Annotated in this window: 149 protein-coding genes and 1 tRNA gene; 82 read left to right on the top strand and 68 right to left on the bottom strand. The window is 44.5% G+C overall.

The annotated features are described in order from the left end of the window. A partial coding sequence (locus R7O03_RS11815; RefSeq protein WP_031855108.1) for a flagellin occupies positions 1 to 195 on the top strand: 195 nt, incomplete at its 5' end. Positions 196 to 311: 116 nt separating this feature from the next. Beyond that, the gene (locus tag R7O03_RS11820; protein ID WP_154204775.1) at positions 312 to 1436 is read left to right on the top strand and encodes a flagellin; all 1125 of its coding nucleotides are present in this window, start codon (positions 312 to 314) and stop codon (positions 1434 to 1436) included. 96 nt (positions 1437 to 1532) lie between these two features. Here the strand turns inward: R7O03_RS11820 and crr are convergent, their stop codons facing one another. From crr to cysZ, 5 genes are all read right to left on the bottom strand, one after another. Next, positions 1533 to 2042, bottom strand: a complete 510-nt coding sequence (crr, locus tag R7O03_RS11825) for a PTS glucose transporter subunit IIA (RefSeq protein ID WP_005382041.1) — start codon at positions 2040 to 2042, stop codon at positions 1533 to 1535. Between the two features lie 121 nt (positions 2043 to 2163). Continuing rightward, a complete protein-coding gene (gene ptsI / locus R7O03_RS11830; RefSeq protein WP_005389298.1) occupies positions 2164 to 3888 on the bottom strand; it encodes a phosphoenolpyruvate-protein phosphotransferase PtsI in 1725 nt (574 codons plus the stop codon). A gap of 140 nt (positions 3889 to 4028) precedes the next feature. After that, the gene (locus tag R7O03_RS11835) at positions 4029 to 4286 is read right to left on the bottom strand and encodes an HPr family phosphocarrier protein (protein ID WP_005382043.1); all 258 of its coding nucleotides are present in this window, start codon (positions 4284 to 4286) and stop codon (positions 4029 to 4031) included. A 300-nt stretch (positions 4287 to 4586) separates the two neighbouring features. Continuing rightward, positions 4587 to 5555, bottom strand: coding sequence for a cysteine synthase A (cysK, locus tag R7O03_RS11840; RefSeq protein ID WP_005382045.1), 969 nt, complete (start codon positions 5553 to 5555; stop codon positions 4587 to 4589). A gap of 164 nt (positions 5556 to 5719) precedes the next feature. Continuing rightward, positions 5720 to 6463: a sulfate transporter CysZ gene (gene cysZ, locus R7O03_RS11845; protein ID WP_025998633.1), complete on the bottom strand. Its 744-nt coding sequence runs from the start codon at positions 6461 to 6463 to the stop codon at positions 5720 to 5722. A 251-nt stretch (positions 6464 to 6714) separates the two neighbouring features. Between cysZ and zipA the strand changes: the two genes are divergently transcribed. The 3 genes from zipA (at position 6715) to R7O03_RS11860 (ending at position 11694) form a co-directional block, all read left to right on the top strand. Further along, entirely contained in the window at positions 6715 to 7671 is a 957-nt protein-coding gene (gene zipA, locus R7O03_RS11850; RefSeq protein WP_065274252.1) for a cell division protein ZipA, read from the top strand. Positions 7672 to 7761: 90 nt separating this feature from the next. Beyond that, the gene (gene ligA, locus R7O03_RS11855; RefSeq protein ID WP_065274253.1) at positions 7762 to 9774 is read left to right on the top strand and encodes an NAD-dependent DNA ligase LigA; all 2013 of its coding nucleotides are present in this window, start codon (positions 7762 to 7764) and stop codon (positions 9772 to 9774) included. Positions 9775 to 10284: 510 nt separating this feature from the next. After that, the gene (locus R7O03_RS11860; RefSeq protein WP_005382055.1) at positions 10285 to 11694 is read left to right on the top strand and encodes a hypothetical protein; all 1410 of its coding nucleotides are present in this window, start codon (positions 10285 to 10287) and stop codon (positions 11692 to 11694) included. A gap of 40 nt (positions 11695 to 11734) precedes the next feature. On the opposite strand, the gene R7O03_RS11865 is transcribed toward R7O03_RS11860, so the two are convergent. From R7O03_RS11865 to bcsE, 6 genes are all read right to left on the bottom strand, one after another. Beyond that, positions 11735 to 11917 carry a hypothetical protein gene (locus R7O03_RS11865; protein ID WP_021707681.1) on the bottom strand — a complete coding sequence of 61 codons (183 nt, stop codon included), beginning with the start codon at positions 11915 to 11917 and terminating at the stop codon, positions 11735 to 11737. Between the two features lie 617 nt (positions 11918 to 12534). Then, positions 12535 to 12996 carry an NfeD family protein gene (locus tag R7O03_RS11870; protein ID WP_017634826.1) on the bottom strand — a complete coding sequence of 154 codons (462 nt, stop codon included), beginning with the start codon at positions 12994 to 12996 and terminating at the stop codon, positions 12535 to 12537. A 3-nt stretch (positions 12997 to 12999) separates the two neighbouring features. Then, on the bottom strand, positions 13000 to 13917 hold the full coding sequence (locus R7O03_RS11875; protein ID WP_005382060.1) for an SPFH domain-containing protein: 918 nt from the start codon (positions 13915 to 13917) through the stop codon (positions 13000 to 13002). Between the two features lie 152 nt (positions 13918 to 14069). Beyond that, entirely contained in the window at positions 14070 to 15695 is a 1626-nt protein-coding gene (bcsG, locus tag R7O03_RS11880) for a cellulose biosynthesis protein BcsG (protein WP_318131723.1), read from the bottom strand. Next, on the bottom strand, positions 15695 to 15871 hold the full coding sequence (locus tag R7O03_RS11885) for a hypothetical protein (RefSeq protein WP_191116321.1): 177 nt from the start codon (positions 15869 to 15871) through the stop codon (positions 15695 to 15697). The genes bcsG and R7O03_RS11885 overlap by 1 nt, the downstream gene beginning before the upstream one ends. Further along, positions 15868 to 17451: a cellulose biosynthesis protein BcsE gene (gene bcsE / locus R7O03_RS11890; protein WP_154204770.1), complete on the bottom strand. Its 1584-nt coding sequence runs from the start codon at positions 17449 to 17451 to the stop codon at positions 15868 to 15870. The genes R7O03_RS11885 and bcsE overlap by 4 nt, the downstream gene beginning before the upstream one ends. A 674-nt stretch (positions 17452 to 18125) precedes the next feature. Between bcsE and bcsQ the strand changes: the two genes are divergently transcribed. Genes bcsQ through R7O03_RS11915 form a run of 5 tightly spaced genes read left to right on the top strand, consistent with a single transcriptional unit; the run spans position 18126 to position 28678 of the window. Further along, on the top strand, positions 18126 to 18905 hold the full coding sequence (gene bcsQ / locus R7O03_RS11895) for a cellulose biosynthesis protein BcsQ (RefSeq protein WP_005388623.1): 780 nt from the start codon (positions 18126 to 18128) through the stop codon (positions 18903 to 18905). 3 nt (positions 18906 to 18908) lie between these two features. Beyond that, entirely contained in the window at positions 18909 to 21542 is a 2634-nt protein-coding gene (gene bcsA / locus R7O03_RS11900; RefSeq protein WP_258452278.1) for a UDP-forming cellulose synthase catalytic subunit, read from the top strand. Further along, positions 21532 to 23817, top strand: a complete 2286-nt coding sequence (gene bcsB / locus R7O03_RS11905; RefSeq protein ID WP_258452279.1) for a cellulose biosynthesis cyclic di-GMP-binding regulatory protein BcsB — start codon at positions 21532 to 21534, stop codon at positions 23815 to 23817. Before bcsA ends, bcsB begins: the two co-directional genes overlap by 11 nt. After that, positions 23817 to 24923, top strand: a complete 1107-nt coding sequence (gene bcsZ / locus R7O03_RS11910; RefSeq protein ID WP_258452280.1) for a cellulose synthase complex periplasmic endoglucanase BcsZ — start codon at positions 23817 to 23819, stop codon at positions 24921 to 24923. The genes bcsB and bcsZ overlap by 1 nt, the downstream gene beginning before the upstream one ends. Further along, positions 24914 to 28678: a cellulose synthase subunit BcsC-related outer membrane protein gene (locus tag R7O03_RS11915; RefSeq protein ID WP_258452281.1), complete on the top strand. Its 3765-nt coding sequence runs from the start codon at positions 24914 to 24916 to the stop codon at positions 28676 to 28678. Before bcsZ ends, R7O03_RS11915 begins: the two co-directional genes overlap by 10 nt. 60 nt (positions 28679 to 28738) lie before the next feature. Here the strand turns inward: R7O03_RS11915 and R7O03_RS11920 are convergent, their stop codons facing one another. The 3 genes from R7O03_RS11920 to R7O03_RS11930 all read right to left on the bottom strand — a co-directional run bounded on the left by R7O03_RS11920 (position 28739) and on the right by R7O03_RS11930 (position 31852). Further along, on the bottom strand, positions 28739 to 29593 hold the full coding sequence (locus tag R7O03_RS11920) for a co-chaperone YbbN (protein ID WP_005388628.1): 855 nt from the start codon (positions 29591 to 29593) through the stop codon (positions 28739 to 28741). Positions 29594 to 30065: 472 nt separating this feature from the next. Further along, the gene (locus tag R7O03_RS11925; protein WP_064353702.1) at positions 30066 to 30893 is read right to left on the bottom strand and encodes an SDR family oxidoreductase; all 828 of its coding nucleotides are present in this window, start codon (positions 30891 to 30893) and stop codon (positions 30066 to 30068) included. A 44-nt stretch (positions 30894 to 30937) separates the two neighbouring features. Next, positions 30938 to 31852: a TIGR01777 family oxidoreductase gene (locus R7O03_RS11930; protein WP_042523142.1), complete on the bottom strand. Its 915-nt coding sequence runs from the start codon at positions 31850 to 31852 to the stop codon at positions 30938 to 30940. Positions 31853 to 32107: 255 nt separating this feature from the next. On the opposite strand from R7O03_RS11930, the gene R7O03_RS11935 reads away from it, so the two are divergent. From R7O03_RS11935 to yfcE, 6 genes are all read left to right on the top strand, one after another. Then, positions 32108 to 32842 (top strand): DUF1538 domain-containing protein, encoded by a 735-nt coding sequence (locus R7O03_RS11935; protein ID WP_017634823.1) that lies wholly within the window; start codon positions 32108 to 32110, stop codon positions 32840 to 32842. Next, entirely contained in the window at positions 32839 to 33630 is a 792-nt protein-coding gene (locus R7O03_RS11940; RefSeq protein WP_025766994.1) for a DUF1538 domain-containing protein, read from the top strand. Before R7O03_RS11935 ends, R7O03_RS11940 begins: the two co-directional genes overlap by 4 nt. Next, positions 33620 to 33970: a P-II family nitrogen regulator gene (locus R7O03_RS11945; RefSeq protein WP_005382084.1), complete on the top strand. Its 351-nt coding sequence runs from the start codon at positions 33620 to 33622 to the stop codon at positions 33968 to 33970. Before R7O03_RS11940 ends, R7O03_RS11945 begins: the two co-directional genes overlap by 11 nt. After that, complete coding sequence (locus R7O03_RS11950; RefSeq protein ID WP_005382085.1) at positions 33967 to 34374, top strand: CBS domain-containing protein; 408 nt, start codon at positions 33967 to 33969, stop codon at positions 34372 to 34374. Before R7O03_RS11945 ends, R7O03_RS11950 begins: the two co-directional genes overlap by 4 nt. 149 nt (positions 34375 to 34523) lie before the next feature. After that, positions 34524 to 34733 (top strand): hypothetical protein, encoded by a 210-nt coding sequence (locus R7O03_RS11955; RefSeq protein WP_005382086.1) that lies wholly within the window; start codon positions 34524 to 34526, stop codon positions 34731 to 34733. A gap of 75 nt (positions 34734 to 34808) precedes the next feature. Beyond that, positions 34809 to 35354 (top strand): phosphodiesterase, encoded by a 546-nt coding sequence (gene yfcE, locus R7O03_RS11960; RefSeq protein ID WP_017634822.1) that lies wholly within the window; start codon positions 34809 to 34811, stop codon positions 35352 to 35354. Between the two features lie 39 nt (positions 35355 to 35393). Here yfcE and R7O03_RS11965 read toward each other — a convergent pair whose 3' ends face one another. From R7O03_RS11965 to R7O03_RS11980, 4 genes are read right to left on the bottom strand one after another with little or no spacing between them, the layout of a single operon-like run. After that, the gene (locus R7O03_RS11965) at positions 35394 to 35672 is read right to left on the bottom strand and encodes a SelT/SelW/SelH family protein (protein ID WP_005382088.1); all 279 of its coding nucleotides are present in this window, start codon (positions 35670 to 35672) and stop codon (positions 35394 to 35396) included. 21 nt (positions 35673 to 35693) lie between these two features. Beyond that, positions 35694 to 36449, bottom strand: coding sequence for a sulfite exporter TauE/SafE family protein (locus tag R7O03_RS11970; RefSeq protein WP_042523148.1), 756 nt, complete (start codon positions 36447 to 36449; stop codon positions 35694 to 35696). A gap of 46 nt (positions 36450 to 36495) precedes the next feature. Next, positions 36496 to 37011, bottom strand: a complete 516-nt coding sequence (gene toxS / locus R7O03_RS11975; protein WP_005382091.1) for a transmembrane regulator ToxS — start codon at positions 37009 to 37011, stop codon at positions 36496 to 36498. 11 nt (positions 37012 to 37022) lie between these two features. After that, on the bottom strand, positions 37023 to 37901 hold the full coding sequence (locus tag R7O03_RS11980; RefSeq protein ID WP_005382092.1) for a transcriptional regulator: 879 nt from the start codon (positions 37899 to 37901) through the stop codon (positions 37023 to 37025). 271 nt (positions 37902 to 38172) lie between these two features. On the opposite strand from R7O03_RS11980, the gene htpG reads away from it, so the two are divergent. The 3 genes from htpG to hemH all read left to right on the top strand — a co-directional run bounded on the left by htpG (position 38173) and on the right by hemH (position 42171). After that, complete coding sequence (htpG, locus tag R7O03_RS11985; RefSeq protein ID WP_017819957.1) at positions 38173 to 40077, top strand: molecular chaperone HtpG; 1905 nt, start codon at positions 38173 to 38175, stop codon at positions 40075 to 40077. A 319-nt stretch (positions 40078 to 40396) separates the two neighbouring features. Continuing rightward, positions 40397 to 41041, top strand: a complete 645-nt coding sequence (gene adk / locus R7O03_RS11990) for an adenylate kinase (protein WP_005382094.1) — start codon at positions 40397 to 40399, stop codon at positions 41039 to 41041. 167 nt (positions 41042 to 41208) lie between these two features. After that, positions 41209 to 42171, top strand: coding sequence for a ferrochelatase (gene hemH, locus R7O03_RS11995; protein ID WP_017819956.1), 963 nt, complete (start codon positions 41209 to 41211; stop codon positions 42169 to 42171). Between the two features lie 49 nt (positions 42172 to 42220). On the opposite strand, the gene R7O03_RS12000 is transcribed toward hemH, so the two are convergent. Then, the gene (locus tag R7O03_RS12000; protein ID WP_005382097.1) at positions 42221 to 43609 is read right to left on the bottom strand and encodes a peptide MFS transporter; all 1389 of its coding nucleotides are present in this window, start codon (positions 43607 to 43609) and stop codon (positions 42221 to 42223) included. Between the two features lie 334 nt (positions 43610 to 43943). Here R7O03_RS12000 and rfaH point away from each other — a divergent pair, with 334 nt between their 5' ends. Beyond that, the gene (rfaH, locus tag R7O03_RS12005) at positions 43944 to 44444 is read left to right on the top strand and encodes a transcription/translation regulatory transformer protein RfaH (protein WP_005382098.1); all 501 of its coding nucleotides are present in this window, start codon (positions 43944 to 43946) and stop codon (positions 44442 to 44444) included. A 115-nt stretch (positions 44445 to 44559) separates the two neighbouring features. Here the strand turns inward: rfaH and asnB are convergent, their stop codons facing one another. From asnB to nagA, 4 genes are all read right to left on the bottom strand, one after another. Further along, on the bottom strand, positions 44560 to 46224 hold the full coding sequence (gene asnB / locus R7O03_RS12010; protein ID WP_005384979.1) for an asparagine synthase B: 1665 nt from the start codon (positions 46222 to 46224) through the stop codon (positions 44560 to 44562). Between the two features lie 230 nt (positions 46225 to 46454). Continuing rightward, positions 46455 to 48044 (bottom strand): cation:proton antiporter family protein, encoded by a 1590-nt coding sequence (locus tag R7O03_RS12015; RefSeq protein WP_047102890.1) that lies wholly within the window; start codon positions 48042 to 48044, stop codon positions 46455 to 46457. An 81-nt stretch (positions 48045 to 48125) separates the two neighbouring features. Next, a complete protein-coding gene (nagC, locus tag R7O03_RS12020) occupies positions 48126 to 49340 on the bottom strand; it encodes a DNA-binding transcriptional regulator NagC (RefSeq protein ID WP_005382105.1) in 1215 nt (404 codons plus the stop codon). Positions 49341 to 49342: 2 nt separating this feature from the next. Continuing rightward, the gene (gene nagA, locus R7O03_RS12025) at positions 49343 to 50479 is read right to left on the bottom strand and encodes an N-acetylglucosamine-6-phosphate deacetylase (RefSeq protein WP_213868286.1); all 1137 of its coding nucleotides are present in this window, start codon (positions 50477 to 50479) and stop codon (positions 49343 to 49345) included. A 490-nt stretch (positions 50480 to 50969) separates the two neighbouring features. Between nagA and nagE the strand changes: the two genes are divergently transcribed. Next, a complete protein-coding gene (gene nagE / locus R7O03_RS12030) occupies positions 50970 to 52463 on the top strand; it encodes an N-acetylglucosamine-specific PTS transporter subunit IIBC (protein WP_258452141.1) in 1494 nt (497 codons plus the stop codon). A gap of 276 nt (positions 52464 to 52739) precedes the next feature. Further along, positions 52740 to 54410 (top strand): glutamine--tRNA ligase, encoded by a 1671-nt coding sequence (gene glnS / locus R7O03_RS12035; protein ID WP_213968538.1) that lies wholly within the window; start codon positions 52740 to 52742, stop codon positions 54408 to 54410. Positions 54411 to 54632: 222 nt separating this feature from the next. Here glnS and fcrX read toward each other — a convergent pair whose 3' ends face one another. After that, positions 54633 to 55082: a ferric iron uptake transcriptional regulator FcrX gene (gene fcrX / locus R7O03_RS12040; protein ID WP_005382141.1), complete on the bottom strand. Its 450-nt coding sequence runs from the start codon at positions 55080 to 55082 to the stop codon at positions 54633 to 54635. 200 nt (positions 55083 to 55282) lie between these two features. On the opposite strand from fcrX, the gene R7O03_RS12045 reads away from it, so the two are divergent. Next, on the top strand, positions 55283 to 55786 hold the full coding sequence (locus tag R7O03_RS12045; protein ID WP_005382144.1) for a DUF4442 domain-containing protein: 504 nt from the start codon (positions 55283 to 55285) through the stop codon (positions 55784 to 55786). A gap of 52 nt (positions 55787 to 55838) precedes the next feature. On the opposite strand, the gene fldA is transcribed toward R7O03_RS12045, so the two are convergent. The 3 genes from fldA to R7O03_RS12060 all read right to left on the bottom strand — a co-directional run bounded on the left by fldA (position 55839) and on the right by R7O03_RS12060 (position 57522). After that, positions 55839 to 56372: a flavodoxin FldA gene (gene fldA, locus R7O03_RS12050; protein WP_005382146.1), complete on the bottom strand. Its 534-nt coding sequence runs from the start codon at positions 56370 to 56372 to the stop codon at positions 55839 to 55841. Positions 56373 to 56420: 48 nt separating this feature from the next. After that, a complete protein-coding gene (locus R7O03_RS12055) occupies positions 56421 to 56642 on the bottom strand; it encodes a DUF2788 domain-containing protein (RefSeq protein ID WP_005393038.1) in 222 nt (73 codons plus the stop codon). Positions 56643 to 56754: 112 nt separating this feature from the next. Continuing rightward, positions 56755 to 57522, bottom strand: a complete 768-nt coding sequence (locus tag R7O03_RS12060) for an alpha/beta fold hydrolase (RefSeq protein WP_213968539.1) — start codon at positions 57520 to 57522, stop codon at positions 56755 to 56757. 92 nt (positions 57523 to 57614) lie between these two features. Here R7O03_RS12060 and seqA point away from each other — a divergent pair, with 92 nt between their 5' ends. Further along, positions 57615 to 58157: a replication initiation negative regulator SeqA gene (gene seqA, locus R7O03_RS12065; RefSeq protein WP_005382149.1), complete on the top strand. Its 543-nt coding sequence runs from the start codon at positions 57615 to 57617 to the stop codon at positions 58155 to 58157. A 92-nt stretch (positions 58158 to 58249) separates the two neighbouring features. Next, entirely contained in the window at positions 58250 to 59896 is a 1647-nt protein-coding gene (gene pgm / locus R7O03_RS12070; protein WP_017634813.1) for a phosphoglucomutase (alpha-D-glucose-1,6-bisphosphate-dependent), read from the top strand. A 61-nt stretch (positions 59897 to 59957) separates the two neighbouring features. On the opposite strand, the gene R7O03_RS12075 is transcribed toward pgm, so the two are convergent. Continuing rightward, positions 59958 to 60731 (bottom strand): DUF1853 family protein, encoded by a 774-nt coding sequence (locus R7O03_RS12075; protein WP_213960385.1) that lies wholly within the window; start codon positions 60729 to 60731, stop codon positions 59958 to 59960. Between the two features lie 231 nt (positions 60732 to 60962). Between R7O03_RS12075 and R7O03_RS12080 the strand changes: the two genes are divergently transcribed. Further along, positions 60963 to 61721 (top strand): Nif3-like dinuclear metal center hexameric protein, encoded by a 759-nt coding sequence (locus R7O03_RS12080; RefSeq protein WP_005382162.1) that lies wholly within the window; start codon positions 60963 to 60965, stop codon positions 61719 to 61721. Positions 61722 to 61812: 91 nt separating this feature from the next. On the opposite strand, the gene R7O03_RS12085 is transcribed toward R7O03_RS12080, so the two are convergent. Further along, the gene (locus tag R7O03_RS12085) at positions 61813 to 63102 is read right to left on the bottom strand and encodes a citrate synthase (protein WP_005382163.1); all 1290 of its coding nucleotides are present in this window, start codon (positions 63100 to 63102) and stop codon (positions 61813 to 61815) included. Between the two features lie 396 nt (positions 63103 to 63498). Here R7O03_RS12085 and sdhC point away from each other — a divergent pair, with 396 nt between their 5' ends. The 8 genes from sdhC to sucD all read left to right on the top strand — a co-directional run bounded on the left by sdhC (position 63499) and on the right by sucD (position 73208). Continuing rightward, entirely contained in the window at positions 63499 to 63891 is a 393-nt protein-coding gene (sdhC, locus tag R7O03_RS12090; protein ID WP_017634811.1) for a succinate dehydrogenase cytochrome b556 subunit, read from the top strand. After that, the gene (gene sdhD, locus R7O03_RS12095) at positions 63885 to 64229 is read left to right on the top strand and encodes a succinate dehydrogenase, hydrophobic membrane anchor protein (protein ID WP_005382169.1); all 345 of its coding nucleotides are present in this window, start codon (positions 63885 to 63887) and stop codon (positions 64227 to 64229) included. Before sdhC ends, sdhD begins: the two co-directional genes overlap by 7 nt. Beyond that, positions 64230 to 65996 carry a succinate dehydrogenase flavoprotein subunit gene (sdhA, locus tag R7O03_RS12100; protein ID WP_005382172.1) on the top strand — a complete coding sequence of 589 codons (1767 nt, stop codon included), beginning with the start codon at positions 64230 to 64232 and terminating at the stop codon, positions 65994 to 65996. A gap of 15 nt (positions 65997 to 66011) precedes the next feature. Beyond that, positions 66012 to 66722: a succinate dehydrogenase iron-sulfur subunit gene (locus tag R7O03_RS12105; protein WP_005382174.1), complete on the top strand. Its 711-nt coding sequence runs from the start codon at positions 66012 to 66014 to the stop codon at positions 66720 to 66722. 171 nt (positions 66723 to 66893) lie between these two features. Then, positions 66894 to 69719, top strand: a complete 2826-nt coding sequence (gene sucA, locus R7O03_RS12110) for a 2-oxoglutarate dehydrogenase E1 component (RefSeq protein ID WP_005382176.1) — start codon at positions 66894 to 66896, stop codon at positions 69717 to 69719. Between the two features lie 28 nt (positions 69720 to 69747). After that, the gene (odhB, locus tag R7O03_RS12115; RefSeq protein WP_005382177.1) at positions 69748 to 70956 is read left to right on the top strand and encodes a 2-oxoglutarate dehydrogenase complex dihydrolipoyllysine-residue succinyltransferase; all 1209 of its coding nucleotides are present in this window, start codon (positions 69748 to 69750) and stop codon (positions 70954 to 70956) included. 213 nt (positions 70957 to 71169) lie between these two features. Then, positions 71170 to 72336 (top strand): ADP-forming succinate--CoA ligase subunit beta, encoded by a 1167-nt coding sequence (sucC, locus tag R7O03_RS12120; RefSeq protein WP_005382179.1) that lies wholly within the window; start codon positions 71170 to 71172, stop codon positions 72334 to 72336. Then, positions 72336 to 73208: a succinate--CoA ligase subunit alpha gene (sucD, locus tag R7O03_RS12125; protein WP_005382181.1), complete on the top strand. Its 873-nt coding sequence runs from the start codon at positions 72336 to 72338 to the stop codon at positions 73206 to 73208. Before sucC ends, sucD begins: the two co-directional genes overlap by 1 nt. A gap of 119 nt (positions 73209 to 73327) precedes the next feature. Here sucD and znuB read toward each other — a convergent pair whose 3' ends face one another. After that, the gene (gene znuB / locus R7O03_RS12130; protein ID WP_005382183.1) at positions 73328 to 74113 is read right to left on the bottom strand and encodes a zinc ABC transporter permease subunit ZnuB; all 786 of its coding nucleotides are present in this window, start codon (positions 74111 to 74113) and stop codon (positions 73328 to 73330) included. Continuing rightward, positions 74106 to 74894 carry a zinc ABC transporter ATP-binding protein ZnuC gene (znuC, locus tag R7O03_RS12135; protein WP_005382185.1) on the bottom strand — a complete coding sequence of 263 codons (789 nt, stop codon included), beginning with the start codon at positions 74892 to 74894 and terminating at the stop codon, positions 74106 to 74108. Before znuC ends, znuB begins: the two co-directional genes overlap by 8 nt. 78 nt (positions 74895 to 74972) lie before the next feature. Between znuC and znuA the strand changes: the two genes are divergently transcribed. The 5 genes from znuA (at position 74973) to R7O03_RS12160 (ending at position 83003) form a co-directional block, all read left to right on the top strand. Further along, entirely contained in the window at positions 74973 to 75860 is an 888-nt protein-coding gene (znuA, locus tag R7O03_RS12140; protein WP_318131724.1) for a zinc ABC transporter substrate-binding protein ZnuA, read from the top strand. Positions 75861 to 76062: 202 nt separating this feature from the next. Continuing rightward, positions 76063 to 79440, top strand: a complete 3378-nt coding sequence (locus R7O03_RS12145; RefSeq protein WP_239932265.1) for an AraC family transcriptional regulator — start codon at positions 76063 to 76065, stop codon at positions 79438 to 79440. Between the two features lie 832 nt (positions 79441 to 80272). Then, entirely contained in the window at positions 80273 to 80500 is a 228-nt protein-coding gene (locus tag R7O03_RS12150; RefSeq protein ID WP_005382190.1) for a FeoA family protein, read from the top strand. Then, positions 80500 to 82776: a Fe(2+) transporter permease subunit FeoB gene (gene feoB, locus R7O03_RS12155; RefSeq protein WP_318131725.1), complete on the top strand. Its 2277-nt coding sequence runs from the start codon at positions 80500 to 80502 to the stop codon at positions 82774 to 82776. Before R7O03_RS12150 ends, feoB begins: the two co-directional genes overlap by 1 nt. Beyond that, the gene (locus R7O03_RS12160; RefSeq protein WP_318123718.1) at positions 82773 to 83003 is read left to right on the top strand and encodes a FeoC-like transcriptional regulator; all 231 of its coding nucleotides are present in this window, start codon (positions 82773 to 82775) and stop codon (positions 83001 to 83003) included. The genes feoB and R7O03_RS12160 overlap by 4 nt, the downstream gene beginning before the upstream one ends. Positions 83004 to 83111: 108 nt before the next feature. Here the strand turns inward: R7O03_RS12160 and R7O03_RS12165 are convergent, their stop codons facing one another. The 3 genes from R7O03_RS12165 to argS form a co-directional block, all read right to left on the bottom strand. Next, entirely contained in the window at positions 83112 to 83633 is a 522-nt protein-coding gene (locus R7O03_RS12165) for a YqhA family protein (protein WP_042523163.1), read from the bottom strand. Between the two features lie 150 nt (positions 83634 to 83783). Further along, positions 83784 to 84212: an HIT family protein gene (locus tag R7O03_RS12170; RefSeq protein WP_039841466.1), complete on the bottom strand. Its 429-nt coding sequence runs from the start codon at positions 84210 to 84212 to the stop codon at positions 83784 to 83786. A 124-nt stretch (positions 84213 to 84336) separates the two neighbouring features. After that, positions 84337 to 86070, bottom strand: coding sequence for an arginine--tRNA ligase (argS, locus tag R7O03_RS12175; RefSeq protein WP_005388349.1), 1734 nt, complete (start codon positions 86068 to 86070; stop codon positions 84337 to 84339). Between the two features lie 220 nt (positions 86071 to 86290). Here argS and R7O03_RS12180 point away from each other — a divergent pair, with 220 nt between their 5' ends. Continuing rightward, positions 86291 to 86887 (top strand): VOC family protein, encoded by a 597-nt coding sequence (locus R7O03_RS12180; RefSeq protein ID WP_318131726.1) that lies wholly within the window; start codon positions 86291 to 86293, stop codon positions 86885 to 86887. A 72-nt stretch (positions 86888 to 86959) separates the two neighbouring features. Here R7O03_RS12180 and R7O03_RS12185 read toward each other — a convergent pair whose 3' ends face one another. The 3 genes from R7O03_RS12185 to purU all read right to left on the bottom strand — a co-directional run bounded on the left by R7O03_RS12185 (position 86960) and on the right by purU (position 89990). Continuing rightward, on the bottom strand, positions 86960 to 87328 hold the full coding sequence (locus R7O03_RS12185; protein WP_318131727.1) for a hypothetical protein: 369 nt from the start codon (positions 87326 to 87328) through the stop codon (positions 86960 to 86962). Position 87329: 1 nt separating this feature from the next. Beyond that, complete coding sequence (locus R7O03_RS12190; protein WP_318131728.1) at positions 87330 to 88946, bottom strand: serine protease; 1617 nt, start codon at positions 88944 to 88946, stop codon at positions 87330 to 87332. 210 nt (positions 88947 to 89156) lie between these two features. After that, complete coding sequence (gene purU / locus R7O03_RS12195; protein ID WP_182036772.1) at positions 89157 to 89990, bottom strand: formyltetrahydrofolate deformylase; 834 nt, start codon at positions 89988 to 89990, stop codon at positions 89157 to 89159. Between the two features lie 218 nt (positions 89991 to 90208). Here purU and R7O03_RS12200 point away from each other — a divergent pair, with 218 nt between their 5' ends. From R7O03_RS12200 to rnd, 7 genes are all read left to right on the top strand, one after another. Continuing rightward, positions 90209 to 92149 carry an ATP-dependent DNA helicase gene (locus R7O03_RS12200; RefSeq protein ID WP_005382210.1) on the top strand — a complete coding sequence of 647 codons (1941 nt, stop codon included), beginning with the start codon at positions 90209 to 90211 and terminating at the stop codon, positions 92147 to 92149. A gap of 29 nt (positions 92150 to 92178) precedes the next feature. Then, entirely contained in the window at positions 92179 to 92880 is a 702-nt protein-coding gene (gene tsaB, locus R7O03_RS12205; protein ID WP_033906910.1) for a tRNA (adenosine(37)-N6)-threonylcarbamoyltransferase complex dimerization subunit type 1 TsaB, read from the top strand. 60 nt (positions 92881 to 92940) lie between these two features. Continuing rightward, positions 92941 to 93246: a hypothetical protein gene (locus tag R7O03_RS12210; RefSeq protein ID WP_047102883.1), complete on the top strand. Its 306-nt coding sequence runs from the start codon at positions 92941 to 92943 to the stop codon at positions 93244 to 93246. Between the two features lie 41 nt (positions 93247 to 93287). Then, entirely contained in the window at positions 93288 to 93845 is a 558-nt protein-coding gene (locus tag R7O03_RS12215) for a Slp family lipoprotein (protein ID WP_005382214.1), read from the top strand. 6 nt (positions 93846 to 93851) lie between these two features. Then, a complete protein-coding gene (locus R7O03_RS12220; RefSeq protein ID WP_005382215.1) occupies positions 93852 to 94706 on the top strand; it encodes an alpha/beta fold hydrolase in 855 nt (284 codons plus the stop codon). Positions 94707 to 94812: 106 nt separating this feature from the next. Next, positions 94813 to 96504, top strand: a complete 1692-nt coding sequence (gene fadD / locus R7O03_RS12225; protein WP_005382216.1) for a long-chain-fatty-acid--CoA ligase FadD — start codon at positions 94813 to 94815, stop codon at positions 96502 to 96504. Positions 96505 to 96583: 79 nt separating this feature from the next. Next, a complete protein-coding gene (rnd, locus tag R7O03_RS12230; RefSeq protein WP_138939406.1) occupies positions 96584 to 97702 on the top strand; it encodes a ribonuclease D in 1119 nt (372 codons plus the stop codon). Between the two features lie 77 nt (positions 97703 to 97779). Here the strand turns inward: rnd and minE are convergent, their stop codons facing one another. Genes minE through minC form a run of 3 tightly spaced genes read right to left on the bottom strand, consistent with a single transcriptional unit; the run spans position 97780 to position 99538 of the window. After that, the gene (gene minE, locus R7O03_RS12235) at positions 97780 to 98043 is read right to left on the bottom strand and encodes a cell division topological specificity factor MinE (RefSeq protein WP_005388332.1); all 264 of its coding nucleotides are present in this window, start codon (positions 98041 to 98043) and stop codon (positions 97780 to 97782) included. Positions 98044 to 98045: 2 nt separating this feature from the next. Continuing rightward, positions 98046 to 98858, bottom strand: coding sequence for a septum site-determining protein MinD (gene minD / locus R7O03_RS12240; RefSeq protein WP_005388331.1), 813 nt, complete (start codon positions 98856 to 98858; stop codon positions 98046 to 98048). Positions 98859 to 98875: 17 nt separating this feature from the next. Then, a complete protein-coding gene (gene minC / locus R7O03_RS12245; protein WP_005382304.1) occupies positions 98876 to 99538 on the bottom strand; it encodes a septum site-determining protein MinC in 663 nt (220 codons plus the stop codon). Positions 99539 to 99735: 197 nt separating this feature from the next. Here minC and R7O03_RS12250 point away from each other — a divergent pair, with 197 nt between their 5' ends. From R7O03_RS12250 to R7O03_RS12265, 4 genes are all read left to right on the top strand, one after another. Next, positions 99736 to 100017 (top strand): YcgL domain-containing protein, encoded by a 282-nt coding sequence (locus R7O03_RS12250; RefSeq protein ID WP_005382303.1) that lies wholly within the window; start codon positions 99736 to 99738, stop codon positions 100015 to 100017. A gap of 48 nt (positions 100018 to 100065) precedes the next feature. Continuing rightward, a complete protein-coding gene (locus tag R7O03_RS12255) occupies positions 100066 to 101037 on the top strand; it encodes a lytic transglycosylase domain-containing protein (RefSeq protein WP_005388330.1) in 972 nt (323 codons plus the stop codon). Between the two features lie 88 nt (positions 101038 to 101125). Further along, entirely contained in the window at positions 101126 to 102070 is a 945-nt protein-coding gene (locus tag R7O03_RS12260) for a LysR family transcriptional regulator (RefSeq protein WP_318131729.1), read from the top strand. Positions 102071 to 102327: 257 nt separating this feature from the next. Beyond that, a complete protein-coding gene (locus R7O03_RS12265) occupies positions 102328 to 103527 on the top strand; it encodes a NupC/NupG family nucleoside CNT transporter (protein WP_005382298.1) in 1200 nt (399 codons plus the stop codon). A 68-nt stretch (positions 103528 to 103595) separates the two neighbouring features. Here R7O03_RS12265 and folD read toward each other — a convergent pair whose 3' ends face one another. Further along, positions 103596 to 104456 carry a bifunctional methylenetetrahydrofolate dehydrogenase/methenyltetrahydrofolate cyclohydrolase FolD gene (folD, locus tag R7O03_RS12270; RefSeq protein ID WP_005382297.1) on the bottom strand — a complete coding sequence of 287 codons (861 nt, stop codon included), beginning with the start codon at positions 104454 to 104456 and terminating at the stop codon, positions 103596 to 103598. Between the two features lie 203 nt (positions 104457 to 104659). Here folD and R7O03_RS12275 point away from each other — a divergent pair. Together R7O03_RS12275 and R7O03_RS12280 are read left to right on the top strand one after the other, a co-directional pair. Beyond that, positions 104660 to 104736, top strand: a tRNA-Arg gene (locus R7O03_RS12275). Positions 104737 to 104899: 163 nt separating this feature from the next. Further along, complete coding sequence (locus tag R7O03_RS12280; protein ID WP_005382296.1) at positions 104900 to 106591, top strand: class I SAM-dependent methyltransferase; 1692 nt, start codon at positions 104900 to 104902, stop codon at positions 106589 to 106591. 93 nt (positions 106592 to 106684) lie between these two features. Here the strand turns inward: R7O03_RS12280 and R7O03_RS12285 are convergent, their stop codons facing one another. Genes R7O03_RS12285 through R7O03_RS12365 form a run of 17 tightly spaced genes read right to left on the bottom strand, consistent with a single transcriptional unit; the run spans position 106685 to position 121899 of the window. After that, the gene (locus R7O03_RS12285; RefSeq protein ID WP_053307508.1) at positions 106685 to 107908 is read right to left on the bottom strand and encodes a beta-ketoacyl-ACP synthase; all 1224 of its coding nucleotides are present in this window, start codon (positions 107906 to 107908) and stop codon (positions 106685 to 106687) included. Then, a complete protein-coding gene (fabG, locus tag R7O03_RS12290; RefSeq protein WP_213906496.1) occupies positions 107905 to 108630 on the bottom strand; it encodes a 3-oxoacyl-ACP reductase FabG in 726 nt (241 codons plus the stop codon). The genes R7O03_RS12285 and fabG overlap by 4 nt, the downstream gene beginning before the upstream one ends. Continuing rightward, positions 108627 to 109091 (bottom strand): hotdog family protein, encoded by a 465-nt coding sequence (locus R7O03_RS12295; RefSeq protein WP_005388322.1) that lies wholly within the window; start codon positions 109089 to 109091, stop codon positions 108627 to 108629. Before R7O03_RS12295 ends, fabG begins: the two co-directional genes overlap by 4 nt. Further along, on the bottom strand, positions 109084 to 110271 hold the full coding sequence (locus tag R7O03_RS12300; protein WP_005388320.1) for a beta-ketoacyl-[acyl-carrier-protein] synthase family protein: 1188 nt from the start codon (positions 110269 to 110271) through the stop codon (positions 109084 to 109086). Before R7O03_RS12300 ends, R7O03_RS12295 begins: the two co-directional genes overlap by 8 nt. 20 nt (positions 110272 to 110291) lie before the next feature. Next, the gene (locus R7O03_RS12305; RefSeq protein ID WP_054575211.1) at positions 110292 to 110903 is read right to left on the bottom strand and encodes a DUF3261 domain-containing protein; all 612 of its coding nucleotides are present in this window, start codon (positions 110901 to 110903) and stop codon (positions 110292 to 110294) included. Continuing rightward, positions 110900 to 113242, bottom strand: a complete 2343-nt coding sequence (locus tag R7O03_RS12310; RefSeq protein ID WP_318131730.1) for an MMPL family transporter — start codon at positions 113240 to 113242, stop codon at positions 110900 to 110902. The genes R7O03_RS12305 and R7O03_RS12310 overlap by 4 nt, the downstream gene beginning before the upstream one ends. Next, complete coding sequence (locus R7O03_RS12315; RefSeq protein WP_042523990.1) at positions 113214 to 113834, bottom strand: LolA family protein; 621 nt, start codon at positions 113832 to 113834, stop codon at positions 113214 to 113216. Before R7O03_RS12315 ends, R7O03_RS12310 begins: the two co-directional genes overlap by 29 nt. Further along, complete coding sequence (locus tag R7O03_RS12320; RefSeq protein WP_042523992.1) at positions 113834 to 114280, bottom strand: acyl-CoA thioesterase; 447 nt, start codon at positions 114278 to 114280, stop codon at positions 113834 to 113836. Before R7O03_RS12320 ends, R7O03_RS12315 begins: the two co-directional genes overlap by 1 nt. Beyond that, on the bottom strand, positions 114280 to 115833 hold the full coding sequence (gene hutH, locus R7O03_RS12325) for an HAL/PAL/TAL family ammonia-lyase (RefSeq protein ID WP_085569954.1): 1554 nt from the start codon (positions 115831 to 115833) through the stop codon (positions 114280 to 114282). Before hutH ends, R7O03_RS12320 begins: the two co-directional genes overlap by 1 nt. Beyond that, positions 115817 to 117523: a glycosyltransferase family 2 protein gene (locus R7O03_RS12330; RefSeq protein ID WP_182039297.1), complete on the bottom strand. Its 1707-nt coding sequence runs from the start codon at positions 117521 to 117523 to the stop codon at positions 115817 to 115819. Before R7O03_RS12330 ends, hutH begins: the two co-directional genes overlap by 17 nt. Then, complete coding sequence (locus tag R7O03_RS12335) at positions 117516 to 117884, bottom strand: 3-hydroxyacyl-ACP dehydratase (RefSeq protein ID WP_182039296.1); 369 nt, start codon at positions 117882 to 117884, stop codon at positions 117516 to 117518. Before R7O03_RS12335 ends, R7O03_RS12330 begins: the two co-directional genes overlap by 8 nt. A 10-nt stretch (positions 117885 to 117894) precedes the next feature. After that, on the bottom strand, positions 117895 to 119295 hold the full coding sequence (locus R7O03_RS12340; RefSeq protein ID WP_213896174.1) for an AMP-binding protein: 1401 nt from the start codon (positions 119293 to 119295) through the stop codon (positions 117895 to 117897). Between the two features lie 4 nt (positions 119296 to 119299). Next, complete coding sequence (locus tag R7O03_RS12345; RefSeq protein WP_151514614.1) at positions 119300 to 119860, bottom strand: hypothetical protein; 561 nt, start codon at positions 119858 to 119860, stop codon at positions 119300 to 119302. After that, positions 119860 to 120117 carry an acyl carrier protein gene (locus tag R7O03_RS12350; protein ID WP_005382279.1) on the bottom strand — a complete coding sequence of 86 codons (258 nt, stop codon included), beginning with the start codon at positions 120115 to 120117 and terminating at the stop codon, positions 119860 to 119862. The genes R7O03_RS12345 and R7O03_RS12350 overlap by 1 nt, the downstream gene beginning before the upstream one ends. Before the next feature lie 15 nt (positions 120118 to 120132). Beyond that, positions 120133 to 120393, bottom strand: coding sequence for a phosphopantetheine-binding protein (locus R7O03_RS12355; protein ID WP_005382278.1), 261 nt, complete (start codon positions 120391 to 120393; stop codon positions 120133 to 120135). Positions 120394 to 120406: 13 nt separating this feature from the next. Continuing rightward, positions 120407 to 121174 carry a lysophospholipid acyltransferase family protein gene (locus R7O03_RS12360; RefSeq protein ID WP_258483719.1) on the bottom strand — a complete coding sequence of 256 codons (768 nt, stop codon included), beginning with the start codon at positions 121172 to 121174 and terminating at the stop codon, positions 120407 to 120409. Next, positions 121171 to 121899: a beta-ketoacyl synthase chain length factor gene (locus tag R7O03_RS12365; protein ID WP_318131731.1), complete on the bottom strand. Its 729-nt coding sequence runs from the start codon at positions 121897 to 121899 to the stop codon at positions 121171 to 121173. The genes R7O03_RS12360 and R7O03_RS12365 overlap by 4 nt, the downstream gene beginning before the upstream one ends. Positions 121900 to 121975: 76 nt before the next feature. Between R7O03_RS12365 and R7O03_RS12370 the strand changes: the two genes are divergently transcribed. The 13 genes from R7O03_RS12370 (at position 121976) to R7O03_RS12430 (ending at position 138553) form a co-directional block, all read left to right on the top strand. Next, positions 121976 to 122374 (top strand): hypothetical protein, encoded by a 399-nt coding sequence (locus R7O03_RS12370; RefSeq protein WP_005382272.1) that lies wholly within the window; start codon positions 121976 to 121978, stop codon positions 122372 to 122374. 27 nt (positions 122375 to 122401) lie between these two features. Further along, positions 122402 to 123469: a class I SAM-dependent methyltransferase gene (locus R7O03_RS12375; RefSeq protein ID WP_053307501.1), complete on the top strand. Its 1068-nt coding sequence runs from the start codon at positions 122402 to 122404 to the stop codon at positions 123467 to 123469. A gap of 7 nt (positions 123470 to 123476) precedes the next feature. Further along, positions 123477 to 124721 carry an NAD(P)/FAD-dependent oxidoreductase gene (locus tag R7O03_RS12380; protein ID WP_054576723.1) on the top strand — a complete coding sequence of 415 codons (1245 nt, stop codon included), beginning with the start codon at positions 123477 to 123479 and terminating at the stop codon, positions 124719 to 124721. Between the two features lie 210 nt (positions 124722 to 124931). After that, complete coding sequence (locus R7O03_RS12385) at positions 124932 to 125672, top strand: transglycosylase SLT domain-containing protein (protein WP_080960101.1); 741 nt, start codon at positions 124932 to 124934, stop codon at positions 125670 to 125672. A gap of 99 nt (positions 125673 to 125771) precedes the next feature. Further along, on the top strand, positions 125772 to 126980 hold the full coding sequence (locus R7O03_RS12390; protein ID WP_005382264.1) for a DEAD/DEAH box helicase: 1209 nt from the start codon (positions 125772 to 125774) through the stop codon (positions 126978 to 126980). Between the two features lie 250 nt (positions 126981 to 127230). Next, positions 127231 to 127893: a potassium channel family protein gene (locus R7O03_RS12395; RefSeq protein ID WP_053303271.1), complete on the top strand. Its 663-nt coding sequence runs from the start codon at positions 127231 to 127233 to the stop codon at positions 127891 to 127893. Beyond that, positions 127890 to 129257 (top strand): TrkH family potassium uptake protein, encoded by a 1368-nt coding sequence (locus tag R7O03_RS12400; protein ID WP_064353721.1) that lies wholly within the window; start codon positions 127890 to 127892, stop codon positions 129255 to 129257. Before R7O03_RS12395 ends, R7O03_RS12400 begins: the two co-directional genes overlap by 4 nt. A 360-nt stretch (positions 129258 to 129617) precedes the next feature. Then, the gene (locus R7O03_RS12405) at positions 129618 to 132602 is read left to right on the top strand and encodes a M6 family metalloprotease domain-containing protein (RefSeq protein ID WP_238855143.1); all 2985 of its coding nucleotides are present in this window, start codon (positions 129618 to 129620) and stop codon (positions 132600 to 132602) included. Between the two features lie 172 nt (positions 132603 to 132774). Continuing rightward, entirely contained in the window at positions 132775 to 133587 is an 813-nt protein-coding gene (locus tag R7O03_RS12410; RefSeq protein ID WP_193837670.1) for a sugar transporter, read from the top strand. Positions 133588 to 133763: 176 nt separating this feature from the next. Beyond that, entirely contained in the window at positions 133764 to 135233 is a 1470-nt protein-coding gene (locus tag R7O03_RS12415) for a protein adenylyltransferase SelO (RefSeq protein WP_182016605.1), read from the top strand. 211 nt (positions 135234 to 135444) lie between these two features. Continuing rightward, positions 135445 to 136443, top strand: a complete 999-nt coding sequence (locus R7O03_RS12420) for a TRAP transporter substrate-binding protein (RefSeq protein WP_017634784.1) — start codon at positions 135445 to 135447, stop codon at positions 136441 to 136443. A 70-nt stretch (positions 136444 to 136513) separates the two neighbouring features. Next, positions 136514 to 137188 carry a TRAP transporter small permease gene (locus R7O03_RS12425; protein WP_005382256.1) on the top strand — a complete coding sequence of 225 codons (675 nt, stop codon included), beginning with the start codon at positions 136514 to 136516 and terminating at the stop codon, positions 137186 to 137188. A gap of 3 nt (positions 137189 to 137191) precedes the next feature. Continuing rightward, positions 137192 to 138553 carry a TRAP transporter large permease gene (locus tag R7O03_RS12430; RefSeq protein ID WP_005382255.1) on the top strand — a complete coding sequence of 454 codons (1362 nt, stop codon included), beginning with the start codon at positions 137192 to 137194 and terminating at the stop codon, positions 138551 to 138553. Positions 138554 to 138586: 33 nt separating this feature from the next. Here the strand turns inward: R7O03_RS12430 and R7O03_RS12435 are convergent, their stop codons facing one another. The 3 genes from R7O03_RS12435 to R7O03_RS12445 form a co-directional block, all read right to left on the bottom strand. After that, positions 138587 to 138769, bottom strand: a complete 183-nt coding sequence (locus R7O03_RS12435) for a hypothetical protein (RefSeq protein WP_021034161.1) — start codon at positions 138767 to 138769, stop codon at positions 138587 to 138589. Positions 138770 to 138847: 78 nt separating this feature from the next. Further along, positions 138848 to 140185, bottom strand: a complete 1338-nt coding sequence (locus R7O03_RS12440; RefSeq protein WP_005382254.1) for a sigma-54-dependent transcriptional regulator — start codon at positions 140183 to 140185, stop codon at positions 138848 to 138850. A gap of 4 nt (positions 140186 to 140189) precedes the next feature. After that, positions 140190 to 141995, bottom strand: a complete 1806-nt coding sequence (locus tag R7O03_RS12445; protein WP_213876669.1) for an ATP-binding protein — start codon at positions 141993 to 141995, stop codon at positions 140190 to 140192. Between the two features lie 526 nt (positions 141996 to 142521). On the opposite strand from R7O03_RS12445, the gene tig reads away from it, so the two are divergent. From tig to R7O03_RS12480, 7 genes are all read left to right on the top strand, one after another. Beyond that, positions 142522 to 143829, top strand: a complete 1308-nt coding sequence (gene tig / locus R7O03_RS12450) for a trigger factor (RefSeq protein ID WP_318131732.1) — start codon at positions 142522 to 142524, stop codon at positions 143827 to 143829. A gap of 105 nt (positions 143830 to 143934) precedes the next feature. Further along, on the top strand, positions 143935 to 144561 hold the full coding sequence (clpP, locus tag R7O03_RS12455; RefSeq protein ID WP_005382347.1) for an ATP-dependent Clp endopeptidase proteolytic subunit ClpP: 627 nt from the start codon (positions 143935 to 143937) through the stop codon (positions 144559 to 144561). 70 nt (positions 144562 to 144631) lie between these two features. Continuing rightward, entirely contained in the window at positions 144632 to 145912 is a 1281-nt protein-coding gene (gene clpX, locus R7O03_RS12460) for an ATP-dependent protease ATP-binding subunit ClpX (RefSeq protein WP_318131733.1), read from the top strand. 130 nt (positions 145913 to 146042) lie between these two features. Beyond that, positions 146043 to 148394, top strand: a complete 2352-nt coding sequence (lon, locus tag R7O03_RS12465) for an endopeptidase La (RefSeq protein ID WP_005384300.1) — start codon at positions 146043 to 146045, stop codon at positions 148392 to 148394. Positions 148395 to 148585: 191 nt separating this feature from the next. Beyond that, the gene (locus R7O03_RS12470) at positions 148586 to 148858 is read left to right on the top strand and encodes an HU family DNA-binding protein (protein WP_005382341.1); all 273 of its coding nucleotides are present in this window, start codon (positions 148586 to 148588) and stop codon (positions 148856 to 148858) included. A 201-nt stretch (positions 148859 to 149059) separates the two neighbouring features. Then, complete coding sequence (gene ppiD / locus R7O03_RS12475) at positions 149060 to 150919, top strand: peptidylprolyl isomerase (protein ID WP_213868305.1); 1860 nt, start codon at positions 149060 to 149062, stop codon at positions 150917 to 150919. A gap of 255 nt (positions 150920 to 151174) precedes the next feature. After that, positions 151175 to 151459, top strand: a complete 285-nt coding sequence (locus tag R7O03_RS12480; RefSeq protein WP_031777211.1) for a ComEA family DNA-binding protein — start codon at positions 151175 to 151177, stop codon at positions 151457 to 151459. A 98-nt stretch (positions 151460 to 151557) separates the two neighbouring features. On the opposite strand, the gene rrtA is transcribed toward R7O03_RS12480, so the two are convergent. Next, complete coding sequence (gene rrtA / locus R7O03_RS12485) at positions 151558 to 152109, bottom strand: rhombosortase (RefSeq protein WP_005382331.1); 552 nt, start codon at positions 152107 to 152109, stop codon at positions 151558 to 151560. A 3-nt stretch (positions 152110 to 152112) separates the two neighbouring features. Here rrtA and R7O03_RS12490 point away from each other — a divergent pair, with 3 nt between their 5' ends. Beyond that, on the top strand, positions 152113 to 152727 hold the full coding sequence (locus R7O03_RS12490; protein WP_025766956.1) for a tRNA-uridine aminocarboxypropyltransferase: 615 nt from the start codon (positions 152113 to 152115) through the stop codon (positions 152725 to 152727). A 6-nt stretch (positions 152728 to 152733) separates the two neighbouring features. Here the strand turns inward: R7O03_RS12490 and R7O03_RS12495 are convergent, their stop codons facing one another. The 3 genes from R7O03_RS12495 to R7O03_RS12505 all read right to left on the bottom strand — a co-directional run bounded on the left by R7O03_RS12495 (position 152734) and on the right by R7O03_RS12505 (position 155961). Beyond that, on the bottom strand, positions 152734 to 154056 hold the full coding sequence (locus R7O03_RS12495) for an anti-phage deoxyguanosine triphosphatase (RefSeq protein WP_171343108.1): 1323 nt from the start codon (positions 154054 to 154056) through the stop codon (positions 152734 to 152736). 15 nt (positions 154057 to 154071) lie between these two features. Then, positions 154072 to 154656 carry a 5'-deoxynucleotidase gene (gene yfbR / locus R7O03_RS12500; RefSeq protein WP_025766954.1) on the bottom strand — a complete coding sequence of 195 codons (585 nt, stop codon included), beginning with the start codon at positions 154654 to 154656 and terminating at the stop codon, positions 154072 to 154074. Positions 154657 to 154746: 90 nt separating this feature from the next. Next, a complete protein-coding gene (locus R7O03_RS12505; protein WP_005384283.1) occupies positions 154747 to 155961 on the bottom strand; it encodes a pyridoxal phosphate-dependent aminotransferase in 1215 nt (404 codons plus the stop codon). A 217-nt stretch (positions 155962 to 156178) separates the two neighbouring features. Here R7O03_RS12505 and R7O03_RS12510 point away from each other — a divergent pair, with 217 nt between their 5' ends. The 7 genes from R7O03_RS12510 (at position 156179) to R7O03_RS12540 (ending at position 163690) form a co-directional block, all read left to right on the top strand. Next, positions 156179 to 157486, top strand: a complete 1308-nt coding sequence (locus tag R7O03_RS12510; RefSeq protein ID WP_033906881.1) for an isochorismate synthase MenF — start codon at positions 156179 to 156181, stop codon at positions 157484 to 157486. Next, entirely contained in the window at positions 157483 to 159201 is a 1719-nt protein-coding gene (gene menD / locus R7O03_RS12515; protein ID WP_025766952.1) for a 2-succinyl-5-enolpyruvyl-6-hydroxy-3-cyclohexene-1-carboxylic-acid synthase, read from the top strand. Before R7O03_RS12510 ends, menD begins: the two co-directional genes overlap by 4 nt. Continuing rightward, positions 159188 to 160015, top strand: a complete 828-nt coding sequence (gene menH, locus R7O03_RS12520; protein WP_213899478.1) for a 2-succinyl-6-hydroxy-2,4-cyclohexadiene-1-carboxylate synthase — start codon at positions 159188 to 159190, stop codon at positions 160013 to 160015. Before menD ends, menH begins: the two co-directional genes overlap by 14 nt. Continuing rightward, positions 160008 to 160874 (top strand): 1,4-dihydroxy-2-naphthoyl-CoA synthase, encoded by an 867-nt coding sequence (gene menB / locus R7O03_RS12525; protein ID WP_005382318.1) that lies wholly within the window; start codon positions 160008 to 160010, stop codon positions 160872 to 160874. The genes menH and menB overlap by 8 nt, the downstream gene beginning before the upstream one ends. Positions 160875 to 160999: 125 nt before the next feature. Further along, positions 161000 to 161989 carry an o-succinylbenzoate synthase gene (menC, locus tag R7O03_RS12530; RefSeq protein ID WP_213867089.1) on the top strand — a complete coding sequence of 330 codons (990 nt, stop codon included), beginning with the start codon at positions 161000 to 161002 and terminating at the stop codon, positions 161987 to 161989. After that, the gene (gene menE, locus R7O03_RS12535) at positions 161974 to 163401 is read left to right on the top strand and encodes an o-succinylbenzoate--CoA ligase (RefSeq protein WP_213973146.1); all 1428 of its coding nucleotides are present in this window, start codon (positions 161974 to 161976) and stop codon (positions 163399 to 163401) included. The genes menC and menE overlap by 16 nt, the downstream gene beginning before the upstream one ends. A gap of 100 nt (positions 163402 to 163501) precedes the next feature. Further along, a complete protein-coding gene (locus R7O03_RS12540) occupies positions 163502 to 163690 on the top strand; it encodes a hypothetical protein (protein WP_005382314.1) in 189 nt (62 codons plus the stop codon). Here the strand turns inward: R7O03_RS12540 and R7O03_RS12545 are convergent. From R7O03_RS12545 to R7O03_RS12555, 3 genes are all read right to left on the bottom strand, one after another. After that, positions 163687 to 164616, bottom strand: a complete 930-nt coding sequence (locus R7O03_RS12545; protein WP_115385833.1) for a YeiH family protein — start codon at positions 164614 to 164616, stop codon at positions 163687 to 163689. The two genes, R7O03_RS12540 and R7O03_RS12545, sit on opposite strands and share 4 nt — an antisense overlap. A 114-nt stretch (positions 164617 to 164730) precedes the next feature. Continuing rightward, positions 164731 to 166605 carry an MFS transporter gene (locus R7O03_RS12550; RefSeq protein ID WP_318131734.1) on the bottom strand — a complete coding sequence of 625 codons (1875 nt, stop codon included), beginning with the start codon at positions 166603 to 166605 and terminating at the stop codon, positions 164731 to 164733. Positions 166606 to 166618: 13 nt separating this feature from the next. Beyond that, the gene (locus R7O03_RS12555) at positions 166619 to 167209 is read right to left on the bottom strand and encodes a TetR/AcrR family transcriptional regulator (RefSeq protein ID WP_005382308.1); all 591 of its coding nucleotides are present in this window, start codon (positions 167207 to 167209) and stop codon (positions 166619 to 166621) included. 392 nt (positions 167210 to 167601) lie between these two features. Between R7O03_RS12555 and R7O03_RS12560 the strand changes: the two genes are divergently transcribed. Next, complete coding sequence (locus R7O03_RS12560; RefSeq protein ID WP_005384268.1) at positions 167602 to 168474, top strand: Tim44 domain-containing protein; 873 nt, start codon at positions 167602 to 167604, stop codon at positions 168472 to 168474. Positions 168475 to 168957 lie beyond the last annotated feature (483 nt).

Below are 168957 nucleotides of genomic sequence, written 5' to 3' on the forward strand. Positions count from 1 at the left end.
CGTTTCAACCACGCAATCAGCAACTTGGACAACATTAACGAGAACGTGAATGCGTCGAAGAGCCGTATCAAAGATACAGATTTCGCGAAAGAAACGACGGCAATGACCAAATCACAAATTCTATCGCAAGCGTCAAGCTCAATCCTTGCGCAAGCGAAACAAGCGCCTAACTCAGCGCTAAGTCTGCTAGGTTAATCAATTTAACAAAGCAAGAAACCAAAGCCAGGCTCATCCCTGGCTTTTTGCTTATTGGCTATAACGATTCAGATGTGTCCTGACAGTATGTTCGATAAGGCATTCATATCGATTAGATGATCTCTTTAAATTCCAATGTTTCTGCGATGGTGGCGCAGAGACACCTGAGTCAAGCAGCTGCGCAAAATGTTGAGTCACAACGCAACCTAACTTCGGGGTTTCGAATCAACTCGGCGAGCGATGATGCGGCAGGTTTACAGATATCGAATACTCTCCATGTACAAACGAGAGGGCTTGATGTCGCCTTAAGAAATGCGCACGACGCTTTTTCTGTTGCTCAAACAGCGGAGGGAGCATTGCACGAAAGCAGTGACATATTGCAACGCTTACGCTCTCTGGGGCTTCAAGCAGCAAACGGCAGTTATGACTCAAGTGATCGGCAAAGTATTCAATATGAGGTCGTAGCGCTGCAAGATGAGCTTGATCGTGTCGCGATCACGACAACATTTGCGGATAAAAACCTGTTTGATGGATCTTATGGTTCACAAAGTTTCCATATTGGCGCGAACGCTAATTCAATCTCTTTGACGTTACGTAACATGCGTAGCCATATCCCAGAGATGGGAGGGCAGCATTATGTTGGTGATGCGGTCGATAAAGATTGGCGAGTCACTAAAGATAACCAAACCCTAAAAGTCGAATACCAAGACAGTAAAGGGCAAACCCAAACGGAATCCATTGGACTCAAATTGGGTGACCGTATAGAACAGGTCGCCACTTACATCAATGCTCAACAATCGATAGTGAATGCTTCAGTAACGGAAAACAACGAACTGCAATTCTTCGCTTCTACGATGAATGCGCCAGAGGGTGTGCTTCTCGATGGGAGTTTAGCGGATGAGCTTGATGTGAGCGCTGGTCAATTAGTCACAATGGATGACATCGATATGTCGATGGCAGGTAAGGCTCAGCTTTCAGTTGGGGTGATTGATGCAGCAATTAAGTACGTTGATTCGCACCGAAGTGAAATTGGCAGCTTTCAGAACCGTGTAAACGGCTCGATGGATAACTTAAATACTGTGAATCGGAGTGTTACAGAGTCCAAGAGTCGAATAAGAGATACAGACTTCGCAAGAGAATCTACGGAAATGGTGCGTTCTCAAGTGCTCCAAGATGCGACAACAGCATTATTGGCTCAGGCAAAGCAAAGGCCGAGTTCGGCACTTGGATTACTTAGCTGAGCGGATTTCATTGATGTAAGTCGATTAGAAACAAAATTTCAGGTAATAAAAAACGCTGCCAATGGCAGCGTTTTTTCGTGTTCGATTAAGTAAAAATTACTTAGTTACACGTAGAACTGGAGTTTCACCAACAGTTACAGAACCAGAAAGCTTGTTTAGCTCTTTGATTTCGTCCATGTTAGAGATAACAACTGGAGTTAGCGTTGACTTCGCTTTCTCTTCTAGAAGAGCTAGATCGAATTCAATTACAGTGTCGCCAGCTTTAACAGTTTGACCTTCTTCAGCGATACGCGTGAAGCCTTCGCCTTTTAGTTCAACTGTGTCGATACCGAAGTGAACGAAAAGCTCAACACCGTCGTCAGACTCGATAGAGAACGCGTGGTTAGTTTCGAAGATCTTACCGATAGTACCGTTTACAGGAGCTACCATTTTGTTGCCTGCTGGCTTGATAGCAATACCGTCACCAACGATTTTCTCAGCGAAAACAACATCTGGCACGTCTTCGATGTTTACAATCTCACCAGAAAGTGGCGCGATGATTTCGATAGCACCAGCGTCAGCGCTGTCATCAGATACAAGCTTCTTAAGTTTGTCAAACAGACCCATTGTGTCATGCTCCTAAGGTTTGGTTTTATTCTGTCGAATTATAGTATACCAATATAGCTCATTAGACGACTTTTTTCGCCGTCTAATGGCCATTAAGTATTGAATTACTTGGTACTACCGATTACTGAGCTTTCTCAGCAATAAACTTTTCTACCACGGCTTCGATTTCTTCTGCTGTCGGTAGAGAAAGGGCTTCTTCAGCCATTGCTTTCACTTCTGCGAAGTTAGAGTTACGAACTACTTTCTTCACTTTAGGGATTGAAATGCCGCTCATTGAGAACTCGTCCAGACCCATACCTAGAAGTAGAAGTGTTGCACGCTCGTCACCTGCAAGTTCACCACACATACCAGTCCATTTACCTTCTGCGTGAGAAGCGTCGATAACTTGCTTGATCACTGTAAGTACAGCTGGTGATAGTGGGTTGTATAGGTGAGAAATCATCTCGTTACCACGGTCAACCGCTAGCGTGTACTGAGTTAGGTCGTTTGTACCGATAGAGAAGAAAGACACTTCCTTCGCTAAGTGGTGTGCGATCGCAGCAGCAGCAGGAGTTTCAACCATAACACCGATTTCGATGTTTTCGTCGAACGCGTGGCCTTCAGCGCGTAGCTCTTCTTTGTACTCTTCGATCGCTTTCTTAAGCTCACGGATTTCTTCGACAGAGATGATCATTGGGAACATGATACGCAGTTTGCCGTGTGCAGAAGCACGTAGGATGCCACGTAGCTGATCACGAAGGATTTCACGACGATCTAGACTGATACGTACAGCACGCCAACCTAGGAATGGGTTCATCTCTTTTGGAAGATCCATGTATGGGAGATCTTTATCGCCGCCGATATCCATAGTACGGATGATCACAGCTTGACCGTTCATTGCTTCCGCAACTTCTTTGTACGCTTGGTACTGTTCTTCTTCAGTTGGTAGCGCAGTACGGTCCATAAATAGGAATTCAGTACGGTACAGACCAACACCTTCACCGCCGTTACGAAGGATACCGTCACAGTCTTTCACTGTACCGATGTTACCGCAAACTTCTACACGGTGACCGTCAGTCGTTTCTGCGTGTAGGTCTTTCAGTTTCGCTAGCTCTTCTTTTTCAGCTAGGAATGCTGCTTTAACCGCTTTCGCTTCTTCTAGCTCAGCTTCTGATGGGTTAACAACAATCTTGTTGTTCATTGCGTCAAGAATCAGCATGTCGCCATTCTTAACTTTCTTCGTGATGTCGTTAGTACCAACGATAGCTGGAAGCTCAAGTGAGCGAGCCATGATTGAAGTGTGAGATGTACGACCACCAATGTCACAAGCAAAACCAAGCACGTAGTCTAGGTTAATTTGTGCAGTTTCAGATGGCGTTAGGTCGTAAGCAACAAGAATTACTTCTTCGTTGATATCGCTAAGCGAAACAATGTTGATGCCTAGTGCGTTCTTAACAAAACGAGAACCGATATCGCGGATGTCAGTTGCACGCTCTTTTAAGTATTCGTCGTCTAGAGACTCAAGAGCACATGCTTGCTCTTCGATCACTGAGTGGATAGCGTGATCAGCAGTCATCTTGTCGTTTTTGATAAGTGCTAGGATTTCCTCTTCTAGCTCTTCGTCTTCAAGAAGCATGATGTGACCTTCAAAGATCGCTTCTTTTTCTTCGCCAAACGTTTCAAGCGCTTTTTGCTTGATAGTTTCTAGCTGAGCTGCAGATTTGTTACGAGCGTCAAAGAAACGCTGAACTTCAGCTTCTACTTGATCGTCAGAAATAGTGTTTGTGTTTAGGACAATTTCATCTTCTTGAAGTAGTAGTGCTTTACCGATTGCAATACCAGGAGATGCTAGGATGCCTGAAATCATAGCCTTACCTTAAGTTTGGTCAACTTTATAAAACGGGAGAATAATGGGTGCGCTAACGAATAGTTTTAGCTTAGTTTTGAGCCTATTTCCAACGAAGCCATTTTGCTTTCACAAAATGGCTTCTGGAGTAGGAGACCGGATTAGTGTAGTTGGTCCATTAGAGCAACTAGGTGGTCAACTGCTTGCTGAGCTTGTGGGCCTTCAGCAGAAATAGTAACTTGAGTACCTTTTACTAGGCCTAGTGTTTGTAGTTTGAACAGGCTCTTAGCGCTAGCGCTTTTACCGTTAGAAGTCACAGTGATGTCTGCGTCGAATGCTTTTGCTTCTTTAACAAACTGTGCAGCTGGACGAGTGTGAAGGCCGTTTTCTGCTGTGATTTCTACTTGCTTCTCGTACATGTGATATACCCCAATAAATGTATTTTTTTGTTAGTTTGTGACCAGATTTTAGCTTAACTGCTTTACATCTTGTGCGCTAGCACGGGAAGAGTTCAAAGCGCGTCAGTTCTGATACTAGTCAAAAGTTTGGTAACTACGCAACTGTTTGCGTGCGTAATCACTTTGAAACCTTTTTGTGTTCTGCTTCTTTATTTTGAAGCTAGAAATAAAACACCCTGATATTACCAAAGGTAGGGCAGGGATCAACAAAAAAGCCCCTAAACGGGGCTTTTTTAAACTAAAAATTGATTTGAACACATATTATTGTTGGTTCTCTTTTTCGGTAAAGATACCTGCAAAGAGTGCTGTACTTAGGTAACGCTCACCGGAACTTGGCAAGACAGTTACAATTGTTTTTCCTTCAAATTCAGGTAGTTCCGCAAGTCGGTTCGCTGCAACAACCGCTGCGCCAGATGAGATACCAGCTAGGATACCTTCCTCTTCCATTAGGCGACGAGCCATCTCAATCGCTTCTTCTGAGGTAACTTGCTCAACACGGTCAATAATGTCTAAATCGAGGTTACCAGGGATGAAACCAGCACCGATACCTTGAATTTTGTGTGGGGCAGGTTGGATTTCTTCGCCAGCAAGTGCTTGTGCAATAACCGGAGACTCTGCTGGCTCAACTGCAACAGAAGTGATGGCTTTGCCTTTTTCACCTTTGATGTAACGGCTAGTACCTGTAATAGTACCGCCCGTACCAACACCAGCAACGAATACGTCGATTTCACCGTCTGTCGCTTCCCAAATCTCAGGGCCCGTAGTCTTTTCGTGGATTTCTGGGTTCGCTGGGTTGTCAAATTGTTGAAGAAGTAGGTACTTCTCAGGGTTGCTTGCTACGATTTCTTCTGCTTTAGCAATCGCCCCTTTCATGCCTTTCGCCGCTTCAGTCAGCTCAAGGTTCGCGCCTAGTGCTTTTAGTAGCTTACGGCGTTCTAGGCTCATTGATTCAGGCATGGTCAATGTTAGCTTGTAACCGCGAGCAGCCGCTACGAATGCTAGAGCAACACCAGTGTTACCACTGGTAGGTTCTACAAGCTCTACACCTGGCTTAAGAAGGCCCGCTTTCTCTGCTTCCCAAATCATGTTTGCACCGATACGGCACTTAACACTGAAGCTAGGGTTACGCGCTTCAATTTTTGCGAGAACTTTGCCTTTACTTACTTTGTTTAGACGAACGAGAGGTGTATTACCAATAGTAAGAGAGTTATCTTCGTAGATTTTGCTCATAGTGATGTTCCTTCATTACACGTTGTGTGAATATGGATAGAAGAATATGCGGTATGAAAAAAAGGGAAAAGGATTAAAAAGTTATATCTTATTAGGTTGGCCCAGAACTTGATAAAAGAAAAGGGAAAAGCTGGCGCTGATCCCTTTCCTTAATCTCTAATCGACTATCGTTGGTGCTTAAACTCCGCGACCCACATCGCGGTTGCACCACATATTGCTACAGGCATGACAATGAGGTTCAAAATTGGAATCGTTGTAAATACTGAAACCAACACACCAAAGCCATAGGCTTTACCTTGCTTTTGTTTCAATTTGTAACGCATGTCGTTAAATGGGATTTTATGGTTATCAAACGGGTAATCACAATATTGAATCGCGAGCATCCAGGCGGTAAAGATAAACCATAAAAATGGGCCTACTGTTTGTCCAAGGGCAGGGATGAGCAATAATAGGAATAGGCCTATTGCTTTAGGTAATATGTAAAGGAGCTTTCTCCACTCACGAGCTAAAACGCGAGGAACATCTTTCAGGACGGCAGTGAAACCATCATCATTTACTTTTTGTCCCGTTAAGTACTCTTCCACTTTTTCAGCCAAGAGGCCATTGAATGGCGCGGCGATAAAGTTCGCGAGCGTGCTGAAAAAATAGGAGAAGGTAGCGAGTATCGTCAGAGCGAGTAAAGGCCAAAGAATGTAAGTTAACCAGGATAAAAACTCAGGCAGCTGCCCAATCCAGCCTTCTATCCATATATTAAGGTTTGAAAATAGATAGAAGATGGCACCACCTACAAGCAAGATATTTGCAAGTAGAGGTAAGATGACAAAGCGCCTGATTTTAGGGGCAAGTGCCAATTGTATCCCGTATAGAAAATAACCGAACCCGGTTCTCTGCTGATTGTTTTGCTTCATGTCTATTTTGGCTTCGTGTAAATGAAAACTCATTGTACCTGTGAGGACTTTTCTTTCAATGCCCTGACAAATGACGTCTTGTTAAGTGGAATCGTGGCAAGAATCACAACAAAAAACGGAACTTCTTGCATTAAGTTGTTCTAAATCTACATATAGTTTTGGTAAAGTAAACGTATCATTCAGATTTATTGCACTTGGGTTGCTGCTCAAGGAACTGCGAGTAGTAAAAACAAGTATATTGAGAGTAAATAATGCAGGAATTGCGATTCGTACTCATTGTTGTTGGCGCATTAGCCATCGCGGCATTACTGTTTCATGGTTTATGGAGCAGTAAAAAAGAAGGCAAAGCAAAGTTTGGTAACAAGCCACTTGGTAAGCTGGATGTTGACCAAGAAGACAAAAATGATCTTGTTGAGAAAGAACGAGACTTCGCTCCCGCTCCTGAAGATGACTTTGAGATCATTCGCAAAGATCGCAAAGAACCAGATTTTGGGATGGCGAATTCTTTCGACAACAAGTTTGAATCTGACCCGTTATTCGGTGGCCCATCTGAAGTCAAACAGACGCAGCAGGAGCCGGATGACATCCCTTCATTTGTTGCAGAAAAAGATAAAGAAGAGGACGTTGAGCCTGTTGTTCAAGCAACAGTAGCTGAAGAGCCATTCCAGCCCGCTGTGGAAGAAGACGCTATTCCCGCCGCGTTTGATATTACGGAGAAAGAACAGCAAGTCGAAACGGTTAGTGAGCCTGTCGTTGCAGAGCCTAAGGAAGAGCCAAAGCCAGAACCTGAAATGCAAGTGATTGTATTGAATGTGCACTGTGCTGGTGAAGAGCCATTTGTTGGTACTGCTTTATTTGAAAGTATGCAACAAAACGGTCTAATTTATGGCGAGATGGATATTTTCCACCGTCATGTCGACTTGTCCGGTAACGGCAAAGTGCTGTTTAGCGTCGCTAATATGATGCACCCTGGTACGTTTGAACATGCTGATCCTGCTGAGTTTACAACGAAGGGTATTTCATTCTTCATGACATTGCCTTGTTATGGCGAGGCTGAACAGAACTTCAACTTAATGCTCCGAACTGCGCAGCAAATTGCTGATGATTTAGGTGGTAACGTACTTGATGACCAGCGCAACTTAATGACGCCAGATCGTTTAGCATCTTATCGACGTCAAATAGTTGAGTTTAATGCCGCTAACGCATAATCTTAACAGCAAATAATAATAGGGCTCCGGATGGAGCCCTTTTTCTTGGATTTCCCAACCTCACCGATTGAAAATACACGGGGCTTTACTATGTCTGAATCAGTACTTCAGCGACTAGAAGAACTAAAAGAGTCGTTGCATTACCACGCTGTGCGTTACTACGTGGAAGATAACCCAGAGATCCCTGATGCCGAGTACGACCGTTTAATGCGAGAGTTACTGGATATTGAATCTGAGAACCCTGACTTAATAACCGTAGACTCGCCAAGCCAACGTGTCGGTGGACAGCCTCTCTCTGCGTTTAGCCAAGTGACACATGAAGTACCGATGCTTTCGCTTGATAACGCGTTTGATGATAGTGAACTCGATAGTTTCCACAAGCGCGCACAAGAGCGCGTGGGCAGCCAGAGTGTGAAAGAATACTGTTGTGAGCCTAAATTGGATGGACTCGCCGTAAGTTTGTTATATGAGAATGGCGTGTTAGTTCAGGCGGCCACTCGAGGCGATGGTACTACGGGTGAAAACATCACAGAGAATGTGCGTACGATTAAAGCTATTCCTTTAAAACTCAGGGGTAATGACTGGCCAAATCGTCTTGAAGTTCGTGGTGAAGTCTTTATGCCGAAAGCTGGGTTTGAAAAGCTCAATGAATTAGCAAGGAAGAAAGGCGAGAAAATCTTTGTGAATCCACGTAACGCTGCGGCAGGTAGCTTACGACAATTGGATTCACGTATTACGGCTTCTCGTCCGCTTAGCTTCTATGCATACAGTGTAGGCGTGGTGCAAGGCGCAGAATTGGCAGCAAGTCATTACGAACGCTTTTTGCAAATCAAATCTTGGGGACTGCCAATGTGTCCGGAAACTAAGCGAGTTGAAAGCTTGGCGGATGTAAAAGCTTACTACCAAGATATATTGCAGCGTCGTGATGCCCTCCCTTATGAGATCGATGGTGTCGTTATTAAAATTGACGATATTGCCGTGCAAGAGCGTCTGGGGTTTGTTGCTCGCGCTCCACGTTGGGCGATTGCCTACAAATTTCCAGCACAGGAAGAAATGACGACACTGAATGAAGTGGAGTTCCAAGTCGGTCGCACTGGTGCGATTACACCTGTTGCTAAGCTAGAGCCTGTATTTGTTGGCGGGGTAACGGTAAGTAATGCGACGCTTCATAACGCAGATGAGATAGAACGTCTGCAGGTCAAGATTGGTGATCACGTTGTGATCCGCCGTGCTGGCGATGTTATTCCGCAAGTCGTATCTGTCATCAAAGAGCGTCGACCAGAAACAGCTCGAGATATTGTTTTCCCAACTCAGTGTCCTGTTTGTGGTTCGCATGTTGAGCGGATCGAAGGAGAAGCGGTAACACGTTGTATGGGGGGCTTAGTTTGCCAAGCCCAACGCAAACAAGCGCTAAAACACTTTGTTTCTCGTAAAGCGTTAGACGTTGACGGTTTAGGCGATAAAGTGATCGAGCAGCTTGTTGATCGTGAGATGGTGAAAACTCCTGCTGACTTGTTTAAGTTATCAGCGGGGATTTTAACCGTACTAGATCGCATGGGGCCAAAGTCTGCGCAGAATATTGTGAATGCGTTAGAAAAATCCAAAGAAACAACTTTACCTCGGTTTTTGTATTCACTGGGGATCCGTGAAGTTGGCGAGGCAACCGCAGCAAACTTAGCAATGCACTTTAAAACGTTGGGAGCGATCCAAAATGCTACCGAAGAGCAGTTGATTGAAGTGCAAGACATCGGTGCTGTGGTTGCTCAACATATTACGACTTTCTTTAGTGAAGAACAGAACCAAGCGGTGGTTAAAGATTTGCTTGAACAAGGAATTCATTGGCCAGAGATTAATACTACTGAGCAGGTGGGGGAATTACCATTAGAAGGTAAAACAGTAGTATTAACGGGAACACTTTCTCAACTGGGGCGTACAGAAGCCAAAGAAGCCCTCCAAGCACTGGGGGCTAAAGTGACGGGTAGTGTTTCTAAGAAAACCGATATTTTGTTTGCTGGTGAAAATGCAGGTTCGAAGCTCGCAAAGGCACAAGAACTGGGTATCGAAATTAAAACAGAACAAGACTTACTCGAACTGATGAATTAAGTCTTCTCAAAAAAGCTAAAAAATAACTAAAAGCCCCGTATGGTAAGCATGCGGGGCTTTTTCTTGTTCATAATTAAGTGTTTTTTTATTGAGTAATTGATGCCTTTGTTCTTTTCAGTGATCAAGATCGAACCTTGGGTTATTGGTTTTTTTGGCTTTTTTAGTCTGCGAGTGACTTCAAGTTGATACTTTTAAGTTCAATTTAAGCGTTTGATTTTAAATGATAATTTATTGTGTAGTGTTGATGTTGTTAAAAATAAGATCTGGATCAATAAGTTATATGGAATTTTGGAGTGGCTCATATTTTTTTAGAAAAAAAATAAGTTCCATTTGGATGTTTTTAGCTGCGAAGTTAGTCTTAATCACGTGGATACACGGTGTGTATGCAGGAACTAAAAAAAGCCAAATTAGAAATAATGAGGTTTGATCAGGAATTTACTTCTCTCCTTCGGCGGCCAACTAAAGGTGAGATAGAAAAATACAGCTATATCCATTTTTAGGAGTTTTTCCATGGACAAATTTTTTAAGGTTTCAGCGTTAACCGCAGCAATGTTTGGTGTTGTTGCTGTCGCTCCAGCTACAGCGTCTACTGAAAGTGCAGCAGGTGGCGAGTACGTAGAGAAAGTGAACGAATTTATGCAAGACTCAAGTCTGAATGCATTATTCATAGTTGATACTCGTTCACGAACTCGTACAACAGGTAAGCCCGGCGGTGAAAATGGTGACCGTTGGAGTCGTCTAAACTACTCTTCTTACAACGCAATTTTAGACTTCACTTCTGGCTACCACGATGGTTGGGTGGGCGCAGATGTTGCGGCTTACTACTCTGGCGATCTTTACAACGATAGTCTTTACAATTCAAACGAAGGCTACCTATGTAACGAAATCTCAACTTGTAACAACCTAGACTGGGGTGCAGGTGATGGTCAGCAGCTTAAAGTTTACAAAGCAGCGCTGAAATTCAAAGCAAACGAAAACTTTAATGCTCGTTTCGGTATGTTACAGGCTGGTGGTAACGGTACAATCGGTAACGTTTGGAGCTTTGTACCTGGTACTTACCGTGGTTTCGAACTGAACGCTAAACTTGGTGATTTCAACCTAAGCTACTTTGGCGCAGACCAATTTACAGCACCTTGGCTGCTTCACGAAGATGATTACGCACCAGCGCTTTGGTCTGACACTTCATGGAGCTACCTACACTCTCTAGGCCTAAACGGTAACCTAACTGACAGCTTGTTTATGCAACTTGGTTTGGGTCAAGCTACTGGCGTTCAATATGCAAATGGTGTTGACTGGGGTGCAGGTCAAGTAACTAGCTACCACAACGAAACCGACAACACTTCTTACAAGGCTTACTTGAAGTACACTGTTAGTGACCGTACAACTCTAGCATTTGATTTCTACGGTGTTGACGATGATGTGAAATACGATGGTCTAGGTTTCCACACTGGTCTATCTTTGAATCAATCTTTCGGCAAGCTAGCTTGGATGTCTGAGTTGCGCTACACAGACACAGATAACCGTGCGGACTTCGTTCCTCGTACTATTCATACATATGGTATGAACAATGGTACTTGGTCTCAGTGGTGGGACGCGCTGTCTGACTGGAACAAAGCGGGTGAGCTAGCATGGTACAACCGTCTATCTTACAACCAAGGTAACGGCTGGAACTACTACCTAGGCTTTGGTTACGGTACTGGCGCTGACTCTGCAGCAAGCGGAGCATCAGGTGACTGGGATTACGAAAGCGAATACGCAGTTAACGCAACAGTATCTTACTCACTACAAAGTGGTGCGCTTAAAGGTTCTACCATTCGTTTACACGGTACAATCCTAGAACGTGATGAGTACGCAGGTGCTGGCGATGCGGATGAAACAGACTTACGTCTACAAGTTCTTATCCCTTACAGCTTCCACTAATACTTAATGAGATAATAAAAGGAGCCGCTAGGCTCCTTTTCTATTTCACTTCTCGGCCGTCGTATATTTTGCAATATAACGGTGGCAACATATGTACATTACCGTTTGGCAACTCACACTTTATCTCTGGACCTAACGTACGACCACCGGATGCACCATTAGCATGAGTGGTTAACGGAATTATGGCAAAAGATATTACTAATAGACCAGATAAAAATCTCATAATAATCACCTTAATATAAACTTTAAATATCTACGTGCTTGTATAAACCGTGACTACGCAGAAAGGCAAGGTTGAATAGGGCTCTTATATCAAACTAAGCTCTTACTTCTTTACTATTCCCATTCCCCACCTCTAAATCGACACATTTCACTTGGAATATTCGTAACGTCGCCACTTGGCATCTTACATTCGACTATAGGTCCCAAATTAGTTGTACCGCCGTTTCCGTTGTTGTAGGCAAAGGAAGAAAAAGAAAAAATACCGCACAACATTAAAAAGAGAAGCTTATTCATAGTACATCCTCTTACTTACCAAATAAAAAGCACTCAACTTAAATGCTTATGCGTTAAGTATGTATCCGAGGATAAAAAGATCAAAAAATAATTCAATAAAGTTTTATTTTTTAAAATAAATTTAGATCGATAATTTACCTATATATATTTCTATCTTATTGATTGTCGTGTGTTGAATAATTAAATAATAGGAAATGTGAGGTAGGGTATTAATAATATTACTAATACTTATTTTTTTCTCGATTTTAATTAAGGTAATGAAATGAAAGCAGTTGTTTAGATTAAAGTAATGGAGCATGATTTGCCCCATTACTTTGGCATAAATTAATTAGAATCAGGCTCAATGATTAAAATAATACCTTCAACATCGGTGATTCTTACGCGGGTACCGGCTGGAAGTGCTTGATCCGATTGTGCGGACCATGTGGTATCGGCTACCTTGATGCGATTGAGTCCGACGGAAAAGTCTTCTTCAAGGATAAGAGTACGCCCAATTAACTGCTTGTACTTTTGGTTCAGATCTCTTTCTTGGTCTTCTTGCTTGTCTTTAGACCATTGTCGTCGCCACCAAAGCCAGGTGGTGATTAAGCTGAAGCTTGCAAAGCAAAGCCATTGCAATTGCCAGCTCATTGGCAAAACGGTCATGAGTGCTCCAACGATAAGTGCAGACATCCCGAGCCAGAGAAAATACCCTGCGGTACCAAGTAGCTCAACTGCTAAAAGAGCAAAGCCAAACGCTAGCCAATGCCAGAAAGAGATACCTTCCAACAAACTAAAAAAGTCCATAAATTATTCTTTATCTTGCTGCTTAAACATTTCTGCTATCCCTGCAACCGAGCCCATTAGTCCGGTTGCTTCTAATGGAAGCATAATGATTTTACCATTTTCGGCTTGACCAATGCTCTTGATCGCTTCGGTATAACCCTGTGCAATGAAGTAATTGACGGCTTGCATGTCACCTTTTGCAATGGCTTCGGAAACCATGTAAGTCGCTTTTGCTTCTGCTTGCGCGGCACGCTCACGTGCTTCTGCATGGAGAATAGCAGACTGCTTTTCGCCTTCAGCTTTTAATATCTCTGATTGTTTATGACCTTCGGCCTTTAATATCTCAGCTTGGCGAACCCCTTCTGCTTCAAGAATTTCCGCACGCTTATTACGCTCGGCTTTCATTTGCGCATTCATTGCAGCGGTCAGATCGGCTGGTGGCTGGACATCTTTAATCTCAATTCGTGTGACTTTTACGCCCCAAGGGTTTGTTGCTTGGTCAACAATCGCCAACAGCTTAGAGTTGATCATGTCGCGTTGGCTCAGCATTTCGTCCAGTTCCATTGAACCTAAAACGGTACGAATGTTGGTAAGGGTCAAGTTTCTAATAGCGTGTTCTAAATCGTTGACTTCATAAGCCGCTTTGGCAGCATCGATCACTTGAACAAATCCGACAGCGTCAATAACCACGTTAGCGTTATCTTTTGAAATGACCTCTTGCGCAGGAATATCGAGAACGCGCTCCATCATATTTACTTTTTGACCAACTTTATCAACGAATGGAATGATCAAGTTTAAACCCGGCTTTAATGTGTGGGTGTAGCGTCCGAAGCGTTCAACTGTCCAGTTGTTTCCTTGCGGAACCGTTTTAATGGCTGAAGATAAGATAACGACAGCAAGAACGACGAAAATACCGATGGTGATCAGTGAATCAATTGGCATGAGTTATTCCCTTAAGTGCATAATGTTCGATCCATTTTTACCTATTTATAGACAATAGACAATTGAAGTTCTGAGACCTTTGAGAGGTTATTGGTTTTTATATGACAAAGGCCGGAAACACCGGCCTTTGTCATGGCATGGTTTTACTCTCGCTATTTTGCGGGGTATTCAATCCAACTTGAACCATCAAGAGAAACATAATACTTCCCTTGTACTTCAATCACAGTAGAGCCTGAGTTCTGCGCGACAACTCGTGTTTCTGGTAGGTTCTCTGTCAATATTGAAGGGCTAAACGTCTTACTTTGATAAATGTTTTTATCTAGGATATTCGAAACGAGCTGCGACAATGCCAGATAGCTAGATGGCTCGCTTACGTGTTCGGTGTTGCCCTGACGCTGAATTCCTTCTCCGAAGATTTTAATTCCTACCGGTGTATGAATGATTGTCGGTGCAGGAATTTCTCGCATACCTGAAATTTGCATGCGGTCTCCTCGCATACCACCACCATGTTCTGGTACCAAAGCGACAACGATGTTGCGTTTTGAGGACTCTAAGGTTTTAAAGAACGCGTGGAGATCATCAAGCAAATTCTTAAGGCGCATTTTGTAGCTAGCAATAGATGTGCTTGAGTTCGCATTGATGATCCTGTTGCCATCATGTAGTGAAATTGAGTTGTAGAGTGCCACGACTTTGTCGTCACTACTGTTAAGTCTTTGCTGCCACCAGTTATCCAATACTTGCTTATCGCGGAAGATCGAAGAGCCATCAAAAGATTTTTGGTAAGGAGTTAAGCCTTCTTGAGACATAAGAGCCCCTTGTAAGTCGCCGTCTTTTTTGATCAATTCAAGGAAGCTATCAAAGACACCATTGTGGTTCATCAGTAAATTTTCTGTGAAGCCTAGTTCTTTCAAACTTTCGAACAAGTAGCACTGCTTTGATGGTGCTGGCTGGAACAGTTGACTGTGTTCTTGTTGACCACAATTGGCTCGTAGCAGACGAATGACAGCAGGCCCACTGTATGACGTAGCGGAGCTAAAATTGTCGAACATGATGTCAAACTCTTTGAACAGAGGATGATCAGCCAGTCCTGCAATTTCGATGTCATCCCACGCGACCGAACAAATACTCAAGAACAGCAAATCAAAAGGAGCATCCATTGCGCTGTTGGTATCGAATGTCACATGTCGGGAAGCTTCTTTAGAAAAGAAATCTGCAGTTAACGTGTTGAGACTGGCATCATTAATTTCCGTTATTTGAGGTTGTTTGCTAGCAGTAACCTCGGTTGTTGGCTGTTGTTGGGCTACTTCTGCAGCCACTGTTGTCTGAGGTTCAGTCGTCATAGGAATACTTATATAGACCATCGCAATAACCACAAAGACTGAAACCCTAACAAACTTGCTCAAAATAAAGTACGCACCACACAAAGCGAGCAATCCGAGTATTGCTTGGAATGATAAAAATCGTCCCAAAAGCTCGACCAGATAACTCGATTCAAACTGCATTAACTGTCCCGCTTGAGCCCAAAGACGGTTTAGAGGAGGTAGGTAAGAATCGTAATGCAAGAGCCACGCTGCGGCGACAAATGAAACGATATGGCGCACCGCATTTAGGCTTTTCATCGAGATAGGAAGCAGGATTAAGATCAACAGCGCAAAGTTTTCCATTGGATGGAAATCGATGATTCCTTGAAAATAGAGCGCTGTTTTTGCGATAAAGTAAATGTTCCACCAGCCCAATCCTATAGTGAGGGGGGTAGAGTCATGAGAATGCGATGTCATTACTTAAGCTTCTTGGTGTTAGTGGCTGATGTATCTAGCTCAAAATAGCGCGAGCGTTTTAAGTGTTTGTGGTAAAAGCGTCGGGTAGCGTTTACTAGGTCACGTAGAAAGTATCCTAGGAGTAGGCCAATACCTGAACTGATACTCACGGTCAGTAAAAAATCGTTAATATTCATGAACGTTCCTTGAGCTCAATGGTTTTTTTCACAGCAAACAAAGGAGGAACATCAACCATAGAATTAATGGCGTTATGGAATATTTTCCTCTCTGTCGCCAGAGCTGAAACGTCGTCGGATATGACGGCTTCATCTTGAACGATGAATTTTAACTCTGTTTCGATATCTAATTGAGTATCAAACGTGTGAGTTGAGTGAAATAAGTCTCTCACTGGGAACTCAAATATATTGTTGAGTGCAATGTCAATATCGCTATGTCGAATAGCACTGAACAAGACATACAGAGCTTTGTTGCAGGCTGTCACAACGTCGCCATCTCTTCGAATATGGCAAAGACGTAAACATTCCTCTGCCGTCATGCCTGGTAATAAGTTCAGCTTGATAAGCGCAAAGTTCACATTTGAGTGTGTTGAGTGGGAAATGACGTCAATACAGTATTGGCTAAAGTCCTGGTTTTGTAAGTAGCCTTTGCTACCAAACTTAAGGTCATACTTTAAGAGCGCCTCTAAACTGTCAGGAATTGGACGCGTAAGCATCTGGCCTTGAATTGCTTCAACCTGAGTCATAAAGCGCATTGGGGGGATTTGCGCGTGAGAAATGAAGTTTGCCCCCGAGCGAAGTAAGAACTTTTCATCTGCATATCTCAGACATTGTTGGGTCTCCCTGACAATAATCTTTAGCTGACGGCCATACGCGGACCTTAAACGGTAGCAATCTAACGCGATCTGTTGAACTTCGCTTTGGTTATCACAGCTGAAAACAATAGTTGAAGAGCGAGGGTTGTTTAACATCGCTATGAGCTCTTGATTACTCTCAGCCATACTCATCCCTTTTGGGGCTTTCTCGCTTTCTCTGAAGGCTCCTCTGCTGATATATATTCTATCACTATCCGATTTGTCTTCCTGTATGGCACGAGGCTGATGCGTTTCGTAAGACGTTGCTTTTAGCTTCTTATCTTTAGTGTTAGAGAGAAGGTATTCGTCTTGGGAAATTACACCGTGTTTATTGGACCAAAAATCCACAAGATAGCAGTAGCGAGCATCATCTAATGATGTCATGGTCGCCAAACCGGCGATGTATCTATTATGAGAAATAAGAATGGGCTTTAATAGTGAAGTCGTCAGATACCCATATATACAAACACTAATAGTGAGTTTTTTATTATTTGCTAGTTCATTTAAGTTTCGTAGGAAAATACTTACAAAATAATCATCACTTGATGATAGTAGTGAATCTGGAACTACTAATATATATGTGGAGAGTTTCTTTATATTTGTTTGGTGAATGTCTTTCACAAGATTTATAGCGTTCGGCGCTTTATTTGTGAATTTGTTGCTAAGAAAGAAACACTGTTCAATATGGAGTGTGGATAACTCATTGAATTTGCATAAGGCTTCATCATTCAATGCAGACAAAAAAGTTTCCTTGTCTGTAAAGCTTGTAAGTGAAGTGTTGTTATTTTCTGGTAGCGTACTGAACAAATAATCAATGACCATTTGCTTATGTGTAAACAAGTTTACATAAACAGAACTTATCTCTTTTTCAGAAGTAATAGCGGATAACCCGGAGATTGCTGACATCAAAAGGCCTTATATTCAATAGTTTACTGTCGTTGTGCGTTGTGGCTTACAATCCGCTGTATGCTAATCGTTACAATGTTAACTTTTCTTGGCGACAAGAAAATGACGCCAAGATATTAAACGAAATTGATCAAAAATTAAAATAGTTATAGCATTGCTTCATATGATGTTTATAAGTTTAAATTCAATAATTTTCAAGCCTATGATTTTGCTGTAAATTATTTATTTCACTTATATGTCGTAAATGGATAATTACAATTCACCTTCATAACCCCTGTTTCTGAAGTCAAACATCATTTAGGGATTTATTAATTATGTGAACTAATAAACAGCCCTGTTCACATTCATTAGCATTCTGTAAATATGAGACGCATAGTTCGATGCGTCAATTTTTTAACAATGGAATTTATACTGCAAAGAGTAATTGGCGGGATTGCCATTACCGCAGTTTAAACACCGTTATATTGTGAAAAAAATGTTGTGACTGAGTCTGCAAAAGATATTAATTCGATCTACTCTTCTTATAACTTAACTCAACATAAGTATATTGAAACAACAGAAAACGAGTCTTACGTGCAAGCTAAAAATAAGTGGTTGGTCTTTCAAGCCAACGGTGCTCGTAATGCTCTGTTTCAAGTGCGTATTAAGCAGACAGGTTTAGAGACTGAAGCGATATGAAACGCCTTCTTTTTGTTAGTTTAAAAGGTGGTTGTGGCTCAACGACCGTCGCTGCGAACTTGGCACAAGCATTAGTTAAGATAAACAAACAGGTACTGGCCATTGAGGTGGTGTCTAACAGTTTACTGCAAACTCATCTTGGCTTGCCGCAGGAAGAGAAAGATGGCTGGGCGAAACAACTTCTTTCAGATAAACCTTGGACCCAGGCTGGTTATGAAAGCCCACAAGGTGCACTTTTTTTACCGTTTGGCCATCTGAATTCTGAGCAGTTAAAAGCGTTTTTTAACGAGCGTTCTCACTACCTGTCAATGCTAGGTGAAATGACGTTGCAAGTGAGCGAAAACCGTGGTGAGCAGTGGCTGCTTTTTCACGCCGACTTAGCAGAGCTTACTGATCCTGAAGTGCGATCTTTTGTCGACTCAATGGATATGATTGTGGTGGTGGTAACGGCAGACGCCCTGAGTTATCTCACTCTTCAATCTTGGCTACAGCATGAAGAGCTATCGAGATTGCTTCGCTCTGACAAATTACGTTTTTTGGTGAATAAGTATCAGCCAGAAACCGAAATTGGTCGTGATTTCATGTTGGTGCTGAAAAAGGAACTTAGCGAATCCTTGATTCCTGTTTCGATTCATCGAGATACGGCATTGCTTGAATGTGTGGCAAACCTGACGACCGTTCAACACTATTCGCCATCGAGCCAAGCCGCAAAAGATTTTCAGTCTTTTGCTTTTTGGTGTGTATCAGCGTTATCAAGCGCTCAGGACCAAAGCTAATTTATGCGAAGTCTTAATCTGATTTTCCAACGTTGGGTAGTGGACCAATTCAGACTGCAGAAGAACGCTTACGAGCAAGCCTGGAATTGCAAAACAAACTGGGTTGGTGAGTGTGCTTTGTCTTTTTGGTTTTCATTGAGTTTTGTATTTTTAAAGCCGGCTATTTCGGGTGTTCCCTCATGGAAACTGCCTTTGGTTTACTATCCAAACGTTAATTTTGCTGCGCCAAGATGGTTTGATCCTGTACGTTTTTTTATCCAAAGCGTGTGGTTGCTTTGCTTCAAGCAAAACGTAAATACAGCATGGTCCAAAAAAACCAGCAGCTTAGCGATGACTTTAGCCGAACAAATTCGCAATGCGTTCTACTTGCCATTTGAATTGGTTGCAAAAAGCGTCCGCTGGTTAGAACAGACAGCGAACAACATCAAAGATCCACAAGTTCGAGAGCGTATTAAAGCAAGTAAGTCAGCGATGGCGTTGAACTACACCTTGCTGTTTTTCGTGGTGTTAATCGCTTTGCTTTGTTTTACGGTGCCATTTGGTTATCAGGCTCAGACTGTCTTTGTGCTGTTACTCTGGGCATTAGCGATGATGGTCCGTCGCATGCCGGGTCGTTTTCCTACCATGCTTTTGATCATCTTGTCGGTTACGGCCTCATGTCGATACTTGTGGTGGCGCTATTCGTCTACCCTGAACTGGGACGATCCTGTTGCTTTGTTTCTAGGGGGCGTTTTACTTCTAGCTGAGACGTATTCTTGGATTGTGCTGATGCTTGGCTATTTCCAAAATATCTGGCCATTGAATCGCAAACCAGTATCGATGCCACCGGATCAGTCAACTTGGCCAACCATTGACTTGATGATCCCTACTTACAACGAAGATCTCGATGTTGTGAAAGCGACGGTTTATGCCTCGTTAGGTGTCGATTGGCCGAAAGACAAACTTAACATCCACATTCTGGATGACGGCAAGCGTGATAGCTTCCGAGATTTCGCCAAAAGTGTAGGGGTGAACTACATCCGCCGCCCAACGAATGAACATGCGAAAGCCGGTAACATTAACTATGCGTTGAAGCAGACCAGCGGTGAGTTTGTTGCGATTTTTGACTGTGACCATATTCCTACACGAGCATTTTTTCAGCTCACAATGGGGATGTTCCTGAAAGATCCAAAGTTGGCGCTTATTCAGACGCCGCACCATTTTTTCTCACCGGATCCTTTTGAGCGTAACTTATCGAACTTTCGTAACGTGCCAAACGAAGGCAACTTGTTTTACGGCCTGATTCAAGATGGTAACGACTTATGGGATGCGACTTTCTTCTGTGGCTCGTGCGCTATTTTACGTCGAGAGCCTTTAGAGGAAGTCGGTGGTATTGCAGTCGAAACCGTGACGGAAGATGCGCACACGTCTCTGCGCATGCACCGTTTAGGCTATCGTTCTGCATATCTTAAGCAGCCGATTTCTGCTGGTTTGGCGACAGAAACATTGTCTGCACATGTTGGGCAACGCATTCGTTGGGCTCGCGGGATGGCGCAGATATTTAGGGTAGATAATCCATTGACTGGAAAGGGGCTTAAGCTCTCTCAACGGCTTTGTTACGTCAATGCCATGCTGCACTTTCTATCTGGTATCCCGAGGATTGTATTCCTGATCGCACCCTTGGCTTATTTGTTGCTGCATTCCTACGTGATTTATGCGCCAGCGCTGGCGATCATTTTATACGTATTACCCCACATGATTCACGCCAGCATGACCAACTCTCGTATGCAGGGTGACTACCGTTATTCGTTTTGGGGTGAGGTATACGAAACCGTACTTGCTTGGTATATCGCAAGGCCAACAACGGTGGCTTTGTTTGCGCCCCATAAAGGGACATTCAACGTAACGGCAAAAGGCGGTTTGGTTGAAAAGTCTCACTACGATTGGGTGATCTCTCGACCATATTTGGTTTTGGTTGCACTCAACATTCTGGGCTTTGCTGTAGGGATTTACCGAATGGGGTGGGGGCCTCAAGACGAAATCGGTACGGTTATCGTGAATCTCGTTTGGACGATGTACAACTTGTTGATTTTAGGTGCTGCTGTCGCCGTTGCGGTAGAAGCCAAGCAAGTGCGAAAAGATCACCGAGTAGAGGTGGCGATTCCTGTCGCGGTAAGGCTTCACTCAGGACACTTGATTCAAGCGCAGATGAAGGATTTCTCTTTGGGTGGCGTGCGCATTGAAATAGACGGAGTCGATGAACCAACCTGTGCGTACCTACTTGGCCAAACCTTAGAAGTGATCCTCAATCGCGGTGGTCAAGAGTTCGTGTTCCCGATGACGGTTGCCTATGCTCATAAGGGGATATTTGGTTTACAACTCAACGAATTGTCTCATCAACAACAAATCCAATACGTCCAATGTACATTTGCACGTGCAGATACGTGGGCGAAATGGCAACAAGGCTATCAATCAGATAAGCCTCTCTCGAGTATGCAGGCTGTACTGCAAGTCGGCTTTAATGGATACAAACGCTTGTTGCAACATTGCCCTAAATTTGTTCAGGCCAGTGTGGATGCACTTTTATTTTGTATCGAATTTATTTGGTCACTAAGACCTCGTTATGTCCCAATCAGGACCTCAAGTCATGCTAAATAATAAAAAACTAACAGCGTTGACGACGGCTATCACTCTCATGTGTATGTCGGGCAGTCTCGCGGCACAAGAAGTAAGTCAGCAACAACCAACGCCTTTGGCACAGCAAGATGCTGAAAATTCGACCGTATTTAAGCGTGTCATTCCATTTAGTCAATTGGGTTACAGTGGTTCAATTGCTATTCAAGGTAGTGAGGCCAGTGCTTATATTGGTTTCGGTTCGCGACTCGATGAGGTGGTGTCTAAAGCCACGTTGTACTTTGACATCACACCTTCACCAGCGTTGCTCTCTTTGGTTTCTCACGTCAAAGTGTATTTGAACAATGAGCTTATGGGAGTGGCGTCAATCGTCGATGGTCAGCAAGGTAAAAAGTTGAGCTTATCGATGCCGCTGGATACTCGTTACTTCAGCAACTACAACCAAATTCGCTTTGAGTTGATTGGGAATACTCAGAAAGACTGTGCCAACCCAAATGACTCGAGCATTTGGGCCGAGATCAGCCAAAGCAGTCGAATTGAAATGTTCGCCCAAAAGACAATGCTGGAAAGTGACTTGAGCTTGTTGCCAGCGCCGTTTTTTGATGTCCGTGATTTCAGCCAGTTAAATCTGCCTGTCGTTATGGGCGGCAAATACGATCTGGATGATGTCAAAGCTGCCGGTGTCTTGAGCTCTTACTTTGGTGCTCTTGCGGGTTGGCGTGGCGCTCAATTCCCTTTTAGTGTCGATACGTTACCTAAGCGCAACGCCATTGTCTTTGTTACCAATGACAACAAACCTGAGTTTCTGAGAGATTTTCCAGACACGGATGGGCCTCGTCTTCAAGTCATCACTCACCCAACTGACCCGTACGTGAAGCTTCTTCTAGTGATAGGTCGTGACAGTAAGGATCTTAACGTTGCGGTGCAAGGTTTGGCGTTGGGAAACCAACTTCTTACTGGGCCAATCGCGAAGATTAATGAAGTCAAACAAATCAAACCACGAGTCCCGTACGATGCGCCAAACTGGGTGAGTACGGCTCGTCCCGTTGCATTATCTGAATTAGTCGAACAAAAAAGCATGTTGCAAGTGGAAGGCCGAACGCCTCCTCCAATCAATGTGAGTTTGCGCTTACCACCCGATCTCTTTACTTGGCAGAGCCGTGGTATACCGATGGATCTTAACTATCGGTATTCGCCACCTGCTGCGGATCATTCTGGTTCTCGCCTGACTTTGAGCATCAATGACCAGTTCATTGAGGCGTTTAACTTAACCACAAAAGGCCAAGGTGGTGAGTCTAACCGTGTGCGTGTTCCTCTGTTAGATGACAGTATTCTGAGTGGTGATGCGCTTGTTCGTATTCCGGCATTTAAAGTTGGCAGTAAAAACCAAATCGAGTTTGAGTTTGGTTTTGCGTCGGTGACTGATGGGCAATGTCAGGTGACGCAGCCAAGTAAGCAATACGCGGTCATTGATGGTGACTCTACGGTTGATTTTAGTGGTTTCCCTCACTACATCGAAATGCCAAATATGCGCGCTTTTGCTACTTCTGGCTTCCCTTACACACGCATGGCCGATTTGTCAGAAACTGCGATTGTTGTTCCAGAGAGAGCTCCAAAAGAAGTGTTGCAGACCTTCTTAAACGTCATGGGCTCGTTAGGAAGTGATTCTGGGTACCCAGGTATTCAGGTGCTTTTGACAGATAAATGGAATGCTGAGCAACTAAAAAATAAAGACATCCTGACGATTGGTGTTGTGGATGCACTAGAAGAAGCCGCTAATAACCCTGACCAAGTTAACTTAGTGGTTAAAGAAGGTCAGAGACAAATTCGCCTGCCAAGCAAAAATGAAAAGCAGCTCGGAATGAACTGGATGAGTCCAAGTGATGCTCGTCAAGTGGCCGCGGATTATGTTTCTGTTGAGGCAGAAGGCTCTTTTGCTGCTATTTATGGTGCAGAATCGCCATTTACGAAAAAACGCAGCGTCATTTCTATTATGGCGGCTCACCCGTCAGATTTTTCGTCGGTTGATCGCGCGTTGGCTGACTCCGGTAAAGTGGAGCACATGTTTGGCTCGGTGGTGACGTTGAGAAATAACGAAGTAGCAAGCTACAACGTGGGTTCGCACTACTATGTCGGTAAGCTTCCTGTGTGGCAGCTCGTTTGGTATCACTTCTCTAATCACCCAGTCATCGTTGCGTGCTTTGCCGCCTTGCTAGTGGTGATCGTAACCATTGTGCTTTGGCGCGTATTACGTCAAGTCGCGTCTAGACGTTTAGAAAAAACTGAGGAAGAGGAATAATGAAAAAACTCATCTCGTTCCTTATGTTGTTCGTGTCTCCTTACTTGTGGGCTAACACCTGCGAGTGGCCACAATGGGAAACATTTAAGTCGGTATACATGGAGCAAGGCCGAGTCGTTGATGGCAGTGACGAGCGTATGATTACAACCTCGGAAGGCCAATCTTACGCATTGTTCTTTGCCTTGGTTGCCAATGACCCTAAAACCTTCGATCAGGTTTTAAAATGGACTCAATCACATTTGGCTGGTGGGGATTTGACGGCAAGGCTTCCCGCTTGGTTGTGGGGAAGAAAAGAAAATGGTCAGTTCGGAGTGTTGGATTCTAACCCAGCGTCAGATTCTGATTTGTGGATAGCTTACTCCCTTGTTGAGGCGGGGAGATTATGGAATAACTACTACTATCAGACCCTTGGACATCTGATCGCGAGTCGTATTTTACGTGAAGAAACCGTCAACATAGCGGGAGTTGGAACGGTATTGTTGCCAGCTCCAACGGGCTTTGATGCCGACGGCCAGTACCGTGTGAATCCGAGTTATGTTCCGTTACAACTGATTGCTCGTATGCAGTCGCTGTACCCGCAATACAACTGGGATTCAATGTACAAGGCAAGTGTTCACATGCTAGAGAAAACGATGCCAGCTGGCTTTAGCCCAGACTGGGCAGCATTGAGAAATGGTCGTTATAGCTCAGATGTGGTTACAGGGCCGATGGGCAGTTACAACGCGATCCGCACTTATCTTTGGGCGGGTATGCTAAATGACCAAGTTTCAGAAAAAGCAGTATTAGTACAAAAAATGCAGCCGTTTGTCGCGGCAACCAAAGCCCTTGGTGCGCCAGCGAGAGAAGTAAATACTGAAACGGGTAAATATACCCAAGCAGGAAGCGCAGGTTTTTCTGCTGCGGCTCTTCCGTTACTCGCGGCTTCTGGTGAATCTACGCTGTTGGAGACGCAGTTTCGTCGTGCTCAAAATGAACTTGTGGTGGACAAAAACGATCATTATTACGACAACGTATTAAGTCTATTTGGGCTTGGTTGGTATGAAGAACGTTACCGTTTTGGTGTGCAAGGTGAATTGCTTCCTGTATGGAGCGAGAGATGTCAGTAACAGGACGCGTGTTATGGTGGATTCCACTGGTTGCTTTGGCGGCTGGTGGCGTCGGCACTGTGCATGCAGAAAGCTTTAGCTCAACACCTCTGACAAAGTCGCAGCTCGCACAGGTCTACAAGCCTATCGAGCTGGTTCAATTTTCCACATCATTAGCACGAGTTGACTCGGTTGAGTGGTTGGTTGAGCAGCTAAAACTGGCGGATGCGATTGGCCGAGATGATATTGTCGAGAGTACTCTGGAGAGGCTGTTCGCGATTGAAGAAAGCAATCCAACGGGGCTTTTCTATCAAGCGAATATGTATCTGAAACGTAAGCAGCCAGAATTAGCAAAACCGGTATTTGAGCGCTTAATCAGACAGGCGCCTCATTCGACTCAAGCGAAAAACTTGTCATCGATTATGGCTATTCAGGGAGAGAAAAGAGCGGATTATCAGCGCGCTCAGTTGCTTGCAAAATCTGGTCGTTACGATGAAGCGATTCAAGCTTACAAAGCCCTTTTCCCAAATGGAATGCCATCACCAGCGTTACAACTGGAATTCCTACAGTTGCAAAGTAATTTGCCAGGCAGTTGGAGCTCGGTAAAACAGGGACTGGAACGTTTAAATGCAAATTATCCTAGTGTTCCGTCTTTTCAACTCGCGTTAGCCAACCACATTCGCAAAGAGAATCCTGCCGATCCATGGATTCTCGATACCTATAAAAAGTTAGCGCTTGCTCCTTCGGTTGGAACAAATGCGGCAACGTCGTGGTTGCGTGCATTGGATCAATTGCCTATTTCAGATCAAGTTGTTCAGCAATATGACATTTTAGCTAGTTACTACCCGTCTGACATGGAGATTCAAAGAGCGAATCAAAGCGCGAAAGATCGCTGGAAAAAGGAAAAGGAACTACGAAAAGACCCCACCTATCTCGCTAAGCTCAAAGGGTTAGCGTTGCTCGAGGAAGATAAAACCGACCAAGCAGAAGCTCAGCTGCGTTATGCGTTGACGACTCGTCCGCAAGATCCTGAATTGCTTGGTGCTATGGGTAAGGTTTATCTACGTAGAGGGCAGCAACAAAAAGCGCTCGGATACTTTAAACAGGCTCAGCACTTAGATCATAATCCTGACTCGGCCTCAAAATGGGCAGCGCTAATCGAGACTTCTCAATATTGGGCGTATCTTGATCAAGGTGATGCCTTGGTCGAAAAAGGCCAGTTTAAGCAAGCAGAAAGCGCTTATCAAAAAGCGATTCAAGTAGATAAATCCCAACCTTATGCTTATTCATCATTAGGCTCTTTGTATCTGGTACAAGAAAATTATGCCGCGGCAGAGAAGGTTTTCAAACAAGCTTTGCAACTGGATAGCAGCAATAGCTCTGCATTGCGTGGTCGCTTAGATGTTCGTATTCAGCAGCAAGATTGGTCTGGCGCGGAAGCACTCGCGCGCAGTTACTCAGCCCCACAGCAGAAAGTGGTCGCTGAAAAAATAGCGAGCATCAAGTCGGAAGTTATTTTGACTCGTCTGCGGATCGCAATCGCTCAAAATGATCAGGCAACGATGAAAGCGTCCGTAGAGGAATTGATTGCGCTACAGCCAACCTCCCCATGGTTAAGGCTTGATATTGCTGACGTGGTTCATTCAATGGGCGACAAAGTACGCGCGGATACGCTGATGTCCGATTGGGCTACATCTAGTAATGACCCTGAAATGAAATTTGCTTACGCGCTTTATCTCGCGCAGGACTTCAACGTGAATGAGGCCATCGCTGAGCTAGAGAGTATCGCACAACATGACATGACAGACGCAATGCAGCGCAATTTAACCCGCTTGAAGCTTGATGCTCAGTTGAGAGACATTCAAACGCGTTACTTAGCTTCTCCCGAATCAGTAATGGCGACATTACGTGCGCTAGAGTCGGATTATCAAGGTCAAATTCAACCGCTCGCTCGTCTAGTGAGTGCGTGGTTAGACATTGATGAAGTTAAGGAAGCTGAGAGGATTTTCCAAAACATTTCGCTTTCAGAAGATTGGTCAACCGATGACAAACTGGCTTACGGCAGCATGATGGTAAGCTTGAATCACTTTGAATATTTTGATCGTTGGTACGCGGACTTAGCATTAAATTCCGCAACACAAGATTTAAGTGCTTCGGAAGCATTACAGCTTGATGAACTCAAAACCCGTCGACTGTTGAGTCAAGCGGATCTGATGCTGGTTAATCAACAGCCTAAGCTTGCGTTGGATTTGTATGAACAAGTTTCTTTAAAGCCTGAGCCATTTAAAACTCAAGCAGAAATTGGCATGTTGCAAGCTAGTGCTTTGACTGGATATGAAGCGACGTATCACGACATGCACCTCATTTTGAATAAAAAGCGCGATAGCTTAACTGCGGCACAGTTGATGACAGTGGCCGCGGTGTTTAATCAACAAGGCTATCGAAATGACGCTAATGCGCTAAATCAGTTGTTGGATGCGATGCCTGATGCCGACGCATTAGCATTTCGCAATAGCATGTCTATAGCAATGGAAAATCAACAGTGGGCGTTAGCTGAAACACGCGCCTATCAAGCCTTAAATCGTGACCGAATGGATAAAAATCGTGAACCTGAAGAGGCGAAAAAAGAACCCCTAAGCTTACGCGAGCTATATGATACTGCTGACGACTACTGGTTGACTCGTAACGTCAAATCGGACATCGATAAACTGCATGATCGGAGTGATGGGCATGTCATGATTGGCTGGGATTACAGTGCACGAGATGGCCGTAATACTTCGAATCAAGTGCCCATAGAAGCCCGAATCCCGATAGAGAGCTGGGATGGGCACCTGTTGCTAAAAGCCGATTATGTTTCTATCGATTCAGGTCAGTTGGACTATTATGAAAAAACCACCGATTCTGACAGCACTTCGTTCCAAAATGACGCATCAGGTATGGCATTTGGAGTGGGCTGGCAGGCTGAAGATTGGTTGGTCGATATCGGCACGACACCAATTGGTTTCGACCATACCACATGGGTTGGTGGTGTGCGCATCAATGGGGACCTGGGTGAGTTCGGTTGGACGGCAGAAGCTTCGCGTCGCCCAGAGACCAGTAGCGCGCTTTCTTATGCTGGAATGTCTGTCCCTAGCGGCACGACTGACCCTCAAGGGACTAAATGGGGCGGAGTTGCTCGTACTGGTGTGAAGTTGAGCTCAAGTTGGGACATTGGTGGCCCTTACGGTTTTTGGAGTAGCTTGCAGTATCATGTTTTGACTGGTGAAAAGGTTGAGGACAACACTCGTTTAGGCGTGCTAGGTGGAGCGTACTACAAGTTAATTGCAACGGATGACCAGCGTTTAAGTATAGGTACGAACTTAATGTACCTTGATTACGACAAAAATCTGGGTGAGTACACGCTAGGTCACGGTGGCTACTACAGCCCGCAAAGTTACTTCTCGGTGTCTTTACCTATCAACTTTTATGGCCGATACAACAGTTCTTGGTCATATCAATTGAGTGCATCCGTCTCTAACTCTTGGACTAAGGAAGACGCGCCATACTTATCGACAGTAGCGGAGTCAGACAAAGGTGGTGGTTTTGGTACGTCGTTGCAAGCGGCGGTGGAAAAGCGAGTCAGCAAACGTTGGTATCTTGGTGCGTTAGTCGATGTACAACGTTCTGAGTTTTATACACCAAACCATTTCATGCTTTATGCCAAGTACACCTTTAATGATCGTTGGCAACCAATAGAGTATCCGCCAGCAGCACCAACGTTGTATAGCGACTTCTAACAAAAAACAAAGGCCGGAAATCCCGGCCTTTGTTGTCTTATTCTTAGAAGAATGCGGCGCTTAGTACAAAATTGAGTAAAGCTGGCGACGATATTTGCTTGCTAATGCGTTACCTTGACCTAGCGCACTGAGAATATCCATAAAAGTCTTCTTCACGTCACCGTCTTGGGCGCCCAAGTCTTTTTTAAGAATATTCCACAGCAGTTCCAACGCTTCTTCATCCCGACCAACTTGGTTGTATTGTACCGCCAATTCACAAGCGAGTTCGAAGTTTGCCATGTCTGCTGCGTATGCTTGTTCTAGTCGCTGTAACTCAGGGCTATCTGCAGCCTGCAAATGCAGCTCGAGCTTGGCTATTAGGCTCTTGTAGTAGTTATCTTGATACTCGAGAGGGATAGCGTTCAGTAGTTCTTGGGCAATATCAAATTGTTTGGTTTCTAGCAAACAATCAGCCATCGCGAGTTTCACATCACCACGCTCTTGCAGCTCTGGCGGCAAAGTGTGGATGATGCTCAAAGCCTGAGCATGCTCACCTTGCTGAAGAAGTTCACTGACTTGTTTTAATAGTTGTTCATCTGGGCTTGGCAAATGCTTTTGTAGCATGGTAGCAATGGCATCAATTGGCTGGGGGCCTCCCAGACCATCGACGGCTTGACCATTTATAAACAGCGCGATAGTTGGCAATACTTGCACGCCAAATTGAGACGCTAAAGCGGGCTGATCTTCACAATTTAGTAGAGCAAGCGTAAATGCACCGTTGTACTGTTGAGCAAGAGATTGCAACTCAGGGAGTATCTGTGCGCTTTCTGGCTGAGCGTTGGCCCAAAAGTGGATCAAAACGGGCGTGTTCATTGATCCTTCAAGCGTTTCGCGAAAGTTCTGTTCTGTTATCTCAACGATAAATGGGGATTGCATCAGAGTATCCTTGCCTTGTGTCTTGTCGTTGATATTAGATATGGAGTTGATTTAGGTGAAATTCAAGCGACATTCACCATCAATAATGAATCATTCTATTTTGAGAAAACGTGGGGTAATAGAGTGAGGTTATTGCTGCTCAGGTGTTAGATAAAAAGAAAACGCTGCCGAAGCAGCGCAATTCTAATGCTATTTGTTAGTGCGGTATCAAAATAGGATGAACATGGTCAACACTACACCCACACTAAGCCAGTTAAGCTGATTTAATGTCATTGTTGCCTCGCAGTAGTATAAACATTGCTACAAAACGTAATGGGTGGCGATACCAAATCTAAGCAACTCAATCACTTTGGGCGAAAGAATCCCCGCTGAATTGCGTAGAAATTGATTCGTTTAGTTGAGGTTTTTTTAACCTACATGTTCATAATGACATCACATTGTTACGGTGAAATTACATTTCGACAAAACTTTTTTATGCAGCCTGTCGCAAAATTTTATCAAGTACACGGGTTGGAAGTAGTCTTTTCAGGACTGCGAATAATTTAGTCGGTGTAGTAATTCGATAACGAATTTTCGGTGAAACGCTAGTTAATGCATGAAGAACTGGTGCGATGCAAGACTCTGCAGGCAAAACAAATCGATTATTAGACTTGTCGTTGTTGAGTCGCTCTCTTTGTCCTTCATAAGCATGACGATGGGGGCTAGATTCAATATCAACCCACTTCTCAAAGGCTCGTAATGCATTGTTTCTAAATTGAGTTTCGATCGGTCCTGGTTCTATCAATGCCACTTTGATATTCGTATCCGCAAGCTCTAGCCTGAGCGTATCTGTCCAGCCTTCTAAGGCAAATTTTGATGAATTATAGGCGCCACGGTATTTCATTGCGGCAAAACCAAGAACAGAGCTGTTTTGTATGATGCGTCCTTCGCCTTGCTGGCGCATATGAGGAAGCACTTCTCTGACCAACTGGTGCCAACCAAAAAAGTTGGTCTGAAATTGATCTTGAAGAGCCTCGGTGGGTAAGTCTTCCAGTGCTCCGGGCTGACCATAGGCACCATTATTGAACACTGCGTAAAGCTTACCTTCTGCTAACTCTAGCGCTTGCTTCACGCCCGAAGAAATGCTTTCTGGGCTATTTAGGTCTAGATTGATGCAGGTTAGCCCTTCATTAATTAGGCGCTGGACATCTTGTTCTTTCCTACAAGATGCAATGACATTAAATCCCTTGTTTTGTAGGGCGTGAGCGCACACGTAACCGATGCCGGTTGAACAACCCGTAATAAGAATCGACTTTTTCATAATTTAATTTAAGACTCAGAAACATTGATTGGAGCCATCATTCATCAGCTCCGGTCATGAAGCAAGTGCTTGAGTGCTGGCTCTATTCTGGAGTAGCTAAATTTAAAGCCCAGTTCGGTGAGTTTTTTGGGTTTGGCTCTCATGCTATCAAACAATAAGCAGGAAGATTCTCCCATTAGGAGTTCCATCGCCCATTTAGGCGTGAACAAGATATGCGGACGTTTTAGCGTTTTAGCTAGTGTGCCGCTGAATATACGATTAGTCACAGGATGGGGGGCGCACATATTGAATGCACCGTGGGCATGTGGTGTTTCAAGCAAGTACATGATGGCGCGGACCATATCTAGGATGTGAATCCAAGGCATGTACTGATTACCGTTCCCAAGTGGGCCGCCTACGCCAAGCTTGTAAGGTAATAGCATTTTTGCCAACGCACCACCATTAAGGCCGAGTACCACGCCAGTTCTCAGTAGACAAACCCGTGTTTGTTCCGACTCTGCGCGCTTGGCTATTTGCTCCCACTTTGCACAAACCTCGTGAGGAAAGTCGTCGCTATTAACATGTAAGCACTCATCAAACGGATGGTCTTGTTGATCACCATAGTAGCCAACTGCCGAGCCACTAATAAAAACAGAGGGAGGTTCGGTACTTGCGTGGATCAGCTCAACAATTTGCTCGGTAATTTTCCAACGACTTTTGCAAATTTTTTCTTTTTGCTCGCTGGTCCACCTTTTATCCGCAATAGGCTCACCTGCAAGATTAATGACGGCATCAACGTGATTGAGATCGGCGAACGACTCGAGCGAGTCAAGGTATTTGATATTACCCAGATCAGCATGCTGTAGGCGTTGTTTTGCTCGCTCTGGAGAGCGTGTAAGTAGCATAACTTGGTGAGTTGATAGCAGCTTGAGCAACTCCGAGCCAATAAACCCAGTGCCACCTGTGAGTAATATCTTCATGTTATCTCTTTGAATGTACACGTATTAGAACATTATAGTCGTTTTGTGCTTAGCTTGATCATCTCAACACCATTATTTCTGGGATAGTGACAAGCTGGCAGAGATACTATTAACTTCACATATTAGAAAATATGTAACTAAATGTTATAGATGGCGCTAGTGCATTCACGGTAGAAGAGTGAAATCTATGCCAGACTAGAAGTTATCGCTCATTGGAACGAGCGTAATCAGTTTGCACAATCAAGGAGGATAGGCATGGAAGCATTTGTTGCGCTTTTTCGAGCGCTCCTCAATAGTGCTCGTGACTTATTACCCATCATCATTGTTATCACTTTTTTTCAATTAGTCGTTTTGCAAGAGCCGCTGCCCAACCTGGTCTCCATTCTTTTTGGCTTGTTGCTTGTCGTTTTAGGATTAACCTTTTTTATCTTTGGCCTAGAACTTGGTCTTTTTCCTATCGGAGAGAGTATGGCTCAAGCCTTTGCAAAAAAAGGCAGCGTATTCTGGTTGTTAGTTTTTGCGTTTTGTCTAGGCTTTGGCACCACGATCGCCGAGCCTGCATTAACGGCCGTAGCAGAAGAAGCATCAGAAGTTGCGGCAGAAGGAGGGATGATCACAAACTCAGAGCAATCCATGCAGGATTATGGACAAGGGCTACGAGTAACGGTGGCACTTTCTGTGGGGATCGCTATCGTTATTGGCGTTCTGCGCATCTTAAAAGGGTGGCCAATTCATTACATGATCATCGGCGGCTACGTCGGCGTTGTAATACTGACGTGGTTTGCACCTGAAGCCATTATTGGCGTTGCTTACGATTCCGGAGGTGTAACCACGTCCACCATAACAGTACCTTTGGTCACTGCACTGGGTGTCGGTTTAGCGTCTTCTATTAAAGGGCGTAACCCTATGGTGGATGGCTTTGGTTTAATCGCTTTTGCCTCGCTGTTACCGATGATGTTTGTGATGGTTTACGGAATGGTCGTAACATGATTTCAATTGATCATTTCCTAGACACTTTGTTATCGACCGTTCGAGACGTCGTTCCCATCGCCAGCATTATTTTTGGTTTTCAGTTAGCGGTGTTAAGGCGTCCTGTTAGCAACCTTAAGAAAGTTTTGCTTGGGTTCGTTTATGTGATTTTCGGGTTAGCTCTTTTTTTACTTGGATTAGAAATGGCGTTGTTTCCACTTGGGGAGACGATGGCTGTGCAATTAACGGCGCCGGAGTTTTTACAAGAGTTCAAAGTATCGGTAGGGAAAGCCTTAATGTGGGTCGACTATTATTGGGTTTACACCTTCGCCTTTTTTATAGGCTTTAGTACCACGATTGCAGAGCCTTCTTTAATCGCTGTAGCGATAAAAGCAAACCAAGTCTCTGGAGGCAGTATCAGTATTAACGGCTTGCGCGTAGCCGTTGCGTTTGGGGTGGCAATTGGTATTGCATTAGGGAGTTACCGGATTGTCGTGGGCGATCCCATTCATTATTACATCATCGTGGGTTACATCGTCGTTGTGATTCAAACGTTTTACGCTCCTAAGCTTATTGTTCCACTCGCCTACGATTCTGGAGGCGTAACAACTTCTACCGTCACTGTCCCACTTGTAACTGCATTAGGGTTAGGGCTTGCTTCGACCGTCCCTGGAAGAAACCCAATGATTGATGGCTTTGGCTTGATCGCGTTTGCCAGTCTATTTCCTATGATATCTGTGATGGGCTATGCGCAAATAACCCAGTGGCTGAATAAAAACGTCTCGGAGGAAGAAGAAAATGCGCTTTAAATTGATACTTGCGTTTGTGGAAGACAGCAAAACAGACAAGGTGTTGGACGCTGCACGCGATGCTGGTGCGACCGGTGCAACAGTGATTAACAATGCTCGCGGGCAAGGTTTAAATCAAAAGCGAACGTTTTTTGGTTTAACGCTAGAAGTGCAAAAAGATGTGCTGCTGTTTGTGGTCGAGGAACATCTATCTCGACACATATTAGAGACCATTAATGAGGTTGGTGAATTTGACAGAGAGTCGGGACAGGGGATTGCTATTCAGATCGATATTGAAGATGCAGTCGGTGTCGCGCATCAAGTCGAGACATTGACCAAAGTAGTCGAGGATGAATTATGAGTGATCAAACGATAATTAGAGTTCGAGATGTTATGGCGGCAACGTATGTAATGGTTGATGGACTGATGACCGTATACGAAGGCATAACGCTAGCGAAAAAATACCAAGTCAAAGCGCTGGTGGTGAAAAAGCGAGATGATAATGATGAATATGGCATCGTGTTGATGAATGATATCGCCAAAAAGGTGCTGGCGAATAATCGTTCTCCTCAGCGCACAAATATTTATGAAATCATGACCAAGCCCGCTTTGTGTGTCGAACCAGATATGAACGTAAAATATTGTGCACGTTTGTTTGAGCGATTTGGCATAAGCAGAGCGCCGGTCATTGAAAGTGGCGAGGTCATTGGGATGGTGAGTTATAACAATATTGTCATCAACGGTATGGTGCGAGAAGAAGTGTAATAGGTTGATATAAATGAAAAATCAACGAATTTTTTCTCAAGTCAGCGACTGTTACAAAGAACTAAAATATTTAATATATGTTAGGTTGCATATGTGTTAATTCACCATTATTCTTTGCGCCCTAAGCCTAATGTCGAGGAATCTGTATCATGCCTTTAGTCTCTTGCCCCGTGTGTGAGAAACAAATCTCAAAACGCGCTCATGCATGTCCAGGATGCGGAGAGCCCGATCCGCTGCACCATCTAGCCAAATCAAAATTTATGTCGATGGTGTTTTGGATACTGGTGTTGGTTGGAACAGCGTATGCAGCATGGTTCTATGTTTTGCCTATGGTCATTGAATCATTGCGCTATCAGTAGTATTCAAACCGTCGTAGGTTGAGCTGTTAAAAAAATGCCGTAGAATGACCTCATACTTTTTGAGGAGACAATGTCGTGAAACTATTTTTTGCCTCAGACCTGCATGGCTCTTTGCCAGCAACTAAAGAAACCATTGAGCTATTTCTGGCCTCTGGTGCGCACCACCTGATTTTGCTAGGAGATACGCTAAACCATGGGCCGCGAAACCCTATTCCGGAAGGCTACAACCCTCCACAGGTAGCAGACTTATTGAACCAATACAGTGATCAAATTATTTCTGTACGTGGCAACTGTGATAGTGAAGTGGACCAAATGCTATTGAAGTTTCCAATGATGATGGATTACTCATGGGTGCTACTTGAATCTGGCAAGAGAATCTTTTTGACTCATGGTCACTTGTACAACTCTGAAAAACGGCCGCCACTACGTGAAGGTGATATCATCGCCCACGGTCATACACATGTTCCCGTCGCAGAGATGCAAGATGGAGCCATTATATTCAACCCAGGCTCGATGACATTCCCACGTAATGGCTTACCGAGAAGCTTTGGTACTCTAGAAGACAATAAGCTAACGGTAAAAACGCCAGAAGGCGAAGTATTAGCACAAACCATGATTTAACGGTTTTACTAAGTAAAAAAATAGGGAGCGAATTGCTCCCTATTTTGTGTCTGAATGTCCTAAATCGCGTTCTGGGTCGATAATGTCTCTAACGCGCTGTTTTAGCACCTTGGCTTCAGGAAAGCCGCTGTCTTTTTTCCGTTCCCAAATTTGCTGGCCATTACAGAAAATTTCGAAGCGACCACCTGTGTCTGGGTGTAAGCTGATTGTTTCTATTTCTTCACTAAAAGTATGCAGTAATTCTTGCGATAGCCAAGTTGAACGCAACATCCAGTTGCACTGGCGGCAGTAATAAATATCAATGATTGCTTTATCCATGAAACTTTCCTTTTAATCTTTTTAAACCAGCAACTTGATGCCCACGGCAAACGTGAGAATTTCGAATGCAACTTTAATCACTCTGTTACTGTATCGAGTCGCGGCCCATGCGCCTAAACTGCCGCCTAGAAATGAGCTTAACAATAAAACAGGCATCCAAGCCCAGTGAATAGGGGCCCCTGCCTGTACGACGGCAATGCCTCCAATGCCATTCCAAAACAGGCCGACACAAATCATGGTGTAAGCAACGGCTTGTTTGTAGTCGTAACCAAACCAGCGCACCAAAAATAGTGTCACGAGCAAACCAGAACCTGCGGTAAGAGATCCGTTGATGATGCCGATAAACAGTAAGCCAATTCCACCAATAACCCAACCGATAGGATGACGGTTACGTATTACTTCAGCTTGGCCTAGCGATGTCTTAAATCGCGAGTAGATACCTAGCGCTAGGATCATCGTGCCGAGCATCTTTTCCGCGATACCATCAGGGATCTGTACAATTAAGTTAGCCCCTAAAATCACGCCAATACTACCGGACAAGATAAGGTAGAGCGCGATTTTCCATTTAATAGTGCCTGATCTCAAATGCGTGCTTGCTGCGCCTAAGCCTAAAGCGACCGAAGCCACCTTATGTGTGCCTAGCGCAACGGAGAACGGTAAGCCGAGAAAGATGAGTAAAGGGAATTGAAGCAAGCCTGCTCCGCCACCGGAAAGTGAAGCCAGCGTGTTGGCGATTAGTGAACCGAAAAAGAGAGTAGTGGTATCTAGCCAATCCATAAGCAAAACAAAGGGGGCGTCTTGCCCCCTTATCATCCAATCAAAATTAGTTTTTAAACAGTACCGAAGAACCGTGGTTCAAGCTAGTGAGCAAGAGTGTTTTTTCGTTCACGACGTCAATACGACGACTTTGCTCCGCATCTAGCTTAAAAATTTGAGTAATCAAACGTAGCTGTGCTTCGGAAAAGTCTTTTGATTGAGAAGATGAAATATCTTTAAACTCCGAAGGCGAGACCAACAAATAGTTGTCACTTACTTCCCAGCGGCCTTTTTCCGAGATATTTATCGTTGATTCTGCGGTTGAACCTTGAGCGAATAGTTTTATATTTGCTACGCGAATATAGTCACCATTAGGGAGATATTTCACGTTTGATTCAACATTAACTCGGCGTAGTGGGCCGACAGTATCGTCAGGCAAGCTGTCTGTAATGACTGTCACCATGGTCGACTGCCATTCGTTTGCTGTGAGGAGCTGCTCCACTTTTAGGTCACTCCCCCAATACAACCAACTACTGAAAAGAACGGATACGGCCAAAACCGCAGATGCTAATTTAATCTTCATATTGGCCTCCTTTATTTGCAGATGTCTGTTGGATCGTTTTGACCTGCGAAAATACGCAGTGTTACGTTCTCGTAAGAGTGGTTACTGTCATGAATGTAGTTCAGAATCAGCTGGTTATTTTGTCCACCAGTGGCAATCACTTCAACTGGCAACGAGTCTTCTGCATGGTGCTTCACGTAGCGCTCAATGCATTGCTCTATTGAAGGCAACCAGTTGTTGATTTGAGGGTGATTTACAGGTGTCATCACCGGTACACTTTGATACTCACCAATCTGACGGAATTGGGATTCCGCAGGGTTCGTGAATAACAATACGCAAACAGGAAGCAGCAGAGACAAAAAGATAATGACACGCGGTAGCCAGTTAATCGTGTTAGATGCTGGCTTCGGCTGAGTTTTAGTCGGCTCTACTTGAGGCTCAAGATCAGCAGTAGTATCGGTCACTATCTCTGTTGGTGGTGTATCGCTCGCTTCTAACTCCACTGCTGGCGCTTCTTGTTCAGAAGCGGTTTCTTCAACGTCAGTGTTAGAGTCAGTAGAAAATGGGCTCAATCGTTCCACTGAACAAATGAGTTGGTAGCCACGTTTAGGTACCGTTTTAACAAACTCTGGAGATTTTGTTGAATCCTTCAACATCTTACGCAGAGTAGAAATCGCTTGAGTCAGGCTTGAGTCATCCACCTCAAAACCTTGCTCACGCCAAACAAACTCGTGAAGCTCGTTACGGGTTAAAACTTCGTTTGGTCTCTCTGCCAACATCAGAAGTATACGGCTTTCGTTGCTTCCTAATCGTACAACGTCGTTGCCGTTTTGTTGGTCAGCGAGCGAATTACTATTTGGATCAAAGGTGAACCTTTGAGCAAGTAGAAATTTGGTGCCAATGTTAGTCATTTAGTTCTTCTTAGATGGATGATGTTGTAATTATGGTGATTTATGTCACAAAATTACCGGGGCGCTTGGAGTGCGCACGACATTTTAGATGCTTTTAGACGGGTAGGATAATTAAAATTTTCTAAAAAAACACCGTTTTTAGCAATATTGACCTTGAATTTACATTTGTCAGCCACATGTTAAATGACATCTCGGTAAGGTGATTTCAAGGGGAAAGTCACAAACTTGTCCCTATGAAAAAGCCAATTAGTTTAGATGTTATGGAGCACACATGAGCGAAACCGTATCTCAAAATAAAGAAACTCGTGGTTTTCAATCAGAAGTAAAACAACTACTGCATTTAATGATCCATTCTCTTTATTCAAATAAAGAGATCTTTTTGCGCGAGCTGATCTCTAACGCATCAGATGCATCAGACAAACTGCGCTTTCAGGCGTTATCTAACCCAGATCTATACGAAGGTAATGCAGACCTTTGCGTGAAACTGTCGTTTGATGAAAGCGCAAATACCTTAACCATTTCTGATAACGGTATCGGTATGAGCCGTGATGATGTGATTGAGCACTTAGGAACAATCGCAAAATCTGGAACAGCCGAGTTTTTCTCAAAGCTATCTGAAGAGCAGAGCAAAGACTCTCAGCTTATTGGTCAGTTTGGTGTTGGTTTCTACTCGGCATTTATCGTTGCTGACGCGGTTACCGTGCGCACTCGCGCTGCCGGTCTAGCCGCTGATGAAGCGGTACAATGGCACTCAGCGGGTGAAGGTGAGTATACCATCGAAAACATTACCAAAGAGTCACGTGGTACCGACATCATTCTTCATATGCGTGAAGAGGGTAAAGAGTTTTTGAATGAGTGGCGTCTACGTGACGTTATCAGTAAGTACTCTGATCACATCGGCATTCCTGTTTCAATCCAAACTGTCGTTCGTGATGACGAAGGCAAGGAAACGGATGAGAAGAAGTGGGAGCAAATCAATAAAGCCCAAGCACTGTGGACGCGTAACAAATCTGATATTTCAGAAGAAGAGTATCAAGAGTTCTACAAGCACGTATCACATGACTTTGCCGATCCCTTGGTCTGGAGTCATAACCGTGTAGAAGGTAAAAACGACTACACGAGCTTACTATACATCCCATCGAAAGCACCTTGGGATATGATGAACCGCGACCACAAATCAGGCTTGAAACTGTACGTACAGCGCGTATTCATTATGGACGATGCAGAGCAATTTATGCCGTCATACTTACGCTTCGTACGTGGTTTAATAGACTCAAACGATTTACCGCTAAACGTATCGCGTGAGATTTTACAAGACAATAAAGTGACTCAGTCTCTACGTAATGCTTGTACTAAGCGCGTGCTAACGATGCTCGAGCGTATGGCCAAGAATGACGAAGAGAAATACCAATCATTCTGGAAAGAGTTTGGTCTTGTGATGAAAGAGGGCCCTGCGGAGGACTTTGCAAACAAAGAGAAAGTTGCAGGTTTATTGCGCTTTGCTTCAACTGAAGTGGACTCTTCTGAGCAAACTGTGGGCTTGGCGTCTTACGTTGAGCGCATGAAAGAAGGTCAAGATAAGATCTACTACTTGACGGCAGACAGCTATGCAGCTGCGAAAAACAGCCCTCACTTAGAACAGTTCAAAGCGAAAGGCATTGAAGTTATCTTGATGTACGACCGCATTGATGAGTGGCTGATGAACTACTTAACTGAGTTTGATGGTAAACAGTTCCAGTCAATCACTAAAGCTGGGCTTGATCTAAGTCAGTTTGAAGATGAAGCAGAAAAAGAGAAGCAAAAAGAAACCGAAGAAGAGTTTAAGTCGGTTGTAGAGCGCACGAAGTCTTACCTAGGCGATCGTGTGAAAGAAGTTCGTACGACCTTCAAACTCGCATCTACGCCTGCTGTTGTGGTAACGGACGATTACGAAATGGGCACTCAAATGGCGAAGCTTCTTGCGGCAGCTGGTCAAGCTGTGCCGGAAGTGAAATACATCTTTGAGCTAAACCCTGAGCACGAATTGGTTAAGCGTATGGCTGACGAAGCCGATGAAGAAGCGTTTGGTCGCTGGGTTGAAGTTCTGCTTGGTCAAGCAATGCTAGCGGAGCGAGGCTCTATTGAGGATCCAACAGAGTTCTTAGGAGCCGTTAATCAACTTTTGACTAAGGTGTAATAACCTCTGCAAATCAAAAAGCTCGCATTTCGCGAGCTTTTTGTTTGTTGTCGCAAAATTTTGCATCTCAAGTGCTGAGTTAATAATCAATAGGGCGTGAAAGAGGGTACTGTTAACATTCTTTAGTCTTAATACACTCTTTGCTCAGAGAACCTGTGATAGAATCTGCGACTTGAATGTGAGTAATAAGGCGTGTATTTTGCTCGCCTATATACGTTATACCGAAACTTATCGTTGCAGGTGCTTCTCAGGCTTGATGTCTAAGAGGTCAGCTATTGTGAGCTTCGGTATAAATCTTAAATATTAAAGAGGATAAATCATGCGCATCATTCTTCTAGGTGCTCCAGGTGCAGGTAAAGGCACACAAGCAAACTTCATCATGGAAAAATACGGTATTCCACAAATCTCTACTGGTGATATGCTTCGTGCTGCTATCAAAGCAGGTACAGAGCTTGGTAAACAAGCTAAAGCTGTTATTGACGCTGGTCAGCTAGTTTCTGATGAAATCATCCTTGGTCTTATCAAAGAGCGTATCGCTCAAGAAGACTGTGCAAACGGTTTCCTACTAGATGGTTTCCCACGTACTATCCCTCAAGCTGACGGCCTAAAAGAAATGGGCGTAGACGTAGACTACGTTATCGAATTTGACGTTGCAGACGATGTGATTGTTGAGCGTATGGCTGGTCGTCGTGCTCACCTTCCTTCTGGTCGTACTTACCACGTGGTTTACAACCCGCCTAAAGTGGAAGGTAAAGATGATGTAACTGGTGAAGATCTTGTTGTTCGTGATGACGACAAAGAAGAAACAGTACGTGCTCGTCTAGGTGTTTACCACGAGCAAACTGCACCGCTAATCAACTACTACGGCAAAGAAGCTGAAGCAGGCAAGACTAAGTACCTTAAGTTTGATGGTACTAAGCAAGTAGCTGAAGTTAGTGCGGATATCGAGAAAGCACTATCTTAATTTGCTGAAGTCAAAAATTTAATATTTTGATATATTGAAAGCGGCCCAAGTGGTCGCTTTTTTTAGTTTACTCGTAAACATATATCTAATTAACTTCAGCTCGGCTATTCGTTACTTCGAGGTTACTTAAATATATGAACCAAGCCGTTTACCATGAATAGGATGTTATGAAAGAGAATAATAAACAGGGTGTACTCCTAGTTAACCTGGGAACTCCTGACGCACCAACCGCTCCTGCCGTAAAGCGCTTTTTAAGTCAGTTTCTTCATGATCACCGAGTGGTAGACATGACTCGATGGCTTTGGTGTCCACTATTGCACGGCGTTATCCTTCCTATCCGAGCTCCTAAAGTTGCCAAACTCTATCAATCAGTATGGATGGAAGAGGGCTCGCCGTTGATGGTGTACTCTAAACGCCAAACGGAAAAGTTAGCACAAAAGCTTGATATACCTGTAGAGCTTGGTATGACGTATGGTAACCCAAGTTTGCAATCAGGCTTTGAAGCCCTATTGGCGCAAGGCGTTGATGAAGTCATTGTTTTACCTTTGTATCCGCAATACTCGGGCACAACAACGGCAGCGGTTTCTGACGGAATCACTAAAGCATTTAAAAACCTGCCGGTGATGCCAGGCTTTAGCTTTATTCGTGATTATTACAATCACCCGAAATATATTGAAGCGTTAGCGCATTCAGTTCGTGAACATTGGCAAAAGAATGGTCAGGGAGATTACCTGCTGTGTTCTTATCATGGTATTCCAAAACGCTATGCTGACAATGGTGATGTTTACCCACAGCATTGTGAAGAGACGACTCGCTTGCTTGGGGAAGCGTTAGGTTTAAGCGAACAACAAATTGGCATGACGTATCAGTCCCGATTTGGGAGAGAAGAGTGGCTTCAACCTTATACCGATAAGACCCTAGAGGCACTTCCTGCAAAGGGTGTGAAAAATATTAATGTTGTGACCCCTGCATTTTCGTCAGATTGTTTAGAGACGTTGGAAGAGATCTCGGAAGAGTGTAAAGAGATTTTCCTTGAAGCTGGTGGCGAAAACTTTACCTACATCCCTTGTTTGAACGATAGTGAACTTCATATCGAGATGATGGTTGAGTTAGTTCAATCTAAACTTTAGATACAAAAAAGGGTCGCAATAGCGACCCTTTCTACGTTTAGTTGAGCGATCAAGCAACTTGTACTTGCTGCTCTTCTACTTGCTCTGCCGTGCTGTGCGTATTTTCAGCGCCATGCATCCAGCGAACGAGTGTATTAGAGAATAGGAGCAAAATTACGCCACTTACGGTTGCGCTGACCGCAATACCACTAAAGATAGCCATAGCGCCTAACTCGCCTACGTGAGAGCCCACATAGCCCGCAACATAGTTAGCAATCGCATTACAGCCAAACCATGCACCCATCATAAGTGAAGCTAAGCGAAGCGGTGCTAATTTAGTCACCAATGAAAGACCAATTGGTGATAAACACAGCTCGCCTAATGTGTGGAAGAAGAAAGCGCCGACCAACCATAACATCGATGTTTTTACTGTTGTATCTCCACCTTGTTCTAGCACTGCGCCAACCATACAAAGGAAACCAATCGCCAAGAAAAATAGTGCCATCGCAAATTTCACTGGCGAAGTAGGTTCACGTTTACCCAATTTTACCCAAAGGACAGCCAGAACTGGCGCTAGAGTAATAATGAAAAATGGGTTTAGTGATTGGAACCACGCAGCAGGAACTTCGAAACCACCAATCATGCGATCAGTATATTGTTGAGTGTAGATGTTCATCAGACCACCAGCTTGTTCAAAGCCTGCCCAGAAGACAATAGTGAATAAGCTCATGACCAGAATTACTTTTAGTCGATTCACTTCTTCTTTGGTGAGTGGCTGCTTCGTGGTGGCGTTTTTGTTGTTTAGATCTCGTTTCGCCGCTGGTTCGCGACCAATATCACCAAGCCATGATTGAGCCAGTACCATTTGCATCACTAGGCTAACCAGCATACCCACACCAGCGGCAACAAAGCCTGCTTTCCAACCGTAAGAGGTTGTCACAGAGCCAGAAACGACGCCGGCAAGTAATGCACCTAAGTTGATACCCATATAAAAGATAGTGAATGCACCGTCACGACGGTTGTCACCTTCTTGATAAAGGTCGCCAACCATGGTTGAGATATTTGGCTTAAAGAGACCGTTACCAGTGATAAGTAAACCAAGACCTAAATAGAAGCTGTGTAGCGAACCAATACCTAAAGCATCAGCAGGAAGTGCAAGAGTAAACTGGCCGATGGCCATTAACGCGCCACCAAGCAAAATTGAGCGACGTTGACCTAAATAGTTATCTGCTAGGTAACCACCGATAAGAGGCGTGATATACACAAGCCCTGTGTATATACCGTATAGGTCTAATGCGTCTTTGGTTGACCAGCCAAGGCCACCATTCATTGTTGTATCAGTAAGGTAAAGCACGAGAATGGCACGCATTGCGTAGTAAGAAAAGCGTTCCCACAGTTCAGTACCGAACAATAAGAACAGGCCACGTGGATGACCAAAATATTGATGTTGGTTTGACATAAGCTCTTCTAATAGTAGTTATTACATTTTTTAACGACTTCTACGTATACAATGCAATTCAACGAGTGACAAATAATAAAATTTTGCCATTCGACTATTTTTGTTTGTTAAGTGGCTGTTTTTGATTGAATTTGCAGATTATATGATGGTGTATTGGTTGTGTTACAAACTTAATTTCCATTTTTGCATATGGACTTCTTTATCGTAAGTTGCTGAAAAAATGTCGTTAATGCGAGCGATGTATAATCATACTTTTATAGATAAACTGAATATCAATGACTCAACTTTGGCTTAATGCTAGGATAAAAACAAAATAGAATTGGCTAGTAAAAAGATGAAACGTTGGTATCTACTTTATTGTAAACGTGGGGAGCAGGTTAGGGCGAAACAACACCTTGAAAACCAAGGTGTAGAGTGCTTTTATCCAACTGTAGAAGTTGAAAAGATTTTGCGCGGTAAAAGACAAAAAGTCGAGGAACCGCTGTTTCCTTGTTACGTATTCGCTTACTTTGATTATGAGCAAGGGCCAAACTTCACCTCAGTCCGCTCTACTCGAGGTGTTGTTGACTTTGTGCGTTTTGGTGCTCAACCGAAAGAAGTTCAAGGTGACTTGGTCTTCGAATTGATGCAGCTAGAAAAGTGTTGTAATGACAATACCGTTTCTGAATGCATGCCAAAACCAGGCGATCAAATTAGAGTTAAAAGCGGTCAATTTGCGGGCATAGATGCCATCTTCCAAGAACAAGATGGTGAGAAACGCTCAATTATGCTAGTTCAGATGATCACCAAGCGTGTGCCTGTCAGCATCGACAATAGTGATTTAGATTTAAAATAGCCTAATTCCATCAAACATAAAAAGAGGTGCAAAAGCACCTCTTTTTGATCGTATCTAATTTTCTGTCTGTTTTAAAAGGGTTGGACGAACCGACCCTTATCTTTATCGTAGAGAATTAGTATGAGTCGTTGTGAACGGTCTGTACTGCACGACCTGATGGGTCAACACAGTTTTGGAACGATTCATCCCATTCAATCGCCTTCGCTGAAGAACACGCTACTGAAGGGCCTCCTGGTACACACTCTGCTGCTGATGGAAGTGGGAATAACTCTTCAAAGATTTCACGGTACACGTAGCCTTCTTTTGTCGTTGGCGTGTTGTATGGGAATCGATATTGAGCTGTTTCCATCTGCTGGTCTGTCACTTTCTGTTCTGCTACTTCTTTCAGCGTATCGATCCAGCTGTAGCCAACGCCATCAGAGAATTGCTCTTTTTGACGCCATGCGATCGATTCTGGCAGGTAGTGCTCGAAGCACTCACGAAGGATGTGTTTCTCCATTTTACCGTTGCCACACATCTTGTCTGCTGGGTTCAAGCGCATTGCTACATCTATGAACTCTTTATCTAGGAAAGGTACGCGTCCTTCAACTCCCCATGCTGCCAGCGACTTGTTAGCACGAGCACAGTCGAACATGTTCAGAGCAAGCAGTTTACGCACTGTCTCCTCGTGGAACTCTTTCGCGTTTGGCGCCTTGTGGAAGTAAAGGTAGCCACCAAAGATTTCGTCAGCGCCCTCACCAGACAATACCATCTTGATACCCATCGCTTTGATCTTGCGACCCATTAAGAACATAGGTGTTGATGCGCGGATAGTCGTCACGTCATACGTTTCAATGTGGTAAATCACGTCACGAATCGCGTCCAAACCTTCTTGAATCGTGTACGTCATTTCGTGGTGAACGGTACCAATTTGGTCGGCAACTTCGCGAGCGGCTTTCAGGTCAGGCGCGCCTTCTAGGCCAACAGCAAAAGAGTGCAGTTGAGGCCACCAAGCTTCAGACTTTTCATCATCTTCAATACGCATCGCTGCAAAGCGTTTTGCTACCGCAGATGTAATAGAAGAATCTAGACCACCTGAAAGTAGCACACCGTAAGGCACGTCAGTCATTAGTTGGCGTTTAACAGCCGCTTCTAGCGCTTCCGTCAATTCTTCTTTGCTAGTGCTGTTACCTTGTACTGCTGCGTACTCGTTCCAGTCACGAACATAGTAACGTGTTGGCTCAGTATCTTTAGAGCTGTAGTAGCTACCAGGAGGGAATTCACTTACTGTTTTACATACTGGAACAAGAGCCTTCATCTCTGATGCCACATAGTAGTTACCATGCTCATCGTGACCTTGATAAAGAGGGATAATACCAATATGGTCACGGCCGACTAAATACTCATCTTTTTCTTCGTCGTAGAGCACAAAAGCGAAAATACCGTTTAGTTCTTCAAGGAGATCTGCACCCATATCTTGGTAAAGTGCAAGAATGACTTCACAGTCTGAATCGGTTTGAAATTCGTACTTTCCTTCGTAACGAGCACGAATTTCTTTATGGTTGTAGATTTCACCATTGACGGCAAGGATGAGCTTCTTATCAGGGCTGTATAGCGGCTGTGCACCACTATTTAGACCAACAATCGCCAAGCGCTCGTGCGCTAAAATAGCACGCTCTGAAGAGTAAATCCCAGACCAGTCTGGGCCACGGTGACGAAGTTTTTTCGACATCTCTAATGCGATAGGGCGCAATGCGGCTGCATCGCTTTTAATGTCTAAAATGCCAAATACTGAACACATACTACATCCTTACTAAACTAAACAATTTCTAATCGGTATGGTTTAAATTTGCCATTACTAATAAAAAAAGCAACGTTTTGTGATTAAAAAAATGATAAAAGGCCTTGTTGTATGGAAAACATTTAACTCAACCGTTGTTTTGGTGAATGAGATCAAGGTTTGGTATGAAAAACATACAAAAAAGGCTTTCTATCAATAGAAAGCCTTTCAAAAAATATCAGTGCTGTTGCTTATTTAATTGGTGTGAATTTAGGCTGAAGTTGTTTACAGACGTGTCGAGCAAAACCGCTACCAGCTTCACTATATATATTGAATGCTGCGTCAACGCCATTTTCAAGTAAGCCTTCCAATTGATCTGGGTATTCGGCGATAGCGGCAATTTGCCCCTTATATTTTCTGCGTTTAAGCTGCTCAAGTGCTGTTTGGTTACCTTGATGATGTGGCATTGCAAGCAGAACCAGTTTTACATGACCTGTATCTAAAATTCGCTCCCAGAAATCCGGGTCGGTGGCATCACCAGAAATCACATTTCTTCCTTCTGAACGATGATGATGTGCAGCGTCTTCACGAATTTCTATACCCAATGAAATTTTGCCATAGCGTGAGCGTAGCTCATCATAAGCGCCCGTTCCAATACGCCCCATACCTAAGATCAATACTTGGGCATGACCTGGGTTGATGAGTTGGTCGCGTTGATTGAGCTTTTCTACCGCTGTCTCTTGTAGCCACTTACCTGAATGTTGATAAATTTTATGGCTAAGGCGGTTAAGTGGCGCGGAAATTACAAAGGATACCGACACCGCAACCGCAATCGCAGCAAGCATATCACTTGGCATCCAGCCCATTTTATAGGCCAACCCTGCAACAATAAGACCAAACTCACTGTAGTTAAATAGTGATAAAGAGGCGAGCAAAGAGGTACGTACTCGAAACTTAAAATGATTAATAGTAACGAAGTACAAGAGTCCTTTGATTGGTAGCAGTAAGATAAATAGCAGGGCGAGAACGACGCCATTCACGCTCAATGAGGCGGATAAACCAATGTTTAAAAAGAAGCAGACTAAAAAGAGCTCCTTCATATTGAATAATGACTTGGATAGTTCTGAGGCTTTTGGGTGACCTGCGAGTAGCATGCCTAAAATTAGCGCGCCCAAGTCTGGTTTCATCCCAACCAACTCGAATAGCCCAGCACCGATAACAAGCGCGAAGAAAATACCGAATAGCACTAGCATTTCGCCGTGGCCAACTTTATCGAGCAGCTTATAGAATAGAGGACGAAGGAAAGGCAGTGCGAACAAACCGATGGCATACCATTCTGGGACTTTTCCGGTTGAAGCAGTCAGGAATACTACGGCAAAAATATCTTGCATAACCAAGATACCGATCGCGAGTGTGCCGTAGGTCGCGTTCATTTCGCCTTTTTCTTGCAATGCTTTTACGGCAAAAACGGTACTAGAGAACGATAGTGCAAAAGCTAAAAGCAGGATTTGGCTGCCGTCCATACTGGCTAGCGAAGTCAAGCCCAGTAGTTTTAAGCCGGATAACGCTAGGGCAAAAAAAGCGGTAGAGAGTATGTTGTGGGCGGTTGCCCCTCCCCATATTTCTTTGGACAGCAGGGTTTTTACATCGAGTTTGAGTCCAATAGTAAACAGAAGAAGAGTAACACCAAGATCTGCGAGAGTGACGATAACGTCATTGCTTTGGTAACCAAATGCATGCAAGCCAAATCCAGCTAGTAGAAAACCAACGAGGGGAGGGAGGCTGCATTTAAGCGCAATAAAACCAGCTAAAAAAGCGGCTGTAATTAGAATAATTTCCATACTGTTAAGCTGTATTCCTGATATACAAAAACGGGCTGTGAAAACACAGCCCGAGATTGTAACTCAATTGGTTGTATAAACTTAGTCTTCCAGTAACTTTTGTAACAAAACTCCGTTTAGCATAGCGCGTTTAATCATCGCAAATGCGCCCATCGTTGGCTGCTTATCAATGTGAGAAGCCACGATAGGGAGGTCGTTATGGAAAGTTTTAAGAGATTGATTCTCTACGTTGCGTTGAATTGCAGGGAAAACAATATCTTGTGCTGCAGTAATATCGCCAGCAATTACAATTTTCTGTGGATTAAATAAGTTAACCGTAATCGCAATCGCTTTACCTAGCTGGTTGCCCACTCGCACTAAACTCTGTTTCGCAAGTTCATCACCATTCATTGCGTGCTGACATACCGCTTCAATTGTGATGTTTTCAAGGTCGGTTAAGCTTGATTCGTATCCTTGAGTAATCAGTTGCTTCACTCGTTGAATAATCGCTGGGTTTGCAGCTACGGTTTCTAAACAGCCAAAGTTTCCACATTGGCATTGCTCGCCAAGCGGGTCAATTTGGATATGACCAATTTCACCGACGTTGCGGTTAAAACCAAGAAAAACCTGGCCGTTAACGATAATACCTGCGCCAGTACCGCGGTGGACGCTAACCAAAATAGAATCCTGGCAGTCTTGGCTTGCTCCAAAGTAGTGCTCAGCCAACGCCATGCCACGTACGTCGTTGCCAACAAAGCATGCTGTATTAAACTTCTCTCCAACAATTTCACCGAGAGCAAGATTATCGATATCGGTATTAGGCATGTATTCGACCACGCCAGTTGTTGGGTTAACAAGGCCCGGTAAAGTGATGCCGATAGCGATGAGTTGATCAATTTTGTCTTCGCAACGGCTTACGAAATCTTTTAATAAATCGATAAGCCCTGCGATTAAGTCTGCTTGGTTAGTGTAGTGCAATTCATGCTGATCTTCTGCCAGCGCGGTACCACCTAAATCGTATAAACTGAACTGTACGTAATCTCGACCTAAGCGAACGGCAATCGAATGAAAAGGTTTGACTTCAGTAGTCAAAGAGATCGCACGACGACCACCAGTTGAAGCTTGTTGGGCGACCTCCTTAATAAGGCCGCGCTCTAAAAGTTGGCGGGTTATTTTGGTAACACTAGCAGGCGCGAGCTGACTCACGTCCGCGACTTGAATACGGGAGATAGGACCTTGCTGATCAATCAGCCTATATACCGCAGCGCTGTTAAGCTGTTTTACTAAATCTACATTACCAATCTGTCCGCCATTCATGCTTAATTTTGCTCGTATTGTCCGTTAACAACCGTCGCTTTTACTTTAAAGTCACGATCGAAAATAGTCAGGTTTGCAACCATCCCTTTTCGAACTCGGCCAAGGCGATCCTCAACACCAATTGCTGTTGCTGGGTATAACGTGGCCATTCGTAGAGCTTCGTCTAAAGCGATCCCCGCGTGCTCAACTGAATTCTGAACTGCTTCAATCATTGTCAAAGCTGAGCCGCCTAGCGTGCCATTTTCATCAACACACTTACCATCTCGGTAATATACTTTCTTACCGACAAAAATAAAGTGATCAATGTTAGCACCTGCTGGAGCTGTGGCATCCGTCACCAAAACAAGCTTGTCACCTTTGATTTTATGAGCAATTCGGATGTTTGCGTAGTCGACGTGAAAACCATCAGCAATAATGCCAGCGTATACGTCAGGAGTATCGTAAATTGCACCAACAACTCCTGGTTCACGACCAACCATTGGTGTCATTGCATTAAAGAGGTGTGTAGCAAAAGTAATGCCTGCTTCAAAGCTTTTACGTGCTTCGGCGTAGGTTGCATTTGTGTGGCCAATTGAAACCACGATGCCAGCAGCCTTTAATCGCGCAATATGCTCTGGGTCGTTATGCTCAGGTGCTAGTGTTACTTTCGCTACGATATCGGCGTTTGCGCAGATAAGGTCGATCATGCTTTCGTCTGATGGGCGAATAAAATCGACGTTATGGATGCCTTTTTTCGCGACGTTAAGGTAAGGACCTTCGAGGTGTAAACCAAGCGATTGATTTTGATACTTGTTGTGGTACTCACGAGCTGCAGCAATTGCAGTTCGCATATCTTCATCAGATGACGTAATGAGTGTTGGCAGGAAGCTAGTACAGCCAGATTTGAGGTTTGCCTGGTGCATGATTTGCATTGTTTCAGGGGTAATTGCATCGTTTAGCATTACACCGCCACAACCGTTCAACTGCAGATCGATAAAGCCTGGGCTTAGATTAGCGCCTGCAAGGTCTTTTACTTCGATGCTTTGAGGTAGCTCAGAAACCGGCACAATAGATTGAATAAGATCGTTTTCGATGATGACCGCATGATCGGTAAGAACATCACTACCGGTATAAATTTTACAGTTACTTAGCGCGTACATAGTCAGCTAGTCCTTATAGATGAGAATTCAATTTCTATATCGTTATCTAAGTAGAGACTGCTTCAGTCATATGGGTACTTAGTTTGTATCACTGAATTAGATAACGAGTCACATACAGCAAGTCGCGTTTTATCGATGTTATTGTCATAGTAACTAACTGAAAAGTAATAATTGTATGGTTTTTTTATGATTCTTTTTCAGAGCAAAGTTACAGTGATTTACCCGCCTAGATACCAAAATAACACTGATTCTGCCTTGCATAAAGTGCGAGAATATTATCTTTAAAACGCCATTTTTTCGTATAATAAAATAAGTTTTATGATCTCGCTAGCAAAAACCTTCCGAAAGGGCAAATTGTGGTGATTATGATCACAAACGGTGAGCTTTTAATTTGCGGAGCAAAATTAATATCATAAACTTAGGATGACTAAATTGGACGGCTGAAATAAGTCATTCAACATAACATCTAATCCTATAGGGGGAACTTAAGGTGAACATTCTCGGATACTTCCAGAAGGTGGGTAAGGCGCTTATGGTGCCGGTTGCCACACTTCCTGCAGCAGCAATACTCATGGGTATTGGCTACTGGATCGACCCAAATGGCTGGGGCGCAAACAGTGCACTTGCTGCATTTCTTATTAAAGCTGGTGCAGCGATCATTGACAACATGTCAGTATTGTTCGCTGTTGGTGTTGCTTATGGAATGTCTAAAGACAAAGATGGCGCCGCTGCACTTTCAGGTTTCGTGGGCTTCTTAGTTGTCACAACGCTTTTGGCCCCTGGTGCAGTATCACAAATTCAAGGCATTGACCCAGGTGAAGTACCTGCTGCATTTGGTAAAATCAATAACCAGTTCGTCGGTATCTTGGTTGGTATTGTTTCTGCTGAGTTGTACAACCGTTTTTCTCATGTAGAGCTGCACAAAGCACTGGCGTTTTTCTCTGGCAAGCGTCTTGTACCGATCCTAACGTCTTTTGCTGGTATCGTTATTGCGTTCATCCTGATGTACGTTTGGCCATCAGTTTACGGCGGTCTGGTAAGTTTTGGTGAAAGCATTCAAGGTATGGGTGAAGCAGGTGCAGGTGTTTACGCATTCTTCAACCGTCTTCTAATTCCTGTTGGTCTGCACCATGCACTAAACTCAGTGTTCTGGTTTGATGTTGCTGGTATTAATGACATTCCAAACTTCCTTGGCGGTGCGAAATCATTAGCTGAAGGCACGGCAACGGTAGGTGTTACGGGGATGTACCAAGCGGGCTTCTTCCCAATCATGATGTTTGGTTTACCAGGCGCTGCTCTAGCGATGTACCATACTGCGAAATCAAAGAATAAAGAGAAAGTGGCATCTATCATGATTGCGGCTGCGTTTGCTTCATTCTTTACAGGTGTAACAGAACCACTTGAATTTGCATTCATGTTCCTTGCTCCAGGACTGTACGTTCTTCACGCAGCGCTGACTGGTCTATCAGTTTATATCGCGGCATCAATGCAGTGGATTGCAGGTTTCGGTTTCTCTGCTGGTTTAGTCGACTTAGTATTGTCAACTCGTAACCCGCTAGCGGTAAACTGGTACATGCTCATTGTACAAGGTCTTGGTTTCTTTGCGGTTTACTACTTCGTGTTCCGTACCGTGATTGTTAAGTTTGGCCTTAAAACACCGGGACGTGAAGATGATGAAGAAGCTTCATCTAACGTGGCTGGATCAAGCAATTCTTCTGAGCTTGCTCGTCAGTACTTGAAAGCACTTGGCGGTCATGACAACCTAAGTTCTATCGATGCCTGTATTACTCGTTTGCGCCTTTCTGTGAAAGATATGAGCGTTATCAATGAGAAAACTCTGAAAGATCTTGGAGCTATGGGAGTTGTGAAGCTAGGTACAAACAACCTACAAGTTATTCTTGGTCCACTAGCAGAGATTGTTGCTGGTGAGATGAAGAATGTATCTAAAGATGAAGACTTAAGTGGTGTTCAGCTACCAGCTTAACTGTTTAATAGTGGTGTTATTGTTTGTTATTGGTATTGCAAACAATTGATACTACAACATCGCAAAAGGCCTCCGCAGGAGGCCTTTTTTCGTTTAGGCCCTTTGAATCTGCTTTGCTTTCACGCTAACTCGATAAATATTGTCGTTTTAGAGCGAGTTCTTGTTGTCTAATTGCTTAGAATTGTGGATCATTAGGAACAATGTACTCTGTGAAACCATACTTGGATACAGGGTTCCGTTTTCTCTGACAATACTAATATTTTTGAGGTGCTATAGATGAGTGAAGCTGATGCTCGTCCATCAAACTTTATTCGCCAGATCATTGATAAAGATCTAGCGGATGGTAAACACACTAGCGTGCATACTCGATTCCCGCCGGAGCCAAATGGCTACCTGCATATCGGTCATGCTAAGTCTATCTGTTTGAACTTCGGTATTGCTCAGGACTACCAGGGTCAATGTAATCTGCGTTTCGACGATACAAACCCTGAAAAAGAAGACATCGAATACGTTGAGTCTATCAAGAAAGATGTAAACTGGTTGGGCTTTGAGTGGAGTGGTGAAGTATGTTACTCATCAAACTACTTCGATAAGCTTTACGAATATGCAATTGAATTGATTAACAAAGGCTTAGCGTACGTAGATGAGCTAAGTCCAGAGCAAATTCGTGAATACCGCGGCACACTAAAGGCGCCAGGTAAACCAAGTCCATACCGTGACCGTTCTGTTGAAGAGAACTTGGCGTTGTTTGAAAAAATGCGCGCTGGTGAATTTGAAGAAGGTAAAGCGTGTCTTCGTGCTAAAATCGACATGGGTTCTTCATTCATGGTCATGCGCGATCCAGTTTTATACCGTGTGCGTTTTGCTACGCACCACCAAACTGGTGATAAGTGGTGCATTTACCCAATGTACGACTTTACGCACTGTATTTCTGATGCATTAGAAGGCATTACGCACTCTATTTGTACGCTTGAATTCATGGATAACCGTCGTCTGTACGATTGGGTTCTAGACAACATCACGATCGAAAGCCGTCCACATCAATACGAGTTCAGTCGTTTAAACCTTGAATATACAGTGATGTCTAAGCGTAAGCTTAACCAGCTAGTTACTGAAAAACTGGTTAATGGTTGGGATGATCCACGTATGCCGACTGTCTCAGGTCTGCGTCGTCGTGGCTTCACACCTGCATCTATTCGTGAGTTTTGTAAGCGTATTGGTGTAACGAAGCAAGAAAATATGATCGAGTTTAGTTCATTAGAATCTTGTATTCGTGATGACCTAAACGAGAACGCTCCGCGTGCAATGGCTGTACTGGATCCTGTTAAAGTTGTTATCGAAAACTTTGAAGCAGGCGCAGTAGAAAACTTGACAGTTGCCAACCACCCAAATAAACCAGAAATGGGCGTGCGTGAAGTGCCATTCACGCGTGAATTGTGGATTGAGCGTGAAGACTTCCGTGAAGAAGCGAACAAAAAGTACAAGCGTTTAGTGCTAGGTAAAGAAGTTCGTTTACGTGGTGCTTACGTGATCAAAGCGGAGCGCGTTGAAAAAGATGCAGAAGGCAACATCACAACTATCTTCTGTTCTTATGATGCAGATACGCTAGGTAAAAACCCAGCAGATGGTCGTAAAGTGAAAGGCGTTATTCATTGGGTGTCAGCAGATAAAGCTCTTCCTGCGGAAATTCGTCTGTACGATCGTTTATTTACGGTGCCAAACCCAGGCGCAGCGAAAGATTTTGCTTCTACTATCAACCCTGAATCATTAGTTGTGATCAATGGCTTTGTCGAGCCTAGCCTAGCTTCTGCAGAAGCAGAAAAAGGTTACCAGTTTGAACGTATGGGTTACTTCTGTGCAGACTCGAAAGACTCTTCAGCAGATAATCTAGTATTCAACCGCACGGTTGGTTTACGTGATACCTGGGCAAAAATTGAGAATCAATAATCTCAATTAATGCTGAGAACGATGAAAAAATGCCAGCAAACGCTGGCATTTTTTATACCTAATCCCACAGAGTGCTATATAGATGTGCAAAACTGTGGAGAAAAAAGATGGGTGCTTAGTAGCTTTTGTTCTGTAACCAAAGTACTGACGTCTAAGGTACTGACTTCTAGAAACAAAAAACGCCAGCATGTGCTGACGTTTACTTTTTAAATTAACAAACCCTTATTTTTTCGGTTTGTGTGCATCTGGATTGTCTTTACAACCACCATCGCTACACTTGCCGTACAAGTATAAGCTGTGGTTTGTTAGTGTGACATTGTACTTAGCTGCAATCTCTTTTTGACGTTCTTCAATAAGATCGTCAGAAAATTCAATTACCTCACCACAGTCTAGGCACACTAGGTGGTCGTGGTGATGTTGAGTCGATAATTCGAAGACTGACTTTCCACCTTCAAAGTGGTGACGAGTTACAATACCAGCATCGTCGAACTGGTTTAGAACTCGGTAAACAGTTGCTAGGCCAATTTCTTCACCTAGATCAATCAACTTTTTGTACAAATCTTCAGCACTGATGTGCTGGCAGTCTGGCTGCTGAAGTACTTCTAGAATTTTTAGCCTCGGAAGGGTTACTTTTAAACCCGCATCCTTCAGCGCCTGATTATTATCTGACATATACTTTCCCGTTGGATCATCTGCAGCGATTTAACAGAATTCAATCTTCCTACCATTATAGGATAAGCGTTCGGAACATTAAACCACGAACTTCAAAGGGTTAATAGAATCTTTTTGTAAATTAGAAACAGGTCCATTATATTACAGCTCTGACCAGTTACAATTGTGTAACATTAAGCTTGGAGAGGGCAGGGATAGCGATGAATAGGCGACTAGCGAAGATATACAAACCAGGAATTGTAAAGTTCGCACTCAATATTTGGCCTCCTTTTTGGGGGGCGGGTATTAAAATCTTACATATTTCTCAAGACTTCCGTACTGTAAAGGTACGTTTAAAGCTTCGCTGGTGGAATAAAAATGCCAATCGCACCCAATATGGCGGCAGTATTTTCTCTTTAACTGATCCTATTTACTCGTTGATGCTGATGGGGATTCTACGAGAGGAATATTATGTGTGGGATAAAGAGGCAAGCATTAACTTTATTAAGCCGGGGCAAAGTGATTTGTTTGCAGAATTTGAGGTCACTGAAGGGATGCTGGAAAACATTTATCAAATGACACGGAATGGAGAAAAGTGTTTTCCTGAGTTTATTACTCATGTAAAAGATAAACAGGGGAATGTGGTTTCAGAGGTTCAACGCAAGCTTTATGTAAGAAAGAAACCTCAGTATCGCGAAGAGGAAGTACTTACCGATGCTGTGTGACAATACATACAAAAAGACCTCCAAGTGGAGGTCTTTGCATCATTCAATTTGATTAGCCTTCTAGCTCAGCTAAACACATCTCTTCATAGATCTGTTTAACCCAGCTTTCAACACGCTCGTCAGTCAATTCTGGTTGGCGGTCTTCATCAATACATAGACCTACGAATTGGCTTTCGTCACCTTCAACAAGTGCTTTAGACGCTTCAAATTCGTAGCCTTCTGTCGAGGTATGGCCAAGAATTGTGCCGCCTTTAGATTCAACGATATCACGGACTGTGCCCATCGCGTCACAGAAGTATTCTGCGTAGTCTTCTTGGTCGCCACAGCCAAAGATAGCCACTAGCTTAGTAGAGAAGTCGATTTGCTCAAGTTCAGGGAAGAAGTCATCCCAATCACATTGTGCTTCGCCGTAGTACCAAGTTGGGATACCTAGAAGAAGAAGATCGAAGTTATCAATGTCTTCTTTGCTGCTTTTCGCGATGTCTTGAACGTGAACTAGATGTTTACCTAGTTGCTTTTGAATCATCTTTGCAACGGCTTCAGTATTACCTGTGTCGCTACCGAAGAAGATACCTACACTTGCCATAGAGTCTATACCTTTACATTGTTTGTTATTGGCGATGCTACTAAGGGTTTAACCTAACCCTGAGCCTTCCCAAGTTAGCTGAATTACACCTTTTGCAATAAAGCCAGCACAGCCTAGGAAAAGGACTAACCACACAATACGACGACCAAAAACAGGTACATTGCCTTGCTTTAGCACATCTTTTATCGCCATCCCGATGAAAAAAAAGATAGCAGCAAAAAGAAGATCGAGCCCAATAGACTCGAGCATATCCATATAGTCGTAAAGCATTTTAGCCCTTCATGCCGAAAAATCTTGGGCGCACTATACCACTGTTAAACGGTAAAGTTAATGCACTACAAGAAGGGTTATTTCAATAATCTAGTGTTGCTTTTCGAATTTGTTAACTCGAAATGTATTTTCGAATGACTCTCATTACTTCTGTCGGTTTCTCGGCGTGTAACCAGTGACCAGTACCAGCGATAATGTGTGCTTTAGCATGGTTAAATTGTCGCTTCACTGCCGGCTGATGTTCTGGCATTAAGTAGTCAGAGTCGCCGCCTTTGATAAATAAAGTTGGGATATCTGTTGGTGTGATTTCTTTCCAGCCAATAATTTGGTCATAATTCTCAAAAAGGCTCGGTACGTTAAACCGCCAATCCATCTTATCGCCATTTTTGTACAGTGATTTAGAGAGAAATTGTCTTACACCATCGAGTTCAATATGTTGAGCTAGAATATCCATGGCTTGCTGTCGATTTGCTGGTTTTTCATTAATAACAGCATGTAAGCCGTTAAAAACATTATCGTGACGGTTCGTAGTGTAGGCTACAGGCGCCATGTCGAGAACGACTAACTGCTTGACTACATTTGGAGCAATGTCCACAAGAGCCATCGCTACTTTTCCGCCCATGGAGTGACCAATAACAATAGATGGCTCAACGTTTAAGTGCTGAAGGAGCTGAGCCACATCTTTTGCCATATCGGTATAGTTATGGACTTCGGAGTGGAAAGAGAGGCCGTGATTTCTCAGATCAATACTGATCACCGTGTGATCTTTAATAAGATCGCGGGCGAGTAGACCCAGATTACTTAAACTACCAAACAATCCGTGAATCAAAACAACTGTTTGGCCTTGGCCTTCCTGCTTATAGTTGAGTAATGCTGACATTTTATCTTATTCGTGATGGGTTTAACGTGGAGTATCCGCGTGGATCTCGTTATAATCCCCCAGAGTTTAAACATTGAGAATGTGAAAAGCGAATGAAAACAATTGAGGTTGATGAGGATCTATACCGTTATATAGCTAGTCAAACTAAGCATATCGGTGAAAGCGCCTCGGATATTTTGCGACGCCTTTTAAACCTTGATGGTCAGTTGCAGGAAGCTAAAGCCGCGCCTGTAGTAGAGAAGCCACAAGGGATTGTAGTAAGTAAAGATGCGGGTAAAACGGAATCTGTTGATGTAGTGAAAGAAATGCGTTCGCTGCTTATTTCTGATGAGTTTGCCGGTCTAAAAAAAGCGATTGATCGCTTTATGTTGGTATTATCGACCTTACATAAATTGAATCCAGAAGGTTTCGCCCAGGCGACGAATGTAAAAGGACGCAAACGCGTGTACTTTGCAGATAATGAAGAAACCTTGCTAGCAAACGGTAATACGACCAAGCCAAAAGCCATTCCTGGTACACCGTTTTGGGTTATCACGAATAACAATACAAGTCGTAAAAGACAGATGGTTGAACAAGTGATGGCACACATGGGGTTCCAACCTGACTTAATAGAAAAAGTAACAGGTTCAATCTAAGAAACCTGATAGAAGCCTCATAATGCGTCGCAGTGAGCGGATATTATGAGGCTTTTTTAATTTTATTTGTATTTAAAGAAAGGATGTCAAACATGGCTATGCACCCTCGTGCTGGGCAAAAAGCGCAGCAGGAAGATCTTCACAATATCCCAGCACTCGTTGCTAACTACTTCTTACTTCAACCAGACGCGGCAAACGCAGAACACAAAGTTCAATTTGGTACTTCTGGCCACCGCGGTACTGCAGACAAGCACACTTTTAACGAAAACCACATTTTAGCGATCGCTCAAGCGGTAGCAGAAGTTCGTGCTGAGCAAGGCACAATTGGCCCGTTGTTTGTGGGTAAAGACACGCATGCGCTATCTGAGCCTGCTTTCTCAAGTGTGATTGAAGTACTGATTGCAAATGGTGTGAAAGTGATTGTCCAACAAGACAACGGTTACACGCCAACACCGGGTATTTCACACGCGATTCTGACTTACAACATCAAACACGATGAAAAAGCAGACGGTATCGTTATTACTCCATCACATAACCCACCACAAGACGGCGGTATCAAATACAATCCGACACATGGTGGTCCTGCAGAAGCTGAGTTGACTCAAGCTATCGAAGATCGTGCGAACGAACTGATTGCTGAAGGTTTACAAGGTGTGAAACGCCTACCACTAGCAGAAGCAAAAGCATCGGATCTGTTTGTAGAGATGGACTTGGTGAAGCCATACATCGATGACCTGGTGAACGTTATCGATATGGAAGCAATCCAAAAAGCGAACCTGAAGATTGGTGTAGATCCATTGGGTGGCAGCGGTATCGATTACTGGCGTCAAATTGGTCAGGCATACAACCTAGACCTAACGCTAGTAAGTGAATCGATCGATCCTTCTTTCCAATTCATGTCGCTAGATAAAGACGGCGTTGTGCGTATGGACTGTTCTTCTCCTTACGCAATGGCGGGTCTATTGGCACTGAAAGACGAATACGATTTAGCATTTGGTAACGATCCTGACTACGACCGTCACGGTATCGTTACGCCAAAAGGTTTGATGAACCCGAACCACTTCTTAGCCGTTTGTATTGACTACTTGTACCGTCATCGTGACGAGTGGGGTAAAGATGTCGCTGTTGGTAAAACACTAGTTTCAAGTGCGCTGATTGACCGTGTTGTTGCGGATCTAGGTCGTGAGCTATGTGAAGTGCCTGTTGGTTTCAAATGGTTTGTAGACGGTCTGTACACTGGTAAGTTTGGTTTCGGCGGCGAAGAAAGTGCTGGTGCGTCATTCCTTCGTAAAGATGGCACGCCTTGGTCAACAGACAAAGATGGCATCTTGCTATGCCTTCTAGCAGCAGAGATCACTGCGGTAACGGGTAAGAACCCTCAAGATTACTATGAAGAGCTAGCGGCGAAGCACGGTGAGTCGAAGTACAACCGTATTCAAGCTGTAGCAAATGGCCCACAAAAAGACGTATTGAAGAAGTTGTCACCAGAAATGGTTGCGGCTGAAACTCTAGCAGGTGATGCGATCACTGCTCGTCTAACGCATGCACCAGGCAATGGTGCTGCGATTGGTGGCCTTAAAGTAACGACAGCTAACGGTTGGTTCGCTGCTCGTCCATCAGGTACAGAAGATATCTACAAGATTTACTGTGAAAGCTTCAAAGGTGAAGAACATCTGAAACAAATCGAAGCTGAAGCACAAGAAATAGTTAATCAAGTATTTGCAGCCGCTGGTTTGTAAAACATCCAATGGTCAATGTATCTAGCAAAGGGTTGATGTGAAAACATCAACCCTTTCATGTTTAAGTGCCCCGAACAGCTTTATCTCCGGGCCATGAATCTGGTACCACAAACCAGAATTGACCGTCTTCCGTTTGTGCGTGTATGAATCGATCTAAAGGCTTTTCAATAGGTTGAGAGAAATCGTCTGTACCGATCGCCCAGCATGGTTTATGTAAATGATAAAGTGGTTTACCAATTAAATCCCATTGACTTTGATAGCACCAGTAACCACTAATCTGACTTGGATTTAATTCATAACCCAAGCACTCCTTAGGAGTTGGCTCTGGAGTAAACGGATTAATATAGAGTCGTCCTTGCATCATTAGGCGCTCTTCTGGAGAGTCGTTTAAAGGAATTATTTTTTGAAATTCCGGGCGATCGCTCATTTTCAGCTGATGCGTGAGCATTCTATCCAATTTTGCATGTAACTGGTCGTGAGCATTCGGGCCATACCAAATGCCGTTGTAAAGAAGATAAAACTTAATCGCCACTTCCCAATGTTCTATCTGATTTGATTCTGTATTCCTCAACACCAAATCGACAGCACCAATGGTCTTACCTTCCGCGTCGTTTAACTGAATTTCTTCGGCAATAATCTGATATCGTTCTGAATTAGAAAGAGCCGCAGTGCATAGGTGCTGATATAAAAAACCCAGCCTAGGATTACCATTGTATTGTTCTGAGCTATTCAAAGGTTTGACCGAGACATCTTCTAAGGTTGCAAACGGAGGGGTTAACTTGAAAAGCGGAGGTGAAGTGGCGATCCATTGGTAAAAGCGTTGCAGTTGGTTCATCCGTATCCCTAAATTTATGGTGAGGCGACAAGCTTTGTTATTGTAACTAAATTTGCTTTTGAGGGTAGGGTGGCTAGCATCGATATTAGGGTTCGAGATACACTTTAAAGACCTAAATGATATCAAGGTGCCAGATGTCAAAACGTTGTTGTATCAACTAGGTTGCACTCTTTCGTCTGATTCCATCGAGAGGTTATTTAGGTTTACATGCGCTAGAAATTGGAAGTAATAATGAATAACTTAAAGCTAGAACAGATTCTTAATGACAAACTGTCACCGCAGTTAATTAAAGATTACGCACCAAATGGGTTACAGGTAGAAGGGAAATCAGCGGTAAAGCGTGTTATCACTGGCGTAACCGCCTCTCAAGCCTTAATCGATAAAGCGATTGAGCTTAATGCAGACGCATTGCTTGTTCATCATGGCTATTTTTGGAAAGGTGAGCCTGAGCCAATTCGTGGCATGAAAGGTAAACGAATTCGTAGCCTGATCAAAAATGATATCAACTTATATGGTTATCACCTTCCTCTAGATATACATCCAGAGCTAGGCAACAACGCTGAATTAGCTCGCTTACTTGAAATCGAAGTAGAAGGTGGGCTTGAAGGGCACCCTCAGTCAGTTGCTATGTTTGGGCGCTTGAAAAAGCCGATGTCTGGTGTTGAATTTGCGAGTAAGATCAACCAAGTTCTTGAAAGAGAGCCTCTGCATATCGCTCCAGAGAATACTGATAAGATGATTGAGACAGTCGGCTGGTGTACTGGTGGAGGGCAGGATTTCATTGAACTTGCTGTACAGCACGGGCTGGATGCATTTATCTCTGGAGAAATTTCAGAGCGCACCACTTATACTGCTCGTGAAATGGACATTCATTACTTTGCTGCAGGTCATCATGCTACTGAGCGTTATGGTGTTCAGGCCTTAGGCAAATGGCTAGCGGATGAATACGGCCTACATGTGGAGTTTATCGATATTGATAATCCGGTTTAACGTTCGCTATTAGTAACGTTAAGCGCTGAAAAGGAAAAGGGTTGAGACGAAAATCTCAACCCTTTTGTTTGTCTATCTTCGTACTAAAAGATCATTCACGTTCGTGAAGTGGAGAAAACTCACGTTGTGTTTCGCCAGTGTATAGCTGACGAGGACGACCGATGCGGTTCAGTGGATCGCTGTGCATTTCGTTCCAGTGAGCAATCCAGCCGATGGTACGAGAAATCGCGAAGATAACCGTAAACATAGAAACTGGAATACCAATCGCTTTAAGAATGATACCTGAGTAGAAGTCTACGTTCGGGTACAGCTTCTTAGACACGAAGTACTCATCAGAAAGCGCAATGCGCTCAAGTTCCATTGCAACGTCTAGCAGAGGGTCTTGAATGTTTAGCTCTTTGAGAACTTCATGACACGTTTCTCGCATTACTGTCGCACGTGGATCGTAGTTCTTGTAAACGCGGTGACCAAAGCCCATTAAGCGGAATGGGTCATCTTTGTCTTTCGCGCGGTCTACATATTCAGGGATGTTATCGACGCTGCCAATCTCTTCTAGCATTCTCAAGCAGGCTTCGTTTGCACCACCGTGAGCAGGCCCCCAAAGGGATGCAATACCAGCGGCAATACATGCAAATGGGTTCGCACCAGAAGAGCCAGCTAGGCGTACAGTTGATGTCGACGCATTCTGTTCGTGATCCGCGTGTAGAGTGAAAATCTTATCCATCGCACGGGCAACCACAGGATTTACTTCATACTCTTCGCAAGGGTTTGCGAACATCATATGCAAGAAGTTCTCAGCGTAGCTAAGGTCGTTACGAGGGTAAATAAATGGCTGACCGATAGAGTATTTGTAACACATCGCCGCCAGCGTTGGCATTTTTGACAGCAGACGGTACGCTGCAATTTCGCGGTGTTCGTCGTTGTTAATGTCAAGAGAGTCGTGATAGAAGGCTGCAAGTGCTCCAACTACACCACACATTACCGCCATTGGATGAGCATCGCGTCGGAAGCCATGGAAAAAGCTTGCGATTTGCTCGTGTACCATTGTGTGACGAGTAACGGTCGTTTTGAATTGCTCGTATTGTTCTCGGGTAGGGGCTTCACCATAAAGAAGGATGTAACATACTTCTAAGTAATCTGCGTTATTGGCTAATTGATCAATCGGGAAACCGCGGTGCAAAAGAATACCTTTGCCGCCATCGATGTACGTGATTGATGATTCACAAGATGCAGTGGCAAGAAAACCTGGGTCAAAAGTAAAGTAACCATTGGCTCCCAGCTTACGAACGTCAATTACAGGTGTACCTAGCGTACCGTCCATAATTGGCAGTTCGATTGGCGCTTGACCTTCAACATGAAGGGTCGCTTTCTTATCCGCCATAACAATCTCCTTTGTTTATTATTTAATCCGTCCAGGATGTTTATGTGCCATTTTTGTACTGTTGTTAAAGCTTAAAGTCAATTTTTCTCCATCTTTGTGTGCACTTGTTATGATTTTTCTCATGAAAATCGTTAAAAATCTGTTCTATGTAGCATAATTTGTTACACCAATTGTATTAGAATGTTGCTCGCCGTATATTGGCAAAGAAAATTTTAGTTAAATCCTTATAAATTCGGGGCTAGAAACAAAGAGTGAGGTTTGTTGCTGGATTCCGTTTGTTAACAAATTGTTTACAATTATCTGGGTGGTTACTCGCGATATTTGTTAAATAGATGTTAACTTTTGTACGTTTGGAAGCTGAAATTGGTTATAACAATAAATGCTCAATGGAGCTGAGTGAGCAAGCCCGTGAAAGAAAGAAAGTCAAGACCTGTTAATTTAGATTTACAGACCATCCACTTTCCTATCACAGCAATCGCATCCATCCTACACCGTGTGTCTGGGGTAATTACGTTTGTTGCGGTGGGTATATTACTGTGGTTACTATCCATTTCTCTGTCATCCCCAATGGGTTTTATGGAAGCCGCTGACATCGTCGATAGCTTCTTCGTAAAATTCATCCTGTGGGGAATTCTTACTGCGCTTGCCTACCACATCGCAGGTGGTATCCGTCACTTATTGATGGATCTAGGTCACTTTGAAGAACTAGATTCAGGCACGATGAGCGCTAAAGTCGCGTTTGGTGCAACAGCAGTATTATCATTATTGGCGGGGATCTTGGTATGGTAAAACACGTATCTTCATTTGGTCGTAATGGTGTACACGATTTCCTACTAATTCGTGCAACTGCAATCATTATGACGCTATACACGATTTATCTGATTAGCTTCTGTGCATTTTCAGATATCTCTTACGCATCTTGGACCCAATTCTTTGGTGGTACCTTCACTAAAGTATTCACCATGTTGGCACTTGTCTCGATCCTGATTCACGCATGGGTTGGTTTGTGGCAGGTATTAACTGATTACATTAAGTGCGCGAAACTACGTGGCGCACTGCAACTTGGTGTTATTGCCGTGCTATTCGGCTATGTCTTCTCTGGTCTATTTATTCTGTGGGGTGCGTAAGTGTCTATTCCAGTTCGTGAGTTTGATGCCGTAGTAATCGGCGCTGGTGGTGCAGGTATGCGCGCTGCACTACAAATTTCAGAACAAGGCCTATCATGTGCTTTGTTGTCAAAAGTATTTCCAACACGTTCTCATACTGTGTCTGCACAGGGCGGCATTACCGTTGCTCTGGGTAACTCGCACAAAGACGATTGGCAATGGCACATGTACGATACCGTTAAAGGTTCCGACTACATCGGTGACCAGAACGCGATTGAATACATGTGTAAAAATGGTCCTGAGTCAGTTATCGAGCTTGAAAAAATGGGTCTTCCATTCTCTCGCTTCGATAACGGTACCATCTACCAACGTCCATTCGGTGGTCAATCTAAAGAGTTTGGTGGTGAGCAGGCTGCTCGTACAGCCGCTGCTGCAGACCGTACTGGTCACGCACTTCTTCACACGCTTTACCAGCAAAACGTAAAACACAAAACAACCATCTTCTCGGAGTGGTACGCTTTGGATCTTGTGAAAAACCAAGACGGCGCAATCATGGGTTGTACTGCGATTTGTATGGAAACGGGTGAAATCTGTTACTTCAAATCGAAAGCGACCATTCTAGCTACAGGTGGTGCAGGTCGTATTTACGCATCGACCACTAACGCGCACATCAACACGGGTGATGGCGTTGGTATGGCACTTCGCGCAGGCGTTCCAATGCAAGACATGGAAATGTGGCAGTTCCACCCAACAGGTATTGCCGGCGCGGGTGTTCTAGTGACGGAAGGTTGTCGTGGTGAAGGTGGTTACCTTCTAAATAAAGATGGTGAACGCTTCATGGAGCGCTACGCACCAAACGCGAAAGACCTTGCTGGTCGTGACGTGGTTGCTCGTTCAATGATGATTGAAATTCGTGAAGGCCGCGGCTGTGATGGTCCTTGGGGTCCACATATCAAGTTGAAACTTGATCACCTTGGTAAAGAAGTACTTGAATCACGTCTACCAGGTATATGTGAACTGTCTCGTACATTTGCACACGTTGACCCAGTGAAAGAGCCAATTCCAGTAATTCCAACTTGTCACTACATGATGGGTGGTGTACCTACTCAAGTCTCTGGCCAAGCAATTAAGCAGAAGGCCGACGGTAGCGAGATGGAAGTACAAGGCCTTTACGCATGTGGTGAGATTGCTTCTGTATCGGTACACGGTGCTAACCGTCTGGGTGGCAACTCATTACTAGACTTGGTCGTCTTTGGTCGTGCTACTGGCTTGCACCTTGGCGAAACGCTAGCAGCGCAAGCGGAAGCTCGTCCTGCAACAGAATCTGATATTGAAGCGTCTCTAGCGCGTACTATGCGTTGGGAAAACAGCACTGGTGGTGAAGATCCGGTTCAGATTCGTAAAGACCTACAAGCATGCATGCAAAATAGCTTCTCGGTATTCCGTGAAGGCGATGCGATGGCAACCGGTCTAGAAGAGTTGAAAGTGATTCGCGAACGTTTGAAAGATGCACATCTAGCGGACAAGTCTTCAGAGTTCAACACGCAGCGTATTGAGTGTCTAGAACTTGATAACCTGATGGAAACCGCGTTTTCAACTGCCGTTGCAGCGAACTACCGTACAGAGAGTCGTGGCGCACATGCTCGTTTCGATTTCCCTGAGCGTGATGATGAGAACTGGCTATGCCACTCTATCTACAATCCGGAAACAGAAGCGATGACTAAGCGTGATGTGAACATGACGCCAACGCATCGTGAAGCTTTCCCGCCGAAAGTACGTACATACTAAAGGGAGGATACGACTATGAAATTAAACTTCTCTTTATACCGTTACAATCCGGATGTGGATACTAAGCCTTACATGAAAGAGTATACCCTTGAGGTAGACGAAGGCTCAGACATGATGGTGCTTGATGCATTGATTCTGCTAAAAGAGCAAGATCCAAGCATCGCGTTCCGTCGCTCATGCCGTGAAGGGGTATGTGGTTCTGATGGTTTGAATATGAATGGTAAAAACGGCCTAGCGTGTATCACACCGTTATCTGCTCTACAAGGCGATAAGATAGTTATTCGTCCACTACCAGGGTTACCTGTCGTGCGCGATCTTATCGTTGACATGACGCAGTTCTATGATAACTATGCGAAAGTTAAACCATTCTTGATTGATGATGGTGCATTACCACCATCACGTGAGAACCTACAATCGCCTGATGATCGTGCGCATTTAGATGGATTGTACGAATGTATCATGTGTGCATGTTGTACAACGTCTTGCCCATCATTCTGGTGGAACCCTGATAAATTCATCGGCCCAGCTGGTCTTCTCGCAGCGTACCGTTGGCTAATTGATAGCCGCGATACGGCAACAGATGAACGTTTGTCTGATCTTGATGATGCATTTAGCGTTTTTCGTTGCCATGGCATCATGAATTGTGTAAGTGTTTGTCCTAAGGGATTAAATCCGACGAAAGCCATCGGTCACATTAAGTCGATGTTGGTTAATCGTTCGGTTTAATTTACTCGCTCTTAGGAATGTCGCAGTGTTGCGGATCACCCGATATGACCGCTTCACTGCTTCAGTAATATTCGAGTAAAGAATACAAAAATTGCCGACCGTATTTTTAGTCGGCTCTTATAGCTCGGCAAAGACCGAAGCAAACGTGAAAACTACTGGTTAAGGGAAAATATGCACAACGGCGTGATGAAGGCATGGCTCGAGTCTTCACACTTGGCTGGCGCCAATGCAACGTATGTAGAGGACCTCTACGAACTGTATCTAAGTGATCCCGATCTGGTAAGTGAGGAGTGGAAACGTGTTTTTGAAGGCTTGCCTAAGCCATCAGAAGAAGTGGCAGAACAACCACATTCACGTGTCCGTGACTACTTCCGACGACTCGCTAGAGAAACAAAGCATTACAATGTCCAAGTTAGTGACCCAGATGTCGATGCAAAACAAGTAAAAGTTCTACAGCTAATCAACGCATACCGTTTCCGCGGGCATGAAGCTGCAGAATTAGACCCACTAGGTCTATGGCAACGCCCAACCGTGGCGGAGTTAGACCCTGCTTTTCATAATCTTACCGAAGATGACTTCGAAGAAACTTTCAACGTAGGTTCTTTTGCTGTTGGGCAAGAAACCATGAAGTTGAAAGATATCTATGAAGCCCTCAACAAAACTTATTGCGGTTCCATCGGTGCTGAATACATGCACATGACTGACACAGAGCAAAAGCGTTGGATTCAGCAACGCCTTGAGTCTGTCGTAGGCCAGCCATCATTCAACAAAGATGAGAAGCGCACATTCCTAGAAGAGCTAACAGCCGCTGAAGGTTTGGAGCGTTACCTCGGGGCGAAATTCCCAGGTGCAAAACGTTTCTCTTTAGAAGGTGGTGATGCGCTGATTCCGATGACGAAAGAGTTGATCCGTCATGCGGGTACAAGTGGAATGCGTGAAGTGGTTATCGGTATGGCTCACCGCGGTCGTTTGAACATGCTGGTGAACGTACTTGGTAAGAAACCTCAAGACCTGTTTGATGAGTTCGCCGGTAAACACGACGAAACTTGGGGTACGGGTGATGTGAAATATCACCAAGGTTTCTCTGCTGATTTTGCGACTCCAGGCGGTGATGTTCACTTAGCACTTGCATTTAACCCATCGCACCTAGAAATCGTAAACCCGGTAGTCATGGGCTCAGTTCGAGCACGTCAAGACCGCTTAGGTGATAATCAAGGTAGCAAAGTGCTTCCTATCACCATCCACGGTGATTCAGCAATCGCTGGTCAGGGTGTGGTTGCCGAAACTTTCAACATGTCTCTTGCTCGTGGGTTCCAAGTTGGTGGTACTGTACGTATCGTCATCAACAACCAAGTAGGCTTTACGACGTCTAATCCTCGTGACACGCGTTCTACGATGTACTGTACCGACATCGCGAAGATGGTGCAGGCGCCAATTTTCCATGTAAATGCAGATGACCCTGAAGCAGTTGCTTTTGTTACTCGCATTGCATTGGATTACCGTAACGAGTTCAAGCGCGATGTCGTGATCGATCTTGTATGTTACCGTCGTCACGGTCACAATGAGGCGGATGAGCCAAATGCGACTCAGCCTTTGATGTACCAGAAAATCAAAAAGCATCCTACACCACGCAAATTGTATGCAGATGTTCTGATCGATAAAAATGAGTCAGATATCGAGACGGCGACTCAGTTAGTCAATGAGTATCGCGATGCATTAGATCGCGGTGAAGTGGTTGTTAAAGAATGGCGTCCAATGGCGTTGCACTCTGTAGACTGGTCCCCTTACTTAGGGCACGAATGGGATATGGAGTGGGATTCAAAATACGACAAGACACGCCTTATTGAGCTAGGCAATCGTCTGTGTCAGTACCCAGAAAGCCATAAACTGCAAAGCCGTGTTAATAAGCTATACAACGATCGTCTAGCAATGATGACCGGTGAAAAAGCGATTGACTGGGGTATGGCTGAAACATTGGCGTATGCTACATTGGTTGACGATGGCAAGCGTATTCGTCTTTCTGGTCAGGACTCGGGTCGTGGTACTTTCTTCCACCGTCACTCGGTTCTTCATAACCAAACCGATGCAAGCACTTACATTCCATTAGCGAATATTCATGACAACCAAGGGCCATTCCAAGTCTTTGACTCAGTATTGTCAGAAGAAGCTGTGTTGGCGTTTGAATACGGTTACGCAACAGCCGAACCAGGTGGTTTAACTATCTGGGAAGCACAGTTTGGTGATTTTGCCAACGGTGCACAAGTTGTTATCGACCAGTTTATCTCGTCAGGCGAGCAAAAGTGGGCGCGTTTGTGCGGTCTTACTATGCTTCTACCTCATGGTTATGAAGGTCAAGGTCCTGAGCACTCATCTGCACGTTTAGAGCGTTACCTTCAGCTTTGTGCTGAGCAAAATATGCAGGTTGTGGTTCCTTCAACACCGGCTCAGGTGTACCACATGATTCGTCGTCAGGTTGTACGCCCAATGCGTCGACCTCTCATTGTTATGTCGCCGAAATCTTTGCTGCGCCACCCTCTATGTACTTCAACGATTGAAGACTTGGCGGATGGTACATTCCAATCTGCAATTCCAGAAGTAGATGATTTAGAACCAAGCAAAGTGAAACGTGTCGTGTTCTGTGCTGGTAAGGTTTACTTTGACCTACTAGAGCAGCGCCGTAACAACGAGCAAGACGATGTTGCTATCGTGCGTATTGAACAGCTTTACCCATTCCCAATGGAAGAAGTACAAGCAGCAATTGCTCAATACACTAACGTTGAAGACTTCGTGTGGTGTCAGGAAGAACCTCAGAACCAAGGTGCTTGGTACTGTAGCCAACATAACTTCCGTGCCGCTATTCCTGCAGGTGCAAATCTTAAATACGCAGGTCGCCCAGCTTCTGCTTCGCCAGCAGTTGGCTACATGTCGGTGCACTTGAAACAACAAAAAGCGTTGGTTGAAGACGCTCTGAACGTGAACTCAAAAACTTCGAATTAAGAATTAGAAGTTAAAGGAAGAAACAGATATGACAATTGAAATTCTGGTTCCAGATTTACCTGAATCAGTTGCTGATGCAACCGTAGCGACATGGCACAAACAACCAGGCGACGCAGTAGAGCGTGACGAGGTTTTGGTTGACATCGAAACAGATAAAGTTGTGCTAGAAGTTCCAGCTCCGGAAGCTGGCGTTTTAGAAGCTATTGTTGAAGCAGAAGGTGCGACAGTACTTTCTAAACAAATCATTGCTAAATTGAAGCCAGGCGCAGTTGCAGGTGAACCAACTGCAGACAAAACAGAAGGTACTGAAGCATCTCCTGATAAGCGTCACAAAGCTGCGCTTAGCGAAGAAAGTAATGACGCACTAAGCCCAGCAGTGCGCCGTTTATTGGCTGAACATGGCTTAGAAGCAAGCCAAGTGAAAGGCACTGGTGTTGGTGGTCGTATTACGCGCGAAGATATTGAAGCGCATCTTGCGAACGCTAAATCTGCGTCAAAAGAAGACTCGCCAGCAGTGGTTGACGTGCCGGCAGCGGCTCGCAGTCAGAAACGTGTTCCAATGACTCGCCTTCGTAAGACAGTTGCTAACCGTTTGCTAGAAGCGAAGAACAACACGGCAATGCTAACGACATTTAACGAAGTGAACATGAAACCAATCATGGACCTTCGTAAGCAGTACAAAGATCAGTTCGAAGAGCGTCACGGTATTCGTTTGGGCTTCATGTCTTTCTACGTGAAAGCAGTAACAGAAGCGCTTAAGCGTTACCCAGAAGTAAATGCTTCGATTGATGGCGATGACATTGTTTACCACAACTACTTCGACATTAGCATGGCGGTATCAACGCCACGTGGTCTAGTTACACCTGTCCTAAAAGACTGTGACAAGCTTGGTTTCGCTGATGTTGAAAAAGGCATCAAAGAGCTGGCTATTAAAGGTCGTGATGGCAAGCTAACGGTAGACGAGCTAATGGGCGGTAACTTCACTATCACAAACGGTGGTGTGTTCGGTTCACTGATGTCTACACCAATCATCAACCCACCTCAATCAGCGATTCTTGGTATGCATAAGATCCAAGAGCGTCCGATGGCAGTGGATGGCAAAGTTGAAATCTTGCCGATGATGTACCTAGCGTTATCTTACGATCACCGCCTAATTGATGGTCGTGAATCAGTTGGTTTCCTAGTAACGATTAAAGAGTTACTAGAGGACCCAGCACGTCTCCTATTAGACGTTTAATATCGCTAAAACGTCTAGTTATCGTAGGTAGCTAGACGTTAAAAATTTCAATGGCTAGACTAGCTCAACGTTTGGCCTTCATTTGAATCCTTCAGTATGAGAACTCATGATGAAGGATTGATTTGAGAAGACCCTACAGACGTACAAGCAGCCAAGACTGCAGCGTTATGGAAATAATAAATCCCTTAAGGGAAAAACAAACGGAATATCGAAATGAATTTGCATGAATACCAAGCCAAACAGCTGTTTGCAGAATTCGGTTTGCCTGTGCCAGAAGGCTACGCGTGTGATACACCACAAGAAGCTTTTGAAGCCGCAGGCCGTATCAGTACAGCCAAGAAAGTAGTTAAATGTCAGGTTCACGCTGGTGGCCGTGGTAAAGCGGGTGGCGTAGAGCTACACGATACAAAAGAAGGCGTTAAAGAGTTTGCACAGAAGTGGTTAGGTAAAAACCTAGTGACTTATCAAACCGACGCTAACGGTCAGCCAGTAACAAAAATCCTTGTTGAAGAAGCTTCAAATATTGCGAACGAACTATACCTAGGTGCGGTAGTTGACCGTGCTAGCCGTAAGATCGTTTTCATGGCTTCTACCGAGGGTGGCGTGGAAATTGAAAAAGTTGCGGAAGAAACGCCGGAACTTATTCACAAAGCAGCAATTGACCCACTAGTAGGTCCACAAGCTTACCAAGGTCGCGAGCTAGCGTTCAAACTTGGTCTTGAAGGCGACCAAATCAAACAATTCGTTAAGATCTTTATGGGTCTTGGCACTATGTTCTCTCAGTACGACCTTGCTCTGCTAGAGATCAACCCACTTGTGATTACTGGCGAAGGCAATTTGCTATGTCTTGACGGTAAGATCAACATCGACTCAAACGCACTGTACCGTCAGCCTAAGCTTCGTGAAATGCACGATCCTTCACAAGAAGATGAGCGTGAAGCACACGCAGCTCAGTGGGAGCTGAACTACGTAGCGCTAGACGGTAACGTTGGCTGTATGGTTAACGGTGCAGGCCTAGCAATGGGTACGATGGATATCGTAAACCTACACGGCGGCAAACCAGCTAACTTCTTAGATGTAGGTGGCGGCGCGACGAAAGAGCGTGTTGCTGAAGCATTCAAGATCATCCTATCTGATGACAATGTGAAAGCGGTACTTGTTAACATCTTCGGTGGTATTGTACGTTGTGACATGATCGCAGAAGGTATTATCGGTGCGGTTAAAGAGGTAGGCGTAAGCGTACCTGTTGTTGTTCGTCTTGAAGGTACTAACGCTGACCTAGGTCGCGAAGTTCTTGCTAATTCTGATGTTGATATCATTGCTGCTGAGTCGCTAACTGATGCTGCTCAGAAAGTTGTTGCTGCTGCGGAGGCTAAATAATGTCTGTATTAATTAACAAAGACACTAAAGTAATCTGTCAGGGGTTCACTGGTGGTCAAGGTACTTTCCACTCAGAGCAAGCTATCGCATACGGTACGCAAATGGTTGGCGGAGTGTCTCCAGGTAAAGGTGGCCAAACTCACCTAGGTCTTCCTGTATTCAACACAGTTCGTGAAGCAGTAGAAGCGACTGGCGCAACAGCGACAGTCATCTACGTACCAGCACCTTTCTGTAAAGATGCAATCCTAGAAGCGATTGACGCGGGTATCGAGCTAATCGTAACGATTACTGAAGGTATCCCTACTACAGATATGATCGACGTAAAAGTGAAGCTAGAAGAAACTGGCGTTCGCATGATTGGTCCTAACTGTCCGGGCGTTATCACTCCTGATGAGTGTAAGATCGGTATCATGCCTGGTCACATCCACAAGAAAGGCAAAGTAGGTATTGTATCTCGTAGCGGTACTCTAACTTACGAAGCAGTTAAACAAACCACTGACGAAGGTTTCGGCCAGTCTACTTGTGTTGGTATCGGTGGTGACCCAATCCCGGGTTCAAACTTCATTGATATCCTAAAACTGTTCCAAGAAGACCCTGAGACAGAAGCGATCGTTATGATCGGTGAGATCGGTGGTACTGCAGAAGAAGAAGCAGCAGCGTACATTAAAGAAAATGTAACGAAGCCAGTGGTTTCTTACATTGCTGGTGTAACTGCGCCTCCTGGTAAGCGTATGGGCCATGCTGGTGCGATTATCTCTGGTGGTAAAGGTACTGCTGAAGACAAATTTGCTGCACTAGAAGCGGCTGGCGTTAAAACTGTGAAATCTCTAGCAGAGATTGGCCAAGGTCTACGTGAAGTGACGGGTTGGTAATCGACCACACTACTTAATAAGTATTAAAAAGCCTGCGATTTCGCAGGCTTTTCTTTTTCCGTTTCAGTGGATTTATGTTTGTTGTTAGCAAGGCCTTTCGCGTTTAATGCTCAATGCGATTATGCTTTGCTTTTAATCAGCTGGCTCAGCATAAATAAGGATGTTGCGCTGATCACTACAGAAGGGCCGGCCGGTGTATCGAAGTGCCATGATAGGCTAAGCCCCATCAGTACTGCCACTGAGCCAATAATAGATGCGAACAATGCCATTTGCTCTGGTGATGAAGAGACTTTACGTGCTGTTGCTGCTGGGATAATTAGGAGCGAAGTCATGATCAACGCGCCAACGAACTTCATACCTACTGCGATTACTACACCCACCATTAGCATTAACACCAATCGAACTAAGTCTGTATTCACGCCCTCAACAGCGGCAAGTTCTTCACTAACAGTGCTAGAAAGCAGTGGGCGCCAGAAGACGTACAAACACGCGCTTACCGCAACAACACCTGCGTAAATAAACATCAGATCTTGTGGAGAGACGGCAAGTAAGTCCCCAAATAGGTAGCTCATTAAATCGACGCGCACGTTTTCCAAAAAGCTAACCGATACTAAACCGATAGAGAGTGCACTGTGTGCCAAGATACCTAACAACGTGTCTGTAGCCACAAGTTGTTGCTTTTGCAAAGTGACAAGCAAAACGGCCAGAGCTAAACAGCAGACGAGTAGCGCAAGGTAGAGATTTACGTTGAGCAAGAAGCCCAGCGCTAAGCCCATTAACGATGCATGAGCTAGGGTATCTCCGAAGTAAGCCATTTTACGCCAAACGACAAATGACCCAAGTGGACCGGCAATGATCGCGATACCAATACCAGCAAGAATAGAAGGTAGGAGAAACTCAATCATGATGGTGATGTCCGTGTTTATGGTGGGAGCATGATGTCGCATCACCGCTTACTGGCGTTCCGGATAAATCGTGATGATGGTGCTCATGGTCGTGATGATAAAACGCGAGAGACTCTCTCGCTGCATTGCCAAATAGTGCGATGTAAGAAGGGTGCTGAGTAATAGTGGCAGGTGAACCTGAGCAGCAAACATGGTGATGCAGACAAATAACATCGTCCGTTTTCGCCATCACTAAATGTAAGTCATGCGATACCATAAATACGCCACAATCAAAGCGGTGACGAATGCTCTCAATTAAGTCATAGAGATCGATTTGACCTTGGATATCCACTCCCTGAGCTGGTTCATCTAATACCAACAGCTGAGGACGTTGAAGCAGAGCACGAGCCAGTAACACTCGTTGGTTTTCACCACCGGATAAGCGATGCATATTACTATTAAGTAAATGTTCAGCGCCAACAAGCCTTAATGCATCAATGCACTCCTGCTTACTGTATTTTCCTGCTAAATTTAGAAAGCGGGTTACATTCAATGGAAGGGAGTCATTGAGCTTCAACTTTTGAGGAACGTAACCAATTTTCAGTTTTCTTTGTCGGTTCAACTTGCCGCTAGTCGGCTTTTGAAGACCTAAGATAACTTTGACTAACGTTGATTTTCCCGCTCCATTGGGACCAATTAGGGTAGTTATTTTGCCCTTTTCTAATTCCATACTAATGTTATCGAGAACTCTGCGGCCATCGAACTCGACGCATAACTGCTCAAGATGGACTAAGGAAGACATGAATGAAACTCATTTGCAAATCAATAATGTTATAATGTAACATTATCTCACTTTCCACGCCATATCCCAAGTAAAACTATGAAAAGAGCATTAATTCTTGCTGCCTCAGCAATGTTAACACTTCCAGCACAGGCAGTAACGGTACTGACGAGTATCAAACCTATTCAGTTGTTAGTAACAGAGCTTACTCAAGGAGTAACTTCACCAGACGTGCTATTGCAGTCTAACACATCACCCCATGACTATGCTTTGCGTCCATCGGATGTTAAAAAGGTCGCTTCGGCTGATTTGGTTATCTGGTACGGACATGATCTCGAACCGTTTCTAGACAAAGTTGTTTCGGATAGATCGAATACTTTGACTATTAGTCAAATTCCAAATCTAGAATTGCGTGAATTTGATAGTGAGCACAACCATGACCATGATGGGCACGATCATGGCTCACATGATCCGCACTTTTGGCTAGGTGTAAGCCAAGCACAACAAGTGGCCAAGGCTGTTGTGAATCAACTTGTATCACTTGATCCGAAAAATGCAGCTCAATATCAAGCGAACCTCAAAAAGTTTGAACTCGAGCTAAAAGACACTGACCAACAGATAAAGCAGAAGCTGGCACCAGTAAAAAACAAAGGTTACTTTGTATTCCATGATGCTTACGGTTATTTCGAAGATCGCTATGAACTAAATCAAATGGGGCATTTTACTGTGAGCCCAGAACGCAAGCCAGGAGCGAAGACCTTAATTCAAATTCGTCAAAAGCTAAGTGGTGGAGATGTGGCTTGTGTATTTTCTGAACCTCAGTTTACCCCGGCTGTCGTTCAGAGCGTAATGAGAGGCAGTGATGTCGCTAAAGGCGAGCTTGACCCGTTAGGGAGTACAATTGAAGCAAAACCTGGCAGTTACTTTACTTTTCTCAACAATATGGCGAATAGTTTTGAGCAATGCTTGAACAAAAAGTCAGATTAAGTGCTGTCGTAATGTAGGAGTAGTCTTTTTAACGTGATCCAGTAGTAAGAATTACAACCTTTGGTAAGGCGAACCTTTTCTCAGAAAGTAATTGAGATATCATTACCAATAATTATCAGCTCAAAATAACCGTATAAATCCATGTTTTACAAACGATGAACGGTCACTTTCAGAGCACAAACTGATACAAAAGGTTTTCGTCTTGCTACGCCAATTAGCCCTTGCTCTGTTGGGCTTTGTCTTATCCTACCAAGCATTTGCGCTTCATAATGCAAATGCAATCTTTTACCCTTTGCCAACTCAGGCAAAGGGTACTTTTATCGCGGCTAAAAAGTTGTTCTTGGGTGAAAAGGGCGGTTTGTGGATTCATGACGTACACGGGAGAGTCCTGTTTTACGATGGTCAAACTATATTGCCTAAATCAGGTAGCTTCCTACAAACGTCGGCCAAGCAGTTGGCTTATCATAAAGGTGCTTTTTGGACCTTTATTGAAAATGAGGTCTATCGAACCTATCCAAATCAGGAACGACGTTTAGTCTTTAGTTTAAATCCAGGCTCACAAATAAGAAAAATAGGGTCTTCAAAGAACTATATTTGGGTGAGTGATGGCGCGCATTTCTATACCTACAATATCGACACTAGCGAATTAAACTCTTTCTCTCTATTGCAGCTCTATCAACATAGTAATAATAGCTACGTTTACATTAATGATGCGGTGCTAGTTGAAACGAAGTGGGCACTAGCAACGACTTCCGGCTTCTATCTTTCTGAAGGTGATAAGTTTGACCATGTCGCTGCCTCAGGTCAAAACTACATTGAGAAAGTCTATTATTCACACACGCGAAGAGAAATTTTGATAGGTACATTGCGTGGCGCTTTAATTTTCAACATTTACCAGCCTGATAAAGAAGTGATTAGAATTGGCGGCTCACATGTTTTGACATTCGCAGAGACAAATCAAGAGTATTGGGTGGGGACCGAGCATGGTCTTTATTTGTACTCATTTTTTTCAGGTGAGGTCACCGAAGTCGCGCCTGCAAGTTTTCTTGAGTTAGAGTTAGATAACACGAAGATTTATTCGTTGTTGAGCGACAATATGGGAGGGATGTGGATTGCGACTAACCAAGGTATTCGTTATTACTCGCTATTTAGTAAAAAATTTGAACGAGTGACCTTTAGTAGTTATGACTCACACACCCTATCAGGACGAATTCGGCAAACTATTGAAGGTCCTGATGGTGCGCTTTGGTTTGCTGATGACCGAAAGATTTATCGTTCAGGAAAGAGTGGGATTAACCAAGTCTTAGAGTTGGAGTCGCAGATCAATGAATTTGCGTTTCAAAACGACATGCTTTGGCTTGCGACCTCAAAAGGGCTGGAAATATTTGAGCTAAATGGTCTCAACAAGATTACATTTCCTTATTTACAGGTTATGGCCGGACATGCCGTAGAGCATGTGACCGTTGATGGTGATGACCGTCTTTGGGTATCAAGCGGATACCATCTTTACAATGTTGATACTGCTGCACGAAGCGTACGAAACTTTGGAAGTGAGTGGCTAGTAAGTCAGTATTTGCCAGCTAAGGTTACGCGTCTATATGATACTGAAGACGCCCTATTAATAGGCACCGATCATGGCGTATACCAATACAGTAATGACAACATCCAGTTTATCCGTTTTTCAGAAAAGTTTGGTGAATCATTAGACATGACCACGGCGGTTGATGGCAGCCAGTGGTTTGCTTCATCTTATGGTGTGTTTAAAACTGATACACGAAGCGATGAAAAACGTGTTGTTGAAATGAGTGAGCCCAACGCCAGACCTGCTTGCTTGATCAGAGACAGGCAAGGTGTATGGTTAGCTTCCTCTGTCGGTTTAAGCTATTACCACCTTTCAGGTGAGTTAGTGAAACATTACTCATCGTCATCAGGCTTAATGAACAATGAGTTCCTCCCTGGTATTTGTAGCGTTATACAGCAGACAGAAATTGGTGAGCGAGAGCTTGTTCTGGGGTCGAAGTACGGACTCGTAAAAGCAGAAGCATCCAAGCTGCTTGTATCTAATCCCCCAGAGTCTAAGTTTATTGTTAGCCAAGTTGTGCTTGAAAATGAAGTTCTGCAAGTTGGTAGTGCCGATCTGAATGGGCTCACACTGCCATATGGATCTTCGCTGAGTTTTTTATTCGGTGTGATGCCAAAACCAGACAGTCAAAATTTGTACTATCGATTGAACAACGATGACCCATGGCAAACGTTAGAGGGGGGCCAACTGACACTCGAGCACCTTAGTTCCGGTGAATATCACTTGCAGGTCAGTAATGAGTCTCAAGTTGCCGCTGGAGTCGTTGGTTTAGAATCTCACTTTATCGTCCTTCATCCTTGGTATCTATCGCGATTTGCTATTTTAGGCTTTGTCGTAGCTAGTATTGCGGTCGTCGCATTACTTGTTTTCTGGCGCTCTCGCTACGTTGTACAGGCTAACCGTGATCTAGCAGCTCAAGTGACTCTCAAAACGAATCAGTTAAGACATCAGAGTAGAGTGTTGCTTACGAGCAACCAGCAATTACGTAAACAGATTCAAGTTAGAAACCTACTCGTAGACCATGTAGCTCTATCCATAAAATCAAGCGTCGACTTTATTGTGGCGAAACTACCTATGCCTCTGGATACTGCGACGGAGGATCATTTGGCTAAAACGAATTGGCAGTTAAATGAACTCAAAAGCGTTCCAAGTGATGTAAGTGGTGGGAGTCAGAACTACAACTTGAGTCAGATAACTCAGTCAGTGGTTGATGTATGGCAAGATGACTTTGCAAAAGCGGGTATTTTGGTAGAGCTAGAAGATGAGAGCAAGCAGAGCCGGGTTGCTCTGGAAAGTTTTAATCTTGATGTTATTTTCAATAGCATTTTTGCCAATATCATCAAGCGCTCTTTCCGAGGTCAAACAGTCAGAATTATGCTAGAAGAGGGGCATGATATTGTGTCATTGAGCTTTCTTGATTACGGGACGCAATTACCTAATAAAGTCGCGACTGGGCTTCCATCTAACTTAAATCACTCTGAGTTGAGTATTGACCACCTTGCCCAACTAGTGACAACGAGTGGTGGTTATTTGGCTGTCTTCTCTTCTGATGCTCAAAACAAAGTCGAGATTACATGGCCATCTGCGCAGGAAAGGAGTTATCTGGATGAACCGCAGCAAGAACTCAATCCTGTAACTATTGCAGAAGATCAAGTCACACCAGAGAAAGAGTGGTTGCAAAAAGTCTATCAATTAGTGGCAGAGCATTACCATGATCCTGAATTTGGCACTGCGTCAGCCGCTAAAATGCTGTATATGTCTGAACGCTCTTTGCAGAGACGTTTTAAATCTGCCTCGTCAAGAACGTTAAAAGACTATGTCACAGAGGTTCGTTTGGAAACGGCGTGTGAACAGTTATTGGCGGGTGAGAAAATCAGTGACGTCGCCTTTAACTGTGGCTTTAATGATCCATCTTACTTTAGCCAAAAGTTTAAGTTGCATTTTGGTTTGCCCCCTTCCAAGTTTGCTTTGACTCAAGAAAGCCAAGAAATTAACTAGAAAACCTTCATTATACGCTCCCTAGTTAATAGTTAAGATGCTGGGGAGCTGCATACAGTGCTCTATTATTGCTGCAGTTGCTAACGCAGTAAGTTTCATTGTTTCTTCATCACATCTAGCCTACAAGTCCATTCTCAACACGTAAGCACGATCACGTTCTATCTGTTAGTCGCGATGTTCATAGCAATAAGCATAAATGGCTTCAAGAGAATGATTTACTGATAGTTGCAACAAATAAATGACAGTTGTATTGCTGTATCAAAAGAGCGTGGTTCATTTGGGGGAGTGATGGCATGCGACATTCGTGAAAACGAAAACTGTGTTGAAAAGATGAATAAGGTAAAGAAGTTTTGAAAGAGGTGAAAAAAATATCGTGGTATAGCCGGGGGGACTATACCACGGGTGTCAAGGACACCTTCGCTTGCTGCCGGAGTGACATGTTGCCATGCCACCTCTGGAATTTATTAGAGAGGTTGCCCTCTCGATGGAGTAACTATACGAGAGGTTACTTATTTTTCTTATAAAAATAACGCCATGTTTATATGAGAAAAGCGACAATGTTTGGTTTTCTACTTAAACCATTGTTTTAATTTGAATTTTTTGTTTTCTATCTTGGTTTGTGACATTTTTGTTTCGTTAGGTGTCATTTTTAATTGTTAATTTTGACGTAAATAACGAGAGGAAATTTACGAAGTTAACGTTTGAAAGCGTGAAAACATTTACGGAATCTTTGATTTCACACAAGGATTGAAGGGGTATAGGGGAGTAATATTGGCAACCTAAACTTATTAAATAATAATATTTCTCATTAGCAATACTCTTAAGGGCCACTATGAAGTTATCAGAGATTAATCCTGGCGATACGGTGACGATTCGGTTGTTAGATGGTCTTTCATCAGATATCAGAAAGAAACTCATGGTAATGGGGCTGCTTCCCAATACAGAAGTCAAAGTGATTCGACGTGCGCCAATGGGCGATCCTTTACAAGTCGAAGTCCGTGGTGTGTCTGTCGCATTGCGAGAAACAATTGCTCAGAAAATTGAAGTGGAGCGAGTGTAATGCAATATCAAGTGCTAACCGTAGGTAACCCTAATAGTGGTAAAACGACGCTATTTAATGGTTTAACTGGCGCAAAACAGCAAGTTGGTAACTGGGCAGGCGTCACGGTTGAAAAGAAAACGGGACAATTCAAGCATGCTGGGGATGAGTTTTTGCTCACTGACCTTCCGGGTATTTACTCATTAGACAGTGGTAATGATAGTAATAGTATTGATGAATCCATCGCATCGCGTGCGGTTCTAACTCATCCTGCTGATCTCATTATTAACGTGGTGGATGCTACAAGTTTAGAGCGCAGCTTATATATGACGCTGCAACTTCGCGAACTTGGTCGCCCTATGATTGTTGTCCTCAACAAGATGGATGCGCTAAAGCGTGAACGTCAGATGATTAACGTTGCAGAGCTTGAGAAAACGTTAGGTTGTCCGGTTGTCAGTTTATCTGCAACCAATAAAACTCAAGTGGCAGAGTTTAAAGAAAAGCTTCATAAATCCATCGTTCAAGGAGTGCCACTTAAGGAATTGTCTTTGCATTACGGTGAGAAGATGGAGTCGGCAATTCAAACGGTTTCCGCACTTTTTAACGACCAAACCGTCGCTCATCGTGCACTAGCGATTCGTGCGCTTGAAAAAGACACAATGGTGCTCAATAGTCTTTCTGATATTGATAGAAGCAAAGTATTGGAAGTCATTACGACGTTAGATTTGGATATCGATTTGCATGTCGCGGATACTAAGTACACGCATCTGCATGAACAGTGTAAAAAAGTTCGCCGAAGCGAAGGCAAGTTAAGTCGTAGTGTGACTGAAAGACTCGACCAGTTTATTTTGAACAAGTGGATTGGAATTCCTTTCTTCTTTGTTGTTATGTACCTGATGTTTATGTTCTCGATTAACATCGGTAGTGCATTTATCGACTTTTTTGACATTGGTGTGGGCGCATTGTTGGTTGATGGTGGTCACCACTTGTTAGACGGTCATTTGCCTGTGTGGTTAGTGACGGTTCTTGCTGATGGTATCGGTGGTGGTATCCAGACGGTTGCAACCTTCATTCCGGTTATCGCGTGTTTGTACCTGTTCCTAGCGGTACTTGAGAGCTCAGGTTACATGGCTCGCGCAGCATTCGTACTAGATAAAGTGATGCAGAAGATCGGTCTACCGGGCAAAGCATTTGTACCGTTGGTTCTTGGTTTTGGCTGTAACGTTCCGTCAATCATGGCAACTCGCACTCTAGACCAAGAACGTGAGCGTAAACTGGCTGCATCTATGGCGCCATTTATGTCATGCGGTGCTCGTCTGCCTGTATACGCACTATTCGCTGCAGCATTCTTCCCTGGTTCTGGTCAGAACATTGTATTCGCACTTTACCTACTTGGTATTGTAGCAGCGATCTTCACAGGTCTTTTCCTTAAGCACACGCTTTACCCAGGTAGCAGTGACAGCCTAGTAATGGAAATGCCTGATTACGAACTTCCGACGCTACAAAACGTGGTGATCAAAACTTGGCAAAAGCTAAAGCGCTTTGTACTTGGTGCAGGTAAAACCATCGTTATCGTTGTTGCTATTCTGAGTTTCTTCAACTCATTGGGTACTGATGGCAGTTTTGGTAACGAAGACAGCGAAAACTCTGTGCTTTCTAAAGCAGCGCAAGTAGTGACTCCAGTATTCTCACCAATCGGTGTTCAAGAAGACAACTGGCCAGCGACGGTAGGTATCATTACTGGTATCTTCGCAAAAGAGGCGGTAGTTGGTACTTTGAACAGTCTATACACTACGCCAAGCGACGGTGAAGACGCAGAATTTGATCTAATGGGCAGCCTAGAAGAGGCAGTAATGAGTATCCCTGAAAACCTAGCCGGTTTGAGCTACTCAGATCCACTAGGCATTGAAGTGGGTGACTTAACTGACTCAAATGCCGTTGCCGAAGAACAAGAAGTCGATGCTTCTATCTTCGGTAACATCAAATCGCAGTTTGCTTCTGGTAATGCCGCATTTGCTTACCTAATCTTTATCCTACTGTACACACCTTGTGTGGCGGCGATGGGGGCTTACGTACGTGAGTTTGGTCATAAGTTCGCACGCTTTATTGCGGTTTGGACAATGGGCTTGGCTTACCTATGTGCGACGTTCTACAACCAATTGACGCATTTCGCAGATAGCCCAGTAACAAGTGGTATTTGGATGGCTGTGATCGTAGCTATCTTCTTTGGCACATACCGTGTGTTCAAACAAGTTGGTAAGAAACAAAACGGTGCATTAGAGGTGCAAATAGCATGATTTTAAAAGAGCTTTATCAATACATTGCAGACAAAGGAACCGTCTCCCAGTCAGCTCTGGCTAAACAGTTTGGGATGAGTGAAGATGGTGCTGACGCGATGTTAAGTGTGTGGATTAAGAAGGGCAAAATTAGCCGCCTAGTTGACACCAATAAAGCTCATGACGTGACTCGAGTTCGCTACTCAGTGACTAAACAAGATGGTTTGTCTCTGACAGTCACCATGTAGCGACTATCAAAATTAGTCACCTAAAAATTATCACGTAAAAACGACAAAGCCGCATCAGCAATGATGCGGCTTTTATTTTGCTGGTTATTGTTTGTGAATACAGCGAAATTAATGTTCTTCAGAGTGTTTAGTCGCGCCTAACCCTAGGAACTTTAAACCAAGACTTAAAACTAAAATCGAAATAGGTAATGTTAAGATCGTCCAATCTAAGCTGTCGAAGTTAATCAGCACGAGCTCTAAGAACTTCACAAACAAGATCACGATGATGACTTCAGCCAAAATGTTTTTTAGATGGCCGATGTTTGGGGTTCTGATCCAATGCAAAACCGACTGCTCTTGTGTTTTCGCTTTAGCTTTGTTGGAAATAAATAGTGTGTAGATGCCGTGAGCAAAGATGAACAAAACTAGTGCGACAAGAAACGTATCCAGTGACTTGATCAAATAAGCGATCGCGATGTCTGCTTTATCTAAATGTGCGAGTGCTTCTGGAGGTGTTTGATTGAGAATGAAGACCGCAAATGCCGAATAGGTTTTTGCTGCACCCATAAGAAAAAGCAAGAATGAAGCAGCCATAGAACAGATAATGGCGATCCAGCTGACGTATCGGAATGTGTTGAAGACTTGTTTCATGATGACCCTCTCTAACTGAGCTGGTAGTCTAAACAAGTTTTATTTTAGTGATAATCCCGGAAAAATGAGAAAGATTGTTACAAATACGTATTAATCTTTCTCTGTCTATTTCAGCCGTATTCAAAGGCGAATTATTTTCGCTAGCAGTGCTTATGCTTTTTGGAAAATAGAGCTCAGTGACAGCACATTTTTAATGCGACCAAGCAATTCGTTTTGCTCTTCTTCTGTACGGAATTCACCTTTGGTATTACCCCAAACCGGTCCCGGCCATGCTATGTCATCTTTGAAGCGAGCGATATGGTGAATGTGCAGTTGCGGCACCATGTTACCTAGTGCACCGAGGTTTAACTTGTCTGGACGGAATGTTGCTTCCAGTGCTTGGCTTACCGCTTGAGACTCTAGCAAAAACTGTTGCTGTTCTTTCATTGGCAAGTGGTGAAGCTCTTTTAGGTTTGCACGTTTTGGTACCAAGATAACCCATGGCACAGCATTGTCTTTATGCAGAAGCGCCACACACAGTGGGAAGTGGCCGATAACGGTGGTGTCTTTTGCCAGTTGAGGGTGCAGTTCAAAACTCATTATGTTGTCCGATTTGAATTGAATGACATCAGTATACGCCAGATAAAACAAAAGGTTGACGCTTTCACGTCAACCTTTGTCATCATTTAGCTTGTGCTACTTAAGCTACCTACGTAAAAGCGGATTACATACGCTCTAGAGTATCAATACCTAGTAGAGACAGACCTTGCTTGATGGTCTTCGCTGTTAGCGCAGCTAGTTTCAGACGGCTTTGTTTCACAGCTTCGTCTTCAGCAACTAGGATAGGGCACGCTTCGTAGAAACTAGAGAACTGACCTGCTAGTTCGAATAGGTAGCTACACATGATGTGCGGTTGGCCTTCGCGAGCGACAGATTGAACCGCTTCTTCGAACTGCATAAGTTTAGCAATAAGTGCTTTCTCTTTCTCATCAGTGATTTTGATGTCGCCTTGGAGAGCGTCCATAGCAACACCAGCTTTAGCGAAAATAGAAGCTACGCGAGTGTATGCATATTGCATGTATGGTGCTGTGTTACCTTCAAACGCTAACATGTTGTCCCAATCGAACACGTAGTCAGTCGTACGGTGTTTAGATAAGTCAGAGTATTTAACCGCTGCCATTGCAACTGTTTTAGAGATCTTCTCTTTTTCTTCCGCATCTAGCTCAGGGTTTTTAGATTCGATCAGTTGTGCTGCACGAACTTCTGCTTCATCTAGAAGGTCGGCAAGGCGAACGGTACCACCCGCACGAGTCTTGAATGGCTTACCATCTTTACCAAGCATCATGCCGAACGCGTGGTGCTCAAGAGATACTGACTCAGGTACGTAGCCTGCCTTACGAACAATTGTCCAAGCTTGCATTAGGTGCTGGTGTTGACGTGAGTCGATGAAGTAAAGCACACGGTCTGCGCTTAGCTCTTCATAACGATATTTTGCACATGCGATGTCTGTTGTTGTGTATAGGAAACCGCCATCGCGTTTTTGAACGATAACGCCCATTGGTTCGCCATCTTTGTTCTTGTATTCATCTAGGAATACAACTTGCGCGCCATCATCTTCAACGGCAAGACCTTGTTCTTTTAGGTCTGCAACGATCTTAGGAAGCATGTCGTTGTACATGCTCTCGCCCATCACGTCGTCACGAGTCAGTGACACGTTTAGACGGTCGTAGTTGCGCTGGTTTTGGATCATGGTTACATCAACGAGTTTTTTCCACATTTCTGCACAGTACTCGTCACCGCTTTGCAGTTTCACAACGTAGTTTCGCGCCTTTACTGCGAAGTCTTCATCTTCATCGTACAGCTTTTTCGATTCGCGGTAGAAGCCTTCAAGGTCCGCAAGCTCCATAGAAACTTCGCCAGACTCTTGTTGTACACGTTCAAGGTTTGCGATAAGCATACCGAACTGAGTACCCCAGTCGCCGATGTGGTTCGCACGGATCACTTTGTGACCTAGGAACTCAAGAGTACGTACCACCGCATCACCGATGATGGTTGAACGTAGGTGACCAACGTGCATTTCTTTAGCTACGTTTGGTGCAGAGTAGTCAGCAACGATAGTTTGAGCTTCGTCTGCTGCAACGCCAAGACGTGAGTCAGCCAGTGCTGCTTCCGCTTGTTTTGCTAGGAACTCTTCGCTTAGGAAAATGTTGATGAAACCAGGACCAGCGATTTCTGTCTTGCTCGCAATACCATCTAGGTCTAGAACATCCAGTACTTTCTGTGCAAATTCTCGTGGGTTAGTACCCAGTTTTTTAGCAACGCCCATTACGCCGTTTGCTTGGTAGTCACCAAATTGTGGCTTTGCTGATTGGCGTACTGCCGCAGGACTGCCTGCAGGTGCGCCAGCGGCTTCTAGAGCCTGAGATACTTTGTCATTAATAAGTGCTTGGATATTCACACGCGTTTCCTTCAATTCAAGGACGAAGAACTCGGCGAAATAAGTGCCGAGTTCTGTTGGAGTTCACAAAAATGGGGCTAATGATAACAACTTTATTGCTTTTCATACAGAGAGGAATTGGGGAAATTTATACTTTTTCGATTGAATGGAAATGTGGCTTAGTTTGCGTTTACTATTGCGCTCAGAGTAATGAGATAAATCGCCCCATAAGAGAGCCACAATGACGACTCAACTAGTTGAAAAACGCCTAGCGCCTGAATTGATGATCCAAGATCTGGATGCATTTATGGCGAAGATTGAAGAGCTTGCATCCCTGTTAAAACTGGATCTGAGCTTTGCTCAAGCTGACCATATTGCGCTGCGAATTAATGATACTGAAACAGCAAAAGCCGCGCATGAAGCATGGAATCAATACGGTAAGGTGATTTCACAAGCGAAAATAAACGGTCGTCCAATCATCGTTATCGAATTCGACAAAGCGTTGGAAAGCCGTGGTTGGAAGATTGAGTGTCTGGAACTGCCATACCCTGCGGAAGGCAAAATCTACCCAAATGAAAGCTGGGAACATGTGGAGTTTGTTATTCCATCTCATGCTGAAACCGCAGACGAGTTTCTTGCTGATTTGAAACACACTTACCCAGCGTTTGGCGCGCGTTTTGATGAGTTACAAGAGCTGGGTGTAAAGAGCAAATTGTCGAGCCCGAAAGGGGATGGCGAACGCTTGAAAAACCCAACCGTGGCGTTTAAGTACCAAGGCATTTGTATCAAATTGCACCCGCATTCACTTAAGCGTATTGTGGAGTCTGAGCAGGCGTAAAACGCTAGAGTGAGAATTGCTGAGTTGCGAGAGGTAAAAAGGGAGCCGAGGCTCCCTTTCGTAAGCGAATCACTATTTAGCCGGTGATTTGCGTTTTGGGTTGGTAATGGAAAGTTTTTTGCCTTTCAACTCTTCATTTAGAGTGAGTGTGAAAGTCTTTGGAAACGGCATTCGTTTACAATGATCCACTTTGTTCCTGACGATTGTGAGCAGGGCTTCCGTTGAAGAGTTTTGCTCTATTTTTAAGCTAAAGTCATCGTTCTTACTGCAGCCATTAGACTCGGCGATAAATGAAATTTGACTATCGCTAGTTCGATACGCTTCAACCATGATGGCTTGATGTTCAGACTCTAGACCTTGCTGCGTTTCTGTATTTGCCGAGCAAGCGACTAAACTGATGGAGCTCAAGCCAAGCAGCATTGTTTTGAGTACATATTGCATCTTATTGTCCTTTTTTGCGACGTAGGAAAGGACCTGCGGCCAGCAACATTAATAGGCTAATTGAGAAGCTGCCGCCTGAACTTGATGTTTTGGTTACGCTGCTCTCGCTAGTGTTATCTGAACTAACTGACATCTTGATATTGCGAATATACGCTTGCGCGTTGTAACCACCGCTAAACTCGTAATTTTTCAGATAAGCAAAAGTAACCGTGTTTGACTTCCTGTAAAAATCGATAGAAAGTTCACTGTAATCAAGAAGCTGGCGGGTGTAGTCATACTCTTGGCCGTTGACAAAAACGACAAAATAATCGAAACCATCGGATAGGACTTTAAAATCCATGGATAGTTTGCCTTTTGGCAAATCGGTTAAATGCAAGATGGATGCACCAGTAGACATTCCCATTTCTGCTGACTGAAGCTCACCATTTTCAGTTGTCCAAGCGTATTCATTGGTGTAAACATTTGCGCCAGCTAGTGGGATGGCACTGCTCAATGAGCTGCTTGCTTTATCTACACCTGTATACTTAAACGTTGTTATAAGTTTGGACAGTTTCGGATGATCGGTAAAGAGCTCTATCGTTGTTACTGACTCTGAATAGCTAGGTTGGTAACCCACGGTAATTTGGCAGCTTTGAGAAGGCTTTAAGGTACCAGTACAAGTGCTTTTCTCGATGGTACTTCCGTATGATATTGTGCTTTCGTAGATGTTGAATGGGATAGTATCGTCATTACGAATAGTAAAGGTCTCTTGCTGTCCTTTTCGCTCAACGAAATGAAGATCTCGATACTGGGTATAGCTGATAGTATTACGATGACTATCTATCCAACCATTGTGCTGAAAATGAGCGACGTTTGCATAAACACCATAAGCATTTGGTTGAGCACATCCATCACCCCAACTGACCACTCCTAATAACTTGTTGATGCCGTTATCGTCAACGATGAGCGGACCGCCGCTATCTCCTTGGCAGCTATCTTTACCTCCCCAATAGTATCCAGCGCAAATGCCGTCATCTGATACATTAGAGTAGTTTCCTGGTAGGTTTTGGCAGGTAGCTCGATCTACGTATTCCAAATCTACTTGTTGTAAAACGGTTGGGTATATTCGGTCTGTCGTGGACGTATTTCCCCATCCAGCCACGTGCAACTTGTCTCCTACGCGTACGCTATCTAAAAGTTCTGGCGTTGCCAGGTCAATCGTTGCGCTATCGATATTGTGTTCTAATTCAATAAGAGCGATGTCATTGTTCGTTGTATTGCTGTTATATTCATTATGTGAATAGATATTGTTAACAGCGATACGCTGCGATTGAGACTCGTTGTTTTGGTCATAAAGGCCAAGAACGATATCTATATCGTCCGCATTAAGACCTTCCACACAGTGCGCAGCAGTTAATACGTATTTTCCACCTAGGAAACTGCCACCACAAAAGTGACCAATAGATGTAGGTTGTCCTTTACGTACCAGTGAAGCAATAAATTTCCAGTCGGAAGTGTTGGCAGGTTCGCCGCCGATAATGCGAGTGGATACATCATTCTGAACAGGCTCAAGAGTATCTGCGATTGTGGTTGCTGGTAAAGTCAGCCCAATCAGAAAAGCCACTAACGTTTTTTTCATTTTAATTCCGTAATATTAACGTGGTTTATTATAAGGAGGATAAATGATAAACGGAATCATTCTCTCAGTAAATAGTTGTAGAGAAATGAAAAATTATAACGTATCGGTTTAACTTTGATGGTTAGAATTGGAGGGGGTGGGGATCTTCTGAAAAGATGAAACCCGTCAAGTTGGACGGGTTTCACTATCGTTGTAACTAGTACGGAGGGATTACAGGATCACTGTTTTATTCCCATAAACAAAGACGTGGTCATTGATCACTTTATTCAAAGCCTTACTCAATACGTTCTTCTCTACATCGCGTCCCGCTTGCGCCATATCTTGGGCATTGAATGTATGGTCGACAGGAATTACGTCTTGCTTGATGATCGGCCCTTCATCTAAATCATTAGTCACGAAGTGTGCTGTTGCACCGATGATTTTCACACCGCGATCGTAAGCTTGTTGATATGGCTTCGCGCCAATAAAAGCAGGTAAGAAGCTGTGATGAATATTAATGATTTTGTGGTGATATTTCTCAACAAACGTCGGCGTTAATACGCGCATGTATTTAGCTAGCACCAAAAAGTCAGCATCGTATTGATCGATCACTTCTAGCATCTTCTGCTCGTGTTCTTCACGGCTAAGGTTTTCATGGGTCACATGGTGGTAAGGAATGTCGAAGCGTTCAGTGAGAATTTGCAGTTTGTCGTAATTCCCCACCACAGCGGCGATCTCAACATCTAGGCTTCCATCGTAGGTTTTCATCAGAATATCGCCTAAACAATGCGCTTCTTTTGTGACGAGAATGACGATGCGCTTACGGCGAGAGCCAACCAATTTACGCTTAGCACCTTGCGGGAGAGCTTGGTCCAAGTCGGCAAGAAACGTTTGATCGTTGAAGTATCCCTCCAGCTCCGTTCTCATGAAAAAGTGGCCACTGGTATTATCAACAAATTCGTTATTGTGAACGATGTTGAGTTGGTGCTTGTAACAGATATTAGTAATTTTCGAGATGAGACCCGGGGCGTCAGAACAGTGGGTCAACAGTGTTTTCTTTTCCATAAATCAGGTACTTCCATGCATTAATATTTTAGCGTACGAATTTGTTATTATTCCCTAGCGGGTGTAACTGTACTGCCATGTTTCACCATAAATAATCTATTCTTACGTTGGTTTCAACAAAATATCCGCGTGTCGCCGCAAGCTGGTCAGATTGTGGGCTGATGTCACTCCTATTCCTCTGATATACTCTCGATAATTTTTCAAACTCAATACCAAGCATGATCGCAAAAACTTTTTCCTCTGATGGCGCGTTAGGTAAGGCCATTCCTGGCTTTCAAGCTCGTCAGCCACAAATCGATATGGCGGAAGCCGTCAGCAGTGCGATCAAAGATCAAACCCAGTTGGTGGTGGAGGCAGGAACCGGAACCGGTAAGACCTTCGCCTACCTAGTCCCTGCGCTGTTAAGCGGTAAAAAAGTGATCATCAGTACAGGCTCGAAAAACTTGCAAGAGCAGTTGTACCATCGTGACTTACCGCTCATGGTCAATGCGCTTGGTTTTTATGGCCAAGTGGCGTTATTAAAAGGGCGTTCTAATTATCTGTGTTTGGATCGTTTGAGCCGCCAAATGGTCGAAAGCCACACTAATGAATCTGACCCGACGTTATTAACTCAACTGGTTAAAGTGCGTGCTTGGTCATCAGAAACCAAAACAGGTGACCTTGGGGATTGTGATGATCTACCAGAAGACAGCATGATCATTCCGACCATCACCTCAACCAATGATAACTGTTTAGGTAAAGAATGTCCGAGCTACACTGATTGCTTTGTATTGAAAGCGCGTAAGCGAGCCATGGATTCCGACATTGTTGTAGTGAACCATCACTTGTTTCTTGCTGATTTAGCGATTAAAGAAACAGGATTTGGTGAACTGATTCCAGAAGCCGATGTGTTTATTTTTGATGAAGCTCATCAGTTGCCAGATATTGCGAGCGAATATTTCGGCCAGTCAGTTTCAAGCCGCCAAATTCACGATCTTGCCAAAGACATTGAAATAGCCTACCGCACCGAAGCCAAAGATATGCGTCAATTGCAAAAAGTGGGCGACAAACTCATGCAAAGCGCAATGGACATGCGGATTGTATTGGGTGAACCAGGCTTTCGTGGCAACTGGCGTGAGGCGTTGCAATCAGGTTCCATTAAGCGAGAATTATTGCGCTTAACTGACAGCCTCGAATTGGCGATTGATGTACTCAAAATAGCTTTAGGGCGCAGTCAATTACTGGATACGGCCTTTGAACGAGCCAATTTGATCAAAGGCCGTATCGACCGCGTCTGTGATGTCGATATTACCGGTTACTCATACTGGTACGATACCTCGCCTCGTCATTTCGCTCTGCACATTACGCCTCTTTCTGTCGCGGACAAGTTCCATGAGCAAATAGAGATTAAACAAGGCGCTTGGATTTTCACGTCAGCAACCCTAGCCGTATCGGGCGATTTCAAGCACTTTACTGAGCGCCTTGGCCTCAAGCCTACAAAGCAATTTTCTCTGCCGTCCCCCTTTGATTATCAAAAACAAGCGCGCCTTTGTGTGCCAAGGTATTTGCCAGAGCCAAACAGTAACGGCTTAGCGGATAAGTTAGTCCGAATGCTTGCTCCGGTGATTGAAGAAAATGATGGTCGCTGCTTCTTTTTATGTACCTCGCACAGCATGATGCGTGAACTAGGTGAGAAGTTCCGAGAAGTACTTGAGCTGCCTGTGTTAATGCAAGGGGAGATGAGTAAGCAGAAAACCTTGGCGGAGTTTATGGAACTGGGTAACGCTTTACTCGTGGCGACGGGCGCTTTCTGGGAAGGGATTGATGTTAGAGGTGATGCGCTGAGCTGTGTTATTATCGACAAATTACCGTTTACCGCCCCTGACGATCCGTTACTCAAAGCCCGTATCGAGGATTGTCGATTACGTGGCGGTGAACCATTTGCTGAAGTACAAATCCCGGATGCAGTGATTACGTTAAAGCAGGGAGTAGGGCGATTAATTCGAGATCAGAAGGATCACGGTGCGTTGATCATTTGTGATAATCGCCTCGTCACGCGAGACTATGGTGGTATTTTCCTCGGAAGCCTACCACCTATCCCAAGGACGCGAGACTTAGATGGAATCAAAGCATTCCTGAAAGCAGAACAATCTGTCACAGACGCAAGTGCTGAGGCATAACCCAATAAATGAAAGTTGTAGAGAGTTAAATGAGCGCAAAAATTCTTGCTATCGATACAGCGACTGAAAACTGTTCAGTTGCGTTGTTGGCTAATGATCAAGTGATTTCACGTAGCGCGGTTGCACCACGCGATCACACCAAAAAAGTACTGCCAATGGTTGATGAAGTACTCAAAGAAGCTGGCCTGACTCTACAAGAGCTGGATGCGTTAGCGTTTGGACGTGGTCCAGGTAGCTTTACTGGCGTTCGTATCGGTATTGGTATCGCACAAGGTTTGGCGTTCGGTGCTGACTTACCTATGATCGGCGTTTCAACGCTGGCTGCAATGGCTCAAGGTAGCTATCGCTTACATGGTGTGACCGATGTCGCTGTGGCCATTGATGCACGTATGGGTGAAGTTTACTGGGCACGTTACACTCGCCAAGCAAACGGTGAGTGGGCAGAGATGGATGCAGAGTGCGTAATTCCACCAGCACGTCTAGTTGAAGAAGCACAAGCAGACGACAAAACGTGGACGACAGCAGGTACTGGTTGGGATGCTTACCAAGAAGTATTAGCAGACCTACCGTTTAATTTGACGCATGGTGACGTTCTGTACCCTGATTCACAAGACATTGTGATTCTTGCTGAACAAGAATTTAAAAAGGGTAATACCGTGCCGGTCGAAGATTCGAGCCCTGTTTATTTACGTGATAATGTGACATGGAAAAAACTTCCTGGTCGCGAATAGTCCGTTTTTCATTAACCTGACAAAAAGCAGGGCGTTTGCCCTGTATTTTTATGGAGTGCTATGGCGTCGATTAATGGCTTGCCTCCTTCTTTGATTCCCGGTGCAAATCGCACTAATAAAGCCAGTCAAAAGAAGCAGGTAAATAAATCACAAACAAAGCAGCCTGTAGGTCAGCCTTCAAAGGTTGCTAACGCCGTGGCGCACTCCATAAAACACGTGGATGAGTCCCAAATTCACCGAGCTCAAGTGCAATATGACCTTCCTGAAGGGGGCGCACGTAAAGCAATGGAGCAGTACATGGATGTCATGAATCGAGCTAAAAAAGAGGAACTGGCTCAATTACTTGGTGTCGATATTTACGTGTGAGATCTCCCCAGCTTGGGGTTACAAATATTGAAAGGTGGTTTATGAAGGTTTTTGGACGGTTTTTTCTCGCATTATTTGCTACGGTTGGTTTGTCTGCGTGTAGCTCGTTGCCAGAGGAGCTAAATGCAAGCACAGAATTGGTCGTTACAGACTATAAAGCTTTTGCTGAGTCTCAGGGGCAAGTGAGTGAAGATGTTCGCCTTGGTGGAATCATCGCTAAAGTGGATAACTTTAAAGATAAAACGCGTCTAGAGATTGTAAACCTTCCTATCAGTAAGTCTGGTAAACCTGATATTGATGAAGAGCCTACGGGGCGTTTTGTCGCCTATTTTGATGGCTATTTAGAGCCTGTCGCCTTTAGTGAAGGCCGTTTGGTGACGGTTGTAGGCAAAGGAGCAGGGGAAGAAGAAGGAAAGATCGGTGAGCACGGTTACATCTTCCCAGTAATTAAGGGGGAAGGGTACCGTTTATGGAAAATTGAAGAACGTGTACGCATGTATGACTCGCCAACCTACTTTTACCCATGTTACTCGATTAACTGCCGCATGTGGCGTAATGATTTCCCGCAAGACGGTAAAGTGATAAAACAGGTCAAATAATCTGCGATGCATGAGCGTCAATTCGAGCTTCCTGCCGGCAAAATGGCAGCCCTTGAGATAGGGAACGAGAAAACGGCTGACTTGTCAGTCGTTTTTCTTCATGGGTGGTTAGATAATGCGGGCAGCTTTAAAGCGCTCATGGAGCAGTTGAATCAACTTAATCCTCACTTACACCTCCTCGCCATCGATCATTTTGGTCACGGTTTATCGAGTCATAAATCTCACGATAATTATTACCCCTTTCACGACTATATTGCCGATTTGTATCAGTTTTTGGACGAATTATCACCAAACAGACTGATATTAGTAGGGCATTCACTTGGTGCTTTAATCGCAAGTTGCTATAGTGCAGCGTTTCCAGAGCAGGTCGAAGCTCTTGTGCAAATTGAGGGAGCAGGACCTCTTCATGAGGATCCTACTAACAGTTTGCCTCGTCTTCGCGATGGCGTTTTAAGTCGAATAAGACAGCAAAACAAGCCAGAGCGAGCCATTGCCTCCTTCGATCTGGCGTTAAAATTACGCATGCAAGCCAACCAATTAACCGCTGAGCAACTTCTACCGATAGTCGAGCGTGGAACAGAGCAGCGAGGAGATAAATGGTATTGGCGGCATGACGCCAAGTTAAAATGTGCGTCGCTTTACCGAATGGCGCAAGCGCATGCTAACTCGATTACCAGCCAAATACGTTGTCCTCATTTGATTGTATTAGGCGATCAAGGATTTCAGAATTTACCATCTAACCAAGCTGATTGGGGAGAGAACCCACCGCAAGTGGTTTCTGTCAAGGGTGGTCATCACTGTCATTTAGAGCAAATACTCGAGGTCGCAACGCGAATTCTTGGTGTAGTTAACAAAATTTAAACAAGTGTTTGAGAGTTGCGTGCTCAAGCACGTTCGCTGTGCTGTAATAGCTTTCAAAATAAAAAGGACGCTATTTTTTAGCCAGTTATAAACGAGGAGTAACATCGTGGATAAACCATGGCTTTCACGTTATCCAAGTGACGTACCTGAAACCATTAATCCAGAGCAATATGAGTCTTTGGTAGAAATGTTTGAACAGTCTGTACAAAAATATGCAGACCAACCAGCATTCATGAACATGGGCTCGGTTATGACCTTCCGTAAATTGGAAGAGCGTAGTCGCGCATTCGCAGCGTATCTGCAAAACGAGTTAAAACTGCAAAAGGGTGACCGCGTTGCTCTGATGATGCCAAACTTACTGCAATACCCAGTAGCATTATTTGGTATTTTGCGTGCAGGTTGTATCGCCGTAAACGTTAACCCACTTTACACTCCTCGTGAACTTGAACACCAATTGAATGACTCAGGTGCGACGACGATTGTGATTGTGTCTAACTTTGCGAATACGCTAGAACAAATCGTCGATAAAACACCAGTCAAACACGTAGTGTTAACCAGTCTTGGTCAAATGCTGCCACGAGCGAAAGGTACGATTGTCGATTTTGTCGTGAAGTACGTTAAGGGCATGGTGCCTAAGTACGATTTACCTGGTGCAATCTCAATGCGTCAGGCTCTACGTAAAGGTCGTCGTCTACAATACGTTAAACCGTTTATGTCTGGGGATGACATTGCATTCCTGCAATATACGGGGGGGACGACAGGTGTCGCGAAAGGCGCGATTCTGACTCACCGCAACATGATTGCGAACGTTCTACAGGCAAAAGGCGCGTACGGACCGGTTTTATCTCCGGGGCGTGAATTAGTCGTGACAGCATTACCGCTGTATCACGTATTTGCTCTTACCGTAAACTGTCTGCTGTTTGTTGAAATGGGTGGTCGTAACTTACTTATTACGAACCCTAGAGATATTCCAGGGTTCGTGAAAGAGCTACAAAAGCATCCGTTTACTGCGATTACGGGCGTGAATACCTTATTTAATGCATTGGTCAACAATGAAGACTTCCACGAGTTGGATTTCAGTAATCTACGTTTAGCCGTTGGCGGCGGCATGGCAGTGCAGCGCTCAGTGGCAGAAAGATGGCAAAAGACCACGGGTTGCTATTTGCTCGAAGGTTACGGTCTAACAGAGTGTTCTCCGTTGGTGGCGGCATATCCGCATGATCTTGTTGAATACAATGGCTCTATTGGTCTGCCGGTACCATCAACAGAAGTTCGTATCGTGGACGAAGAAGGCAACGCTCTTGCGAATACTGAAACTGGTGAACTTCAAGTTCGTGGTCCTCAGGTTATGCAAGGTTACTGGCAACGACCTGAAGCAACGAAAGATACGATTAACGAAGACGGCTGGCTATCAACTGGCGACATCGTTAAGTTCGATGACGAAGGCTTCCTGCATATCGTTGACCGTAAGAAAGACATGATCTTAGTATCAGGCTTTAATGTTTACCCGAATGAAATTGAAGACGTTGTAGCACTACACGGCAAAGTACTTGAAGTTGCTGCTATTGGTCAGCCGCATGAAGTGTCTGGTGAATTAGTGAAGATTTATGTCGTGAAACGCGATCCGAGCTTGACCAAAGACGAAGTGATCGCGCATTGTCGAGAACACCTAACTGGCTACAAAGTTCCGAAGTTGGTTGAATTCCGCGAAGACTTACCTAAAACCAATGTCGGTAAGATCTTGCGTCGTGTTTTACGCGAAGAGAATGACGCTGAACTTGCGAAGAAAAGCGCATAAGCCGATTTCGTCGAGTCGAGAGATTTAAAAAATGATAGAATGCCAGCGTTTTGCTGGCATTTTTTATAGCGAGAAGTATGTGAACTATCAAATTATTACTAAAAACAAAGACCTAGAAGAGGTTTGCACTCATGCCCGAGAGGCAGACGTAGTGATGCTGGATACCGAATTCGTTCGTATTCGCACTTTCTACCCGCAGTTAGGTCTGATTCAGCTTTTCGATGGTAATCGCCTCTCGCTGATTGATCCGACTGAATTAACGGATATGACGCCGTTTGTAGCGCTATTAAAAGATACTTCTGTGCTAAAAGTGCTGCACGCATGTGGTGAAGATTTAGAAGTTTTCCAAAACGCTTTTGGTTGTACACCATTCCCTATGGTGGATACGCAGCTGATGGCCGCTTTTCTCGGTCACGGCCTATCGACAGGCTTCGCATCGCTGGTGGAAGAATATTTAGGCGTAGAGCTCGACAAAAGTGAATCACGTACCGACTGGATGGCTCGTCCACTGACACAAAAGCAATTAGATTATGCTGCCGCAGATGTTCATTACTTGTTACCGTTATACGAAAAGCTGTTCGATAAGGTGACGCAAGCAGGTTGGTGGGAAGCTGTACAGCAAGAAAGTGATTTACTCGTTTCGAAACGTATTCGCGTAACCAATGAAGAGCATGCCTACCTTGATATTAAGGGCGCTTGGCAATTAAAACCTTCTGAGCTGGCGATTTTAAAGCCATTGGCGACGTGGCGTTATCGTGAAGCAATCAAAAGAGATTTAGCGCTGAACTTTATCTTCAAAGAAGGTGATCTATTAACGGTCGCTCGTCTTGGTTTAACGAACTTTAAGAAGATGGAAGCAGAAGATATTGATATCCGAGCGATTAACCGCCATGGCGCGAAGATTGCCGCGATTGTTAAACAAGCGAAGCAAACACCTTCTGAAGAGTATCCTGCGAAAATTGAGCGTTTAATGGACTATCCGGGTTACAAGCAGGTCTTCAAAAATATGAAAGACTTGGTGAAATCGGCTTCGCAGAAGTCAGGTTTAGCCACGGAGTTCCTTGCCTCTAAAAAGCAGATCAATCAGTTGATCAGTTGGGTTTGGAAAAAAGATCGTGACCCAGAAGTGTTGCCTGATTTGATGCAAGGGTGGCGTTTGGATTTACTCGGCGACAAGATGAACAAAGCATTAAAGTAATGAAAGATGAAAAAGGTTGGCCTCGATGCCAACCTTTTTCGTTCTAATTAGAGCATTCGTCTGGCGAGAGAAACTGATTACTTTTCTTCGTCTGGTAGCTTCACATTTAGCTCAAGAACTGAGATATCGTCGTCTTTGTGCTCAAATGTTAAGTCAACCATATTTGGATCAATTGCCACGTACTTGCTGATCACCTTCAAGATGTCTTCTTTTAATTGAGGCAAGTAAGACGGCGCAGGATCATTTTGGCTGCGGCGCTCTGCGACAATGATTTGCAAACGCTCTTTAGCTAGATTCGCAGAAGTTTTCTTCTGTGGACGGAAAAATTCTAATAATGACATGTCTAGCCTCCAAAGAGTCGTTTAAAGAGTCCTTTCTTCTCCTCAGTAAGGAAACGAAATTCAACCTGATTGCCTAATAAGCGATCAACGGTGTCAGAATAAGCCATACCCGCATCGGTGTTATCGTCAAAAGTGACTGGCACACCTTTGTTTGACGCGTTAAGCACGGCTTGGCTTTCTGGAATCACGCCCAGTAGTGGAATATGTAAGATCTCCTCAACGTCTTCAACGCTTAGCATTTCGCCTTGAGTGACGCGAGATGGGTTGTAGCGAGTCAGTAGAAGGTGCTGTTTTACTGGCTCTAGCCCTTGTTCTGCACGCAGTGACTTGGAATCTAAAATACCGAGAATGCGGTCAGAGTCACGCACAGAAGAGACTTCTGGGTTCGTTGTGACAATGGCTTCATCGGCATAGTACAAGGCCATTAACGCGCCTTGCTCGATACCTGCTGGTGAATCACAAATAATGAAATCAAAGCCCATTTCATCAAGTTCGCCGAATACGCGCTGAACACCATCTTTTGTCAGTGCGTCTTTATCACGAGTTTGAGAAGCAGGAAGAATAAATAGGTTGTCCGTGCGCTTATCTTTGATCAGCGCTTGGTTTAATGTCGCTTCGCCGTTAATGACGTTCACAAAGTCATACACGACGCGGCGCTCACAGCCCATGATTAGATCGAGGTTACGCAAACCGATGTCAAAATCGATCACCGCGGTCTTTTTTCCCTTAAGAGCTAGACCAGAGGCGATGGCTGCGCTTGAAGTGGTTTTACCAACGCCACCTTTACCAGACGTTACTACAATAATGCGTGCCATTTTTTTTCCTTTTTAGATTAAATCGCGAGAACTTCTAAATGTAATGATTCATCGGCTTTACTGATCATTACTTTCTTTTGCCAGTACTCGCTTTCAATTTGATCGCTTAACCAGTAGTCACCCGCAATGGATACCAGTTCTGCTTGTAAATCGTGGCAAATAATACGCGCTTCCTGCTGACCACTTGCTCCTGCAATCGCACGACCTCGAAGTGTGCCATGGATATGAATAGAGCCGTCAGCAATGACTTCAGCACCTGCACTGACGTGCGCTAGCACCACCAAATCACCATCTTTTGCGTAGATCTGTTGTCCTGAGCGGACAGGCGTACGAACTACTTTCGTTGGTGCCATTTTGGCAGGTGCTTGGCTTGGTGATTTGCTCGCCGACATAATGGCGAAGCCAGCTTCGGAAGCAAGGTTTTGTACACGCTTGTCTTTACAGCCCGTTACACCGACCGGAATAAAACCAGCATCTGAGATGCCTTGTTTAAGCTTAGGGAAATCAATGTCGCCTTGTACTTTTGCTATATTGATTACCAAAGGCGCGGATGCAAAAAAAGAAGGTGCTTGAGAAACTTTTTCTTGCAAAAATTCGACAGTCTTTGCGATCTCATTGTCAGAAAGGTGTAAAACTGACAATGTAAAACTGCTACCTTTAAGGTCTGGTGAATGGGTCATCGTGGACTTCTTGCCTTTATTGAAAGAGCGTTGCCTTAAACTAGGTATGTCATGTTATATTTCATCCTTTGACGCAGCAAGTTCTCTCGTGGGCAAATAGGTGAATTAATCTCAAATTTGCTATTAAGTTTGCGAGAATTTGACGTTTACAACCTAATCCGCACTCAACGCGGCTAAATCAGCATAAAAGGCGTGTCATGCTTTGTTCTATTTATAAAAGCTCGAAAAAAGAAGGTACTTATCTCTATATTCCGAAAAAGGATGATTTTTCACAGGTTCCTGACACCTTAATGCAGATGTTCGGTAAGCCTATCGCTGTCATGACGATTAAACTTGATGGCCGTAAATTGGCACAAGTTGATATCGAAAAAGTGAAGGCTTCATTACAAAATGATGGCTTCTTTCTTCAGGTTCCACCGCCGCCGGAGAACCTATTAGAAAAGTACAAAGAACAAAAAGCCCAGCAGAAAGGCGAATAACGTCATCGTTTTTCATCTGGGATTTCTGCCTTGCTCAAGGAGGGCAATATGAAAAAAATACTGGCTACCATGCTTAGCGTTGGTATGTGTACCTCGGCTTTTGCAAGTAGCGAGGGTTTTGATGAATACTTGAATAAGCTGCGTGCTGAAGCTCGTGATAAAGGTATCTCAGAGCAGGTCATTAGTGCTGCTTTTGCTAATGTTGAGTACAAGCCCCGAGCAGTAAAAGCGGACCGAAACCAACCAGAAAAGAAACTGACATTGGATGAGTACATTCCTCGCGCGGTGCCTGAATGGAAGGTGAAGCAAGCCAGACAACTCTACAAAGAGCATTACACTGAGCTAAAGCGTATAGGCGATGAGTACGGTGTCCACCCGCGCTTTATTGTGGCACTTTGGGGAGTTGAAAGTAACTTTGGTAAGTTTACCGGCAACTTTAAAGTGATTGATGCACTATCCACAATGGCATTTGAAGGCCGTCGTGAAGAGTTTTTCCGTAAAGAGACCATGTCGGCACTTCAGATCCTCGATCAAGGCCATATTGAGCTAGAGAACTTTAAAGGCTCATGGGCTGGTGCGATGGGTCAATGCCAGTTTATGCCAAGCTCTTTCCTTCGTTTTGCTGCTGACGGCAACGGTGATGGTAAAAAAGACATATGGCAATCTGAAGCGGACGTGTTTGCATCAACCGCTAACTATTTGAGCAAGTCTGGTTGGGATGATAAATATACTTGGGGTCGCCAAGTTAAGGTTCCTAAAAATATTGATCGCAGCCTAGAAGGGCGCACGGCTGAAAAAGGCAAATACCTTCAAGAGTGGAGCCAATTAGGTATCACAAAATATGACGGTAGCCCGTTGCCAAAACTGGATGAAGACATCAAAGCATGGTTGATCATGCCGGACGACGAGAATGGTCGTACGTATCTGGTTTACAATAACTACAACGTATTGATGAAGTGGAACCGCTCTTACTACTTCGCACTTGCTGTGAGTCACTTGGCTGACCGCATTAAATACTGATCTGCCATCAAACAATTTGGCATTCAGTCTTCAATACAAGGGCTCTTCGGAGCCCTTTGTTTTTTCTATAACCAAATCGAGGTAAAGCGTGTTATCTGAACGTGCCGCACAAATGGTGATTTTCTCCGCTCTTCTTAAACACAAAAGCTTCACAGCTGCTGCAAAGAGCTTAGGCGTGTCGGTGTCTCATGTGAGTAAACAGTTGAGTCAGTTAGAAGCGTCTCTTGGTATCAAGCTTGTTCAACGCACTACGCGAAGCTTTACGCCGACTGAGGCAGGGAAAACCTTTTTTCATCACTGTGAGCAAGTGGTACAAGCGGTGAGCAGCGCCACATTAGAGATGGAAACCCAGCGGGATGAAGTGGCAGGTTTGGTACGTCTTGGGTTGTCGCAATCATTTGGTACCTTACACATCATCCCAGCGATTCAAGAGTTACGCGAACTGTATCCTCAACTTCAAGTGGAAGTACATCTGTTTGACTATAAGGTCGATATGTTAGCCGAAGGGCTCGATTTATGGGTAACCAACAATGAGCATTTGCCTGAAGGTTACATTGCGCAGCGTTTGACGGATTGCCAGTTTGTTGTTGCGGCATCGCCAGATTACTTATTGAAACATGACACGCCAGCAGAACCGGATGACCTATCTGCTCACAACTGCCTCATATACAGAAGCTGGGAGCGTGACTATACGGGGTGGGCGTTTACCAAAGATCAGAAAGAATTGAACGTAAAAGTCTCGGGTAACTATTCAGTGGATCTGGCAGAAGCCGTTCGGGATGCGGCTATTGCAGGTTGGGGTATTGCCTACCTTGCCACTTACTTGCTGGGGGATGAGTTTAGAACGGGTAAGTTAATACAGCTGTTACCTGACTGGAAAGCCAGCCAGTCGATGCCGTTTTATGCGGTATACCCAAGCCGCCAGCATATGCCAAAAAAAATATCCGCAGTGATTAACTTTATCAAACAGAAGATCGGCAACCCTTGTCATTGGGACCAACGTTTGGCGCCTTACATCTCTATTCCTAAATAACAGGATCAATGACGTTGTAGAACGACACATAAGGTGATTCACTTCACAAAAATTTTTCCTGAACCAGAAACATATTTTCCATATGGAAATAATTAAAATAAGCAAACGTTTATCTTCAATAAATTCAATTGGTTATTTTGTTGGTCAGTTATTGGTCGCTTAAACTTTTCACACTGTTAACATCCTCAACTTGCAGCATTTTGAGTCCGCTATACAATCCGGTGCCTTCCATATCCCCCTTCTGTCGGATTCATTTTATGAACTCAATTATTGGTATCGTAGCCATACTATTCCTAGCATGGCTACTTTCTACAAATAGAAAAAATATAAAGCTGAGAACGGTGTCGTTTGCGTTTGCTTTGCAGGTACTGTTTGCGTTGTTGGTTTTATATGTACCAGCAGGACGAGATGCGCTGAATTCAGTGAGCAGTGTTGTGTCGAATTTGATCAACTATGGTCAAGAGGGCATTGCGTTTTTATTCGGTAATTTGGCGACAGGGGGCTTCACCTTTGCGATCAATGTTCTGGGTATCATCGTTTTCTTCTCCTCTCTTATCTCAGGTCTTTATCACATTGGTGTGATGCCAAAAATCATTAACTTTATCGGTGGTGGTATTCAAAAGCTGCTGGGTATCGGTCGTGCTGAGTCTTTGTCTGCTACGGCGAATATCTTTGTTGGCACCATTGAAGCACCATTAATGGTAAAGCCTTACTTAAAACACATGACTGACTCGCAGTTCTTTGCAGTTATGACAGGTGGTTTAGCGTCAGTTGCTGGCGGAACGTTGGTTGGTTACGCATCATTGGGTGTCGACCTCAACTATCTTATTGCTGCTGCATTTATGTCTGCACCTGCCGGCTTGTTGATGGCAAAAATTTTAATGCCAGAAGATACGGATAAAGCAGCAGATATCGACATTAGCCAAGTTGAAATTCCACGTGCAACCAACGTAGTAGAAGCATTAGCCGATGGTGCCATGGCGGGTGTACGCATTGCTGTATCGGTCGGTGGTACGTTACTGGCGTTTATTAGTGTCATTGCAATGCTAAACGGTATGTTAGGTTGGATAGGTGATCTGATTGGGACACCATTAAGTTTTGAGCTCATCCTAGGTTTTGTGTTTGCGCCGGTCGCTTGGTTGTTGGGTATACCATGGCAAGAAGCAACCACAGCAGGCTCGTTGATTGGTAACAAGATTGTTGTGAATGAGTTCGTCGCTTTCATCCAGCTTGCAGAAGTGAAGTCTCAACTTAGTGAACACTCACAAGCAATCGTGACGTTTGCTTTGTGTGGCTTTGCAAACATCTCAAGCATGGCGATGCTGATTGGTGGGTTGGGCTCTTTGGTACCAGAAAAGCGTGCATTTGTTTCTAAGCATGGTTTCCGTGCGATTATCGCTGGTGTCATGGCGAACTTAATGAGCGCTTCGATTGCGGGCGTGATTTTAAGTCTGTAATTGAAATAGATATCAACAATTAGCAAAAAGGCTCCTTGCGGAGCCTTTTTCGTATCTGAAGTTTTACGTTATTTGTCTGTGTGGAACTGTTCGCAAGCGAGCATCGTGTTCTCAATTAAACTTGCGACGGTCATTGGGCCAACGCCACCAGGAACAGGAGTAATAAAGCTCGCACTTTCACGTGCTTTGTCGTACTCCACGTCGCCAACTAGTTTGCCTGAGTCAAGACGGTTAATACCGACATCGACCACCACTGCGCCTTTTTTAATCCACTCACCAGGGATGAAGTTAGGCTTACCAACCGCAACCACGACAACGTCAGCTTGACGCACATGACTCTCTAGGTCTTTGGTAAAACGGTGACATGTTGTTGTTGTGCAGCCCGCAAGCAGCAGCTCAAGTGTCATTGGACGACCAACAATGTTTGACGCGCCAACCACAACCGCATGTTTACCACGTAGCTCAATGTTGTAACGGTCGAGTAGGGTAATGATGCCCTTTGGCGTGCAAGAGCGAAGCTTTGGAATACGTTGTGCAAGACGGCCAACGTTGTAAGGGTGGAAGCCATCCACGTCCTTCTCTGGGTGAATGCGCTCTAAAACATGTGTTGTGTCTATGCCCGCAGGAAGGGGTAATTGCACTAGAATGCCGTCAATTTCATCATCGTTGTTTAATTCATCAATCAGCGCTAGTAACTCTTCTTCTGAGCTAGACGCAGGAAGGTCAAAAGACTTAGAAACAAACCCAACTTCTTCACATGCGCGGCGTTTGCTACCGACATAAACTTGAGAAGCAGGATCTTCACCAACTAGAACCACTGCTAAACCAGGAGCACGTAGCCCAGCTTCAACACGTGCTTTAACACGTGCAGCCACTTCGGATCGAACAGTTTGGGAAATGAGAGTTCCGTCTATATTTTGAGCAGTCATGACTTTCCTTATAAATTAAGAAGGCAGATTATCTGCGGCGCATTGTCGCAGAATTTCTTATCAACATCCATACGCAAACGTTTGCTTTGTGGTGTTTTTGAACATTAAGCGTTTTAATGGACTTTTTTTAGGCATTCAGATCAGAATGTTATGAAAACCCGTTGATTTACCCGTTTGAACTCGTATAATCCTGTCCCTGTAGCGCGCCCTTAGCTCAGCTGGATAGAGCACGTCCCTTCTAAGGATGTGGTCATTGGTTCGAATCCAATAGGGCGTGCCATTTATTCAAAAGCCTCGATAACTCTTTGAGTTGTCGGGGCTTTGTCGTTTTTAGGTTTTTGGCTGTAATTGCCACTCTATCTACAACTTTTGAATGGCATTCTAGCCATTGCAATTTCTAGCAATTAATATGGACGCATATTAATTACCTTTCGTTAACCTTTATGCCTGCCACTTCTAACTTTTATGACCGACACGCCGACTCTTTCGCGAAGCAATACACATCGATCCAGTTTGAGGATGTCCACGCGAGTTGGAGAGTCTTCTGGCCCCAGGCTGGAGATCGTGTGTTAGATGTTGGCGCGGGCTCTGGTCGAGACGCGAAATGGATGGCTGAGCATGGGTGTGAAGTTGTTGCGATTGAGCCTGCTCAAGCACTTCTAAGGCTTGGTAAGTCTTACTGTGGCGATTCCGTTACTTGGCTTGAAGATGCATTACCTAAGCTTGAGAAAACCATTAATCTTGGCTTTCGCTTCGATTTAATTCTTGTCAGTGCGGTATGGATGCATCTTGCGCCTACGCACCGTGAACGTGCATTTCGCAAACTTGCAAATTTGTTAGCGCCTAATGGTCGATTGGTGATTAGCCTTCGTCACGGTGACTTTTCTGACGGTCGTAAAGCTTATCCCGTATCGGTTGAAGAGCTCGAAAAGTTTGCAAAGAATAGCGCTTTAATGGTGAGAAACGTATCTCTCGATGACGATCAGTTAAAGCGAACGGGTGTATCTTGGCAAACTGTAGTGATGTCTTTGCCTGATGATGGTTCCGGTGATCTGAATAAGGTTCGCCACATTATCGTCAATGATTCCAAATCGGCTACCTATAAGCTCGCACTACTACGTACTTTACTACGTATTGCAGACGCTCATTCTGGTGCAGTGGTTGATCGCAGCGAAGGTAAAGTTGCAATCCCATTAGGATTAGTTGGCTTATATTGGATTCGTCAATTTAAGCGTTTAATCGATAAAGAGAACATCCAGCAAAGCTCGAACTCGTCTAAAGGGCTAGGTTTTATAAAGCCCGATGGCTGGGGCAGACTTTCCCATTTAAGTCCTGATGATCTTGCTATAGGCACGACATTTTTTGGTGAAGATGCAGTGGCGCTTGATAAAGCGATAAAAGACAGCTTAAAAACCATAAAAGATGGTCCCGTCACTTTTACCTATCAAGGTGATAAATCAAACCCTTACTTTGAAATGATTCGTTCAGCTAAGAAGCCAAAACGTTCAATTGTTGTGGATAGCGAGTTCCTCGAAGGTTATGGGCTGTTTGTGTTGGATGAAAGCCTTTGGGATTGTTTTCGATTGTATAACTCTTGGATTGAGCCGCTGGTGGTCAACCAATGGATTATGGAAATGCAACGATTTCGGTCTAATCAAGAGCGGGGTATTCCACTGCAAACGTATCATGATTGTTTGGTCTGGATTGATAAAGACCATGATACGCGAGTCGTGCGAAAGAGAATTGAACAGTTGAAGCTCAGCCATTGCGACATTGTCAGTGTATGGAGTGGAAGCAAATTACGAAATGAGTATCACGTTGATCACTGTTTGCCATTTGCTTATTGGCCCAACAATGATAAGTGGAACTTACTACCAACATCTAAGGTTGAAAACCTAAACAAGCGTGATCGTATTCCTGCTAGCTATCGATTAAACGCATCCAAGCCGCGAATTTTGGATTGGTGGCAGTTAGCTTGGGGAGAGACGGATAATTTGAGTCGGACGTTTTTTACCGAGGCTTCATTGTCGCTACCTAATGTGCCTGCATCTTGTCAAGATTTTGAGCATGTCTTTGAAGCGATGGGATTACAAATTCGTGGTGTTAAAAGTCGCCTTTGTATCGCGGAATGGTAATGTCTTGTTTGCCGTTACAGCGTGATATATGAACCTGATAGCCACCAACAAAAAAGCGCTGGTTAACCAGCGCTTTTGCATTTATTAAGGGCATTACATCTTTTTAAAGATGATGGAGGTGTTGATGCCGCCAAAGGCGAAGTTGTTACTCATCAAATATTTCACGTCCAGCTCTCGGCCTTGTCCGGCGATGTAGTCTAAATCGCCACATTGCTCGTCGAGGTTTTCTAGGTTGAGCGTTGGGTTAAACCAACCTGTGTGCATCATTTCTAAACCTAGCCACGCTTCAATCGCGCCACAGGCGCCTAGTGTGTGGCCAAAGTAGCTCTTGAGTGAACTGATTGGCACTTTGCCCAGAGCATTCGCTGTTGCGTTGCTTTCCGCAATATCGCCGCGGTCGGTGGCAGTGCCGTGAGCAGATACATAGTCGATCTTCTCAGAAGGAATGCCCGCGTTTTGCAAAGCCATTTCCATACAGATTTGCATGGTTTCCATCTGTGGTTGAGTGACGTGTGCGGCATCACAGTTGCTGGCAAAACCGATGATTTCTGCATAGATTTTCGCGCCACGAGCGACGGCGTGTTCGTACTCTTCCAGAACTAGCGTTCCCGCACCTTCACCAATCACCAAACCATCGCGATCGGAGTCATAAGGTCTTGGTGTGCTTTTCGGGTCTTCATTCTTCAGACTGGTGGCAAAAAGGGTATCGAAGACCGCGGATTCCGTTGGGCACAATTCTTCAGCGCCACCAGCAACCATGACCGTTTGGTAGCCGTGCTTGATCGCTTCGTAGGCGTAGCCGATTGCTTGGCTGCCAGAGGTACATGCACTGCTGGTTGGGATCACTCGGCCTTTCAAACCGAAAAATAGACCAACGTTCACTGCCGTGGTATGCGGCATCATTTGCACGTAAGTCGTTGCGGTGATCGCTTTAGTGGTTTTCTCATTCAGCATGACACCAAATGCGCCGATTGCGTCAGTACTGCCTGTTGATGAGCCGTATGCGATACCCGTTTGACCATTGGTGAGTACGTCGTTACCAATCAAACCTGCTTGGCTTAGTGCGTTTTCTGTTGCGACGGTCGCCAATTTGGAAACACGCCCCATGCCGCGTACTTGCTTGCGCTTGTAGTGCTTTGGCAGTTCAAAATCTAAAATTGGTGCCGCGAGCTTGGTGTTCAAACCATCATACTGTTCGTAAGAAGGCATGTATTGCGTCGCGTTCTGGCAGTCACGCAGTTTTGGTTCGACAGATTGCCAATCGTTACCAAACGCAGTCACGCCTGACATTCCGGTTACAACAACTCGACGGCTCATACTAGGCCTCCGTTTACCGAAATGACTTGGCGAGTTACATAGCCTGCGATGTCAGACATAAGGTAACTGACTAAACCAGCAACTTCTTCTGGCTCTCCCATGCGGCGCAAAGGAATTTGCGGCATCGCATGTTCTTTCACGTGTTCGTCTACCATGCCTGTGTCGATAAGCCCTGGAGCAACGCAGTTGACGGTGATTTTGCGTTTTGCCAGTTCAAGCGCGAGTGATTTTGTTGCACCAATTACGCCCGCTTTCGCTGCGCTGTAGTTAGTTTGACCACGATTCCCCGTTAGGCCAGAGACTGATGCAAGCGTAACAATTCGGCCGCCTTTGCGCTTTTGCACCATTGGCATAACACAAGGGTGAAGAACGTTGTAGAAGCTATCTAAGTTGGTATGAATCACACCATCCCATTCTTCTTCGGTCATCGCAGGGAAAGCGGTATCTTTTGTGATACCAGCGTTGTTCACGACGCCATAGTAAGCGCCGTGTTCGGCGATATCGGCTTCTAGCTTCTCACGACAATCTGCACGGTCACTGATGTCGAATTGGATAAGACGACCGCTACCACCATGCTGTTCGATGGTGTTTAGGGTGTCTTGCGCGCCTTGTTGATCGCCCATGTAATGGACAATGACTTGGAAACCATCTTTGGCTAATTGAACGGCAATGGCTTTACCGATGCCTTTGCTGGCACCTGTAACGAGGACTTGTCGGGTCATTGTTGACTCCTGATTTTCATTTCTTGTAATTTTTCTTCTGATGGAACGTAAACGTTCAATTGGCAAGTCGCTACAACAGTTCCTTGTAGCTCAATACGGGCTGAAAAAACCGCCATACCGTTATCTTCCATAACTTTTTCAGCATACACATCGAGCACCTGTCCGCGAGAAAACGTATCGCATTCAGACGTGTATCGACGGCTACCAAGCAAAAAGCCAATCGGTGGCGCTTGTTCTTTCATTAATGCGTGGTAACCAGACCACGCCGCGACAGATTGCGCCATAAACTCAATGCCAACGTAAGCTGGCACGGTTTGAGAGGTCGAGTCGAAGAACGGGTTGTGTTCTGCGATATCAACCTGGCAGTGAATCGTATCTTGTTGAACATCCAAAGCACGATCAACCAAGATCATTGGTTTGTCGTGTGGCAAAAGTTGTTCGATGGGAGGAAGTTTAGTCATGAGCGTAACCAAAAATAAGACTAATATTATTGCCACCAAAAGCAAAAGAGTTGCTGAGAATCGCTTTGTTACCCAGTTTGGTTGGCGTCTCAACTAACGATATATGGATATCGTCTGCTTTGGTTTCGCAGTGTTGTATTGGCAAATCAAGGTTGTACTTGAGAATATGCCAAGCGATCGCGGCTTCCGTTGCACTTGCTGCGCCTAATGTGTGTCCGGTAAGTGGCTTTGTCGAGCTTACGGGAACGGAGTCTCCAAAGCAGCGATGAATGGCTTTGCTTTCCATCGCATCGTTTAACGGCGTTGCTGTGCCATGCGCGTTGATGTAACCAATGTCTTGCACTGTAAGTCCTGCATTGGCCAACGCTTTTCTCATCGCTTCTTCTGCGCCTAACCCTTCTGGATGTGGTGCGGAAATATGGTGTGCGTCTGAGCTGTCGCCAGCTCCGAGAAGAGCAACGGGCGCAGGTGTTTTGCTTAGCAACATTAATGCTGCGGCTTCACCGATATTGATGCCGTTGCGATGTTGGTCAAACGGCTTACAAAGGGTATCGGATAGAGCTTCTAAACCGTTAAAGCCGTTTAGTGTGAGGCGACAAATGGTATCCACACCACCCACAATAACCGCATCAACAATGCCAGAGCGAATCAGGCGTTGTGCGGTTAAAAAGACACGGCCACTAGAAGAACAGGCGGTTGAAACTGAGTAATGTGGGCCGCTCAAATCAAAGTAGGCGGCAATAAAATCGCTGCAGTTGCCAAGCTCTTGTTTGGTGTAATGGTAGTCGGCAGGAAAATTACCCTTTGCCAGCTTTTCACCAAATGCGATTTCGCCATCTGAAATGCCAGATGTGCTGGTGCCGATCACGACTGCGATACGGTCACGACCATATTTAGCCATGGCGTCACGCACGTCGCCTTCGATTTGCAGCAAAGCCGAAAGTGCGAGGCGGTTGTTTCTCGTATCAAACTGGCTGAGTGCGGTCGGTAATTGCGGTAACGTCTGTGCAATTCGACCGATTACTGTTTGGCGGCCTGAATTTAAAATATCTTGGTCAACCACCATGTTGGATGGCTTCGCTCCCGATAAACACTGGTGGATGAGCGCGTCATCTTGTCCCATGGCAGAGTGAAAGCCACAGGCCTGAATATACAAAGGTTGAGAAGAGCGAATAGGCATATTGTTATTCTAAATTGTTCTTAGTTAATCTGATGTTGCAGTGTTTGAATAGAAATTGAAAACTGATGTTTGAGGTGATGAAAATCAATCTTACCCTCTAACTTGTTAGAAGAGCTGTATTGAATCTCAATGATCTTTTCACCGTCGCTATCAAAGATGGCGCGAGAATTATTTTTATCAATAATTCGCCACCTTACCTCATTTAACGATCCTTCCCAAGCGGAACTCGGCCAGAGCGTGATCATCAGGTTAAATAATACCTGTTCTGGCTGCGGTAGCGAACCTTGTAAACCATTGAGCACTTCGGTTTGAATTTGTTCTCCATCGTAAGACAGTGAGAGTACTCTTGTCCCCCAGGATGAGAAGCCTGCCAGCACCACTTCGTTGTTGGTCACTTGCAGTTGTACCGGAAGTTGCTCAGATGTGGTTTTACCATCTATTGCCCAAGAAGCCGTAATTAACTGACTGGCAGACAACTGATAGCCCAAGCTTGCGGGAGTGGGTAAGCTAACTTGGGTGTGCTCGGCAATGTCGACCTGAGGCGTCGATTGGTGAGGGACCAAGCTGCATGCACTTAAAAACAGGCTCAGTGCGAATAACGTCGCGCAGCGAAAGGCGTGATTGAAAATCATGACGTCGTTTCCTCTGTTTTAATTGCAATCGGAGAGAGCAGCCAAGCGACAAAAATACCACTTAACACCGTAATGCCGAAACTGTGAATCGCGTGAGTTTGGCTGAGTGACAGCAACCCAAATGACAACACAGTGGTCATTGCCGAAAGGGTGATCGCTAATAGTGTGCTCACACTGCGGGCTTTCTCGGCAAAGAACAGAGTGTAATCGATCCCGATACCAAGAATGAGCACCAAGCCAAGCAAGTTGAACAGGTTTAATGTTGTTCCCATCGCGACAGCAGTTGCAAGACCGCAGGCGCAAGCAATCAATGATGGCAGTAAAACTCGGCAACTGTGTTGCAGACCGTACCGCTTGATTAATACCAGAAAGATCACAGCACTGGCGGCTGCCAATAGCTCCATGATTTTGATTCGGTATTCACCAAATAGGGCGGATATTTCTTCAGCTTTGTTTAGGTAAACAACATCAGACTGTGATTTGGCAAATGCCTTAACAACAGCGGAGTCTTGCAATTGGTTTAACACCACAACCGTTGCCGATTTTTCATTAATTTTACCCAAATGAAGAAAACGTACAGGCGCTGATACCGGGTTTTGCAAGTACTGTTCAACCGTAACAGGGATAAAGTCGGCGTCCATTTTGGGCTTTTTACTTAAGCCCAACCCGGAAGTAAGTGGGCTGGATTGTGTCGCGTAAAGATCGCGAATCAATTGATAGTCTTGTTGCTGACGTTCCACTGAGCTCAAGTAGCGGCTCAGGCTCTGGTAGCTTTCGATGGTGCTTTCCGCTTTCCACGCTTCTAAAGTTGGTGTCAAAGACTCCAGCTTTTTCATTAGGCTTTCGTCATCGTCGGCGGTAACGACCAACATTTGCTGCGAAGATTGCATGCCACTGAGCGTCGTAATCAAGGTTTCTTGCTGCTTGAGATCTTTCGGCATCGTTTGCAGCAGACGAATGTCGTCATCGTAGTTCAATTGCAGCAAGAAAAAGCCACTCGCAACCACACATAACATCGGTAATCCGACTTTAATTCGAGGTTGATTCCAAAGCGTTAACCATTTCGCCAACAGTGATTGTCCTGGTAAGTTCGAAATGGATCGCGATGGGTTACGAGCCAGTATCGGATACCAAGCCACCACGGTGATGTAAGCAGCAATCAGACCAAGGGATGAAAACAGCGCAAGCTGCTGCAAACCTGGAAACGGTGCCACTAACATGCCCAAATAGCCGATCAAACTGGTGATTAAGCCAAGTGTGATAGCTATGAAAATATGCTTTAATCCTTGCTCGCTATCCCATTCATTTCCCGCCGCAAGACGTTCGGTTAGGTAGTGGAATGCGTAGTCGATAGACACGCCGATTAAACTTGCGCCAAACACTAAACTGAACAGATGGACTTTTCCAAAAATCCACGTCGTAACGGACAAAGCAACGAGCAAACCAATGGTGATGGAAAGCAGTGCCAGAGACAGTGGCATCACACTACGAAAGACCAACACGAGCAATGCAATGATACCGAGCAGAGAGAACACACCGATGGTACTGATCTCCGATTTGGCACTTTGCGTACCAAAGTCGGCGTAAAATAGAACGCCAGTATGTGCCACTTTAGCGCCATATTTCTGCGCGACGCTTTGCTCTAGCGCTTGAATGTCAGGGACGGCAAGCTGCCCAGTTAGGCTATAAGGCGAGTCTTTTAGCTCAGCAGTAATAAGCAAGTATTGAGCACCGTCTTTTTCGACGGACAGATAGCCGTTATCCAATCGGAAAGAGGACGATTGCTGGGTAACTTGGCTTAAATAATCACGAAATAGCAAGAAAGGATCATTTTGTAACTCTTGCCCAGTCACTCCAGAAAACGGGTTGTACAGAGATTGAATCACATGCTGCACTTGCTGTTCTGGATTTTTGCTTAAACGCTCTCGTTGTTCAGGCGTCAGCAATTGGAAACGGTGCTTAAAGTAGTAACTCGCCCAAGCTTGCTGCTCTTGAGGTGAGATTTTTCCCACCACATCGCGAAAATGATTACTTTGTCGTAACCCCTTATCAAATTCAGTGGCCGCTGCAAAAAGGGCATTTTTGTCCGGCGCTGTGATCACGAAAATGACTTTGTCGCTCATACTTGCCGAGACCGACTCAAAGGCTTGCTCAGCCACTGGGTTTTGTTGGTTCTTCGGCAACAGTTTTAAAATGTTGGTCTCAATCGGAGATTCTGCACTCCAAACCCATTGTTTGAGTAGCAACGCGCCCGCTAAAACAACGAGATTGAGCCAAACCAGAGCAAAGGTATGAGTGCCAAGACTGAGTTTAGAAACGGAATTGAGCGTCTTCGGCATCCGTGAGTTCCTGAGGTAGAGAGGTCTGGTTTGTAAACGTGATTTCGGTCTTATCGCCGCGCAGCTCTTGCAGGGTTAGGCGATCAATATGCGTTTTACCGGAAAGGGTGATGGCTTTAAACACCGCATTTAATGGCGAATGTTTGGGCACTAAAACGAGCTGCCACTGATTGTTCTCAACTGAAAAATCGAGTGTGAATTGTTCTTGCAGTGCAGAAGTATCCCCGTGGAACACGGATAAAAACACATGGCTAAAGTAGAACGCCATTGGGTTTTCTTCAGCAGAGATCGTTTTCGGATCTTGGTTGGCAAAAGTCTGACGAAGTTTGTTTTCCGTCAATACCAAATTGACTGCGAAAGGTTCTGTTTGTTGCCACAACAAGCCATGTGTTTTGCTCAGTGTGAACTGACCTTTAGAGGTTAGAGGTTGACTGAACATTTCCAGATGACGCTGCTGCGTAAAATCTCCGCGCACGATTTCATGCTGAGACAACTGCTGCTGAAGCGATGCCAAATCTGTTACGTTTGCTGTCGGTGTGGCCAGTGCTGGAACAGAAAATATCAACAAAAAAGAGAGTAACCACTTTTGCATTAGTCCAGACTCCCATGGTTGTGCCATTGCTCTACTTTATCTAAAAAGATTGCTGGAGAAACAAAGCACATCTCTTGCTTTTCAATGGATACGGCGACTTGCGTTGTATGCGCTTTGCACATACGTTGATTCGTTTCGGCGTCGTAAATCACGTAATCCACACGTAAGCGGTTTTCCCACTCAGTGAGTTGCGCGGTAATGCGAATGGTGTGATTAAACGGAATCGCCTTCACGTATTTAACGCGCGTGTCGATGATCGGCCACATGTACCCAGAGTCTTGCATATCGCGATAGCTGTATTGGATCTTTTCCATCAGCACACGACGCGCTTCTTCAAAATATCGAAAGAAGTTGCCGTGATAAATCACGCCCATCGGGTCAGCATCTTGGAATGAGGTGACCATAGTCACCTCCGCTTCTAATGGGTAGAGAACCTGCTCTTGCATTATACCTCCGCGTAGAGTGGCCAATGACGTTGCTGAATGCGTTCAATGAAATGGCGCAAATCTTGTTCCAATGGGCGATCTTCAATCACAAATTCAAACTCGCTCAGTACTGCGTCACGAATTACTCGCAAACTCTGACTCATGTGGTGTTCGTCCAATTCGTTATGACGACGACGAATCTCAACCGCTTGAACGCTTGCTAGGAGTGAAGCCGCAGCAACTTGCTCTGTTAACTCAAGTACGCGTAGGCAATCACGAGCCGCAATGGTGCCCATGCTCACTTTGTCTTGGTTGTGACATTCGGTTGAGCGAGAAAAAACGCTCGCTGGCATGGTGTTTTTCAACGCTTCTGCCGTCCAAGCTGAGATACCAATCTGAACCGCTTTAAAGCCGTGGTTGATCGGTTTACGCTCGCCTTCTGCACCGGTTAAGTTAAACGGCAGGCCGTTATTGAACTTGTAATCCATCAGTTGCGCCATCTGACGGTCCAGCAAATCAGCCAAGTTGGCAATGTTCACTTTCAACGTATCCATCGCCATTGCGATATGACCACCGTAGAAGTGACCGCCGTGGAGAACGCGCTCGTTGTCGCCATCGATAATTGGATTGTCGTTGGCACTATTTAGTTCATTCTCAATCAATTGACGTAGCCAAGGCAGTGAGTCTTGCACCATGCCAATTACGTGTGGCGCACAACGCAGCGAGTAACGATCTTGCAGTCGGTCGCTATTGCGTGGCGGACGTTCAGCATTGAGATCATCACGCAGCCAAGCCGCAACTTGCTGTTGACCAGGGTGAGGTTTTACCGCAAACAACGCTTCATCAAAGTGGAAATCGTTACCTTGCATACCCACAGAGACCATTGCGGTAATCTTGGTGCACAGCTGCGCTAGGTATTCTGCGCGTTTGTAGGCAAGACAGGCGAGAGCAGTCATCACGGATGTACCGTTCATTAACGCCAAACCTTCTTTTGGTTTTAGGCGAATTGGCTCAATGCCCAGCTCTGAAAACACTTCTTGTGTTGATCGCACATCGCCTTTGTAAAGTACTTCACGCTCGCCAATCAAGGTCGCCGCTAGGTACGACAGAGGCGTTAAATCGCCACTTGCGCCCACCGAGCCTTCCTGTGGAATACGCGGCGCAATGTCGTGGTTGATAAGCGTAACGATTTGGTTCAACAGATCGTGAGACACGCCAGATACGCCTTGCGACAATGAACATAAACGTGTTGCTAGCACCGCACGAGCTTGCTCATGAGAAAGGATTTGACCTAAGCCACAGCCATGGAAGCGCGTAAGGTGCAACGGAAGTTCATCCACAAGAGCGGGTGGAATCGCCACGGTGCATGAATCACCATAACCCGTGGTTACGCCGTAAATAACGCCTTCTTCTTTCAGTAATCGTTCCAGAAACGCCACGCCACGATCAATTTTCGCGGTAAATTCTGGCGAGGTGTTCATGTTTGCCTTTGCACCTTGAGCAATGGCAACGACATCTTCGATGGTTAAAGATTGGGCACCAAAAGTGATGTTGTGATTATTGTTGTTTGTCATGTGGCTGATTACTTAAAGTCCAGAAGTTAAAAAAGTTGTACCACTGTAACGGCGCTTGCAGTGTGTGGTGTTCTAATCTTTGTGCGTACTGTTGAACAACGTGTTCTAGTGCCTGCTGACGCTCCTTGCGCGGTAGCGTGATTTGGTCACTAAAGTGTTCAAAGTACACATTAAAATGCGGAGTGTTTGCTTCGTCGTCGCGTAGGCCGAAGAGTAGGTAAACCGGCGCTTTTAATACCGAGGCTAGCATGAATGGGCCTTGCGGGAATGGTGCAGGTTTACCAAGAAAATCTGCCCAAACGACACGATTTTCTTTGCTGGTGGAAGTGCGATCGCCAACGATCACCACCCATTCGCCTTGCTCGATTTTTTGTTGAAGCAGAATCGCGGTGTCTGGTCCCATTGAGCTGACTTGAATCAGATTCAGTTCCGAATTTGGGTTTACCGCCTTCATTACCGCATTAAATTGTTCAGCGTGTTGGGTAAATACCAAGGCATTGATTTTGACATGAGAGTGTCGACGACCAAGCGCACGGCAGAGTTCGATATTGCCAAGGTGCGAGCCTAAAATGAGTACGCCTTGTTTTTTCTGCGCCATCTCTTCGAAATGATGCTGGCCGTGAATGGTTAGGTTATCGACGTTAAAGTCACCTTGCCATGCTGCCAGTTTGTCGAGCATGGTTCGCCCAAAAGAAAGCAGATGATGATAGCTGTCCAACTGTTTTGGTAGTGCGATGCTCTGCTGCGTTGCGTAGTACTGCAAGTTTTGCAGGTAAATCTCAGACGCTTCACGGGCAGATTTACCCGTGAAGTGGTAGTAGCGCATGACTAATTTTAAAATCAGGTCAAACGCTTTTCTGCCGAACAAGCGGTAAACCGCGAGTAAGGTTTTGATGCCTAAAATCGTGCCTTGTTCTTTTCGTTTCGACCAGTGGGCATTACTGTCATCTGTGTTTTGGCGCTTTCTGGCGAGTAGCGAAGGAATGCGCGGCAACATGCCAAAAAATAGGCGAGTGTGCATCCAGCTTATCTTGACGTTATCCCACAATGCGTCGAAGTGGGAAATGCCACCTTCAGGGTAGATCACACGCGTTGGAACAAAATCAATGTCGACGCCTTCCCAGTACATTCGCACTAGAATTTCGATATCAAAATCCATGCGTTTGCCGATACTGTACTTGTTCAACACGGCGACCGTTTTCGCCACTGGGTAGGCGCGAAAACCGCACATGCTGTCTTTGATAGACAGTGACAAGGTTTCTATCCACACCCACACGTGCGTAGCGTAGCGACCATACAAACGGGATTTAGGTACGCTCTCGTCGTATATCGGTTGGCCCGAAATCAGGTTATCTGGTTTTGTTTCGCTGGCGCTGAGCAATTTCGGCAATGCTTCTAGGTCGTGTTGACCGTCTGCGTCGATTTGAATGGTGTGCGTAAAACCAAGTTGGTGAGCTTGATGTAGGCCTGCCATCACCGCGCCACCTTTGCCTTGGTTTTCACTCAAACTAATCAGTTTTATCAGCCCTTGTTCACTCAAAGCAGAAAGCGCTTGTTTGGTGTCTTCATTGCTGCCGTCGTCCACGACCAGCACTGGCAAAGCGAAAGAGGATAACGATGCCACCACGTCTGCAATTGTGCTGCCGTGGTTGTAGCAAGGAATTAAAAAGCAGGGGCGATAATCACTCACGTGACTCACCCAGTTTCATTTTTCCTGACGAGTGAGTCACCAAGGTTTCACCGTTTGTCGATGTGTACTTAAAGGTCAATTTCTCGCGCTCATTGTCCCAAGAGAGTGAGAGGCAAACGTCGGCGTTTGGCAGAATCGGCTCTTGAAATTTGATGACTTCCATTCCTTTAAATACCTTGGGAGTATTCAAATGTTGAACGGCGTAGAACAGCGCCCAATCAATTTGAGTGACGCCGGGTAAAAGAGGGAAGTGATTGAAATGACCTTGGAAATCTAAGATGTCAGCATCCACTCGCAGCGACAGCTCTGTGGTGTGGTCACTCACTTCAATATTCTGAATAGTTGGTTTTCTTTTTTCCATGTTACTAGCTTTATTGGAATAGTTTTTCAATTTCAGCAACTTGGCGTTTGCCTTGGCTGTTCAATGGAATTTCGTCGACCACTCGGAATTTTCTCGGGATAGCGATCGGTTCTAGCCAATTGCGCAGTGCCTTGCGAAGCTCAAGCCAAAATTTGCCTTTACCAAGTTCATTAAGCACATCGCTGCCTTGATCGTTAAGTACGATGATCGAGACTAACGTGAGGCGACCAGATTCTTCCATTGGGATCACCACGCTTTCTTGAACCCACGGCAGTTGCTCTAAACGTTTTTCCACTTCGACAAGAGAAATGCGCTTTTCTTCGACTTTGACGATTCGGTCAGTGCGTCCACGCAATTCAAAAGAAATACTATCATGGAAATAGCATTCATCCGCAGTTTGGTACCAAGTGTTTTCATCAATGTGTGGCGAGCGGAGCTTTAAACAATTTTCATGGTTAAGCTCGGCTTCAACACCAGGGAATAACGTCCAGGGAGTGCTAGCTACGTGCTGCTGACGGTAAGCGATGCCGCCGGTTTCTGTGCTGCCAAAAACTTCAATAGGAAGTGACCCAAACAACAACTGGCTGTGCTGCGCGGCTTGGTTTGGCAAGGGACCACCAGAAGAAAATACGCACCGAATCGCAACCGGATTGTGCTCTTCACTGAGTCGTTTTAGTAACGCAGGGCTGCTTACTAGCGTGGTGTCAGCATCAGCGTGATGGACAATTTGCTCTGGGAACTCAAGGTTGTGTGCTGAAAATGGACGTGCAGAGCACAAAGGCCACAATACGCGGAACAGCAAGCCGTAAATGTGTTGATGAGAAACGGTGCTTTCAACGCGTGTGTTGGCAACTGTGTCGCCCCATAGGTTATCTAGAATAGAAACTTCGATATCGAGCTGTTTCAGCGTTTTTGCAATGGCTTTTGGTGTGCCGCTTGAACCCGAAGTGAATAGCGTTACCGGTATTTCCGCTAGGTTTAATTCTCGCCAAAAATAAGGTTGTTTGGCCTCTGGCTCGTTAATCACGGTGGTTTCTAGCAATGATTGAGCTTCGATCAAAAGCGAGCTCACCAATTCTGGAACCGAGACATCGGCATCATGCAGCAACAAATCGTAGTGCTCACTGAGCTCTTTGAGTGCTTCTGGTTGGTAATTACCAGGTAATACAATGGATTTTCCTGTATAACAACAAGCAAAAAAGCCAACGGCAAACAGGTAGCTGTTGCCAAAACACAACGCAATGTTTTGCGTTGGTTGGGTTTCTAACTGCTGAGCAAGTGTTGCGACGTGCTGCTGGAAATCACCCCACGTGATAACCGTGTCGCGATCGTAAGAGACTGGGGATTGCTCAAACCTCTCTGCGATGAACAAGGTCGCAAGGGAGGTAAAGCTCGAATACGTTGTATTCATACGATTAGTGTTCCTTTCGAACAAATTGACGCACGATCCATTCTCCAGCGAACAAGCCACCAGCAAGTAAGTAGCTGATGAGGCCGTTATAAAGCGTCCATATTTTTACTGGTAGGAAACAGGTATAGAGTGCAACGGCAGCGTTGAGCGTAAAAAAGGCGCACCAAACCATCGTCACTTTGCGAGTGTAAGCCACGCCACTAGCCGGAAGGTCGGGTTCTTGCAAGCGAGCAAGCCTCTCTATGATCGATTGCGGCTGTTTTAAGCTCAGTCCAAATATACACAGCATACATACATTGACAACGACAGGGTAAAACTGAAGCCACCCATGTTGTTTAAACACCATGCCAAGCGTAATGAGAACAATGCCAACAGCGCCCGTAACGAGCGCCAAGAACTTAAACTCTTTTAGTGGGGTCTTATTTGCGACGAAAACACGCAAAAGTAACGCAGCAATTAACAAGCCCCCAACTAAGTTCAAGCCAAATTTATCTATACCGAAATAGACGGCGAAGGGGTAGGCAAACAGTACAATTGCAGACAGACCAGTCAGCAATTGGCGCATTAACTTTCCTTCAATAACTCAGTGACAGCGTTAACCACATCGTCAACGGTTCTTACTGCACTAAACTCTGCTGGCTTGATTTTTTTGCCAGTGACATTCTGTAGGTGTACGACCAAATCAACGGCGTCAATGCTATCAAGATCGAGATCTTGGTATAAGTGCGCATCTGATTGAATGTCGGCTGCGTCAATTTCGAACAGCTCAACAAGCGCATCTTTAACTTGTTCAAATACTTGATCTTTATTTACATCAGTCATGAATATACCTACAACTTATTCATTAGTTTGAGAAGAAACGTATTTCGCTAGATTTGCTACAGAAGCAAAGTGTTCGCGCGTATTTGAGTCGTCGGCATCAATAACGATGTTGTATTGTTTTTTTATTGCGAGTCCAAGCTCAAGCGCGTCGATAGAATCTAAGCCAAGTCCATCACCAAAAAGTGGTGCATCCGTTTCGATATCATCTACGGTTAAATCTTCAAGGTTTAAAGCATCAATAATAAGTTGCTTAATGTCGTTGTGTAACTGTTCCACTGGGACCTGCTTATTAATAAAAGTTTTCTGGAAAAATGTTTTCAGCTAGGTGCTGTTGTAAGCGTCGCGCCGCTATTGTCGGCGACGTAGTTTGCTTTATAAAGGGGGTAATCTCAACTTTATCCTTAACTTCAACCCTGAAAAAGGGCTTTGTTGCCGGTACTTGATACCATTTTTTCTCTTTTGTGAGGAAACTTGGCGTTACCGTAATATGGACAACTCTTAAATCTCGTTCTGTTCTTACCGCAATTTGTGCTGCACCGCGTTGTAATTTCGGCTCTACACCTGGTGTTGTTCTTGTTCCTTCAGGAAATATAAGCAACACGTTGCCTTTGTTAAATCGTTCATCACAAAGTGCTAATAAATCATCCGGTGCTTCATTGGGAATATATCCGGCTGCTTTTACGATGTGCTTCATAAAAGGATTCGACCATATTGCCGATTTTACTAAACAGTCGCAGCGATTTAATTGTGAAGCAATGAGAACGTAATCGATTAAACTAGGGTGGTTGGCAACAATTAAACAATTACGATCTTTTTGAAGAATATCGGCACCAATAATTTGATAATCGATTGCGCCACTTAGCTTCATCAATTTACAAAATGTGTTGAATGAATATCGAATCGCACCCTGAACTTTATATTCGCGTTCCGTTTGGTCTGAAACAAAAATACGAATGGTCGGAATAACAATGAAACTCAGTACTAAACCACCTAACCCAAATACTGAAAAACAAAAGCCTGTTGCTAGCACACGCCAATACTGATTTAAGCGAGTCATTTTTTGTGCCATTCCCAAGCTTGTTGCGGAGCGAAAATAGTCCACTGGCTTTTATCTAACAAGTATTGTTGCAAAAATACTAAACCTTGAGGAAGAGGATGACCGGAACGTTCTGCGTTTATGGAGCTTTGTATCGCGAACTTGTCTCCATGAGAAAGTATTAAGCCAAGTCCAAACCCTTGGTATTGTTGGTTTTCATATTCTAAATAAGAGTCAGGCATAGGCTCATCAAAATCAACAAGCAGTACTTTTTTGTCAGGATTGTCGGACAAAAACAGCCATGCTTCTAATATTGCGCTTTGGAATGTGTTTTCTGCCGCAGCGATAGAAGTTAGGGGAACGGGTTGTTTAGTTGCGATAGTGGCAAGCCCTGCGGCGGTATTGTGCACCGATTGAGAAAAAGCCATCGGAGACGCCTCTTCTCCATTAATTATATCTTCAACTAGTGCGACGCTGCGATGCAGTTCACCATGACGGCTTGAAAATACAAGGTAATCAACTTGATGTTGATTAAGCATTTCGATTGCAGTTTGTACCGCCAGTTTACTGAGTGGGCTCATTCTTCTGCGCATCATCGCAGGAATATTTGCAACATTGATTTTGCCATCTTCTGGCCATTTTATCTCTGTTGCCCATTGTTTCCATTCATTGGATTCGGATAAACCGAATGAATTCGCTGTCCACGCATCAATATTGAAAGAAATGTTGATCTTCGAGTTTGGCATATTGGGTTAAATTGTTTATTTTACAGCTCGATACAAATTGGGGTTGACCCAAATTCACAATAAAAAGGAAATTATCATGTCGCGTTTTAAGCTGTATGTCTCGTTATTATTAACTTTGCTTCTTGTTGGTTGTGGACGAGTACAACCTGTAATGAATGTGGAGGATACTCCAGTTGCTTATGATCTTCAAAATAAACAAGTAAAAATGGCCATAGTGCAATCAGCAACTAACCGAGGCTGGACGATCGAAGAAGTAAGCCCTGGTGTTCTTATTGCAAAAATCCACGTTCGTAAACACTCTGCAGAAGTAAAAATCCCATACAATAATAAATATTACTCAATTATTTATCTCAACTCAGTAAATCTCAAAGCAAGTGATGGCAAAATCCACCGCAATTACAATCGTTGGGTAAACAACTTGAATGTTGATATTCAGCGAGCTATTGCATTGTTGGGCAATCAATCTCAACAATAAAACTATTAATTGCAGTTAGGTTTTTCCGTGTTAAATCAAAATAATGATCCTTTTAATGCTTTTGAAGCGAAGACAGAAGCTCAGAAGTTATCTTTTGCACCAATCGTGTTCCAGACCGCCAAAACGCTTCGAGATTTAGGTATTTTAGCCGCTTTAGACAGCGCTGGCGCTCAAGGCATGAGTGCCACAGATATTGCCGAGAAAACGGGAGTATCAGAATATGGTGTTAAAGTACTGTTGGATATGGCGATTAGTGCGCATATTGTTTTATGGGAACGACCTAACTATTCGCTTGCAAACCTTGGTTTTTACCTTCTTCATGATGGTATGACGAATGCAAACATGGATTTTACGGCAGATGTTTGTTACGCCGCGATGATGCATTTGACGGAAGCAATTCAAGAAGGTAAACCGTCTGGTTTGAAAGAGTTGGGCAATTGGGAGACCATCTATCAAGGTCTATCGACGTTACCAGAACAAGCCAAACAGAGCTGGTTTAAGTTCGATCATTTCTATTCGGATCGCTCGTTCCCACTTCTGCTTAAAGAGGTATTTGCAAGCAAGCCAAAGCATCTTGTGGATATTGGCGGAAATACGGGAAAATGGGCGATTCAGTGTTGTAAACATGACCCTGACGTTCAAGTGACGATTGTTGATTTACCGCAGCAATTAGAAGTAGCGATGAAGAATGTTTCAGAAAACCAGTTCGTCGAGCGTGTACGTCCATACCCTGCAAACATGCTGGATAAAGCACAAACATTGCCGGAGCATGCTGACGTTTGGTGGATGAGCCAGTTCTTGGATTGCTTTTCCCCAATTGAGATCCTCAATATCCTTAAAAAAGTTAAAGCCCAGTTAACGAAGGGAGATACTATTTACGTATTGGAGCTGTTTTGGGATGCTCAAAAATACGCGGGAGCTTCCTATAGCCTTAATGCCACTTCTCTTTATTTTACCTGTTTAGCTAACGGTAATAGTCGCTTTTATCGCAGTGATGATTTCTTAGAAATTGTCGAAGCGGCAGGTTTATCTGTCGTTGAAAGAACCGACAATATTGGCCTTGGTCATACCTTATTAAAACTACAAGCAAACTAAATTCAGAATGAAAACAGAGCTCAAGCAAGTTGTTGTCGTAGGAGCGGGGCCATCAGGTTCAACCGTTTCTGCGTTATTAAAATCGCGTGGCATAGATGTTGTTGTCTTAGAAAAAGCGACTTTTCCACGCTTTTCCATAGGAGAAAGCCTGCTCCCTGCATGTATGGAAGTTGTTGAACAAGCAGGAATGACCAATGCAGTAAAGCAGTTTGGCTTCCAGTATAAAGATGGTGCTGCATTTCGTCGTAATGGCGTATACACCCAGTTCGACTTTACAAACAAATACACGCCAGGACCGGGCACGACGTTTCAGGTTCAACGTGCCAACTTTGATAAAGTATTGGCAGATAGCGCTGAAGAGCAAGGCGTAGAGATTCGCTATCAGCATGAGCTGCTCAACCTAGTGTTTGAAGGGAAAAAGTCTCGATTAGAAGTGCTCGACTCAAATAAGAAGGCTTATCAAATCGAAGCAGATTTTGTGTTGGATGCAAGTGGCTTTGGGCGTGTTTTGCCACGCTTGTTGGAGCTAGAAGAACCTTCTTGTCTTCCGCCTAGAAAAGCGATCTTTACCCATATCGAAGATCATATCTCTCCCCAAGAGCCGGAATACGATCGCAACAAAATTTTAATTTCAGTTCATCCTGAAAATCACGACGTATGGTACTGGCTAATCCCATTCTCTAATGGTACTTGTTCGTTTGGTGTGGTGGGTGAGCCAGAATTTTTCGAACAATACCCAGAAGATAAGATTGCAGCGTTGCAGCAGTTAGCCAATGAAGAGCCGGGTTTGGCTTCTTTGTTGCGAAATGCGAATTACCCGAATCCAGCAGGCGAGTTGGGTGGCTATTCTGCTAACGTCAAACGTTTAGCGACAGAGCACTACGCGTTGCTTGGTAATGCAGGTGAGTTTCTTGATCCTGTATTTTCATCGGGTGTCACTATCGCCATGAAATCGGCAGAGTTTGCAGCGGACTGCGTGGTTCGTCAGCTGAATGGTGAAAAGGTTGATTGGCAAGAAGAGTACTCGCAACGCTTAATGGTGGGAGTGAACACATTCCGCACTTATGTGGAAGGCTGGTACAACGGCACGTTGCAAGATGTGATTTTCTATCAAAAACCGAACCCACGTATTAAACAGATGATTAGTGCGATTTTGGCTGGATATGCTTGGGATACGAATAATCCTTACGTAAAACAAAGTGAGCAGCGTTTGTCGACGCTTGCAGAACTGGTTCGGGAAGCTGAACTGTAAGAATATACATTCGCTTATCCGAGAATCAGTAAACCTAGGTCTTACCAAAAAATTGGTAAGACCTTTTTAATGCCTCTTTACTTTTACTTCTAGCGTGTTGGAGACACATTGACCACTTACATCGGTGTGTATCGAATTTGAGAATTTTTATGGTGACATTGATCACATCTAGGATTCCTGTTGCTGATATTTATATTAAATTTGTAGGGAATGGATTACATTCTGGGAGTGTTCCCTACATCCGGCTTCGTTGTGAAAACGGTTTATAAGCAACTGTATAAGTTAGTAAAGTTCCAAAAACTACATCAAAAAAAAGACAAGTTTCTTACCAAATCAATTCGCTTGGTGAGTTCGAGCCATCGACTACGCCAAACGCTTCCTCTACTTTCTAAAATTGTCGAAGAACACGACGCATCAACGGTCTCTTCGATTGCAGATCCCGAGAACGCGGTCGCGTGGGGAGGTAAAGTTTCTCCAGAGTTCAAATCTAAAGTCATTCGTATTAGTAAAGAGCTAAAGATCAATCCTAATCATCTTATGGCGTGCATGGCATTTGAAACTGCTGAAACTTTCAGTCCAAGCATCAAAAATGGTTCCGGAAGCGGGGCTACAGGGTTAATTCAATTTATGCCTTCTACCGCAGAGTCATTAGGAGTGAACACAAAGACTCTTGCGAGAATGAGCGCGCTTGAACAACTTGACTATGTGAAAGCGTACTATTGGCCCTATCGAAATAAAATTAATAGCTTAGAAGATGCTTACATGGCCATTCTCTACCCTGCTGCGATTGGTAAACCGCCGTCTTTCGTTTTGTTCAGACAAGGCTCAATTGCCTATCGACAGAATGCAGGTATCGACCGCCACAAAACGGGGAAAATCACGCTTAATGATGTTTCCTACAAAGTGAGGAAAAAATTAGAAAAAGGTTTGCAGCCCAATTTCATGGGCTAAGATTGTGTCATGTTCCTAGTTTTTCGCGCATGAATCCTTCTGTTACTTCACGGGGATTCTGATACACTACGCGCCCATTTCCTCTGTTGAGACCTTTCTATGCCATTTTCTAAGCTTGGTTTAAGCGCATCGATTGCTGATGCAGTAAAAGCGCTAGGTTATGAAAAACCCACTTCTATCCAACAAAAAGCCATTCCAATCGTATTGCGTGGCCGCAATTTAATTGCAGCAGCGCAAACGGGCACAGGTAAAACGGCCAGTTTTGTTCTGCCAATCTTAGAAAAGCTTAGTCGAGGCGAAACGCAACGTAAAAAACGCGCTCGTGCGATTATCCTAACGCCAACACGCGAACTTGCGCTTCAGGTTCATCAAAGTATTGAAGCTTATGGTAAAAACTTACCATTACGCTCAATGGCGATGTTTGGTGGTGTGGATTATGCACCACAAAAACAAGCCTTGATCGAGGGTGTCGATATTGTGGTAAGCACGCCTGGGCGCTTGATTGATCTGTACGGTCAACGCGCGATTCACTTTGATGAAGTGGAAATGCTAGTGCTTGATGAAGCCGACAAAATGTTGGATATGGGATTCATCGATGCGATTGACAAAATCGTCGACTGTATGCCAGAACATGTGCAAAGTTTGCTGTTCTCAGCGACGTTATCTAACCCTGTTCGTGACTTGGCGAAAAATGCGATTATTGATCCTGAAGAGATCACGATTGCAAAGCACAGTGCCTCAAAATCAAATATTAAACAGTGGATCACGACCGTCGATAAAGACATGAAGTCGTCGCTGTTAAGTCACTTGCTTAAAGAAAATGACTGGTCGCAAGTACTGGTATTTATTGAAACTAAACACGGCGCAGCCAAACTGGTAAGCCAACTTGAGAAACGTGGCATTGTGGCAGAAGCATTCCACAGTGGCCGTAATCAGCGTGTTCGCCAGGAATTAATAGAAAAGTTTAAAGCGGGTGAAATCCAGTACTTAGTCGCAACCGGCGTTGCTGCGCGCGGTATTGATATTGATAATCTGCCAGTTGTCATCAACTACGATTTACCTTACCCGGCGGATGAGTATGTACATCGTATTGGTCGTACAGGTCGTGCTGGCGCGAAAGGTGAGGCGATATCACTGGTTTCAAAAGACGACTTTAAGAACCTCTGCATGATTGAAAGTCGTTTAGGGCACTTGCTAGAGCGAGTGGAAATTGAAGGTTTTGCGCCAAGAAAGCCAGTACCAATTTCAATTTTAAATTACGTGCCTAAGAATAAACGCAAACCGCACGATAAGCGCGAATCAAAATAGCCAGTTTATCCCATGATCTAAAAGCCGCATTCTTGCGGCTTTTTGCGTTTTAAGGCATCCAATTATGTAGCCATCGCGACGGTTTCTATTCGGTAATGAGGAAAAAAGTTAATCAGTGTCATACGCTTAACACGTAAAGTGAATCAAGGTGCGTTAAGCTTTTGTCAATTATCTGTCCGCAGGTTTGCACAAGGTAAGGAATGGGCGCAAACTTTTTTGCTTGCTAATGAATGCATAAGATGGGGCACAAATGAAAACAGGTGATAAGCAATTCGCCGTTATTGGTCTTGGCCGATTTGGTTTGGCAGTGTGTAAAGAGTTACAAGATTCAGGCGCTCAAGTTTTAGCCGTTGACATCAACGAAGACAGAGTTAAAGAAGCCGCCAGTTTTGTTAGTCAGGCGGTTGTGGCTAACTGTACTCACGAAGAGACGGTTGCTGAGCTCAAACTTGATGATTACGACATGGTGATGATTGCCATCGGAGCGGATGTCAATGCCAGTATTCTTGCGACATTGATTGCTAAAGAGGCGGGAGTAAAGTCAGTATGGGTTAAAGCCAACGACCGCTTCCAAGCTCGTGTTCTGCAAAAAATTGGCGCAGACCACATTATCATGCCTGAGCGTGACATGGGGATACGTGTCGCGCGTAAAATGCTCGATAAACGGGTTCTTGAGTTCCACCCATTAGGCAGTGGCTTAGCTATGACGGAGTTTGTGATTGGCTCTCGTTGGATGGGTAAGACACTAAGTGATTTGGCTCTGTGCAAAGTCGATGGCGTGCAAGTGCTAGGGTTTAAACGGGGCCCAGAAGTTACCAAGGCACCTGACCTTAATACCACACTAGAAATTGGTGACCTAATTATTGTGGTCGGCCCTCAAGATGCGCTCGCAAATAAATTAAAATCGCTATGACGTATTTTCATCAGAAAGGTGTTTTTTACGCACCAGATGGTAAACAAGAGAAAGCGAAAGGCAACGAACCGCGAATTATATTGCTCAGTTTTCTCGGTGTTTTACTGCCTTCTGCGGTATTGCTAACCTTGCCAGTTTTTTCTGTTACGGGCCTGTCGATAACGGATGCTTTGTTTACCGCAACGTCCGCTATTAGTGTGACAGGGCTTGGTGTTGTCGATACTGGGCAACACTTTACGCTTGCGGGTAAAATCTTGCTGATGTTTTTAATGCAAATCGGTGGGTTGGGGCAGATGACGTTGTCGGCGGTCTTACTCTATATGTTCGGCGTGCGTTTGAGTTTGCGTCAACAAGCGCTGGCGAAAGAAGCATTAGGGCAAGATCGGCAAGTCAATCTAAACCGACTAGTAAAGCGGATTGTTGTTTTCGCGCTTGTTGCAGAAACGATCGGGTTTATTTTTCTCTCTATCCGCTGGGTCCCTGAAATGGGCTGGAAGACTGGTATGTTTTACGCCTTGTTTCATGCAATTTCTGCATTTAACAACGCTGGGTTCGCGCTGTTTTCTGACAGTATGATGAGCTTTGTGAATGATCCGTTGGTTATCTTTACACTGGCGGGGCTATTCATTTTTGGCGGGCTTGGTTTTACTGTTGTGGGTGACATCTGGCTAAACTGGCGTAAAGGTTTCCACTTTTTGCATCTTCACACCAAAATCATGCTGATTGCTACACCGATATTGCTCTTAGTCGGAACGATGATGTTTTGGTTACTTGAGCGAAGCAACCCAAACACAATGGCGTCTTTACCTGCAACAGGGCAATGGTTGGCGGCATTCTTTCAATCTGCGAGTGCTCGAACGGCAGGGTTTAATAGTGTTGACTTGGCGTTGTTTACCCAGCCGGCCTTACTGGTCATGATTGTTCTAATGTTAATTGGAGCGGGTTCCACCTCAACGGGGGGCGGTATTAAAGTTTCCACATTTGCTGTTGCGTTTATGGCTACGTGGACCTTTTTACGCCAAAAGAAACATGTGGTTATGTTTAAGCGAACCATAAATTGGCAAACTGTGACTAAGTCATTGGCAATTATCGTTGTGAGCGGAGCCATCCTGACAAGCGCAATGTTTTTATTGATGCTTACCGAGAAGGCCAGCTTTGATAAGGTTATGTTTGAAACCATTTCCGCATTTGCCACAGTGGGGCTCACCGCCGGTTTGACTGCGGAACTTTCTGAACCTGGTAAATACATTATGATCGTGGTGATGATCATTGGTCGTATTGGGCCGCTCACGCTTGCCTACATGTTGGCACGTCCTGAACCTACCTTGGTCAAATACCCAGAAGACGCCGTTCTTACAGGTTAATATAGCGTTCAACAATGGCCGCGCGACCATTACGAGCATTGATTAATAGCAGTGCTCGTACATTTATAGAATATGTGGAATGTTGCCCAGTTTTACCTACAAATTCGTAGAAGTTCATTTCTTCTTCCTTTCGTTTCGATACTATTCATTCACTCAATTTATATTCTCAGAAGCTACGCTCATAACAGCGTTTTGGAATCCGACGCTTTTGTAGTGTGACACCAAACTACGTCGTGTTATCTGAGCGAATTGATACCAGCCTTCGTCAATAGTCACTCAGTCTTACTCTATGCCCATAGGGTTACTTTGTGTTTGTTGTGCTTGGTATTAATTAACGAATCGAAAAGATGGAGTCGTACTTTGAAATTCAACACACTCGCCATGGCTATGCTAACTGCGCTTCTTGCAGGGAAGAGCATGGCAACTACTCCGCCATCACCGGTTTGGCATACTATTGCGTTGAGCGATGGTAGTTCCAGTGAGGCAATTCTACGTGGAACGGCAGATTTCCACTGGTTTGAAGATAAGCAGGGCAATGCCTTACTTCAGGAAGACGGCGTTTGGTTTTTCGCGCGGATTCAGCGCGAGTCAGACACGCCAATATTGATCTCGACAGGTGTGGTGAAAACGCAGTCGAGTGAGCCACCTGAGTCGGCGAGGTTTCGCCCGGATTTACAAGTTAAACCGCAATTATCTTCTCTAAAAACCATTGAACCGATGGCACGAAAAAACCTACTGCGTTCGGCGCAAGGTTACCAGGCGATGAGCAGTTCAACGGTGAAGCAGCAGCCCCTATTGGTTGTGCAAGTTTCGTTTGATGACCAAGCAATGGTGCACGATTTTGAGCAACGCGTATTTAATACCAATGGTCAAAGCGTTGTGGATTACTTTGATAAAAACTCTCAAGGTAAATTCAAAGTTGTTCCTGCACTTGAGAGTTACGGCACCGCCAATGACGGTGTGATAGATGTGACTGTGGCACAAAGCCACCCTAACTGTCACTCTAGTTCTACTGATAAGACATGCACCGCCAAGTTGAATGCGGTTTTCACCGAGGCTTATCAAAAACTGGATCCATACTTTAATCTTTCGGCCTACGACAGCAATCAAAATGGTACCGTAGAACCGTCAGAACTCTCTGTCATGTTTATTTTTGCGGGGGGCGATCGTTCAACAGGGGTTCTCAACCGTCCTGCTATTTGGCCGCACAAATTCTCTCACGATGATGTCACACTAGATGGTAAAAAGATCACAGACTATTGTGTGTTCGCTGACTATCAAGTTGATCATCAAGCGACCTTGGGCGTGATCGTACACGAGCTTGGCCACTTAATGCTTGGCTTACCGGATTTGTACGCAAGGAACAGTGATGCCTCGATCGGCTCTTGGGGCGTGATGGGTGGCGGTTCATGGGCGCAGAAACCGGGAGATTCATACGCTGGTGACACTCCGGTGAACATGAGTGCATGGAGCAAACACGCTGCTGGTTTTGTTGTACCAACGGTAACTCATGAAAGTCCAGCGCCTATTTCTGTGAACAACGACGATGTCAAGCTGGTGTATCTCGACCCGTACTTGAAAGAGTTTGGCCCACGTGTTTATTTGGAAAATCGCACCTTTAGCGGTTACGACCGAGCATTGGCGGCTGAAGGTATCCTGGCGACGTCGGTCAATGTCCAGAACCGCTTTAATGATGTTGGTGCGATGCAGGTTCAAATCATGCAGGCTGATGGTCTGAATGAGTTAGAAAATGATGGTAGGAGTGACGCTGACGATTTGTACCCTAATGGTGGCGATGTCATATCAGATACATCGACCCCGGGTCTGAGAGCGATCACAGGGTTTGATACTGGGGTTCGTATTTCCAACATTGCCAGCAACACCAACGGCGGTAGCTTTTCTCTTGAGCATACAAACGAACCAAATAAATCAGCATGGCTGAACTCTCTTCACCAAGGTTATGTGTACGCGAGTGGGAGTAACACTCTGGCGGTGTCACTGGACTTGAATAGTGATACAGAGCTTGATGGTCTTCAACTTTACGCGCAAAGAGATAGCGCTCAAAGTGACATGACTTATCGAGTTTGGCGATTCCCATTTTCTGGAAACATTGGCTATCGATTAATATTGAATCAAAACAACGCTGAGCTTTTACAGCAAGGTAACTTCCAAAAGTCATCTCGAATTTTATTCCCCCAATCAAGCCAATTGAGTGCGGGTCAGCACTTATTGGTCGTTGAATTGGAAGGCGGTCAATTTGATGCAAACTTTGACTTCGGCCGCTTGCTAAAAACTGAAAAAGCCTCCCTACCTGTAATGTGGACTGGTGATTACAGTGAGATTGGCACGTTTGGTCTAGAAAAAGCCGGGTTCTCTTATATTCCGTTTGCAGCATTATTAAATGTGGATGCGAGCAACTTGGTTGAAGCGAAATCTGATTCGTTACAAACCAATAAAAATACGCCAATCAAACTGAACCTGATGGACAATGATTTCATGGCGGTAGGGTATCAGTTCAATGTGGACATTGTGCAGAAGCCTGAGCACGGCACCATCTCTGGCAACCAGTACCAACCTGAAGCTAACTTCGTTGGTCTGGACACTTTCCAATATCGTTTGTTGTCGGTTGATGGTGCGTACTCATCTTCAATCGTGAATGTGCAGGTGGAAGTGCTTGGCAGCAACGAAGCGCCAGTGGCCGTGATTGATGTTGATAATAAAGACATGACGGTTGGGCAGCGAGTCACGTTGTCTGCGTTAAATAGTACGGATGCTGATGGTGACGTGTTGAGTTATAAATGGGAGCAGTTGGCTGGCACTTCAGTTTCTCTTGGCAATGCAACCAGTGTTAGCACAAGCTTTACGGTGCCTCAAGGTGCAAAAGCGGGTGAGGTTCTGACATTCCGTTTAACCGTGACTGATCCTAGTAATGAAACGTCCAGTGCTACCGTCGATTTAACCATGAAAAACGCAGCGCCACTTACGCTTGCAGATACGGCGACCGTTGCCGTTGGTGAAAGTATTCTGATTGATGCAGCGAGCAATGATTCGGATGTGAACGGCGATAAACTGGTTGTAGAAAGCGTACAGAACGTAACGGGTGTGGGAAGTGCGAGTGTAGAGAATGGTAAAATCCGTTTTCAAGCACCGGATAGCCCTACTGACGGCATCAAGCTGCAATATACGGTTTCAGATGGTCATGGTGCCACTGCTACGGGGGAAGTTATCGTGACGGTTGTTGCTTCTTTGAAGACAACGACATTCAAGAACTCTGAAGGTAGCGGCAGTGTTTCTTATTGGGCTTTGATGTTGCTTGCAACATTAGGCTGGCGACGTCGCGTCTAAAACGGTATGGAATTGCTGTATAAGCCACTCACATTGAGTGGCTTATTTTTTATCTGATCTATTTTGGTTTCGTTCTCATTGTCTTATGAGATGTGTTTCTCATTATTTTTAAAGCGATTTTTCTACTCTGCGGTTACCCTAGGGGCCGATTTTTATGAACTAAGGATGTTATATGTCTACCGAGGGCTTTTCTGTTTCGGAAATATGCCGAGAAGCGGCAGTGATGGTCAGAAGGAATCTACTCGCAATTGTTATTGCTTGTATTCCGTTGATTATCGTGCACTCAATTTTTGCTTTTATGTATCCTGAAATGACGGGGCAAGATCAAGCGAACGTTCAAGAAGGCAATGTCGCAGGGTTTTATTTCGTCACAATTATTTTGTACCCACTTGTTGCCGCTATGGCGGCTGTGCGTGTGCATCGAATTTATTTAGTCGGTGATTACATGCACTCGGCGTTGGATGTATTTCGTTTGTCAGCTCGAGAATTCCGTTTCATAGGCTGGTGGATACTGTTTGGACTGATGATGATGCTCGTTATTGGTATCCCGATCTTTGCGTTGTCGTTTATCTACATTGCAGAAAGTGGTGAAGCCGACTTTGTTGCTATGGCTATTATCACAACGATTGCAAGCATTCCTGGCTATTGGGTAATGGCGCGATGGTCATTTGTGTTGCCAGCGACTGCAATGGATCATCAGCCGCGCAGTTTGCGTCGTTCGTGGAACCAGAGCAGAGCATACAACAAACAAGTATTCATTTTGATGGGACTAATTCCATTGGGTGCGGGCTTGCTCAGTCAGCTGATCTTTAGCCACTTTACGAATCTCTTTATGTTGAGCCTCGTCGGTGTGGCCTATGGTATTTTTGGCGCGTACCAGCTGGCATTGTTATCGTTGAGCTATAAAACGGTAGTGGATATCGAACGCGCTCGTTTTGATACGCCATCACTGCCACCAAAAACGGGTGAAGAATTTTCCGCTTAACCCTTTGATTGCTTTTACATGCTACCTCCGTTTAGGAGATGGTCTGCGGCAGGTTGATACCTTCCTGCCGCCTTCGCGTTATTCACGCAAAATACCCATGTCCATTTCATGGCTGAATGACAGGGACATTCACACGTATACTCACAACAGTACTTCTTTTTATTAAGGAACCCTACATGTCCATTTGGCAACGGGTCAATTTCACCCATCGCTTTAGTCAATTACCGTCAGCGTTCTATACGTTGGTCGAGCCACAACCCTTGGACAACACTCGCTGGGTCGCTTGGAATGGTGAGTTTGCACAGCAGTTTGGTTTACCAGAAGAGCAAAACGATGAGTTATTGGCGGTTTTTTCTGGGCTAAGTGAATTCGAACAATTTCGTCCTCTTGCGATGAAATATGCAGGCCATCAGTTTGGCGTTTACAACCCAGATTTGGGCGATGGACGTGGATTACTGTTGGCAGAAATTGAGCATCAGGATGGTACTTGGTTTGATCTTCACCTCAAAGGTGCAGGGCTAACGCCTTACTCGCGAATGGGAGATGGGCGAGCGGTATTACGCTCAACTATCCGTGAGTACTTGTGCAGTGAAGCCATGGCGGGCCTTGGGGTTCCCACGACACGTGCTCTCGGTATGATGGTCAGTGATACACCTGTTTATCGAGAAAAAACGGAATCGGGCGCTTTGTTACTTCGAATGGCTGAAACCCATGTTCGATTCGGTCACTTTGAGCATTTCTTTTACACCAACCAGTTAGCAGAGCAGAAGCTGTTGGCGGATAAGGTGATTGAGTGGCACTTTGCTGATTGTGCATCGGCGGAGAAACCATATGCCGCGATGTTTGACGCCATCGTGACTAAAACAGCCGAGATGATCGCATATTGGCAAGCTTTTGGTTTTGCGCATGGTGTGATGAATACCGATAACATGTCAATTCTTGGGCAAACTTTTGATTATGGTCCGTTTGGCTTTCTTGATGATTATGAGCCGGGATACATTTGTAATCATTCAGACTACCAGGGTCGTTACGCATTTGATCAACAGCCTAGAATTGCGCTTTGGAACCTGTCAGCACTGGCGCATGCGCTATCGCCACTCGTTGAACGAGAAGATTTAGAATCGTCGTTGAGTCAATTTGAAGTTCATTTAAGCCAGCAGTTCAGCCGCCTCATGCGTGAGAAGTTGGGCTTAAAAACCAAGATAGCGGAAGACGGGCGTTTGTTTGAAGCTATGTTTGAGCTTCTTCACCAGAACAAAACGGACTACACTCGCTTCTTCAGAACGCTTTCAAACCTTGATAATGCGCCTTCCCAAGCCGTAATCGATTTATTTCTCGACCGAGAAGCTGCGCGAGCTTGGCTTGAACTGTACTTAGCTCGGTGTGAGCTAGAGGTTGATGAACTAGGGGGCCTGATTTCAACCGAACAGCGTTGCAAACAGATGCGTCAAGCCAATCCCAAATACATCTTGCGTAACTACTTGGCTCAGTTGGCGATTGATAAAGCGGAAGAAGGGGACTTTAGCGAATTACACCGATTGGCCGAACTGTTAAAACGCCCATTTGATGAGCAACCTGAGTTTGATGATTACGCGAAATTGCCGCCGGAATGGGGGAAGAAAATGGAGATAAGCTGTTCTTCATAAATGGGTCATTTCCCACCCATTTGTATCTTTTCTTGGGTGGAATTCACTCGTTACACTTCGGATTTATGTTAATGGGCTATGTTAATTTATTGAAATACATATAAATTTTAACATGGTCCATTAATTGCTCTTTGTTAAATATCCGTACCCATCGCCTAACACCTAGTTACTCATGGACGGGATGGGATGTGATTCAACAAGGAGAATAATAATGTTTAAGCCTCTAACTCTACTATCTGTCTCTGCACTTGCTGTTACCAGTTTTAATGCTGCCGCAAATTGTGACCCAGGTGAAACGGTCATCAAGTTTAGCCATGTAACGAACGCGGACAAACACCCTAAAGGCATCGCGGCTTCGTTACTTGAAAAGCGCGTCAACGAAGAGATGAACGGTAAAGTCTGTATGCAGGTGTTTCCTAACTCAACACTGTATGATGATGACAAAGTGTTGGAAGCGCTACTGAATGGTGATGTTCAACTCGCTGCTCCTTCTCTTTCTAAGTTTGAGAAATTCACCAAGAAGTACCGCCTTTTCGATCTTCCTTTCTTGTTCGATGATGTCGACGCGGTTGACCGTTTCCAAAACTCGGAAGCGGGTGAAAAGCTGAAAAACTCAATGAAACGTCGTGGCCTACAAGGCATTGCGTTTTGGCATAACGGCATGAAGCAAATGTCAGCCAACAAGCCGCTCATTTCTCCAACTGATGCTGAAGGACTTAAGTTCCGTGTTCAAGCGTCTGATGTACTCGTTGCTCAGTTTGAGCAGCTAGGTGCTAACCCACAAAAAATGTCGTTCAAAGAAGTTTACGGCGGCTTGCAAACTAAGGTTATTGATGGTCAAGAAAATACTTGGTCAAACATTTACGGCAAAAAATTCTTCGAAGTTCAAGATGGCATTACGGAAACGAACCACGGAATTCTGGATTACTTAGTTGTGACGTCAAACGACTTCTGGAAAAACCTACCAGATGATCAGCGCGAGCAGTTAAATACCATTATTCAAGAGGTAACTGCGCAGCGTAATGCTGAGTCAACCAAAGTAAACCTTGCGAATAAGAACAATATCATCGAAGCCGGTGGTGTGGTTCGTACTCTAACGCCAGAACAGCGCCAAGAGTGGGTCACTGCACTTCAACCAGTATGGAAGAAGTTCGAAAAAGACATTGGTTCTGACCTAATCGAAGCCGCTTTGGCGTCTAACCAAAAATAATAACACCTAGCACATTTAGCCCTCTCAAACTGAGGGGGCTCTTTCCCCCTACAGACGACGTGATGTAATTATGGAACAGACTTTTTTTGCCAAGGCTGGACGAATCACTGATGCCATTGAAGAGACTTTGATTGCTTTCTTCTTGGGTGCCATGACCTTGCTGACCTTTGCCAATGTCATCTTTCGTTATGTCTTTAACGACAATATTCTTTGGGCGCTTGAGCTCACCGTTTTCATGTTCGCATGGATGGTGTTGGTTGGCGCATCTTATGGTGTGAAAAAACACTTTCATATTGGTGTCGATGTCATTATTAACATCGTTCCGGAAGGTAAACGAAAAGCCCTGGCGCTTTTTGCAGCAATGTGTTGCTTAGCCTTCTCTATTTTGCTGTTAATTGGCGCTTGGAACTACTGGTATCCGTTCGCTACTGACCGAGCGTGGTATGAAACGGACGATATTCCGATGCCTGAAATGCTCCAGTTCATGGCCGACTGGTTAAATGAGGGAGAGCGTTATGAAAAGCTGCCACGTTTTATTCCTTACTTCGCTTTGCCACTTGGAATGGCGCTACTAACGTTTAGATTTGTTCAAGTCACGTGGCAAATCGCTACTGGTAAGCTCGATCGCTTGATTGCAGGACATGAAGCGGAGGAAGAGCTCGAATCTCTTAAAGCTGAGATGAGTGACGCTGAAGACGTAATGGCTCCAAAGGCCTCGCAAGACGCTAAAAACAAGGAGCAATAAGCCATGGATATCTTATTTCTATTTTTGATGGTAATTGGCTTTATGCTGGTTGGCGTGCCAATTGCTATTTCGCTGGGCCTTTCCAGTGTTCTTTTCCTTTTAATGCATTCGGATGCCTCTTTAGCGTCAGTTGCTCAAACGCTGTTTAATGCATTCGCGGGCCACTACACGCTATTGGCTATTCCATTCTTTATATTGGCTTCAAGCTTTATGTCGACGGGTGGCGTAGCAAAGCGGATCATTCGTTTCGCCATTGCCATTGTAGGCTGGTTCCGCGGCGGTTTGGCGATGGCTTCGGTTGTCGCGTGTATGATGTTTGCCGCGTTGTCAGGTTCCTCACCTGCAACGGTTGTTGCCATAGGTAGTATTGTTATCGCAGGTATGATCAAAAACGGTTACTCAAAAGAGTTTGCCTCTGGGGTAATTTGTAACGCAGGTACGCTAGGGATTTTGATCCCACCTTCGATTGTGATGGTGGTGTATGCAGCCGCAACGGATGTGTCAGTTGGACGTATGTTCCTTGGTGGTGTGATTCCCGGTTTGCTGGCGGGTGTCATGTTGATGATCGCGATTTACATTGCCGCGAGAATCAAGAACCTTCCAAAACAACCTTTTGTCGGTTGGAAAGAAACCTTTGATGCCGCCAAGGATGCAAGCTGGGGCTTGTTGTTGGTCGTCATCATTCTTGGTGGTATCTATGGCGGTATCTTTACGCCGACAGAAGCCGCTGCGGTTGCTGCTGTGTACTCATTCTTTATTGCTAACTTTGTATACAAAGACATGGGGCCATTTGCAGACAAGAAAAACACTAAACCTGCGCTCGTTAAAATCTTCCAAACCTTTGTTCATAAAGACACGAAACACACCCTGTATGAAGCGGGCAAACTCACCATCATGCTGCTGTTCATCATTGCTAATGCCTTAATTTTGAAGCATGTTTTAACGGAAGAACGGATCCCGCAAATGATCACCGAGTCGATGCTCTCGGCTGGTCTCGGACCAATCACTTTTTTGATTGTGGTGAACGTCTTGTTGCTGATTGGTGGTCAGTTCATGGAGCCATCAGGCTTGTTGATCATTGTTGCGCCGCTCGTGTTCCCAATTGCGATTGCATTAGGTATAGACCCAATTCATTTGGGCATAATGATGGTGGTGAATATGGAGATAGGAATGATAACGCCGCCCGTGGGTCTTAACTTATTTGTGACCGCTGGTGTTGCCAAAATGTCGATGATGAACGTAGTGAAGGCAGCATTACCCTGGGTTGGAGTGATGTTCTTGTTCCTAATTATCGTCACATATGTACCATGGGTTTCGACTTGGTTGCCTACTACCTTGATGGGGCCGGAGATCATTACCAAGTAATGGAAGCCAGAAAGTAGAAAGAGGTGTGAGAATTCACACCTCTTCGTCTATTGACTTGTAACAAGTTTTGCGTGGGTCTGAATTAATTCGACGTTCATAGTGTCGCCACCTCTTTTTATTTTTACGACGCTCTTCACCGAATCTTCTCTCTTCTTGATAGCAACCGTCTACGAGCACGGTATCTGTAACAATCGGTATTCTCACTTTTTCGTTCATATCTGTAACAACCATGATAAACCTGTTGTTAAAAATTATGATTCAAGTTGAATATAATGCCAGTTATCTGAACGTGTTTTATTTGTAAAGGTCTTTATTTATTTGGTAGCGCTGCATCTTGTCGTAAAGGGTTTTTCTTGGCACATTCAATTGGCACATTGTCTGTTTAATACTACCGTTGTTTTCTAATAAAGCGCCTTCAATGGCTGCTCTCTCAAACTCCGCTACTTGCTCTGCAAGGCTTGAGGAAGACTTAGCGACTGGGTTTGATTCTCCCAACTGAATTAACTTACCCAATAGCACAAAACGCTCTGCAGCATTTCTGAGTTCTCGAACATTGCCAGGCCAGTCATGGCTCATCAGTTGCGCTAGATCTTGGGGTGACAAGCTAGGTGAGCTTTTGCCATAACGTGAAGCTGCTACCAACAGAAAGTGGTGAAAGAGGGCTGGAATGTCTTCTTTTCGTTCGCGTAGTGGCGGGAGATCCAGGGTCACGACATTGAGCCGATAATAGAGGTCCTGACGGAAAGTACCTTCTTCAGCTGCGTGTTTTAAATCGACCTTTGTTGCGGCAATCACTCGAATGTCTAAAGGCAATAATTCATTTGAACCGACACGCTCAATCACGCGCTCTTGTAATACCCTCAATAAACGAATTTGGGCTTGGATAGGCATCGACTCGATCTCATCCAAGAAAAGTGTGCCGCCTTGTGCAAACTCAAATTTACCGATACGACGGCTTTCGGCGCCAGTGAATGCGCCTTTTTCATGGCCGTAGAGTTCACTCTCAATTAAGTTCTCTGGAACCGCTCCACAATTTACGGCGACAAAGTTTTGGTTCCGGCGAGAGCTTTGCTCATGTAAAGAACGAGCGATTAACTCTTTCCCTGTACCGGTTTCACCAAACAATAAAATATCGGCGTCGGTATCGGCGATTTGGGTGATGGTCTCTCGTAATATTTGGATGCTAGAGGTTTCACCAATAACTCGTGGACCAAGGGTTTTACTGGCTTTAAGTGACAGGCGCAGTTTTTCATTTTCATTGGTTAGTTTGCGCTTCTCAATCGCCCGCTTAACCGTTTCAACCAAATGTTCTGGCGCAAAAGGTTTCTCAATAAAGTCGTAAGCGCCTTGATGAAGGGCTTGCACAGCCATGGAAATATCACCGTGTCCAGTGATCATGATGACGGGTAAGTTTGCATCGCGTTGAGTCAAAGTTGTCAGCATATCCATACCAGAAATGCCCGGCAAACAGATATCAGTGACCACGACGCCAGCTTCTTCTCCTTGCTGCATCGCTATTAAAGCCGATTCTGCATCCACAAAAAACTTGGCGTCGATATCCGCCAGTTCAAAGGTCTGTTCTATAGCGATTCTGAGATCGGCCTCATCATCAATAAAAAACACCTGACACATGATCTTATCCTTTTGATGGTTCAGTGTTGTAAGAAGTGATAGGTAAACACAATGAGAATCGAGCGCCGCCTTGTTCTCGATTATGGGCACATAATTTTCCATTCATACTGGCTAAGATTTGTTGCGAGATAGAGAGACCCAAACCTAAACCGTTCAGTTTAGTGGTTAGAAACGGTTCACATAAATCAGAAAGTGAGAAAGAGCCAAGCCCTGGGCCATTATCATCAACATGAATCCAAACCAAATCAGTGTGCTCATCGTGTTCTACAGATAATTCTACCTGTTTGTCTTGTTGTTCTTTGAGTGCTTCTATCGCATTAGTCAGTAAATTGACCAACACTTGCTCCAGTTGAATAATATTGATCTGCACTTCAACATCATGCTTTGGCAAATTTGTTTCTAACGTGACGCGCCCTGATTTAAATGCGGGCTTCATCAGTTCTTTTACAGAGGCAATCACAGGGAACAATCGAGATTGAGCCAACTCGTCACCACTGGTTTTTTTGGCGAAAGAGCGAAGTTGCTGACTGATATTTGCCATACGGTCAGTGAGAGCAGAAATGCGAGTGAGATTATCTTCCACTCGCTCATATTTTTCTTTTTTTAGAAACAGCTTGCCGTTCTCCGCAAAGCTACGAATTGCCGCAAGTGGATTATTCAGTTCATGGCTGATACTGGCTGACATTTGTCCTAACACCGCGAGTTTCGCTGCTTGCACCAATTCATCTTGAGTAACGCGTAAAGTTTGCTCGGTATCGATACGCTGTGCGATCTCAGCTTGCAATTCGGCAGTCCGTGCCATGACTTGATATTCCAACTTTTGATTTGCTTCTTGTTGAATTCGTTCAATTTGCAAGTGACGCTGTTGACGGTGATAGATAAGCTGACCAATTAAAAACAAAACCATGAATGCTAGAGTGAGTACAAAGATGTAACCCATGGTGAACCAAACGATCGACTGTTTAGGAGACAGCACACGAATAGTCAGCTTGAGTTCGGGAAGGGGCAGCGAAGAGACCACCAAGGTTCCTTTATTGTATGGGTAACCCTGTTTAAGCTCAGAATGCACCTCGTCCAAACTACCCACTAATCCAAGCGTTTCAATTGGCGCATCAAGATATTGTTGGCTTGCCCAAACTTGCTTTTTCTCTTTTTTTGTCAGTGGCTGTAAGCTTTTGAGTAGCCATTCACTTCGGCTACTCATAAAAACAATTCCGTATGGGTCGCTCGCGACAAAAACACTGTTTGGTTGCTGCCAGTTGTCCTCTATCTTACTTAGGTCCATCTTCACCACGACGACACCAAGTACACCGCCAGCGTATACGATGGGATAAGAATAGTAGTAGCCACGTTTACCAGATGTTGAGCCCAGTGCGTAGTATTGGCTTCGTTTACCCACAATGGCTTGTTTGAAATAAGGTCGAAATGCAAAATTTCGACCGATAAAGGAGCGCTCTTTACGCCAGTTGCTGGCCGCGATCGTTGTACCCCATTGATCGATTAAGTACGTATCCGCTGCTTCAATCACGCCATTAACGGATTCTAAATACCGATTAGTGATTTCCAGTTGCGCACTGTTGTTGGGGTGCAGAAGCGCTTGATAAAGAGGATCATCTTTAGCGAGAAGATTTGGGATATGGGCGTACTTATCGAGTTTATTTTTTATATGGCCAGAAAATTGCTCCAGCTGTGATTGGTGTTTATCAAGTAGAGATTGATAACTGGTCTGCCAAACCCAATGGCCACCGATAATTGCGCACAGGAAATAGAAAGCAAAAAATGTCAGCAGAATCCGTTTTTTTTGCGACATCCTTACACTCCTTACAACTTCCTTTGGTCACGTAAGAAAATGTTAATAGTTTGTAGGAAGGATTAGGGATTTAGTTTTCAACTCTGTGGAGTAAAACAAGAGCAAGATCTCTTTTTAGGCTTTTCGATAAAAAAACCGGTCGATTCTCTTGAAAAAGTCGCTATTGTCCCCATTCTAGATATGCTGGCGATGCTTAGACGGTGTCTGAATCGCATTTTTGAAGAAAAAATGGGTCAGCATTCGAGAATTTAGCGCAGACAATGTCCACATAGTGGCTATTGGCTCGACAGGGTTGCGACAGATCGCTAGAATGTCGCGTCTAAAAATTCTGTCCTGAGGCTAATAGGAGATACCTTTGGTTATTTTATCGAAGATATCACTGATTAGTCCGGTACTGACAACCAGTATCGATACTCGATTTTAAATTAGGTGTTCGGACAGAACACTACACAAGGATGAAGCGTAAGCTCCTCTGAGTTTCGCTCATACGCTCGGAAAACCGAGCCACTTTAGAGGTTTATATATAATGCAAGTTACTGTTGAAACGCTAGAGGGCCTAGAGCGCCGTCTAAACATTACTGTTCCAGCTGCAAACATCGAAGACGCTGTAACAGCTGAACTACGCAACATCGCTAAAAACCGTCGTTTCGATGGTTTCCGTAAGGGTAAAGTGCCTCTAAAAATGGTTGCTAAGATGTACGGCAAAGCAGTACGTCAAGACGTTCTTGGTGAAGTAATGCAACGCCACTTCATCGAAGCTATCGTTAAAGAGAAAATCAACCCAGCTGGCGCTCCAACTTTCGCTCCTGTAGAGAACAAAGAAGGTTCAGACCTAGTTTTCACTGCAACTTTTGAAGTTTACCCAGAAGTTGAGCTTAAAGGCCTAGAGAGCATCACTGTTGAAAAACCACTAACAGAAGTTAAAGATGCAGACGTAGAAGAGATGATCGATACTCTACGTAAGCAACAAGCAACTTGGGTTGAAGTTGAAGAAGCAGCAGAAGATGGCAAACGCGTAAGCATCGACTTCGTTGGTTCTATCGACGGTGAAGAGTTCGAAGGTGGTAAAGCTGAGAACTTCCCTCTAGAAATGGGTGCTGGTCGCATGATCCCTGGTTTCGAAGACGGTATCGCAGGTAAAACTGCTGGTATGGAATTCGACATCGACGTGACTTTCCCAGAAGATTACCACGCTGAAAACCTAAAAGGTAAAGCAGCTAAGTTCGCAATCAAAGTGAACAAAGTTGAAGCTCGTGAACTACCAGAACTAAACGACGAGTTCGTTGCTAAGTTCGGTGTTGTTGAAGGTGGTGTTGAAGCACTTAAAGCTGAAGTTCGTAAGAACATGGAACGCGAACTTAAGCAAGCTGTTAAGAACCGCATCAAAGAGCAAGCGATTGACGGTCTAGTTGAGCAAAACGACATCAACGTACCATCAGCGCTTATCGAGCAAGAAATCCAAGTTCTACGTCAACAAGCTGCACAACGCTTCGGTGGTAACCCAGAAGCTGCTGCTCAGCTTCCACGTGAACTGTTCGAAGAACAAGCTAAACGTCGCGTAGTTGTTGGTCTTCTACTAGGTGAAGTAATCAAATCTGAAGAGCTAAAAGCGGACGACGAGAAAGTTAAAGCTCTAATCGAAGAAATGGCTACTGCATACGAAGAACCATCAGAAGTTATTGCTTACTACGAGCAAAACGAAGAAATGATGAACAACATGCGCAACGTAGCTCTAGAAGAGCAAGCAATCGACGCGATCATCGCTAAAGCACAGGTTTCTGAGAAAGAAGTAGGCTTCAACGAGCTACTTAACCAACAACAACCTGCTGCTTAATAAGCAATATCTTGCGTAGAAGGTTGACTTAACGTTAACTATTCTGCTAACAATGGTCCGTATGATAGTCATCATCCGGGCCATTTATTTTAGGGACATAAGAATATGAGCTACCAAGAAAAAAATGCAATGTCGCCAATTATGGACGCGCTAGTACCAATGGTGGTTGAACAAACTTCCCGAGGCGAACGCTCTTACGACATCTACTCACGTCTGCTTAAAGAGCGCGTGATTTTTTTAACGGGTCAAGTGGAAGACCACATGGCAAACCTTGTCGTGGCTCAGCTACTTTTCCTAGAATCTGAAAATCCAGATAAAGATATTTTCTTATACATCAACTCTCCAGGCGGCAGCGTAACAGCAGGTATGTCTATTTACGATACCATGCAGTTCATTAAGCCAAATGTGAGCACAGTATGTATGGGTCAAGCATGTTCAATGGGTGCCTTCCTGCTTGCAGGTGGTGCGCCAGGTAAGCGTTATGTACTGCCTAACTCACGTGTAATGATCCACCAACCATTGGGTGGTTTCCAGGGTCAAGCTTCTGATATCCAAATCCATGCTCAGGAAATCCTGACGATTAAACAGAAGCTAAACAAGTTGTTAGCAGAACATACAGGCCAACCTCTTGAAGTCATTGAGCGCGATACTGATCGTGATAACTTCATGTCATCAGAGCAGGCTGTGGAATACGGTATCGTGGATGCAGTGTTAAGCCACCGTGGCGAGTAATTAGCCAGCGCATTTTGGCAAAAATTGATATACACTCATTCATGAAGAGTAAAGGCTAAGAGGTTAGCGAATGACAGATAAAAGCAAAGAAAGTGGCAGCGGTAAATTGCTGTACTGTTCTTTCTGCGGCAAAAGTCAGCACGAAGTTCGCAAGCTAATCGCAGGTCCGTCAGTGTACATTTGCGACGAATGTGTCGACTTATGTAACGATATTATTCGCGAAGAAATCAAGGATGTTCTCCCTAAGAAAGAATCTGAAGCGTTACCAACGCCAAAACAGATCCGTGAACACCTTGATGACTATGTGATCGGGCAAGATTACGCGAAAAAAGTGCTCGCAGTTGCGGTATATAACCACTACAAGCGTTTACGCAATGGTGATACAACGAGCGAAGGTGTGGAGCTTGGTAAGAGTAACATCCTTCTAATTGGTCCTACAGGTAGTGGTAAAACACTACTTGCGGAGACATTAGCTCGATTCTTGGATGTGCCATTTACAATGGCAGACGCGACGACACTAACCGAAGCCGGTTACGTAGGTGAAGACGTTGAAAACATCATCCAAAAGCTTCTGCAAAAATGTGATTACGATGTAGCTAAAGCGGAACGCGGCATCGTTTACATTGATGAAATTGATAAGATTTCACGCAAAGCTGAAAACCCATCTATTACGCGTGACGTATCTGGTGAAGGTGTTCAGCAGGCGCTACTAAAACTTATCGAAGGTACGGTTGCATCGGTTCCACCTCAAGGTGGTCGTAAGCATCCTCAGCAAGAGTTCCTACAAGTGGACACATCTAAGATCCTGTTCATCTGTGGTGGTGCTTTTGCTGGCTTAGACAAAGTGATTGAGCAGCGTGTTGCAACAGGTACAGGTATTGGCTTTGGTGCTGAAGTTCGTTCGAAGAATGAAGCGAAGACGGTAGGTGAGCTATTTACTCAAGTTGAACCTGAAGATTTAGTGAAGTACGGCCTCATTCCAGAATTCATTGGTCGTTTACCTGTAACAACAACACTGACTGAGCTTGATGAAGAAGCGTTGATTCAGATCCTATGTGAACCGAAGAACGCACTGACCAAGCAATATGCAGCATTGTTTGAGCTGGAAAACGCTGAACTTGAATTCCGTGAAGATGCGCTGCGCGCTATCGCGAAAAAAGCAACGGAGCGTAAAACAGGTGCTCGTGGCTTACGCTCGATTCTTGAAGGCGTGCTACTTGAAACCATGTACGAATTACCATCTGCAACAGACGTTAGTAAAGTCGTGATTGATGAGTCCGTCATTAATGGCGAGTCAGAGCCACTGCTTATTTACAGTAACGCAGACAATCAGGCAGCTGGAGCAGAGTAAATTCAGCCATAATGAAAAAGGAGGTAAGTAATTACCTCCTTTTTTTATTTCTCTTATTGAATCCAAACAATTAGCCCCCATATACTGCCTTAAGTAATACGTTAAACGTGAAAGCGGAAGAGAGAATTATATGAACTTGGAACGTTCCGAGCGTATCGAGATCCCGGTACTACCTCTACGTGACGTAGTGGTCTACCCACACATGGTTATTCCATTGTTTGTTGGTCGTGAGAAATCGATTAGCTGTTTAGAAACGGCGATGGAAACCAACAAACAAGTTCTTCTTGTGGCACAAAAGCAAGCGGATACTGACGAGCCTACGGTTGACGACCTATTTGACGTAGGTACGGTAGCCACCATTCTCCAGCTCTTGAAGCTTCCGGATGGCACAGTAAAAGTATTGGTCGAAGGCCAGCAGCGAGCAAAAATCAATCACTTTAAAGAGAGTGACTTCTTCCTAGCAGAAGCTGAATTTGTTGTTACGCCTGAATTGGATGAGCGTGAGCAAGAAGTGATTGTTCGCAGCGCGATTAATCAGTTTGAAGGGTTCATTAAGCTAAACAAGAAGATTCCACCAGAAGTGCTAACGTCACTTAATGGTATCGACGAAGCCGCACGCTTAGCGGATACCATTGCGGCTCATATGCCGTTAAAGTTGGTGGATAAGCAGCAAGTACTTGAAATTGTTGACGTCACTGAGCGTCTGGAATTCCTGATGGGCCAGATGGAATCAGAGATCGACTTGCTGCAAGTTGAAAAACGAATTCGTGGTCGCGTTAAAAAGCAAATGGAAAAATCTCAGCGTGAGTACTATCTGAATGAGCAAATGAAAGCGATTCAGAAAGAACTTGGTGAGATGGAAGACGCACCAGACGAGTTCGAAACGCTACAGAAGAAGATTGACGAATCAAAAATGCCTCAAGAGGCACGTGAAAAGACAGAGCAAGAGCTGCAAAAGCTTAAGATGATGTCTCCAATGTCTGCTGAAGCAACAGTGGTTCGTAGCTACATCGATTGGATGGTCAGCGTTCCTTGGGCTAAGCGCTCAAAAGTTAAGAAAAACTTAGCGAAAGCAGAAGAGGTTCTTAATGAAGATCACTACGGTCTAGAACGCGTCAAAGAACGTATCCTTGAATACCTGGCTGTTCAAAACCGTATCAACAAGCTAAAAGGTCCTATCCTTTGTCTTGTTGGTCCTCCTGGTGTAGGTAAAACGTCTCTTGGTCGTTCAATTGCTTCAGCTACAGGCCGTAAGTATGTTCGTATGGCGTTGGGTGGTGTGCGTGATGAAGCGGAAATTCGTGGTCACCGTCGTACTTACATCGGCTCATTACCAGGCAAGTTGATCCAGAAGATGTCGAAGGTTGGTGTGAAGAACCCGCTGTTCTTATTGGACGAAATCGACAAAATGTCTTCAGATATGCGTGGTGATCCGGCATCGGCTCTACTAGAAGTGCTTGATCCTGAACAGAATAACTCGTTCAACGATCACTACCTAGAAGTGGATTACGATCTCTCTGACGTTATGTTTGTTGCGACATCGAACTCGATGAACATCCCGGGCCCATTGTTAGACCGTATGGAAGTTATTCGTTTATCTGGTTACACCGAAGACGAGAAGCTGAACATTGCAAAACGTCACCTTGTTGATAAACAAGTGAAGCGTAATGGCTTGAAAGCGGATGAGATCGTCATTGAAGATTCTGCGATTATTGGCATCATTCGTTACTACACGCGTGAAGCGGGTGTCCGTAACTTAGAGCGTGAGATTTCTAAGATCTGCCGTAAAGCGGTGAAGAATATCTTGCTGGATAAGGACATCAAGTCAGTAACGGTAACGATGGACAACCTAAAAGAGTACTTAGGTGTTCAACGTTTCGATTACGGTAAAGCGGATGAAAGTAACCGAATTGGTCAAGTAACTGGCCTAGCTTGGACAGAAGTGGGTGGCGATCTATTAACGATTGAAACTCAATCAATGCCAGGTAAAGGTAAGCTGACACAAACGGGTTCTCTTGGGGATGTGATGCAAGAGTCTATCCAAGCAGCAATGACAGTGGTTCGCTCTCGTGCAGAAAAGCTAGGTATCAATACTGACTTCTACGAGAAGAAAGATATTCACGTACACGTGCCGGAAGGCGCGACACCAAAAGATGGCCCAAGTGCGGGTACAGCAATGTGTACAGCATTGGTTTCTTCTCTGACAGGCAACCCTGTGAAAGCAGAAGTAGCGATGACGGGTGAAATCACACTGCGTGGTGAGGTTCTACCTATCGGCGGCCTAAAAGAGAAGTTACTTGCGGCACACCGTGGTGGCATTAAGACAGTGCTAATTCCAAAAGATAACGAGCGTGATCTGGAAGAGATTCCTGATAATGTTATCGCTGATCTGAAAGTTATCCCTGTACAGTGGATTGATGAAGTACTGAAAGTCGCACTAGAGCGAGACCCGACGGGCGTTGAGTTTGAGTCTCAAAAATAGTGATGTGTAGCAAAAATAAGTAAAAGTTTACGCTGATAAGCCCAAAAAGGCTTGTCAGCGTTTTTTTTGGGCGCTAAGTTAGTTTCGATAGCTGCCAGCCCTTGATGAATAAGGGGTGGAGCATATTTTCTTAACAATGGAACGAAAGTCATCACAAAAATAATCACAGATGACACAAAGGGGAAATTACAGTGAATAAAACTCAGTTAGTAGAACAAATCGCAGAAAATGCAGATATTTCTAAAGCGTCAGCGGGTCGTGCTCTAGATGCATTCATCGAAGCAGTAAGCGGAACTCTTCAATCTGGTGATCAAGTCGCTCTAGTTGGCTTTGGTACATTCAGCGTTCGTACTCGTGCTGCACGTACTGGTCGTAACCCAAAAACTGGTGAAGAAATCCAAATCGCAGAAGCAAAAGTACCAGCTTTCAAAGCTGGTAAAGCACTGAAAGACGCTTGTAACTAATCACGGCGTTATTTCTGTAACCGGCCATTTGCTTAACTTTTGCTCAAACAATAAGTTTCGAACAAAAATTTACAAACTTCGAGCCGAACTTTCTTAAATTATGCGCATCATACTGATGCGCATTTCTTTTTCTGATATTATTGCGCCATTATTTCTATTAGATAGAAGCAGTAGGCTTCAATTGTGGAGAGCAGTTAAATTATGATGGATCGACTACGCGAAGGCGTGAATAGCATCGCGGTCAAAATTATCCTTGGACTTATCATCCTGTCTTTCGTATTTGCAGGTGTAGGTAGCTACATCGTTGGTGGTAGCAACAACTCTGCAGCGAAAGTCGGTAACACTGAGATTCCTCGTGGTGAGTTCGAGATGGCATACCAAAATGAGCGTAACCGTATGCAAGCTCAGTTGGGTGACTACTTCTCTCAAATGCTGGCTGACCCTGCATATGTTGAATCTTTCCGCAAATCCGTTTTAGATCGAATGATCAATGACGTGTTGCTTGACCAACAAGCTGAAGCTTTGGGTCTGCGAATCAGCGACACTCAAGTGCGTAGCATGATTCTAGACATGCCTCAGTTCCAATCTAATGGTCAGTTTGATCAAGAGATCTATCAAGCTTCTTTGCGTCGTGCAGGCTTTTCGCCAGACTCTTTTGCTGAGTACATGCGTCGTGAATTGGTTCGTGAGCAACTGCTGAATGCGCTACAAAACAGTGAATTTATTCTGCCGGGTGAAGTACAAGCAGAAGGCAAGCTGTTCACTCAAACTCGTGATATTCGCACGATTCAGATCGACTTAGCGGAGTTTGCGAAAAATATTGAATTGACCGACGAAGAAATTCAAGAGTACTACAAAGCAAACCCAGACAACTTTACACGTCCAGAGCAGGTTAAAGTCTCTTACATCGAACTGTCAGCTGAAGCGCTAAAGGAACAAGTTAATGTTTCTGATGCTGAGGTGAAAAAGTACTACGACGAGCACTTAAACAAATACTCTTCAGAAGAGCAACGCCGTGTCGCTCACATTCTTGTAGAAGGGGACGATGAAGCAAAAGCGCAAGCTATCCTAGATGAGCTAAACGCGGGTGCAGACTTTGCGACGCTTGCTCAAGAGAAATCTGACGATTTTGGCAGCGCTGAAAACGGTGGTGACCTAGGTTGGATTGAGCGTGATGTGATGGACCCTGCTTTTGAAGAAGCGGCATTCGCACTGAAGAATCCTGGCGATATGTCGGGTCTAGTAAAGTCGGACTTTGGTTATCACATTATCAAGCTTGAAGAGTTAAAAGATTCTGTGGCGAAGCCATTTGAAGAAGTCGCTGCTGAAATCAAACAAGAGATGGTGGACCAACAAGCGATCGACCAATTCTACGAGTTGCAAAATGAGCTTGAGCGCGTAGCGTTTGAATACCCAGACTCATTGTATGATGCTTCTCAAGCGGTTAACCAAGAAGTGAAGACAACGGACTTTATTTCTCAGGTTGATGCACCTGAAGTGCTGCGTAGCCCTGCTGTAATGCAAGCTATCCTAAGCCCTGAAGTTAAAGAAGATGGCCTAAACTCTGAAGCTATCGAAGTTGCGCCTGAGCATATTATCGTTGTTCGTGTTGAAGATGCGCGTGACGAGACAGTTCTTCCACTAGAAGAAGTGAAAGATCAGGTTGTTGCAGAGCTATCTCGTGTTAAAGGTGAGCAAGAAGCGATGGAACTTGGAACACAAGTCGTTGCGGCATTGAAAGAAGGTAAGACGAACGTGCTTGCTGAAAACAATCTTGCCTTTGGTGAACAAGAGACAGTAGATCGTCGTTCTCCGTTAGCAACAACGGTATTCGCGATGGCAAAACCAGTCGATGGTAAACCAGTATATGGTCAGTCTAAAGATCTTGAAGGTAACATCATTATCATCGAGCTTGATGCTGTAAACGCAGAGCTAGATAGTGAGTTAGAAGATCAAGTTGCGATGCAAATGCAGCGTGCATCTTCTCAGCAAGATTTATCATCTGTACTAGCCGTACTGCGTGCAAATACTGACATTGAGTACTTTGTTGTGAGCAACTAAGCACAATTAGTGTAATTTGTATGTTGAATAAAACGGACCGCATAAGCGGTCCGTTTTATTTTTGTCTTTATGAACTTCAATCATCAATAGGCATTACTTAAATTAGTGCGCGTTTAAGTGATAGCGGCCGTTGTGAATTCCGGGTCATCTCAGTTTGTTAAATGCATAACCATATTGCTTTCCATTGCAAACTTGATAGTGACTCGCTCTCGACGACTGTTTTTAGCCTACTATTTTGGAGATTGTATGTTCAATATGAAATGGATTTTGACATTGTGCTTATTTGTTTTTGCACCTTTTAGCATGGCTGCGGATTCAGCCACTGACAAATATGAAGGAATTGAAATTACTGTAAATATCAACACGGCCACTGCTGAAGAAATTGCGACCATGTTGAAAGGTATAGGTGAGAAGAAAGCGCAGAGTATAGTGGACTACCGCGAGGAACATGGCCCTTTTAAAACGGCAGCAGATTTGAAGAGCGTAAAAGGCATAGGTGAAGCGACAGTTAAGAAAAACGAAGACCGCATTTTACTGTAGCTTGATGTATTGCAGATATTGAGTCTGAATTCAGAACAATATCTGTTTCCCTATTACTGCTTTCCCGAACCAGCCCCTCTTTCGTGGTTCGGGATTTTTTATCCGAATAAACGACGGCGAAGGCCTTTTTCCAGTAAAGCCATTACTAACCCACCGAGTGCGCCAAACATATGAGCATCAATAGCAACGTTTGCACCGATAAGCTCAGCAGTACTGCTGGATGGGCCATAGACCTGCTCCCATGCTACTTTGGCGATTAGTCCTCCAACTAACAACACACTGCTTCTTCTGCTTTCAAAGACTTCTCTGAGCGCCCAAAATCCAAACAATCCGTGTAATACGCCGGATAAACCCACGTATACCGACATGTTGGTAAACAAATTCAGCGCACCAACACATGCACATAAGATTGAAAAAACGATAAGGAAGTTACGAGTGCTTGGGCGAAAAATAAAAGTAATGATCCACAATCCGGCGAGGTTCATTCCTAAGTGCGCAAAGTTGGTATGTGTGAGATTTCCTGTTACGATTCGCCACCATTCACCATGGCGTATATTGTAGCTGTGCCACTCGGTTAGGCTTGCCATTGGTTCAAATTGAAGTATCAAACAGATCACGCTGATAATACTCAGCAAGGTATAAAGGTTCACTCTATGTCTCGTTATTGTTCTCGTTGTGGAAAATCGCAAAAAGCGTGTATTTGCCAATGGATTGTACCGCTGGCAAGCGAGGTAGAACTTATCATTCTTCAGCACACGAGTGAAGAACATCGTCCGCTTGGTACGGCACGGATTCTCAATTTGAGTTTAGATAACTGTATTTGTTTGATAGGAGAGGACTTTTCTTGTGATGATGCCTTAAATCACTTATTAGCGGATGAGTCATATCAACATTTTGTTCTTTACCCATCAGAAGAGTCACGATGCATTTCTGAAATCACTCAAGCGAGTCATAGTGTATCTAAGAAAATACGTTTGATTTTGCTCGATGGTACGTGGAAAAAAGCGTACAAAATGTGGCAACTCTCAAGCAACTTACATCCACTCCCAACCGTGCAGTTGCCTAAGCAACTACAAGGGCACTACACCATTCGTAAGGCGCCCTCTGAGAATAGCTTATCGACAGTCGAGGCTGGTTATCATTCGCTTCGCTTGCTTGAACCCGAGCGAGACTTTACACCGCTGATGCGTGCGTTTGAAAAGATGATCGAATTCCAAATCGCCCAGATGCCTCCGGGCGTTTTTGAAAAGAATTACTTGAAAGGTTGAGTGTTACTAAAGAACGATGGAAGAGAAAAGTTGGCGGTGTAGCTTTTGCGCGTGACCATCGGTCATTGCAGAAATATAATCGGCGATGACCCTCATCTTATTGCTCTCTCTCTTCGCCTGACACCACAGATCTTTTGTATGAACGGGTAGTAATCGCTCTGGGTCTGCTGTTAACGCTTCAAAAATATCCATAATAATTTGCTGACCCTTATACTCAACGATCTGGACCTGCGGGACTTGGATAACGAAGGTGCTGACAAAGTGCTTGAGTACGTCAAGTGCACGTGCCATCTGTGGTTCTAAACACGCATTCCAAGACAGTAACGGGTTATTAAACGGCTCATCCACCGCTTTGATTGAAATGCTGGTCAGTAGCGCGTTAACCATACCACCGATGGCATCTTTCCGCTCATGGTGCTTCCCGCTAAATAGCATCTGTCCGATGGAATCGATATGAGCTTCAAACCACGGGTCGCCACAGTCCGCTAATTGACTTGCTGCGCCTTCTTGCCATTGCTGACGTGTCACCATACCAAGTACGATTGCATCTTCTAAATCATGAACACCGTAGGCGATATCATCTGCTAGCTCCATGATTGAGCAATCGATTGATTTAAAACGCGTTTTACTGTGTTCAAACTCCGATTCTGGCGTTGAACGCATCAGACTAAGCAATGCCTTGTCGTTGTCAGAAAGCGGTGCAATTACCCAATCAAATAAGTCTTTATCACAATCATAAATGCCTTTAGCTGGGCTCCAATCTTTTGCTTTTAGTTTACGTTGATGCTCGGCTGGTTGAGGCAACTTGACGGAGCGTGTTTGACTAATGAGGGCAGGGTACTTAATCAAACCAAGCAGTGTGCGGCGTGATAAATTCATTCCGAAATGCTCGGTATAAGGCTCTAACTTAGTGACGATACGAAAGGTTTGGGCGTTCCCCTCGAAGCCGCCATGTTCGCGCATTACGTAGTTTAGAGCGACTTCTCCCCCATGACCGTATGGAGGATGCCCGATGTCGTGCGCCAAACATAATGAATCAATTAAGCTGTCTGATGGTAATAGATCGCGGAACTCTGGCTGTTTTTTCTTTAACTGGGCGACGATACCGGTCCCGAGTTGCGACGCTTCTAAGGAGTGTGTTAACCGGCTGCGGTGAAAGTCTTCCAAGCTATTGCCGTGTACTTGGGTTTTTGCTTGTAGGCGTCGAAATGCAGCCGAGTGAAGAATGCGCGCTCGGTCTCGTTGGTACGGGCTCCGATGGTCGTCTCGACGGATTTTATGCTCATCATCATGGCGCTCTTGCCATTGCGGGTGTAATTCAAACGACACGATTATCTCCGTAAGCTAACTGATTTCATCTAACGATAATTCGAAACTTGGGGCAAAGGTATTGAGAAAGTAATCCATTTCAGGCGTTCTGCGTTCTTGCAAAGTGACGTCTAAGCGTTTTTTTGCCAGAGCGAACTCATGGTTGCCGGCGCTTAGTTCTTCGAGACATTTTAAATAGGCACAGATGGAATCGGCTTGCTTAACGATTTTTGCGTCCTCTTCGTGAGCAGAGTGAGAAAGAAGATAGGGGGCAAAGTCATCTTGGAACTCTTCCGGTAACATTGAGAGTAATTTTTGCTCCGCTGCCGATTCTATCTTCTTATATTCTTTGGCAATTTCAGGGTTGTAATACTTCACTGGAGTCGGAAGATCACCCGTTAATACTTCACTGGAGTCATGGTACATGGCAAGAATCGCGATGCGTTCTGGATTAAGGTTGCCGCCGAACTTTTTGTTTTTAATGAGGGCAAGGGCATGAGCGACAAAAGCAACTTGTAAGCTATGCTCTGAAACGTTTTCTGGTGAGACGGACCGCATTAAAGGCCAGCGTTGGATCAGCTTCATTCGAGCCAGGTGGGCGAAAAAATGGCTTTCTTTCATGGCTTTCTCCGTTTCTGGTGTAAAAAAGGAACTCACTAGGAGTTCCTCTAAGCATATGAGAGATCAGCACTAATTACTACCAGTGATTCATTACTGGCTGTAGGTTGATAGGAATCTTTCAAAACGTCCAATGGCGATTTCTAGATCTTCAACGTGCGGTAGTGTCACGATGCGGAAGTGGTCTGGTTTTGGCCAGTTAAAGCCGGAACCTTGCACCAGTAAGACTTTCTCTTGTTTTAAGAAATCTAAAACCATCTGTTGATCGTTCTTGATGTTGTACATTTTAGTGTCGATTTTCGGGAAGAGGTACATCGCACCCTTAGGTTTGACACAAGAAACACCAGGAATCTGATTGATCAGTTCATACGCTCGGTTGCGCTGCTCTAATAAGCGTCCGCCAGGTAAAATCAGTTCATTAATACTCTGGTATCCACCTAACGCGGTTTGAATCGCATGCTGCATTGGTACGTTTGCGCATAAACGCATCGATGAAAGCAGCTCCAAGCCATTCACGTACCCTTGAGCCAGATGTTTAGGCCCCGTTAAGAACATCCAGCCACCACGGAAACCACAAACACGGTAGGCTTTTGAAAGGCCATTGAATGTCATGACTAGCACGTCTTCAGTGAGTGTGGCGACTGAGGTATGTGTTGCACCGTCGTACAACACTTTGTCGTAGATCTCATCTGCGAAAATGATCAGTTTGTGCTGGCGTGCTATCTCAATCACTTCAAGTAGGAAGTCACGGCTGTATACCGCACCTGTCGGGTTGTTCGGGTTGATCAGAACAATGCCACGTGTCTTTGGTGTGATTTTCTTTTTGATGTCTTCAAGGTCTGGGTACCAGTCAGCCTCTTCATCACATAGATAATGAACCGGCTTACCACCAGATAGTGCAACTGAAGCTGTCCATAACGGATAGTCTGGTGCTGGGATCAGCATTTCGTCGCCATTGTTTAATAGCGCTTGCATGGCCATTACGATCAACTCAGACACGCCGTTACCTACATACACATCTTCGACATCTAGCGAGCGTATACCTTTACGCTGATAGTGTTGGACCACAGCTTTACGAGCAGAGTAAATACCTTTGGAATCACAATAGCCTTGAGAAGTCGGCAGATTACGAATCACGTCGACTAAAATCTCATCAGGGGCGTCAAAACCAAATGGGGCAGGGTTACCAATGTTTAGCTTTAGGATTTTATGCCCTTCTTCCTCCATGCGCTTAGCATGTTTGAGTACAGGACCCCTAATGTCGTAGCAGACATTGTCGAGTTTTGACGACATCCCGATATTTTGCATTGTTTAATTCCTAAAAATTCGTTAATTTCTTTATTAAAATACAATAATTTGTTTTTTATTAGAATATATATCTGTAAATAATCTGTCTGCTGGTTAAGTTTTGCTCGCTTGCTATCACAGGATTTTGCAAAAGATCGCATACGACCTTGATTTGCTTTGGGTCTAAACTTAGAGTAGCCGTCAGTTACCATTTATCCTCACATACAACGAGGTTGATTTGTCACAGTTCCATCAAGCCGTAAAGAGAATTATCGAGCGAGTTCAGCAATCGGAAGGCAATCAAACACGTCTGGTCGAGCCCCTTAGCGAGAAACCTAATTTCTCATTTATTGATTGGCTTGATGCACAACCACTTTTCCCTAAGTTTTATTGGCAGTCCCGCGATACACGTGAAGAGGTCGTTGCACTAGGGCAATTGCACGCTTTTGTTGAGCCAGGTCCTGCTTATACCATTCTAGGTGAAGGGCAAAGAGTCTGGGGCGGGCGCTCTTTTGATGGACAGCATGAGAAGAATCGTCGCTGTATGCCTTCTTTTTTCTTTTTGCCTCAAATTGAGTTAATTCGTTTTGACCAACAGTGGTCTCTCGCAGTTAATATTTCAGAAGACAAAGCGCGAACTCTAGCTGGGTTGAATAAACTGGTTTGTGAGGTCGCGACCTTAGCTCCAATTTCGTCTCACATCCGCTCTATTGTTCATACGCCAAGTCAGCCTCAATGGAATGAGTTAGTTCATAAGGTTCTGACTGGTATAGAGAATGATGATTTTAAGAAAGTGGTTTTAGCGCGTCGCTCTACCGTGCAGCTTGATAACACATTAAGTGCTGCACAGCTACTTAAAGCAAGTTACTTAAATAACCATCATAGCTTCCATTTCATGCTGAGCTTAGACAGTAAGCACAGTTTTATGGGGTCTACGCCAGAACGTTTGTATTCTCGCGTAGGGCATGAGCTACATACCGAAGCGTTAGCAGGTACGATTGGTCGGGGAGACAATGCCACTCAAGATATGGAGTTGGCGAATTGGTTATCCCAAGACCAAAAGAACCTCAACGAAAACCAGTATGTGGTGGACGACATCATTGACCGTCTATCACCGCATTCTGAAATGGTTGAAGTGGAAGCTGAACCGAGTTTGGTCAGACTACGAAAAGTGCAGCACCTTAAGCGAAATATTCACGCTAGTCTAAGAGCGGGGATAAATGGTGTTCAGTTGTTATCGGCGCTTCAGCCAACAGCGGCGGTTGCTGGCTTACCCCGACAAGAGTCCATGCAGTTTATTCTTGATAATGAGCCGTTTGCACGCGGCTGGTATGCAGGCTCTATGGGTTACATCAGCCATGAGCGTGCAGAGTTTTGTGTCGCAATCAGAAGTGCGCTTGTGCTCGGTGAGCAAGTACAACTGTTTGCGGGCGCAGGGATTGTTCCAGGCTCCATTGCAGAACATGAGTGGGCAGAACTTGATAAGAAAATGTCGACGTTACTTACGCTGATTTCTGATCATCCGCCATTGGGAGTCGCATCATGAGTCATGACCAAGCGGTGCTCAATCGAGTTTGGTCAGAAACCATATTGATTGAGCTTCAGCGATTTGGCGTTAAGCATGTTTGTATCGCTCCCGGATCTCGTTCTACGCCTTTAACTTTAGAAGCGGCAGAACAGTCCGACTTTTCCATTCATACTCATTTTGATGAGCGTGGATTGGGCTTTATGGCTCTTGGTTTAGCGAAAGCTACTCAGGAACCCGTGGCAATTATCGTTACCTCTGGTACGGCAGTGGCGAACTTATTACCGTCGGTTGCCGAAGCCAAACTTACTGGTGAAAAACTGGTGCTGCTGACAGCAGATCGTCCAGTAGAACTTGTCGGCTGTGGTGCAAACCAAGCGATAAATCAATTGGGTATTTTTTCACATCATGTTTCGGCCAGTTTGAATTTACCAAGCCCAAATTTAGCAACGTCGCTTAACTGGTTGCTGACCTCTGTTGACGAAGTGATGTTTACTCAGCAATTGCAGGGTAGTGCCGTTCATATTAATTGTGCATTTCCAGAGCCTTTGTATTCCAACGGCGCAAAAGCGGATTATCAAACCTACTTAGATTCGGTCGCCGGATGGCGAAAAGGAAGCGGCACTTATACTCAGCGTTTTAGCCATTTGTCACAGGCGAACATCCCGCCTTTTTCAGACAAAAAAGGCTTGGTTGTGATTGGCAGCTTACCGCTTGAACAAGCGAAGTCGGCGCAGGCATTTGCACAAAAGATGGGATGGCCAGTACTTGCAGACCCGCAAAGTGGTCTCAGTTCGGATTGGGCGTATTACGATGTATGGCTTCAACTTCCCGAGTTCGCAAACGAGCTTGAATCTTGTGAACTTATTATCCAATTTGGTAGCCGAATCATCTCCAAACGTTTGAACCAATGGATTGATAAACAAGTATCGAAAAATCAACAAAGTAAAGACGTTCAGTATTGGTATGTCTCACCTTGTATGGACCGGAATAACCAAAATCATCTGGCGCAAATGCACTGGGTTGAGCCTCCTAAAACGTGGGTTTCTCGCATTAGTTTTGAGAAGTCAATATTTGCTGGGTGGGCTGATAGGTTAGCGAATGACGTTAAGCGAGTTCATCAACGTATCGAAGAAGCCTTCCTATCTGATTCAGCGTCTGCCATTGACGAAATTGCGTTGGCAGCAGACATCAACGAGCGCACAAAGAACGTAGATGTTTTCTTGGGTAATAGCTTGTTTGTTCGGCTTGTTGATATGTACGGAAAATTGGATGGTGTAGAGGTTTTCACTAATCGAGGCGCATCAGGGATTGACGGTTTGTTTGCTGCGGCATCAGGCGTGCAACGGGCAAGAGGTAATCCGTTACTAATGTATATCGGTGACACAGCAGCACTTTATGATCTCAATTCTCTGGCGCTATTTTCTCACAATAAACTGCCGGCGGTACTTGTTGTTACTAATAATGACGGCGGTGCGATTTTTGATATGTTGCCAGTACCACCAGAGCGCAGGACGACATATTATCAAATGCCTCATGGTTATCAGTTTGAACACGCGGCAAAGCAGTTTGGTTTGGCGTATTTGCATGTTTCTACACTGGAGCAATTCCAATCATCTGTAAAAGAGCATTTATGTCACCGCCAAGGAACGTTGCTGGTCGAGGTTCAAACCCCACCTAATCAAGCTGCTGAGACACTCAAGGCATTTAATAAGAGTCTGAATGCTTTACTTTGAACGTTTCCCTGTATTAGAAAAACACCAAAGTAGAACGTTGCCCACTTTGGTGTTTTTGCATGGTTTGCTTGGTAGCGGTGAAGATTGGCAATCATGTATCAACGCGTTACCCGAGTATGAACGTGTTACGGTTGACCTCCCTGGTCATGGGCACAGCCAATCTATTTCTTGCAGCGATCTGAATGATTGCTGCAAACTTCTTGGTTCCACACTATCTTTATTATTTCCCTCACAACAACCACTTATTTTGATTGGTTACTCTATGGGCGGCCGCATTGCGATGCATGGTATTGCCCATCAATGCTTTCCAGATCTCAATATTGCGGGCGCGATTGTTGAAGGGGGAAACTTCGGGCTTCAAACTGAGTCAGAGAAACAGGTGAGATTAGAGAATGATGCTCGCTGGGCAATGCGTTTCAAAACTGAACCACTTGAACGTGTTTTGAACGATTGGTACCAACAAGCGGTGTTTTCTTCACTAAACCATGAGCAAAGACAAACATTCATTGCGAAGCGAAGTGATAATCTTGGCTCAGCGGTGGCGAATATGTTGATGGCGACATCGTTAGCCAAACAGGCATATTTGTTGCCCTCACTGCAAAAGCAGAACATACCAGTGTATTACTTGTGTGGTGAGAAAGACCAAAAATTTAGCCAACTGGCACAACATAGCGGGTTGGCGTATCGACAAGTTGAAGGCGCTGGTCATAACGTCCATCAAGAGCAGCCCAAACAGTTTGCGATACATACCAAGCAAATAATTCAGTCTCACTTTGGTGAGAGTAACGAGAACAATGGGAATCACCATGGCTAAAACAGTAGGCATTTCTGAAGAAGAACTTTACGCTCCGGTTCAATGGAAAGATTGCGGCGAGAAATACGAGGACATTCATTACCATAAGTCTGAAGATGGTATCGCGAAAATCACCATTGCGCGTCCTCAAGTGCGTAACGCGTTTCGTCCTCAAACGGTAAAAGAGATGATTGATGCGTTGGCAGATGCGCGTTACGACTCTGGTGTTGGCGTGATCATTCTGACAGGTCTAGGTGAAGACGCATTCTGTTCTGGCGGCGACCAGAAGATCCGTGGCGACTATGGCGGCTATAAAGATGACCAAGGTACGCATCACCTAAACGTATTGGACTTCCAACGCGATATTCGTACTTGTCCAAAACCAGTGATCGCATCGGTAGCGGGTTGGGCTGTTGGCGGTGGTCACGTTCTGCACATGATGTGTGACCTAACGATTGCAGCTGACAACGCTCAATTTGGTCAAACAGGCCCTAAAGTGGGTTCATTTGATGGCGGTTGGGGTGCATCTTACATGGCTCGCATCGTAGGCCAAAAGAAAGCTCGCGAAATTTGGTTCCTATGTCGTTTCTACAATGCTCAAGAAGCGGTAGACATGGGCCTAGTAAACACAGTTGTACCACTAGCGGATCTAGAGAAAGAAACCGTTCGTTGGTGTCGTGAAGTACTACAGCACAGCCCAATGGCATTGCGCTGCCTGAAAGCTGCATTAAACGCAGATTGTGATGGTCAAGCGGGTCTGCAAGAGCTAGCGGGTAACGCAACGATGATGTTCTACATGACTGATGAAGGCCAAGAAGGTCGTAATGCCTTTAACGAGAAGCGTCGCCCAGACTTCGATAAATTCCCTCGCAACCCATAATCCGTCTAAATGAGGAGCGTGTTAGCTCCTCTGTTCCTTTTTTCCTGAGCGCCTCGCCCTCTGGGAGGCTGGTGGGATTGCTCGTCAGAACGCTCAAATATACGGCATTACATAGGACTTGAATTATGCGTGAAGCGAAAATTTATCGTTATAGCTTGCCCATGGATAGTGGTGTCATCCTACGTGACAACAAGCTAACCGAACGTGTTGGTTATGTTGTTGCGCTTTCCGAAGATGGTAAAACAGGGTTTGGAGAAGTCGCTCCTCTTCCTGGTTTTAGCTTAGAGAGCACCGAAGATGCGGGTGTTCAGCTACAAGAACAGGCGGAGCGTTGGGTAGCAGAGTTGGATGTGGATTATGCCAATATGTACCCATCGGTTGCGTTTGGTTTATCGATGGCACAACTTGAATTAGCTGGTGGTTTACCACAACAAGGTAAATACCAAACAGCGCCACTATGCACTGGCGACCCAGATGAGCTCATTCCAAAGCTGAACGAAATGGAAGGTGAGAAAGTCGCTAAGGTGAAAGTTGGACTTTATGAGCCAATTCGCGATGGCATGCTTGTGAACCTTTTTCTTGAATCAATCCCTCAATTAACGCTTCGACTCGATGCCAATCGCGCTTGGACACCAGAAAAAGCGCAGCAGTTCGCTAAGTACATTGCTCCGTCTCTGCGTCAACGAATCACGTTTCTAGAAGAGCCGTGCCGCTCTCCTGGCGATAGTCTCTCTTTTGCGATTAATACTGGTATTGCTATCGCTTGGGATGAAACATTGCAAGATGCGGTTCGTCGTGAAGATTTCCGTCTTGAAGATCTAACTGGTGTGAAAACGATCATCATCAAACCCACACTCATTGGTTCAGTGGATTTTTGTATTACACTGATAGAGAAAGCGAAGTCACTGGGGATGAAAGCAGTGATTAGCTCGAGCATTGAATCCAGTCTCGGTTTAACTCAATTAGCGCGCTTTGCCCAATGGCAGTTGCCTGATGAAGTTCCAGGTTTGGATACGATTGGCTTATTCAAAGCTCAGCTAGAGCAGGGCTGGCCTAAGTGTGAACTTCCCGTTCTTCCTCTAAAAGACCAGGAGATTGTGTGGCATTCTGCGTAGACAATATTGCGAAGGCACCATGGAAATATTGGGCTCAAACGAGCCCTTTTTCTATTGCACTCGAGACATCAACAGAAGTATTAAACTGGCAACAACTCTCGAAGCGTATTGACCAATACACTCACTATTTGAATGACTTGGGTGTAACTCGGGGGGATGTGCTGACTTTGGTTGGCAAGAACCAAGTAGAAACACTGTTGTTTTATCTTGCCTCCAAACAGTTAGGCGCGCTCGCTGCGCTGACCATGGAACAACCACTAGATAAGTTGCAGAGTAAGCTTGCTACACTTTACAGGCCTGATCAAACTCGGTTTATCTGGTTTTCTCAGGAGTGCGCTTCGATCTTTTCTGAACATGATATACAAAAACTCAAGGCAACATTGCTTTCACCGCCTGTAGTATCACAGCAAGAGAGTGATTCGTTGACTGAAGATAGCTATCATCATGACCGGCTCGCTTCAGTAGTATTTACTTCTGGCTCTACAGGGGAGCCTAAAGCTGTGGTTCATACACATCGACAGCATCTTGCGTCTGCAGAGGGCTTGTTGCAGGAGTTCATTTTCACTCAGCAAGATGCTTGGCTGTTATCGCTTCCGCTGTATCACGTCTCTGGATTAGCGATTGTCTATCGTTGGCTATATGTCGGAGCAACACTAAAAGTCGGTTCAGGGAAACTTGTTGATGATGTTCAGGGCGTATCACACGCTTCTTTGGTTGCGACTCAGCTCAAACGGTTATTGGATGATGATGCACATTTGTCATTGACACATGTGCTACTGGGCGGCAGCCACGTTGATCACGACTTGGCACTACGAGCAACAGGGCAAGGCATTGAGACATGGTTAGGTTATGGGATGACGGAGGCGGCCTCTACCGTTACCGCAAAGAGAATTGACAGCACCAGTAATGCTGGACATGTATTGAAGCACCGTAAGATAAAATTAGTTGACCAACGCATTTTTGTTGGCGGTAAGACATTAGCGGCAGGGTATTTCCATCAAGGACATGTTACCCCATTTCTGGATGAGAAAGGCTGGTTTGACAGCAAAGATCTTGGCGAGTGGCAAGGTGATGAATTAAAGATAATCGGCCGTGCCGACAATCAGTTTATCTCTGGTGGTGAGAATATCCATTGTGAAGAGATTGAAGCCGCTTTGAACCAAATTGATGGTGTAGTGCAGAGTATAGTGGTTCCAGTCGAAGACGCGGAGTTTGGTCATAGACCAGTAGCTGTGATTCAGACCAATGGATTGCGCAGCAAATCGGAGTATGACCAGCATTTGCAATCAAAATTAGAGAAGTTTAAATGGCCAGTGGAATACCACGTAATGCCACAAACTCTACTAGAAGGTGGGATCAAAATTTCGCGTAAGGCAGTGAAAGAGTGGCTGCTGTCATCACTTCAGCATTAGTCAATTTTGCTATGTATTAGTCATAAAGAGAATTTCGTATCCTTATAACTCTGAATCATAATTATGCTTCTTCGTGGAGAGAAAATGCATAAGGTTCAGGATGGCAAAGCTAGTTTTAATTGCGGCAGTAGCACTACAAATTGGTATCGCGATAAGTAGTGAAGGGCTAGCCCGCTCTCTTGCAGAGCTAACGGCATTTTTGATCGCTATTGCGTTGGTCGTTATATACAAAAATAGCAAACGGGAAATGCCGTCCCCTCAACGCGATAAGCAGACCACCAATATCTAAAACAGTAACCAACTTAGAGAAGTGGTCGAAATTAACACCCACAGAGTCACACCAAACAACAGCGGCTTAGCTCCAGCTGACTTTAGTTTTGAAATTGAAATGCTGCAACCTATCAAGAACAGACATACAACCAACGCTTGCTTTGCTCCAATGAAAATGCCGTGATAGACCATTTCAAATTGAGGAAAGAAGTCGCTAAACGCGATAGCTGCACAGTACCAAAAAATGAAATAAGGGATAGCTAGTTTTTTCTTTCCATTCTCTTTTTGGCCTCTTGAAAAGATGACGGCACTGATCAAAGCAACAGGAATGATCCATAAAGCGCGCGCGAGTTTCAATGTTGTTGCCGTCGTTAGTGCTTCTTCCCCATAGGCCGAGGCAGCCCCGACAACAGAAGATGTGTCATGAATGGCAATCGCAGCCCATGTGCCAAACGTGTGTTGATCTAGCCCTAAAGCATGTCCAATCACAGGAAACACAAAGAGTGCAATGGAGTTCAGGACAAACACTGTTGCCAGTGCTAATCCAATCTGCTCGTCTTTCGCTTTAATCGCCGGTGCCACAGCAGCAATTGCGCTACCACCACAAATTGCAGTACCTGATGAGATTAAGTAAGCGGTTACTCGCTCCAATTTAATTACCCTGGCAATGAGAGTGCCCATGATCAGTGTGCCTGTAATAGTGGCGATGATCAGGCCGATACCATCCGATGTGACTGTAAGTGCTTGCTCAAAGTTGATGCCAAAGCCTAAGCCAATAATCGAGTAAGACAGCAGCTTTTTAGTAAAAGAAGCGATGGGCAGCTCGGAAGGCACAAAACCAAAACTTGCGAGTAGAAAACCGATAACTAGAGCAATGGGAGAGGAGGCAAGAGGGGTTAGACAAAAAAGTAACGCCAATCCAAACAGGAGGTAGTTTCTATTCAAGGTTTTTATTCGCTGTTGTGAATGAAAGGGAGAGTATATCGCACTGGGTGTGGTCAGTTTGTCTTAATGATTTGAACACATGTTCAGTTATCCTAAACATGTGTTCAAGTGTATTTATCGCCAGTCGCCTCTAAGTTGATGCACTTTATCGAACATTGTTTTTGCCGTTGCTTCATTTGGTGGCACCGGTTGTCCTGCCTCAATTTCTAGCTTTGACCAAAATCGAGTCGGTAAGCCACAGCATGCGTGACCTTTTGCGCGGCTGAAATAGCTTCCCCATAATCCTTTTAGTGCAACAGGTATGACAGGTACTGGGCTACGACGTAGAATGATATCAATACCGCGCATGAATTCATTCATTTCACCATCTGAAGTTAATCTTCCTTCAGGGAAAATACAGACGATATGACCTTCGCTTAGCGCGGCTTCCACATCGTTAAATGCACGTCTGATAGAGCTTCTGTTACTCGCTGAAATTGGAATTACCCCAGTTCGACGTAAAAAGCGCCTTAATGGAGGTAGGTTGGCGTAATCTTCCTCCATCACAAAACGAATCAACCTTGGGCATACTGCACTAAGTAGCAATGCATCCATGTAGCTTACATGATTACATACAATCAATGCCCCACCATGCTCGGGTAGGTTGTGTAGATTCTTATGCTTAACTCGATAGATGGTGTGCGTAAGCATCCACATGACAAAGCGAACTACAAAAATAGGTATTTGCAAAAAGATGTAAGCGGCAACTAAGAAATTTAAAATGGCTAACAATGCAAACAGCTGAGGAATTGTCATCTTGATTACACTTAGGCACACAATACCCAAGACAGCGCTGCCGACCATAAACAGAGAGTTAAAGATGTTGAGCCCTGCGATGACTTGAGCACGTTCGGTTTCCTTTGCTCGATGCTGCATTAATGCGTAAAGCGGCACGATAAACAAACCGCCTGAAGCGCCAATCATCAATAGGTAGAAAAATAATGGCCAAAAAGGCTCATATCTAAAGAAGTCTACAAAGTTATGGAAAATAGGTAGATCATTGGGAATGGAAGTGGCCATTAGGTACCCAAATACCGTAATGCCAAAGGCACCAATTGGCACAATACCGACTTCGATACGATGGTTTGAGATCCAATTGCAAAGTAGCGACCCTAGCGCGATACCAATGGAAAATAGAGCGAGCAAGAAAGACACCGCACTCTCGGTGCCATTTAGGTAAATCTTAGTGAAATTCGGGAATTGTGTTAGATATGCGGCGCCTAAAAACCAAAACCAGCTTATTGCCATTATGCATTGAAAAACAACTCGATCGGATTTGGCGATAGAGAGCGTGTGTTTGGTTTGCTTGTATGGTTGCCAACGAAAAGAGAGATTGGGCGCGCTGGCGGCTGCAAAGGGGATTGAGCGGCTCGACAAGTAGCCTAACAATGCGAAGATCACGACACAAAATGCGGCAAGGTATTTTGCGTTGTCTGCAGAGGCTATAATCCCAGCGCCTAAGGTGCCAATAAGGATGGCGATAAAGGTACCAGCTTCAACAAGAGCGTTGCCGGGCACTAACTCTTTAGCATTTAACTTTTGAGGCAAAAGGGCATATTTAACTGGGCCAAAAAATGCTGACTGTGTGCCCATTAAAAACAGTAGCAATAAAAGCACACCATAACTTTCGGTTATGAATCCGATGGCACCCAAGAGCATGATGGCTATTTCAAATAGTTTAACCTTACGAATAAACCATGACTTTTCATATTTGTCGGCTAATACGCCAGCGGAAGCAGAGAACAGAAAGAACGGTAGAATGAACAAGCCTGCCGCAAGGTTGATGAACAAATTGCTCGAAATAGGTAGTGCACTGGAGCCAGCGAATGCGACAAACAACAGCAAAACGTTTTTAAAAATATTGTCGTTGAAAGCGCCAAAAAACTGAGTAATGAAATAGGGCAGGAACTTTCTCTGCGTAAGTAAGGACGGCTGTCTGTCGGATGACATGGATAATCCTTTGTTACCAGTTCGTGAGGTAGTTAGAAAGAAGATTACTGATCAATTCTTTGCCATCAATCGGTTCACTAGAGAAAAACTTATCATCAACACTGAGTAAAGTAATGCCATGTACGCCAGACCAAAGGACTCGACTCGCTTGAATCACTTCGGATTCAGTACGATGTGGTGCGATTTGAGCCAATAGTGACTCTAGCATTCCCGTCATACCATCGATACGTTTGGCATGCCATTCCGGAAGTTCTGCTCCATTCATGTTGTGTTCGAACACTAACTGCCAACGGTATGGGTGTTTTTGAGCAAAATCGTGGTAGCAATAAGCGAGTTCAAAAAGCGCTTGATGGGAGTCTTTACTGTCATTAGTCGCTTTGCGTGCTTCTTGAGATAACTCATCTAAAGTTTGAGCGACAACATGAAGCAACAACAAATTATAATTACCAAAAACATTTACCAATGTGCTTGGCACGTAACCAATCATGTTAGCGATTTTACGAAGACTGAGTTCGTGGTAAGAATTCTCATCTAAAAAGTTTTTGACCGTTGTTAACGTCAAATTCACTAACTCTTCTCGGGTGTGATCGTTTCTGCGCGCCATACTCTCAAACTACTTTATTGAACATCGTTCAATATGATAGTCAGCTACCTATTAACCGTCAACAAGGCAATGTGTCCAAGTGCCCTCAAGGTGTAGGATTCTGAGCTGTGTCACTGATTCTAATTCAAGTAAAACAATCTGGAGTATTAGTGAACTTATTCCATACTTTTTTTACATTGATCAAGCGCCTTCAGCTGAATTGCAAGCAGTGTGAGCAGTCTGCATTTTTGGCAATATTCTGATACATGTCAGCTTCTATAAGCTATTTTCATCAATCGGTATACAGAGTATGATGACTTAAAAATCATCTTTGGCGTGCTACTGTTTGAAACAACGATTGTTTCGTCTTGAAAATGGGGCACTATCTTAGATAGCTAACTTTAAGGATAACGATGAAACGTTTATTTTCTATTGTTGCTTTATTGATGTTTACTGTTGCTGTAACGCCTATCGCGGAAGCGAAGAAGTTTGGTGGCAGTAAGTCTTTCGGTAAGAGCTACAAAACTGCACCAGCACCGAAACAACAGCAACAAAACACCAATACGGTCGGCAAAGATCAGACGACAAAGTCTTCAAGTAAGAAAGGCCTTATGGGTGGTCTGCTAGGCGGACTTCTTGCTGGTGGTCTACTTGCTGCATTCTTTGGCGGTGCTTTTGAAGGTATCCAGTTTATGGATATCCTAATTATTGGTTTAATTGCCTTTGTCATCTTTAAACTAATGCGCGGTATGCTAGGTGCGAAGCAGGGCAGTATGAACCAGCATCGTCAACAGCCTGCATTTGGTGGCAACGCATCTAAGTTTGAGCAACCAAACATGCAAAACTTTGAGCAACAACCAAACACAAATAATGGTGGCTTTGGTGGTTTTGGCGCTCAAACAGACGTACCACATAACTACCCACCGGGTTTTGACCAAGCAGCGTTCATTAATGGTTCTCGTGAACACTATCGAATCCTGCAAGGTGCGTGGAATCACAACCAGCTAGAAACTATTGAAGAATATGTTTCTCCAAGCTTGTTTGAAGACCTAAAAGCAGAGCGCGCGAAGCTCGACGGTGAGCAGCATACTGATGTAATGTACGTTGATGCAGAGATCGTCCGTGCTGATTACGATGCAAATAAAGCACAGCTTAGTCTACAGTTTAGCGGTCGTTACCGTGACACAGTAGAAGGTGTTGAAGAAGAAATCGAAGATATCTGGCACCTAGAGCGTGACTTGACTGCGCCTAATGCGCCATGGTTAATCGTTGGTATTCAAGGCTAGTCACCTTTAAACCGATTTAGCCACTAGTAAAAATCCCGCACCCCCTGCGGGATTTTTTGTATCTATCATTTATATTTCTTGTACGTGCTTTTATACAAACATCACTAATTGAGTCCGCTTGATAACTTTTGCTCTAATTTTGCGAGCCCCCTTTTTCTAGTAAGTCCTCAAGTGTTTTCCTAGTTATATTGAACATTCATATTAAGGCCATACGAACTAACAAAATCAAAATAGCTAGTACATTGTTTGTAGGGTAAAGATCTGCTCCTCAGCCTTTTGTTTGTGGAGTTTCACATGGGGTTGGTTGCTTTAGTGAGATTGAGTATAGGTTATACCAATCGTAGTAAATAACTGGTCATTCTAGCTTGTTAAAATACTCGATAACTGCGTTGCAATTTTTGATTGCAGAATAACTACTTATCGAAAAATTGCGCCTTGTTCTCAAGCATTTTCCCTACGCTATTTCTGATCACTTATTTACTG

The sequence above is a fragment of the Vibrio sp. Vb2960 genome (assembly GCF_033337665.1).
Lineage (GTDB): Bacteria > Pseudomonadota > Gammaproteobacteria > Enterobacterales > Vibrionaceae > Vibrio > Vibrio alginolyticus.

Bases quoted from the DNA above. Each gene is read 5' to 3' on its own strand.
- R7O03_RS11820 (WP_154204775.1), top strand. From the start codon at position 312: ATGATCTCTTTAAATTCCAATGTTTCTGCGATGGTGGCGCAGAGACAC.
- crr (WP_005382041.1), bottom strand. From the start codon at position 2,042: ATGGGTCTGTTTGACAAACTTAAGAAGCTTGTATCTGATGACAGCGCT.
- ptsI (WP_005389298.1), bottom strand. From the start codon at position 3,888: ATGATTTCAGGCATCCTAGCATCTCCTGGTATTGCAATCGGTAAAGCA.
- R7O03_RS11835 (WP_005382043.1), bottom strand. From the start codon at position 4,286: ATGTACGAGAAGCAAGTAGAAATCACAGCAGAAAACGGCCTTCACACT.
- cysK (WP_005382045.1), bottom strand. From the start codon at position 5,555: ATGAGCAAAATCTACGAAGATAACTCTCTTACTATTGGTAATACACCT.
- cysZ (WP_025998633.1), bottom strand. From the start codon at position 6,463: ATGAAGCAAAACAATCAGCAGAGAACCGGGTTCGGTTATTTTCTATAC.
- zipA (WP_065274252.1), top strand. From the start codon at position 6,715: ATGCAGGAATTGCGATTCGTACTCATTGTTGTTGGCGCATTAGCCATC.
- ligA (WP_065274253.1), top strand. From the start codon at position 7,762: ATGTCTGAATCAGTACTTCAGCGACTAGAAGAACTAAAAGAGTCGTTG.
- R7O03_RS11860 (WP_005382055.1), top strand. From the start codon at position 10,285: ATGGACAAATTTTTTAAGGTTTCAGCGTTAACCGCAGCAATGTTTGGT.
- R7O03_RS11865 (WP_021707681.1), bottom strand. From the start codon at position 11,917: ATGAGATTTTTATCTGGTCTATTAGTAATATCTTTTGCCATAATTCCG.
- R7O03_RS11870 (WP_017634826.1), bottom strand. From the start codon at position 12,996: ATGGACTTTTTTAGTTTGTTGGAAGGTATCTCTTTCTGGCATTGGCTA.
- R7O03_RS11875 (WP_005382060.1), bottom strand. From the start codon at position 13,917: ATGCCAATTGATTCACTGATCACCATCGGTATTTTCGTCGTTCTTGCT.
- bcsG (WP_318131723.1), bottom strand. From the start codon at position 15,695: ATGACATCGCATTCTCATGACTCTACCCCCCTCACTATAGGATTGGGC.
- R7O03_RS11885 (WP_191116321.1), bottom strand. From the start codon at position 15,871: ATGAATATTAACGATTTTTTACTGACCGTGAGTATCAGTTCAGGTATT.
- bcsE (WP_154204770.1), bottom strand. From the start codon at position 17,451: ATGTCAGCAATCTCCGGGTTATCCGCTATTACTTCTGAAAAAGAGATA.
- bcsQ (WP_005388623.1), top strand. From the start codon at position 18,126: ATGAAACGCCTTCTTTTTGTTAGTTTAAAAGGTGGTTGTGGCTCAACG.
- bcsA (WP_258452278.1), top strand. From the start codon at position 18,909: ATGCGAAGTCTTAATCTGATTTTCCAACGTTGGGTAGTGGACCAATTC.
- bcsB (WP_258452279.1), top strand. From the start codon at position 21,532: ATGCTAAATAATAAAAAACTAACAGCGTTGACGACGGCTATCACTCTC.
- bcsZ (WP_258452280.1), top strand. From the start codon at position 23,817: ATGAAAAAACTCATCTCGTTCCTTATGTTGTTCGTGTCTCCTTACTTG.
- R7O03_RS11915 (WP_258452281.1), top strand. From the start codon at position 24,914: ATGTCAGTAACAGGACGCGTGTTATGGTGGATTCCACTGGTTGCTTTG.
- R7O03_RS11920 (WP_005388628.1), bottom strand. From the start codon at position 29,593: ATGCAATCCCCATTTATCGTTGAGATAACAGAACAGAACTTTCGCGAA.
- R7O03_RS11925 (WP_064353702.1), bottom strand. From the start codon at position 30,893: ATGAAAAAGTCGATTCTTATTACGGGTTGTTCAACCGGCATCGGTTAC.
- R7O03_RS11930 (WP_042523142.1), bottom strand. From the start codon at position 31,852: ATGAAGATATTACTCACAGGTGGCACTGGGTTTATTGGCTCGGAGTTG.
- R7O03_RS11935 (WP_017634823.1), top strand. From the start codon at position 32,108: ATGGAAGCATTTGTTGCGCTTTTTCGAGCGCTCCTCAATAGTGCTCGT.
- R7O03_RS11940 (WP_025766994.1), top strand. From the start codon at position 32,839: ATGATTTCAATTGATCATTTCCTAGACACTTTGTTATCGACCGTTCGA.
- R7O03_RS11945 (WP_005382084.1), top strand. From the start codon at position 33,620: ATGCGCTTTAAATTGATACTTGCGTTTGTGGAAGACAGCAAAACAGAC.
- R7O03_RS11950 (WP_005382085.1), top strand. From the start codon at position 33,967: ATGAGTGATCAAACGATAATTAGAGTTCGAGATGTTATGGCGGCAACG.
- R7O03_RS11955 (WP_005382086.1), top strand. From the start codon at position 34,524: ATGCCTTTAGTCTCTTGCCCCGTGTGTGAGAAACAAATCTCAAAACGC.
- R7O03_RS11965 (WP_005382088.1), bottom strand. From the start codon at position 35,672: ATGGATAAAGCAATCATTGATATTTATTACTGCCGCCAGTGCAACTGG.
- R7O03_RS11970 (WP_042523148.1), bottom strand. From the start codon at position 36,449: ATGGATTGGCTAGATACCACTACTCTCTTTTTCGGTTCACTAATCGCC.
- toxS (WP_005382091.1), bottom strand. From the start codon at position 37,011: ATGAAGATTAAATTAGCATCTGCGGTTTTGGCCGTATCCGTTCTTTTC.
- R7O03_RS11980 (WP_005382092.1), bottom strand. From the start codon at position 37,901: ATGACTAACATTGGCACCAAATTTCTACTTGCTCAAAGGTTCACCTTT.
- htpG (WP_017819957.1), top strand. From the start codon at position 38,173: ATGAGCGAAACCGTATCTCAAAATAAAGAAACTCGTGGTTTTCAATCA.
- adk (WP_005382094.1), top strand. From the start codon at position 40,397: ATGCGCATCATTCTTCTAGGTGCTCCAGGTGCAGGTAAAGGCACACAA.
- hemH (WP_017819956.1), top strand. From the start codon at position 41,209: ATGAAAGAGAATAATAAACAGGGTGTACTCCTAGTTAACCTGGGAACT.
- R7O03_RS12000 (WP_005382097.1), bottom strand. From the start codon at position 43,609: ATGTCAAACCAACATCAATATTTTGGTCATCCACGTGGCCTGTTCTTA.
- rfaH (WP_005382098.1), top strand. From the start codon at position 43,944: ATGAAACGTTGGTATCTACTTTATTGTAAACGTGGGGAGCAGGTTAGG.
- asnB (WP_005384979.1), bottom strand. From the start codon at position 46,224: ATGTGTTCAGTATTTGGCATTTTAGACATTAAAAGCGATGCAGCCGCA.
- R7O03_RS12015 (WP_047102890.1), bottom strand. From the start codon at position 48,044: ATGGAAATTATTCTAATTACAGCCGCTTTTTTAGCTGGTTTTATTGCG.
- nagC (WP_005382105.1), bottom strand. From the start codon at position 49,340: ATGAATGGCGGACAGATTGGTAATGTAGATTTAGTAAAACAGCTTAAC.
- nagA (WP_213868286.1), bottom strand. From the start codon at position 50,479: ATGTACGCGCTAAGTAACTGTAAAATTTATACCGGTAGTGATGTTCTT.
- glnS (WP_213968538.1), top strand. From the start codon at position 52,740: ATGAGTGAAGCTGATGCTCGTCCATCAAACTTTATTCGCCAGATCATT.
- fcrX (WP_005382141.1), bottom strand. From the start codon at position 55,082: ATGTCAGATAATAATCAGGCGCTGAAGGATGCGGGTTTAAAAGTAACC.
- R7O03_RS12045 (WP_005382144.1), top strand. From the start codon at position 55,283: ATGAATAGGCGACTAGCGAAGATATACAAACCAGGAATTGTAAAGTTC.
- fldA (WP_005382146.1), bottom strand. From the start codon at position 56,372: ATGGCAAGTGTAGGTATCTTCTTCGGTAGCGACACAGGTAATACTGAA.
- R7O03_RS12055 (WP_005393038.1), bottom strand. From the start codon at position 56,642: ATGCTTTACGACTATATGGATATGCTCGAGTCTATTGGGCTCGATCTT.
- R7O03_RS12060 (WP_213968539.1), bottom strand. From the start codon at position 57,522: ATGTCAGCATTACTCAACTATAAGCAGGAAGGCCAAGGCCAAACAGTT.
- seqA (WP_005382149.1), top strand. From the start codon at position 57,615: ATGAAAACAATTGAGGTTGATGAGGATCTATACCGTTATATAGCTAGT.
- pgm (WP_017634813.1), top strand. From the start codon at position 58,250: ATGGCTATGCACCCTCGTGCTGGGCAAAAAGCGCAGCAGGAAGATCTT.
- R7O03_RS12075 (WP_213960385.1), bottom strand. From the start codon at position 60,731: ATGAACCAACTGCAACGCTTTTACCAATGGATCGCCACTTCACCTCCG.
- R7O03_RS12080 (WP_005382162.1), top strand. From the start codon at position 60,963: ATGAATAACTTAAAGCTAGAACAGATTCTTAATGACAAACTGTCACCG.
- R7O03_RS12085 (WP_005382163.1), bottom strand. From the start codon at position 63,102: ATGGCGGATAAGAAAGCGACCCTTCATGTTGAAGGTCAAGCGCCAATC.
- sdhD (WP_005382169.1), top strand. From the start codon at position 63,885: ATGGTAAAACACGTATCTTCATTTGGTCGTAATGGTGTACACGATTTC.
- R7O03_RS12105 (WP_005382174.1), top strand. From the start codon at position 66,012: ATGAAATTAAACTTCTCTTTATACCGTTACAATCCGGATGTGGATACT.
- sucA (WP_005382176.1), top strand. From the start codon at position 66,894: ATGCACAACGGCGTGATGAAGGCATGGCTCGAGTCTTCACACTTGGCT.
- odhB (WP_005382177.1), top strand. From the start codon at position 69,748: ATGACAATTGAAATTCTGGTTCCAGATTTACCTGAATCAGTTGCTGAT.
- sucC (WP_005382179.1), top strand. From the start codon at position 71,170: ATGAATTTGCATGAATACCAAGCCAAACAGCTGTTTGCAGAATTCGGT.
- sucD (WP_005382181.1), top strand. From the start codon at position 72,336: ATGTCTGTATTAATTAACAAAGACACTAAAGTAATCTGTCAGGGGTTC.
- znuB (WP_005382183.1), bottom strand. From the start codon at position 74,113: ATGATTGAGTTTCTCCTACCTTCTATTCTTGCTGGTATTGGTATCGCG.
- znuC (WP_005382185.1), bottom strand. From the start codon at position 74,894: ATGTCTTCCTTAGTCCATCTTGAGCAGTTATGCGTCGAGTTCGATGGC.
- znuA (WP_318131724.1), top strand. From the start codon at position 74,973: ATGAAAAGAGCATTAATTCTTGCTGCCTCAGCAATGTTAACACTTCCA.
- R7O03_RS12150 (WP_005382190.1), top strand. From the start codon at position 80,273: ATGAAGTTATCAGAGATTAATCCTGGCGATACGGTGACGATTCGGTTG.
- feoB (WP_318131725.1), top strand. From the start codon at position 80,500: ATGCAATATCAAGTGCTAACCGTAGGTAACCCTAATAGTGGTAAAACG.
- R7O03_RS12160 (WP_318123718.1), top strand. From the start codon at position 82,773: ATGATTTTAAAAGAGCTTTATCAATACATTGCAGACAAAGGAACCGTC.
- R7O03_RS12165 (WP_042523163.1), bottom strand. From the start codon at position 83,633: ATGAAACAAGTCTTCAACACATTCCGATACGTCAGCTGGATCGCCATT.
- R7O03_RS12170 (WP_039841466.1), bottom strand. From the start codon at position 84,212: ATGAGTTTTGAACTGCACCCTCAACTGGCAAAAGACACCACCGTTATC.
- R7O03_RS12180 (WP_318131726.1), top strand. From the start codon at position 86,291: ATGACGACTCAACTAGTTGAAAAACGCCTAGCGCCTGAATTGATGATC.
- R7O03_RS12185 (WP_318131727.1), bottom strand. From the start codon at position 87,328: ATGCAATATGTACTCAAAACAATGCTGCTTGGCTTGAGCTCCATCAGT.
- R7O03_RS12190 (WP_318131728.1), bottom strand. From the start codon at position 88,946: ATGAAAAAAACGTTAGTGGCTTTTCTGATTGGGCTGACTTTACCAGCA.
- purU (WP_182036772.1), bottom strand. From the start codon at position 89,990: ATGGAAAAGAAAACACTGTTGACCCACTGTTCTGACGCCCCGGGTCTC.
- R7O03_RS12200 (WP_005382210.1), top strand. From the start codon at position 90,209: ATGATCGCAAAAACTTTTTCCTCTGATGGCGCGTTAGGTAAGGCCATT.
- tsaB (WP_033906910.1), top strand. From the start codon at position 92,179: ATGAGCGCAAAAATTCTTGCTATCGATACAGCGACTGAAAACTGTTCA.
- R7O03_RS12210 (WP_047102883.1), top strand. From the start codon at position 92,941: ATGGCGTCGATTAATGGCTTGCCTCCTTCTTTGATTCCCGGTGCAAAT.
- R7O03_RS12215 (WP_005382214.1), top strand. From the start codon at position 93,288: ATGAAGGTTTTTGGACGGTTTTTTCTCGCATTATTTGCTACGGTTGGT.
- R7O03_RS12220 (WP_005382215.1), top strand. From the start codon at position 93,852: ATGCATGAGCGTCAATTCGAGCTTCCTGCCGGCAAAATGGCAGCCCTT.
- minE (WP_005388332.1), bottom strand. From the start codon at position 98,043: ATGTCATTATTAGAATTTTTCCGTCCACAGAAGAAAACTTCTGCGAAT.
- minD (WP_005388331.1), bottom strand. From the start codon at position 98,858: ATGGCACGCATTATTGTAGTAACGTCTGGTAAAGGTGGCGTTGGTAAA.
- minC (WP_005382304.1), bottom strand. From the start codon at position 99,538: ATGACCCATTCACCAGACCTTAAAGGTAGCAGTTTTACATTGTCAGTT.
- R7O03_RS12250 (WP_005382303.1), top strand. From the start codon at position 99,736: ATGCTTTGTTCTATTTATAAAAGCTCGAAAAAAGAAGGTACTTATCTC.
- R7O03_RS12255 (WP_005388330.1), top strand. From the start codon at position 100,066: ATGAAAAAAATACTGGCTACCATGCTTAGCGTTGGTATGTGTACCTCG.
- R7O03_RS12265 (WP_005382298.1), top strand. From the start codon at position 102,328: ATGAACTCAATTATTGGTATCGTAGCCATACTATTCCTAGCATGGCTA.
- folD (WP_005382297.1), bottom strand. From the start codon at position 104,456: ATGACTGCTCAAAATATAGACGGAACTCTCATTTCCCAAACTGTTCGA.
- R7O03_RS12280 (WP_005382296.1), top strand. From the start codon at position 104,900: ATGCCTGCCACTTCTAACTTTTATGACCGACACGCCGACTCTTTCGCG.
- R7O03_RS12285 (WP_053307508.1), bottom strand. From the start codon at position 107,908: ATGAGCCGTCGAGTTGTTGTAACCGGAATGTCAGGCGTGACTGCGTTT.
- fabG (WP_213906496.1), bottom strand. From the start codon at position 108,630: ATGACCCGACAAGTCCTCGTTACAGGTGCCAGCAAAGGCATCGGTAAA.
- R7O03_RS12295 (WP_005388322.1), bottom strand. From the start codon at position 109,091: ATGACTAAACTTCCTCCCATCGAACAACTTTTGCCACACGACAAACCA.
- R7O03_RS12300 (WP_005388320.1), bottom strand. From the start codon at position 110,271: ATGCCTATTCGCTCTTCTCAACCTTTGTATATTCAGGCCTGTGGCTTT.
- R7O03_RS12305 (WP_054575211.1), bottom strand. From the start codon at position 110,903: ATGATTTTCAATCACGCCTTTCGCTGCGCGACGTTATTCGCACTGAGC.
- R7O03_RS12310 (WP_318131730.1), bottom strand. From the start codon at position 113,242: ATGCCGAAGACGCTCAATTCCGTTTCTAAACTCAGTCTTGGCACTCAT.
- R7O03_RS12315 (WP_042523990.1), bottom strand. From the start codon at position 113,834: ATGCAAAAGTGGTTACTCTCTTTTTTGTTGATATTTTCTGTTCCAGCA.
- R7O03_RS12320 (WP_042523992.1), bottom strand. From the start codon at position 114,280: ATGCAAGAGCAGGTTCTCTACCCATTAGAAGCGGAGGTGACTATGGTC.
- hutH (WP_085569954.1), bottom strand. From the start codon at position 115,833: ATGACAAACAACAATAATCACAACATCACTTTTGGTGCCCAATCTTTA.
- R7O03_RS12335 (WP_182039296.1), bottom strand. From the start codon at position 117,884: ATGGAAAAAAGAAAACCAACTATTCAGAATATTGAAGTGAGTGACCAC.
- R7O03_RS12340 (WP_213896174.1), bottom strand. From the start codon at position 119,295: ATGAATACAACGTATTCGAGCTTTACCTCCCTTGCGACCTTGTTCATC.
- R7O03_RS12345 (WP_151514614.1), bottom strand. From the start codon at position 119,860: ATGCGCCAATTGCTGACTGGTCTGTCTGCAATTGTACTGTTTGCCTAC.
- R7O03_RS12350 (WP_005382279.1), bottom strand. From the start codon at position 120,117: ATGACTGATGTAAATAAAGATCAAGTATTTGAACAAGTTAAAGATGCG.
- R7O03_RS12360 (WP_258483719.1), bottom strand. From the start codon at position 121,174: ATGACTCGCTTAAATCAGTATTGGCGTGTGCTAGCAACAGGCTTTTGT.
- R7O03_RS12365 (WP_318131731.1), bottom strand. From the start codon at position 121,899: ATGCCAAACTCGAAGATCAACATTTCTTTCAATATTGATGCGTGGACA.
- R7O03_RS12370 (WP_005382272.1), top strand. From the start codon at position 121,976: ATGTCGCGTTTTAAGCTGTATGTCTCGTTATTATTAACTTTGCTTCTT.
- R7O03_RS12380 (WP_054576723.1), top strand. From the start codon at position 123,477: ATGAAAACAGAGCTCAAGCAAGTTGTTGTCGTAGGAGCGGGGCCATCA.
- R7O03_RS12385 (WP_080960101.1), top strand. From the start codon at position 124,932: ATGGATTACATTCTGGGAGTGTTCCCTACATCCGGCTTCGTTGTGAAA.
- R7O03_RS12390 (WP_005382264.1), top strand. From the start codon at position 125,772: ATGCCATTTTCTAAGCTTGGTTTAAGCGCATCGATTGCTGATGCAGTA.
- R7O03_RS12395 (WP_053303271.1), top strand. From the start codon at position 127,231: ATGAAAACAGGTGATAAGCAATTCGCCGTTATTGGTCTTGGCCGATTT.
- R7O03_RS12400 (WP_064353721.1), top strand. From the start codon at position 127,890: ATGACGTATTTTCATCAGAAAGGTGTTTTTTACGCACCAGATGGTAAA.
- R7O03_RS12410 (WP_193837670.1), top strand. From the start codon at position 132,775: ATGTCTACCGAGGGCTTTTCTGTTTCGGAAATATGCCGAGAAGCGGCA.
- R7O03_RS12415 (WP_182016605.1), top strand. From the start codon at position 133,764: ATGTCCATTTGGCAACGGGTCAATTTCACCCATCGCTTTAGTCAATTA.
- R7O03_RS12420 (WP_017634784.1), top strand. From the start codon at position 135,445: ATGTTTAAGCCTCTAACTCTACTATCTGTCTCTGCACTTGCTGTTACC.
- R7O03_RS12425 (WP_005382256.1), top strand. From the start codon at position 136,514: ATGGAACAGACTTTTTTTGCCAAGGCTGGACGAATCACTGATGCCATT.
- R7O03_RS12430 (WP_005382255.1), top strand. From the start codon at position 137,192: ATGGATATCTTATTTCTATTTTTGATGGTAATTGGCTTTATGCTGGTT.
- R7O03_RS12435 (WP_021034161.1), bottom strand. From the start codon at position 138,769: ATGAACGAAAAAGTGAGAATACCGATTGTTACAGATACCGTGCTCGTA.
- R7O03_RS12440 (WP_005382254.1), bottom strand. From the start codon at position 140,185: ATGTGTCAGGTGTTTTTTATTGATGATGAGGCCGATCTCAGAATCGCT.
- R7O03_RS12445 (WP_213876669.1), bottom strand. From the start codon at position 141,995: ATGTCGCAAAAAAAACGGATTCTGCTGACATTTTTTGCTTTCTATTTC.
- tig (WP_318131732.1), top strand. From the start codon at position 142,522: ATGCAAGTTACTGTTGAAACGCTAGAGGGCCTAGAGCGCCGTCTAAAC.
- clpP (WP_005382347.1), top strand. From the start codon at position 143,935: ATGAGCTACCAAGAAAAAAATGCAATGTCGCCAATTATGGACGCGCTA.
- clpX (WP_318131733.1), top strand. From the start codon at position 144,632: ATGACAGATAAAAGCAAAGAAAGTGGCAGCGGTAAATTGCTGTACTGT.
- lon (WP_005384300.1), top strand. From the start codon at position 146,043: ATGAACTTGGAACGTTCCGAGCGTATCGAGATCCCGGTACTACCTCTA.
- ppiD (WP_213868305.1), top strand. From the start codon at position 149,060: ATGATGGATCGACTACGCGAAGGCGTGAATAGCATCGCGGTCAAAATT.
- R7O03_RS12480 (WP_031777211.1), top strand. From the start codon at position 151,175: ATGAAATGGATTTTGACATTGTGCTTATTTGTTTTTGCACCTTTTAGC.
- R7O03_RS12490 (WP_025766956.1), top strand. From the start codon at position 152,113: ATGTCTCGTTATTGTTCTCGTTGTGGAAAATCGCAAAAAGCGTGTATT.
- yfbR (WP_025766954.1), bottom strand. From the start codon at position 154,656: ATGAAAGAAAGCCATTTTTTCGCCCACCTGGCTCGAATGAAGCTGATC.
- R7O03_RS12505 (WP_005384283.1), bottom strand. From the start codon at position 155,961: ATGCAAAATATCGGGATGTCGTCAAAACTCGACAATGTCTGCTACGAC.
- menD (WP_025766952.1), top strand. From the start codon at position 157,483: ATGAGTCATGACCAAGCGGTGCTCAATCGAGTTTGGTCAGAAACCATA.
- menH (WP_213899478.1), top strand. From the start codon at position 159,188: ATGCTTTACTTTGAACGTTTCCCTGTATTAGAAAAACACCAAAGTAGA.
- menB (WP_005382318.1), top strand. From the start codon at position 160,008: ATGGCTAAAACAGTAGGCATTTCTGAAGAAGAACTTTACGCTCCGGTT.
- menC (WP_213867089.1), top strand. From the start codon at position 161,000: ATGCGTGAAGCGAAAATTTATCGTTATAGCTTGCCCATGGATAGTGGT.
- R7O03_RS12540 (WP_005382314.1), top strand. From the start codon at position 163,502: ATGGCAAAGCTAGTTTTAATTGCGGCAGTAGCACTACAAATTGGTATC.
- R7O03_RS12550 (WP_318131734.1), bottom strand. From the start codon at position 166,605: ATGTCATCCGACAGACAGCCGTCCTTACTTACGCAGAGAAAGTTCCTG.
- R7O03_RS12555 (WP_005382308.1), bottom strand. From the start codon at position 167,209: ATGGCGCGCAGAAACGATCACACCCGAGAAGAGTTAGTGAATTTGACG.
- R7O03_RS12560 (WP_005384268.1), top strand. From the start codon at position 167,602: ATGAAACGTTTATTTTCTATTGTTGCTTTATTGATGTTTACTGTTGCT.